Below are 230686 nucleotides of genomic sequence, written 5' to 3' on the forward strand. Positions count from 1 at the left end.
ATTTTAAGCTATATTAATTTATAAACTAAATTATCTTTATTGCTTTGTAATTTAATGACATTACTTTCAGAAATAATATTTTTTTCCATGAGTAAACGTGCTGTTAAATAACAAATAGTAGATTCAGCTCCCTGATTTAAATTTACATTTTCTTTTTCCAATCCATCATAACACCCACCTGTAATGGGATCATACATAATTTGGTTTAAATGATTTTGACCTAGAAACCAATTAAATGCAACTTTCATTAATTTTTTATATAGAGGATCATTGAAAGTTTTATAAAAAAGATCCAGAGTTTGTATGGTATAAGATACATCTATTGGCTGTTCACCATATTTATAAGGTATTGCTCCTTTATGATGCCATCCATTATTTGAAATTACTTTGAATTCACCGTTTATAAACATTTTAGATAATAAAAAGTCAAATGATTGTATGGTAATATTTTTATAAATTAATTTATCAGTTGCTAAATATGCATAAAGCATAGATTCAGATAATATACTATTGGCATAAGTAAGATAGTTTTCGAACCAGTTCCAATTTTTAATTGCATGATCATTATAATTCTTAGAAAGTCTTGTTGCCAGTTTATCAATTATTTCGTTAATGCGTGAACTAGGATCTACAGTATTAAATAAAAACAATCCTTTAATTATAAAACCTATTGATCTGGGTGACGAAACAGTTTCTGTCCAATTTAGAGCTTTTAAGACGCATGTTGTTGCTTTATTTATTGCACTAGGAGGGATTAATGTAGATTTTAGTGAAACGAGCATTCCTAGAGCCCAAATTGCTCTGGCATTTGAATCTTCTAGGTTGACAGTATCATTTTTAGGATCTATTGTATTGAATTCATCTACATAATTTATAAAACTTCCCCCTGGTTGTTGGCATCTTTCAATAAAATTCATATAGGTATTAATATAATAAATATCATTGATGTCTTCTTTTAGTTGGTAGTGCAAACACATAGATATTAGTGCTCTGGCATTATCATCAAGTGTATATCCAGAAGTGATGTCAGGTTCAGAAATTTTGCTAAATTGTATCATCCCTAGAGCTGTTGTCATATTTTTTTGATGGTCCATCTTTATTGGTGGATACATAAATTTGGCTGCTGTTAGTTCATCTGTAATTTTTTGATAAGTAATTATATGTTTTATTGCTACATTTTCCCAAGATGTTTTTCTGGTTTTTTCAAATGCATTCAAAGCCATTGATTCACGCAATTTTGGATCTAATAGTAACTTTATCGTTGCATTTGCAAATTGTTCAGCATTTTTAATATCAACTAAAATACCAGTATCTGGAGATAAAACTTCAATTGTATGAGGAATTTTTGTTGCAACAATAGGACATGAGCAACTCATTGCATACGAAAAAGTACCGCTTACTGCTTGATTTGGGTCTTTAGATGTAAATAGATATACATCTGTTGCTTTTAAATAATTTAAGAGCTCGTTTACTTCTAAATATTGATTTATAAAGAGAACATTCTTTTTTAAGTTCAAATCATTCACAAGTGATTCTAAATGATTTCGATATTCATCTATGTTGTTTATAATATTGTTGGGATGTGTTTTTCCAATAATTAAATATAATACATTGGGAAATTGTTCAACAATTTTTGGAAGTGCTTTTAAGCCTGTTTCAATATTCTTTCCCTCTCCTAATAACCCAAATGTAGAAAGAACTATTCTGTTTCCTAAATTAAATTTTTGTTTAGCTTTAATGGTATTTTCATATTCCACAATGTGTGTTCCATGATGTACACAAACAATATTTTCGTGATTTATCCCATAATCTTCAATAAGGTTTTTTTTGGATTGATTTGTCATTACAAAAGTTGAGCTAGAATAGGAAATTAATAGCTTAACGAAGTTTTTTAATTTTTCGTTAGGTCTTGGAATCACACTGTGAAAAGTAAATGTAATGGGTTTGTTATTCGCATTCAAAAAATCAATTAGGTAATTACCATATTCACCTCCAAAGAGACCAAATTCATGTTGAATATGAATTAATTTCACCGCATTATCTTTATTTATTTGTAATGCTGTTTTTTTATATTCATCCTTATTTTTAGGATGTAGTATATAGGCTGATTTTTGGTCATTAGCTACTTTGTCTGTTAATTCACATATTTCGCATTCAATACTTTTGCCATATACTTTGTTTATAGCATTGATGCTATCTTCTGTATAGGTTGCAATTCCGCATTGTGTAGGTGGAAATGTAGAAAGGAATATTATTTTTGATTTAGGGTCTTTCGTTTTCATTTTTATTATTTTTTAGTTCAAGTAATAAATCATTTATGTTTATTGATGCCACAGCAATTTTATCATCGGCAGCGCCGTAGTATATATATAGTCTATCATTAAAAATTGCTGTACCAGTAGGGAAAACAACATAATTTACATAACCGTGTCTTTCGTAATATTCAGTAGGAGATATTAAAGGTTTTTTTAATCTTGCAATAACTTTCAGCGGATTATTTAGATCTAATAAAGCGGCTGAAGCATGATATACGAGTCCTTTTTCTCTTTTCTCAACAGAATGATAAATAATAAGCCAACCCTCTTTTGTTTCGATAGGAGGACTTCCTGATCCGATATGACTGGTTTCATGCTCATATTTTGGGCTCATTACAATATGTTGGCTTAAATTTGAAATATATTCTCGCCAGAATTCAACTGTTAATTCAGAAGGTTTATTAAAATATAATAGTTGTATAGAAGGGAATAGTCTGTGAAAGACAGCAAATTTTCCGTTAATCTTTTTAGGAAAAAAAACAACATTTTTATCCCATACATATATCTTACTTTCTATACTTTGGTCTAACGGATAATTTAGGTTTAGATTAAATAGTAAGCTATCGAATATGCATGAATTCTTTAAGCCATGTCGGAGTAAATCGGAGTATTCTTTGATTAAAAATTTGGGTGTAATAATCCCTTTTTTTTTAAATTTCTTTAAATCTTTAGAAACGGCATATGCTCCAAATACATTTATGCCATCATAAGCTGCATATGATAAATAGTAAAGATCTTCAATCTTTGTTATACGTGGATCTTCTACCCCATGAATTTCATATATGTATTCAGGTGAAATTATTGGCTCAGAAGCTCTTTCAATTACTTTTAAAGGTCCTTCTAGTTTGCAGTATCCTATTGAAGAAAAATTTCCTATCTGGGCTGCCCTATAAAACATATGAATCGTATTTCCTTCTTGATAAATAGCTGGGTTTAGAACTCCAAGATTTTCAAAATTTAAATCGGTACGTTCTAATATTACACCATGCTTAGTAACTGATTCCATAATAGATTTTGCTTTTTATAAAATTAGAAATGAATATCCATATAGATTAACTCAATCGATTATTTGATTGACTCATCTATGCTTATTCTAATTTTTTTAATTAAAATAGTGTTAGTAAGCTAGTTGTTTGGTTTTAGGTTAACTTTTTAGAAATAATAATTTTAAATTCAAATGAGTCAATAGTTTTAGCATTAGCGTTAAGCATTATGCTTTATAAAGTAGAAATTTGTTACAATTAGAAGATTGTTTAGAATGTTATTTACTAACTAAAAAAAGAATCATATGCTACGTTGGACAGTTATTTTTATAGTTCTCGCAATTATTGCGGGAATTTTTGGTTTTGGTGGCATTGCTGCTGGAGCTGCTAGTATAGCCAAAGTGCTATTCTTTATCTTTATTGTATTATTTGTAATCTCATTAGTTACAGGGAGAAGGAAAATATAAATTAAATGAGATAAAATAGAATACGTTTTTTTAAACACTTTATAAATAATTATAAAGACAACTTAGATTGTGTCTTTTTTGTTTGAATTTATTCAGACATGACAACAAAGGATATCTCTTTAAAATATATTAATTATGAAATTAGAATATGCAAAACACGAAATAGATTATATCGGAGAATATCAAAAAAAGGGATATACATCTAATTATCTTTTTGAAAATGGATGCTTGATTGATACTGAAACAAAATACTCTTATAAACCAGAGGAAATTTTTATAGTTGCACAACATCGATACGAAGGGATGAGTAATCCTGATGATATGTCAATTTTGTATATAATCGAAACTGCCGATTTTGAAAAAGGAACATTTTTACTCGGATATGGACCAACAAGTGATTTAGAAGCTTCAGAATTCTTTAAGGATATTCCTGAGAGTAATTGTTCGGATAAAGAAAGTATAAATAATCCATAATTAATTTTATTTTTTATTGATATTAGAATTAACTAAAATTATTTGAAAAGCCTTGTTGTTATGACAAGGTTTTTTTTGTTTTTAATTGATTTATAGGTAATTGTGAAACTTAATATCGGAATTCTATAACATAATCATTGAATTGATTACTAGATTTGAATGTACTAATAAGCTATTAAGAATTATTTTAAAAATAAATTAAAGATGAAAAGTATATATCTAAAAGCCGGAAAAGCACAAGATGTTTTTAATGAATTAAAAAAGAATCTTACAGGAAGACTAACCTCAAATAATGGGGAGTATAATTTAGCGTTAGAATCAGATTTTGTAAAGGGTAATATCGAAGGAATGACATTTCAAGAAGGAATGACTTATATGCAATTTGAGATTGTTTTTTCTGATGATGTAATACTGAGTATAGAATCGTATAAAACATCGCCTATTTTCTTTGCCTATTGCTCAGAGGGATCTATGATGCATAGCTTTGGAGTAAATGGAGATAAAAAACACCTTAAAAAATATAATTCAGGAGTTCTAAAAAGTACAAGCAGTATTAATAGTATTTTATACTTTGAAAAAAACATTCCAATTAAATTTTCTATTATAGGAATTGGTACTAGTGCAATTAGTAATGTACAGAATGATAATTTAATACATAAACTAAAAAAAACATTCCTAAAGAGGAAAGATGATTATGTTGATATTAGATTTCGAAACTTTAAAATTGATGAGAAAATTAAAGAATTTAATAGCATAACACAAACCGGAATTGTTCGAAATTTATTAAAAAAAGGGATTTTACAAATTATTCTAGCAATGGAAATAGAACAGCATACGGATAGTTTTGTTAAGGTATCTGAAGCAATTACTTGCCTTACATTAAAACAAATTGAGGAAATTAAAAGAATTTCAAATTTCATTATGAATTTTCCTGCGGAGCAATTCACAATTAAGTTTCTGACTCAAAAAACGGGATTATCACCATATAAATTACAAGAAGGATTTAAGCTGGTACACAGTCGAACAGTTAATGACTTTATAACTTTTATGAGGATCGAAAAAGCAGAGAACTTAATTAGAACATCCGATTTAAATATTTCAGAAATAGTTTATGCTATTGGTTTTACAAGTAGAAGTTATTTCTCTAAAATATTTAAGCAAAAATACAATTGTAGTCCCAAGGATTATAAATATAATCAGAATTCGATAGCTAAAACAGCCTAATATATTATTGTTTATTAATAAAAGAAACAGCTTTTCATGGGGCTGTTTTTTTTGCTTTATTCTTTTTCGTATTTGCTGATGAAATAAATCATGACTATATTCAGGGATAATGAGATACTATTAGTTATCATTATCGGATAATCTTTTTTGAGAAAACCATAAACTACCCATAAAAAAACACCTAATGTTAGTGTGCTAAACATGGTTAAAGAAACATTTTTTACTTTTTTTGATTTCCAGACTTTTATAATTTGCGGAATAACGGCTATGGTTACACAGATTCCTGCTGCAAGACCTATGATATTAGTTATTTCCATAATAATTAATTTAGGGGGTTTAAAATTATCTATTGAATTTATAAAATTTTAAATCTGGGTGAGGAGTGCCGTTTAATGATGCAATAATAGAATTCATAGCCATTACACTAAAAGTAATGCCGTTACCGCCAAAGCCTAAAACATAATGTTCTTTTTTTTGAGGATTAGGTTTGCCAAAATAGGGTAGCGCATCCTGGGTTTCACCAAAGGTACCAGCCCAAGAATAATCAAGTTTGAAATTTATATTTAGAAAGCATTTTTTAAATTGTTTTAAAAGGTAGATTTCTTTTCTTGGTAATAGTTCATCTCGTTTTTCCGGATTGTGAAATTCTTCATCTCCACCACCCATTATAATTCGATTATCGGCAGTTGCTCGAAAATATAAATAAGGTTCAGATGTATTCCAATAAATACTATTTTTAAACACTTCAGGAAGTTTTGTAAAACTTTCAGAAGCCAATGCATAAGTACTTTTTAAATCTACTATCTTTTCAGTAAGTGTTAGAGTACTTTCATAACCACTGCAGTGAATACTATTTTTTGCTGTAATTGTAAATTGATCTTCTGTTATGGCAAGTGTTTTTCCGTTTTGGTATTTAAATTCTACAATATTGGTACGGTCATATATTTGCATTCCTTTTTGTGCACAATATTTTAAAAGATCATAAGCCAGTTTATAAGGATCCATTACAGCTCCAGACTCAGATTCAATTGCAGCAAAAGCATTTATGCCCTGTTCTTTTAATTCAATTTCATTCAGCCATTTTACTTTAAAGCCATTTTCTTTACGAGCTTTAAATTCTCTTTCTAAAAACGGAATATCTTTTTTTACTGAACAAAAGTAAACACTCTTTTTAAACTCAAATTGGCAATAACTTTTTATTGAATCTACTATTTTTTTGAGATCAAAGATTGCCTTTTCGCAATTCTTATAACTGGATACAGCACAATCAAAACCTCTTTTTTCTATTAGTTGATGCAAAGAAATATCAATTTCGTATTGCAATAATGCAGTACTTGCAGCTGTACTGCCATTACATATATCACGTTTATCTACAAGAACCACTTTTTTTCCTTCGGTTATCAATTTGTAGGCTATTAATGCTCCGGTAATTCCTCCACCAATAACCAAAATTGGTGTAGAGATGTTAGCACTTAATGAAGGATAACTTGTATCCATCGCGTTTTTGATTGGCCAAAAAGTTTCGGTTGAATGTAGTTTCATGATTTTATCTTTTCGATACTAATTTTAATTATAGTTTTTGAACTAGTAATTTTATTTGAAGGGAAAGTAGAAATGTTTTCTAATATTATTTTTTCACGTTGTCTTTTTCCTTTGGAGCTTCTTCTTTTTTTTCTTTCTCTAGTTTTTCATTCTCCTCTTTTTCTTTTTTATCAGCTTTTTCTTTTTCCTTTTTCTTGAAATATCCTCTAAACAGAAAATTACTTTTTGCTGCCTCCATGTTTTGACTAAATCCCTGCGTACCATTTTCTAAATTGGTAATTGTTTTAGTTAGTGTGTTTGCGAGTTTAGGATCTGTTAATAATTTTGATAATGCGCCATCTCCATTATTCATATTATGGGTAAATTCGGCAAGTTCTTCGGATATTATACCTGCATTATCCACACTTTTTTTAACGCTTTTCATAATGTCATCCATCTCTATGGCATCTATAGAAGCAATTTTGCCGTCATTAGCAATAATTCTATTTGAATTATTTCCTGGAGAAATAGTAAGGACTTTGTCACCCATTAATCCCTCAGAACCAATACTGGCTCTGGCATCAGTTTTTATAAATTGTCTTACTTCATCTTTGATAATCAGCTTTACAACCACTGATGAGTCGTTTATTAATTGTATGTCTTCAACAGTACCTATATTAATTCCTGAGAAACGTACATTATTTCCCACTTGTAAACCACTTACGGTTTTAAAAGTCGATGTTATACGGAATGTTGAACCAAATAAATTTTGTTGTTTTCCAATAAAATAAATGGTTAGCATAAAAAGAATTAAACCTATTGTTACAAACATTCCTAGTTTCCACTTAAATCCAGATTCCTTATTCATAATTTCTTATTGTTAAAAGTTTATATAAAAAATGATCTTACCCATTTATCTTCGCTTTTTTCTAATTCTTCGTATTTTCCTTCGGCATGTATTACGCCATCTTTTAATATCATAACCCGATCTGCAGTTAATTTGGCGCAGGACATATCATGTGTAATAATTATAGAAGTCGTTTTGCGTTTTTTCTTGATATCTAAGATTAGTTCGCTTATTTCCTTAGATGTAATTGTGTCTAGACCAGTAGTGGGTTCATCGTACAAAATAATTTCTGGCTTTAGAATTAATGTACGGGCAAGGCCAATTCGTTTTCGCATACCACCAGATAATTCTGAAGGCATTTTATCTACAGCATCTGCCAAACCCACACTATCAAGAACATCTATGACTTGTGATTCAATTTCCTGAGCTGTTAGTTCTTTTGAATGTCGTATTAATGTGAATTCTAAATTTTCTCTTACCGTCATTGAATCATATAAAGCGCCACTTTGAAAAAGAAACCCAATTTTGACTCTTATTTTGTTTAATTCACTTCTATTTAATCCAATTATTTCTTCTCCTAAAACGGTTATATTTCCTTTATCAGGAATTACCAATCCTACAATGCATTTTATAGTAATTGATTTTCCTTCGCCAGATCTTCCTAAAATCACTAAGTCTTCACCTTTATTTACAGTGAGATTTATCCCTTTTAAAACATCATTATCGCCAAAGGACTTATGCAAGTCTTTAATCTCGATTACGGGACTTCGTTTAGTAGGACTAGCTGTTTTTACTATATTTTCTTGTTCGGTTTTCATACTAAAAAAATAAATCTGTGATTTGTACTGCGAGCATATCTAAAATAAAGATGGTTAGTGAAGCTGTAACTACAGCTGAATTTGCTGCTTTACCAACACTTTCGGTACCATTTGAGGCATTAAAACCTTTGTAACAGCCAATCATTCCGATGAAAAAACCAAAGAAAAAAGTTTTAATGGTTGCAGGAATAATATCTATAAAGTCTAATGATTCAAAAACTTGCGAAATATAGCGGTATGCGTTTACATCGCTATGCATTGTTATTCCGACATAGCCGCCTAATATTCCGACTGCATCTGCAAATACAACTAAAATCGGAACCATCAATGTTGTGGCTAAAATACGTGTTACAACTAAATATTTAAAAGGATTTATGGCGGCAACTTCCATGGCATCTATTTGTTCTGTAACCTTCATCGAACCTAGTTCGGCTCCAATTCCTGATGAAATTTTTCCAGCGCAAATCAATGCTGTAATTACTGGTGCAATTTCTCGAATTAATGATAAGGAGACCATACCAGGCAACCATGACTCTGCTCCAAAAGTGGCCAATGTGGGTCTTGTTTGCAATGTGAGTACTAATCCCATTATAAAGCCAGTGATAGCTACCAATGGCAACGATTTATAGCCCATGAGATAACATTGCCTAAAAAATTCTTTGGATTCGTAGGGAGGAATAAAGACTTCCTTGAAAAACTTTTTAGTAAAAAGTGTTACATCACCTATATCTGTAAATGTATTTTTAAAGTATAAAGTTGGCATAATATATTTTTAGTTGATGAAAATCATTTTATAATACTCTTAAGGATAAAAAATCCTGTGTTTGTAATAAAGTATGCCCTTCTTTTAGATTCCTAATTTTTTGAAGAATGGTTACTTTCAATATTAAATTATTTTAGTTTGCGTTCTTTAATTATTGATTTGGTGTGAATTATGTATAAAAACATATAGTTAAAGGTCAGTTTTTATATATGGCTAGCATTATACAACTTTAAAAAATAGTTATATAATTAACATAATGTGGTTATAATTGTATGTAAAGATGGAATTAGAGCGTGCTAAATGTAAAATCTATTAGCTAGACCAAAAGTAAAACGCGAAAGAATTATGATTTATGAAACTAGATAATTATGTTTTGAAATCATAGTTAGGTAGTATTCAGGTAATCCCGAAAACTATAGGAATGGAAAACATTAACTGCAAAGACTGTAAAGTTTTTTAACTTACTATAATATCATGTTTAAAAAGTAGTCCTTTGACTTCTTTTAAAGTAAAAATCGCCTTTTTTAGTTTTACTCTCGAAGGATCTATGGTATAATTGTAACTGGATTTAAAATCGGCTTTATTTGCAATTGCTCTATCAAATTCGGCGCGGTATAAGTCGCAATTATCAAAAACTACATTTGTGATATCGCTAGCCATAAAATCTACAGCAACCAAACTACAATCGGTAAATGAAGTTCCTTTTATCTTTAAAGTATAAAACTTAGAAAAATCTAAAACACAATTATTAAAATTCACTTCGAATATAAGTTTATCACACATGGCAAAATTTACATCTTTAATTTCGCAGTCATTAAAAGTAGCAGTTCTAAAAGCGACATAGTTTATTTTGGCTTCGCTAAATGTGCAATTATTAAATATACAATCAATAAAAGTAAGCGCTAGGAAAGTACAGGCTGAAAAATTACAATTGCTAAAAGTACAGCATTCAAAATCCTTGAAATTCAGATCATCTATATGGTAAGTGATGTCTTTGTATTGTTTATCAAGGAAATAGTTTGTCATAATTGTTTTTAGAGAAAGAAGTAAATATTTAGGACAAATAAACGAAATTATTTTCTTTTAAATAGTGCTGATTTTAATTTGGATCTTCCTATTATAAATCTAAAATGACTTTCCATTCATTTAGTTTTGTATCAAATGATTTACTGGCATTGGCAGGGCTTGTAGATGGAAGTGTAATTAGTTTATAATCATCACTTATTTGAATGTATTTCTTAAAAAAGGCAGCTGCTTTTTGCCCATTAAAAAGGATAGTTTTAATATGGCGATGTTCTTTTAAGAAAGCTTCAAAATCATTCGTGATTTCATTTTTAATGGCGCTATCCAAACTTCCAATTCTATCACAGTATTTTAAAACATCCCATAAGGCAATATTGTTTTTTAAAAGAATTTCTTTTTTAGCTTCGTAATCATCCGTTCTATCTTCATTAAAAATAGTGAATACTAATTTCCAAAAGTTATTTTGTTTATGCCCATAATATTGTCCTAATTCTAAAGATTTTATTCCCGGCATGGTTCCAAGAATTAAAATAGTGGCATTGGGAGATGCAATAGGTTCAAAGGAATAACTTTCCATTTGTTATTTGCTGTTTTGAGAAATTACAATTAAAACAATTGCTATTAAGGCTAAGAAAAGTCCAAGGTAATTCATCTTGGATTGTTTTTCTTTAAAGATTAAAATACCAATAAGACTACCTATAATGATAACTCCCATGTTCATTCCTGCAAAAACTGTCGATGGATTATCGGCAAACTCCTTATGCGCTTTTAGATAAAAGAGAATATTACCAAAATTAAGAATACCTACCAATCCGCCAAAAAGGATATTATTTGCAGTTAGTTTTACTTTCTTAAAAATGATTTCGTAAATAATAACTACAATCATTATGGTCATTGAGATTGCAAAAATGGCAAACAATGAAGTAGTGTAGGGAAGATCGGTGTAGGTTGCGATTTGCTTAAAAAGAACATCAATTATTCCAAAACCAAATAATACAACAGCAGGATAAATCCATTTGTTGGTTGTTTTATCAGTGGGTTTATTCAAGATAAGTAATAAGGCAGGTATGGCTATTAAAAGCGCTATAACTTTAAGAATATTAAAATCTTCTTTAAATAATAACCAAGCGGCTAGAATAGGAATAAATAACGAAAGACGCTGTGCAGCATCTGTTTTTACAATTCCCATATGTTTTATAGAAAGTGCCAAAAATAGAAATATTGAAGGTAATAAAACCCCAATTACGATATAAAGATTCCAAGGAGCAGCGACTGAAATTGCAGTAATATCTGGGCTGAATGACAGATAACAAAGTGACAAGGCAAAAATATAATTGTAAGCCACGATTTGTGTATTGCTGGTATTGTATTTTCGTGCTATTTTAAATAAAACACCAACACTCACACTGCATAAAATACTTAATATTAGAAATAACATATATTTTCGGGTTTATTTTCGACGAAATAATTCGCTCCCAAATTTACTTCTATTTTAATTAAAAAAGCCTTCAAAATGAGCTATTTTGAAGGCTTTGTATTTAGCTGAAAATCAGATTTATTTAATAAAATCCATTTCAACGTGATCGATTCCAGCATCTACAAAATAATTGTCGGTTACTTTAAAACCATTTTTAATGTAAAATTGTTGAGCAACAACCTGAGCATGCAAGTATATCTTTTCTTCTGATTTTACATCATCCAAAATTTTAAGCAATAGTGCTTCGCCAATACCTTTTCCTCTGTAGTTTTTTAATACAGCGATGCGTTCTATTTTAGTTCCTTTTTCGGTTTTTCTGTATCTGGCCGCCCCGGCAGGTAAGTTATTGTAAGTTGCCAAATAATGTATAGATTCGTTATCATCCATCGATTCGCGTTCTACAGAAACATGTTGCTCCTCTACAAAAACTTGTCTGCGGATATAGAAAGCAAGATCTATCTGATCTTTATCATTAACTAATGCTGTCTTGATTATATTGGTCAAAGTGTGATTTGAATTAGTCTCCATTTTATTGATTTTATACTGTCAAAAAATAATTTATATGCAAATATATGTAGTTGACTACATATATTCAAAATCAAAAAGAAAATTTTAAGTTTTATTACTAATCAAAACCGATAATCTTTTGGAAAACGAATAAAAAACAGATAATAAACGAAGAATTTATTTTTTGAATATTATAATTATCTATTTTTGATTCGAGCACTTTTGAATATGAATTACCAGAATTTGTCTGGAAAAAATAGCATAAATGAAAAAAGAAATTTTAGATAGAATTCAACAACTAGGAGGTAACATAAGTAAAGTAAAAGGATTGTCTTCGCATAGCGATATTTTGTCTATTACTTTTGATACCGTTCTTTATAAAAGACCAATTGATACTCCATGGGAAAAAGCAGAGGATTCGGAACCTATTTATGGAATTTCGGAGTTTATTAACGAAAATCACGAACTTTTTAAAAAAGACCGAAAAGCTTTTTATGATAAAATAATCGAAAAATATTATCGATTAACGATTGAAGGCTATGGGCAGATGTTTTGGGAAGGCCAGCCTTTTACCCCTTTTAAAGTAGGTACAGAAGACTATGAGGAATGGAATGATGATTTTATAGATGAAGATATTGATTTAAGCGAAATAACTAAGGTAACGAATGATCCTGCTCCGGATTTTATTTACCTTTTTTCTAGTTATGGCTTTCCTGATAATTACTATATATGCTTATCAGATCCAAATCCAGAGAATCCTACATTATTTGGTACCGATCACGAAGTCTTTTTTAGTGAAGTTACTAATGAAGGAAATCTAGAAGATTTCTTAAATACTTTTTTGACGAAAGAAGAACTTTTAGAAATAGTTAAAAAACGAATTGAAAGTTAAATGAACTTAATAAGTTAAGGCAATGAGAGAGTGGGAGGTTCTTGAATTGCTCTGTATTCCTTAAATACGTACCCAAAAGAAGTTCCCACTATAATTAACCAAGAATAAAGAACTTCTTTTTTGTTTTTTTAGTCGATATCAAAATTAACTGCTTTTTTATTGAAAGGGAAAGTCCTTTGATTACAAGGGTTTTTTGCTATATTTGCTTTTCCTAAATTACAGAATCATGACATCTAAAAAACTTTTGCCCGTGTGGTATGGTGGCGGTATTGGAAACAACCGTAACACTTCTGTAAGTGTAGGACACCTTAGCTACACGGGTTTTATATTTCCTAAAATTGCAGAGTTATGAGTACAAACACCCTTTCAGAAGAAGCCAAAACAAGGCTTATGAATTTTTTCAGCCATGTAATTGAGCCAAAAGATATGGCTAAGGTAATAAGGCAAGCAAATTATCTTCTTACTATGAGTGCTATTAAAGAAAATCAAGACCTTCAGAACGAAATAATCAACTTTGAAGACAGCTTTTATTGGCTCAATGAATTAGCCGAAGCTTTAAATCCTTATTTGAGTGTAAAATAAGTTTTAATTAGCATATTTTAAGACCCCTCGATTTGTATAAATCGAGGGGTTTTTGTTTTGATTTACAAATCAAGATGGGGCTTATATAATAGGGTAAACAACAATAAACTAAACCCTTTCGTAATCGCCATTCCAATCGGTAATAGATTTTTTAATTGAATTTCCGGATAGATTTTCATCCAGTGTTTTTTCGATTAGTACAAGGAGTTCTTTATCAGGACTAAATCGTAATGCGAATAATTGTTCATCACTTAGCTGGTCTTCAAATTCTTCTAGTCTTTTACCTGTTATGACAAAATACCGATATCGAAGTTCTAATTTTACTATTCGGTTTTGTAATGTTAGTGCATAATGTTGTCGCAGCATGAATGCCAATCCAAATAAAACTATAAAAATGAAACTGATAAATATCCAAATTAATTGTTCTTCGGTTGTAAAAGAAAAATAGATGCTAAAAAAAAGTAAAATTAGTAGTACTGGATAATAAATAAAATGATGTGGCGGATAGTACCGAACATGATTTTTATAAGATTGTGTTTCCATGTGAGTTAGTTTTTTTTAAAGGTAATCAAAACCTTAGTTTCTTAAATGGTATTTATCAATACGTTAAGAGTTAAAAATTTTGTTAAAAAAGACTAATTCGCCATATAATCAATTGTATAAGTGTAGATTAAGTGAGTCAAATTTTAAAATCTAAATACCGATAATTAATTGATTTAAAGAGTTAAATATTTCCATTTATTCTTGGTTACTTCACTATCGGAAAGATGTTTATTAAGTCATTTTATTTGGGTAACTTTTTTAGCTATTCTCTAAATTCCGATTGATTTTTAAAAAATATTGGACTCATTTAATTTTCTTCTACTAGTTTTTTTATTTCTTCCAAAATCGGATTCCAACCTTCTCCACTATTTAAAGCTTCAGAATATCTTCTTTGTCCATCTGCCACTGTTGAGTAATCGCCTTGAGAGACATTAAGAACGGTTTTCCCATTATTATCGGCCAATTCATATGTTACATTCAGATAATTTTCCGGAATATCTGGAATAGTTGAGTTTGGGTCGAAAGTAGAATAAATAAGCTTTTTATTTGGTTCAATGCTCACAATATGTCCTTTTACAAAAACCAAGTCCTGACCTTCATAATTAGCTTGCCAAAGAAGTTCGCTTCCAATTTTCCAGTCGGATAAAGCTTCGCAACCAAACATATAAACTTTTGTTTTCTCTGGATTTGTTAATGCATCCCATACTTTATCAGCAGGAGCATTTATCTCGATAGTATTGTTAACTGTTAGTTGGTTTGCCATGATTATTTGAATTACTTATTATAATATTTCTTTGTAATGTATGCAATAGGAATCCCGATACAAAAAATCAGTATTAGGATTGATAATAGTAACGGAAAATCTAAACTTTTTGCAGGTAGAATTGGAAATACAATTGGAAGAACAACCAGGTTCATTATAATCCAAACAAAAATACCATATACGATTCCTGAAATTATGACATTATTTTTTATAAATGGTATATATGGATAAATTATAAAATAGAATAAAGCAAAGCTGATAGCAATTATAAAATGAAATACAAGTCCGTAGAAAGTCATTTTTGGATCACCCGAATAGGCATCTTGTTTAAAAATACCACTAGCAATAGATTGCAATATTTTAGTTGCAGTAGTGTTTTGTAATATAACTGCATAAATAAGAATAGAGATAATAATATCCAATATACCAGCAATTAAACCTGATAATAATACCGTTCCAACTTTTGATTTCATATAGATAATTGTTTTTTTGTGTTTAACAAATACTAGACAAACTTAGGGGCTTGTTACTGCTTTTAAAATTGACTTTAATTGTTTTATATGTCTTTGCATATGAATGAGTGTGAAATTAATCCATTAGTAAATTCTAAATTTTATAAATGAAGGACTTTTAAAACTGCGACAGGTTAAAGTTAAATCATAAGTTTCGGATATGTGCAATAAATCTTCTTTTGTTTTTGCTGGGCTTAAGTTATCCAACTCTTATTGCATTTGATTTCTTGAACTAGTATTAATTTAACTACTTAAACGTGTTTTTTTTATGTAAGTATTTCACAATGATATCCATATGAATTGAGCAGTTTGATTATTTCTTTATTTGAAATTTTCAAATCATGTACTCGCAGAATTCTATCACAATCTTCTAAGTCAAAGTTGATGCTACTATTTGGAAAATGTTCAAGAAGTTTTTCAATAATTATTTTTGATTGCGCTACTTCTTGAACATTTGTTTTAAAAACTTTTATCATAGTTTTCTTTATTTAAAACTAAATGCTTTTGTAGCTTAATAGTTTGTGGTAATTGATATATGAGATTATCAAAATTACCAGAAAAATTAAAGGGAAAATTGCTTGAAAACCTGTTCCATCAACTGCAAAGTGGCTTATTGAGGCGAATATAAAGTCGAAAGCAAAGCCTGCATATGCCCATTCTTTAATACGATTTGGGACTTTTGGAATTATCAATACTAGTACCCCTAAAATTTTAAAAATGACTAATGCATTTCCGAAATAGCCAGGATAGCCTAAATGTTTGATTCCTTCTTTTGCTAGTTCTGTTTGAGATGTTAGGGCTGGCATAACGCCTTCAAATAGAAAAATAATAATGGTAGTTACCCAGAAAATAATTTTTGTTGATTTCATTTTTTGTTAGTTTTTTGGTTGATCACTACTTATTTAACGAAATTACGAATATTGTTTTTATGTTAAATGCGCATTTACGACTATTTTAGGGGCGTATGAGACAATCATTTTTTTTACACCATTAAGACATTAAGAAAAAATAAGTTTAATGCTACAGATTAAAAGGATTAGAAGGATTTTTATAAAATAGAGTATTTACTCTATTGGTTTTATCGTAATCTTGTTTCTCTGAGAGGAGTCGAAGAGTTGTATGGGCTTCGACTGCGCTCAGCCTGACAAAATGAGAGTATAAATCTGCTTAAATCCGCGTCATCTTCGTGCCATTAAATTCAAAGTTTATCGCTAGCTTTTTAAAATGTAATTTTTTATGATAAACAAGTCTTTAAAGCCAAGTTTGGTATAGATTCCTTTTCCCATTACAGATGCTTGTAATAAAGCATATTCGGCATTTAAATCTATAGAAAGATTGAGAGCATATTTCATGATTTCTTCAGCAAAACCTTTTCTTCTCATTTCTGGAATAACGCCCACGCCATGTATTCCAATATTGTTTTCTGTTTGAAACAGCATAAAAGTACCAATTGGTTGGTTTTGGTATGTAACTAAATGAAATTGTACTTCGTTGTAATTATGCATTAGGATTTCTTTACTGATTGTATATCCAAATGCGTTTGGATATAAATCAGTCCAGATTTTGGCATCTTCGCTGTTCCATATACGTTTGAATTCTAGTGTATTTTGTAGTTCGAATGGTTTGTCTAGTTTTAATGCCATTGCTACTTGTTCGGTCTTTTTTATCAATCCTTTGGTATCTAATATTTCATTAGAATTTGTTTCGTAAATATCCCAATACGGAATTACTAAAGTTGGATTGGATTCAAGAAATTCGATTGCAGTTTGGGCGCTTTTTTGATTCACATCCTCACTAAACCATAATTTATTTGGCCAACCTGAACTTTCTATTTTGCAATATTCGAAAGTATTATTTTTATGATAGGATTGAAAAGGAGTTCCTACTGTTTTCCAAAAATGGGTAAGATTATTAATGTTGTCATCAATTAGATTTGTGTTTTTTTCCATTTTTAATAAAATTATAAGAGGGTAATTCAAAGCTAAGTAAGGTCTTTTATCTAAACCTTTACTTATGTTGATTTAGGTCTTTTGATCTAAAATTTTTCTTATTCGACTTAATTGTGTTGCAGTAATTCCTAAATGTGATGCTATATGGAGTAGGGGTATTCTATGCAAAATATCTGGATGCTTTGCTAATAAATCTAGATATCTTTCGGTAGCATTTTCCATAACGATTGAGATCTCTCTTTGCTCTTTTTCGATTACCCAGTTTTTTTCGAGGTAAGCAATATAATAGTCTTTTAAATCATCATTTTGGTTAATTAGTTCTCTGTATTTCTTGTAGTTAATAGCAATAAGAGTTGAGTCTTCTAGCGCTTCGATTGTAAAATCAGAAGGTGTTTGCTGCAATAATGAAACCGTTGAACCTGCAAAATAGCCTTCTAAGAAAATATTCTTATTATAAATATTTCCTTCCTTATCGGTAATATAAGCTCTTAAAGCACCTTTGCAGATAAAGTAAATTTCTTTGGCAATTTGTCCATGCTGTAAAAGGTTTTCTCCTTTTTTTAAGAGTTGAAATTCGGTAATGCTTTCTATTAACTCCCAAGATACGTCTGTAATAGGAGCGTAGCTTTGAAGCTTTAATTTTAGGTCGTTACCATATTTATCTTTATCAATTATCATTTACCTTGATTATGTTATCAAATGTATTTAATTATGATCAAAGTGTTTTTAAATTCGAGAGAATATTTTGAAAATTTTAGTCACTAGCCCTGATGGGAACGGCATCCTTTTGTGGCGGTGTTCGCCATAAAAGATATAATAGACAGCAGGTCCCGATAGCTATCGGGATAGTTCCTTATCCTGCTTAATTTTGGATAATAAAAAATGCTGTAAAACCTAAGTCTTACAGCATCTTCTCAAAAAATAAATAATTAACGGGTAATAGGTATTATTTCCATCCTCCACCGAGTGCTCTATATAATTCGGTATTAGCGGTTAATTGTTCGCGTTTGATGTTGGCTAGTTCCAACTCACTTTGCAATATATTCGCTTGTGCTGTAATGACTTCCAGATAATCTGCCATTCCGTTTTTGAATATCATATTTGAATTTGTAATTGCTTGTTGCAATGTTTTTACACGCTCTTTAAGAAAGTACTGTTGGCTTTCTAGTTTTTCAATTTTAACCAAAGCATCTGATACTTCACTAACGGCAACGAGTACCGATTGTCTGAAGTTTAATACTGCTTTTTCTCTTTCGGCTTTGGCAATATTATATTGTGTTCTTATTCTTTTGCTGTTTAGCAAAGGCTGTGTTAATCCGCCAAGAGCAGTTCCGAATAGCGATGCAGGAATATTAAACCAATTACTTGTTTCGAAAGAATTTAAACCTCCGCTTGCCGTAATTTTAAGGGAAGGGTATAAGTTTGCTTTTGTGATTCCAACAGTGGCATTTGCTTTGACTAATGCTAATTCGGCATTTTTTACATCGGGTCTTTGTCTTACTAATGATGATGGAATTCCGGCGGTTAAATTCTCTTTTAATTCGATAGAATTAAGTGTTATTGTTCTTTCTTTAGAGCTAGGAAATGAACCTGTTAATACGCTTAATGCATTTTCCTGAATGGCAATGTTTTGCTCCAGTAAAGGGATTAATTGTGCTGCAATTAGTTTTTGTGCTTCCGATTGCTGAATTGCTAATGAGGTTACCTGACCTGCATCGTATTTTAATTTGATGATGAAGGTGGTACTATCATTTAATTTTAAGTTCTTTTTGGCAATTTCTAATTGAGAATCGAGCATTAAAAGGTTGTAATATCCTTTGGAAACATTAGAAACAATTGTCGTTTGCAATGCTTTTTTTACTTCTTCTGATTGAAGATATCCTGCATAAGCTTCTTTTTTCTGACTGCGAATCTTGCCCCAAATATCTGCTTCCCAAGAAAAGTTTATTCCAGCGGAGTAATCTTCAATATGACTTTTATTTAAAGATTGATTCAGATTATGTCCGTTAAAACTGTTTTTAGATGGATTATTGATACTTCCGTTTACAAATGCATTTACTTCGGGAATATTTCCCCATTTCGCTTGCGTTAATTGATATTGTGCAATTTCAATATTTTTGGTTGCAATTTGCAAATCATTATTTTTTGTAATAGCACTGTCTATTAGTTTTACAATATCTTTTTCTGTAAAGAACGTTTTCCATTCCATATCGGCAATACTTGTAGTATCGCTTGAAGCGGATGCACCCCTGAAATTATCAGGAAATGCATCTTTTGGAACTTCAATATCCTTTGAAACTTTACAGGATATTAATGTTGTGATGAGTAACAGTATCACAACCGTTTTTGTTATATAATTTTTCATTTTATATGGTATCATTAATTTTTTCGACATTTATCTTCAGGTGCTTCAAGTGCTTTTGATACTTTCCAGGATATTAATGTAAAGACAACAAAAACTGTTATCAGAACTGATGTTATATAATTTTCCATTTTTATTTTTCTTCGTTATGAATTACGGCCAATGATTTTCCAGAAACCTTTTCTTGTAAATGTTGGAATACGATAAATAGAACTGGGATAATTAATACCCCAAGGATTACTCCTGAAATCATTCCACCTGCAGCGCCAATACTTATAGAGTGGTTCCCTTTTGCAGATGGACCTGTAGCGCTCATCATCGGTATGATTCCCACGACAAATGCTAATGATGTCATGATAATTGGTCGTAGTCTTAGTTTGGCAGCTTCTATCGATGATGCCACTAACGATTTTCCTGCTTTTCTTCGCTGTGAAGCAAATTCAACGATAAGAATTGCATTCTTTGCCAGCAATCCTATAAGCATGACCAGAGCTACTTGTACATAAATGTTATTTTCGATACCAGTTAATCCGATAGCTACAAATACTCCAAATATTCCAACGGGGATTGATAATATTACTGCTAAAGGCAAGATGTAACTTTCGTATTGTGCTGCAAGTAGGAAGTAAATGAATATTAGACAGAGTAGGAAAATAGTTGTTGATTGTCCTCCTGAAGAAATTTCTTCACGTGTTTGTCCTGAAAACTCATAGCTGTATCCTGTTGGCAATTGTTGTGCTGCAACTTCTTCAATTGCTTTAATGGCATCTCCTGAACTAAATCCTGGTTTTGGAATGGCATTAATTGAAATTGAGTTAAACAAGTTATATCTCGAAGCTGTTTCGGATCCATAGATACGAGTCAGTTTTACCAAAGTATTGATTGGAACCATTCCGCCATTTTTGTTTTTTACAAAAATGTTATTAATTGATGATGGTGCAGCTCTATCGTCGATATCTGCTTGTACAACTACTCTATAATATTTACCAAATCGGTTAAAGTCAGATGCTTGTGTACTACCAAAATAAGCTTGCATTGTTTGTAGAATGTCTTTTACATTTACGCCCAATTGGTCTGCTTTTTCGTCATCAATATCCAATTGCAATTGTGGATAATCTGCTTTAAAGGTGGTAAATGCTACTGCAATTTCTGGGCGTTTCATCAACTCTCCAATAAAGGTTTGTGATATTCCGCTAAATTTATCTAGTTTACCTCCTGTTTTATCTTGTAGCACCATATCCAATGCCTCTACGTTACTGAATCCAGGTACGGTAGGGAAACTGAATACAAAGAAACTACCTGTTGAAATAGCACCTAATTTTCCTTGTACGTCGGCCATGATTTGATCAATATTCTTGATTGCTCCACGCTCTTCATTTGGTTTAAGCAAAACAAAAATAACGGCTGATGATGGACTTGTTGAGTTCGTTAACAAGTTAAAACCTGAAATCGCTGTTACAAATCGTGATGCATCTAATCCTCTTAAAGTATTCTCTGCTTCGGTCATTACTTTTTGAGTTCTATCTAGCGATGTCCCTGATGGCGTATTTACTGCAATTGCAATAAAACCTTGATCTTCTGTAGGTATAAATCCTGAAGGTGTCGTATTTACCATTAAGATAGTTGCAGCAGTTATTATTGCTAATCCTCCTAAACTAACCCATTTATTACGTATTAAGAATCTTAAACTTCCGACATAGCGGTTGGTTAATGAGTTGAAGCTTTTATTGAATCCTATAAAGAATTTTTCTTTAAATCCTTTTTTTGTTTCTGGATTAGCTGCATGCGTTGCTGCATGATTATTTTTTAAGAATAAAGCAGCAAGTGCTGGACTTAAAGTTAGTGCATTAACTGCCGAAATTAGAATTGCAATTGCCAAGGTAAAGGCAAACTGACGATAGAAAACTCCTGTAGAACCTTCCATAAAACCTACGGGCAAGAAAACGGCAGCCATTACTAAGGTAATAGAAATAATTGCTCCTGTAATTTCATGCATCGCTTCATTTGTGGCTGCTTTTGGCGATAAATTCTTGTGTTCCATTTTTGCATGCACCGCCTCGACGACGACAATTGCATCATCGACGACAATACCAATTGCAAGGATTAAGGCAAATAATGTTAACAGATTTATCGAAAACCCGAATAGCTGCATGAAGAAAAACGTACCCAAAATAGCAACTGGAACAGCAATTGCAGGAATTAATGTTGATCTAAAATCTTGCAGAAATATAAATACTACGATAAATACTAATATGAAGGCTTCTATCAGAGTGTGTTTTACTTGATCGATAGATTGGTCTAATGAAACTTTTGTGCTATAGAATACATTTTGTTTTATTCCTGCTGGGAAACTTTTAGCTGATTTTTCCATCAGCTTGTTAATTGCTACCTGAATTTCATTTGAGTTAGATCCTGCTAACTGTATGATACCTATTACAACTCCTTTTTTACCATTTAAACGAGTTAAACTATTGTATGAATAAGCTCCAAGTTCAACTCTTGCCACGTCTTTTAAACGAAGTATTGAACCATCAGCATTGGCACGAATAGCTATTTTTTCATATTCTTCAGGTTTTGTTAATTTACCTTTATATTTGATAACGTATTCAAAAACTTCTTGACTTCGTTCTCCAAATTTCCCAGGTGCTGCCTCTAAACTTTTGTCTTGTATGGCTTTCATTACTTCGTTTGGCGTAACCTGATAGGTTGCCATTTGTGTTGGATTTAGCCATACGCGCATTGAGTAATCTCTTACACCTCCAAATATACTCGCTGAACCTACTCCCGGAATACGTTTTATTTCAGGAATAATATTGATTTGAGCATAATTGGCAACGAATGTCTGGTCGTATTTAGCTTCGTCTTCGGTATATAAACCAATACCCATAATGAAGCTGTTTTGTTGCTTGGCAGTGGTTACACCTTGCTGAACTACCTCTGTAGGCAATTGACTTGTTGCTTGAGAAACTCTGTTTTGAACGTTAACTGCTGCTTGATCGGCATCTGTACCCAATTTAAAGAATATGGTAATGGCTAATGTACCATCATTGCTCGCTGTTGAGCTCATATAGCTCATGTTTTCTACACCATTTATAGATTCTTCTAGTGATGGTGCTACCGAACGTAAGACTGTTTCGGCACTTGCACCCGGATATACTGCTGTTACTAAAACCGATGGTGGTGCTATATCAGGAAACTGTTGTAAGGGTAATTTTGTAAGTCCAAGTACACCCAATATCACCAATAAAATGGAGATAACAGTTGCCAGTACAGGTCTTTGTATGAATATTTTGAACATTTTCGTTAAATTATTTTTTGTTAATTATTTGAGCAACTTTAGCAGTCGATTTTTCTGGCTGAATTACTTGTCCTTCCTGTAGTTTGTCGATACCAGTTAATACGATTTGGTCACCAGATTTTACACCATCTTTAATTAGATAATCTGTTCCAGTTTTTCCGATAATTGTGATTGGCATTTTGTTTACCTTGTTTTCTTTAGTCAGCGTATAAACGAAAACTTTGTCTTGCATTTCTATAGTAGCAGATTGCGGAACCAAAATAGCATCATCATGCTGAATCCCTAAGCGGATTTTCCCTGTATTCCCTGAGCGCAATGTTCCATTTGAATTAGGAAAAGTTGCTCTAAGTGTTATTGCTCCAGTGTTTTTATCGAATTGTCCATCGACCATGTCGATTTTTCCTAATTGTGTATAAGCATTACCGTCGGCTAGTATTAAAGAAACCGGAGGCAGGTTTTTGATTTTGTCACCAATTGTATTTCCAGAATATTGAGTTTTGAAATTGATAAAATCTGTTTCTCCTAATGAGAAATAAGCATATACTTCATGAACATCTGATAATTTTGTTAATGGTTCAATATCAGATACAGAAACTAAACTTCCTTGTTTTTTAGGAAGTCTTCCTATGTATCCGCTTACTGGGGCTGTGATTGTGGTATAACTTAAATTAATTTTTGCAGATTCTACCATTGCTTTGGCTTGTTCAATATTTGCAGCAGCAATTCTATGAGTAGCTTTTGCCGTTTTTAATTGATAGTCAGAAACTACTTTGTTCTGTACAAGTGGAGTTAGCTTATCAATTTCTAGTTGCGCATTGATCAATGCAGCTTCGGCTCCGTGAAGGTTTGCCAATGCATTGTTGAGCTGTTCACGGAATGGGCGTTCGTTTATTTTAAATAATGACTGTCCTTTTGAAACGTAAGCTCCTTCGTCTACCAAAACTCGGTCTAGGGTACCACTTACTTGTGGTCGAATTTCTACATCAATCGTTCCTTGTATTGAAGCAGGATATTCTGAATCTGTTGTTGCATTTGTGTTTTTAATAGCAAGTACGGGTAATAATGGGGCTGCAGGAGCAGGTGCTTGAGTCTTATCTGCACATCCTATTACAACTAGTGCTACAAGGATACTGGTTAAGATTACTTTTTTCATTTTAGCGTTGATTTTAATTTGTTGAACATTTGGATTATTTAAATTCGGATTAGGTTTTGTATTATTTTGATTCATATTTACTAGTGTTAAAAAATCTAACAGCGTTAACTATATTGGTGTAAAAATTTATATAAATATTCCTTCCACTTATAAATAAATTATAATTGGTATTAAATTATTTATCACTGTTTAGTGATGTTTCAAAAAACTTCAATTTTTCTTTCAACACGACCTTCGATTCCGCTCAGGATGACAAAAGGATGATAATAAATTGAAATTATAGTATTAAATTACTGCATTAAATTTTTTAACGTCGTTAAGTAGAGTTGTAAAAAAAACTTTTTGATTTTTATTTTGACTTCGTTTAAGATGACAAAATTTGGTTCAAATTTACTACATTAAATTATTTATCAGCGTTAAGTGAGCATTAAATTTTTTTTAACGTATTGATTTTATGATTCCACCAATGGCATCTTTTAAAATTTGGGTATTAATTGTTTCTAATGTTTCACTTTTGTTGATGATGTTGATAGAAATTAAACCATGTATTACTGAAAAGAAAGTAAAATATTTTTGTTTTATTATTTCTTCAGTTGGTTTACTGTCTTTCATTATTTCTGCAATAACGGCAATAAATAGTTTGTAAGGAGCTTCTGAGGCAGAACAACGCTCATTACAGCATGTCATCTGTACTCCAAACATTAACTGATACATATCGGTATCGGTAAATGCGTAGTCCCAATATGCCATCCACATTGCTTCAAGCTGTTCTTCGGGATTATCGGATTTGTTTTTGGCTTTTTCTAGTTCGATAGTTAACTTAACGAAACCTCTACCTGTTAGTTCTTGTAATATTGCATCTTTGTTCGAAAAGTATTCATAAATGATAGGAGCAGTATATTCAATCTTATCTGCAATTTTTCGCATACTAAGACCTTGCCAACCCTCATCTTTTACAATAGTACAGGCAGCATCCAGAATGTTTTTTCTGGTCTCTTGTTTTTGTCTTAAAATTCGATCTTTGCTTGCCATTTTTTGAGAGTATTAAATTGTTTAACACCGTTAGGCAAATGTATGGCAATTTTTAAGATTAAAAAATATTTATTTCATAGTTTTTTCTTATTGCCTAATAAATAAATCACAAGTAAGATGTTATGTAAGGTAAAGTATAAAAATTGTGATGTAATATGCTTGAAGTAATAGGTAAATTGATAAAAGATAAGGTATATAATGTAAATGGGGGTAAAGGGTATGTTAACTTATTGAGTGTGATTAAGTTGTTTGTTTGTTATTATTCTTATTTAATGTTTTTTCTATGTTAATTAGCTTAATTGATTTATAATCATTCAATTGTACTATTATTAAGTTCTTTTATTCTAATAAAAAAACGACTTGGTGAATTTAAAATTGCTAATAATTCTTACATTAGACGATTCTAAATTTAAACTATGGTTGGTTTTCTCCTTTTTGCTTTAATTGTTTGTGTTGTTATTCTGTTTTATAATTTTTCCATATTAAAAAAGGAAAACGAATATTTAGATTCCCTTTATAGTAAAAGTAAAGAGGAATACAATTCTTTGAAAAAAGAGATTGATGACCTCAGAAAGCAAATCACGCAGCCTGGTTTTGTTACCGAAAATTTAGTTTCAAAAATTGCTGAAGTAAAAAATATTTCAGAACCTATTCAAGAAGTTATTTCTCAAGATATTCCTGATATTATAAATGATATTGATGATTTCCCTCAAAAAGAAGAAGATATCATTATTGAAGAACCTATAGAAGAACCAGCTTTTAGTTTTGAATCCCGAACGATTCATATACTTGACAAAGGAGAAAAGGTTGATGAAGAAGAAACTCCAAAATTAGAAGAAAACCTTGAAAAACAGCCTGTTTATAAACCTGAACCTCAGCCTGGGCCTCAAGTTTATGAAGAAGAGGTTTATGTAGAAAGTGCTTTTTCTCTTTTAATGAAAAAGATAGAACATCAATTTGCTGAAAATTGGACCGGAATTTTAGGTACTGCCATAATGGTTTTAGGAATTGGTTATTTAAGCATTTATACTGCTTTGAAAGTTTCGCCAATGTTCAGAATCCTAATTCTTTGGCTTTATGCTGGAATTTTAGTTGGATCCTATTTCTTTTTAAAAACAAAAGAAAAATGGTTTAAAACAGGGCTTTGGCTTCGCAGTGCTGGAGCGAGTTTGTTTTTGTTTGGTTGTTTTGGTGCTTCGCAAATTCCGGCGCTTACTTTTATACATAATATTCCAATTGCTTATTCACTCATCGGAATTGGAATTGCAATCAATTTATATGTTGGTTACATTATAAGGCAGCAAACTTTTTTATCGCTTCACGTAATTTTAAGTATCTTGATTTTATGTGTAATTCCAGAAAAACTCTTAATTACATTTTTGTTGGCAGCGATAACGGCTACGGCAGGAATTATTTTATCTTATAAAGAAAAGTGGGAATATCATTTATTGATTGTCATTTCGTGTTTTATCATATTTGATATTTGGTTTACTCAAGGAACAAATGTTTTGAGTGCATCTCAAAATGTTTTTGCAATACTGGGTATTATTTTGGTTTCAGTAAGCTGTATGTATATGCAGTATCGAAATATTTATGCTAACACTCATTTTGATAAAATTGCTTTTGTAACGCATCTTATTAACTGGGTTTTATTTGCTTTAGGCTTAATTTTGCATTCAACAGGAAGCACGATTAAAATTTTCGTTTTATTTATTGCAGGAGTTCTTTGCCTTTTTGCGACTCTTTTTGCTAGAAAGAAAAAGATCTTTTGGTTGTATCATTTAGATGGGATGGTTTCGTTTTTGCTTTTTGCATTGAGCATCATCATGCTTAATGATTGGAGAGTAGGTTCTGATATTATTGCTTGCGGGTTGTATGCCTTAGTAATTACTTGTTTGTTTATTGTTTATAAAAATAAAGAAGTGTTGCTGTCTAAAATATTTTTAGGTCTCAATCATATTTTCTGTTTGTTTATTTTCGGCTTTTTTGTTATGCATATTAATCCATCAATTGAACAAACCAATATTACAAATTCTTTTGCTAGCTTGATCGTAATGATAGTCATGACATTATTAGTTCCTGTTTTTTGTTCTATTAAAAAAGAGTTCTTAGCAATAGATTCTTTTATTGCTAAAAAAGATTTGAGCTTAAACGGAATCTTCTCAGTACTATTTTCAATATTATTTTTCTTAAGTTGGTATCATACGATTGAAATTTCGTTTTATTACCCTCTTTTATTTATCGCTTTATTGTGGTGCTTTTTACGATTCAAATTCAAAACAAATACTTTTGATTTTGGAAGATTCACTTTTTTAATCATTACCATTGCCACAGGATTAACACTAATTCTAACTGAGCCAAAATCTAATTTAGATGTTGTATTTGCTTTAGGAATTGTTTCTGTAATAACATTCAACTGGTTTATAAAATTATTATATACAGATGATTCTACTATCAAAACGGTCGGGATTATTGGTGTAAATGTTTTATTAGTTTCGTTTTTATATAAATATTTTGCTCTTTATTATATTATCCAAATTTTCGGATTCTTTGTTATAGCGCTATTAAATCACGAATTTTTATGGATTCAATTTAAACGAAAAACACTTTCTGTCAGCAACCAAACTTTGCTCTATGGTTCTTGTCTTGCTTTTTCGATATTTGGAAGCTTTTTGTTTTTATACAATACCCAATTTTTGAATAATACCGAAATTGGATTAATTGCTGTTGGACTTTCTATAATCGAAACGTATATTTTGTTTGCAGACAAAATCAGAAACAAATCAAATGCTATTATCTCGGGGTGGGGAAATTTAAGTGTTCTTAATTCTGAATTTATTCTTTTTAATGCTTTAGTTTTTGGATTTTCTTGTATTGAAATCGATTATATCCCTGTTTATTTAGGTGCTTTGGCATTGCTTACTTTTTGGGTTTTTCAAAAAACTGAAAAAATTAAACGTTATAATATTTACTCCTTTATATTATTAATGAGCGCTATACTTATAAGTGTTTATTTAGCTATCGATGAAGCAAATGCTGCTAATAAAACGATGCTTTATGTGACACAAGCAACATGCATTTTGTTGTCTGTTGTTTATAGTTATTTACAGATTAAATGCTTGAAAGAAAAAGGAAAAATGTTTATTGCTATTTTACCTGTTATTCAAAATCTATGGATTATAATTTTATTATTTATTCAGGTAGAGATGGCTTATTTACCAATGTTATTTATGCTTTTGGCAATTCTTAATTTTGGTTTAATCGTATATAAAAAAATAAATTTGGTTCCAGAATCGGTACTAGTGATAGGGTTATTATCTATTTTAATCTCTGTTTTGTACAGTATTAAAGAGTTAAATCAATTTAACTTGTTGGATTGGGTTTTGCAACTTTCTAGTATTGCTTTATTAATTGTTTTAGTGCTCTTGATGAACAAAAGAGACTTTGTTAAATCATTAAAAATAGATTATCAAATTATCATAAACATTTGGCTTTCGATTATTATGTTCTCTCAATTAGAACACAAATGGCTTCCTGTATTTTGGGCAGTAACAGCTATAATAAACTTATGTCTTTATTATAAAAAAATTGGTACTAAAAAAGAGATTAGTATTGTTTATTATTTATTGGCAAATTTTCATTTAGCGTTTATTAGTTTCAATTATTACGAATCTAAATTTGAATTTGTTTATCTGATTATATTTGCCCTATTAGCATTATACATTTTTATTATTTATAAATATATTGAAGATTTCAAATTCAGAAACAGTATCATTATTTATCCTGCTACTTTTAGTATCGGATTGTTTCTGTTTCTCTCATTTGACAAAGGAATCTTAACGTTCTTCTGGATTTTAGAATCTCTAGGATTATTAATACTCGGAATTATTCTGAAAGAAAAATATTTCCGTTACGTTTCGCTTTCCTTAGTTGGTGTTTGTGTAATCCGATTAATGTTTTTTGATTTATCAAATGCGGATTTCCTAATAAGAGCTTTAGTCTTATTGGGAGTAGGAGTAGTGCTTTTGATAATGAATACTTTGTTCAAAAAATACAAAGAGAGATTTGATTAAAAAAAGATAAATTTTATTTCTGCAAGGTTTTTTTAACCTTGCAGAAATCTATTCAAATCAAAATTAATTATTCTTTAATTTTGCGAAATAATTCTTTCGTTGATACTCTCATAAAAAGGTGTCAGGATTTCGTGTTTCTTACAATTTTCGATGACGTAATCTACTAAGAAAGTTTTTTCAGTTTGGTTGTTGTTTTCAAAATCCAATTGTAAAGATGATTTGGACTCAAATGGAAATTTAGTCAATAGATCTTTTGAAGTTTCGATATCTTCTTTCGTCAGGTTGATATTATTTTTGCTGGCTAGTGATTGAATTTCTATCATCATATTTTCTAGAATATGCATTAGATTTTTATCTTCTAAGAGTTGCCCAAAAGTGACTTTATAAGCTGAGGTTATTGCGGCAACTGGAGCTACGAATAGGTATTTCTTCCAGAGTATTTGATTAATATCAGAAACATAAGTAATGTCTAAACCTCCTGTTGTTAATAGATCTATTAGCCATTTATTCTCTTTTTCTCCTCCAACGAAAATTTTTCCTGGTCCTCCAATATGCTGAACGTGCCCTGGTTTTTTTACATTTGATGCCACATAAATGCAACCTTCCATTATTTGCCCTAGTTCGGGTAATGTCTCACGAATAATTTCTCTTGCATTTACAACATTCTGCAAAGTGATTATAATAGTATCAGGACTTATGCAATCTTTATAAGAGTTTAGTATTTCGTTTACAGAGTATGATTTACTTGTGATTATAAGCACATCCAAGATTCCAATTTCAGTTGGATTATCTGATACTAAATCTGGAAATAGAGTTTCTTTTATGCCTTTGGATTCAAATATTAATCCGTCTTTTTGGATGGCATTTTTAGTTTCACCTCTGCAAATAAATATAATTTTGGTACTACTGTCTTTGTACTTTTTTGCCAATGGTGCGCCTACAAATCCGCCGATACCACCAATTCCAAGAATTCCTATTTTTATTGTATCTGTATTCATCTTTTAGTATTTACCGTATTTAGGTTATTGATACAAAGTAAACTGGTTTGTATTTATATATTGATGTAAAAATATAGGTTATATTTGTATAATTTAAGGATTATGAACAACACTTTTTTTATATATAAAGATTTCGAAATTTATTCGGTTGAAGAATTAACATGGAAGAAAGAGGTGCATAGGCATAACTTTTTTGAGTTGTTATATATTGAATATGGTACTGGAAATCATATTTTGAATTCCATTCATCATAATTATAAACAGCATGATATTTATTTGCTTACGCCAAAAGATTACCATTCTTTTAAAACATTAGAACCTACAAAGTTTCATTGTTTGCGTTTCTTACCTAATTTTTTTTCGAATAAAACGGAAATAGAAGAAATAGAAAAAATATTTTATTACCACAATCAGCTTAATGGAAATTTGATTTTACCTGATGATGATAAGGTATTTTGCGAATTGGTGATTTTAAAAATATTAGATGAAGTAGCTAGACAAAAAGGACAGAATGAAATTATAATCAAAAGTTTGATGATGTCACTGATTCAAATAATAAGAAGAAATGCTAATCTACATGAAAATGATTTAAATATCCAAACTACTGAGGTTTTAAAGATAGATACTATTTTAAGTTACATCCGTTTTAATATTGCGAATCCACATCTGCTTAAGAAAAAAGAAATAGCCAGTTATTTTAATGTTTCTATACATTATATAGGGGAATATTTTAAAACTCATTTAAACATTACTTTAAGAGATTACATTGAACAAACGAAACTGAAGGTTGTGACTGAAAAATTGAGCAAAAGCAATTTGACTTTTTCAGAAATCAGCAATGATTTGGGTTTTATAGACAGCAGTCATTTTAATAAATTCATTATGCGAAGTACTGGAGTTTCCCCATCTGAGTTTAGGAAGAGGATTTAAGGTTCAAAGGTGCAGAGGCACAAAGGTTCAAAGGTTTTTTGTAGAGGTGTATAGCAGTGCGCGTTTAGTATGTGATAAAGGAACACGATACGGATTTTTTAGTTTCATTATTAAAGAAATCCGTTTAATCCGCGTTCCATTTCTAGACAATCTAATTAAAAAAACACCTTTAAACATGAAGTCCAAAGGTGTTCTTAAATTCAATATAGTAAGATGATTATGAATCGGTATTACTTGTATCTTTTTTGCGATACACTAGATAAAATACTTGAGGTAATACTGTTAATGATAAGATCATACAAACAATTAGACCTCCTACAATCATAATTGCCAATGGTTTTTGTACCTCAGATCCCATTCCTGTAGATAATGCTGCAGGTAATAATCCAAGAGACCCCATAAGTGCAATCATTACAATAGGTCGTATTCGGCTGTATATACCATTTGATATTGCATCTTTTAGGTGCATATTGGCTCTCATGTTTTCTTTTATGATTCCGATGAGGACAATACTATCAATTGCACTGACTCCAAAGAGTATAATGAAACCTATTCCTGCTGATATTCCGAACACTGTTCCTGTTATCCATAACGATAAGAAACCACCTATAAAGGCATATGGCATGGCACTCACTGCTACCATAGTATCCTTGAAATTACCAAAATTGAAATACAATAAGCATAAAATAAGAATTAGTACTACTGGAACAATCATAGACAATTGTTTAGATGCTCTTTCTTTACTTTCAAATTCTCCTGCCCATTTCATTACATTTTCTTTAGGTAGTTTTACTTCGGCAGCCACTTTTTTCTGTGCCTCGTTAATTGTACTACCTAGATCTCGACCTTCGATACTAAATCCTACTGCTATATAACGGCTGTTTCCTTCACGATATATAAATGTTGGACCCGTTTTATATTCTACAGTAGCGATTTCTTTTAAAGGCACCTTTTTCCCGTTCATGGTTGGAATTAGAATATCTTCTATCTTTTCTTTTGAGTCACGGTATTCTTTTTCGAAACGTATGCTAATATCAAATATCTTTTCGTCATCATAAAACTGAGTTGCCGCTTGACCTCCAATTGTCATTCGAATAACTGCTTGCGCATCTGCAGTTGTAATAGCATAACGTGCCATTTTTTCATCATGGAGTTGTATTCTTAATTCTGGTAAACCGATATTTTTATATACATTTATATCTTCAATTCCTTTTACATCTTTTATAGATTTGGCAACTTTTGCAGCCATTTCTTCTAATTGAAATAAGTCATTTCCGAAAATCTTTATAACAAGAGGACTTTTTACACCTGCGACATATTCTTCTACATTATCCTGAATAGGTTGGCTAAAACCAAAGCTAATTCCAGGATATACATCCAACTCCTTTTTAATCTCGGCGATTAAGTCCTCTTTACTAATTTTACGTTTCCATTCATCCTGATGCAGTAATTCAATATGCAATTCGATATTAAAAAATCCTGTTGGATCGGTTCCGTCATTTGGTCTTCCTGTTTGCGTAAGTATAAATTTTACTTCTTCAAATTTTCTTATTTTCTCTTTCATCTCTTTTGTAAGACGTACGGCTTCATCAAGATTAATGCTATTAGGTAAAGTTGCTCTTACATAGATCGCTCCTTCATTTAGTTTCGGAATAAATTCGGAACCATAAAAAGCAAATTTGGCACAACATACAGCAAGTAATACCAAGAATCCGTATAATGTTGCTTTACGATTTCGAGTACTCCATTTAAATAATTTAAATAGGTTTTCTCTAAAGAAACGCGAAATCATATTTTCTTTCTCAACTATATTTTTGGTCAACATTACTTTACACATTGCTGGTACGTAGGTAAGAGACAGGATTAATGAGCCTAATAACGCATAGCTTAAAGTAAAGGCTAGGGGAGAGAACATTTTTCCTTCTACCTTATTAAAAGAGAATATAGGCATAAGTGCTACAATCAAAATAATTAGAGCAAAGAAAATATAAGTAGCTACGCTACCGACACTTTTCTTGATAAGTCCCATTTTACTCATTTTGTTAAAACGTTCCATACCCACTTTATGTGCTTTCTTTTCTAGCGATACAAAGACTTGTTCGACTATAACTAGTGTTCCCTCAAGCAGAAGCCCAAAATCCAGTGCTCCCATAGATATCAGATTCGCGGGTAATCCTTGTATTCGTAACATTATGATTGCGAATAAGAATGAAAGCGGAATCACCGATGCTACAATTAATGATGTACGCCAATTGTAAAGGAAAATAAATACAATTAATGATACTAGTAATATTCCTTCAACAAGATTTTTTGTAACTGTTTTTACCGTTGTGTTTACCAATTCGGTACGGTCAATAAACGGAACAATTTTCACGTCATCAGGAAGTACACGTTCATTAAGTTCATTTATACGATCTTTAAGTCGTTTTATAACTTCGCCTGGGTTTTCTCCACGAAGCATAACTACAATACCTTCTACTACATCATCATTGTCATCTAAGCCTACTTGTCCTAATCTTGGTTTAGCAGCTATTTTAACTTCTGCTACATGTTTTACCAATATTGGTGATGCGCCTTTGGTTTCAATCAGTATATTACCTATATCTTCTATTTTATTGATAAGACCAACTCCTCTTACCACATATGCTTGATCGCCACGTTGTATTACATCACCACCAACGTTTACGTTACTTTTGGAGACAGCTTCGTAAACATCGAGTGCTGATAGGTCATAATTTTCTAATTGGGTAGGGTTAATTTTTATTTCGAATATTTTTTCTTCTCCACCAAAACTTACTACATCAGCAACTCCTGAAACGGATACTAATTCTCTTTCAATTACCCAATCCTGAATGGCTTTTATCTCTTTAATTGGTAAATCACTTTTTATAACATACCTGAATATTTCACCTGTTGCTCCAGATGGTGGTTCAATATTTACATCTGCTCCTTCAGGAAGATCTAATCCGTTAAGACGATTAGATGCATATTGCTGTGCGTAAAAATCATCAACATCATCATCAAACAATACTGTTATTACTGATAATCCAAAAAGCGAAATAGATCGTACTTCTGATTTTTTAGGTATCGTATTCATTTGTTTCGAAATAGGAAGCGTAATGAATTTCTCTACTTCTTCGGCACTTCTTCCAGGCCATTGGGTAATTATCCTTGCTCGGGTATTGGTTACGTCAGGAAAAGCTTCTATAGGTGTATTGATATAGCTTACTATTCCGGCTACTAGTAGTACTGCTGTCAAGAAAAAAACTATTAATGAGTTCTTTAATGAGAAAGCTACTAAACCTTGTACAAATTTTTTCATGTCTTGTATTGTGTTTATCCGTTTTTATGGACGATACTTAGTTTTTTAATCTCTCTTGAATTAACAAGTGATTTTTAGTAATAACCTTTTCACCTTCTTTAACTCCTTTATCAAAATAAATCCAGTTGTTATTTTTTTTGATTGGATTTATTTCTCTTGATTCGATTGTGCAATCGTCTTTATAGATTAAGATATAATCTCGATTATTATCAAAAATGGCTGCTTTTGCAGGAACTGCGACAAGTATTTCTCCTCCTAAGCTTTTATCAATAACGATATCTGCTGTCATTCCGGGTTTTAATTTTAAGTTTTTATTTTCCATCACGATTCGGGCTTTTAGAACGTGTTCTTCGGCATCAAAAACTTTAGAAAGCATGGTTATTTTTCCTTTAAATACTTCTCCAGGATAAGCTGGTGTTGTAACATCTACAAGCATATTTTCGGTAACATTTTTTAGATTACTGGTATAAACATTTACCAATACCCAAATTTCTTTTAGATCAGAAATTGTAAAAAGAGATTCGCTGCCATTAGTTATCTGCATTCCAGGGCTAATGTTTTTTGCTACGACATATCCTTCAGTTGGTGCTTTTATCTGAAATACGGCTCTTTCACTGCTCGCACTAAACATAGCAAGATTTGCTTTTACATTTTCTAAAGAAGATTTTAAAATATCTAATTCACTTTGTGCTTGCAAGAGGTCTTTTTGTGAAGCAATTCCATCATCAAACATTGATTTTGTAGCTTGTAATTGACGCTGAGCAACTGACAATTGTGATTGTAATGATTTGCTTTCTGATTGCATACCGTTAAGTTCTGTACTCTTTATTTCTGCAAGTACTTGTCCTTTTTTTACATAATCACCTAATGAAAAGGTAGTTTTGGTTATAATTCCTTCCACAAGGCTATTAAACTGTACTACATGATCATTATTATAGGTGATATTTCCTGTAAGATTTATAGATTCACTAACGGTACGTTTTTGTATAAGCTCGATAGTGATTTTTTCTTTTAGGTTTTTATCAATACAAAATTGCTCTTCTTTTGTATCTTTAATTGCTTCTTTTTTGTCACACCCATAAACGAGCATTAATCCAAGGATAGGAAGTAAAATATGTTTCTTCATTATGTTTGTTGTTATTTTTAGATAATTAGTGCAGTATTCCAGATTTGGATAATTAATTAATTTCCTGACCTGCTATATAACGTAGTTCTTCAAGATTTTTATTAAGGTCTTTTTTAGAATGTAGTAGAATTGATTTGTTTTGTAAATAAGCTTCTACAAAATCTAGGTATTCTAATATGCTGGTATTTCGCTGCATGAAGTTTTTGCGATAACTTTCTAAAAGCTTATCTAAATCTTCTTCATAATTGGAGTCAACACTATCATAAAGTCTTTTTGTAACTATCAAGTCTTCATAGGCTTGTAGCACTTCTGCTTGCACACTTATTGCTTTCTCTTCGGTAAGTAGTTTGCCTTGGTCGATGGCTATTTTTGCAGTTTTTATATTCCCTTGATTTCTATTGAAAAAAGGAAGATCCATAGAGAATCCTACTCCTACAAAATCCTTCATTATATTTGAGGCACGATCATAGCTTACGCCAAGAGTTACATCAGGTGTTCGCATGGCTTTTTCGTACTTATACTTATTTGTATTATACTCATTTTCCAGTTTGAGCACTTTCATGTCGGGTCTATTTTCTATAGCCGAAGCCAATAGACTGCCCAAGTTTATGTTATTGATGTTTTTATTATCTGGGACAAAGCCTTCATCTGTAATTTTAATGTAGCTTGTAGCTGGCATATTCATAAGAACTTTGAGTTCTTTTTGCAATGAATTATTTTCTTTTTTGAGTTCGCTTATTTCTTTTAAGAATTGTAGCTCAGAAGCCTTTAATCTGATATATTCACCTTTACCAATATTACCTTGTGTAACTTGATTACTATATGCTTTGAGTAGTATTTGCATTGAAGAAAGCTGTTTTTGATAAACGGCTTCTTGCGCTTGTACAAATTGTAATTCAGTAAGATTTCCTCTAAATTCAATTTTAAGATTACGTAAAAAAGTTTTAAAATATTCTTTGGCGATATCTACACCAACTTTTTCCATGGCGATCATCTTTTTTCTTTTCCCCGCTGTTTGGATAAGTTGTTCTAGCTCGACATTAACTTGCGTAGTTCTTCCAAAATTACCCATCATAGGAGGTAAGTCTTCAACTGTAGCATTTTTCCAAAGATTTATTTCACCAACGTTAAGCGTCGGATTTGGCCATAATTTTGCTTGAATTACTTGTGCATCGGCAATATCAATATTTAATTTTTCGGAAATAAGTGAAAGATTCTTGTCTAGAAACAAAGCCTCAGCCTGTGTTCGAGAAAGAACAATTGTATCATTTATTGTAGAAATTTGCGCCACAGCTTTGTGTGATACAATAACGAGTAGGGTTAAGATTATACGTTTCAAATTATGTTGTTTTAATATGATGCAAAGCTACTTGCGGCATATTAAATGATAATTTGATATATATTAAAAAAGGATTAGACTAACATTAGAAAACGATTAGAGTGGCGGAAATAGTAGTGTTACTGTTGTTCCTTCCTCTTTTTTAGAAGTAATTGTAAAGTGAATATTATTTTGCTTGAATATGATATTTGCTAAAGAGAGTCCTACGCCGCTACCTTTTATATCATCCACATTTTTACCTCTATAAAAGGTTTGTTTGATAAATTTTAAATCGTTTTCACTGATACCTGTACCGTGGTCTTCGATTATGATTTTTAGCTGGTTTTCTTGTTGTAATAAGCTTATTTTTATGGGATTGCCATTCGAATATTTCACAGCATTCTCGATGATGTTATACAAAGCAATCTTAATCTCGTTACTATTTCCTTTTATCGAAAGTAATTTATCATTAGTGATTTCTATTGCAATTTGTATTTGAGAATCCTTTAGTTTATATACATCTGGTAACTGGTCATTGATATCCCATACGAGTTCATCTACTCTAAAAACTTCATTAAGTTCGGTATTATCTCTGAGCCCAGACAGCATCATAAGGGTGTTGAGCGTATCTTCTATTTGATATACATTTTCTAATACTTTTTCAGACATTTCTTTGTACTCAGCACTTGTTCTTTCTTTTTGTGCAAATACTTCTAAATTTCCAGATATAGCTGTTAAAGGCGTTTTAAATTCATGAGAAACATAATTGATGAAGTTTTTTTGAATTACAAATGTATCCGATAAACGCTTAAATAAATTATTATAAGTTTCTATAAGTTCTTGTATTTCGTCTTTGGTATTTGGAGATATAATATGCCTGTCTAGTGACGAAGCCTCGATTTCGTTTACCTGATCTACAATGTTTTTAATTGGACTGTAAGCAAGGTTTGATAACTTACGGCTAACCATGTATATTAGTATGAGTCCAATGAGTAAAACCAGCACCATGATAATTAACAATCGGTTAGTGATAGTTTTAAATTCAATATCATTTTTCTTAACAAAAACAACAAAATCACCTTGATTGTCACGGTAATAGCTTCCGAAATAAAAGTGGTGATTTGATTTAAAACTTAATTTCCTATTCTTCCGAATATAATCTAGTCTTTCAATAGTTATATTTTTATCATGTTCTTTTTCACCATAAACAATTTCGTTTTGTTTGTTGTAAACGCGGGTTACCATTTCCAGAGAATTTTCTCTGAATTGCTGCCCGATGATTAAGTGTTGGTTTTCTGGAAGTTCATCTTTCTCTAAATAGAATATACCAGTAAGTAAACACGTTTTCTGAAGTTCATTGTACATTATCTTTTCTGAATAGCTGTAAAATGATAAATATGTTATAATCGAAGCAATTATAAATACAATGCTAAACGTAATTGAAGATATTAATGTAAATCGGTTGCGTATTTTCATGACTATTCTTTAATCATATATCCTGTTCCTTTTATGGTGTGGATAAATTTATGGTTTTGTTCTATTTTGTTTCTTAAGTAAGAAATATAAACATCGACTACATTGGTATTATTATCATAATTAATTCCCCAAACGGCATTTAATATTTGGGTTCTTGACATTACTTTATTTCTGTTTTCAAGTAAAAATAACAGCAATTTATACTCTCTTGGTGATAAATCAATAGGTTGATTGTTCTCGGTAACTTTATGTTCTTCGGGGTTAATGGTTAAGCTTCCACAGGTGTATAACGTTTCTACTTTATCATAATTAAATTTAGTTCTTCGCGTAAGCGCATTAACTCTGGAAATTAACTCCTGAAAATGAAAAGGCTTCACAAGATAATCATCGGCTCCAGAATCTAAAGCATTCACTTTATCATCAGTATTACTAAGCGCACTAAGCATTAATATAGGAGTATGGATTTTTTTAAAACGCATTAATTTGGTCAACTGAATACCATCAATGCCTGGAAGCATAATATCCATTAAGATAATATCCCAAGTGTTTTCTTGAAGTAAGTCTCTGGCAATCTCACCAGTTTCTGCTAAATGCACTGTAAAATTGTTTTCTTCTAAACCTTTTACTATAAATTCGCTTATGCGTTTATCGTCCTCGATGAGTAAAACATTCATATTATAGTTGTTTCTTGTATTTATTATAGTTACAAAGATTATCTAAAATGGGATGCAGATTAAACAGATTCTTAAAATTATCGGAAGGAAAAAAATCCGTTTTTATGAGCACCTTTACGTTAGTAAATCAGCGACATCAGCGTTCTATTTTAGATAATATTCTTAAAATGATTATCAAAAATAACACTTAATTGTGGGAATGTACTATTAAAATTGATAGTTATAGCCAAGCTCCAGTTTTTTTAATACTTTGTTATGAAACAGAATTCTCAAATAATTAATATCAATTCGTAAATTAGGGGCAATATAAATACATTCTAATGACAGTACTTACATTTACTCTGATTATGCTTTTTGGTGCTTTTTTAGCTGGTTTTATAGGTTCTTTATCAGGTTTAGGCGGTGGAATAATCATTATACCTTTGTTAACAGTTGTTTTAGGAGTCGATATTCATTATGCAATAGGTGCAGCTTTGGTATCAGTAATTGCAACCTCATCGGGTTCAGCGGCTGCGTATGTAAGAGAGGGAATTACCAATATGCGTTTGGGGATTTTTCTTGAGATTGCAACTACTATTGGTGCTGTGGGTGGCGCGCTACTTTCTACAATTGCACCAACCTCTTTTATTGCTGTTTTATTCGGACTTACATTAATTTTCTCGGCTATTAATTCATTACGAAAAAAGGAAGAACATATTGTTTTAGAGTCAAGTCCTTTAGCTAAAAAGCTGAAATTACAAGGAACTTATCCTACACATGATGGAGAAGTTATTAGTTATGGAACAAAAAACGTCGTGGGGGGATTTAGTATGATGGGGATCGCTGGAATGATGTCGGGATTACTTGGAATTGGTTCTGGAGCTTTTAAAGTTATTGCAATGGATAATATCATGCAGATTCCGTTTAAGGTTTCTACCACGACCAGTAATTTTATGATGGGAGTTACAGCAATGGCAAGTTCTGTAATTTATATCCAAAAGGGATATGTTGAACCAGGAATATGTATGCCAGTAGTAATAGGCGTATTATTTGGGGCTATGGCTGGAGCCAAATTATTAGTTAAAACAAATCCTAAAAAGCTTCGTATCTTTTTTGCCTGTCTTATTTTTGTGCTTGCAATAAATATGATTTATAATGGACTTAATGGAAAAATCTAAGGTTATGACACAGGAAAAATTTGGAGAAAAAGATTTTCAATCCATTATTGGGAATTTATTGCGTTACGGAGTATGGATTTCATTATCTGTTGCTTTTATCGGTGGTATTATCTATTTGATGCATCATGGCAACGATATCGAAGATTATTCGGTATTTAAAGAAAACGACAGAAACATCTTCGAAGTAATCACAGCAATTTACAATGGAGTTATCCAAGGTAAAGGAGAATCTATAATATTCTTTGGAGTAATATTGTTGTTTCTCACACCTGTATTACGTGTATTACTATCGTTATTTTCTTTTTTACTAGAGAAAGATTATCTGTATGTAGTAATTACTCTAATTGTAATCTGTATTATTCTGGTTAGTGTTTCATTAGGATTTTCTCATTGATGACTTGAGAGAAGAAGAATTTAGATTTATTTTGCAATCTGAAGTAATACATGCATGATACTTAATCAATTTTTATCATTACACTTCCTGAAATTAAATCATGTATTGAACGACTTTTTGGATTCATGAAAATCGTAATAAAAGAAAACCAACCAAAAATAAGCTTAAAAAAATATCTAATTATTGATTGAAATATATTCAGACGCTTAGAAGTATCTGATATTTTTCTGACTCTGATATTGTTTTTGTGATTTCCTATCGTTGCACCAAATGTAGTGCAGATTGGCTCGTACATAAGCAATGATACAAATAAAGTAACTTTAACCCAATTAGGAATAGTACTGAAATTAGTAAGTATATCGGTAAAAATATACATACACGCTATAAGTAATATGGTATCTATAAGTGTAGATTTGGTTCTGTCTAGTATGGTAGGGTATTTTACGCTCATGTGTTTATTTAAAAATTGTTACGTTTTTGAAGTTGAATTTTTTTGATAAAGCAATAAAGTATTTACTATTCTTGTTCTATCAAATTTGCTACTGGTTGATGTTGTTTTTTACTCTCTTCAGTTTGAATTAATAATGGCTCAATTTGAGAATAATCTTTGATGACTTTTATAGTAATTAAGGCAAGTGGTATTCCAATAACATTTAAGACTATGCTCAAAATCGTACTGGTATTCAATTGATCAATAGTTATGGCTTTCATAGAATATCTAAATACAATTTGCCCAAGAATATTGCTGATTATCCAAAGTGTCCACCATACAGCCAAAGTTGCTGTTGAAAGACTACTAGTTGTTGTTATCTTATTTCTATCTAGAAAGGATTTTGTTTTTTCATACAATTCTGCCATAATCTGATAAGGTCTATAAAGATTTATAAAAGGTAAAAACCAACTTCCTGCTGCCCATCCTTCTGTATGAGATAAGGGGCGAGTTATTATATGAAGATTAAAATATGCTCTTCGGAACCATTGAATAAAAGTTACTCCAGAAACTACATAAGCAATCAAATAAATTATGCCTATAACTTGTTCTCTGCTATCGTTTGCATTTGCTACATCTGTTGAAATTGTGCCTCCAGCCGCAGCAGTTTGAATCATATCATATTGTAAAAAACTAGAAATTAAACTTACAATCTTAAGAGAAAGTATAATCCATATTAATAATATTGCATTTTTTGCCCTTTGTCCGTTAGGTCTTAATTCGTTCATTATTTTATGTTTTGGTTTAGTCAGTTTTTTGCAGAGCGAAGATATCCTATTATTCTGTAAAGAGTGATACCGTAGAATAATTATCCCATTGGGGTACAAACTTCTATCAAAAAACCATCAATATCTCTTATGTAAGCAACTGTTTGCCCCCAAGGTTTTTGTTTTGCTTCTTGTAGAATAGTCGCACCTGCTTCTTTAGACTTTGCAAGAATTTCAGCTACATTATCGGTTATAAAACCCAATTCGGTAGCAAAAGGTTTATTGGTTACATCACTTTCTATGAAACCATTTTTTAAGTTTGAATTAGCTAGTTCTTTTGATGCGAATGAAATTGTAGTTTCTCCAGTACTAAGTTCACCATAATCATTTTCGGGAGTTACAAATTTTCTCGTAAAGCCAAATGCATTTTCATAAAACGTAATTGATTTACTCACGTCGTTAACATATAATATTGTATAGCCGAATTTCACCATTTTTTAGTTTGTTTTTTATACTGCGTTGTCTAACTCATTAAATTTATTAAACACATAGCAAACATAGATTTTAAGAGTGAAATAGAACTCAAAAAGAAAATTATTCCTTTCACATAGCTAGAGTTATATGCGTTTTAAATAAGTGAAATGCCTTTTTCAGACTACAAAATCTATGTTTCTATATGTTGGAATTAATTATCAGTAACGAATTTAGAATAGTTGTTTCTGAGATTTATTTCTTCATTTATAAATTTAAAAAAAGCTTGGCAAAATAGAAACAAATCGTTTTGTATTGTGCGAAAATACAAATAAAAAACAAGTTTCTATCTCGCCAAACCTAATTAATTTGTTTTATTTAGCAACAGTACTAGTCCATTCCGTTCCGCTAATGTCGGTGAGGATTATAGTATAATTGGTGTTTTTTTGCAGATGATAACTTGTTAAATCAAAATTCAGAATTGCTTTTGCGCCAAGCGGAATTATCAAACTGTGTTTGCCTGGTTTTACTTTTGTGACGTATTTGTTGGCTATATCTTTTTTAGGGAATTTAGCCAAATCTTCTCCTTTTAAATCCAAAATCATTTCGCCTTGCTCATTTTTTAGTTGAATTCCAATTAAAAACGAACCATAAACATCAACACCTTCTGTACGATATATTTGAAATTGTAAGGCATCATTTTTTATAGTGGCATTGCTAATTTCAACTTTAGGTTTTACCGATTTATTATGCAATTTTCCAAATACTCCACCATGAAAATATTGATTGGTATATAAGGTAAGCGCTAATATTAGCAAGGATCCAACAAGAACAATTGGCTTAAGATTAGGAATATGTAGTGGACCAGAACCTAGCCATGAAAACCATTTTGTTTTAGTGAAGGCATAATCCTTATTCATGAAGTAATTGTCTAAGGAATAAGAACCACTTCCGCTTAAAAATAGGGTAAAACCACAAGCTATTCCTAAAACTCCAATTTGCCATTCGTCTAAGCAAGTAGTTCCAATCCAACCCGAACCTAATAAAATACCCATGGCTAAATTAAAGACTCCAAAGCTCATTAATCGGGTGAATAACCCAAGCATGATCAGTAAGCCTACAATAGCTTCGATAATGGTAAAACTAACCATTGACCACCAAAGCGCTTCGGGATTTGTAACTAAATATTCGATTATAGGCTTAATTCCTAATGCATTTGGTAGAAAATGATTGAATTTTTCGCCAATATATCCTGCTTCATCTTGAATTAATTTGTTCTCCAGAATAAGTCTTCGCCAGAAAGCCGAAAAGTATGTCCAGCCAATAACAAGCCTAATAGAAAGCGTAAAAAGACCAGCCAAATTGTATGACTGATTCAAATGAATATTTTTCATAAGTGTATATTTTAATTTTAAAAAACGATAATAAGTAAAATGCGATTGTTTGGGATTATGCTAGATCGGATTTTAATCGTTTGTATAAAATATACAAAGGAGGAGTGTTTACAGTGGCTACATTTACATAAATGTGTTTTTTATGTAATACTGTTGCTAATAAAATTTGATTTTCAGAAACAGAAACGGGTAAAATAGGGATTTGTTTCTTGAGTTTCTCAATGCTGTTTTCTGATTGATTAACGCTGGATTCTTGTACTTCGCAATAAGAAACTCCTGTCGTTGTAGTTTGGTTCTTATTGAGTGTTTGAAAGTATTCGATATCAAAAATAGAAAACAATGAACTCTTTACTGAACACGGAGTAAGTGCAAACACTACAGCAAGTAGTATCACGACAAGTCGCATCTTTTTTGGATAGGTTCGTTTGTTCTTCATGTTTTTCAAAGATAGAGTATTTTTGGTAAGATAGATTGCAAGATTACTTCTTATAATTGAATTTCATGAAAAAGTAAGATTGTAATACAAAACGAATAGTTTGTTTTCATGTAGCTAGTTTAGGATGTAGTAGCTTTATTAAATCACCTTAAAATCATTTTTCGATTAATTAAATGAATTACAATTTTTGAATGTACTTTTGAGTTCTAATTTCTTTCTGAATTCTTTTGGTAATAATAGTTTTGTTCTACAAAAATCTTTAGCCTCGTACAATTTCGTCTCAGGATTAAATAAAATAACTTTTGGAGAATCATCAGAATTATAAAACCATACATTAGCTTGTTCATCAACATATAAACACCAATAATTATAAGGAGTAAAAGTGCTAAAGGGGTTGTTTGAATTTTGTTGAAACAATATTTTATTATGAATATCTGATATTACAAATATTAGATGCTCATCTTTAATTTGTTTTAGAAATATTTTTTTAGTTTCAAGATCGTTTTGAAAAACAGAATATACTCCTGGTTTATTAATGAATCCTGATTTAATTTGTTGTCTTTTCAGTTCGGATTTATTGCATGATACAAAAAGTAGGAATAGTAGAAATAATAGATTTTTTTTCATTTTTTCAATTAAATTTTATCTAAGATAATTATAGTCTCAATATGTTTTCAACCATTTTTATTGCTCTTTCGTTGGTTATTCCGTTTTCCTGATCGATTGTTAGTTGATGATCTTCTTCGATGCATTTAATCTCAGGAATAAATCCAAGTTCTTGCTCAATAGCAATTGTTTTTAAGCTTAGTGTTTCACCATAGTTTGCAACCAGCCAAAATAAGGATTTTGTTTAATATGGTCTTTATCTTTCCATAATTTTATTGTAGTTTTAACATTTTGAATAGCTGTTATAATGTAATTGATGGCTATTTATCTTATGCTCAAAATATTATTAATTTATAATTTTTTTAAAAAATGCTAAAAATCATTCTATTTTCATTGTTGAGTATTACAACTCTTAAAGCTCAAGATACTGTAAAAGATACTGTAGCTGTGAAAAATGATACGGTACAGAATTTGAAATTCAATTATAAGCAGCTTATTATTCCAGGTGCTTTAATTGGGTATGGGCTTATAGGTCTTAATAGTGATCAGTTAATTAGTTTTAACTCACAAATTCACAATGAAGTAAAAGAAGATATTGATAAGAAAATAACCATTGATGACTTTTCGCAATATGCTCCGGCTGCTTCTGTTTATGCTTTGAATGGATTTGGTGTTGAAGGAAAGAATAATTTAAAAGACAGAACTATAATATTGGGTACGTCTTATGTAATTATGACAGCTACAATATTAGCTCTTAAATCTATTACTAAAGTTGAAAGACCAGACGGAAGCTCTAATAATTCATTTCCTTCGGGACATACCGCAACTGCTTTTGCGGGAGCTGAATTCTTGTATCAGGAGTATAAGGATAAATCGATATGGTATGGTGTTGCAGGATATGCTATTGCTACTGGAACAGGAGTATTTAGGATGGTTAATGACAGACACTGGCTTACAGATGTTGCGGCAGGAGCAGGGATCGGAATAATGAGTACAAAAATTGCTTATTGGATTAGCCCGTATGTTACTAAGAAGATTTTTGGAGCGAAAGAAAAAAATGTTTCTTCGGTAATAACTCCTTTTTATAATGGCAAACAAATCGGATTTGGGTTTGCAATGGCATTTTAGAATAACGTAATAACTGTTTTAAACGATATATAATTGCTTTAAAAATATGGTCTTAAATAAATTTACAAGACTTACATGATAGACTATTTTAGAGAAATAAAAGGTATAGATAATTTGTGATTTTACTTTTAGAAGTTTAATTAGATAACTCAATAAAACAATAATGCAAAAATAGCGCGGTTCTATTTTTGCATTTTTTAATCTACTTGTTTTCAGTTCTATTAGGGGGGTAAATTTGTATGCGTGTTTTTGGGAATAACCTGATTTAAATGATTTTTTTGGTTTTAAAACAGATTTAAGATAATTCTAAACAAGAGCGTAATTAATTTTACAAGCATACTTATTGTTATTATAAAAGATGAGAATTATCTATCAAAAATACCTAGTTATATTTGTTTAAAATTGTAAAAATGTAACCTTAGAGAAATTATATATACATCCAATTAATAATTCCATCTTCATGAGAGGTTATTTTATTGAAGAAATTTTTTGGAGAAAAACCTGTCATTGATTTAAAATCTTTGATAAGATGTGATTGGTCAAAGAAATCAAGCTGATAAGTAATGTCTGAAAAATTATTCTTCGTACGATTATTTATTTGTTGATGCATAGCTTGGCGAAATCTAATGATTTTTCGGAGTTCAGAAGGTGTTTTTCCAATATGTATTTCAAAATGCTTGCACAATGTTTTACGGCTTATTTTATATTTATCGGCAAGGTCTTTAATTGTATAATTACCTTCAGTGTGTTGCATATCTGTGAGTATAGAACTTAAAAAAGGGTGGCTGAATCCTATGAATTTACTGATGAGATAATGTTCTAATTTTTTTATTTTCTCTTCTCCCAAAGTAGTATTCATGATTTCTGACATAGATGCAGTAAAATCATTAAACGGATTAAAGTAAGAAAAAGATTTTCCCGTATAAAAGTTTAGGTTCTTTTCTAAAAATGCATTTATTCCTAATGGTTTAAAGCTAATGGTTATTTCATGAATATATCCCGGAATATTAATTTCTATAGGTTTAGTATAACCACATATTAAGGTAGCAAGTAAAGGATTGTTACTGTTTTTTCCGACAGTTAGTTTGTTGTTTTCAAATATGAACTCCGGATATTGATTAATAGAGACTATAGAATTTACATAAGGAAAAGTATAGTAACTTACGTTTTCAGAATTAGGAGATTTTTTTAGAATATAAAAATAATCGATATAGTTTTTTAACAATTTATTTTGGGGGACAAAAAGTTTTAGATCCATAAATACAATTAATTGATTTAGTTGTTTTTAAATCGATTCGGGGTTCAAATATAGTCAAAAAGTAGTCTGATATTTTAAGGTTCTGAAAAAGTCAAAAACAACCATGGATATAAAGTAGGTAGCAGCCATAAAGTTGGATGCTGCTTTACAAATAAGTAAATCTATTTAGTCTGTAATAACCGTAAGTCCACTTTTAATAATTGATATGTTAATTTTATTTGTATTCAATACGTGCGATTCTCCATCTATTTGAGCATCCAGCTGAGTAACATCTGGAACTTCAATATCAAGATTTTGGATCAATGCATGTTCTGCTTTTTTAAATTTTTCAACACTATTACGCAATACATGATAACCTAAAGCCATCTTTTTGATAAATGATAATTTAGGAACAATAATTAAATCCAACCAACCATCATTAAGACTAGCTTTTGGCGTTAAGCTCATATTATAGCCCATTTCATTTGAATTAGAAATGAATAATAAAAATGGTTTTGCATTTATTTTTTTATCATTAAAAGATAATAGCGTATTACGAGTTTTAAATTCTAAACTAGAAGCCAAAGAAGCTTTTACATAAGCAATAAGCGTACGATTTCCTGAGTGTTCGTATTTTTTTATAATCAATGCATCAATTCCAATTCCTGTATTGCTAAAGAAATAATGATCATTTATTTTACCCACATCTATAGTAGAAACAGCTCCTTTTCGGATAATTTCGATTGCTTTTTCGAAATTTCTTGGGATATTTAAATTCGAAGCTAAACCATTTCCAGAGCCAACAGGAATTATTCCTAGTTTTATATTAGTACCAATAAGGCAAGAAGCAACTTCGTTTATCGTACCATCACCACCACACGCTACAATATAGTCAGGAGCATTAGCAACAGCTGCTTCGGTTAACTCGATGGCGTGTTTTTTATGTTTTGTATAATCTATTTCAATTTTAAATTCAGAGCTTGAAAAAGTGCTATTTAAAAAAGTGCTGGTAATTTTGTGTTTCCCATTTCCCGAAATCGGGTTAACTATGAAATGGATGTATATCATTATTCTAAAAATTTGTTTATTAAAGTATAATTAGTTCCTTGATTGCAATTTTTTTGATACCAATTCGATAATCACAACCAGCCTGTTATAATTAGCAATATAGTATATATTTAAAAATAAGGCGCAAAATTACTCTTTTTAAAACTTATAACTGTACCCAAATCAAACAACTTATGTTTCTTAATAATCTCTGCTATTGTAACTAAAATCATTGCCTTGTATTTCTTTCTTATTTACAAGTGTATTTAGGATATCAGTTGCATTAATAAATACTTCGCCTTTCCCTTTTTGAACTTATTTTTTAGCCCTAAATCTATTGAGAAACGAGAGTTAATACTTCACTGCGGAATGACATCAAATGCGAAATCAACTGCTGATAATTGGCTATTAACAGTTTTATTAAATTGAAAATGAGTGTTCTCAAATAGTTTATTTGGATATTTCTTTTACAAAATTCCCTTTATAATCGAATATTAAATCTTTTTTATAGATTTCTACTTCAAAGAAAATTTTACCGTTCACATCTGTAATTTTAGCAACTTCTCTGATTTTTTTACGACGATAATTAACTTTAACGTATGGTAAAATACTATTTGGTAATTGATCTTTTGTTATTTTAATTTCAGTTTGAATAAGATTGCCTGAGCTATCCAGTAACGCTAATTGAGGTTGTTTATCATGAATAAATGATACCTCATAGTTGTCTTTTTCTTTTTCCCATTTAGCATTAGTAACATCTGGAAATTTTATTAAAAATGTTGATTTTACAATTCCAGGAACATCTTTTTGATTTAAATCCTGAGCCATTGCAAAAGTTGAAATTAATATTCCGAATAGTGATATTATTGTTGTTCTCATATTGTTTTTAGTTTTATTAATAAATCTACATTTCAAAATTAGACTAGAATGCTGTAGGAAGTTTGAATTTTTTAGAATTTAACGGTAAATTGGGGTAAATTATTTTCAAAAGCATAGTCTATTTTTCAATGACTTTTTTTTTAAAAATCTTTTAATATATCAAATCGATTACCATCCAGAAGCATTAAGTCTAATAATACACAATCATAAAGATTAATTTTGTCAAGAGCATCTTTGTAATATCCCGAGGTCTCACAATGAATGTCATTGGGCTTGAAATAACTTTTTATGCTGGTAGCTATTTCTAATTTTAAGCAAAGCTTCTAATTGTATAAATAAATATTTATTTTGTTGCACTTTACTATCTTTGACTATCCTAATTATTTATATTGAAAACGGTTTTGAAAAACACTCTTTTATTTCTTTTTCTGGTTATTATATGCTATCCTGCTTATGCAGATAACAGAGCTGATTCGGTATTTGTAAAATTGAATTTAGCATTAAAAAACAAGCAGAAATATGTTAAATTAAAAGACGAAAGGATTGCGAATTTTAAAAAAATAAAATCTACAGATTTATCTGATTATCAAGAGTATAATTACAACAAGAATTTATATAAAGAATACCAAAAATTCAATTCAGATTCGGCTATTTGTTATGTTAAGAAGAATCTGAAGATTGCTAATAAATTGCGTAATAAAGATTTAGAAGAAACGGCTCAATTGCAATTAGCAAATCTTTACTCCTCATCAGGGAGATACCGAGAGTCTGAAGAGATCTTGAAAAGTATAAATAAAAAGCTATTATCTCCGCAATTACTTTCAGATTACTACGAAGGGTATAGCGATTTTTTCTCACATTACTCCACCAATAGCTATAATCCGATGTATGTAGAGAAAGTTGTAAAATATCGAGATTCACTATTAATGGTACTAAATCCTCAATCACTAAAGTATAAAATCAATCTGGCTGAAAAGAATATTTCAGAAGGAAAAATTGATAGTGCAGAGAAATTTTTAATGCAATTGTTGAAAGAAACAAATGATAACAATCCGCAGTATGCTATGATAGCCTATCTTTTAGGAAGTATAAATAAAGAGAAAGAAAATCTAGAATTAAAAAAAATATACTTTGCGATATCAGCAACTGCAGATTTAAAAAACTCAATAAAAGACAATGCTTCAATTCAGGAGTTGGCTTTAGTTTATTATGAATTGGGGGATGTAGGTACCGCCTATAAATTAACAAAATCAGCCATTGAAGATGCGATTTTTTGTAATGTGCAATTCCGCACACTTCAAATGTCAGAAGTGTATTCGATTATCAATACCGCTTATTTAGACAAAGAAGCCAAAAGCAAAAGTCAATTGCAATTGTATCTTATATTGATAAGTGTGCTTTCCGGTTTCTTGGTTTTGGCAGTAATTTATGTTTATAAGCAAATGAAAAGAGTTTCCAGAATAAAGGAAGAACTCTTTAAAACAAGCGAAGAACTGGTCAAATTAAATGCAGACATCAGTAAAACAAATAATCAGCTAAAAGAGAGAAATGCCCAATTGTCAGAATCCAATCATATCAAAGAAGAGTATATAGCTCATTTTTTTAGTCTTTGTTCTACTTATATCAATAAACTCGAAACGTACCGTATTACATTAAATAAAAAAGCGACGGCAAAACAGTTTGATGAATTGTACAAAATTTTAAAATCGACTACTTTGGTTGATAATGAATTGGAAGAGTTATACAAGAATTTTGACATTATTTTTCTAAATCTATATCCTACTTTCGTGAAAGATTTTAATTCATTACTTATTAGTGAAGAACAAATTGTACTCAAACAAGGAGAATTGTTAAATACAGAACTACGAATTTTTGCTTTAATACGACTTGGGATTAATGATAGTGTAAAAATTGCAGCTTTCCTTCGTTACTCTTTAAGCACCATTTACAATTACCGTACACGAGCAAGAAATAAGGCCGCTGTTTCTCGTAACGAATTTGAAGAAATGGTTATCAAAATCGGCTTAATTGCTGTTAAAATGCAATAATTAATTTCAATTTCACTACTTTTTTAGCGTTTTAAGGACATGTAATACTTTTGTTATTAGGTGTTTATGTTTTTATATCGCTACTTTTATATAATTAGGCTTTCTAAGTAAACTATATCGTTTTAGCTTTACAATATAATTACATGGATTTTACTTAAGATTAAGTAAGATTTAAATTTTGTCTTTATATTAAAATAAATTATTAATAAATAAGTAGTTATGTTTAGAAATATTAAAACAGTTGTTGTTTTGCTCTTATTGGGTTCATTCGGAATGAATGCACAAAATAAAGTACCGGTTTATTTAGATGATAAAAAGCCAATTCAAGAACGTGTCGAAGATGCACTTGCACGAATGACAGTAGAAGAAAAAGTGGCAATGGTTCATGCACAATCAAAATTTAGTTCGCCTGGAGTAGCACGTTTAGGAATTCCTGAGTTCTGGATGACCGATGGGCCTCATGGTATTCGTCCAGAAGTTTTATGGGACGAATGGGATCAAGCAGGATGGACAAATGACTCATGTATTGCTTTCCCAGCACTTACAGCTCTTGCAGCAACTTGGAATAAAGAAATGTCTTCATTATACGGTAAATCAATAGGAGAGGAAGCACGTTACCGTAATAAAACAGTTTTATTAGGGCCAGGTGTAAATATTTACAGATCACCACTTAATGGACGTAACTTTGAATATATGGGAGAAGATCCATTTTTGGCTTCAAAAATGGTTGTACCATACATTAAAGGAGTGCAACAAAATGGTGTAGCAGCGTGTGTAAAGCATTTTGCATTGAATAATCAAGAAACAAATCGCCATACTGTAAATGTTAATGTAGATGATCGTGCTTTGTACGAGATTTATTTACCAGCATTTAAAGCAGCTGTTCAAGAAGGAGATGCTTGGACAATAATGGGATCTTATAACAAATATAAAGGACAGGCTAACTGCCATAATGAGTATTTGTTAAATGATATTCTTCGTGGAGAATGGGGTTTTAAAGGTGCTGTTGTTGCCGATTGGGGAGGTGTTAGCGATACACGCCAAGCAATTACAAATGGTCTTGACATGGAGTTTGGAACTTGGACAAATGGTTTATCAGCAGGAACAAGCAATGCATATGATAATTATTATTTGGCAAAACCATATTTAGACTTGATTAAATCAGGACAAGTAGGGACGAAAGAATTAGATCAAAAAGTACGTAACATACTTCGATTAGCATTCCTAACTACAATGGATAAAAACAGACCATATGGTTCGTTCGGAACAGAAGAGCATGGTCTTGCAGGTCGCAAAATTGCCGAAGAAGGAATTGTTTTATTGCAGAACAAAAATAACATATTGCCAATTAATCTTAATAAGACTAAGAAAATTGCTGTTATTGGAGAAAATGCAATCAAGATGATGACAGTAGGTGGAGGTAGTTCATCATTAAAAGCAAAATACGAAATTTCTCCACTTGATGGATTAAAGAAAAGAATAGGCACACAAGCAGAAGTTATTTATGCTCGTGGATATGTAGGAGATGCAGAAAGTAGCTATAACGGAGTAGCTTCTGGACAAAATTTAGCAGAGAAACGTTCAGCAGAACAATTATTAGCAGAAGCTATAGATGTGGCTAAAAAAGCTGATGTTGTATTGTTTATTGGAGGATTAAACAAAAGTAATTATCAAGATGCCGAAGGAGTAGATCGTTTGAGTTTAGAGCTTCCATATAATCAAGATAAAATTGTAACTGAATTGCTTAAAGCAAATAAAAATCTAGTATTTATAAATATCTCAGGAAATGCAGTAGCAATGCCATGGGTAAATGAAGTACCCGGAATTGTGCAAGGATGGTTTTTAGGATCAGAAACTGGTACTGCTTTGGCATCAGTTTTAGTTGGAGATACTAACCCTTCAGGAAAACTTCCGTTTACTTTCCCAGTAAAATTAAAAGATAACGGAGCACATGCTTTGGGAGAATTTCCAGGAAAAGAAGAAGTTACCTATAACGAAAGTATTTTTGTAGGATATCGTTGGGCAGATAAGCAAAAAGTAAAACCATTGTTCAGCTTTGGACACGGATTAAGCTATACTACTTTCCAATACGGAAAAGTTACTGCAGATGCAAAAACTATAACTGCTGCAGATAAAATTACATTTACTGTAAAAGTTAAAAATACAGGAACTAAAGATGGTTCAGAAATAGTTCAGTTATACATCAGTGATTTAAAATCTTCTTTACCACGTCCGATTAAAGAATTGAAAGGATTTGAAAAAGTAAATCTAAAAGTAGGAGAAGAAAAAACAGTTTCAATTACAATTGATAAAGCAGCTTTAAGCTTTTTCGATCCAGTTAAGCATGACTGGGTTGCAGAACCAGGTGACTTTGAAGCGTTAATTGGAGCTTCTTCGACAGATATTAAAACCAAAGTAAAGTTTGTATTAAAATAGTTAAATAAATTTTAAACAGACTTTTATAAAGATGCTTTTGAAGCTTTATAATTAGTGCTTCAATGGTTGGTTAGTTAGTTTGCAAAATCCCGATTATCTTTTGTGGTAATCGGGATTTTTTGCTTAAATTTACTATGTCAGTTTTGTTTTTAAAATAGTAGCAAACTTCATGTGTTTAGATAGATTAAAGTTATAAAGTAGGATTAATTATAAGGTGTAAGTGCTTAATGGTAGAGATAAACATAATATAAAAGAGTCTAATTGATTGTTCTTAAAATAGTTATTAATCGTAAAGTATCACTACTTTACATTTAAATTCAAAAAACATGAAGAACTTTATTCTAATAATTTTTATAATTTGCTTATTCACAGGTTGCAAAAAAGATCAAAAAAAAGTAACTAGTGAAAAAAAGGCAGCTATTGTAGACAATGATAGTACGATTATAAAAACAGCCGAAATGGCTTATTTGTATGGTTTGCCATTAGTATTAATGGATATTACCCGCAGACAATCAACCAATGTAGAAGAGGCGGGGAGTATGGCGGCGCCTATGAACCAGTTTGCTCATAAATCTACGTTTCCTGATGCAACTCTTAAAAATGGCACACAACTTAATGCCGACACCTATTACTCGTCAGCTTGGCTAGATTTAAGCAAAGAGCCTATGGTGCTTTCTGTTCCAGATACTTATGGAAGATATTATCAGCTTTCTATGCAAGATGCTTATACTAATGTATTTTCATCTTTAAATAAAAGAACCACAGGAACGGGAGCAGCAAATTTTTTAATTACAGGCCCAAAATCTACTGAGCCAGTTCCGATAGGAATGCAAGAAATTAAGTCTCCTACCAATATGGTACGTATTATTAACCAAATTCAAATGAATAGTTATGTTGATGGACTAAAAGTGTATAAGCTGCAACGACAATATAAATTAATTCCTTTGAGTGGTTGGGCTACAGATTATATTGCTCCAAAAGGTAAAATTGATTTATCGGTCCCTAAAGATTCGCCAAATGAAATTGTTTCGAAAATACCTATCGGAGAGTTTTTTAATTATGTAAATCAGTTAATGGCTAATAACCCGCCAAGCGATAAAGATGCTGAAACTATAAAAATGTTTGCTAGAATTGGAATTAAACCCGGAAGAAAATTTAGTTTAAGTACTTTTAATAGTTCAGTGCAATCAGTAGTAAGGGCACTTCCTGATAAAATGTTAGGAGCACTTAATAAAGAGATAACGACGCCTCCAAAACTAGAGAACGGATGGACTCCAATAGATTTAAAATTAGGAGCATTTGGAACTGATTATAAGCACAGAGCAATGATTTCATATAAAGGATTAGAAATTAATCTTCCTCAAGACATGATTAGTTCATCTTGTATTGTCGATGAAGGAGGTGACAAACTAAATGGTTCAAATAAATATATGATTCATTTTAATCAAGAAGAAATTCCATTAGCAAATGCTTTCTGGTCATTAACAGCCTATGATTCAAAGGGAGGATTTGTAGCCAATCCTATGAACCGTTTTTCGATAGGTAATCGTGATTCATTAATTAGAAATGCCGATGGTTCGATAGATATTTATTTTCAAAGATCATACCCAGGGAAAATTAGAGAAAACAATTGGTTACCAGTATCATCTGGAGATTTTAATATAGTATTACGAGTATATTCTCCAAAAGAACAAATGTTAAAAGGAAAATGGATCATCCCTTCAATTAAAAAAACAGTTCCAATTGTTCCAGTAACAGAAGCAGTACCAGTGACAGTAGCAACATCAGAATAATTTTAGTATAAATTATTTTAAAAACAAAAGAGACACTAAATTCAAAATAAATGAATGGTAGTGTCTCGGTGTTTTAATATCTTAAAGTATTTTGTAAAGTTTTGTAAAGAAAAATTTAGCTTTGAGTAACAGTAACCTACAAGCTTATTTGATAAATTCTAGATTCTTCCCCCCAAGGATGATGTCCTTGTCCGATATAATTAAAACCATATTTCTCATAAAAACTAACATGATCAGTACATAAGTGCAAGTTATTAAATCCTGCTTTTTTTGAATCATGTTTTGCTTTTTCAATTAATAATGATCCATACGAATTTCCTCCCTCGGTGTTTTTCATCTATAAAAACGGCAAAAACCCAAGTTTATTTACTATTCTCATCTTTAATCCCTTTGAGCAGAGCATAAATTGCCATTGCGTGCCCTTGTCCTAAATCAAAATCTTCTTTAAGCCAGTTTGTAATATCACCAGCTTTTATTTCAGGTTTAAGTTTTCCATTTAATGTAAAACCTTTTTGCTCAGCCAAAGTTCTAAATTCGGCAGGACCGTTGCCTGTTTTTTCTTTAATTGTTTTTAAGTATCCTTGAAATGACATAAAATGATGGTTTATTGGTTAGTATTAAATTTTATTTCAGAAAACAACTATAAAAATAAAGATTTTTATATTCTTAGTTTATTTAAAATAATAATTTCTCGTTTTAAAAATTATTATCTCGTTATGAATGAATTACCTTTTAACTCAGAAAGAGTTTGTAGTTTTACAGTAATTTACTAAAACAATAAACTGATAATGTATACTAAACTACTTGAGCTTGTCGCAGGGATTATTTCCTAACATACATCAAGTAGATTGCTCTGGTTATTACTGAATTTTGTATCAGAAATAATTAAAGAAACACAATTCTTTTGTTTATCTCGAATAGCATTTCATAAAAAACAATTGTGAGATTCTTAACGCACTTTAGTTAGTAAAATTCATTAATTTAACAAAAGTTAAAAATTAAGCTTACTATGGAAAACTCAAGACTCAAATCCTTTATACCTCTTTTTTACCTTGTTTGGTCAGATGACCTTTTAACACAAAAAGAGTTTGTAACCTTACAAGAATTTATTCGTTCACAAAATTGGCTTTCCAAAGAAGAACAAGAAGAGTTGCTTTCGAAAATAGATATTTCGATACCTCCTTCAAGAGAACAACTTACAAAATGGAAGGAAGACATTGAGAAAAGTATTAAGGACAAACAGTCTGTTAAATCTATATTTGACATTGTTGTTGCCCTTTCGGGAGATGATAAGAGTCTAAAGGAATTAGAACCAGTTTTTACAAAACTAGAAAATGATCTTGGTGTTTTTGGGGAAGAAGCTATTGGGGCTTTTAAAAAAAGAGCAACGTCATTTACTTCAAATTATAAAACGGAGAGCAATTTTGACGCCACAAAACTAACGGAGGTTCTTGATGGAGAACAAGCTTCAATCATAAAAAAAGTAAAATTGGTTATAAGCAAACCTGAATTTGCCTATGAAACGACAACAGATATTAATGTATATCGCGAAAAAGTATATGAATGGTGTAAAATCCTTGCTAAAGAAAACCTTGGCAATATGGCATATCCAAAGGAATATGGTGGAGGAGAAAACATAGCTGATTATTTTGCTATTATGGAAACACTAAGTTACCATGATTTAAGTTTAGTAATAAAATTTGGTGTGCAATTCGGACTTTGGGGGATGAGTGTACAATCGTTGGGAACAGAAAAGCATTATAGTAAATATCTGAGAGACATAGGTTCTCTTAAGTTGCCTGGTTGTTTCGCTATGACAGAAACGCATCATGGCTCGAATGTTAAGGGACTTGAAACTACTGCAACTTACAATCACAATAACAAAACATTTACTATTCATACACCAAATGTAAATGCGCAAAAAGAATATATTGGTAATGCAGCAGTACATGGGCAGATGGCAACTGTTTTTGCCAAATTGATAATTAATAATGTTGATTACGGCGTAAACGCATTTATCGTGCCTTTAAGAGATACAAATGGCAATACTGTAAAAGGAGTTGCTATTGGAGATTGCGGGCATAAAATGGGGCTAAACGGAGTAGATAATGGTACAATTAGTTTTGATAATGTAGTTATCTCAAAAGAGAATATGTTAGACAGATTTGCATCGGTCAACGAAAAAGGAGAATTCGAAAGTCCGATACCGAGTGATAACCGACGATTCTTTACTATGCTTGGAACTTTAGTTGGAGGTCGAATAGGAATTCCGCGTTCCGCATTGGCAGCAGCGAAATCAGGACTGGCAATCACAATTAGATACAGCGATCAACGCAGGCAATTTGGACCAGAAGGAGGTTCAGAAGTTCCTATTTTAAACTATCGCATGCATCAACGCAGATTGATTCCTCAACTAGCAAAAACCTATGCAGTGCATTTTGCTTTGCAATATCTTACCAATCGTTTTCTGAACAAGAAAGAATCTGAAATGCAGGAAATTGAAGCGTTTGCAGCTGGAATGAAATCTTACTCAACATGGAGTACGAGAGATATTTTACAAGAATGCCGTGAAGCATGTGGAGGGAAAGGATATTTGTCTGAAAATAGGATAGATGCGTTAAAAAATGATACCGAAATTTATACCACTTTTGAAGGAGATAATACCGTGTTAATGCAATTGGTAGCTAAAAATCGTTTATCTGAATTTAGAAAATCATTTGGCGAAATGGGAGCAATGGGAATTATTAATTATGTTTATGAAAATGCTAAAACAGTGCTTTCTGAGAAAAACCCAATTGCGACACGTAAAACAGATGAGGTTCATTTGCTGGATAATGAATTTCATTTGTTAGCATTTCAGCATCGAGAAAAAACAACATTGGCATCAGCTGCTAAGCGTATAAAAAAACTAATCGATAGCGGATTGGAGCCTTACGATGCATTTAATGTAGTGCAACACCAAATGATTGATGTAGCCCAAGCGTATCTGGAGCGAATCGTTTTAGAGCAGTTTCAAATTGCTGTAGAGTCTGTTAAAGATAAGAATGTTAAAAATATTCTATCAAAATTATGTCATTTGTATGCTCTTGCTCAAATAGAGAAGAATAAAGGCTGGTATCTTGAAGATGGATATATGGAAGCTGTTAAAACAAAGGCTATTCGTAAAATGGTTAATCAGCTTTGTTGGGATATCAGACCAGATGCGGTTTCGTTGGTAAATGCATTTGATATTCCTGAAAGTTGTCTCGCTGCACCAATTTTGAAGTAATTAATGATACGTTTTGTCATTGTGTAAAATTACATAAAGATTAATGTAGATTTTTTAGACACATTTGCCCTTCGCTTGAAGGGTAAATGTGTTTTTATATCTTATTTGGCTCAAAAGTTTATAACCTTTGTTACTTTACCACTTTTAGCCTTAATTAAAGTAATTCAAAAGTCTTGAGCTGTTCCTTTTAGTTTTTTGATGATTGCCATGTAAAGATTCTCAAAAATAGTTTGTCAAACAGGAACGACTATAGCTTGAAGTAATTGCATTAAATCATCGGCATGATTTGTCACTCTTTTTGTCTTTAGTACTTTTTCTTTTTTCTTTTAAATGGATGTTTGTATGTACTAAATATCATTTTTGAAATCACATCTTAGCAACCAGCATGCCCAGTGTTTGTATTGATTGTCGTAATTCATTGCTCCATGGTAATCCAAAACTTAAGCGCATGCAGTTAGAAAATTGGTCTTGAAATGTAAAGATACGACCTGGCGCTATGCTAATATTATGTTCCATTGCCAGATGATAAAAAACGGCTGCATCAATTTTTTTATCCAATTCCAGCCAAAGAAAAAAACCGCCTTGGGGCTGACTCACTTTGGTTCCTGCTGGAAAAGATTCCAGTATGGTATTGATGTAATTAATGCTGTTGTGATGCAAAATCTGGCGTATTTTACGAAGGTGATTTTCATATCTGCCATTTTTAAGAAAATCAGCAACTACTTCATGTGTTATAGTCGTAGATGACACAGTATGATAAAGCTTGGTGCGTAAGATTTCTTTTTTAAACTTTCCAGGCGAAACCCAACCCACCCGATAACCAGGAGCAAGAGATTTAGATACGGAGTTACAACAAAGTACAATGCCACTTTCGTCGTAGGTTTTACAATTAGTTGGTCTGCTTGTTCCAAAATACATATCGCCATAAATATCATCTTCGATAAGTGGTACATTGTAATGTTCCATTAACCGAACCACTTCTTTTTTGTGTTCTACAGGCATCATGCTTCCCGATGGGTTACTAAAGTTGCTTATTAATAAACAAAGAGTGATTTTTTTGGTTGAAAGTGCTTTTTTCAACGCATCAAGTTCTATTCCTGTGGTCATGTTGGTAGGTAATTCCATTATATATAGACCCAAGGATTTTGCCAGTTGCAAAATCCCAAAATATACAGGGCTTTCTGTGATAATTGTATCGCCAGGTTTGGTCAATGTCATTAAACAATGCGATATAGCTCCTATACAACCAGATGTTGTAATTACATCATCTTCGGTTAATGTACCGCCCCAAGTAAAGGACCATCTAGCAATTTCTTTTCTCAGGTTTAGATTTCCTTGTACTTCATCGTAGCAAGTACCACTATTAGGAGACTGTCGCATAGCTTGTATCATTCCTTTGTTCAATTTGGTAATAGGAAGTAATTCATTAGATGGAAAGCCTAAAGAAAGCATAGTCACGTTTTTATCCATCATGCTGCCATAAACAAGATCGATTAGATCTTCCCGTTCAATATTAGCACTGCTTATTATAGGTCTGCTTGGCGAAGGTTCAGGTATCATTCGTGATGAAATGTTACTTACATAATAACCAGATTGTGGTCTGGACTCTATAAGTGAACGGCTTTCCATCTCATAATATGCTTTGCTTACTGTGCTCATACTGTAACCAGTTTCTGCACAGACTTCTCGTATTGAAGGAAGTTTATCACCAACATTAAAAAGACCTGATTTTATTTGTTTTTCAATTCGGTCGGCAAATTGCATATATAAATAGTTGGAATTTTTCATTTTAAAATGATAACTGTTATGCTGCAATTTAATAAAACTGTATCTGTATTGCTATTTTATTTTCTAGAAATTTGCAGTATCACAAAAGGTAAATAAAGACCCCATGAAGAACACAAAATATTACTTGGCAGCCATTACTGCATATACAATCTGGGGCTTTTTCAGTCTAGTATTAAAACCAATACATTCCTATGCATCGCTGGACATTTTGTTTTATCGTGTTTTTAGTTGTAGTATATTATTGTTGCTGATAACTTTTCTTTTTAAAAGAAAAAGATTTAAAGAAGCTATTGCTACTTTTAAAGCATTGTCTCTAGAGAAAAAACGTAAAACTATTTTATTGAATATTGGAGGAAGCATTTTTTTGACTGCCAATTGGTTTACATTTATATATGTGATGAATCATGTGAGTGTTAAAGCAACATCACTTGCTTATTTAGTTTGCCCCATCTTAACGACTTTATTGGCCTATTTTATTTTGCACGAAAAACTAACGAAAACACAATGGATATCAGTTGGGTTGAGCATTACAGGCTGCCTACTTTTATCATATGCGAATATTATGGATATGTTTTTTAGTATAATTATAGGGTTAACCTATGCTTCGTATTTAGTCAGCCAAAGAGTTAATGTTGGTTTTGATAAATTTATTGTACTAACTTTTCACATCACTTTATCGGCGTTATTTTTATTGCCGTTTTTCCCTGCTTACAGCGGACCAGTTCCTACTGAATTTAAGTTTTATTTGTGTATCGAAATAATTGCACTTGGCTTTACTATTTTTCCATTATTATTGAATTTATTTGCTCTTACAGGGCTTAATTCATCTACAGTTGGAATGTTACTGAATATTAATCCAATGATTGCTTTTGGTTTAGCAACTTTTGTATATCATGAACAAAGTGGACCGTTACAGGTTTTATCATATGGCATTATTTTTATCTCAGTACTTATTTTTAATTCGCATCATCTTTTTAAAAATAAACAGAAGGCAATTTCAATGACGAAATGTAGTTGATTTATAAAACGATCAATTTCATTTTAGATAGTAATTTGTCGATACTCCAATTATATAATGGAATTGATGCCAATAGTAAAGAAGCAGCATTTGTAGTAAATATTCAGAATTTTATTGGAATGTAAATCTTAAAGTTAAAGATTTACTTTAGAATAATATCTTTAATGAGTTATATTGAATAGTATTACAATATTTATTAAATAATAAGTCTTCCGTTTTATCTTTAAAAACGGAAGACTTATTTGTATTATTTGATTTACATGCAATTTCCATCAGGAGTACAGGATTGGCCATCGATTATGTCTAATTTTGTAACTGGATTTTCTTTTCTCCATTCATCAAATGATTTCTCTAAGGTTTGCAAAAAAGTATCAGGAGATTGTGCTCCATTTATGGCATATTTACGATTAAACACAAAAAAGGGAACTCCATTTACACCAAGTTCTTGCGCTTCCTGAATATCACTTTTTACTTTGTCAGCATATTGGTTATCAGTCAAAGATTGTTTTACATCTTCGGCAGTTAAGCCGATATCTTTTCCTAATTCTTCTAAAACTTGTGCATCTCCAAAATTTTTTCCTTGAGTGAAATAAGCATAAAATAAACGTTCTTCGGCTTGATCTCCAAGCCCTTTTGTTTTGGCTAATTGTATCATTCGATGTGCATTGAATGAATTAGCAATAACGGCACTATCAAAGTTATATTCTAATCCTGCATTTTTTGCAGTTTGAACAACTCCTTGATGCATTCTTACTGAATCTTCATAACTAATGCCTTTTCTGTTAGCAAGGTATTGATAAACGTTTTCTTTTTGGTCAAATTGTTCTGGAATGTTTGGATCAAGTTGAAAACTCTTCCATACAATTTCGATGTCTTTATTATCAGCAAATTTGGTAAGTGCAGTTTCATAATTTCGTTTTCCAATGTAGCAAAACGGACACATGATGTCACTCCAAACTTCTACTTTCATTTTAGGTGTTCCTATTATTTCCATTGTGTTTTGTTTTTAGTTTTTAAAATTAGAAAGCTGATTACTTAAATGGGTGAAAGTAATCAGCTTTCGTAAGAAACGTGTACAGGTTTCTGTAATTTATTGGATAACTAATTGAGCTAATGCATCTTTAGTAAAACCTTTTAGTTCTTCAGTTTTACCATTTTTAATTTTAGCAACCCAATTTGGATCTGAAAGTAATGGTCTTCCAACTGCTACTAGATCAAAATCACCTCTATCCATACGTCTTGTTAGTTCATCTAGTGATGTTGGTTGTGAACTCTCGCCTGCAAATGCACCAAAGAAATCACTTGAAAGACCAACTGAACCTACTGTAATTGTAGGTTTTCCTGTAATTTTTTTTGCCCATCCCGCAAAGTTTAAATCGCTGCCTTCAAATTCTGGTTCCCAGAAACGACGTTGTGAACAATGTAAAATGTCTACACCAGCATCTACTAGAGGAACAAGCCAAGCTTCCATTTCTAGAGCATTTTTTGCTAACTTATAAGTGTAATCTGCTGGTTTAAACTGTGAAAGTCTGATGATTATTGCAAAATCTTCTCCTACTTGTTTTCTTACTTCTTTAATGACTTCTACAGCAAAACGGGTACGTTCAGCAAGAGTTTTACCTCCGTAAGCATCGGTTCTATGATTAGTTGCATCCCAAAAAAACTGGTCTATAAGATAATCATGGGCTCCGTGAATTTCGATACAATCAAAACCTAATCTTTTGGCATCAGCTGCAGCTTGACCAAAGGCAAGAATTGTATCTTCGATATCTTTTGTTGTCATGGTTGTTCCATTGCTAAAACCTGGTCGGTTTAATCCCGATGGGCCTTCAAATGGTACAGGAGGAACCCATCCTGAGTGGTGATTATCCATGATGCCCATATGCCAAATTTGTGGACCCATTTGTCCGCCAACAGTATGAACTTTATCTATTACTTTTTTCCAGCCTGCCAATGCTTCCTCACCGTGAAAGTGAGGCACGTTAGCATCATTTGAGGATGAAGGTCTGTTTATAACAGTTCCTTCTGATAAAATTAAACCAACTTCGCCTTCGGCTCTTTTTTGGTAATATTTTGCTACTTCGTCTGTAGGGATTCCGTTAGGAGAAAATGAACGCGTCATAGGCGCCATTACAATTCTATTTTTAAGATTTAGCGTCTTTAATTTAAAAGGCGTAAATAAACTATCTGTACTCATATTAATTCTTTTTTATAAATTCGATTCAATTATTTTACTTAATTCAACAAATGCTTTTTCATTGCGTTTGTAATAGGTCCATTGTCCAACTCGGGTTGACTCTATGAATCCTGCGCGTTGTAGAATAGATAAATATTCAGAAACTGTCGATTGTGTAAGTCCTGATTTGGCTTGTATTTCTCCCACACATACACCATGTTTAAAGCCACAAGATTGTTGCTTCGGAAAGTTAATTTCAGGTTCTTTTAGCCATTCCAACATAAGTAGTCGGGACTTGTTTGATAATGCTTTAAATATTTCGATATGTTCCATAGCACAAAGATATCGACTTTTTCCGATATGTCAATATTGTGAAATATATTTAGGAAAAATTTATGATAGGGAAGGGGGAAACTATTTGGAAACTAGAGTTGTAATTAGCTATTTAATGCTTTTTTTTTAGTGTTGCATTTTTTTTAACTGAATGGCGAAGAAAGTTTTTTTTCAAAATTTTCAACTTTTTTAATAGAACCACATACAATCTTGCTTCTTAATGTCAGCAAACTTAAACAATGTTAAACAGTTGATGTGAATTAAACTAAAAACACGAATTAACTCAAACTCATTAATGTGTTTATATTGTTAAAATAATTTCTGAAGTTCTAACTCTGCAATGATTTGTTTTTTCATTGTTGTATGGATATAATCTTTGGATTCTGCATAGGATATTTGGTACTTGCGCTGAATATCTTGTAGGTGTACCGGGAATGTTGCTAGTAATTTATCGTAATATATATCCAATTGTTTTTCATCCGGCATTTCAAATTTCAATCGTATTTGAAATCTTCTTAATAATGCTGTGTCTATGATATTATAATGGTTTGTTGCACATATAAGCAGGCAGTCATCTGGTAAATAGTCAATTAATTGGATGATTGTGTTTACTAGTCTACGCATTTCACCAACATCCTTATCATCACTTTCACGACTTTTTCCTATTTGGTCAAATTCGTCCAAGAATAAAACAGCTCTTTCGCGTATAGCTTTATCGAATAATGCTTTTATATTTCTGGAAGTTTCTCCAATTCGAGCATTAATTAATGTGCTTAGATTTATTATTACAATATTTTTATTTAAAGCCGTAGCTATAGCTTTAGCAGTGGTTGTTTTTCCGCAACCAGAATGCCCATATAATAATATCTTATTATCTACTTTAAGGTTGTATTTTTTTAGTTCGTCAAGATATTGATGTTCTTTTATTGTTTGTGACAAAGCTGCTTTGTTTTCTTCACTAAAAAGTAAGTCACTCAAAGCTATTTTTTCGGTGTCAGTTACGGTAAGTTCGTATAGATTCATCTGATTTTTATTTGATGTAAAATTATGGTTTATTCTGCAATATTTTTATCCCTAATTTCTTTTCCTGAAAATCGGTTTCCAATAACAGATGTGCTTATTCTTAGTATATTCATACTTGGGCTATTGGTAGTTTTAGATCTTGAGACATTCACGTGGATAGTTGTAGTTCTGGTCTTCTTTTATAAAGTTTAATGAATTAAAAATCTTACTGGCTTAGTTGTTAGTAAGTTAGCTGCAAATTAAATAGAGCGTCAGTTTTGCGTTTAACTTTATTTCTTAGCTAAATATAAAACAATAAAAGAACGTTCATTCATTTATTGTTTTATATTTGCTAAAAATTTCCCAATATGAGAGTAAGAGATATAGATAAAGAGAAGTTAGTTGTTACTAATGCGATAGCATTAATAGCACAAGATGGTTTTCAGGGTTTTAGTATGAATAAGTTAGCGAAAGCTTGTAATATCTCTGTAGCGACTCTCTATATTTATTACAAAGACAAAGATGATTTGATAAAAAAAATTGGAGCTGAAATTGCTATAGAATTTTTTACATCTACCATAGAGAATTTTTCGCCAGATATGTCATTTGAGGAAGGTTTATGGATACAATGGCAAAATCGTGCGGCATTTACATTTAAGTATCCTAAGAAAGTAGCCTTTTTTGAAGTTATTAAGCAATCTCCTCATGCAGAGGACATATTGAATTCTACTACCAAGTTTTCTGATTTTAGGATAATTATGAAACAATTTATTACTAATGCATTGCAAAATAAGGAAATAATTGAGATGCAATTTGAAATTTTTTGGAGCATTGCCTATGGACCTTTATATACGTTACTTAACTTTCATAATGAGGGTAAAAGCTTGGGAGGAAAACCTTTTAAGCTTACTCAAGAAATGATAAAAGAAGCATTTCAGGCATCAATAAGAGCATTAAAACCATAAAATGAAATTATGGAAATTGATTTAGATAAAATTTATATTTTTAAAACAAATATTAAGCAATTATGTGCTAATTGTGCCGTGAGTAAGACACTGAGCAGTGATGTTGCTATTTTGCAATGGAGTATTGATACTGATGATGTAGATTGTGTATTACGCATTGTTTCAGAATCCCTTTCTGTCAAAAGAATAATCAACATTATAAATGATCTTGGACATGAATGCTATGAATTAAACTAATAAAATATACAATTATTCAAATGGAAAAAACGAAATTAGAAATCCCCCCATTTTCTTCTTATCAAAAGTACATTATTGTCTTACTGGCACTTTTACAATTTACGGTAATCCTTGATTTTATGGTTATTTCACCACTTGGGGATATATTAATGAAAAAATTGGATATGACTACTGCAAATTTTGGATTGACTGTTTCAGCTTATGCATTTAGTGCAGGTATATCAGGATTACTTGCTGCTGGTTTTGCTGATAAATTTGACCGAAAAAAACTGTTGATTTTCTTTTATACAGGATTCATTATTGGTACTGTTTGTTGTGCTCTGGCAACCAATTATGCTTTATTACTTGCAGCCAGAATTGTAACTGGTCTTTTTGGCGGTGTTATTGGTTCAGTATCATTGGCTATTGTAACCGATTTATTTGTAATTCATCAGCGAGGTCGCGTGATGGGTTTTATACAAATGGCATTTGCTTCAAGTCAGATTTTGGGAATCCCGTTAGGACTTTATTTTGCAAATCATTGGGGTTGGCATTCGTCCTTTTTAATGATTGCTGGGTTAGGAATCCTTATTCTTATTACAATTGTAATTAAGATGAAACCTGTAGTGAAACACCTTGAATTACAATCGGATAAAAGTCCATTTTTGCATTTATGGCATACTTTAAGTAATAAGGATTATCAGGTTGGTTTTGTGGCTATTGCATTCTTATCAATAGGAGGTTTTATGTTGCAGCCTTTCGGTAGTGCTTTTTTAGTAAATAATATTAAAATAAACCAATTAGATTTGCCAATGGTCTTTTTCTACACTGGTCTTTCGGTGCTTTTTATAATGCCTCTTATCGGAAAACTAAGTGATAAGGTTAGTAAGTTTTGGTTGTTTACAGCTGGGTCATTATTGTCGATTGTTATCATATTAATTTATACTAATCTTGGACCTGTTCCACTATGGCAAATTGTTGGACTTACTATGATTATGTTCATGGGAGTTATGAGTCGTATGGTTCCTGCAACAACTCTTAATACGGGTATTCCTGAAATGAAAGATCGTGGTGCTTATATGTCGATTACTTCTTCGATGCAACAAATTGCTGGTGGTATTGCTGCTGTTTGTGCTGGATTAATTGTTCATCAAGAAACTAAAACTTCTCCTCTAGAAAATTATGATATTCTGGGTTATGTAATTTCTGTTGTTTCTCTTTGTTCTATATTTTTTATTTGGAGAGTTAATCAACTTGTTAAATCGAAAGAGAAGGCTGGTGATGTGAAAATTGGGATAGAATAGGTGTTTGAAATGATAGATATATGATCATATGTGCTACCAAATCTGAATACTGATTATTGCGATTGTTTATTATGAAACGCGGATTTAGTAGTTTTTTTATTGAGAGTAAATACTCAATCGGATGTTTTAGGTATTACTAGACACTAATAACAGATACTGAATTTATCTTCAAATAGTATAAAAATTAAAGCCTGTTGTAAATTTTTGCAACAGGCTTTTCTATAGTAATTTAACAACTAGGGCTTTTTTCAAAATATTGCTGCATATTGCTTTCAACCATAATTTTGGCTACAGTAAGCATATTTGTAAATTCTACTAACTGTGTTGTTATTTTTTGTTTTTCGAATAATAATGAGACTGTTTTCATTTTCATGGACTCTATTTTATCTAGCTTTTTTCGAAAATTAGTTTCTTTATTAGCATATAAAACAGTCATTAATGATTGTAATTCTTTCTTTAATTCAACAAAATTACCTGAATATAGATTTATTAAAGGTTCATTAAAACCTATCATGATTTTTTTTGATGAAAAAGATATATCATCAATACTGTTTTCAATATGATTTGAAGCTTGGTGCGCAAAAACTAAAGCCTCTAGCAATGAATTAGAAGCTAGCCTATTTTTCCCATGCAATCCTGTTCTAGAGCATTCGCCTATGGCATACAAGTTCTTTATATTTGTTTCTGAATTTTTATTGACATTTATGCCACCACATTGATAATGAGCTACTGGTACAATAGGAATTAAGTCTGTTTTAGGATCCAATCCGATTGTTTTGCAATAATCTGTAATGAATGGGAAATGGCTGTAGAATTCTTCAAAATCCAAATGACGGCAATCTAAATAAACATGCTGCTTTCCGGAGGTTTCCATTTCTTCGCTGATTGCTTGCGAAACAATATCTCTGGTTGCTAATTCTCCGCGAGTATCGTATTTGAATATAAAACGTTTGTTATCTTTATTAACGATATATGCTCCAAAGCCTCTAACAGCTTCTGAAACTAAAAAGAATGGATTTTTATCCCCTTCGTATAATGCTGTAGGATGAAATTGGATATATTGCATGTCTTTCATTAAGGCTCCTGCTCTTGATGCTATTGCTATTCCATCTCCTGTCGCGATTTCTGGGTTTGTAGTATTTTTAAATAACTGTCCGCATCCTCCAGTGCTCAATACGATAGTTTTAGCTTGTATGTATTTTATTTTATTATTGATTTTGTCACAATAAAAAGCTCCTGTACAAGATGGATTTCCTTTGTTTTTTTTGGTATTTATATCAATGACCAGATGATTTTCTAATAGTGTGATATTAGATAGTTGGTTTATAGTATCTATTAATTTTTTTGCAATTTCTGCTCCGGATATATCTTTGTGATGTAAGATTCGATGTTGCGAATGGCCTCCTTCTAATCCTAAATTCCATGTTCCTGATTTATCTTTATCAAAAGAAACTCCTATGTCTACAAGCTCTTTTAATCGCTCTGGTGCTTGATTGATTACCATTCTAACTATTTCTTCATTACAAAAACCTCCACCTGATTGTATTGTATCTTGAATGTGTTGTTCGAAACTATCCTCAATATGCTCAGTAACAATTGCAATACCTCCTTGTGCCATTTGTGTATTGGAGTTTTGAGCTTTTTCTTTAGTCATTATTGCAATAAATAAATCGGGACGTTTTTTAGCCATTTTTATAGCAAAAAACAAACCGGCTATTCCTGAACCAATTATTAATATATCTGCTTTCTTCATTTTGATTAATTTAGATAGTTAAGATAAATTGAGCATTCTGTATATAGGCTTTATAGCCTCTAGTCTTAATTCTTCATTTATGCTAATTTCTGGGTTTTCGTTTTTTAGACATAGATATAGTTTTTCTAGTGTATTAATTTTCATAAAGGCGCATTCGCTGCAAGCACAAGTATTATCTTCATGTGATGGAGCTGGAATAATTATTTTTTGTGGCGCATCTTTTGCAAGTTGATGTAGAATTCCTGCTTCGGTTGCTACAATAAAAGTTGTTGCTGAATCATTTTTGATAAAATTGAGCATTCCAGATGTTGACCCAATATAATGTGCAGTTTCTAGAATATGTCTTTCTGATTCTGGATGTGCAACAATTTTTGCATTTGGGTTGGTATTGTATATTTTGACTAGTTTATCTAAAGAAAATGCTTCATGAACGATGCAGGAACCATCCCATAGCAATAAATCACGGTTGGTTTCTTTTTTTAGATACATTCCTAGGTTTTTATCTGGAGCAAAAATTATTTCTTGATCTTTAGGTATTGCTTCTATAATTTTTTTTGCATTAGAGGAGGTGCATACCCAATCACTCATAGCTTTTATTTCTGCCGAAGAATTGATGTAGGTTACTACTACATGCTTTGGAAATAATTCTTTTAGTTTTTTAAAATTATGAGGGGAACATCCATCTGCAAGGGAACATCCTACGTTGATATCTGGTAAGAGTACTTTTTTGTTTGGATTAAGAATTTTTGCTGTTTCTGCCATGAAATAAACTCCCGCAAAAACGATTATTGCTGCATCAGTATTAGCTGCCTTTTTTGATAATTCAAGACTGTCACCTACAAAATCGGCTATATCTTGTATGTCTTTTTCTTGATAATAATGGGCGAGGACAATCGCATTTTTTTCTTGCTTTAATCGGTTTATTTCGGAAATTAAGAATGATTTATTCATGTATTTATTTTTATTGATACTCTTAAATCACTTATTCAGAATATCTAAATTATATTATTTACTTATTTTAAAAAAAACTAAATTTTGAATAAAAACCTCCCAAACCGATAGATACCTTAATAATTGCTATGTTTTTGATAGGGTATATCAAATATTTTTCAACTCCAAAATATTGTATTCGATTTAGAAGAAATTTATTCCATAATATTTACTACAATTGTTCTTATAACATCTTAAATTATAATTATTTAAAATATAATTATAGAACTTTAAATTGTAAAGATATTATTGAGGTTTATTCTATTTCATGATTTAAATCATGAAACACTTTTTTTTGATTTAATATTAAATTCTTGTGAGTAAGTGGTAAAAAAAATAGAGAAAGCCTGTAAATACAAATTTTATATTTGCTTTCACAGGCTTTAATAATTTAAAAATAAGTTTTTGATTAATTAAGGCTAGGTCCTTCTGGAATTTTGATAACGCGTTTGTGTCTTTTGGTTAATAATAAATAAATTATTGCAACACCTAAAACTATTAGTAAGGCAATTTCTAATTGTGCCAACATATTATATTGATTATATGTTTTATTAGCATTTTCTAATTGTAATTTGGCTTCATCAACCTGAATTTTAGAAAGTAATTCTAAAGTACCTAATGCCTGATCTGCCGATTTTTCGACCTCTTGCCATTGTTTTCCCTGTGCTTGTTTGTTTATTTTGGCACAGATATCAATAAAAACACCAAAATCTTCTTTCTCTTTGGGTGTTAGAACCGTTTTATGGTATAATAGGTTTATTGCTTTGATATTATGAATGGATGTAATAACTGCATCTGCTTTTTCATTATCATTATTATTTTTGACAGTATTTGCTTTTACTAGGTTTAATTCATTGGCATAATGAAAAATATAGGTAGAAACGATTAAGCGATCTTTATAAATTGCATTGATATTTTCGTTGGTAGTTTCAGCGTTTCGAAGTGTGTTAAAGGTACTTAGTATTATAATTAACATTACAATTGCCAGTATAAATGCGGCCTTTGTTTTCTTACTACTATTTTTTAAACCCATCATATTGTATTGATATATATCGCAATATAATTATTTATTTTAATAAACATATAATGGGTAGCTGTAATTCTCAATACATAGAATATATGTTTTTCCTATGTTTACTAAGTTATCGATTTTAATGAATTAAGATTAATAGGTCAGGTATACATTATACCATTAAATCTTTTTTTAAAAATTCAGCATAAAAATTTGGAATTGGACTTTTTTCTATAGCGCTTATTACTTCGTTTATAGGATACTTTAACTTAATAATTTGTGGAATAATTTTTTCTTCAGTGCTCTGTAGTACTAGGTAAGTCGCTAATGAGGCATCTTCTCTAGATCTACCTACCGAACCAGAATTTACTAATGTTCCAGCAGGAGATGCCGTGGTAGCTTCAATATGCCTAACGTATGGTTTGTGGGTATGTCCCATTATGATGATATCGACTTTTTCCTGAGCTAGCATCGATTGCACATCTGTAAGGTTATGATTCTCATAGATATACTCATCATTGCTTCGCGTACTGCCGTGTACTAATAGTACTTTAGTTTCTTTTCCAGAAGTGGTAAAATTAAGCAAGAACCTTTCGGGAAGGTTTTTTAAGAATGCTTTGTTCTCTGGTTTAATACTTTGTTTGGTATAATTAATTCCGTTAACGCGAGCAACTCTTTCCTCAGGATTGTGTTTTGGTAGTGGGGTTACTTCATGATCGAATGCAATGCGCTCATCATGATTTCCCATTAAGCAAGGAATTTCTAATTCTTTAATTAGTTCAATAACTTCATTGTGCCAAGGAGCAAAATCAACTAAATCGCCTAAGCAATATATTTGTTCAATTTTTCTTTGTTTTATATCTTCGAGAACGACTTCTAGCGCAGGTAAATTACCATGTATATCACTAATTATTGCTATGTTCTTCATGCTTTACGTTTGTTTGAAAAAATTACTATTATTAATGCAATAATACTCCATAAAAGCATTTGCCAGGTAGCCATATCCCATTTTCCTAACTTCCAACTTAAAAGTCCGAAGTAAGTACCAACGGCTGCACCTATAAAATAGGTAGTCATATATATGGTATTCAGTCGGCTATGTGCTTCTTCTTGTAAACTATATATACGAGTAAAATTGGTAATTTGGGTTGCTTGTACACCAATATCCAAAAAGAAAACACTAAGTATTAATACTGGAATAGAATAGGGGAATATTTTTATAAGGATAATACTGCCTATAATCATCGAGACTGTAGTTAATAATGAGCGTCTTACATTGCCTTTGTCTGCTAGTTTACCAAAATACGGTGCAACCAATGCTCCGCCAATAGCGATTAATCCGAACAAACCTATTATGCCCGAATGATAATTTAAAGGCGCGCTGCTAAGATGGAAAGTAAGTGTTGTCCAGAAAGAACAGAATATACCAAATGTAAATGAACCTAAAAGTGCTGTTTGGCGTAAAACGGGATATTTGGGGATGAGTGCCAAAGTAGATTTTATGAGATGAAAATAACTGCCTTTAAATTTTGAAGCAACTTCGGGCAGGTATAACTTTAGCATAAGCGCAACCAAAAGCACCAGTACTCCCGAAATTCCAAAGACATAACGCCATCCTAGTAATTCAGTTATAAAACCACTAATAACGCGTGCTCCTAATATTCCAACCAAGATTCCGCTGAAAACTACGCCCACGTTTTTTCCTCTGTTTTCTTTACCCAAAGTTGCTGCCATTGGCAATATAATCTGAGCAGGAGTAGAGAAGAGTCCAACAAAAAAGCTGAGTATATATAATGCTGTTAATGAAGAGGTCAGTGTTATAAAAAACAAAGTTACTACCAGTAAACCACACAATAAAAGAATAAGATTCTTGCGATTGACTTTATCGCCAAGCGGAAGCAGAAAAAACATTCCCAATCCATATCCTAATTGTGAAAGCATCGAAATTTTCCCGATTTGGGTTTCGGTAACTTTAAGAGATAAAGCAATTGTTTGGAGTATGGGTTGGTTGTAATATATATTGGCAACGATTACACCTGCTGAGACTGCCATTAGCGGAATTATCGCTGGTTTGAAACTGGTTTTATTCATGTTTTTTTGCAAAGCTATTGTACGCTTAAAACTAAAAATTGTACATTTAAACTCTATTTTTGTAAAAAAACAACAATCAGTGGAACGATTTATTCAGCATACTCCTTTATTTATTCGACACTTTACAACCGAGACCTGGCCATTTCCTGTGCATAATCACAACCATTTTGAGTTGGTTTTTATTCATTCTGGTAGTGGTTTGCATCAATTAAATGGTGGAGAGGTTAGGTATAAAGGACCTTGCGTATTCTTATTATGCCCATCTGATTATCATCTTTTTATAATTGATAAAGAAACGGAGTTTAGTGTGTTAAAATTTAATAATCGCTATCTCGACGGAACCTCATTTGATACTGCCAAAAATGAATGGAATAAAGTTCTGGATCAATTGCTTGGTATAAGCAATACTTCGGATGGGAAACTGGTAGATTCTCCCGATGAGTTAGATAAAATAAATCATCTTATGCGACTAATTGTTAGTGAGTGGGATGGAGGAAGCCAGAATGGATCTAATGAAGTGCTTCTTTATTTAATACGAAGTGTGTTTGCAGTAATTAAGAAAAATGCTTTTCAGTTGCTAGGAACAAATATGGTTTTGAATGAAGGTTTATTGGTTGGAATCATGAATTACATTCACAAAGAAATCCGAGTGCCTGCCAATCTTAATCTAACAGTTTTGTCGGCATATTTTAATATGGCACCCAATCATTTAAGTAGTTTGTTTAAGCGACAAACAGGTGGTTCTATAAAGAAGTATATTGATGATTATAAATATAAATTGATAGAAAATCGACTTAAACACAGCACTGCTTTAATGAAAGAAATTAGCAATGAGTTTGGCTTTTCGGATGTAAGTCATTTTAATAAGTTCTTGAAAAAACAGACTGGGCTTAATCCTAAGGATGTTCGAAATCAGTTTCAATAATCAGTCTCAGTATTCAGTTGTGATGTACAGAATTGATTTCTATAGAATAATTATAAAAAAGTGTACTTTATTTATATTTTCAGGTATTCCAAACCTAACATTGCAGTTTGATTGGTATTTTTTTTGCTTTTTCAATTGATTGTATACTATTCCTTTGATAATACCCAGTTTGGCCAAAATCTTAGCAAAATTACTTGCAATACTCCAGCGCCATCTGTTATTAAAGCAATTTTTGCATTTAGATTAAAAATCGATTGGGTATTATTTATGATTGTTTTTTGATAATCTGAATCGTTTCCAGAACTTTCCTAGTTTCATTTTCTATAACATTATAGTCAGCTTCATCCATGCGTTTTTTGCTAATGAGTTTGCTTCCCATTCCAACAGCAATTACTCCTGCAGAAAACCAACTCTTAATACTGGTATACGTCGTATCGACACCACCAGTTGTCATAAAAGTTAGTGAAGGAAAAATATCTTTAATACTACTCAAAAATTCAGGGCCTAGAATATTTCCTGGGAAAAGTTTGATGAATTTAATTCCAGCATTTTCTGCGGTTATAATTTCTGTAGGTGTCATGCAACCCGGACTATATAGTATCCCCTGACTTTGTAAATAATCGGAAACTTCGGGAACAAAGCCTGGGCTAATAAAAAAATCTGCTCCCGCTGTATAATATTCTTTTGCTTGTTCAATATTTTTTATTGTTCCTATTCCTAACAACATTCCGGGCATTTCTAAATCTCTAATAGCAACCATCTTCCTGAAATTTAGTATAGCCTCAGAACCTCTATTGGTATATTCTACAGCTTTTATTCCTGCTCTGTAAAGTGCTTTCAGAATTTCTAAACTAATAGTTTCATCCGTATGGTAATAAAGCGGAAGAATTCCTTGTTTTGCAATAGTATCTATTGCATTTTGAATGTTACTCATAACTTTATATTTTTACTTTAAACACGATTTTTTTTAATATTCCATCGCCAATCATTGCAGCGTGAACATCTTCTGGAAATAAAATTACAAATTGTTTTTCTTGTAATTAAAAAAACATATCAGGAGTATCATAAAAAAAGCGCACATCTTTTTCATTACTATAATCTCCGTTTGGATTGCTGCATTTTCCTCTTGGTTTCCAAACAAAAGTTTCTTGGCCTTTTATAGAAATTTCTATATCGATAGTTTTTTCATGACATTCAAATCCCTTAATGCTTTTTTTCTTTGAAATCCCTTTGCCTACAATAACTATTGATTTTTAATCCTTCTGAAATTTCATGTGTTCTCTTCAATATGATTATTTGCATCGTTGTTGATATAAAGTCAAAAGCCTTTTTGAAACTAGGATGTAAATTATAACATTTTGTGACATTATTTAATGAGTCTATTATCTTTTATTTTTTATAGCTTACTTAAAACGTCTGATTTTTTTTACATATATTTTAAAATAGTTTGCAGGCGAATGTCTAAGCAATATTTACCGAATGATATTTTTTTTGATATATGTAAGATTATGCGTATTTATAAAAGAATTATCACAAAAATATATAAAAACCAACTTAAATTACGCTATATTTATTAAAAAAATAATATTTTTGTATTTGTATAAAATTAGTTTAACTTAAAGACAATTAGTATTATAACAATAAAAAAAATAGCACAATTAGCGAATGTTTCGACTGGGACAGTTGATAGGATAATTCATAACCGTGGACAAGTTTCCTTAGAAAATGTAAATAAAGTAAATGCAATAATTGAGGAGTATGGCTATAAAAAAAATATTCTAACAAGTAATCTTGCATTAAATAAAAAATTTCATTTTGCTGTGTTGTTGCCCAAATATGATAATCTTGAATATTGGAAACGTCAAATCGAAGGCATAGAAAAAGCAGCTATCGAATTTGGTAAATTTGGAGTTGTTTTAGATTATTTTTTCTATAATTTTAATACTACTTCATTTAAAAAGTACCTTAAAAAAGTTATGAACTTTGATTGTGATGGATTATTATTTGCTCCAATTTTCTATAAAGAATCAGTGCATTTTCTTAACGAATATAAAAAGAAAGACATTCCAGTTGTGATGGTAGATACCAATATTATAAGTAATCAGGAGTATACATATATTGGTCAGGATGCTTTTCAGAGTGGGTATCTAGCAGGAAGACTCATTAGTCTTGCAGTAAAAGACGAAAATAATGTGTTAATTTTAAAAATTACTAGCGAAATTGATAGTTCATCAGCTTATTTGGAACGTATCGACGGATTTTATTCTTTTTTTAGAAAGCATGATAAATTTACAAATTTTAATTTTTCTGAAGTTACAATTAAAGATTCTGGAATAAATGAATTAAACACAGCTTTTTTTTTAGGTATTGATAGTGTTTATGTGCCTAATTCGCGAGCTTATATTGTAGCTAGGTTTTTAAAAGAAAATAATATTAAAGGTATTTGTATTATTGGCTATGATCTATCGAAAGAGAATGTTGAATACTTAAATCAAGACACAATTGATTTTTTAATTAATCAAAGACCGGAAGAGCAGGGGTATTTAGGAATTAATTATTTGTATAAAAAAATAATACTTAAAGAACCTATAAAAAATACGCATCATATTCCGCTTGAAATAATTTTAAAAGAGAATTATTCGGAGGTTTAATAAAGGGACTGAGAAACTAAGGTTGAAAGAAACATATCAATAGTTACTATTGTTAATTTTTTGATTTAAGTTACCCAATTCATTAGATGTAAATATTTTGGTTATCCACTTCATTCGGTTCATTCAAAATTTATCTAACATATAAAAAAAACGTTGATATTATGTGTAGAAAAGAAAACTATGTAAAATGTATTTCTTTAATATACCTATATCATTAACACTAAGCAAAACTACACAAGCACAGCTACTTCTATATATTATTCCTTTTCTATAAATAATATTTAATTATTTTTTGGGAGGCTTTTGGTATATTCTTCTTGAACTTTTTGAACACCACCAAAACTATCTTTTAAAGCACTTTTTATTTGTAAATGAGTTTTATTGCTAAAAGCTTTTTTCCAATCATTTAAGTCATAAATATGTATTTCCTTTGCATAAATATTTGTAGTAAAGGTTATTCTGGATATAGAATATTTATATGATTTCAGTTCATGCGATACTTGTCGGTTAGGTACAATAATGAGTATTGTTTCCCATTGTAAGTAATCTTTAGGAATGTCTTTACGTTTATTTAGACCGATAGCATCAAAAAAAAGCTTTATTTTTTCATCATTTAGCTTATTTAGTTTGTTGTCTATTGCAGAGAGTTCCTTCCTTAATAAGGCTTCATTTTCAATAGTACTCATTGTTATAATTTTATAATTCAATTAATAAAAATAGTATTAAAAATTGATAAAGTAAAAGCTAAGGTGGTTAGACTGGTTCTAAATTTTATAAGAAGACATTTTTGTTTTATTAGATCTTATTTCACAAAACATAAATCTACTAAAATCAGTTTTTTTTTTGATTTTTTAGTACTGATAATGGTTTCTTATTGCTTTTTTAATATAAATAGTTCATTTTTTAAGCCAAATTTATTTTTTAATGATTTTGTTTTTATTTTGTATCCTCAATAAATATTAAAGAAACAGCCAGGAATTTCGAGGTTGAACTTGCTATCCAAGAAATAGATAAAAATGATTTTAAACTTACTTTTTACGATAATTATTAATGATATCATCTGTTAAAAAGGATGAAAAAGAAGCTGTGGAGGATAATTTTACTTGTCGAGAATTTAGTTATCAATCATTTCAACTAAGTTTTAAATTATCAAACAATATTGTTGATAAAAAAAAATAAAAGTATATTATGATAAAAGACTTTTACACTTTGTTCTTCCTAACAAAGCAGAAACAAAGGATGGTAAAACTCTATAAATAATTGTAATTAGTTGATTCTAACTTCAGTAACCCCTGTTTAGTTACATTTAGTTTTTAATAAAGGTTGTCTCAATAGGAGTTAACTTTTATTTTTTATGAAATACCATAGGTTTTGATTTTTAAATATATAGAGGCGATAGCGGTGAAATAGTGGTTTAGAAATAAATAGATTGTAGTTTTTGTGATTTTAATTCACTAAATTTAATCATTACTAATATTTTACAGAATTATTATAAAATAAAAAAAACATCAATTTAATTAATACTTTTACTATGAATTACATCCCTTTAATTGGCAGAATCTTATTTAGTACAATTTTTATGTATTCTTCATTTGCAAATTTTTCAGATTATTATATTTATGAGGCAAGCATTAAAGGAATACCGTCTTCTTATATTTTAGTCCCCTTGGTTGGAGTTTTTGAATTATTGGCAGGGTTGAGTATTTTAACTGGATTTATGGCCAAATGGGGAGCGTGGTTAATAATTTTAATTCTTTTGCCAGTAACATTTGTTATGCATGACTTTTGGAATTTCGAAGATCCTTTTCGCTATCAATATGTACTCATGACTTTTATGAGAAATTTATCTATTATTGGAGCAGCATTAATGATTTCATTTTTTGGCGCCGGACCATATAGCTTTGATGAATATAAAGCTAGATTATAGGCTGTAAATCACTTGTATATGCTTAATTATTAAATAAATTTATTGGATTATATTGTTCCGTGTTATGATTGCAAGTTTTAAAACTTAACAACTTAAGTAATCTGAGTTCATTTAAGTTTAGTACTCATATTTCCTTACATTACTTAGATGGTTAGGATATGCTTATGTTTTTTTTGACTTTTTAGATGAAGAAGAATCGTCTTTACGCTCACCAATTTGTTGTCGCCACATTGCATAATATAATCCTTTTTTATCAACAAGTTCATAGTGATTTCCTTGTTCAATAATTTTTCCGCGTTCGAGTACAAAAATTGTATCGGCATGCATTATAGTTGAGAGACGATGAGCAATAAGAATAGTGATTTGTTGTTTATCTGCAGAGATTTCTTTAACAGTTTGTGTGATTTGTGACTCAGTAAGAGAGTCTAAAGCTGAAGTCGCTTCATCAAATATTAGTATTTTGGGTTTACGTAATAAGGCTCTGGCTATTGAAAGACGTTGTTTTTCACCGCCAGATAATTTTTTTCCGCCTTCGCCTAGAATAGTATCAAGGCCTTTTCCTGAGTTTACTATTATAGGAGTTGCAGAGGCTTTTTTTATTGCCGAAAGCATTTCTTCTTCAGTAGCGTCAGGTTTAACAAATAGGAGGTTTTCACGAATACTCCCTGAAAATAGTTGAGTATCTTGTGTTACAAAACCCATTTGTCTACGAACGTGATTATATCGCAAATCTTTAATAGAAATAGCATCATAAAGAATATCACCTTCTACAGGACGATACAAACCTACCAATAGTTTTACAAGAGTAGATTTTCCTGAACCCGAAGGCCCAACAAAAGCAATATTATCTCCAAGTTTAGCTTTAAACGAAATGTTCTGAATGGCATTATAAGTTGCATTTTTATGTTTGAAAACCACATTATTAAAATGTAGTTGACTAATTGTACCAACTTCTATTGGCTCTTCAGGACTATATTCAGGTTCCTTTTGCATTAACTCATTAAAAAGGAATAAGGCTGTCTCGGCTTCACGATACGAGATAATAATACTTCCAAGGTCTTGTAAAGGGCTTATAATTCCAGAAGATATAAACTGCATAGAAATTAGTTCGCCAGGAGATAAAACGTTCTTAAAAATCAACCATAATAAAATAAATAAGATAGATTGTTTAAGAAATATCAAAATACTACCTTGAAGAAAAGTAAGGGTTCGCATTTTCTTGACTTTCTCCATCTCTAAGTCATAAATTTCTTGGGTATGAACCTTCAAGCGCCGAATTTCAGGATAAGTAAGACCAAGACTCTTAACAAGTTCAATATTTCGAAGACTTTCGGTTATAGTACCACTCATTTGACGATTTTGCCGAATAAGCGAACGTTGTAATGTTTTGATAGATCGACTTAGAATACTAGTCAATCCACCCAAAATAACTACTCCAATAAAAAAAACAGGAATAAGAGCCCAATGTTTAGTAACGGCATACCACATTAGGAAAACAATACCTACTACTGAGGTAAATAAAATGTTTATAAATGCCGAAATAAATTTTTCGGTATCAGAGCGTACTTTTTGTAAAACTGATAAAATTTCTCCGCTACTTTGGTCCTCAAATTCCTGAAAAGGCAATCTAAGTGTTTGCCTAAGGCCGTCATTAAAAATTTGCATTCCAAATTTTTGTACAATCATGCGTAATACATAATCCTTGAGCGAAAGAAATAAACGAGCCGCAAGAGCAATTACAACAGCTATTATCAATAGTTTTATAACCCCGCTTTCTTTACTACTATCACTTTGTTTGTTGTTTAATGCATAATCATCTATTATTTTTCCAAAAATGATAGGGTCATAAAGAGAGAGTATTTGCGATATACCAGCAAAGAATAAAACAAGAATGATAAGCCAACCATATGGTTTAAGGTATTTCCAGAATAAAATCATATAAATCTTAATTGAAATGAATGTACGGCTATTAAACCCAAAATGGAACATAAAGATATTAAATTAACCTATTATACATAAATTTGTCTTTAATCAATAGGAATATAGATTTAGAAAAGGATTAATTAATAATTATATTAAGTCATTTTTTTAAAATAGTTGCTGCAACTGAAAAAAAACTATACCAGTTTGTTAATAATTTTGAAGGATAAAAATCGTTTTTAATAATTTTTTTCTTTTTATCATTAATCATTCTTGCAATTATATCAGTCTTTATGGCTATTGGACTTGCTTGTAGTTCGAATAAACAAATGATTATTACGTTTATAATACTATAATTTTGTGGAATTTATTTTTAATTTTTTTAAACTAGTAGGTACTAGTAGGATTGTTTTGTATAAGTATTTATTTTTGGATTTCTATGAGATTGCAAATAATTTATGATATTAGCTTTAGTCTGTATAATAAGTTTTTATAATTGAATTTTATAGGCATTTAAAAATCTGTACTAATTAACCAAATAAACGATACAAATCAGTAACTAATAATGAATGATATTTTAATCCAGAATACAACTCGTTTTTTCAAAGAAAAATTTGGGAATGAACCACAAAAAATTGTTCTTTCACCAGGAAGAATTAATATAATTGGAGAGCATATTGATTATAATGACGGATATGTTTTACCAGCAGCAATAGATAAAATTATTTGTTTTGCTTTAGAGAAAAATAATTCTAAAAAATCAAAAATATATGCGATAGACTTAAATGATGAATTTGAATTTGATTTAACTAAAGAAATTCAATTAAGTGATATTGTGTGGACTAATTATATTCTAGGTGTTGTAAAACAACTTCAAGATAATGGATTCTCTCTAGAAGGATTTAATTGTGTATTCAGTAGTAACATTCCAGTTGGGTCAGGATTATCCTCATCAGCAGCATTAGAGTGTGGAATGATCTATGGAATTAAAGAACTCTTTAATCTTATTATCAAAAAAGTTGATATTGCACTATTAGGTCAAAAAGCAGAACATTGGGTAGGGATTAACTGTGGTATTATGGATCAGTTTTCAAGTGTTTATGGTCTTGAGAATAAAGTTATTAAATTAGATTGTAAAACGTTGGATTTTGAATATCATGAAGCAAATTTTAATGATTATACTTTGGTTTTATTTGATAGTAATGTAAAACATTCATTATTTACATCTGAGTATAATACGCGTAGAGAAGAATGTGAGAAAGGACTGTCAATAATTAAAAATAATTTTCCAACAATCAAAAGCTTTAGAGATTGCACAGAAAACCAATTGTTGAGTATTCGAGATAAGATGGATAAAACTGTTTTTAAAAGAGTACACTATGTTATAAAAGAAATTAGACGTGTTACACAAGCATGTGACGCTCTTGATAATGGTAATATCGAGTATTTAGGACAGCTACTCTTTGATACTCACGATGGTTTATCTAATGAGTATGAAGTGAGTTGTGAAGAACTAGATATGCTTGTTGCAACTGCAAAAGAAGATGATGCTATAGTAGGTTCTAGATTAATGGGAGGAGGATTTGGAGGGTGTACAATCAATTTAATTAAAAAAGGAAAAGAAAATGAGGTGAAAAATAAGTTTTCGTCCCTTTATTTAGATATATTTGGGATTGAATTAAAATTTCACGAAGTAAAAATAGGAAATGGAACATCACTTTTCAACTTAGATAAATAAATGAGAAACTTTAACATTAATGAAGACCCCCACAGAAGGTACAATCCATTACTAAACGAATGGGTTCTTGTTTCACCTCATAGAGAAAAACGCCCTTGGCAAGGACAAAACGAACTAATTACCTTAGAACCTTTGCCAAAATACGATTCAACTTGTTATTTGTGCCCAGAAAATGTAAGAGCAAATGGAACAAAAAATCCGAAATATGAAGGTAGCTTTGTATTTGATAATGATTTTGCTGCCATGAAGCAAGATGAAATTATATACGAAGAGGATATTGTATATACTTTTTTTCTGGCTAAACCAGAAAGAGGAATATCACGAGTTGTATGTTTTTCGCCAAGACATGACCTTACATTACCAGAAATGGAAATTAAGGACATTGAAAGTATTATTAAAACATGGCAAAAAGAATATACTGATTTAGGTGCAATCAAATATATCAATTACGTGCAGATTTTTGAAAACAAAGGAAGTGCCATGGGATGTAGTAATCCGCACCCACATGGACAAATTTGGGCACAATCATCATTGCCAACTCAGGTAGAAAAAACCCAGAATAGTTTAAAAAGTTATTTCGATAAATATAATAATACACTTTTACAAGATTACCTTAAAGCCGAATTAAAAAAAGAAACTCGAATTGTTATTGAAAATGAATATTTTGTAGCATTGGTTCCTTTTTGGGCAATATGGCCTTATGAAACTATGATTATAAGCAAGAGAGCTTTTGCAAGAATAACAGATTTTACAGAAGAAGAAGCTGTTTCATTTGCTACAATTTTAAAACAGTTGACGATAAAATACGATAACCTTTTTAGTACATCTTTCCCTTATTCATCAGGCATTCATCAAGCTCCTACAGATGGGAATGAACACCCTGAATGGCATTTTCATATGCATTTTTATCCACCATTGTTGCGATCAGCTTCAGTTAAGAAATTTATGGTTGGTTACGAAATGTTAGGAGAGTCACAACGAGATTTAACTCCAGAGAAATGTGCTGCTACTTTAAGAGAACAATCAATTGTTCATTATAAAATGGAATCATAATCTTAAAAATAAAAAATGATTTAAGATTCATTTTCATTTGTTTTTCCCATAATACAAATGAATTTTAAATAAGTTCTCAATTAAGAATAAGGAAGCTTCGGTTTCCTTATTTTTTTTACCCTATTTTTACTTAAAAAGTATTAATTATCAGTTTATTTCGAAATAAGATTAAAAGATTTTATATGAGATACGTTGTGAACCATCTAAATAAAATATATGAAAATAGGCCTAATAGGTTTTGGAAAAACAGGAAAATCAGTAGCTTCAGTACTGTTAGAAAATAAGGGTTTTTGTTTAGAATGGGTTTTAAGACAAAGCACAGTGCTAGAGCATCGATCCGTCCCAGAATTCTTTGGAGTTCCATCGAAAGAGCCTGGATTAATATATTCAAGTTCCAAAACAACAATGGAAGAGCTTTTAGATAAGCACCCCGTTGATATTATTATTGATTTCTCGTCAACTATAGGTATTCATACTTATGGCGAAATTGCAGCCGAAAGAGGAGTCAAAATAATATCTGCGATCTCTCATTATACAGATAAAGAGTTAGAACTATTAAAAAAATTGGCTAGTAAAACGACCGTATTTTGGTCACCAAATATTACTCTTGGAGTAAATTATTTATTATTTGCAGCCAAATTTTTGAAGAAAATTGCCCCTTTGGTAGATATTGAAATTAATGAAGAGCATTTTAAATTAAAGCAAGGAACATCTGGAACAGCTATTAAAATTGCTGAAGCCTTAGATGTTGAAAAAGAAAATATAAATTCGGTTAGGGCAGGAGGTATCGTAGGAAAACATGAAGTAATATTTGGATTTCCTTATCAAACAGTGCGACTCATTCATGAGTCGATTTCAAGAGAAGCATTTGGCACAGGTGTTGTTTTTGTCGCCGAAAATATAAAAAACAAAGAAATTGGATTATATAATTTTGAGGATCTTTTGGCCCCATATTTTCAACTTGACAGGTAAAAAGAATTTACCCCAAAAGTATAAAATCATACAGTTATAAAATAAATTAAGGTTTTCAAAGTTTAAGATTTGTGGAAAAACAGTATAAATCCTAGCTTTCAGAACCTTAATTAAATAAAACTACTATTTAATTAAGGATATATAAATTATTTTCCTACACTGTCAATTGGTCTAAAGCGTAATGCACTCCAAGTTTCGTTTATAGAAATTGCACTAACCGTTTTTAATCCAAATTCTTCTCCAGTTACCCGAATTGTGTCCCTGTTTATATCAGTTTTAACCTTTGAAGTACCTTTTGGATAAGCAAACCATAACACGCTATCAGATTCAATATTTTCTATATCAGATATAAGAAAATTTAAAAACTCTTGGTTATTATTAATGAAAACTAACGTGTTTGCACTTTTTGTTTTTTTATCAAAAGTTATTTTAGTGCCGAGTTCTATAAACGCTTCTTTTATTCCTTTAGGTGCATTAAGAACAGTTCCGTTGTTCTTAAATTTTAATTTTTTGATAACGTCTAGCATTATTTAATAAATTACCGGATTTCTTTAATGCTAATATAAGTGTTTTTTTAGGTTCAAAGTGGTAAATTTTCAGTGCTAATAAGTAACTGATACTGAGGTTTTTTTCTGGTGTACTTTATTTTTCGATAGTTCGAAGCGCTTTTTTTATGATATAAGCCGTTGCTTTGGTAGGACTAATTTCTTTCCAATTTTTACAGATTTCAATAACAAATTCAGGATTTGTTTTGCTGGCATCATTTAGCCAGTTCCCAACGCTGTCTTGTACATATTTTGCACAATCAGATTTTAGAGATTCTAAAATGATTAAGCCTAATCTGGGATTTTGTTTTAATTCTTCTAGGTGTTCGCACCAAACTCCTCTAGGTCTGGTTGCTTCGCTTGCAAACCGCCTTATATTCTCATCAGAGTGTTTTGTCCATTCAGATAAAATGGTTAAGCTTTCGTTTAAGTTTTTAGCTATAAATGGTCTTACAGCTAGCCAGCAAATTTCTCTGACGCCAAAATGTTTATCGGCAGCAAAAAACTGAATTTGGTCTAACATTTCATTAATTGATAGCTCCGTATTTTTTCCAATTGTGTATGTTGCCCAACATCTAACTAAGTCTGATTTATGAGTTGAAAGTAATGCGAAAATTTCAGTATCATTTTCTTGTTTAGCTAATTTAAAAAGACTTGTTCCAATAGTTTCATTTATAGTATTGACAGTTTGTTTTTTTAGAGAGTCAATATTTGTAATAATTATATCTAAATAGCAAGAACGATCAGTTTGTAGAAGGAAGTTTTTAAGTAAAAGTTTTTGATCAATAGCCAACCATTCTACTAAATTGGCAGTTTCAATTTCTCCTTTATTTAGTTTTTCTAAAATAGCAACAGGGATATCTTTAGTTGAACGTGCCCCTTTGCGTTTTATTTCTACCATAATAATTTATAATTGTTAAAGAATTAGATATTGTTAAATTCCCTATTTGTTAGACTAAATTAGTTATCTATTAATTTATTAATTTTGCAAAGGTTCAAAACAGTATTTACATGTGCAATACCGCATATTATTAACGCATAGGGATAAAAAAGTCACTATTATGAAAACAAAGGAAAGAAGCTCAGAAAATAAAATTTGTCCATTAGAAGTAGCCGTTAATTCTATTAGTGGGAAATGGAAAGTTCCTATTGTTTGGCAAATAAATGAAGGTAAAAAACGACCTAGTGAATTTTTACGTGGAATTGCAAAAGTTGACAGAAGAGTTTTGAATCAACAGTTAAAAGAAATGGAACATGATGGTATTTTGACCAAAGTGTCTTTTAATGAGCTTCCGCCAAGGGTAGAGTATTCGCTCACAGAATTAGGCAAAAAACTAGTTACCATTTTATGGATGCTAAATGATTGGGGTAAATTAATGATTCCTGCTGAGGAGGATTAATATTTAGGATAGCATTATTCTTTAAATTGAGCTCTATTTGTTACAAAATAGGCTAATTCTTCCTCATTTATAGTTAAGTTGCTTAATCGTTTAAATCCTGCTTTTTGTAATACATTTTGAGAACCACTATTGTCAAGATCTGTTATAGCAACGACTTCGTTTTTATCTGTATTTGAAAAAGAATATTGAGTAAGCGCTTTACATACTTCTGTAGCAATACCTTTTCCCCAATATGGCTTGCTAAGTACATATCCAATTTCTATTTGATTAGTGTTATCTACAAAAACACGAGCGACACACATTCCTATAAAATTATTATTTGCAGCATCGAATATAGCCCATCGGCTTAGGTTTCCTTTTTTATAATTTTCAAGCAATTCGTTAAACATTTCAATATATCTTTCTAAAGAAACTTGAGGTAAATATTGAGTAACCTCAGAATCTTTAAATAAGTTTAAAAATGTTTGTTGCTCATCAACTAAGAATTCACGAATGATTATTCTTTGGCTTTGGTATAGGTTTGGCATGTTATTGATTTGTATTTATCAAAAGTAAAAAAATAAAATACATATATTCGCAATTAAGAAATTAGTTAAAGTAAAAATGGAAATAGAACAAATAATAAGGCTTATATTGCCTTTAATAAGTATTGTTATGGGATTAGCAGTAAGAAATTCTGATAATATAAATTATGCATCTATAAAAAAATATTGGTGGTTTTTTGTTGTGATAGGAATTCTTTTGTTCTCATACCGATTATACAAGTTTTTGAATTAGTTACTACTATTCAACTCATATAAAATATTGATATGAGTAAGGATTATGTCGCAGTACTTAAAAAAATGTTTGTATTTATTCTAAGATTAGTTTAGTAATTAATTAGTAGACAATCAGTGAAGATTATTTTAAAGTATATCTTAATATAAGGATTGATAATAGCGTTATTATAAGCGCCTTATTGTGAATAATAATTAATGTTTACCTCTATGCAAGTTTTAAAATCATTAGTAGTCGGAAGTTTTTTTCTGTTTTGTTTTTCGAATAGTATTGCCCAAGAACTAAAACCTGGATTTGATAAAGCAGAATATAGAGAGTTAATATATATTGCTACTCAATCGACAGAATCTCCTGAAAAGGCAAAATTAATTCCTCAGCCAGAGCACTCAAAATTAGTGTATAGAAGTAAGCCAATAGGATTGGATAATCTTTGGGAATTATGGCTAAAAGATGAAAACACAGCAGTATTATGTACAAGAGGAACTACTGAAAAAGGAGAAAGTTGGCTTGCCAATCTTTATTCAGCAATGACTCCTGCTAAAGGAGAATTAAAAATTTCGAATTCAGATACTTTTCAATACGAATTATCTACAAATAAAGATGCAGCAGTTCATACAGGTTATCTGTTAAGTACAGCCTTTATTTCTAAAGAAATGCTTCCAAAGATTGATTCCTGTTATAATTCGGGAATTAAAAATTTCATAATTATGGGGCATAGTCAAGGTGGAGGTATAAGCTATTTACTTACGGCTCATTTTTATAGTTTACAAAGCAAAGGTAAACTACCTGTCGATATTCGTTTTAAAACATATTGTAGTGCTGCGCCAAAACCAGGTAATTTATATTTTGCATATGATTATGAGCGTAAAACTCAAAATGGCTGGGCATTTAATGTAGTAAGCGCTGCAGATTGGGTACCTCAAACCCCTTTTTCTGTTGAAACGCCAGAAGATTTGCCAATAGTAAGTCCAATTCCATTAGTAGAAGAAACGATTAAAAATCAGCCTTTTTTTAAGAGAATGTTTTTAAATATGGTTTATGGAAAACTAACAAATCCATCACGTAAAACCGTTAAGACGTACCATAAATTATTAGGAAAAGAAATGGCGAAAAGAGTCAATAAATTCTTGCCTGAATTTGTACCACCTCCGTTGTATAACAGTAATAATTATGAGAGAACAGGAAATACTATTGTTCTATATCCCAATCCCAATGATGCAAATTATTATGAAAAATTTCCAAACAATACAAAGGACATAATGATGCATCATTCATTTCCTCCTTATTTATATCTTTTAAATCAATTAGAGTGATTTTTATGTGAGATGTGAATATGAGAAGTAAGAAGTGAAATAGAGGTTAATTACAAAGAATTAAGCAAAGATTTTAAACTTCTTTTAATTAGTTTATTGCGTGTATTAATAGCAAATGTTACTGTAAACTGAGACTGTAAACTGTCCTTCGACTCCGCTCAGGATAGCACAGCGACTGAAACTGAAACCTCAAATTTATTAGTAAAAAAATTAGTTGGAAATAATTTGATAAGCACACCTTCTGTCGCCTCCAATTATATGGCTAACACGGTTAATTATAACTTCTTTTCCTAATACAGATCTAAATGTATTTAATTCTGAAGCGCAAAAACCTTGGCATATTTTAGCAGCTGCACAAATAGGGCAGTGGTTTTCGACCAAAAGATAGCCCTCATCATTTTTCTAGTATTCGGACATACAACCTTCTCTGTTTCTTATTTCGACAAGTTTTTGTAATAAGGTTCTTTTTGAAAATTCTATTATTAATGGGGGAGCAGTTGTTCAGAGTGAAGCCAATTTTTATGAAGCTGAATTAGCTATTCCGGATATCGAACAAAAGATAACCGAAAACGAACATGCTTTATGCGTACTTCTGGCTATATCTCCAACTAAGATTGAACGTAGTTCCCTAGAACAACAAAAACTTGTTTATGATTTAAAAATTGGAGTTCCAATATAACTTCTTGCCAATAGACCAGATGTACAACAAGCCGATCTTCAATAAATGAATCAATAAGGCAAGATTAGCTACAGCATTGTCTTTGCAAAAAGAGGCGCTGTATAATTTTGAACTTTCGATGCTAAAGGCTAGTGAAGAAGTTTCGAATGCAATGTCTAAATATGAGAATGCCGTTTTAAAAGAAGAAAAGAGAAAGAAACAACTAGAAGCTTTATTTAAAGCAGTAGATTTTAATAAAGAATTATTAAATAATTCTACAAAAAATTATACCGATGTACTAACAGCGGAACAAAATTTGCTTAATGCGCAATTAAGAGGAATTGATGGTCAAAGTCAGAAACTGCATGCAGTTGTAAACTTATACCGTGCCCTTGGAGGTGGCTGGAATTAATTTAAAAAAAATTAAAGAAAAGTAATAAAGCCCAATTCTAATTTATAGAGTTGGGTTTTGGTTATAAATCAATTATGAACGTTGTTCTTAAAACAAAGATGCGAGCGAGGCTTCTCATTATATTTCTTGAATCGATAGAGTTAAACGCAATTTTTTTTGTAAAATATAATTCTTATTATATTAATAAAAAAGGATAAAAAGCATTCTTTTGATTCCTATTTATAAAAATTTTACATTTAGATTACATGATTAAATGATTGGTAATCAAAAGAAAACGTTTTCGATGGCATTTACTTGTTAAAGCCTAGTGAAATTTCTTTTTTTGTTTCAATACTTTGTTTACTTTTGACGCCAAATGAGAAAACTGATTGTGTTATTTGTTTATTTAGGATTGCTTCTGCTAGGCGGAGGACAATACCTTAATGCGGGTACACATCAAAATTCTAATTCTCATAGTTTAGAGAAAAAACACCGAGTAAAATTTACGAATCAAGATTCTGGTAACTCATTAATTGAGGATGCTTATTTAGATATCGACGAGGAGCATCTTGGTGGTGACATCAAAGATGGGATTTCGGATAAACTTTTTGCTGGAAATTATAGCTTATTAGATAATTGGTACCTGACAATCTCATGTCAATCACTTTTAAACCATTGTCATAAGAATTTCAAAATCTTCACGCCATTTTGTGGCCAAACTAATCCTATTTATATTACTCAACGAGTATTAAGAATCTGATAAACGAGATACATCGGTTACCTAAAGTGTAATGATGCATATCTTGTGGTTGTATATTAAACTTACATCTTCTCGTATGACTGTTCGTACATAACTATGGCTACTGATGTTTTTTTACATCTAAAGGAATCCTTGCATTCCAAGCATTCAATCGCTTAATTACCATTTTTATACCATGAAGAGAATAGTCGTTTTAACGGGCGTTATTGCCTTGTTGTACCTTACAAGTTGTACAACTAAAAAAGAAGAAAAAGAAGAAGCTGAAAAATTTACAGTGACCAACCCTGCAAAAATTGATACTTCATTTACCAAGGAGTATGTCTCGCAGATAAAATCGGTACGAAACATAGAAATTCGAGCACAAGAAAAAGGGTTCTTGCAAAACATTTATGTTGATGAAGGTCAATTTGTAAAAGCAGGACAGGTGTTGTTTAGAATTCAACCTAAAATGTACGAAGCAGAGTTGCTTAAAGCTCAAGCAGAGCAAAAATCTGCGGAAATAGAATTGCAAAACACAAAAACATTAGTTGAGAAAGACATTGTTTCAAAAAACGAACAAGCAGTCGCTTTGTCTAAACTTCAGGCTGCAAAAGCTGAAGTTGCATTGGCAAAACTTCATTTATCATTCACAGAAATTAGAGCTCCCTTTGATGGAACAATCGACCGTATCCCATTAAAACTAGGAAGTCTTATTGAGGAAGGAGAACTATTGACGAGCCTTTCAGATAACAGTCAGATGTTTGCCTATTTTAATGTGTCAGAACCAGAGTATTTACAATATCAAACTGATGTGAAAGATCGTGCAGAAACTAAAGTTAGTTTGCTTTTAGCCAATGGACAAGTTTTTAAGGAAAAGGGAAATGTAGAATTAATAGAAAGTGAATTTAATAACGAAACAGGAAATATCGCCTTTAGAGCAAGATTCCCTAACTCAGATAAATTGCTTAGAAATGGAGAAACAGGTCAGGTTCAAATGTTAGTGCCTCTTAAAAATGCTATTGTCATTCCGCAAAAAGCAACTTACGAAATTCAAGATAAAAAATATGTTTTCGTTATAGATAAAAATAATAAAGTGAGCTCAAAAGAGATCACTATTACAGGTGAAATTCCAGATTTATATGTGATTAGCAGTGGACTTACTGAAAATGATAAAATTTTATTAGAAGGAGTTCAGAAAGTAAAAGAGAATGACAAAATTAAATATGAATTCCAATCTCCTAAAGCAGTGTTGAATAATTTACGCTTAAAAGCAGAGTAGGTTTAATTGGCTTAATCATTAAAAAAATATAAAATGTTTAATAAATTTATTCAAAGACCTGTACTGTCGATAGTGATATCGCTGATAATTGTCTTTTTAGGAGTGTTGTCGGTACTAAATTTACCGATTACCCAGTTCCCTTCCATTTCTCCTCCGATGGTAAATGTTACAGCAGATTACCCTGGATCTAATGGAGAATTGATGATTAAATCTGTAGTTATTCCTTTAGAAAGAGCTTTAAACGGAGTTCCGGGAATGAAATATATGACCTCTGATGCTGGAAATGATGGAGAAGCGAGTATTCAAGTAGTATTTAACTTGGGTACCGATCCTAACCAAGCAGCAATTAACGTTCAGAACCGTGTAGCTTCGGTTACTAATAAGTTACCGCCATTAGTGGTAAGAGAAGGGGTAAAAATTACTCGTGAAGTTCCTAGTATGTTGATGTATGTGAATCTTTATAGTACGGATAAAAATACCGACATGAAGTTTCTGTACAATTATGCAGATATTAATGTGTTATCAGAACTTAAAAGAGTTAACGGTATTGGATCAGGAGATATTTTAGGAACACGTGAATATGCAATGCGTATTTGGCTTAAACCAGATCGTATGCTGGCTTATAAAATATCGGCTGATGAAGTAATGGAAGCTTTATCAAGTCAAAGTTTAGAGGCTTCACCTGGTAAAACAGGGGAAAGTTCTGGTAAACGTTCACAAGCATTTGAATATGTGTTGAAATATTCGGGACGTTTTACTACCAAAGAACAATATGAAAATATAGTAGTAAGATCTACTAGTGATGGAGAGCTTTTGCGTTTGAAAGATGTTGCTAAAGTGGAATTTGGTAGCTCAATGTATGATATTTATTCCAATTTAAATGGTAAGCCATCAGCAGCTATAGTACTGAAACAATCATTCGGAAGTAATGCAAATCAGGTTATTGCGGATGTAAAAGCTAAATTAGAAACTATTAAGAAAAAATTTCCAAAAGGAATGGACTATGAAATTTCATATGACGTTTCTAAATTCTTGGATGCATCTATCGAAAAAGTAATTCACACGCTGATTGAAGCTTTTATTTTGGTAGGATTGGTTGTGTTTCTTTTCTTAGGAGATTGGCGTTCTACGATTATCCCTGCAATTGCAGTACCAGTTTCTTTGATTGGAACTTTTATTTTCATGACATTCTTCGATATTTCATTGAACTTAATTACATTATTTGCTTTGGTTCTAGCTATCGGAGTCGTCGTCGATGATGCTATTGTGGTTATTGAAGCTGTCCACGCCAAGATGGAAGAAGAGCATCTTTCTCCACTTAAAGCAACTAAAAAAGCAATGCATGAAATTGCTGGTGCAATTATCGCTATTACATTTTTGATGGCTGCTGTATTTATTCCAGTTGCATTTATGTCAGGCCCTGTTGGAGTTTTTTACAGACAGTTTTCGATTACAATGGCAACGGCTATTATACTTTCAGGAATTGTTGCATTAACATTGACACCAGCACTTTGTGCGATGATGTTGAAAAATAATCATGGTAAACCTAAAAAGAAAACACCTGTAAATAAATTCATAGATGGTTTTAACAACAAGTTTAACTTAGCACAAGGCAAATACCAAAATGTATTGGAGAAAATTGTAAACAGAAGAGCTGTTACAATTATTGCACTTTTGGGTTTTTGTGCGGGAACATGGTTAATTAGCAGTACGGTTCCTTCAGGATTTATCCCAAATGAAGATCAAGGTATGTTTTATGCTATCATTCAAACACCTCCAGGTTCATCATTAGAAAGAACCAATAATATTGCTGAGAAATTGCAAAAAATAGCAGAAACAATAGATGGAGTAAAATCAGTTTCTTCATTAGCAGGTTATGAAATTTTGACAGAAGGTACAGGATCTAATGCAGGAACATGTTTGATTAACCTTAAAGACTGGAATGATAGAAAAGAATCTGTTCAAGAGGTTATGACAGAATTGGAAGAGAAATCGAAAGATATTCCGGGTGCTAATATTGAGTTTTTCCAACCACCAGCAGTACCAGGATATGGAGCAGCAGGAGGATTTGAACTTCGCTTGTTAGACAAAACAGGTTCTGGTGATTTCAAAAAAATGGAAGCTGTTAATAAAGAATTTGTAGAAGAATTGAATAAGCAACCTGAGTTATCTAACGTATTTAGCTTCTTTAGTGCTAGTTTTCCTCAGTACATGATGAAAGTTGACAATGATTTGGCACAACAAAAAGGAATTTCTATCGAAAATGCGATGAATACTTTGTCAACTCTTGTGGGAAGTAACTACGAAATTAGCTTTATTAAATACGGAATTAATTATAAAGTAATCGTTCAGGCAGCTCCTGAATATCGTGCACAGCCAGATGATATCTTAAAGCTCTATGTGAAAAATAATCATGACGAAATGGTTCCTTTTTCTGCTTTTATGAAATTAGAAAAAGTATATGGTCTTTCAGAAATCACAAGACATAATATGTATAATTCTACCGAAATTAGTGGTGGTGCAGCTCCGGGATATAGTAGTGGTACCGCTATTAAGGTGATTCAGGAAGTGGCAGCCAAAAAATTACCTAGAGGCTATGATATTGATTGGGCTGGTATTTCTGCCGATGAAGTTGCTCAAGGGAATCAAGCAATTTGGGTTTTCCTTATCTGTTTAGGTTTTGTGTATTTAGTACTAGCAGCACAATACGAAAGTTTCATTTTGCCATTATCAGTAATTCTTTCTTTACCAGCAGGTATTTTTGGTGCATTCCTTTTACTTAAGTTAACCGGATTAGAAAATAATATTTATGCTCAGGTGGCTATGGTAATGCTTATTGGTTTACTGGGTAAAAATGCGGTATTAATCGTAGAATTTGCCATACAAAGGCATGCTGCCGGTAAATCAGTTTTTGAAGCGGCTTTAGAAGGTTCAAAAGCGCGTTTTCGTCCAATCTTAATGACATCATTTGCATTTATAGCAGGACTACTACCGCTAGCATTTGCTTCAGGTCCAGGTAAAATTGGTAACAGAACCATTGGTACAGCAGCAGCAGGAGGAATGCTTATTGGAACTATTTGTGGGGTATTTATTATTCCAGGATTGTATTATATTTTCGCTAGAATCGCTGAAAAACACAAACTGGTTAAGCATGAAGAAGAAAATCCATTAACAGAAGAAATTGATAACAATCATGTATAAAATCAAATTATATAAATATAGTATTGTTTTGGGGCTATGTCTTGTTGTAGTAAGTTGTAAAACTCCGCAAACAGTAGCAGAAACCCCAAAGAATCCAATTCCAGAGTCTTTTGGAAGTAGTAAGGATACGGCAAATATGTCGGATATCAAGTGGAGTAATTATTTTAAAGATAAGAATCTTGTTGCTTTAATTGATACTGCATTAAAAAATAATCAGGAATTAAATATTACTTTACAGGAAATCGCAATTGCGAAAAATGATATTCGTGTTAGAAAAGGTGCGTTATTACCTACAGTAGGTGTACGTGCTGGAGCAGGAGTAGAAAAAGTAGGACGCTATACAAGCCAAGGTGCTGGTGATGCAAGTACAGAGATTAAACCTGGCAAAGAAATGCCTGATCCATTAGGTGATTTTACCGTAGCTGCTTATGCAAATTGGGAAGTAGATATTTGGAAAAAGCTTCGCAATTCAAAAAAGGCAGCAGTAACTAGATATTTAGCTACTGTAGAAGGGAAGAACTTTGTAATCACGAATTTAATTGCAGAGGTTGCTGATTCTTATTATGAATTATTGGCTCTAGATAGTCAGTTGGATATTGTAAAACAGACGATTAAGTTGCAAACAAATGCTTTAGAGATTGTAAAAGTTCAGAAGCAAGCGGCAAGAGCAACAGAATTAGGTGTTCAGAAATTTCAGGCTGAAGTTTTGACGTCAAAAAGTATGGAGTTTGAGATTCTTCAAAAAATAAAAGAAGCGGAGAATAAAATCAACTTTTTATTAGCTCGCTATCCGCAGGAAATCAAAAGAGATAATACAGATTTCTTGACTTTGTTGCCAGCATCTGTTAATTCTGGAATTCCATCACAATTACTAACCAATCGTCCTGATGTTAAACAGGCGGAGTTAGAATTAGTAGCTGCAAAACTAGATGTAAAAGTGGCTCGTGCTGAATTCTATCCTTCGCTGGATATTTCAGCTGCGATAGGTGTACAGGCATTTAAACCAACTTACCTGTTTACAATGCCAGAGTCATTGCTTTATTCATTTGCAGGAGATTTGGCAGCGCCATTAATTAATCGTAATGCGATTAAAGCGGAATTTGCAAGTGCAAATGCAAGACAGCTTCAAGCATTATATAATTACGATCGTACGGTTTTAAATGCTTATTTAGAAGTATCTAATCAGTTATCTAAAATTGATAACCTACAAAAAGGATATGATCTTAAATCGCAACAAGTAGCCGCTTTAAATAGATCAATTGCTATTTCTAATGATTTATTTAAGTCTGCTAGAATTGATTATTTCGAAGTGCTAATGACACAACGTGATGCATTAGAAGCCAAGTTGGAACTAATAGACACAAAGAAAGAACAATTGAATGCTGCAGTTTATGTTTATAAGGACTTAGGCGGTGGTTGGAAATAGAATTCCATTCTGAATTATAAGTGTAAAACCTCTTGAAACTTAACTTTCAAGAGGTTTTTTATTAAGTTTATTATCAAAAAAAAATCATACCTTTTTTTTCCAAAAATTCAATATTCCATTGCAAGCAGATTCTTCTAAATCAAAACTTTCAGGTATTTCTTCCCACGTACTCCAATAGGTAACAAGTCTTGTCCCTTTAGGGGTTTTAGACAATTGTTCTCTTACATAATTTGAGTAAGAATGAAATAACTCTTTTTCAGGAAGTATTATCTTATCAATTGGACAGGTAATATCTATGTTTTCATAAAAGGAGTTATAAAAATAGAAGGCATCATAATCTGAAAAGGAAATCTGATTGATATTCGAATGAATGAATTCAACATTTTTCACATTATGCTTTTCAGCTATTTTTTTAGATACTTTTATAAGTGATTCCCTTTGTTCTACTCCATAGAACATTCCTCTTGTAGAAGCTGCACCTACCAAACAAAATTTTCCAACTCCTGCACCTATATCCAATACTTTTTTATTGGGTCTGTCTACCAGATAATCGGCAGCAGCTTTGGCTATTTCTACAGGAGTCCAATGACGTTCAGAAAGTCTTTTTATACGGGTTGAGTATAGTTCATTAAATGTACTATCTTCAATATCAATATTTAATCGTAGTTGTTTAAAAATCATTTAATTAGCTGTATATTCTCGATTCAATAAAAAAAGTATAGTTTTTGTATTTACTATATTCCTTAAGAATCGGTGATTATAAGATAGATATTACTTGGGGTAAAAGGGATTTCGACCAAGATAGTATTAGTTTATGTAATTTCATAATTTATGTTTGATTTTCTTAACTTTGCTACATGAATGATCATATTGTTTCTCAGGCTTCAGATTTTAATACCAGCGACTTAAAACTAAAAGGTTTTAAAGTATATGAGGTTAATAGTGGTGTTAATGCTATTCCTACTTATAATCGCAGAGATTTTTATAAAATTTGTATTAATACCAGCAAAAGTCTTATTCACTATGCTGATAGAGGTATTGAAACTGATGGCACAATATTGTTTTTTGGAAATCCACATATTCCATATTCTTGGGAAATTATTTCTCCAATTTATAAGGGCTATGCCTGTGTTTTTACCGAAGAGTTTTTAAAGATTAATTACCGTTCTAATAGCCTTAATGAATCACCTTTGTTTAAAATAGGCGGAACCCCTATATTCTCGTTAACTGCTGCTCAAGAGGAATTTATAAATTCAATGTTTATAAAAATGATAGCTGAACAGGATACTGATTACATTTTTAAAGATGATCTAATTCGGAATTATATTAACCTGATTATTCATGAATCATTAAAAATGCAACCTTCAGAAAATTTCTTTAAACATAAGAATGCTTCTTCTCGAATTACTACACTTTTTATGGAGCTCTTAGAAAGACAGTTTCCAATTGAGACCAAAGATCAGCCACTTAAATTAAAAACACCACAAGATTATGCTCAAAATCTTGCGGTGCATGTAAATCATCTTAATCGTTCGGTAAAAGAAATAACAGGTAAATCTACTACAGCTCATATTAGTGAAAGAATTATTAGCGAAGCAAAAGCGCTTTTGCAACATACCGATTGGAGTATTGCTGATGTGGGATTTTCGCTAGGATTTGAATATCCGAGCTATTTTAATAATTATTTTAAAAGACTAACCGGAACTGTACCTAAAGCCTTAAGGGGGTAAATTGTTTCATATTCTTAATTTTTTGTTTGATAATTGTTATCTAAGAACGTTTTTGCTTAAGTAAATTTACACAGAAATAATTAGTATTAATCCATATCAGATTATTAGCTAAATAGTAAGGTTTTTATATTGACCACTTCTTTAATTTAGTTTGTACTGATGTATAAAACAGAGCAATTATTAAAACAGCACAAAATGAATTAAACAATACTATTTTTCCAAAAGGAGATTTAGCTTCTGCAGATTATTTTACAGGGAATGCATGGGTAAAACTGCTTGTTCCAGACGACAGAATCTTAAATACAGTTATAGGAAATGTAGTTTTTGAGCCAGGTTCAAGAAACAATTGGCATACTCATCCTGGAGGCCAGATACTTATTGTTACTCATGGAGTAGGATATTACCAAGAAGAAGGAAAACCTATTCAATTACTTAATATTGGTGATGTTGTTTCTATTTTACCCGATGTTAAACACTGGCATGGTGCATCTCCTGATAGTGAATTCACTCATATAGCAATAAGTACTAATACTCAAAAAGGTATTGTCGATTGGCTAGAAAGAGTTACAGATGAGCAATACAATAGCTTTAAATAATCTTAAAGGATATAGGTGTTGTTGTTATCCAACATTAATTTAAAAACAAATCTAAAAAAAGTAATCTTTATTTTTTTATCTCACGCTTCTATTGATAAAATATTTTTTGTAAATTACTAGTTTTAAGCTTGTTATGCTCTTGTTGCGGATTCATTAAATAATTTAAATCAAATTATAATAAATAACGATTTATGTCGACACATTATACAACCATTATAGAAGAAGGAATAGTTCCTAATAAATATACTACTGGAGAAGTTTCTTTTAAAAAGCGAACCAGTGACATTCAGCCACGTAATACTACCATAAAAGAGGTTGCTTTTGAACCTGGATCGAGAAATAATTGGCATACCAATACGGGTTTGCAATTACTTGTTGCAACAGAAGGGATTGGTTATTTTCAGGAAAGAGGTACTCCAATACGGTTGGTTCATAAAGGTGAAGTGCTTACCATATTACCTGATGTTGAGCATTGGTATGGAGCAACACCTACTAGCCGATTCTCACATATAGCAATTATTACTGAGATTGATAGAGGTATCGGAATCTGGATGGAACAGGTGACAGATGAGGAATACAATAGTTTTACGGCATTGTAAAGAGTGGTAAAGATTTAAAAAGAGTAGGGAAGTAGTATTTTATAAATTTTGATTTTTTTCACGCAGATCTGGCAGATTTCGGAGATTCATTTATTGAGAGTAAATACTATAGTTTGTTTTTAAACCTGAAACAAAGAAAACTTGAAACAAATAAATTAATAAATAGATGGAAACAAAGAACATTAAAGCCTTTGGTACAGTAGCTGCCGATGCGCCATTAAAAACATTAGATATTAAACGAAGAATTGTTACAGCACATGATGTCGAGATTGAAATTTTGTATTGTGGTATCTGTCATTCTGATTTGCATTCGGCTAGGAATGAATGGCATGGTACAACTTACCCAATAGTTCCTGGACATGAAATTGTGGGTAGAGTAACCAAAGTGGGAGATCATGTTAAGAAATTTAAAGTAGGCGATTTAGCCGGTGTAGGTTGTATGGTCGATTCTTGTAGAGAATGTGATCATTGTAAAGAAGATTTAGAGCAATTTTGCGATTCAGGAAGTACACTTACATTTGATTCTCCAGACAAACACCTTGGTGGACAAACTTTTGGTGGATACTCTGAGAGCGTTGTTGTTGATGAGAATTTTGTACTTCACATATCTGATAAATTAGATTTAGCAGGTGTTGCTCCTTTGCTTTGCGCTGGAATTACAACTTATTCTCCTTTAAAACACTGGAAAGTAGGACCGGGTCAAAAAGTTGGTATTGTAGGTATTGGTGGATTGGGACATATGGGAATTAAAATTGCAAAAGCAATGGGGGCTCATGTAGTAGTTTTTACAACTTCATTATCAAAAACAGAAGATGCTAAGCGCTTGGGAGCAGATGAAGTAGTATTGTCAAGCGATCCTGAAGAAATGAAGAAACATGCTAGAAGCCTTCATTTTATTTTAGATTGTGTATCGGCTCAACATGATATTGATGCTTATCTAAATTTACTTAGAGTAGATGGAACGCTTACATTGGTAGGTGCTCCTATGGATCCACTTCCTGTAACATCATTTAGCCTTATACTTGGCCGAAGAAGTTTCTCAGGTTCACTTATTGGTGGTATTGCAGAAACTCAGGAAATGCTTGACTTTTGCGCTAAGCATAACATTATTGCCGATATCGAATTGATTGGTGTAAACGATGTAAACAATGCTTACGAAAGATTATTAAAAGGAGATATAAAATATCGTTTTGTAATAGATATGGCTTCTCTTAAAAATTAGATTTTTAGAAACAAAAAAGGTGTTTATTATTACAATAAACACCTTTTTTATATTATATAATGAAATTATTTGCTGATTAGAATACTCCAGTCGGCTCCACTATAAATTTTATGTTTGTTAGAGAAACTACCTTGGTTTACAGCCAATGAAAAATTCAAAAGGCTATTAAAGTAAACGACATCAGTTCCAATTTCAACTTCACCAAAAGTATGTACTAATTTTAGTTTTCCGTCATATACTTTTTTAGTTCCATTAAAAATCTGAATCTTAACCAAATCTCCCGCTTTTACATCTAAGTTGGCAAATGTTTTTTTGTCGATATTCGTCCAAATATTTCCATATTGAATATCTAAAATCGGAATTCCGCCTTTGATGATTCCTTTTTCGAAAACTGGTTTTTGATACTCAATCTTTACCACTTCATTAGGTAATTTTGGTCCAACCTGATCAAATGTAATTGTTTTAGATGCTAAACGTGCACCTGTATAGGCATACACATCACGACCATGAAAAGTATATGATTCATTTGAGTTCTGACGACGGTTTTTCACTTCGTCGATTTCACGAATTTCTTCAATGCCTAATTGTTCAGCAACTAAAGTTAAAGTTCCATTATCAGGAGTTACAAAATAATGACCTGATTTAGTCAATAAAACAACCGAGTGTCTAGCTGTTCCAACTCCAGGATCACAAACGGAAACAAATACTGTTCCTGTTGGGTAATATTGAGCTGTTTGTGATAAACGATACGCTGCTTCCCAAATGTTAAATGCTGGAATTTCATGTGTAACATCAAATATTTTCAAATCGGTAGAAACACCTATTGCAACACCTTTCATAGCAGATACAGCTCCATCTTTCAAACCAAAATCAGATTGAAAAACTAAAACATTATTTTGAGAAAATCCATTAAAAGTAACAGCACACAAAAAAAGTAATAATCGTAATTTCATTTTTTTATTTTTAAAAATTTCTACAAATATATTTTATTAAAATTAGATTTTATCTTTTTAACTATATAAACTCTACTTAATAAGTGAAGTTTAATTTTTAAAAATTACATTTGCACTTTGTTAATCTTAACAGAATATTTAACAATCCCTTTTCATTTATTTAAATGAATTATTTACAAAGTATTAAAAATAACCAGCAATGAAAAAAAAATTAAAAATCCTAATTACTGCAATTCTCTCTTTATCGAGTACTTTATTTTTTGCACAAAGTCAAGATATAAAAGGAACTATTACTAATGAAAATGGAAATCCTTTAGAATTTGCTACTATTCTTATTAAAGGAACTCATGTAAGCGCTACAAGTGATGCTTTAGGGGATTTCACTATAGTGTCAGCAGCAGTTAACCCGACTTTTGTAGTTTCATTATTTGGTTATCAAACCAAACAGGTTGTTGTAAAAGGGCACATTATCGATGTTCAGCTAATTTTAGAGAATAATAGCCTAGACGAAATTGTTATAGTAGGAAGTAGGAATCCGAAGAAAAGTAAACTTGAAACTACAGTTCCTGTTGATGTTGTTAATTTAGCTAAAATTAGAAATACAACTCCACAAACAACTACAAATGATATTTTAACGTACTTAATTCCTTCTTTTAATTCAAGCCGTCAATCATCATCAGATGGTACAGAGCATATAGATCCTGCTTCCTTAAGAGGTTTGGGACCAGATCAGGTTCTGGTTTTAATTAATGGAAAAAGAAGACATACAACATCATTAGTAAATTATCAAAATACAGTTGGAAACGGATCTGTAGGAACAGATTTGAGTGCTATTCCAGCTTCGGCAATTAAGCGTATTGAAGTTTTACGAGATGGTGCAGCGGCGCAATATGGATCAGACGCTATTGCGGGAGTTATCAATTTAGTTTTAAAAGATAATGCAGGTTTAGATGCCAATGTAACTTACGGGGGAACATCTAGAAATGATGGACAAACAACAAATTTGAACCTGAATTACGGTGCAAAAATTGGAAACAAAGGCGGTTTTATTAATTTAACTGCAGAGTTTAATAACCGTCAAAAAACGAATCGCTCACAAAATAACAACTTGATTATTTTTGATCAATCGGCTTACGATAATTATTTTGCTTATGATTTTGCTGCCGATCCGGCACAGGCGCGTCAGATAGATGATAATTTATTAGCACAAAACGGATTAAAACGTGATGATTTTAATTTCCAGATAGGTGATGCAAAAATAAAAAATATCCAAGGATTTTTTAATGCATCGATCCCATTAAACGATCAAATAGAGTTTTATGCATCAGGTGGAGTAAGCCACAGAAATGGTACAGGTTATGGATTTAGACGTTTGCCAAGTGAAACTGAGAATGTAGTATTCTCTATTTTCCCATTCGGATTCCAGCCTGAATTAAATTCAGTTGTAACCGATCTTTCTTCTTCAGTAGGATTTAAATTTAAATTTGGTGAATGGAAATTAGATGTAAGTAATACTATTGGAGAGAATAAATTTGTTTATGACATTTCTAATACCAATAACGTTTCACTAGGTGCTACTAGTCCAACAGATTTTAAAGCAGGAAATCACTCTTTTTTACAAAATACAGTAAATGCAGATGTGACAAGATTGTATAAAGACATTTTTAATGGTTTGAATGTAGCTTTTGGTGGAGAGTATCGTTTTGAAAAGTATAAAATTGTTGCAGGTGAAGAAGCTTCTTATATTGATGGAGGATCACAATCATTCCCTGGGTTTTCTCCTTTGAATGCTGTAAACGAAAACAGAAACAGCGTAGGCGTTTATGCCGATGTAGAAGCAGATGTTACCGAAAAATTATTAATAGGAGTTGCTGGTCGTTATGAAGATTTTTCAGATTTTGGTAATACTTTAAACGGAAAATTATCAGCCCGATATAAAATTCTAGATAACCTTTTTGTGCGTGGAGCAATAAGTACTGGATTTAGAGCACCATCATTACACCAACAATACTTTAACAACATAGCAACTGATGCTGTTGATGGAAAAATTTTAAATTCAGGTATTTTTAGAAATGATAGCGATGTAGCAAAGCAACTAGGAATCCCGAAATTAAAAGAAGAAACTTCTAGAAATTACAGTTTTGGAGTTGTCTTTTCTCCAATAAAGAAGTTAAATATTACAGCCGATTATTATCATATCAGAATCGATAACAGAATTATCTTAACTGGAAATTTAGGTAATGATGCCTACGGAGAACCAGTTCCGGAACTTCGTGATTTGTTTGCTGTTTATGGAGCTCAAACAGGGCGTTTCTTTACAAATGCAATCAATACAACCACAAATGGACTTGATTTAGTTATTGATTATGATATGAATGTTGGTGAAGGAAAAATGAATCTTTCGTTATTGTATAACTATAATGATAATAAAGTTGACAAGCATTTAAACAATGTTCCAGCTTTATTTGAAGGACAGGAAGATGTTTATTACGGCCCACAAGAAAGAAGTTTGATTGAAACCAATACGCCTAAACACAAAGGAACGTTTGCAATAAATTATAGTTTAAGTAAATGGAATTTTTTATTGAGAAACACTTATTTTGGAGAAGTAATTCGTGATGGATTTCCATTTGGTGGAATTCAAAAACATAACGGAAAAGTGGTTACCGATTTAACCGTAGCTTATAAATTAACTCCAAAAATTCAGATTGCTTTAGGAGCTAATAACCTATTTGATGTTTTCCCAGACAGACAAATTTATGAGAACAGTTACTATGGAGTGTTTAAATATGCACCTGTTCAAATGGGAACAACCGGAGCATACTATTTTGGAAGAATGAGTTTTAGTTTGTAGAAATGAACGGTGAGATGTAAAAAACTATAAACTGAATATTTAATAAAAGGACCGCTTATATTAGGCGGTTTCTTTTTATTATAACAACTCTTCTATTCTAGTATAATACAATCAAAACTTAGGATATTCAAAATTTATTTGATGCTCATAAAAAATTCTAGAATCCTTTTTCTAATACTAGTTTAATTAGTTAAATTTATAGTAGTTAAATACTATTACATCAAGTTATAATTTAGGCTAACAAAACAAGAAATTTTAATCATAAAAAGTAATTATTTTGGATACAACAGAATTTTTAATACGACTGATGGTAGCAACATTTGCGGGATTAATTATTGGTTTTGAAAGACAGTGGCATCATAAAGAAACAGGTTTAAAAACCAATATGCTAGTAGCAACAGGGGCAGCTGCCTTTGTTTTATTATCTATAAAAGTAGCGACAACTACACCAAATATTGATGTAACCCGTATTACTGCTCAAGTAGTTATGGGGGTAGGTTTTCTTGGGGCAGGTGTGATCTTTAGAGAAGGACCTAATGTACACGGTTTAAATTCGGCAGCCACAATATGGTGTAGCGCGGCAATAGGATGTATTGCAGCATCAGGTTATTTTATAGAAGCTTTTATCTGTACGTTTTTGGTAATTATAGTAAATACGGCTATTGAACCTGTAGATAAGTGGTTGCGAAATAGGAAGTAATATGGATGACCAAGGGACGATAACAAAAATGTAGTTTAATTTGAAACTTTGAACTAAATTTTTGGATGCAGATTTGGCAGATTTAGGATATTTTTATTGAGGAGTTAATTTTCTATTTGTTACTAAAATGGTATTTGTTTTGATTGTTTTTGTGTTCAACTAAGTGTATTATTTAGTTTTGATATGATAATTTAATCATAAAGTATTTAAATAAATAATGCGAATAAAGTGAGAACAATTAAATTTAATATGTCGGAATGTGGTATTGATTTGCTTTTTAATGTCTTGACATAGACTGTGTTAATAAACACTATATGGACATGGATATTTATAATACCGGTTTTTTATAAATAGTAGTTTTAAAAAATGCGAAAGGATTATTGATCTTAAATCAACAAAAAATAGATATTACCGATAATATGATTCAATTATCTGCTAAGTATTAAAATTGATCGGATAGAACTCTTGAATAAAAACCTAATAGTATTCATATAATCTGTTCGTTTATTTATTACGTTTTGCATAAATTAAATATTTCGAATTTTAATTCTTCATTATGCCTAATTCAGAGATTATAAACCATTTAAAGATATGTTAGAAAATAAAGAGACAGAGGAATTAATTAGAGCGTTTACTAACAAGACAATTGTAGAACTTGATTTTATTATTAGAAATAGCCATTCACATTCAGATGTAAAAGTTAATGTAGCAAAACATTTAATCGAAAAGAAGAGAGACGAGTTGAGAACGAAAAATATAAAAATTTCAAAAAAAATAAATGAATTGATTTGTCAACAAAGTTGTTTTGATTTTCATGTATTATCTTTTGATGGTTACAAACTAATAATTGGAGGTAGTATGGATTTATCATATTACCATAAATTAGAAATAATATTTGAAGATATTTTCTTTGTTTCTGGATTTTTTAGAGGCTGGCATTCTAACACAGAAAAAACGGTATTTCTAATTCCAGATAATGAAATTGAACTGAATCAAAAATATTAAGTAGAGGAGGACTATCAATTATTTATATTCAAAACAGAGGAGTATAATAATGATATTGTAATTGTTGCAAAAATGGTTTCATATAACACAGATACGGTATATTACTATAACAAAACAGACTTAAAACCAAACGAACGTATTGCTGATTTTTTGAAGACGAAAAAGCCCCAATAATATAGGGTTCTAAAGTCTGATCTTGCTAATTTTGATGTGTATTGTCATGAATATCCTATTTATGACTATGCAGCTACTTCAGATGAGCTAAAATCCTGGAGATATTTTGAAGATTAGATTATTAATGTTGTAAAAACAAAAGGAGAAAATTCACTATAAATTTTTACAAATAAAACTGAGATATCGATTGATATCTCAGTTTTTAGATGGCCTTAGATTGCAGGATCAGCTGGAGTATTTGAGTTGTTGTTTCTTTCAGAATCAGGATAAGGATACCAATTACGGTTTCTTTCAGCTCCAATAGTTCCAGCAGCAGGGCGTTCAAATCTTCTACTGTCTTCCAATTTTAAACCAGACATATACATTTCGATGCAACGGTTTCTGTAAATTTCGGTCAAAACACTAGCTTTGGTTATCGCTCCAGTATACGGAGCAAGATTTGCCCCAATTCCGTAAACATCAGCAGCAGCTGTTTTAGTCAAAACTTTATTCAATTCGATAATGGCCTGTGGTAAATTTTCTTTTCGAGCATATGATTCCGCTAAAATAAGCATCATTTCACCAGGTAAATAAACAGGTATCGATTTGGTATTAGAATCAAAAAAACCAATTGCTGTTGTAGGATTTGAACCAGGTTTGATATAAAAATTCAATCTTCCATCAGAATTTGTAGGCGCTAATGCTGCCGGTAATCCTAGAGTTAAATCTACAGGCTGAAACACATTGTTAGTCGTTATAGAAATATAAGCAATTGGGTTTGGACTAATTTGATCGAATGCAAATACCGATTTAGAAGTAAGGTTAACCAAATTAGCATATTTAATAGCATTATCGTAGTCACCAGCCATTAAATAGGTTCTTGCAAAAAGGGCATAAACTGTATTTTTATAATTTATACCACTTACTAATTCTGTGAAGCCAGTTGCTTTATCAAGTAAAGGCTCTGTTGTTTTTAAGATTTCAATAGTTTCGTTTAACACCTCGAGTCTGGAATTAAAGACTGCATTTTTCCCAGTTGTCAAGGGCACACTTTGGAAATACTGCACGAGAGTTGTAAGTGCCATTGCTTTAAAAATAGAAGCATGAACCAAAACACTTGCTCTTTCATTTTCAGAAGATAAAACAGCTACATGATCAATTACTTTTTGAGATTCTGATTTGATTATAAGACACTGTGACCATAGATTATTTACAACTAAATTTCTAGTAGAAAGTACTTCTCCTCCAACAGATAGTTCACCTTCATCAACATTTCCTGCATTTAACAATCGTAGTTCTTTTGTTGTAAACCCGCTACCTGTAATCGTATTGTAAACAGGACTTGTTCTATCGACTGTCCAAAGTAGTTGCAATCCATTTGCAGCACCAATGACACCTCCTCTGGTTTTAAAAACTAATTCTTGGGATGGTTTGGTTGGGTCTAAATAATCTTCATTACAACTTGTTACTAGTAGCGCAAGTGTTATTATTGGGATGAATATTTTTTTCATGATGTTTTTTTTAAATTAAAATTGAAATTTCACTGCCAACGAATAGGAACTAGGAATTGGCACTGTTCCAAAATTGTATTTCGCTACTGAAGATTGTCCGCCAGAATTTGTTTCTGGATCGAAACTGGTAAAATTATCCCATGAAATTAGGTTTCGACCACTTGCAGTGATAGTTAAGTCATCAAAGAATTCATTTATTTTTCCGAATGAATAATTTAAAGATACTTCTCTTAGTTTTAGATAACTTCCATCAACAACTCTAAATTCTTCTATATTATAAATCGACCAAATATAACCGCGTGGTAATTCTCCGTTAAGTTCTTGGGCAACAATTGTTCCTGATCCAACTCCTTGTCTGGTTCTGTAATCGGCATCAAAAACATCTACTCCTTGAACGCCATCAAATAATATAGATAAGCCAAATTTTTTGTAATTCAAATTAGCTCCAAATGAAATGATGTAATCGGGATTTGGATTTCCAATTTGTTTGTTTAAAATAGCTCCTGTTGGTTGTCCCGAAGCATCTCTTTGTGCAGTTCCAGTATTTACATCACCTTTTTCGGTTTGAGGATATCCATTTGGAGTTAATAATAAACTTCCATCAGAATTTCTTGCAAAATAAGTACCATAAAAAATACCTATTGGTTTATCCATTTCAACAAAAACAGGAGCGCCAGCTAAATTACTGTCTAATTTGAAACGTGTTTGCGGCAATCCAGTTACTTTGTTTCTGTTGCTGCTGTAGTTGACAAATGCATCAAGATGTAAATTTTCTTTTTTGATGATGTCATATTTAAGATTCACCTCAAACCCTCTGTTATTCATTTGTCCAATATTCTTAATAGTATTTGTAGCCCCTTCTGAAGCTGCTAATTGAACTGGCAATAATAAGTCATCAATGTCGGCATTGTAGTAGCTAAATGATAGGCTTAAACGATCTTTTATAAAACCAAAATCACCTCCAATTTCATAAGTAACACTTTGTTCTGGTTTTAAATCTAAATTTCCTTGTTTGAATCCTTCAATAGTAAAAGTACTATTGCCTAAAAGCGTTCCAGTAGAATAATTGGTAAAACGAGCATACGGTTTAATAGCAGTTAAACTTCCCGATTTTCCCCATGAACCTCTAATTCTAACCGAGCTTACTATATCATGAATGCTTTCCATGAATTTTTCGTCAGAGAGGACATAACTAAAACTTGCCTTTGGATAAAACTGTGATCTATTATCACTTGAAAAAATAGTTGAAGCATCCTGTCTTCCAGCTATAGTTACATATAACTTATCTTTATAACCAAAGGTTTCCTGAAGATAATAACCCCATAAATTGTATTTTGACTGGCTAGAACTTGGCGATCCAGGAATTAAGGTATTAAATGCATTTATGGTTTCTATAAATGGTTTTAAATTTCGCCCTTCAACAGCCACAAAATTATCGCGATAGGTTTGGATGTTATACCCTCCATAAGTAGTTGCTTTCCAATTTTGGTTGATATTCCAAACATATTTTAAATTCAAATCATTATTAAATTGTACCACTCTGTTTGTTGCTTCAGAAACATACCCATCATTGTAATAGGCTGGATTAACGATATAAGGATATCTCGGAATATATACGTTTCCTCTTTGGTTGTAATTGTCAATACCAAAAATTAAATCGGCATTGAAATTTTTAAAAGGCACGTAATTTAATTGTATATCCGAAATAATACGATCTGTATTTTGTTTGATTTTAAACGTTTCTATAATCGAGAGCGGGTTAATTCTGTTGGGATCAACTGCCAGCAAGTTGCCATTAGCATCTCTTTGGCTAATGGCATATATATTATTGGTAATATTTATTGAATTAATCGGACTCCAGAAAACGTTTCCATCTGGCTTTTCATTTGAACTAGAGCTAATATAATTTAATCCAACAGTAGCAGATAGTTTTGAGTTGAAATCATGTTTCAATCTTACTTTTGCACCTGTTCTTTTAAAATCGGTGTTTTTTATGATTCCTTCGTTTACCAAATGTCCAAGTGAAGCAAAATATTTTGTTTTTTCATCTCCGCCTTGCATAGAAAAGTAGGTATCAGTTCCAATTCCAGTAGTGAAAATATCATCTTGATAATCATATCGCTGTACGCCAAAAGTTCTTGTTTCAAGGTTTCTTCCTAATACATTTACAGTTGTTGGACTTGCTGGATTTCCTTGAATCGGAAATAAAGCTGGAGAAGTACTTACGAATTGCTTGTCGGACATATTCAGATTTAATTTTTTTCGGATCTGGTTTGAAGTTACACTGGTTGAGAATGTATATCTGGTTTCGCCAGCAACACCTTTTTTGGTTGTTATTAAAACAACTCCATTAGCTGCTCTTGATCCATAGATTGCTGCAGCAGCTCCTCCGTTTAATACTTCAATACTTTGTATATCGTTTGGATTGATATCAGATGATCTATTTTGACCAATCTGCATATTAGAGTTTCCAGTTGTTACATTTAAGTTTGTTACATTGGTAGTTGCATTGTTTAAAACGACTCCATCAATAACATATAACGGATCTGATGAACCTAATATAGACGAAGTTCCTCTAAGTTTAATACTGAAGCCTCCTGCAGGATCTCCAGAGTTTTGAGAAACTTGTGCGCCCGCAATTTTACCTTGTAAAGCCGTCGATAGGCCACCTGGCTGAGCTTTTACTAAGTCTTCACCTTTTAAGCTCGTAACTGCGTTACCAAGCTCTTTACGAGTGGCACGAACTGTAGATCCTAATACAACAACTTCTGAGAGTGCATTGAGTTCTTCTGTCATTTTAAGATTAATGACGTCTGTGGTTGATGAAATTTTAATTTTTTTAGTTGAAAATCCGATAAAACTAAAGAGAAGCGTCTCATTTTCATTTACTAGAATGCTAAATTTTCCATCCAAATCGGTTACGGTACTCTTAGCAGTTCCTTCAACTAGGACAGATACCCCAGGCAGAGAAAGACCGTCAGATTGGCTAGTAATTATACCGGTTATGGTTTTTGATTGGGCAAAAAGGGGTTGCGCAAACAAAATAATTCCAAATAAAATAAGTAATTGTTTTCTCATTTTAAAATATTTGATTAGTTATAAAAAGGAAATGTACGATTTTTTTAAATAAAATTTATTCTTGTAGTATTTTATTTTAAAACCAATAATAATGCGATATTATTCTTTAATTATACTAATATATTAAAGCTATTTCTTATAAAAGTAAGTTTCCTGCTTTTTTGGATATAAACAGAGATAATCACGTATTGTGTTTGATTTATAAGCGAAATCTCAAAAAAAACTCATTTATTATAGTAGTAGGTAATTAAGCAAGAACACCTAATTTGGCATTGATTCTTGCTATGAAATGAAATACTTTTTGGAACATATAGGGGATTAATTAATAGCTAACTAAGGTATCATTTCTTTTACAATTGTTATAAATACATCAGTATAATGATGATCTCCGTCGAGATAAATAATTTTAGTAGCTCCATTTGAAATTTCTTTACTTGGTGAATCATCTTCATCTTTTTCAAAAAAACAAAATAGGATGAATAGGGCTCATTTTATTAATTTCATCAGGAACAGAAAATCCTGACGCATTGTTTATATCTAAAAGCTCAGACACGTGAACTTCAAAAAAAGTTTCTTTAGATGGTGATAGTAAAACTAATCCTGTAAAGTTTTTTTTTATTTTTTCTGGAATTCGATTATATACAAATGGAAGAATCTCTGCTTGAAAGCATATTAAAAAGGAAGATAATAATTAATACTTGTTCAGTTATCGTATAATTTTTATTCTTAAAAATTACAATACTTTACCCCATTTTTTAACGTATCAAAAGCTTTAATTTAAGATATATTAACTTTTTTGTTTAATTAGGTTTGATTAAATTTATAGTATTAAAATTATAAAATTATTCTTATGAAAGCAGTACGATATTATGGACACAAAGATGTTAGGATTATAAATGACTTAGAAAAACCATCGCCAACAGGAGATGAAGTATTATTAAAGATTGGTGGGGCAGGAGTATGCCATTCAGATTTACACATAATTGATGAAGGAACAATTTCTGATACAATATTTACACTTGGGCATGAAAATGCTGGATGGATTGAGGAGATAGGGCAAGATGTAAAAGGTTTTAAAAAAGGAGATGCAGTTTTGGTATATGGCCCTTGGGGATGTGGGCATTGTAAACCATGTCAACATTCAAAGGAAAACTATTGTGATCATCAATCTGAACAAGCTTTTGGTGGAGGATTAGGATTAAATGGTGGTATGGCTGATTATATGCTTGTACCTTCTTCACGTTTATTAGTGCCAATTCATGATTTAGACCCTGTTATAGCAGCTCCTCTCACTGATGCAGCATTAACACCCTATTCAGCGATAAAACGTTCATTGCATAAACTTATGCCTGATGAATATGTTGTGGTTATAGGGGTTGGAGGTTTGGGACATGTTGCCTTACAGATTTTATCAGAAATTAGTGGAGCAACAATCATTGCCTGCGATATAACTCCAGAACGACTAGAATTTGCTAAAGAATTAGGTGCTACTTATGCTGTTAATTCAACAGATACAGATGCTGCGGAGCAAATTCAAAAAATTACTGGAATAAAAAAAGCAAAAGTTGTACTCGATTTTGTTGGAGCTACTTCAACAGTTGAATTAGGTACAAAAGTAATTGGCTTAGATGGTGACTTAACTATTGTAGGTTTAGGGGGAGCAAAATATGAATACAACAAAGGTTTACCTTTTGGCGTAAGCATTACTAATCCTTATTGGGGCTCTAGAACTGAATTGATGGAGGTAATAGGACTGGCTTTACAAAAGAAAATCCATATTGAAATTGAAAAATACAGCTTAGACCAGGCTCTTGAAGTTTATGACAAATTAAGACAGGGAAAAATAAAAGGAAGAGCTGTATTAATTCCTTAATTTAATAAGTATATAAGACTAAATCATGAAGCCCAGTTCTAAATTGGGCTTTTTGTATTTATGGTTGTTTTTTTAAACATAAACAACACGATTTGTAAAAAATAAATTTTATTAGTAAATCAACATTTAAGTTTTGCTTATTCTTGTAATATTTTAGAAGTGTTAATCAGTATACGACTAAAGGAAAGCTAAAAAACTAATTTGGTAATTTTATTGTTGTTTTCTAATAAAATTATTGTTTTATTACTCTCAGATGGAGTTTGTGTTGGATACCAATTGCGATTAGGTTTAACTATTATTAATAATCCTTCATCATTTCCAATGGCCGCAAAAAATTCACTGTTGGCATTTTTGCTAAAGAAATTTAACTGATGTTGGTTTATTAAGTTTTGCCCTAATTCTAGTGGTTTTTCATGTACGATACCAATTTCACTAATGTTAAGTATTGATTTTGTATCAAATGGTTCGAATTGTGAATTATTGAGATCATGTCTCGCTATGAATTCTAATAAATTACCATTGTTGTCATAAAAGTAAACAGCATTAGCATTCCAACTTTCAAATCTAGTGATTACACTTTCGTTCTCAATATGAATTAAATCAACTCTATTTTTACACCATTTTATAGCTTCATCGAGTTTGTTTTCAGGAATGTTAAAGGCAAGATGATAAATAGAATCAAAATTTCTGTTTTCGATAAACTTTAAAATTGAGCTTCCTATCTGAAAGGAAACAGAGGTAGAATCATGGTCTAAAATTTTAAAACCTAGATTTTGGGTATAAAATGCTATGGTTTTTGAGATACTATTGGTTTCAATTTGGATATATTCAAGCTTCATAGTTGTATTTTTTAGATAAAATTGTACGGTTTAGATTCTTACCGTTTACACAAATTTATAAAAATACTATTGTACTATTAAATGGATACAATTGTATACTTCTATAAGAGAATCATAATTTATTATACCATTCATTAAAACGAACTCAGTTAAGAGTCAAGCCAGTTTTTAAAATTATTAATTTCTTTTTTACTCAAAATAATAGGATCTGCATCGGGAACAGAAATGTTTAATAGCAGCTCAATTTTTTGACTAGAATGCTTAACAATCTCCTGAATATGATTTCGGTTTAAAATATATTTTCGGTTTACTTTAAAGAAAAGGGCAGGGTCTAGTTTATTAATAAGCTCTTTAAGATTGCTATTGTAAAAGTAGCTATTACCATTATTCGTGTAAATAAAAAGATGTTTCCCTGTAGCATAAAAATAAGCAATGGTTTGATCATTTATAGAAATAAGCTTATCTCTGTGATTTACTAAAAAATGATGTTGAACATTCGTTTGATTTTCAAGTGCAACAAGTGATTCAACTATTGGATTAGGATTGAATGCTTCTTTTATATTTTTATATTTTGATAAAGCTTCTAATAATTCTTCTTCCTCATAGGGTTTAAGAAGGTAATCGATAGTAAAATGTTTGAAGACTTTTACAGCATAAGAATCATAAGCAGTAATAAAAATCACAGGGCATGAAATAGCAGTCTTTTCAAATATATCAAGACTTTTCCCGTCCCCAAGATGGATATCCATGAAGGCAAGATCAACAGTGTTTTCTTTGAAAAAAGCAACAGCATCTTTCACTGATTTTATCAAAGTTATTTCACTAATGGCAATTATACTTTGCTGTTCAAGAATTGATTTTAGATAACTTGAAGCAAGATGTTCATCTTCAATAATTACTATTTTCATTTATTCTTTTTTCGCAAAGGTAAAAAAAAAGCTCCGTTAAAAAACGGAGCTAGTTAATTTACAATTCTGGATTGTTTAATCGTGCATCTAATGGGAAAGGCAACGTATATCTCGGATCATTTTGAATCAGGGTATAAGTCTTGTTACTCAATGTATGTTCGATTTGTTTTTGAGTAGTTCTTCTTAAATCAAACCAACGGTGTCCTTCTGTAGCAAACTCACGTTGTCTTTCCTGATATACAAAATCAAGAAGTTCTATTTGATTCATAGCACTAATCTTTGTGCTCAATTGAGCGAAACCTGTGGTATTATAGCGGTTTTTTACGAAATTTAATATAGTTGTTCTTGCGGTTGCAAGATCATTTAATTGTACTGAAGCTTCTGCTTTTGTTAAATATAATTCGGCTGTTCTAAAGGTGTTTTTTTGATTTAGCTCTCCACCTTTCAAAAATATAAATTCGCTACCACTTGTTTTAAAATACAATTTAAAACGCAAGTCATTTGTCTTGTCATATACATCTATTAAGGTAGGAGCTGCATATGCGGATCTTCTTAATTTATTTTCAAATGTATTTTCAAGAGCCATTATTGATTCTTTTGTATCGTAATTGTTTGGTAAAATTGGAGTAGTATTTAAATCAACTAATGAGTTATTAATAGTCAATCCCATATTTGCTGCTTGTAAAGCTTTATCCCATTGTTTTTGATACAAGTAAATACGAGACTCCATTGTATATAATGCTGCTTTAGAAAAACGATAGTTTAATCCTGTAGCTTGAGTATCTTTATTTAGTAATTTTTTAGCAGCTTCTTTATCCGAAATAATTTGCTCGTAAATAACAGCTATACTTTCTGGTTTATAGACTTGTTCTAAATCTATCTCTAATGCCAAAGGAACACCTCTCTCAGAATTTGCAGTCGTTACATCATATTGCTTCGCAAATAGGTTAACTAAGTCAAAATATGCAAAAGCTCTTAGCGCATATGCTTCTCCAACTAATTGATCTTTTTCTGCCGAAGCTTCAAGTTTATTACTTGCTTCATTGATAATTACATTAGCATAAAAAATACAATTGTATAGTGCCGCATACGGAAATTTTGTTGCGATAAGATCTGGATTTGCATCATTCCACATATAGTTATCCTTATAAAATACGTAATCATTACTATTTTCTTCAAGAAGTACTTCGTCTGCTCTTAAGGCAGTTAGTGATTTATGCATAGGAAAAACAGCATAACCTCTAGTAAGAACAGCTCTAAACTCAGGAAGTGTTTCAGGGATTACTTTTCCTACTGGTTTCACGTCAAGGTAGTCATCACAGCTTGAAGCTACTATAGCAGCTACAAAAAGGAATAGGTATTTTGATATATTTTTCATCTTAAATTAATTAAAAAGTTATATTACATCCTAATGTTAATGATTTAGGAATAGGCTGAGCGTAGATATTTCCATAAGTTTCGGGATCAAAATATCCTTTGTAATCAGAGCTAATTACAAATAAGTTTCTTCCTTCAATACTGAATCTGAGACTATCAAAAAACATTTTTTCTACTGCTTTTTTAGGCAAAGTATATCCAAAACGTAAACTACTTAATCTCATATAACTCATTTCATGTACCCAAGTGTCTAAGTATTTATTAGTATTTATTGAGTTTCCTCCAGCATACCATTTGTAAGCCATCCAAGAGTCTCCAGCGCCAGAATCATTGCCTACAATTCCTGGTAAGTTTGATCCTGTGTTATTAGGTGACCAAGCATTTAGAATATCAGTAGTAAAGTTTTGTCCACGATCTACCATTGCACCATTGTACGGAGGTGTTTCAACAACTGTTTGTTTAATATTAAAAGTGGTAGCAACTGTAATATCAAAATCATGAATTTTGAAAGTATTAGTAAAACCACCCGTAAACTTAGGATCTAAATCTCCAGCATAAGTAAATAAATCTCTTATTCCTTTAGTATCAAGTTTAGACTGTGTGAATTCTCCAGGTATAACTTCAGCTAAAGCATCGTATAATTGAAAGAAAGTTTGGGTATTAACAGTTTCACCATTTTTATTTACAAACAACGGGTATCCATTTTCATCAACTCCATTTGTTTTTAAAGCAAATACCGATCTTACAGGGTATCCTTCTAGTGATGGAGTAAGTTCATTTTCTCTTATTTGCACACGATCAACATGACTCTTATTGTGTGAGAAATTAATATTAGTAGTCCATTTAAAATTTGGATGATCAATATTTTTCGTAGCCAATGCAATTTCAAATCCTTTATTAGATACTTGTGCCCAATTTAAGGTAGTGAACTCAAATCCGTTTTCTACTGGAAGTGATTGAATACCAATTAAATCACTACTTTTTCTTCCATATACATCAGTAACAATACTAATACGGTTGTTAAATAACCCTAGATCCATACCTAGGTTGGTGTTTTCTGTTTTCTCCCATCTTAACTTATCATTTGGAGGTGTTGTTATCGTAATACCCGGTTCAGTTTGTCCTGGTAAAAGAGTTATATTGCCATATTCTCCTACAACAAATGGCGATGTTCCTTTGTCTATATTTCCTTGCAGTCCATAAGAAGCGCGTAATCTTAAGTTAGACACTATTTCATTGCCTTTTAAGAAATCTTCTTCAGATACTAACCAAGAACCAGAAGCTGCCCAAAGTGGTAAGTATTTGTATTTTGGATCTACACCAAATAAATCAGAACCATCATAACGAATACTACCAAAAAAGGTATATTTTCTGTCGTAAGTATAAGATGCTGTTGCAAAAAATGATGCAAATGCATTTTCATTCTTAGATTTTTTATAGGCTCTATAAGTAGATTGATTTGCAAGATCCTCGTTAGGAAAAATTACTTGGATTGAAGTTAACGTTTTTGGATCGTATCCAAATGCTTTGGTTGCAATACTAGTATTGTAATTTCTTCTCAATTCACTTCCTGCCATAACTTCCAACTCATGTTTTTGATTGATTACAGTTGAATAATTCAACATCGTTTTCCAGTTGTATTGGAAAAAATCGGTATTGTTATTTTGAATTATTCCGCCTTCTGGAAGAAAATAACTAGGTTTTCCATTATTAAATCTACGAGATTTTTCTCTTTCTTTTCTTGTAAAATAAGTGTCTTTACCAGCAAATTTTTCACTAGATGTGTTGTCAAATTGTAAACCAATTTGGGTACTTGCTTTTAGGCCTTTTGTAATTCTGTAATCGATATCAAGAATAGCTTTAATGGCTCTGTTTTTTAATTCGTAAGAGGAGTTCTCTCTTTCTTCAATAAAATTAAAAGGGATGTAACGGTCAGAATAGCCACTAATATCTTTATCGTAGTTATAGCTTCCATCAGCATTATATGGTGTTAAATACGGGTTTACGGCTCTTGAATAATTCGCTGGATTTGTAAATCCATCGGTATCTGTAATGTATGATTTTGTTTTGCTTTCAGAACCAAATAATCCAATACCAATATTTAATTTGTCAGTAACTTCAAAATTATTTTTTAAAGTAACGTTATATCTATCGTAACCAGTTCCTATTGTAGCACCTTCTTCATTATACGCTCCTAAAGAGAAATAATAGTCAGATTTTTCGCCACCACCAGAAAAACTCAAACCATATTGCTTATTTATAGCTGTTTGATATAATAAATTCCCCCAGTTTGTATTATTATTTCTTAATGCATTGATAGAATTCTGTGTGTCTGATGACAATGCCGAAAAGCCTCCCGTTCTATACGCCCCTAATTCATTAGACTGATTTAAGATACGAGAAACTTCTCCGCCACCGTCTCTATATGTTAAGTCAGATCGACTTGCTAATCCTAATTCTAGATCTACTTTTTGAGAAGCATTTAAAAGATTTAATTTTGAAAAATCAGGTTTTTGAGTGACAAAAGTATTAGCAGTAAAGTTTACTTTCATGCTTCCTTTTTTTCCTTTTTTGGTAGTAACAACAATTACTCCATTTGCAGCTCTAGCTCCATAAATTGCAGTAGCAGCGGCGTCTTTTAAGATGGTAATATCTTTAATATCGTCAGGGTTTAAACCTGCAATAGAAAAATTGTTTAATTCATCGATATTGTCTTTGTCAAAGTTCTTAGGAACATCATTGCTCTCTAATGGTAAACCATCTAATACCCATAATGGATCTTGTGAGCCTGAAAGTGATGCAGTACCACGAACTCTAATTTTTGCAATAGCACCTGGAGCTCCCGTTGCTTGAGTAACGGCAACACCTGCAGCTTGACCAATTAACAATTGATCTAAACTCGCAACACCGGCTTGTTGAATGTCAGCCATATTAACTTTGGCTACAGCCGAAGTCAATTTTCTCTTTTCAATTTTTTGGTAACCTGTTACAACAACTTCTTTAAGTTCGCTAAGGTCTGCTTTTAAAGAAATATTATAGCTGTTTTGAGATGTAATGTTGATAGTGTACGATTGGTAACCCATGTAAGTTACACGTATACTAGTAGTACTCTTGTTTATTTTCAATTCAAAATTACCATCAAAATCAGTAACAGTTCCAATACTTGCACTTTCGATAACACCTTTTTGATTTGTACTATTAGATACTGAGCTATTCTCAACATAAACAGTTGCACCTGGTATAGGCAATTTGTCTTGGTAATCAATTACTTTTCCTGTAATCGTTCGAGTTTCTTGAGCATAGCCAACAACTGTCAGGAATAAACTCAAGATGTAAATTAATTTTTTCATTTTTGGTTTAATTAGGGTAAAAGGATTATAATGTGGTATTTAAAGCTCTTTCTATTCGTTGAATCAAATCAAAATAATGGTTTTGTGTTTCTTGATTTCCAATATTTTTCTTAGTTCTTAATAATTGTAATACTTGTTTTAATTCACCTTTTTTATCAGATGTAACTTCTGAAACTCTTTTAAGAGAGGATTGATTGATATTACGTGCCATTCTTGATTCCTCTAGTTGATTACATAAATGAGGAATATTTAGATTATCGTGTATTTCAATAATTTTTTTGCCATCTGTTTTTTCAAAAAGTTTGTTTGTAGAAACGATAAGTACATCGATGTAATTTTTTTGTGTCATACGCTCCATAATTGTTAATGACTTATTTTGAATTGTAGAAGCAAAAATATTTTGACGCATTGTTTTAAATAATTGTGTTACTGTAAACACATTTTCTTTAGTTCCATTACGTTGGTATAATTCATTTTCGGTCATTCGTAGTAAACGATCATCACTAAGCATACTATATAAAGTACTGTATTGTAATTCTCTCGCTAGGGTATAAGGCGTATATTCATAAGGCCCAACTGGAGAATCTTTTAATGCATTCGTTTTATCTAGTATCGGGTTAAAAAACAACCATTCTGGAATAGTAATACTATTTTTTAATAAATAAGCTAAAGCCCTTTTCTGGATTGCGGCAGGAACAGCTACATAACTTGCTTTGTTATCACCATGAACTGTTGTGTTAAGATATATACCTCCAAGGTTGCTTAATACGTGTCTGTTATAAAGTTGCCATTGACCAATAGTACCAATGTAAAGTTTACCAGTCTCATAATACGATTCGTCTTTATCATAAGTCCATTCAAGGATATTATTTACAACACGTTTTAAGTTTTTAAGACCATATTCACTTGCTTTCATGGCGTCATTTCCTAAATCTTCAGATTGAGAACGTGGGTCAATTATTTCACCTTGTTGCTCTCCATAAAAATAAATTGGATCATCTTGATGTTTTGAAATTAAGTTCTTTAAAGCCGTATGCTCTTCTTTTTCGTCACCATACCATCTGTATCCCCATTCGATTGCATATTTGTCATATTCGCCAATTTTTGGAGTAATAGCTTCTACATGATCTTCTGGTTGTGCGATATAATTGTAACGAGCATAATCCATAATTGATGGAGCAGTTCCACCCATTTTTGCTGTAAAATCTTTAGAACGCAATGATTCAACATCATAAGCAAATGAAGAACCCATATTGTGTTTTAAACCAAAAGTATGTCCTACTTCATGAGAAGAAACAAATCTGATAGCTTCACCCATATGTTCGTCGCTAAATTTATTTCCTCTTGCTTTAGGATCAATTACACCAGTTTGAATACGCATCCAACTGTGTAAAGATGTCATAACGTTATGCCACCATATAATATCTGATTCGATTATTTCACCACTTCTAGGGTCGACAACTGCAGGTCCCATAGCATTCGATTTTGGAGAAGCTACATAAGTAATTACAGAGTAACGTACATCATCAATGTCAAAGTCAGTATCTTCTTCAGTAGGCTCTTTTGTAATAACAGCATTTTTAAATCCAGCTTTTTCAAAAGCTACTTGCCAGTCACGAACTCCTTCTATAATATAAGAACGCCATTGTTTAGGTGTAGATGGATCAATATAATAAACGATAGGTTTTTTTGGTTCAACCAATTCTCCTCTACGATATTTTTCGATATCTTCTTTTTTAGGTTCTAATCTCCAACGAGTGATTAATTCTTTTTCGCGCATGGCATGTTGCTCATCGCTAAAATACCAATGCTTTTCAGTAAAATAACCAACACGTCTATCTGAGAAACGTGGTTGCATAGGAACCTTGTCTAATAAAATTATATTGCTTGTAACTCCAAGTGTAACGGATAGGGCAGGGCCACCTTCACTCACAGATGTTGTAAGCTGAGATTTAACTACAATATTTTTAGGAAAAGATTTTGCAAATTCTATATAAGATAGCTCTGATTTTACAGAACCCCCAAAACCAATGTTGCTTAAAACATCATTGAAGCTTTTTTGTTTTCCGTCAAAAACTTTATTCGCCTTTATTACAACCGAAGTTGAATCATTATTTTTTGTCTCTATGTCAAAAACCTCTATAATAGATTCAGAAAAATTATTGTTAACAGATGTTGTTATTGCATCTTCTTTTGGAGAAGAAACACTAGGAATCGATGATTTTACCCATACTTTTTTGGCAACTAAATCTTTATGAAAAGTGATAATTTTATTCTCATAATTCATCCCTTTGTTTAGTCCAGCCTCATTAACTTGCATTGGGACATTCGAAATTTTATTTACCACAAGAAATTCTCTTTGAAAAAGAGAATCATTTATTTCAAGATAAAGATCTGTTTTAACTTGTATTATATTAAATAATCCTTTTTTAAGAGTACCATCTTTTATAAGATCATTATATTTTTTTCCTTTTTTGTTGCTTGTAGAATCCTTAACTTGTTCTGTTTTATCTTTTTTGCTTTTTTTATCTTTTTTCTGCGCAATAATTGTACTACTACTAATCAATAATAGGAGTATTAATGTGTTTTTTAAATTTCTCAATAATGCCTTTTCCCTCATTTGAAGTTAAGTTTAGGTTAATTTTTCGCCTAAAATATTGTATCTGTTACGTTAAAAAAAACAAAAAAGGAGTGAGTGGCTTTTTTTTGGGAGTGAATGCTTTTTTTATTCAATTAAGGGTAAAATACAGACAAAAAATTCATCAGTTTTAAAAGCTTCAAAATCAGCTTTTGAATAGTAGTTATAAATACTCTTTAAGTACTTATGACCAAATTTAGATTCTATTCCTAAGTTTTGCTTTTCGTTTAGGTTATTGGTAATAACTACCTTGTTTTCTTGAATTATAATTGTAATTTTTAACGGATTCTCATCAGATGCTATATTGTGTTTTATAGCATTTTCTATGACAATTTGAAAGGCTAAATAAGGAACTTTCTTAGATAAAACACTATTATCTTCGATTGTAATCGCAAAATCAAATTCCTCTTTAAATCTGGTTTGTTGCAAAAAAATGTATTTTTCAATAAAAAGGAGCTCCTCTTTAAGAGTAACAATGTTTTGCTCAGGAGGATTGATTAAATAGCGATAAATTTTAGAAAGATTTAAAGTAAACTTGCGAGCTACACCAGTGTTACTTTCAATTAACATATAAAGAGAATTCAAAGAATTGAATAAAAAATGAGGATTTATTTGTTCTTTTAATTGATGCAATTGAATCAGTGCTTTTTCTTTATTTACCTTTTCGTTTTCTAATAACAATCTGTTCTTTTCTAATGAAAGAGCTTCCTTTTCCTGAAAGTTTTTGCGTGTAAAAAGCGTAAAGAGATAAAAGAATATAATTAAAATTGCTGTTGTTACTAGGTAAATTAATGATGCATACTTTTTGATGTCATCTACATCTTCATTTGAAATGTTTTCTGGAAAATTGACAGAAACATACCAATTAGTACCTTCTACTTTTAACCGTTTTGTGTACCTAACAATGTCTAATTTTAAATATTCCGAAAGAGCTATTCTTTTGGTAAAATCTTTCTTGGGAGCAAATATAGTATCTGATGGAATAATATCTGTTACCTTAAAGATATTTTGATTTATAAGTATAATTTCGGGATGGTAAAGTATAGTTCCATCTTGATCAAATACAAAAGCATAATTTTCTGCCCATTGATCTACAGTTGAAAAATAGAATCGTAATGATTTCAAATCGATATCATAACCATAGCGTACTACTGTACCGTTTACTGTATGAGACTTAAAATAAATGCGCCAGAAGATACTTTTGCCATCTTTAACAATGAAATTAAGTTTGTTTTTATTGCCATTTTTGGTAATTAAATCATTTATATCAGCTGTTAAATTAGAGGTGTTAGTAGGTGTTTTAAATTCAATTTTGCCATTATTTATCTGGAACCAATTGTTTTTAACAAGGTTTTGAGTTGCATGTATAGTGCTTAAAACTTTTAAATTATTAGATAGATTATGAGGAGTACTAATCTTAATAATTTGCTTAATTTCTTTTTCAATTTCAAGAAATCGAGAAAACTCCTGTGCTAGAACTTCTTGCTTTTTAATAGAGCTACGTAGTTCATTAGTAGAATTAGATTTCTCAGATATTTGCGTAATATAATTGCTTAATATGTAAATAGAAAACAAAGTAAGAACAACAAAAATAATTCCTAAAACAAAAAAATTACGCCTAGTAAGGCTATTTCTTAAAGTAAATTTCAATGGTATCTCTTAAAAATTAAGGAATATTAAAATTCCTTATTGTAATGTGGTATTATTATTATTATAATTATTTTGTGCAAAGATAGTTTTTTTATTTACCATCTCTTTTAAGTTTAATAAAATGTATCTATCAATGTATCAGTCAAACTTATGCTTTTATCTGAAGATGTTCTAATGTTTTTCCAACTAGTGTTTTATTTCCAACAGGGTTGAATCCTAATTTTAAATATAATTTTTTAGCATTTGGATTTCCATCTTCTACAAGCAAACCTAATGTTTTTTGTTTTTTGGTTACATATTCGTCTATCAAAAACTGTAGTAGTTTTGAACCTATACCTTTTCCTTGGCATTTAGGATTGACTCCTAATGTATCAATATAAAACTCTCCTTTTTGTGTTTCGTCTTCGGGATTAAAATTTTTATTAAAATGTGTTCTAACATATTGTGCTATGGGTTCTCTCAAGAGGTGCAATTTTGCCCCATCATATATATTTACTGCTGCAATAATTTCATTATCATCTTCTACAACAAAACAATTTTTATAAGAATATTGATTATTTTCTTTTTCTATAAAGTGTAGTAAAAAATCTCTAGCTTTAGTGTAGTTATGCTCTCCAATAAACTTATACACTATGTCTTCCATTGCCAATAGTAAATATGTTGCAATATCGTTCGAGTCTTTTATTGTTGCTTTTCTTATTATCATTACCAGTTCTTTTCGTTTTGACAAAATTACCTTAAACTACTATATATACCAAAATCAGGCTTGTATATTAAGTTTTATTTGGGATTTTTCATTTAAATTGCCTTGATTCGCAATCATGAAATAAAATTATCGGGCAACAATTATCAATTTAACCTTTGATGTACTTATTGTTATTCTGTTAAATAATTTCTATAAAGTGCTATATTTAAGATAACTTATGGTTTTTAAATAAAAATTTTTACAAAATTTGTAGGGATAGTTTTTTTTATTTTAAATTGCTGTCCTATTCTTGTTTTTATAGAATAAAAAACGGCTACTTGTAGAATAAGTTCTAGAGTATGATTACCTAATGTTCTACATAATGATACGTTTTTGCAATTTATTTTTGTATAAATTTATTTCTAATAAATAATAATTAAAATATGTAAACTGTATGAACCTTTTTATTTTTTTATTTTTTTAAAAGACCTTCCCCAAATCTCTTTTAAATAGTTGTTCTGATTTTAGTTTAGTATTAATTTTTGCACAAAAATAAGGCTCTCAATTCTGCTTGTTTTATTTTTAATTGTAGGTCATAATTTAATATTTTAAAAAAGGAATATCTATTTCAAATTGTAGTACATAGTACTACATCAAATACCTATATTAGAAACAGTTATTATGAGTTGTAATTTTTTAAACTCATTTTTTATCTTAAAATATATATATTTTGATTGAAAAGAATTTGGTAAGCGATAGATTTAGTTTTACAAAACTAAAATTTGAACATAGAAAAGTAATCCATTATACTTTACTTACATTTGTAATTCTTTTGCAAATTATAGCAGTCATAATTTGGTATAATGAAACAACGAATGAGACTAAAATGTCGAAATTTTTTGATTCGATAACCAGTTTAGGCAACTTGAAGCAACTGACCAACGAGATTAATGATTCGTTTATTAATTCTCAAAAACACTACAACCATTATATAAATAATAAAGACGAAGCTTCGCTAAAAAAATATTCGGCCTCATTAATTAAGACAGGTGAATTAGTTGATAAATTGAATAATGCTACCGAAAATAACACAGAGTTAAAAAAAGTTTTAATAGAGAAAAATAAATCAGAGTTGGGTATTTTAACCCTTAAATCGATGATTGACTCTATTATTAATTTGCAAACAGAACCTAATGATAAGGAAATTTTAAATTTATTAGATTTTAAAAAATTTGAATACAAAAATATCCTAGATAACATAAAAACTGATTCTTATATAAAAATTGACAGCGTATCCAAAAAAGGTCTTTTTTCTAGATTAGGTGATGCACTTGCAGGAAAAACAGAAGTGCAAAAAGAACAGTTAAAAATCATTGTGACTATGAAGTATAATGATAAACTTGTATCAGGCAGTATTGAAGATCAAATAAAAAATGTTTTTTTGACTACTAATAAATACTATGAAAAACAGTTTAATAATTTAAAACAGTCATTTTCTAAATTAAGAGATCAGGATTTAAAATTAACGGAACTTAATAATAAATTATTAAATCTTAGCGCTACACTATTACCAAATTATAGTCAACCTATTAATACACTTCAGGCTGATTCTCAAAAAAAATTAGAGAATCAATATAAATCAAATATAACAGTTAGAAATTATACTTTATTGGTACTAATAATAGTAATGTTAATTATATCTGTTATTCTATTTAGTTTTACCAGAATGGCTTTCGAATACGAAAAAAGACTGACTATAGCTCAGAATCAAATTCGTCAAAGTTTGAGTTTTAAAAATAGAATTATGGGAATGATTAGTCATGAGATCCGGTCGCCTTTGAGTATAATTTCTATGTATAGTAAAAAAATAAGTTCTTCTATACAAGATATTGAAATTAAAGATACTTTTAAATCCATCCAATTTACCACTAATTCATTATTGCTATTATCTAATCAAATCTTAGAATATTCTAAAGAGGAAAATCATGAACTTGAATTAAAGAACAAGAATTTTTATTTAAAGAATGAAATAGATCAGATTATCAATTCACTGGACTCATTGGTAGAAAGCAAAGGAAATAAAATAGAAGTAAATTCTAATTTAAATTCAGATGATGAAATTTACTCAGATGCAACAAAAATTCATCAACTGTTTTATAATATAGTCGGGAATGCAAATAAATTTACAGAAAACGGACTCATATCTATTAATCTTGATCTTGAGAAAAACTCAGATTATGAGTATAATTTAAAAATTGAAATTCAGGATAGAGGAATTGGTATTCCCGAAAATGATTTGAAGAACATATTTGAGTTATATTATCAAGGAGCTATTTCTAATAAAATGAATGACTTAGGAGTTGGTTTAGGACTAAACCTATGTAAAGAAATAGTTGAATTATTTGATGGTGAAATTAATATTGAAAGTGAAGAAGGAAAAGGCACAAAAGTTGTATTTAATTTAATATTGAGTCCAGTTTAATGAGTGAAAAAATGAAATCTGTTTATATTGAAACAGCAATAAATAGGTTTGTAATAATTTAATTTATAGACAATGAATGCATCAAATAGCTATAGTTTTTTAATTGCCGACGACCATGTTGTAGTACGTCAGGGAGTTAACTTGATTCTTAAAGAGCTGTTCTCGAATGCAATGGTTCACAAGGCAGCAACTTTTAGCGATACGTTTAAAATTTTAAAAGAAGTTAAAATCGATTTATTGATTTTAGATGTGAATTTTCCAGATGGTAATAGTATAAATATATTAGCTGAAATTAAGGCAATTCAGCCCGATGTAAAAATATTGATATTTTCTGGATTAGAAGAAAGTATCTATGCTATGAGATATCTAAATGCTGGTGCATCAGGTTATTTAACCAAAGAAAGTTCAGAAGATGAAATGAAATTAGCAATAAACTCAATGCTTTCATCTGGAAAATACATTACTCAGAACATAAAAGACAAAATACTAGATTCTTATATTTCTAAAAAACCAACTAATCCATTAGAAGTATTATCAAACAGAGAGATGGAAGTAGCTCATTTGTTTGTTAAAGGCTATGGGAATTTAGAAATACTGGAATTGTTAAAGATAAAGAAAACTACTGTTAGTACTTATAAAAACAGAATTTTTGAAAAACTAGAAGTAGATAATTTGGCCGAACTAATTAAGATTTTTCATTTATATCATGATGAGACTGTGTAGTTTCACTTACTATTATTTTATTGGCATAAATATAAAAAAGCGAGGTTTATTATTTCCTCGCTTTTTTTGTATGAAATAAAGCTATGAGCCTATTTAGATTTTGTAGAACAAATTCTACATTAAGTAGTTTTATGTACTATAAAGTAATGATTTCATTGGTAGTATATTTGTCATGTATAGTAAGAGATAATTATATTTTAATATTCCTTATTATGTTTTTTGATTCTTTTAGAATCAAATGAAAGTGATTTTGTGAAAATTTATCTTGATCTACAGTCAATTTAAATTTAGTGATAACTAGTTTAGAAATACAAGATATGGTATTCGATTTTTATAACAAGAATAGTTCTAAAGCTATGAATAATTTTCGCTCCAAATCTCGAGAAGACAGGAATCCTGTTTTTTCTGGAAAACTTATTAATGCATCAGAGTTAAAAGCTCAAGAGTTAAAACTAAAAGTTTTAGAAGAGCGCTTTCAATTTGCTCTTGAAGCTTCAAATACGGGAGTATGGGATTGGAATATTAAAACAAGTACTGTTTTTTATTCTTCACAGTCCTTTAAAATTCTAGAAATAAATTCTACAGATATTTTTGATAATCCCGAGCGTTGGGATGAAATTGTACATCCAGATGATTTAGAAGAGTATTATGCTGCTATTAATGAGCATTTTGAAGATAAAACACCCTTTTATGAAAACTTTCATAGAGTATTAACTTCTAGTGGAAAATACAAATGGATTCTAGACAGAGGTGAAGTAATAGAACGTGATAGTAATGGTGCGCCAATAAGAGTTATAGGAACACATACTGATATTACAGCTCAAAAAGAAAAAGAGCTTGAATTAGTTAAAACAATGAAACTATACAGTGAAAAAAATAGTCAATTATTGAATTTTTCGCATATAGTAGCTCATAATTTGAATTCGCATGCGGGAAATCTAAAATTACTTCTAGATATGATCGATGCAGAAAACAAAAACACAGAGAATAGTGAAGCTTTTAGTTATCTACGAACTGTATCTGATGATTTAAATAAAACAATTACCGATTTATCTCAAATAGTTAATATTCAGAATAACACAAACATTATTGTTAAACCTTTAAACCTAAATAATTATTTAAAGAAAGTATTAAATGTTGTTAGTGCATATAACTATAGAAACTTTGGTACAATTATAAATAACATTCCGAAAGACGCAACGATAAATTTTAATCCTGCTTATTTGGAAAGTGTTTTGTTGAATTTTTGTACAAATGCTATTAAATACGCTCATCCCGAAAGAAATTTAATAATTGAGTTTAATTTCTTTATCGAAAATGGTAAAAAAGTTTTCACAATAACCGATAATGGTTTAGGTATAGATTTAAAAAAATATGAACATTTGTTATTTGGAATGTATAAAACATTTCATAAGCATGAAGACTCACATGGTATAGGTTTATATATTACAAAAAATCAAATAGAATCAATGAATGGAGCTGTAAGCGTTGAAAGTGCAGTTGGAGTGGGAAGTACGTTTACAGTGACATTCAATGATTAAAAATGATAGAATACTTATTAAATACATAATTAATTTTAAAAAATGGAAAAATTTGTAATTACAAAAAATGCAAATGATGAGTTTCAATTTTGTTTTATTGATAAAAATGGAGATACAATTTTAAGAAGCAGCGGATACACAAGAAAATTTATGTGTGAAAAAGGAGTGCAATCTGTGAAAAGTAATTCCCAAGATAGTTCTAAATTCTTTAAAAAAACTATTTCAAACGATAAGGTTTATTTTAATTTGAAAGCTTTTAACGGAAAAATTATTGGAATGAGCAAGATTTATGAAGATAGGATTTTACGCGATAAAGGAATTGAATTCTTAAAAAATAATGCACCTAGTGCTCTTGTTGAAGATCAAACTAAATCATCGGATAAGTATATAAAATCATCTTCTTTAGTATATTAATATTTAATTGGTTAAATAACTTACTTAAATAAGAAGGTTGAAAAAGCCCTCTAGAATTTTCTAGAGGGCTTTTAATTTAATAGAATTATTTTTTTGATTCTTCTACAGAAACTTTTCTGAATTCTTTCAATAGTTTCTCTAATTCTAGAGTTGATTTACGAGCTCTAGGTCCAGCTGCTTTCACACCTTTATCCATTAGAGATTCATATTCCGTTTTGAATGTTTCAAATTCAGTTGTGATTTTGGCGAATAAGTCGTTCATAATATGCTTGTATTTTTAATTAAAGTACAAAAGTAAAATTTTGTATGTAAGAATTAAATTATTTTCTGTTAAATTCATCATTTTTTTTTTGATGTACTATTCTGACTTAAATTATTATTGAAAAAGTATGCAAAATACCCAAATATTATTTACTGTTTAAGTATAAGAAAAGTTTTTTGAAACTCAACATATGTAAATATTTTAGACCTTTTTATGTTTGACTTTTGTCATATCAATAAAAACAAAAAATGAAAACATTACTTACCACAGTTGGACTGCTTGGATTATCGTTATCAATTTCTGCGCAAAATAGTATTCATAAGAATGTATATAGCACAAAGATGAATAAAGAAATTGAAACCGTAATTATTACTCCCAAACTTATAGATGGAGCAACCTATAAAACTATTTATTTACTTCATGGTTATAGCGGTAATCCAGATAGAACCTATAAGCAGGATATTCCGGATCTTATAACAAAATCTCAAAAATATAACACTATTTATGTATTGCCTAACGGTAATTTTAATAGTTGGTATGTAGATAGTCCTGTAAATAAATCTTCACAGTATCAAACCTTTATCGGAAAAGAATTAGTTGACTACATTGATGCTAATTACCCAACAATTAAGAACCGAAAATTTAGAGGGATCTTAGGATGGAGTATGGGAGGATATGGTGCAACCAATATTGGAATTGCCTATCAAAATACTTTTTCAATAGTAGGCAGCTCTTGTGGTGCATTAGATTTTAATCGATTTGGGGAAAGTTTCCATAATTATCAAGTAAATAAAGTTTTAGGAGAATTTAGAAGCTTACCAAAGCAATATTTTACATTTGATAAAATGGAACAAATGCAATCGTCAAACCAGTTTTATATATTCGATTGTGGTACTGATGATACTCAAATGATTGATATGAACAGAGATTTTCATAAACTATTAATAACCAAAAAAGTAGAACATCTTTATATAGAATCTCTAGGTGGACACGACACAAAGTATTGGAGTAAAGCCTTATCCAACCAATTGATTTTGTTTGAAAACTATTTTAGTGATGAGAAAAAATAAAGAATATATTATTTATTTGATATATAAAATGACACAATTATAAAGCTAAAAAGACACTACTGATTTGCAATTGCAAATACAATATAGTGTCTTTTTTGAGTAAATAATCTATTGCTGTATTGTATAGTTACAGCACAGTCGTTTCAATAGATGCTTCTATAATTGAATTAATAATGGACAAGGTGAGTGGGTCTTGTTCTCCTGAAAAGAAGGTATCTAGTACTTCCTGAAAAATTGGATTGCTGTTTTCTACCAAAGTAAAAAGCGTCATTGAAGAACGTAATTTTCTAGCTTCTAATTCTCCTAGAATTGATTCGGCTGATTTCATTTTGAAAGTTAACATTAACTCAGAAATCTCGATAAGGTGTTTTCCTAAAATAGGATGAGTAACAAATTCCGTAGCTTCCTTTAAATCTGTAATGGCATAAAATTTGGCAGTATCGCTAGTACCTAATCCCGCAATTTGAGGAAAGATAAACCACATCCAGTGTCCCTCTCTTTTTCCTTTTTTAATTTCAGAAAGAGCAGTAAGATACAGCTGGTTTTGTGCTTCTAAAAAACGGATTAAATCATTATTTGAGTGTGCCATTATAATATTATATTGTGTAAAAAAAAGGAAACAAAAGTACTAAAAAAGACAGGTACTTCCTAATGGAAGGTTCAGACCATGTGAGTTTTATGACTAAGTTGAGTAATAATCTTACTTAAATAGTCCTGTAAAATAGTTTCGATTTGTTTATGTAATTTTAAAACTAATTATGCTTAATTTGTAACCCTTTTCAATGCCTCAATTTTAAAGAGTATTGGAACATTTGCATATGCAAATAAAAACTACACATTAAGTTAATCTACATTTTTGTAATCAATTTGATTGGTAGATTCGTTGGAAGTTGCTTTCTGAATTAGCCTTTTCAATTACTCTGCTCTCCGAAGTCTTCTAACGAAGTGCTGATGAACGTCGTCGACTTAGTATACACAATATAAAATCAATGCTGCCATGTCAAGAAATGACGAGTTTTTTTATGAACTAGAAGAATTCAAAGCAATTTTATTAAATTAAATTACTTACGAACAATATTTATCAGCTGATTCTTTAGATTATAATATCACGAATTACTTTGCTTTGAGAACATTTATTCCATTTTACAGAATTCTTTATTGAAGTTTTAGCATAATGCATGCTTTGTGTGATTCCTTTTTTAACTTATCTTCGCTTTTTATACATTTAACACATTTAAAAAATATAATTTGTGAAAAATAACCATGAAGACGTAGAAGATAATCAGCTTAAACGTGGGCTGACTAACCGCCACATTCAGTTAATTGCCTTAGGTGGGTCAATTGGCACAGGGCTTTTCCTGGGTATTGGTCCAGCGGCTGTATTAGCAGGCCCATCAGTTATCTTAGGGTATGCTTTGGCTGGAATTATCGCTTTTTTTATTATGAGACAACTTGGTGAAATGGTTGTTGAAGAGCCTGTATCAGGAAGTTTTAGTCACTTTGCTTATAAATATTGTGGATCTTTTGCGGGTTTTGCATCGGGTTGGAATTATTGGATTTTATATATTTTAGTTAGTATGGCTGAACTTACGGCCATTGGTGTATATGTGCAGTTTTGGTGGCCAGAAATTCCGCTGTGGGCATCCAGTTTATTTTTCTTTTTAATCATCAATGCTTTGAATTTTGCCTCCGTAAAAGTTTATGGAGAAACGGAATTCTGGTTTTCAATCATAAAAGTTGTCGCTATTATTGCTATGATACTCTTTGGTACTTATTTGTTAATAAGTGGTACAGGGGGGGAGCAAGCAACAATTCATAATTTATATAACGATGGAGGTTTTTTTCCAAAAGGTTTCTTTGAAAAAACAGCTAATGGCAGCTTTCAAGGTTTATTAGCAGCAATGGCTCTAATTATGTTCTCCTTTGGCGGTTTAGAACTAATTGGAATTACGGCAGCTGAAGCAGAAAATCCAGAAAAAAACATTCCAAAAGCTACAAATCAGGTTATCTATAGAATCCTTATATTTTATGTTGGTGCATTGGTTATTCTGTTTGCTTTGTCGCCTTGGCAACAAATTACTACTGATAGTAGTCCGTTTGTAATGGTTTTTCAAAATCTAAATGGAATGGAATTTGAGCTGTTTGGTAACAAAATATTTTTTACACGCCTTATTGCTAATGCACTTAATTTAATTGTATTAACTGCAGCTTTATCAGTATATAATAGTAGCGTATATAGCAACTCACGGATGTTATATGGTTTAGCGGATCAAGGTAATGCTCCTAAGTTTTTAATGAAGTTAAACAAGCAATCGGTACCTATTAATGCTATTTTAATTTCTTCATGCTTTGCGGCTATCTGTATTTTAATAAATAAAGTAATTCCCGAAGAGGCTTTTAGTATTTTGATGTCTTTAGTAGTCTCTTCTTTGATTATTAACTGGGTTATGATTTCTTATACGCATCTCAAATTTAGACTTGCAAAAGACAAAGAAAAAACAAAAACTAAGTTTCCTTCGTTATTTTATCCGGTAAGTAATTACATCTGTTTGATATTCTTATTAGGGATTTTATCAATCATGTGGATTACTAATATGAAATTATCCGTAGAATTAATCCCTATTTGGCTGGGTATTCTTTTTGTTTGTTATAAAGTTTTTAAAACAAAAAAATAAGTAGCTTTTACTACCTAATTCATTTATTGGGCATTGATTGTCAACATACAGTTGATAATCAATGCCTTTTTTAATCCGTGACAATCAAATTACTAAAAAAAGTAACTCAAGTAACTTTCCAATTTAAAAGAAAGTTTTAATTTAATTTAAGGTTATTTTTATAGGTGCGTCCTATTGGTAATTCTTTTCCATTTTTTAATAGTACAGTACGTGAATTAAAAGAAGCTATATGCTCTTTTATTATAAGATATGATTTGTGAATTCTTATAAATCCGAGATGACGGTGTAATTCTTCAAATTTTGTCATCCGTTCTAATACCATGTGCTTTTTGTATCGGGATACAATTTTTATATATTCACCAAAACCTTCTACCCAGTATATATCATCGAGTTTAATCTTATTTATAATATAATCTGACTTAAACATGATAAAATCCTCTACGGTATCTTTTGTTTGTTTAAAAAGGTAATATTCTTTTGCTTTAGTTATTGCTTTTTCAAAACGCTCAAAGCTTATAGGTTTTATAAGATAATCTATGACATCCAGTTCGAATGCCTTAGCTGCATGTTGCTCTTCTGCAGTTATAAAAATGCAAAGCGGTTTTTTTTCAGCCTTTTTTAAAAGTTCAATGCCATTTATGTTGGGCATATTTATGTCAAGGATTAGTAAATCAACCTCATTTTTATTTAGGAACAAAATTGCATTTTCAGGATCACTAAATGTGTTTAATAAATTTATTCCTTTAAGATTAGTACAATAGGTTTTAATAAGTTCAAGTGCGGGATACTCATCGTCAACAGCTAAGGTTTGTAATTCTTTCATATTTTAATTTTGAGAGTAGAAAAATACGTTTTATTTGATAATTCTTCAACTAGTCTGTAGTTTTCTGCATATTGAATAGTTAATATTTTTTTTAATGCTTTCATCCCCATTCCTTTATAGGTATGGTTGTTGATTTTTATATTTTGATAAGGTATAGAATTGGTTAGTTTAAGGACAATGTAATCTTCATCCTTGTAAAATTGTACTTTTATATACGACTCTTTTTCATTGCCAATACCAGAATGTTTTAATGCATTTTCAAAAAGTGTAAAGTAAATCGACGGAGGTATTTCTAATTGTTCTTGAATTTCTTCATCATTAAGTTCAAATTCTATTGGAAGTGTATTGTTGTATTTTAATTGATATAAACCAGCAAGTGCTTTCATCATTTCAAATTCCTTTTGTATAGTAATCGTCTTCTTGTCTGTTTCATATATCACATATTGTAGTAATTGGCTTAATTGCAATATGGCTCCTGAAGTGTTTTTTTGCGGATTATAACTCCCAGAATAGATATTATTGAGGGTGTTTAATAAAAAATGAGGATTGATTTTAGATTTCATTAAATTAAGATCCGTTTCATTTTTTTTAAATACTAAATTCTTATACTCATATTCTATTAAAAATTTGTGTTTTGATATTCCTAAAAATGAAGCTACTAAGATGACAATACTCTGAGATGCATAAACGCTTATTAAAAAAAGACTTTCATTTGGATTAACTATATGGTTAACATGAAATTTTGGTTCAACTAGTAAACGTAACAAAGAAGTAGATATGAATAAAATAAGAGCGTACAAAATATATTCCGGATATTTATTGGTCTGGTAATAATTGCCCACAAGATAAGAATAGCATACTATATAAAGCATAATGTTTACAATCATCGTAAATAGTAAACTGTATAATGCGTAAGGCATTGTCGTAAAATAAAGCGTACTATTTACTAAGGCTGTACTATAGATTATAAAAAAGATAAAATGCTGAAATGTAATTAGATTATTCCACTGTTTTGTCATTAATCGATTGATAATCTTTTGTTCAAAGAGAAGTCGGAATGCAACTAGCAGAATAATAATATTTATTAGTAAAACCATATTTTTTTATTATATAAATTACTTACCATTTAAAAAAAAGCCTTTAAAATTGCATATATAATTTTATTCATCAAACCTTATTGTGTAGTTCACTTATTAAATATGTCGTTCACTGAAAATTAGATTTTTTCCATATACCATTCATATACTTTTATCAAGATCAAAATCTAATAATTATCAAAATGAATATAAAGAATATATCAATTCTGTTTTTTCTAATTTTATTTTCTGTCAATAGTAATGCTCAGAAAGATAATCTTAACACATGGTTCCAATATACAATGTCGGCTAAATTAAATCAAAAATACAGTTTTACTGCTTTATCGCAATATCGTTCTTATGATTTGGTAAAAGATTCGCGTCTTTTTTTAGTCTCAACATATCTTGAGAGAAAACTGGAAAATGAAATTTATCCAGCCATGGGATATATGTTTCTTGTTTTAGAACCCTATAATAGTGATATGGAAAAAAAGATACGTTATGAAAATAGACCTTTTCAGCAGGTATCTTTTAAAAATAAGATAGGAAGAACGGTTTTACTACACCGATACAGAATAGAAGAACGGTTTTTAACAAATCCAGACGATTTTATTGTTAGGCTTAGATATCTTGTTTCATTTAAAATTCCTTTAAATAAAGCAAGTGAGAAAAATATTTTATACGGTATACTTAAAAATGAAATTCGTATGAATGTTGTAAAAGAAGAACAGTTCGATAGTAACAGGATCACTGCAGGTCTTGGAATTAATATGGGAGAAAAATCAGCTTTAGAGTTCTCTTTTGTCAACCAATTAGGGTCTTCGGATACTAGTAATTATGTATTGCTAGGTTTTAGAAATTCTTTTGACTGGTCTAAATCAGAAAATTAATAACTTAAAATATATATTACCATGCTTACTATCTTAGGTTTTACAATGATTATCGTATTTATGTACCTTATCATGTCTAAAAGACTGTTTCCGTTAACAGCACTAATACTTATACCAATAATTTTTGCTCTTTTTGGAGGCTTTGCATCAGATTTAGGCCCTATCATTATGGATGGTATAAAAAATATTGCTCCTACGGGCATTATGCTCATTTTTGGAATACTTTTTTTTAGTATAATGATTGATGCTGGATTATTTGATCCATTAGTTAACCTGATACTCAAATTTGCAAAAGGTGATCCTATAAAAATTGCATTTGGTACGGCTGTACTTACTGTTCTTGTATCGTTGGATGGAGATGGGGCAACAACTTATATGATTGTAGTAGCTGCAATGTTGCCATTGTATAAAAAATTAGGGATGAATCCGTTGGTGCTATCCTGTATTATAATGCTTGCTGGTGGAGTAATGAACATTCTCCCTTGGGGCGGACCTACAGCAAGGGCAATGACTACACTTCATATGGATGCAACAGAACTATTCGTGCCTATGATACCTGTAGTTATTGGTGGAGTTGTTTGGGTACTTTTATGTTCAGTATGGCTTGGGATAAAAGAAAAAAAGAGAATTACAAAAACAGATTTTATAAATCCATATTTAGATAACGAAGAAATAATAGAAGTACAGCGACAATTAAAAAGACCAGGGCTTATATGGTTTAATTTAGCCTTAACACTAACGCTTTTAACAACAATGATGTTTGATGTTCTTCCACTTGCAGTTTCATTTATGATTGCTTTTTGTATAGCTCTAATTATTAACTATCCAAAAATAGATGAACAGCAAAAGGTTCTTAAATTGCATGCTGGTAATGCTCTTTCGGTAGCATCAATGATTTTTGCTGCAGGGATATTTACAGGTATACTTTCAGGGACAGGGATGATGGATGCTATGGCGAAATCAATGATATCTGTAGTACCAGATACTTGGGGAAGATTATTTCCTGTTCTAACTGCAGTAACCAGTGCGCCATTAACCTTTTTTTTAAGCAATGATGCATATTATTTTGGGATATTACCCCTTATAACCGAAACTGGTCTTCATCTTGGAGCTACAAAATTAGAAATAGGAACAGCTTCATTAATAGGTCAAGGAGTACATTTGTTAAGTCCATTGGTACCATCTACTTATCTTTTAGTAGGTCTAGCTGGAGTTGAATTTTCGGATCATCTAAAATTCACAATTAAATGGGCATTAGGCTCATCTCTCGCAATGTTAATTACAGCTATTGTCATTGGACTTATTACTTTTTAAATAACCTTTATATCTTTGTTCATTATTTAATATCATATAATGGAAAATCAGCAACCTATAAATACATCTGTGTCAGGAAAATTTGTAAAAAATTTAGCCTCATATGTATTTGTGGCGTTATTATTGGGTGTTCTTGTAGGTCATTATTTTCCTGAAAAAGGAATAAGATTAGATTTTTTAGGAATAAGTTTTCTTTATTTAATTGAACCATTTATTCAACCTATAATTTTTTTAACTATTGTAATAGGCGTAAGTGGAGTAGGTAACTTAAAAAAAGTTCGTAGTATAAGTTTTAAAGCAATAGCTTATTTTATTATAATTACAACACTGGCAATTTTATTGGGTGTAGCAAGTGCACTATTTATTGAACCAGGCAAAATAGCAAAAAGCCATATTGCTACCATTGCTATTCCTTCAAAGATTAGTAATGCTCAATTTAATGATAACTGGTTTAATTTTTTGATACTTAACAGGCCTTTAATAGTACTATTATTAGCCATATTATTAGGGATTGCACTAAGTTTTTCACGACATAGAGAACGATTGATTATTAAGTTCCAAAAAGTATCTTATTTTTTATATAAGATACTTATGTATCTATTTTATCTCATACCAATTGCTGCTTTTGGAGGTATGGCTTATGCGGTTTCCAAGTTTGGTATTGATAGCCTACTGCCATTAGGCAAACTATTAGCAACTACTTATATTACTATGGCCTTTTTCATCTTTGCAGTTTTAGGACTTATATTTAGGTATTATAAAATTAGTCTTTGGAAGTTTCTAATTTATATTAAAGAAGAATTATTGATTGTTTTCGGTACTTCATCATCTCGGACAGCTTTTCCACTTATTGTTGCTAAGCTTGAAAAGGCAGGTTGCAGTAAAGCTGTTGTAGGGTTGTGTATACCACTTGGCTATTCTTTTAATCTAGCAGGTGCATCTATATTTTTACCTATCTGTACATTATTTGTTGCTCAGCTTTTTGATATACCGCTGTTATTAGAGGATATTATAACTATAATATTAGTAATTATGATAACTTCAAAAGTAGCATCAGGAGTGCCAGGTTCTGGTTTTATAGCTTTAACAATTACTTTTACTACATTACATAAATTTCCTGTAGAGGCATTGGCTCTTTTATTTAGTGTAGATAAATTTATGAATGAAGCCAGAACAATCACCAATTTCATAGGTAATGCTGCGGGTGCAGTAATAATCTCAAAACTTGAAAAAGATTTTACCCCTAACCCAGAAGTAGATCTTTCTATCACGAATTAATTTTTTTTACATAATTAAATATAAATAACATAGCGCAGATTTATATTCTATTCCACAAAGAAAAATAACTAGCGGTTATCTAAAAAAGATGACCTCTTTGTTTTATAATTCATAAATAACATGTCTACAGCAAGTGAATTTATTATTGTTTTTAGGCATAAAATGATATAATGGGTAACTAGAGAATACAACTAATTCCTTAAAAAGTGTTCTTTATTTATATCTAAATCCTTCAATAAAATATACCTTTGTGTTATATTTATTATCTACAAAAAAACATAATTGTATGGATTATGATAAATTTATTTTCTGCCTTGAGGCTGTTGCCGATGTAGAAATAAACAAAACTACTGAAGTTATTAAAAACTTAGAGCAACTAGCTTTTGATCAAGGTATTTCGAGTATTCATAAAACTTGTGATACAATTGAGGGATTAGAAGATAGCTTAAATGCATTGCTTTATGATGATCATAATTTTAAAGATTATGAAATAATATATTTGGTTATGCCTGGTGAAGGAAATAATGTTTGTCTTAATGAATATTATTATAGTTTAGAAGAAATAGCCGAAATTTTTGAAGGTAAAATGAAAGGCAAAATTTTACATTTTGCCAATGCAAAAATATTAGATTTAACAGAGGAAGAAGCGCAATACTTTCTTGATATAACAGGTGCACGTGCCATTTCAGGTTACGGAACTGCTCTTAAAAAAATAACAAGTACTAGCACGCTAGATAAAGCATTCTTTAGTTTATGTCAGGGAGAAGATGATATAATTGAGATTGTTGAAGAGTTGTATCAAAAACACTATGATCTTTGTAAACACCTTGATTTTAGATTGTACTATTAAATCCTAATACATAAAAAGAAACATAGATTATATACTCATAACAGGAATATATTTAAAAGAGTGAATAAGCTATGTTTCTGTATGTTAAAACAAAGTACATAAACTAATTATTTAATTTTTTGTATTTGTTCAAATATTCCGTTTAAGGTTTCTTTCATATCTTTAGGTGTGTTTTCGCCACTTTGGTTTGTTATAATGAATACACCTAAATTATATTCTGGAATTATATATATAAAACATTGAGAGCGAGGAACCCCTCCTTGATGCATATATAGCGTTCCTAGTTTTTTATCTTTTGTTACGCGCCAGCAATATCCTGAACTAAAACGATCATTAACTTTTACCAAAGGACTGTGAGATTCGGCTACTACGGCATCATTTTTTAGCTGGTATTTTATGTATTTTACCATATCGGGAACGGTAGATTTTACGTTTCCGCTTGCGCCCCAAGGTAATGTTGTCATTTTGGTAGTGATTTCGTTATAAGCACAATGATAGCCTACTGCAAGATTTTTTTGGTCTTCTGGTGATAAATTTATCATTGTATGATTCATCTGGGCATTTTTGGCAAAATAGTCTTTTAGTATAATTTCAATTTTTTTGTTGTATACTTTCTCTAAAACTGCTGCCAAAAGTTCTATTCCTGCGCTTGAGTAAGAGAAGTTGTATCCTGGAATGGTATCAATTTTTATTTGATGCAGGTCTCTGAAAAAATCTTTTTGTGTGTAATTTTTTAATACATTGTTGAGGTCTGCTGGTGTTTCTTTTTTAGTGAAGTTTTTCAGCATTTCGTTTGCGCTTAAAGGGATCATATTTGGCAAGCCACTTGTATGAGTAACTAGATCTTTTATACAAATTGGGTGGTTATCGAACGTTAGATTTGGATAATCTTCGCTTAAATATTTTTGTACTGGATCATCAAGGTTTATTTTTTTATCCAAAACTGCTTTGGCAATTAATGTACCTGTATGAGTTTTTCCTAATGAGCCAATTTCATAAATTGTTTTATTTGTTGGTGGGTTTGATTTTCCTTTTTCTAATTCACCATAATGACCGATGAATTCTTGTCCTTGATAAACTATACCTATTGACGTAGAATTTATTAAAGGCTTATCTATCATTTTGATTGCAGTACTATCAACTATTGCTTTTAGATTAGTTTTTTGTGCAATACTTATTAGAGGTAATACTAATAAAACGATAAAGAGTAATTTTTTCATGATTTCTATTTTTTTGAGGTTATTGTTATTTGATACAAATGTGCGTTGGATAATCATGAAATACGTACGACAAAAAAAAGTCGAACGCATTTTTTTAATTAAAATGAGTTCGACTTTTTACAAGATAACGTACGAGTAATTACAAAACACTTATAATCATTCAATTACAATCTAAATTAACATTTAGTTGTAACGATTTTGAATTCGTATCAAGAAATTATTTTGAATTAAAACCTAGTTGATATAAGATTTTTAAATCTAAATCTTTTGCTAAAAAAAAACAGAATGTATTGACAATAATTTTATCCCTTACAAATGGTCTTTAAAAATTGATTTTCTTCTATTTTAAAGGTATTTTGAAACGTAATAAATGTGTAAAGAAGTAAATGATATTGTATTAGTCTTTTTATTTGTAGTATTTACTTCTGGAAACTGAATACAGCGATGTCCTTTTATATAAACACGTTGCAATTTCAGTAAGCGTATTGCCATTTTTAAATGCAACTTAATTGTACTTAAACTAAGCTGCATTTTTTAATCAATAAGTTTCATTAATGCGAAACCGATTTTAAACCAATAATTGAACCAACCAATGTAGCAATAAAGAATAGTCTCCAAAAGTTTGTTGGATCTTTAAATACAAAAATGCCAACCAAAACTGTTCCAACGGCACCAATTCCTGTCCATACAGCATAAGCAGTTCCAATAGGTAATGTTTGTGTACTCTTGATAAGAAGTAACATACTTATAATTAGCGATGCCAAGAATCCACCATACCATAAATAAACATCATTTCCTGTTGCTTCTTTCGCTTTCCCTAAGCATGAAGCAAATGCCACTTCAAATAATCCTGCAATAACCAAAAGAATCCAATTCATATTTTTAAATTTTAATAGAGCAAAGATCCACTAGTGGATTCAATTAAAATTTAACAAATGATAAAAAATAAATTTATTTTATTTCGGCTCGTATTCGGCTTAAACTTACTTGCGTAATCCCAAGATAAGAGGCAATATGCCCCAATTGAACTCTCTTAATTAAATCGGGGTTATTGGTTATTAGCTCTTTATATCTTTCAGAAGCTGTTTTAAACTGCCTGGATATTAATCGCTCTTCAGTTTTTATGAGCTCGCTTTCTGCAAATTTTCTTCCCCAATTTGCAATATGTATATCTTCTTCAAATAATCGTTGCAGATTGGCAGTATTTAATTCATACAGATCACAGTCTTCCAAAAGTTCAATATCTTCATATCCTTTTTGGTTTTCGACATAACTTCTCATAGAAAGAATAGTTTCTCCTTCTTTTCCAAACCAAAAAGTAATATCGCTATCATTTTGATTGACATAGGCTCTAACGATTCCCTTTTTTATAAAATAGATATTAGATTCGATTTTGCCTGCTTTTAATAAAATATGCCCTTTGGGGTAACTAATCAAACTAATGTTTTCCTCTAAGGTTTTTCTAGAGCTTTGAGGTAGTTTAGCTATTTTGTCAAAAATGGTGTTGCTCTTCATTTAAAGGTTGATAATAAAAGTAGATTTAGTTACTTAGCACAGGAATAAGATGTTCCCATTTTAATTGTTTTGCAATATCTAATGCAGTTTTACCTTGATTCGTTTTCATATCTTTATTTACTCCAGACTCTAGTAAAACAGCTACTGAAGTTAGATTTCCAGCAATTGTTTCTCGATGTAATAAAGAAACCCCATCTTCATCCTGATAAGCAATTTCATTAGGGTTTTGTTCTAAGAACTCCTGAAGTTTTTCTTTCATGTTTTTACTCATAGGATGCTCTATAAGGTTTTCTGGCTTTTCTTTTTGCTCATTGACAAGTAACACTTCGTTGAAATCACCAAAGTCTAATCCCCAAGCTTTGTCATGATTTTTTCTTTCCTGATTAGTCATTTCAGAGCGCATTGCCTGAATCGTAAATCCTCCATAAGCTCTTGGTTGAGACGATGAGAATAATTTTGCAAGCCCTTTTGGTGAATTACCTTGAATGGCAAATAACCAATCGCTAATTTGGTTTAAAGAAATTACGACTTCATCTCCGTTCTTGACGTTTGTTAACTCATCTGGATCATTTATTAAAATGCCTTTTATTTGATCGCCATCAAAATTGATGTCATTAATCCACATATGTTCAACAATAGGATCTTTGTTTCCCTCTATATCTTGAGAGAATGCAACTTTTACACATGCTACGGTTAATCCAGGAACAATTCGACGGTATTCCCAAGACAATTCTCGCCAAAAATATTTAAATGTTTCTTGTGCATTTTTAAAAGCTTCTATCATTTTTGGACTATCTCCTTTGGCAAAGAATATTTCTTGATTTGACATTTCTTTATTTTTTAAGTTATTAGTAGGGTAAATAAACTCTATTTATTTTTAGCTTATATTAGAATGTAATTTTTGTATTGCAAATATATTATTATTATAACTAATAATAAGTTAGTTTTTGGCTAACGCTGCAATATCCTTAATGAAAAAGCTCTCTAATTTTTTAAGGAGCTTCATTACATATTTTTAATGAGAAAGAATCAGTAGCCTAAAAATAGGAGGGTAGGGTGCTTTGTTTTTAACTGCTTATTATCCATCTTCTATGTAAGGAACTTTTCCGTAACAGTCTCTTCAAGCCTTTCAATGGGTATTTATAAGAAGGTTTTCAATAATAATGGACAAGTAGTTATACTTTTTTCGAATATCTATGAAAGGACAAAAAGTACGTGTTACTACAAATTATACAAATCAATACAATTATTTTGATGATTACGGAGACACGCAAAGCGTGGGCGTATCATTTAAATACAATTTAGGCAACCAAAAATTAAAGAATATGAACAACAAAGAAAAAACAGAAGAACAACAAAAGCTATGATTTAAAAAGTTGTATTACAAAAGCAAAGTTGTCCTTTTGAGACAACTTTGCTTAAAAGCTTTAGTTTTTATTAAGAGTGAGCGTCATATCTGCTCCATCTAACACTAATTGTTCCTTATCTATACTACTTGTAAAAGGGTAGGGAGTGCCTGTTTCATCTTTAATAATTAGACTTTTGCCTCCTTTGTTTAGAGCATAGGTTCCATTTAAGTCAACATCAAGAAATCCAACTACTTTACCATCTTTAGTAAACGTAAGGTTTCCTTTTGATAGAATTACTTTTTTTAATGAATCTGAAAGTGTGTTTTTGGGTTCCACATTGGTTACTTTCCAAGAGTTAATAAGTTTGTTTCTTTCTTTTTGACACGAAATTACTACTAATGACAATAAGGCAAATGCAAAGATAAATAGTTTAGTTTTTTTCATGGTTCTTTTGATTTAAAGTTAAGCATGAAAGTTACAAAAAAATAAGATAAAAATAAATAGTAAAGCTTCAGATTATACGATTAAAGATTCTAGTTATTAATAGATTATATTTATTTGTTTTTACTTAGTATTTGAAAAAAAGTTTTATTAAATCTTACAAAAAATTAACGAATAAAAAGTCGGATCTGAAATAGAATTAAGCTTTTAAATAGTTGAAATTTGTTCTCTATAACTATAATTTTTTAAACATAATATCTGTATTTTGCAAGGTTCTTTTAACTTTTGTAACTGCATGAATAAGTCCTTTTATTAAGCTTTTTTATTTATAGCCCAGATAGAAACGGCATCCTTTTCTTTGTTTTTTAGCAAAGAAAAGATATAGTGGAGAGCTGGAAATTGCTCCAAAAAATTAGAATATTAAATTCTTTTAGATTTATCTAAGAGTAAGCGCTCCTAGAATTTCTTCAGACATGAATGGTCCTCCAGGATATTTTGCAGTATAATCAAGGTTTAACCATACTTGGCCACGCTCATCAATGTGATAATGAAGAGTTTTATTATGGCTTTCTTTTACAAATAAGACATTTTTAACGAGATAGTTTACTTTTTCTAAATCAAGTAAAGATCCGATCAATATTTCTGGGTAAATATGGCCTTTGGTATGAATAAGCCTTGGAGTACCACCAATAGAACGTATTGCAGCTGCCATTAAAATAGAATGATCATCGCAATCACCTGAAAAATACATTAATGATTCACTTGCAGTAGCTATATAATCACCTTCTTTGGGATCATTTACATAATTCCATCGACTATTAATTTCTTTAAAGACTGCAAAACATTGTATTATGGTTCTATAATCTGAATATCCTTTAATATTTTTAAAATGCTTAGTTGTTGCCATTATTGCAAAATTCCTCACTTTAGGATTTTGATATTCAATTGCATTAATGATTTTTGATTTATTGGGAAACGGAAGCAATTTAGCAACAATTATATCCTGTGGATAGGGATTGTCAGACATGGTGTAGATAATGGCATTATAATCTTCAGCAACTTCGCTAAAGCCATAATTTCCTAAAGCTGTTCCATAAAATAAAACTAAGAAATATAAAATGATACAGATTATAATGATCGTTTTTAATTTCATTAAAAGAAAATATAGTCCAACGAGAACAAAAATAAAAAGTAAAACCCTATCAAAATTAAATGGCCAATTTAAATCTATCAAATTTTGATGCATTATGATAAAAGTAGGAAGTGTTATTAAAAAACTCAATAGCATAATAATAACCTCGTTCCAAGGTGATTTTACCTGAAGGCTACTTTTAAGTTTATTTAAGTCAATTTTTCTATTTTTTATCATAATGCTCAAAAAGCAAATTTTAAAGAGATTTTACTGTTTCTACAAAAGTACTTTTTTTATCAATAATACCCAGTTCAAATAACTGATTTTGAATTTTATTAAATGTTTTTTCATTCAATGGTTTTTGTGACCATTGAGTCAATTTTAACCACTCCTGAATATCTTCAACCTTTTGTTCAAATAACTCCGATAAAGTCCTGTCAATGCTAGGTATAGACTTGAAATCTTCGGTAGTAACATTAATAATTTCAAGAATGGAAGCAATTATTTTCGGATCATTTTTTAATATTTCATCGCGTACAGCAATTACAAATGATGGCCATGGAGTAGGGCAATCAGTAATACGTCTGAAAATTCCTTTGTCAACCAATGGTTTTGTCATAAAACGCTCCCACATAAAATAATCAGCCGTTTTATTAGTCAAAGCTTCGACAGCACCATCAATAGTATTTACAATTTCAAATTTTAGATTATCCGTTTTCCAACCCTGATTGTTCGCATTTACATAGGCCATTAATTGAGAACCTGAGCCTAGACGCGAAATAGCCACTTTTTTATTTTCTAAATCACCGATGGTTTTATAATCGGATTTTGCAGCAACATGAATTCCCCAAATTAAAGGTGATTGCACATATACCTGCACAATTTTACTTGGATTTCCAGCAACAATATCTTTTACAATTCCTTCGGTCAATATTACAGCGATATCGGTTTCACCATCTCGAAGCATTTGACACATTTTTCCCGTTCCTTCAGGAACATCGGTCCATTGCAAATCGATTCCTTCAGCTTCAAATTCTCCATTTTCAATGCATAAATGCCATGGTAAATTAAAATGTTCCGGAACACCAGCTATTTTTATAGTTTTCATTTTTAGACTTCTTTGTAATTAGATTTTAGACTTGTTAGATTTGTTAGATTTTAGAAAATTTATTCTGCTTTTAATGGTGAAATAATAATACGGAAACCATCTGGATCAAGAAACATTTTTCCGTTTCCATCCAAATTCCAATATGGATTTTTTGCCGTTATAAATGATATGCCATTATTTAGAATATTAATTACTAATCTATTATATTCTAAAATTGTTTCAGGATATAGCACTATAACATCCTCTTCATCTGAAATATGATTGGCTTTGCCATTTGACTTTGTAAATTCAAAATGCCAGCCTAAATCAGGTTTTCCAATAAAAGCGCCATCATAATTGTTATGATTTTCAAAACCACCTAGTCTTTCTAATCCCAAAATATTGATATAGAAATTTACTAATTTTTCCAAATCATTCGTATGGCGTGATACTCTTAGTGTCATGCTATTTTTTTATTTGATTAATATGGTGTTCTAAATGCTCAACATAATCTTTCATTAAAAAATCCAGATTAATGATTGAACCATCGCTTAATAAGATTTGATAATCTAATGCTTTTTCATCAACAGATTTAAACAATCTAATAATTTGCTTATTTATCGAGTGCCAAAGCTGTATTAACTCTCCCGTATCCATAGTTTGATATTGGTTAATGCTAACCAAATTATTCTGATTGTATGATCTGTGATGATACGGCTTTGGCAGATAATTTATCTCTGTAAAACGAACTAAATTATGTATAGATGAATCTACAAGATGTCCTAAAATTTATTTTTTTGACCATTTTTCAGGAGGTTTATTCTCTAAAGTTTCTTTGTCTAAAAATTTTAAATATTCTGAATTTTCATGAAGCAATTTTTCAAACTTGTAGATTGCAATTTGCATATTAGTTAGTCGTTAATTTGTTTAAAGTGTATTTAATCAATTCATCAACAGCCTTATAAGGATCTTCGCTAAAAGTTCCCGAAGCACGATTAGCAATGATAGCATTTAAAGATAAAGCATTATGTCCTAATAGTGCCGAAAGTCCGTAAATAGCTGCCGTTTCCATTTCTAAGTTTGTAATTCGATTGTCATTAAAAGCAAAATTATCCATTTTAGCATTTAACTCCTCATCTTGAATATTTAAACGCAAAACGCGACCTTGTGGACCATAAAAACCACCTGCAGTTGCTGTAATTCCTTTATGTATTTTATCACTCTCAATAAGTTTTTCTAATTTCTCAGAACATGCAATTACATACGGTTTTCCCTTACGAATATCCCAATCGGTATGATTTATAAAAGCTTCTTCGATAGCAGCATTTGAAACTTCATCAATTAAATAAGAGCGAAGCATATTATCAAGCCCTAGACCAAATGTTGACATTACAAAGCTATCTACAGGAATATCGGCTTGTAGTGAACCTGAAGTTCCGATTCGGATAATATTTAATGAAGTTAAGTTTTCTTTTGGTATACGAGTTTCTAAATCAATATTTACCAAAGCATCTAATTCATTGACAACAATATCTATATTGTCTGGACCAATTCCAGTAGACATTACTGTAATTCTTTTTCCTTTATAGATTCCAGTTTGAGTTTTAAATTCTCTTTTTTGAGTAGAAAACTCGATACTGTCAAAAAACTGCGTTATTTTTTCAACACGATTTTGATCGCCTACAAAAATAATATCATTTGCAATATGTTCTGGACGAAGATTTAAATGATAGACGCTTCCGTCTGGATTTAGTATTAATTCTGATGATTGTATCATTGTTTATATTTTTAAGGTTCTGTAAAGGCGAACCGGAGTACGTCTTTTTATTTGTATTTAGGTTCAAAGGGGGGCGTGGATGCGTCTTCTTTTTGATTTAACCGCAAAAGGCGAAAGGTTCCATACTATATCTTTATAAACGCAAGGTTCAAAAAGAAAAAATTAGGGCTTAAATTTTCAAACTAAAAACTGTTTCATCAAGACTGATCACTGAAACTGAAAACTAGCCGCCCACACGTTTTACTTTAAATCCTTTTGCTTTTAGTATTTCCATTATTTTATCGCGGTAATCACCTTGTATAATAATAGAATCATCTTTAAAAGTTCCGCCAACACTTAATTTGGTTTTAATTTCTTTGGCTAGGATTTTAAAATCTTCATCAGTTCCTTCGTAACCTTCAATAATTGTTGTGGCTTTCCCTTTTCGTTTTTCATATTTACAAATCATAGGTTCTTTTTGGATAAAAAGCGTATGATCTTCTGGAACTACTATTTCATCGGGAGATACTTCGTGATCTGGGAAAAGATTTTTTAGTTGGTCTTGTAAGTCCATTAATATTATGTTTTTTTAAACGCGGATGAAGCGGTTTTTTGTTTACTCGTTTACGTGTTTTGTATTTTTTGAACGCGGATGACGCGGATTTTATTTTTTTGGGTCTCTAGTTTTACGTGTTTTGTGTTTTAGACGCTGATGAGACAGATTCTTTATTTTCGATTGTTTTGATATACTTTTCTAATGAATTCGGGTTTTTTTCCAAAATTTAAAAGAAGCCCAACTTCACAGTGCGTTGCTTTTAAATAATTTATTAATTGAAATTCATTTGCTTCTACTAAATATTCTTGTGCTTTTAATTCTAATATCACTAAATCATTTACAACTATGTCAGCTATATATTCTCCAACCACAATTTCTTTATAATAAACTTTTATTTTCTTTTGTGTTTCTACTTTAAAACCATTTAATTTAAGTTCATAGAATAAAGAATTCTGATATACTCTTTCAAGGAACCCATAGCCCAGTTCATTATAAACATCAAAAAAAACTTTTAAAATTGATTTTGTTAATTCTCTATGTAAAATGCTACTCATAATATATTTTTAAATACTGATATTACGAAATTTTTCTCTATTCTGAAAACTTTAAAAAATCCGCGTCATCCGCGTTCAATATTTTACATCGCGCAACTAATTAAGAGTAAAATTATAAAAGCTATATAAATAATAATCTAATTTCATAAAGCAAAAAGACATTAAGTATAAACTCAATGTCTTTTTATAATTAGGTAAATTTAAAGATTATTTTTTGATTAAACCCAAATCTACCAAACGTTCGTATAAATATTCTCCAGCAGTTATATCTTCGAATTTCTTAGGATTCTCAGCATCAATACAATTTTCTAAACAATCAAGACGCATATCGCTTACTGGATGCATAAAAAACGGAATCGAGTAACGAGATGTTCCCCATAATTCTCTTGGTGGGTTAACTACTTGGTGAATAGTTGATTTTAATTTGTTATTGGTATGACGTGAAAGCATGTCCCCAACATTAATTACCAATTGATCATCTTCGGCAATGGCATCAATCCATTCTCCATCATGATTTTGAACTTGTAATCCTTTTCCTTGTGCTCCCATTAATAAGGTGATAAGATTAATATCGCCATGAGCAGCAGCACGAATTGCATCTTTTGGTTCAGATGTAATTGGCGGGTAGTGAATAGGACGTAAGATAGAATTTCCATCTTTAGCATATTTGTCAAAGTAAAATTCATCTAATCCAAGATGTAATGCTAGGGCTCTTAAAACATAAACACCCGTTTTTTCAAGCATTTGATACGCTTGTTTACCTACCACATTAAATCTTGGCAACTCAGTTACTTCTACATTTTCTGGATATTCTGAAGCATACTTAGAATTTTCACTCACGTACTGACCAAAATGCCAGAATTCTTTTAAGTCGCCCTCTTTTCTTCCTTTGGCATGTTCTGTACCAAAAGAAACATAACCTCTCTGACCTCCAATGCCTGGGATTTCATAATTATGTTTAGATTCTATTGGCAATGCGAAAAATTTTCTAATTTCGCCATAAAGTTCGTCAACTAATTGATCATCTAAAAAATGACCTTTTAGGGCAACGAAGCCAATGTTTTCAAATGCATTTCCGATTTCATTTACAAATTTTTGTTTACGTTCCGGGTTGTCCGAAAGGAAATCACGTAAGTCTACACTAGGAATGTTTTGCATACTTTACATATTTATTGATAACTTGAGATGGCTAGAAACCATATCTTAGAGCAAATGTAAAACTAATTTGTTATTTTTATTTCAACAAATGCGAATAATTAATAATTATATAACCAAATACAAACAAGTTGTTATAATTTTACAACATTCATTGACTAAATAATAAACCGAAAAATGATTTTTGACAGAAAAAAATTGACCAACGAACAGCTTTTAGATTTATACAAGAGATTATTAAAACCAAGATTGATAGAAGAGAAGATGCTCATCCTGATCCGCCAAGGAAAAGTATCTAAATGGTTTTCAGGAATAGGGCAGGAAGCAATATCCGTAGGCGTTACAGCCGTTTTAGACACTGATGAATATATCTTACCAATGCACCGTAATTTAGGTGTTTTTACAGGAAGAGATATCCCATTATACCGTCTTTTTTCGCAATGGCAAGGTAAAGCCAATGGTTTTACGAAAGGACGTGATAGAAGTTTTCACTTTGGAACACAAGAGTATAAAATTATTGGAATGATCTCGCACCTAGGCCCTCAGTTAGGTGTTGCTGACGGAATTGCCCTAGCCAATAAATTAAAAAAGAACAATAAAATAACTGCCGTTTTTACAGGAGAAGGAGCAACAAGTGAAGGAGATTTTCATGAAGCATTAAATATTGCGGCTGTTTGGGAATTGCCAGTAATGTTTGTCATTGAGAATAATGGGTATGGTCTTTCGACACCTACAAACGAGCAATATCGTTGTAAAAACCTAGCAGACAAAGGAGTTGGTTATGGTATAGAAAGCCATATTATCGATGGAAATAATATACTGGAAGTTTATAATCTTTTATCTGAATTAAAACTCTCAATGATAGAGAAACCTCGACCTGTTTTATTAGAGTTTAAAACATTTAGAATGCGTGGACATGAAGAGGCGAGTGGTACAAAATATGTTCCGCAAGATCTAATGGATATGTGGGCAATAAAAGATCCTGTAACTAATTACAAAAACTATTTGACTGAGATAGGAGTATTAACTACAGAATATGATGAGGAATTACATGCTGAAATTAAGAAGGACATCGATGACAGCCTTGTTATTGCTAATGAAGAACCAGAAATAGAAGCATCTTATGAAGAAGAATTAAATGATGTATATAAACCTTATAGCTATAAAGAAATTGCACCAGACTTGGAAACAAAAAACATTCGATTTATAGATGCCATTTCGTCAAGTTTAAATTTATCAATGCAACTCCATACCAATTTGGTTATTATGGGGCAAGACATTGCTGAATATGGTGGAGCATTTAAAATAACTGATGGTTTCGTAGAAATATTTGGTAAAGATCGTGTGCGGAATACACCAATTTGTGAAAGCGCTGTAGTTTCAACAGGAATGGGGCTTTCTATAAATGGCTATAAAGCAATTGTTGAGATGCAATTTGCAGATTTTGTTTCAACAGGATTTAATCCAATTGTAAATTTATTAGCAAAATCACATTATCGATGGTTAGAAAAAGCCGATGTTGTAGTTCGAATGCCTTGTGGTGGTGGTACTCAGGCAGGTCCTTTTCATTCACAAACCAATGAAGCTTGGTTTACAAAAACACCAGGTTTAAAAGTGGTTTACCCAGCTTTCCCTTATGATGCTAAAGGTTTATTAAATGAATCTATTAATGATCCAAATCCTGTTTTATTCTTTGAACATAAGCAATTATATCGTAGCATTTATCAAGATGTACCTACAGATTATTATACAATTCCATTAGGAAGAGCTGTATTGTTAAAAAAAGGAAATGATATTACAATTATTACTTTTGGAGCAGCTGTACATTGGGCTTTAGAAACGCTTGCTAAAAATCCAGAAATTTCAGCAGATTTATTAGATTTAAGAACTTTACAGCCTTTGGATACTGAAGCAATTTATGAATCGGTTAAGAAAACAGGACGTGTAATAATTTATCAGGAAGATTCGCTTTTTGGTGGAATTGCCAGCGATATTTCGGCATTAATAATGGAAAATTGTTTCCGTTATCTCGATGCGCCAGTTAAACGTGTTGCTAGTTTAGATTCTCCAATTCCTTTTACAAAAGCACTAGAAGATCAGTATTTGCCGAAAGGTAGATTTGAGAAAGAACTTTTGGAATTGCTAGCTTATTAAACGTTTGTTCTGAGGTTCAAAAGAAACAATGCGAAGTAATTTATAAACAAATCATTTCGCCTTTTTGCGAGAAAATAATTTTTGGTATGATTAAAATATTTTTTCTAAATCATGCTAAACCTATTTAATAAAAATAAAATAGCACGCCATAAAGATCATTTTTTATCTTTAGCAGTTAAATACATTATATATGAAAAAACTTCTTATTCCTATTGTTATTGTTGCCTTACTTGTTTCCTGCAATAAAAATGCTAAATCAGGTGACGACAAGAATGCTAATAAAAAATTTGAAAAATATAAGGACGGATTTATTACCGACTTATGGAAACTAAATCCTGATTGGGCAGCTAGTCAAGGATATCACAAATATGATAGCATTTTGGTTATTCCAAACGCAGAAAATCAAAAGAAACAATTAGCTTTTGCTAATTCTCAATTAGATTCATTAAAACAATACCCATTAGAAGGGCTTTCTGATAACAACAAAACTGATTTTTATATGATTAAAAATCAGCTAGAAGGTACCCTCTTTGGTATAAATGAACTAAAGTCATCAGAGTGGAACCCATCATCATATAATGTTTGTGGTGCTTTTGCAGAAATATTAAATGGTAAATATGATTCTCTAGATGTGAGATTGCGTAATTTTAGTTTAAAAATGAATGGTATTCCTGCCTATTATGAAGCAGCAAAGTCAAATATTAAAAACCCAACCAAAGAACACACTGCACTTGCAATAGATCAAAATCTAGGAGGAACTTCCGTTTTTAAAGAAGATTTAGCAGCTGCTTTAAGCAAAAGTAAATTGACTGCAGAAGAAAAAAAGGCAATTACCAATAAAGCAAATATTTCAGTAAAAGCCATTACAGATTATGCTAATTGGTTGAAAAAATTAGACAATAAAACACCTCGTTCTTTTAGATTAGGCTCGGAGTTATATGCTAAAAAATTCAACTTTGATATTGAGTCTGGATACACAGCCGATGAAATTTATAAAATAGCAGTTAATCATAAAAATGAATTGCATGACAAAATGTTTGTTCTTGCTAATAAATTATGGACAAAATATAATGGAACAGCTGTAAAACCAACTGATAAACTAGAATTAATTAAGCAAGTAATTGATGAAATATCATTACAACATACTACTCCTGAGAAATTTCAATCAGAAATTGAAAAGCAAATTCCTGAGCTTGTAACATTTGTGAAAGACAAAGATTTACTTTATATAGATCCATCTAAACCACTTGTAGTCAGAAAAGAACCAGCTTACATGGCGGGTGTTGCAGGAGCTTCAATATCTGCTCCAGGACCTTATGATAAAAATGCAAATACGTATTATAATGTTGGAAGTATGACGGGATGGACAGCCGAAAATGCTGAAAGCTACCTAAGAGAATACAACGATTATATCTTGCAAATTCTGAATATTCACGAAGCAATTCCTGGACATTACACACAATTAGTTTACAGCAATCAATCGCCAAGTATTATAAAATCTATTTTAGGAAATGGAGCAATGATCGAAGGTTGGGCTGTTTATACGGAAAGAATGATGCTGGAAAGTGGATACAAAAATTCAGATGAAATGTGGTTAATGTATTACAAATGGAATCTTAGAACGACTTGTAACACAATATTAGATTATAGTGTTCATACCAAAAATATGTCAAAAGAAGCTGCTATAGCTTTATTAACTAAAGAAGCTTTCCAACAGCAAGCTGAAGCAGATGGAAAATGGAAACGTGCAACCTTATCACAAGTACAATTATGCTCTTATTTTACAGGATATACAGAGATTTATGATTTTAGAGAATCATTAAAAAAAGAACAAGGAACGAAATTCAATCTGAAAGAATTTCATGAAAAGTTCTTAAGCTATGGTAGTGCTCCAGTAAAATACATAAAAGAGCTAATGACTAGTAAAGAATAAAAATAAATAAAAAATAGATAATCTTTAAGTTATCCCAAATTACCCTCAAACAGTTATGCGCTATTTGGGGGCTTTTTGTGAAAATAAAATCCAAACTTAAAAATAGATTTGTTTTGTTAAAAATTAAATTAAAATGAAAAAAAACGGCCTATTATTCTTTTTTATACTAGCTAATCTGTCAATTGTTTTAGCTCAAGCTACCAAACAGGAAATGTTTGATACACCAGAAAAAACGGCTGGTGTTTACTACGCTTATCCTGCCAAAGACATTGTAGCTTATACACCCGTACCAAAAGGGTATGAGGCATTTTACATAAGTCATTTTGGGCGCCATGGTTCTCGTTATTTGATAAGTGATAATGACTATAAAGAAGTATTAGATTTGTTTGAAAATGGCAATAAAAATGCTGCACTTACTGACTTAGGTAAAGATGTCCTAAAACGTCTACAGCAACTTTGGGGCGAGGTTGAATTTAGAGGTGGAGATCTTTCACTTATAGGTGTACAAGAACAAAGGGGTATTGCAGAACGAATGTATAATCTCTATCCAAAAGTATTTAATAAAGAGTCACAAATAGAAGCCAGTGCTACAACAATAGTACGTGTTGCTTTAAGTATGGATGCTTTTTGTGAGCGCATGAAAGAGTTTAATCCAAGCTTACAGATTACTAGAAATTCAGGGATAAAATGGCAGCGATATTTAAACTACCATACACCAGAAGCAATTGCTTTTAGATCCGCAAAAGATACATGGAAAGAGGAATTTCAAAAATTTGAAGCAAAACATATAAATCCAGATCGTTTGATAAATTCTTTATTTTCTGATGAAGATTATATTATAAAGAAAGTGAATCCAGAAACGGTAATGAAAAAGTTATTTGCTATAGCAGGAGGCATGCAAAATATAGAAACAAAATTGAGTTTTTATGATTTGTTCGAAAAAGAAGAGCTTTTCGATTTATGGCAATGTACCAATTATCGCTTATATGTAAATTATGCTAATTCAGCTATCAATAGCGGAATCATGTTTGAAAATCAAAAACCAACTTTAAAAAATATTCTAGAGAACGCTAATAAAGTAATAGCTTCAAAAGGAAAAGGAGCAACGCTTCGTTTTGCACATGATGGTAATATAATTCCACTAGCAATGCTGCTACACTTAGAAGGAACCTATAATAGTATTTCTGATACAAATAAATTTTATGAAGTCTGGAGTGATTTTAAAGTAGCACCAATGGCTGGTAATATACAAATTGTGTTTTTTCGCAAACCAAAATCTGATGATATACTTGTAAAATTCCTTTTGCACGAAAAAGAAGTTCTTGTTCCAACTATAACAACTGATATTGCTCCTTATTATAATTGGAAAGATGTAGAAAGCTATTACAAAAGCCTACTAGCAAGTTAAATAATATATATATTACACTATCAATCAAAAAAAATCCGCTAAAGAATATTTACATTCTCTAGCGGGTTTTTATATAGAATACTTTTTACTTAACGCAAGCTAGCTCCAAGTTCATTTTCGAAGCTTTGTTGCAATTTACTCATTATTTTATCAATTTGAGCATCAGTAAGTGTTTTTGTATTATCCTGAATAGTAAAGCTTAATGCATAAGATTTTTTGCCCTCAGGAAGATTTTTGCCTTCATATACATCAAATAAATTCACATCTTTTAACAACGTTTTTTCAGTTTGTTTAGCAAGATTGTAAATACTATCATAAGTAATATTTTTATCAATTAATAATGCTAAATCTCTACGTACTTCGGGGTATTTAGGAATTTCTGTATATTTTATTTTACCGGTAACTATTTTCAAAATTAAATCCCAGTTAAAATCAGCATAAAAAATCTCTTGTTTAATTCCGAAGTGTTTTAAAATAGTTTTTTTAACAACACCCATTTCAACTAAAGTATCATGACCGTATCCAATAGCAGCACCCTCAGAAAAAACATCTGATTGTGTTGGGATATTATTTATTTTATTAATTCCCAATCGAGAAAGAACACCATTTACATACCCTTTTAATAAAAAGAAATCAGTAGATTGCTGCCCATTATTAGTCCAAGTTTCTTTATTTCTGTTTCCAGTAATAAACAAAGTTAAATGTTTGTGTTCTTCATAACCATTAAGAAATTTATGGTACGATTTTCCAAATTCAAATAATTTTAAATCTGAATTTTTTCTGTTGATATTGTATGCAATAGCTTCTAATCCAGAAAACAATAATGATTGTCGCATTACTGATAAATCATTACTTAGCGGATTTAATATTATAACATTATGTTCTTCTTTTAATAAACTAGAAAGATTAGCATAAGCTGCAGTTGTCAATGAATTGGCCATCATTTCATGATAACCTTGTGAATTTAATTGTGCTGCAATACTATTTTGTACTTTATAATCTTCTGTTCTTGGCGAGTTAGAAACTGTCGCATTGAATTTTTTAGAAAAATTAATGTTATTATATCCGTAAACTCTAAGGATTTCTTCGATAACATCTATCTCACGTTGTACATCAACACGATATGCAGGAATTGTTAATCCCAATCCAGCTTCAGATACACTATTAACTTTAATATCAAGAGATACTAATATTTTTTTGATTGTATCTTTTGGAATCTCCTGTCCAATAATTTTTGACACATTACAAAAGTTTAAGAAGACAGAGAAATCGTCTATTTTCTTTTGGTATATTTCAACAATATCAGAAGTAATCTCCCCACCAGCAATTTCTTTTATCAATAAGGCTGCACGTTTTAAAGCATATGCAGTAATAGAAGGATCAATACCTCTCTCAAATCTGAAAGAAGCATCAGTGCTTAATTGATGTCTTTTTGCCGATTTACGAACACTAACTGGATTAAAATATGCACTTTCTAAGAATATAGAAGTAGTACTTTCAGTTATACCAGATCTTTTTCCTCCAAAAACACCTGCAATACATAACGGGCCTTTCTCATCGCAGATCATTAAATCTTCTTGGTGCAATGTTCTTTCAACATCATCAAGAGTAACAAATTTAGTACCTTCAGGAAGGGTTTTTACAATTATTTTTCCGTTAATTTTACTTGCATCAAAGGCATGTAAAGGCTGTCCTAATTCATGAAGAACATAGTTTGTAATATCAACAATATTATTTTTGGGAGTAATTCCAATTGCTTTTAATCTATTTTGTAACCAGTTTGGAGATTCACTTATTGTAATTCCAGAAATAGTAACACCACAATATCTAGGTGCCAAAGAAGGTTCTTCTACATTTACATCAATTTTTAAAGTTCTCATGTCAACTCTAAAATTACTTACAGATGGTGTAATTAATTCTACATTTTGACCTCTTTGTAACAATCCTGCACGTAAATCACGAGCTGTACCAAGATGACTCATGGCATCGGCACGGTTTGGAGTTAATCCTATTTCGAAAACTTCATCATTTTCAATATTAAAAACTTCAGACGCTGGAGTTCCAGGAACTAATGCTTCATCCAAAACCATAATCCCATCATGACTTGTTCCTAAACCTAACTCATCCTCAGCACAAATCATTCCGTAGCTTTCTTGCCCGCGTATTTTTCCTTTTTTTATAATAAAGGGTTCACCATCTTTATCATATAAAACAGTACCAATTGTAGCAACAGGAACTTTTTGCCCTGCAGCAACATTAGCTGCTCCACATACAATTTGTAGAGGATGTTCTAATCCTAAATCTACAGTTGTAATTTTCAATCGATCAGCATCAGGGTGCTGTACACAGGTTAATACATGTCCTACAACAATACCTTCTAATCCGCCTTTTATTGATTGGTATTTCTCAACTACTTCTACTTCAAGTCCTAAGTCAGTAAGTAAAGCAGATGTTTCATCGGATTTCCAGTCTATTTTAATAAATTGTTTTAACCAGTTGTAAGATATTTTCATTTGAGTAATATTATTCTTGAATAAGTTTACAAATATAGGCATTGCACATTGTAGTAGGAAACAATTTATTTGGTTTTTTACAGCTCTTTTTAATTGTATATAAATAAATCTATTTTAAATATTCTCTATTTTTTATCATAATAATTTGCTAATAGAGTATTAAAGTTTAGTTATAAAACAGATTCTGTGTTTTTTGTGCTATTACATGAATGAATTGTGCTATTCTTTATAAAAGAATGAAAGTAAATTTGAAATAAATCCAAAAAAAATATTTTATGAGTACTCTAGTAAAAAGACCTGAATTTAAGGCAAAATACGATAATTACATTGGTGGAAAATTTGTAGCTCCAATAAAAGGAGATTATTTTGATGTGCTTTCTCCAATAGATGGAAAAGTATTTACAAAAGCAGCGCATTCTAGTAAAGAAGATATTGATTTAGCAATAGACACTGCTTATGAAGCGTTCAAAGCATGGGGAAAAACTTCAGTAACAGAACGTAGCATTTTATTAAATAAGATAGCACAAAAAATAGAAGACAACCTAGAATATATTGCTACTGTAGAAACGGTAGATAACGGAAAACCGATACGTGAAACCTTAGCTGCTGATATTCCGCTGGCAATAGATCATTTTAGATATTTTGCTGGAGTAATACGTGCCGAAGAGAGCTCAATTGCCGAATTAGACTCGCAAACAGTTTCAATTGCACTAAGCGAACCATTAGGAGTGGTGGCGCAAATTATTCCTTGGAATTTCCCGATATTAATGGCTGTCTGGAAAATAGCTCCAGCACTAGCAGCAGGAAATACAATTGTTTTAAAACCTGCTGAAAGTACTCCAATTTCCATATTGGTATTAATGGAACTTATAGGCGACATACTTCCTCCGGGAGTTTTGAATATTGTAAACGGATTTGGCGCAGAACTAGGACGTCCATTAGTTACCAATAAAAAAGTTGCTAAAGCAGCATTTACAGGCTCTACAACAACAGGACGATTAGTAATGCAATATGCTACCGAGAATATTATCCCAGTTACATTAGAACTTGGAGGGAAATCACCAAATATATTCTTTCCGTCTATAGCCGACCATGATGATGATTTCTTTGACAAAGCCATAGAAGGAGCTGTTTTATTTGCTTTAAATCAAGGAGAAATCTGTACATGTCCTTCTAGATTATTAGTTCATGAAGATATCTATGATAAATTTATTAAAAGAGTAATAGAGAGAACAGAAGCAATTATTGCAGGAAATCCATTAGATAAAACTACGATGATAGGAGCACAGACTTCAATCGTGCAAAAAGAAAAAATTCTTTCTTATATAAAACTAGGAAAAGAAGAAGGAGCTGAGCTACTTACTGGTGGTGCCGAGAATAATTTCGGAGGTGACCTAGAAGGTGGCTATTACATAAAACCTACATTGTTTAGAGGGAATAATAAAATGAGAATCTTTCAGGAAGAGATTTTTGGGCCAGTACTAGCCGTTACTACTTTTAAAACTACAGAAGAAGCTATTGCCATTGCAAATGATACCATGTATGGTTTAGGAGCTGGTGTTTGGACGCGTGATGCGCATGAAATTTACCAAGTACCAAGAGCCATTCAAGCTGGAAGAGTTTGGATAAATCAATACCATTCTTACCCTGCAGGCGCACCGTTTGGAGGATACAAACAATCAGGGATAGGTCGTGAAAATCATAAAATGATGTTAGGACAATACCGCCAAACTAAAAACATGCTGATTTCTTACGACAAAAAGAAATTAGGTTTCTTTTAAAAGAATTAAATAAACCAAAGACTGGTATACAAATGTACTGGCCTTATAAATCAATACTATTATGTTACCAAAAACAATGAAAGCTGCGGTTGTAAGAGAATTTGGTTCTCTTTTAAAAATTGAAGAAGTAGAAGTAAAACGACCAGGTAAAAATGAAATACTTGTAAAAGTTATCGCAAGTGGAGTTTGTCATACCGATTTACATGCCATAGAAGGCGATTGGCCCGTAAAGCCTAAAATGCCATTAATTCCAGGGCATGAGGCGGTAGGTTATGTAGTGGCGGTAGGCCAGGATGTTAAAAATGTAAAAGAAGGTGATGCAGTAGGGGTGCCATGGCTTTATAGCGCTTGTGGAGGCTGCGATCAATGTATAACAGGTTGGGAGACCTTATGCGATACCCAGCAAAATGGCGGTTATAGCGTAGATGGTGGATTTGCAGAATATGTAATTGCCGATGCTAGATACGTTGGGATCCTGCCTTCAAATGTTAATTTTATGGAAATGGCACCAATACTATGCGCTGGAGTAACGGTATATAAAGGACTAAAAGAAACTGAGGTAAAACCAGGAGAATGGGTTGCAATTTCAGGAATTGGAGGTTTAGGTCACGTTGCGGTACAATATGCCAAAGCAATGGGAATGCATGTTGCAGCAATAGATGTTGCCGATGACAAACTTGATTTAGCCAAAAGACTTGGAGCTGATTTGGTAGTAAACGCAAAAAATCAAAATCCTGGAGAATTCTTAAAAAAGGAAGTTGGTGGAATGCATGGGGCATTAATTACTGCAGTTTCTCCTATCGCTTTCAAGCAAGGTCTTGAAACTTTAAGACGAAAAGGTACAATGGCACTTAACGGACTTCCTCCTGGAAACTTTGATTTATCAATTTTTGATACTGTTTTAAACAGAATTACAATTCGTGGTTCAATTGTAGGTACACGTAAAGACATGAAAGAAGCAATTGAATTTGCTACAGAAGGGAAAGTAAAAGCGACAATCACTCCTGCAAAATTAGAAGACATCAATGATGTTTTTGACAAAATGAAAAAAGGACAAATTGAAGGTAGGGTTGTACTCGAAATTGCTAAACCTTAATTAAATTAAATCATGAAAGCAACAAACTCTTTAACTAATAAGGGTTTGTTGCTTTTTTTTAAATCTAAAATCATGATAAAAAGAATTGAAGCTTCAGAAAAAGCCATTGAATTAATAAAAATATTAAAAGAAAAACATGGCGAATTAATGTTTTATCAAGCTGGGGGATGTTGTGAAGGAACACAACCACAATGTTTTGAGAAAGGTGGATTTTACCAACGAACTGGAGACGTATGCATTGGAACAATTGAAGATACCGAATTTTGGGTTGATAAAGATTTATTCGAATATTGGAAACATGCACATTTTACACTCCATGTAATTGATGCATTTGGAGTTGGCGGATTTTCATTAGAAACACCACTAAAAAAAACATTTCAAATTGAATATAGAATTTTCACCGAAGAAGAAGAGAAGGAATTAGAGGCAATTAAAATTATTGAGTAAAAAGTATTTTTTTTTAAAGTTTAAACATGCAAACTTATTATTTTCAATGAACTACGTCTTTTTTTTTTATGCAATAATTATCGAGTTACTTATAGAAATTCCCCTGCATAAAGATGGTAATTCTTGATAGTTATCAAGAAGGAGGAGAGGATCTTCTACCTAATTTTTTTAAAACAGAATGCATGAATTTACGTTTCTTTAAGAAACCTTCGAACCTTTTCTTAGCACCTTAGTTGATAAATAACAACTGATATTGCTTTGGAGTAATCCCTTCGTGTTTTTTAAACAATCTGATAAAATAATTAGCATCTTCAAATCCAGATAAATAGCAGACTTCATTAATTTGTATGGAAGGATTTTTTAGTAATTTCTTGGCACATTTTATTTTTTCATTGAGTACATATTCTATAGGACTCATTCCTAATTCTTTTTTAAAAAAACGATAGAAAGAGGCTGTACTCATACATGCTTTATCACTCAGACTTTTTAAATTCATATTTTCCTTCAAATTCTGCTTGATAAATTCTGTGACTTCTTTTATTGGATTATTTTCTTGAATTATTATTCCCTCATCAATAGATTTCACAGTTTGTGTTTGTATAATACGAATTAATAATTCTTTAAGAGTTAAATCTGCTAAAACATCTTTAGTTATCGATGTGCTCATACATTCCTTAATGAGCTTATTAATAGTAGCAGCCATATCAACATTATTATAAAAAAAATAATTTTGGTAATGTAATTGCCAAAGTACATTATTTTGTTTGGGATATTTCTCGTTTAAGAAATTTAACGTCTCTGTAATTTTAGATTGTTCAATGGCCAAAGCCAGACATTGTGTAGGGTTCTTTCTTGTAGCTTCTGGAAAATCAATTTTCATTTCTACATTTGCAGGAACAACAACTGTCTGCCCAGGTAAATACTCGAATTCTGGATCTTTAAAAAGATGCATTATCTTTTTTCCTCTCAACATACTTGTAACTACCAAATCATCAAATTTTAATGGAACTAAAGTTGATGATTCGTATGTTTCGAAGATATTTAACTCACAATGATTCAAGTTATAAATCGTCCTATTTTCAACAAGAGTTTTTAAGGATTTCTCTTTTGATAATTGAAGTGGATTTATTAGAAAACGTTGATTCTTCATTGCTTTAAATTTTAAGACTAGAATTTAAAATTAAACAAAATAATCATATGAAAAGAAGATTTAACGTTAAATTAAATCAACTCTTCAATATGCTTTTTAATATTTTCGGCTATTTTTTTAGTAGGTAAATCATTTTCATCTTCACCAAAAGGATCTTCAATTTCTTCGGCAATAAGTTCTAAACTCGCTAGTACATAAAAAACAAAAACAACTACAGGAGCAACATAATAACCTAAACTTATGGAGTAACCAAAAGGCAAAGTCATGATATAAAAGAATATGAATTTTTTTATAAATGCGCTGTAAGAGTAGGGAATAGGTGTGTTTTTTATTCTCTCGCAAGCCCCGCAAACATCGGTAAAAGCTTTGAACTCATCATTTATGATAATGAGTTGATCACCAGATATTTTTTTAGCATCATACAAATCATTTATTTTGTGATACATAATACTCTTTACCTGATTTGGCTTGTGTTTATGATGATCAATTTCTAAATCAACACCCTCAAAAAGTTGTTTTCCAGTTTCAGAATCATTTAAATGCTTGTGCAAAACATCAGCATATACAGGAATGAATTTTCTAAAAAACTTCCTGTCATTTTCATCTTTTAAGATTGCCGAAAGTTTAATTGCCAAATTACGGCTATTATTTACAAGACTTCCCCATTGTTTTCGACCTTCCCACCAGCGATCATAGGCAGTATTTGTTCGAAATACCAATAATAAAGAAATTACAAAGCCTAGCATTCCATGCATAATTGGAATATTCTGTATATAGTCATTTTTACCTATCCTAAAATAATAAACTTCAAGATAACCAACTAAACTAGAATAAACTGCTATGGCAATCATGATAGGAAATAATTTCCTAACGGTATCTGATTTATGAAAATGAAAAATAAAAGTAAACCAGTCTTTAGTATTATATGATATCATTTTATAAAATTTGAAAACAAATTTAGACTAAAAACTAATATTTCCTGCTAATTCTTTTAAAGCAATTTCAGATAATTTAGCTTCAAATTGAGCATTACTATAACGTACTTTTGCATTGACATAATTAAGCTGTGCTGTTCTAAACTCAAGAGTAGTAATAGTTCCTATACGAAATTTATCTAGGGTAATATCTAAGTTTTGTTTAGCAATAGCTTCATTGTTTTCTTCTAAATTTATCAACTCTAAGTTCGTCAAATAAGTTTGATAAGAAGTAGCTAATTGTGTGCTTAAAATTTGATTTTGCTGTTCTAAAGCATATTTAGTATTCTCTATAGCTAGTTTAGATGTTTTTTCATTTCTATGCTGAGCAAAACCATCAAATAAATTCAAAGTAGCACTAAATCCATAATTTAACCCTCGGGCAGTTGACTGACTTGTAAATCCTAAACTAGAATGGCTTTCTGCAAAGTTATATCCAGTATTTAATTTAACAGTAGGGTAGCGATTTGCTTTTACTTGTTTTAATTGTAATTCAGCAATTCTAATATTTATAATTTGCGATTCTAATTGGGGATTCTGCTTTTTAGCTAACTCTAGTAAATTATCTAAAATTAACGCATTATCTACATTTACTTCATTTATCACTTTAAAATCAATTTTAGAATCTCTTGCTAAAATCTGATTCAATAAAATCTTTGCATTTGCATATAATTCTTTTTGTCTTAATAATGTAACCTGATCTGTATTTAAATCAACCTGAGCATTTAAGACTTCTAATTTAGAAGCTTTACCGATCACAAATCTGTTTTGAGCCAATGTCAATCTTTGTTTTGAAATCACAATAGTTGTATCCAAAGCTGCCAATTGCTGTTGTTGCTGAACCAAATCATAGTAAGTTGAATTTACCTGTCCCACTTTCACCAAAATAGTACGTCGTAATTCGGCATCACCTAATTTTTGTAGTTCTTTAAGCTGATCTAATTGGGCAAACATTCGCATACCATCAAATATCGTCCAATCTAATCCAACACCATAGTTTAAGCTATTGTTTTTTGCATTACTCAATGAAGTAGAAGTTCCATCCTGACGAATTTGGGATGTGTTTTGGACGCTATTATTATCTACAATAGTAGCTGTTACTTTTGGCAACATCCCAGCATTTCCTACGGTTGTATTAGTTTCATTAATTTTTGAATTATTTGAAGCTATTTTTATTTCAAAATTATTATCTAATGCTATTTTAACTGCATTTTCTATAGTAAGAACTTCTTGTGCATTGCTTTTTACAACACAAAAAAGTAATAAAATCAAGTATTTAAATAGAGTTTTAGTGTACATCATTTTTTATATTTATTACCAAGAATCTGCAAATCATTTTTTTGTTTAAAAGCAATTCATGGCTACTATTTTTTTTAAACTAAGAGTTTGTAGCTTATTTACTGCTTTCTTTTTCATATTCTTCAATATGATCAAACTCAGGATAATGCTTACGGGCTTTAGACCACATTAAATACATTGCTGGGATAACAAATAAAGTAAGAATTAAAGAAAAAATAGTTCCTCCAACAATAACAACTCCCATTCCCATACGACTTGTAGAAGCTTCTCCTAACGACATTGCAATTGGCAAAGCTCCTAATGCAATTGCCAAACTCGTCATCAAAATTGGTCTTAATCGCGCTTCTGAAGCTTCTAAAATAGCTTCTAATTTAGGTTTGCCTTGCTCTCGCAATTGATTAGCAAATTCCACAATCAAAATACCATTTTTGGTAACCAAACCTATTAACATTACGGTTCCGATTTGGCTAAAGATATTCCATGTTTGATTAAACAGCCATAGCGAAAACAATGCTCCTGCAACAGCCATTGGTACGGTCAAAATAATAATAAATGGATCAATAAAACTTTCGAATTGAGCCGATAATATCAAAAATATTAATAACAAAGCCAATCCAAATGCAAATGAAGTATTTGAACTACTTTCTACAAAATCTCGTGATTCACCACCTAAGTCAGTAGTAAAACTCTCATCTAAGACTTTGGCTTTTATTTCATTCATAGCATCAATACCATCGCTGATACTTTTGCCTGGAGCTAAACCAGCCGAAATAGTAGCAGACATATATCTATTGTTATGATACAATTGTGGTGGATTACTTTGTTCCTCAACCGAAACTACGTTATCCATTTGTATTAATTGCCCTTTTTTATTTTTTACAAACATCGAAGTTAAATCCAATGGTTTCGAACGGTCTTTTTGGTCAAATTGCCCAATTACCTGATATTGTTTTCCGTTTTTAATAAAATAGCCAAAACGCTGACCGCTCAATGAAAGCTGTAATGTTTGTGCAATATCGATAATTGATATACCCAAACTTTCAGCCTTTTCACGATCGATACTTACATTAATCTCAGGCTTATTAAATTTTAAATTTACATCAGTTACAGAAAAAGTATCATTTTTATTGGCTTCCTCCATAAACAAAGGAATTTTTTCTTCTAATTTCTGAAAATTAGGCGCTTGGATAATATATTGAATGGGTAATCCTCCACGACGGTTTACAGCAATAGTAGGTTGCTCAGTTACTGAAGTTTTTGCTTCTGAGTATCTCTTAGTCCATTTCGTTAATTTTTCAGCAATTTCTTTTTGAGAACGAGTTCGTTCGTTTGGCTCATTAAGTGCAATTCGAACTCTACCACTGTTTACAGATGAAGACCCAAATCCTGGTGAAGTAATTACTAAGCTCACTTTTTTCTCGGGTATTGAATCATCTATTAACTTGCCTAGTTCTTGCATAAAACGATCCGTATATTCGTATGAAGACCCTTCTGGAGTTGTTACACTTAAAACAAGCGCACTTCTGTCATCATAAGGAGCTGTTTCTTTTGGTAAAATGCTAAAAAATAAATAAATTAATCCAAAACAAATTGCGATAATAGGAAAGCTCAACCATTTTTTCTTCATAAAACGGGCCAATGCTTCAGCATAGCCACTATTTAATTTTTCAAAATAAGGTTCAGTTTTAATATAGAAATTTGATTTTTTTTGCTCACCACCTTTCATCAAATAAGCGTTTAACATTGGAGTCAACGTTAAAGAAACAAATGCAGAAATTAATACTGCCGCTCCAATAACGACTCCAAACTCTCGAAATAGTCGTCCTACGAATCCTTCCAGAAATATTACTGGTAAAAATACCGCAGCCAATGTTACTGAAATAGATATTACAGCAAAGAAAATTTCATTTGATCCTTTGATAGCAGCTTCAATTGGCGACATTCCTTCTTCAACTTTCTTAAAGATATTCTCCGTTACAACAATTCCGTCATCAACCACAAGTCCTGTTGCAAGAACAATTGCCAATAATGTCAATACGTTAATCGAAAATCCAAAGAGCCACATTATAAAAAATGTTGCTATTAAAGAAACTGGAATATCAATTAATGGTCTAAATGCAATTGCCCAATCTCTAAAAAACAAAAAGATAATCAAGATAACCAGAACAATAGATATCATTAAGGTTTCAGCAACTTCCAGAACCGATTTTTTAACAAATAGAGTACTATCAATTGCAATATCGAGTTTAATGTCTTTAGGAAGATCCTTTTTTAAAGCATCGTATTTTTTATAAAATTCTTTCGAAATATCTAGATAATTTGCACCTGGCATAGGCACAATTGCAAGACCTATCATAGGAAGCCCTGATTGGCTCAATTTTGTTTCTGTATTTTCTGGACCTAATTCCGCATTTCCAACATCGCTTAGGCGAACTATTTTTTCGCCATCGGAACGAATAATAATATTATTAAATTCTTCTGGTTTGGATAAATTACCAACTGTTTTTACTGTTAACTCTGTATTATTTCCAGTTAATTTTCCAGAAGGTAGCTCAACATTCTGTGCATTTAAAGCAGCACGAACTTCTGACACAGTACATCCATATGCAGCTAGCTTTATAGGATCAATCCATAAACGCATAGCATACCGTTTTTGTCCCCAAATTTGAACAGCACTAACTCCTGGAATTGTTTCTAGTCGTTGCGAAATAACATTCTCTGCATAATCACTTAATTCGAGAGCACTTCGTGTATTACTTTGCACGGTCATAGAGATTATAGATTCACCATTGGCATCAGCCTTAGAAACAACTGGAGGGGCATCTATATCCTGAGGTAAGCTTCGAACTGCTTGTGATACTTTATCACGAACATCGTTTGCAGCTTCTTCAAGATTTTTATCTAGATTAAACTCAATAGTAATATTACTACTTCCTTGTACACTCGATGAAGTAATATTTCTAATTCCATCAATGGCATTAATCGCTTTTTCAAGCGGTTCAGTAATTTGAGATTCTATAATATCGGAATTTGCTCCTGTATAGTTGGTACGAACAGAAACTTGTGCAGGATCAATAGATGGAAATTCTCTTACACCTAAAAAACTATATCCTATAAGACCAAATAATACAATTGCTAGATTTAAAACAATTGTTAATACGGGCCTTCTTATACTTGTTGTTGATAAACTCATTTTTTTTAATTATAAATGGGTAATGAATTATGTTTTTTAATTATTTAAGATTTAGCAAAGGCGCCAAGCTTAATAATTTCAAATTCATAACTTATAATTTAATTTTTACTTTAATTGGATTATCATTCTTTAATGACATTACACCACTTGTTATAACGGTATCTCCCTTTTTTAAACCTGAAACAATTAAAATAGATGCGTCAGTTCGTGTAGCTGTTTCTACCATTACTTCTTTGGCTTTTCCAAAATTCGAGATAAAAACTTTTTTACCATTTTGCACTGGTATAATTGCTTCAGTAGGTACTACGATGGCATCTTTTATGATATCTAATGGTAATTTTACATCAGCAAAAGTCCCTGGGAATAATTTACCATCTTTATTTTCTGCAATAGCTCTAATTTGAAGTGTTCTAGTTTCTACAGAAACTTCAGGCTCAATAGCATAAATTTTTGCTGTATATAATGTATTTGATCCAGAAACACTGAACGTTATAATTGAATTATCTCTTACCTGACTTGCATATTTCTCTGGAATTGAGAATGTAATTTTTAGCTTACTTGTATTAACCAATTTAGCAACCAAAACTGTTGGAGTTATATAGGCGCCCGGAGAAATAGAACGCAATCCTATTTTTCCAGAAAACGGAGCCTTCACAGCTGTTTTTGCAATTTGTGCACGTATTAATTGACTTTGTGCTTGTGATGAAGCATAATCCGCCTTTGCAACATCGTATTCTTCTTGGCTAATAGCTTCTTTTTGCAAAAGTAGCTTTGCTCTTCGGGCATTTTCAGCAGCCAGACTTTCTTTTGTAGTTGCTTGTTTTAATTGTGCTTTTAATTCTAAATCATTTACTTTAAAAAGCACCTGACCTTTAGTCACATTACTTCCTTCATTAAAATAAATACCTTCGACTATGCCCGAAACTTCACTTCTAATTTCTACTTGCTCATTAGCTTCAATAGACCCAGATAAGGATAAATTATTATCAAAAGTCTGAGTGTTAACTACAACTCCTGAAACGGTAATTGGATTATTTTTACTGTTTTGACCTTTAGATTCGTCATTCTTATTTTTATTGGATACAATTCGGTAAGCAATAAATCCTCCTATTCCGATTATTAGCAAGGCATAAACAAGGTTCTTTATTTTCATAAGATTTTTGGTAAAACTAGAATTAATAGATTTTGTTTTTAAGTGAATTCACAAATTTAGTTTTTTGTATCCAATACTGAATGTCTTATCTTTATATTTAACAGTTGTATGTACAAATATTAATATTTTAATTAAAGAAAGACAGGAAGAGGCCGAATTACAATAGAGTTAAGACTTAGTTCTTAAGGAAAGGTTTAAAACGATTGTGAAAAAAATCTGTTTTTTAGATTAAAAGTTGCAAAAGGTCTGAGCAACTAAGTTTTAAAAGTAGAAAAACAATGATTTTTTTTATTGTATGTCTTGATATATAGCAATAGAGTATATACTCAACCTGTTGGGGCAATTACTTCGCCTACTTGCTTAGCTCGGGTCTCAAAATTTCATTTAACACATAGAAACATCCATTTTATTTATGAAAAACAAAAAAATAAATTACTTTCACAAAGGCTAGTCTTTGTTACTTAAAAAAAACTAACTAATATAGTTCCAGATATTCTTTTTCTTAGTTAATTCTATAAAAACAGCTTTTAAGATAGCGTTTTCGGGTTTTTGTAATGGTGCATCTTCTTTAAGAATCTTTAAAGCGTAATTTCTAGCCAAAGACAAAATATCACGATCCCGAACAATATCAGCTATTTGAAGATTTAAAACACCACTTTGTTGCGTCCCCATTAAATCACCAGGTCCTCGAAGTTTTAAATCAACCTCGGCAATTTGAAAACCATCATTAGTTTGTACCATCGTTTCCATTCGGGTTTTACTGTCAGAGCTTAATTTATAGGAAGTCATTAGTATACAATAACTCTGTTCAGCTCCACGACCAACGCGACCACGTAATTGATGCAGTTGCGAAAGTCCAAAACGTTCTGCACTTTCTATAATCATTACACTCGCATTTGGTATGTTTACACCAACTTCAATAACCGTTGTAGCCACCATTATATTTGTTTTCCCTTCAGAAAAACGTTTCATTTCCGAATCTTTATCTGCGGGTTTCATTTTTCCGTGAAGAATAGAAATCGAATAATCGGGTAGGGGGAAATCACGAGAAATACTCTCATAACCATCCATTAAATCCTTGAAGTCCATTTTTTCAGATTCTTGAATCAATGGATATACGATATAAATTTGTCTGCCTAAAGCAATCTCATCTCGCAGAAATTTCCATACTTTCAATCTGTTGCTATCATAACGATGAACGGTTTGAATTGGTTTTCGTCCTGGTGGCAACTCATCTATTACTGAAATATCCAAATCACCATACAAACTCATTGCCAACGTTCTAGGAATAGGAGTGGCGGTCATAACCAATACGTGTGGCGGAATTTCGTTCTTTTTCCATAATTTAGAACGTTGCTCAACACCAAAACGATGTTGCTCATCGATTACGGCTAATCCTAGATTTTTAAACTTAACCTTATCTTCCAATAAAGCGTGCGTGCCTATTAAAATATGTAAACTTCCATTTTCTAATTCTTCATAAATCACTCTTCTGGCAGCAATTTTAGTAGAACCCGTTAGTATTTTTATATTGATATTTAATGTTGTTGCTAGTTCTGATAATCCTATAAAATGCTGATTGGCTAAAATTTCTGTTGGTGCCATAAGGCAAGCCTGAAAACCGTTATCAAGCGCCAATAACATACTCATAAAAGCAACGATTGTTTTTCCAGAACCTACATCTCCCTGTAATAATCGATTCATTTGGGCATTACTCCCCATATCAATACGAATTTCCTTAATCACCCTTTTCTGGGCATTCGTAAGCTCAAAAGGCAAGTGGTTTTGATAAAAAACATTAAAATATTCACCAACTTTTGTAAACGGATGTCCTTTTATTTTATGCTTTCTAATCAGATTCTTAGTTATCAGTTGCAACTGAATAAAAAACAATTCCTCAAATTTTAACCGATATTGTGCTTTCGCCAAAGCATCGGTGCTTTTTGGGAAATGTATATTGAATAAAGCAGTTCTTTTAGGAATCAGTTTTAATTCATTGGTCAGATAATCAGGTAGTGTTTCTGTAAACAAGGCTTGTGTTTCTAGAAATAATTGTTGCATGAGTTTATTAATCACACGATTTGAAATGCCTCGGTTGGTCAAGGTTTCAGTCGATGGATAAACGGGTTGCATGGCCGAACGCAGACTTTGTTCATGCTCAGCCATTAATTCAATCTCCGGATGCGCCATACTGAACTGACTGCCATATAAACTACACTTTCCGAAAATCACACAAACTTCGTTGAGCTTTAAACTTTCACGAATCCATTTGTGCCCTTGAAACCAGTTTAAATCTAGTTGTCCTGTGTCATCAACAAAAGTAGCAACTAATCGCTTTTTGTTCTTTGCAAATTCAACCGTTTTTATATTGATGATTTTACCAATAATCTGAACTTCAGAACCTGTATTTTGTAATTCGTTAATCTTATAATAACGAGTCCTGTCTATATATCTATTAGGGAAAAAATTAACCAAATCTATATATTTATGAATCCCCAATTCCTTTCGAAGCAATTCGCCCCGATTAGGGCCAACACCTTTTAAATATTCGATAGGAGTTTGTAGAAGATTATAAGACATTTTTTAATTGCTCGATTATTAGATTACTAGAATTTTAGACTTCTTAGATTTTAATTTTTTCAATCATTGAATCTTTTAACTTCTATATTAATCTTTCAATATTTATAAAAAGCGAAGATAGATTTAAATTAGGAAATTTAAAAATTGACTTACTAAGACTTTGAATATTTATATCTTTGAACAATAAATTAAAACAAATGAAAACTCATCTCGCATTACTTCGTGGCATCAATGTTTCTGGACACAACATGATAAAAATGGAAGCTTTAAAAACTACTTTAGAAAAGATAGGTTTTCAAAATGTACAAACTTACATTCAGTCGGGAAATGTTTTTGTCGATACTGATGAAGACAATGCATCAAAAGTTGGTTTTTTAATCAAACAGGAAATATTTAAAGTTTTCGGACACGAAGTACCAATTGTAGTTATTAGCAAAGAAGATTTAGAAGCTTGTTTTAAAAATAATTCCTTTTTAAAAGAAAAAGAGGCGGACATCAAAAAATTATATGTTGCTTTTATTTCTATAGCATTACGAAGCGAAAGCATCAATGATTTAAAAATTAGTCAATTTAAGCCAGACGAAGCTAGTATTGATGGCAATAGAATATTCATTAAATATGCTGTTGGAGCAGGAAAAACGAGATTTGATCAAAAATATATCGAGAAAAAATTAAATGTAACAGCAACTATCAGAAACTGGAATACGGTAGCACAATTATTAAAAATATACGAAGAAAGGCAAGAGGCATGAAAATAATTTTAAAATCATCTGTTGTAATTTTGCTATTAGTTCTTGTAAGCTGTAAAAAAGAAACAGTGCATCAGGATAATATTTTTTTAAACGATGAGCCAAAAAAAATTATTACATCCGAAGAAAAAAAGCCTGAAATTGTAAGTGATAAAAGCACCCAAGAAGACTTCAACCATTTCTTTAAGTTATTTAATCATAATATTGTATTTCAACTCAGTAGAGTACGTTTTCCGTTGAAAGTAAAAATTAATAATGATGATCTAGAACTAGTTGATTATGTAATTCCTAAACAAGAATATACTACTATAAACTTGGACAAAAAACCAGAAGAAAGAAACTATAAACAACAAATAATTCTAAAAAAAGATAAAGTAACAATCCAACAACGCGGAATCGATAATGGAATTTTTATAGATTATTATTTTGAAAAAATTGATGGAAAGTGGCAACTTGTAACTTGGGTTGATATTTCAACTTAATATCAATTACTAATTGGAATTGCTGTTCTCTTTAAATAAATAGTATCTGTATTATAAACAGCGCCTTTTCTCATTCCACCACCAAAAGGATTATGCAAATCAATAGATTTCTTTTCATAACCTTCTTTATAAACAGCTTCATTAACTAAAAGTGGAGGCGCTTCATATCCCACAAAAGTAAATTGAGAATATCTTATTTCTTTTAAACTAAAGTAACCCATTGTATTGGTTAAACTTTCTCCTACCTTACAATTTTCGATAGGAGTATTGGTACTTTCGTCATAAATATAGCCTGTAATTTGCGGTCTTTGACATCTGCTCACCAAACAACTTTGAAATAAAAACGGAATATTAATTATGGCAACTAGCATTCCATATTTTCTTAAATTTAACATATCACTTTTGTAAAAACTACATTTATAGCTCTAAATTTTTAATCATTTCATCAGCTGTTGGTGTATTCATTCGGCGTAACTCACTAATTACAAGTTGCTTTTGCTCATCACTCATCACGGGAGCAGGTTTTACAAATTGATCTTGAAGAGCTTCTTTATAAAACATAGCATCAGTCCATTCGTTTCTAACACCGTCTATAACAAGATGAATACGATCTTGAACACCTTTATTTACAACCGAATGAGTAAAATTAGCATCTATATACCAACATTCACCTTCATTCATAATCAAGCGAGTACCATCCAGAATAAACTCGACTTCGCTATTTGTAATTATCGGAATATGCAATCGAAAAGAATCATCTTCATATCCTAAACAATTATCAATATGTGGTTTAACTTCTGCGCCAGCAGCTAATTGCAATAAGCGTACAGCTGTTTTTTCGAATAAAAAACCATCCAGAATTTCTTTAAAATAGGTGCACGAATTTAGAATTTCGGTAGCAACTAGTTTCTCATCATTGGTAGGAGAAGCATAAATAGTATCCGATTTACCGTTTTGGGACATTAAAGCAATCGAATTCCATTTTCCTGAGTAACAATCTGTATTATAATGATCAATCCATTTTTCGTTTATAATCTTTTTTAGATCATTTTGTAGTTTTTCTGAATCAAATACAATTGGAAACTTTATAGAGCGTACTAATTTATCCATAATTTATTCTCTTATCCATTTTAACATTTTAGGAAATGCTTCTTTTCCTTCTTTCGCAGCTCGTTCATTTCCTAAAGCAAGTCCAGCCCATTCAAGAAAAGGCAAGCCAATATAAACTTCATCATTAAAATTCGATATTAACCACTCCGAGTCATTCTTATAACCATTAGGATGAAAAACAAACTCTAAGGGCAATTCTAAGTGTTTCGCTGCCGCAAAAGACCAAAGGATTGCTGCAATTTCTTCGCCTTCAGTTGGCCAATCACTAGCAATTTTATCAGTCCCTACTAATTTTCTATTTGCAGTAGGAGTAACCGCTAAGTGTCCTGCTTCATGCAAAATATCTCCTGGATATAACATTTTTTTATAATCAATGTAAATACAACTTGCTCCTAAAGACAATCCTGGCAGAAAAGTTTCATTTAATTCTTTTTCAATAATATTAATTCCAATTTCACCCAAGAAAAATAGAATTTTTTCTACTTCAGAGTTCTTTTCTTTTGCAAGCATAGGAATATGTTTTAAAATTAAATTTATATATTAGTTTATATCAAATCACAATACCAAAATCCATAATCAAAAGCATCATCTTCATTTGAATCGCAGGCTGTGTTACTGGATTCTGTTTTTGGTTTTTCATATTTTCGATGTACAATTTCTCCTATTTCAAATTTAATTGGCTTAGAAAAAATAGGCCCATCGAAGGTAAAGGTATGAAATTCACCATTTTCACCACAAACATCTACATTATTTGGCAAATCATTTATAAAATCCTGATCAATTACACGACCAACAAAGCTCTTATCAAGAAAACGCTCATTTACACAAACTACAATTGTTTTAAATCCCAAAGAAATAAATTCCTGAATTAGATCTTTAGTTGGAATTTTCCATAAAGGAAATACCGCTTCAAAACCGATATCAAGCAATTTATCTTCACGATATTTACGTAAATCTTCAAGAAAAATATCTCCAAAAATAGAATATTTAACGCCTTTATTTTTAAGTTTTGCTAATGTTCTGCTCATTACTTCTTCATACACTTCCATCGTTGGCATTTCTGGAATTTGCATGATTTCTAAAGGTAATCCAATACTTTTTGCTTGTTGTTCCAATAACTCTACACGAACGCCATGCATCGAAATACGCTGAAATTGTTCGTTTACACTAGTAAGCAAACAACTGATTTCAAACTTTTTGTCTTGTTGTATTTTATATAATGCTAAAGCAGAGTCTTTGCCACTGCTCCAATTAAATAAGGCTGTTTTTTTCAATGGAATTGTTTAAATATTTTCAAAAAGTAAACTTACAAATTTACTTCGGTTAGTTCATTAAACCTTTGTAACTTTGAAAACCTTAGTATCAAATTAAATAAGTAATGAAATACATTCTTTTATTCTTTACCTTTTTCAGTTTTGCGCAACAAACTCAATATGTTGATTTTAAAACCGTTTTAGGAGAAATCAATATCAATACAACCAATAAATCGATATCAGGAAATGTGAAATATAATTTTGAGATACTTCAACCCATCGACACTATTAAAATTGATGGACAAAACATGACCTTTACTGATATAAAAGTAAATGGTAAAGAAATAATATACAGAAACACAAATAAGCAATTACAATTAATTTTTCCATTTCAAAAAGGAAAAAACATACTTACTTTTAGTTATACAGTCCAACCTAAACAAGCTTTGTATTTTATAAACGCAGAAAACAAAGAGGATACTCAAATATGGACACAAGGACAAGGAAGATATACCAGTAACTGGTTTCCAAGCTTTGATGATGTCAATGAGAAAGTAGTTTTTAATATGGATATTACCTTCGACAAAAACTATAAAGTTATTTCAAATGGCATCCTGAAAAATAAACTAGAAAACGAAAATTCTTTTGTTTGGCAATACCGCATGCAAAACCCTATGAGTTCCTATTTATTAGTACTTGCCATTGGAAAATATGAAGAAAAATCCTTTACATCAAAATCTCGAATCCCTTTAGAATATTACATCGAAAACAACGACCTTTCTCGCTTCGAACCGACCTATCGTCACTCTAAAGAAATTTTTGATTTTCTAGAAAAAGAAATAGGAATAAAGTATCCTTGGGAAATATACAGGCAAGCTCCAGTACGTGACTTTTTATATGCTGGTATGGAAAATACCACTGCTACTTTATTTTCTACCAGATATGTTGTTGATTCTACAGGATTTGAAGACAGGAAATATACTAATATTAATGCACACGAACTAGCGCACCATTGGTTTGGAAACTTAATTACAGCCGAAAACAGTACACATCATTGGCTTCAAGAAGGTTTTGCAACCTATTATGCTTTACTTGCCGAAAAAGAAATTTATGGCGACGACTATTTTTATTCCAAATTATACGAAACAGCACAGCAACTAAAATTTGCATCAAGAACCGACACAATACCTGTTTTAAATGCTAAAGCAAGTTCGCTTACTTTTTATGAAAAAGGGGCGTGGGCCTTATTCGTTTTACACAATGCGCTAGGCGATAAAACTTTTAAAAAAGTGATTCGAAATTACTTGAAAAAGTATGCATATAAAACAGTAAATACCGATTATTTTTTTGAAGAAATAAAAAAACTGTCTAATTATAATTTAAAAGAATTCTCTAAAGTATGGCTTGAGACAACTGTTTTTAATACGAAGGAAGCTAACGAATTACTAAGTAAAAATAAAGCAATACAAATACGCTTAGAAGTAGATAAACTCAATAAAAAAACAATTAAAGACAAAGAAGAATTTTTATCGAAAGTTTTACAATCAGATGTCTATTTTACAGTTAAAAAGGCAATTGTAAACCAAATAACAAATGAGAAATATGAAGCAAAAAAGCAATTGCTTACACTGGCTTTAAAAACAAATAACTTACAAGTTCGACAAGAAGTAGCTGCCACGCTATATAAAATTCCTGAAGATTTCAGAACTCAATATCAAACGTTGCTTGATGACAAATCCTATCAAACACAAGAGATAGCTTTGTTTTATTTATGGAATAATTTTCCTTCACATCGCAATGAATATTTAGATAAATCAAAAAACTGGATTGGTTTTAACGATTATAATCTAAGAACATTATGGCTTTCATTGGCATTATCAACAGCAAATTATACTTCAGAACCAGAAATATTAGTAAACGAATTAATAGCATATTCATCCCCTAAATATGAGGCTACCACACGTCAAAACGCTTTAGAAAAATTAATTAATTTTAAATTAACAAATGATGTAGTACTAACAAATTTGGTTAATTCAACAACACATCATATGTGGCAATTTTCTAAATTTGGGAGAGAAAACATTCGAGTATTATTAAAAAATAGTGAAATGCGTAGTACATTTGAAAGAATTTTGCCTAATTTGTCATCGAATGAACAGTTTCAGTTAGAACGTTTGTTAAGAGAATAGATTTACAAAAGAAAGAAAATAGAGCAGGAGAATAAATTACAAAATGTAAGTACTTTTTTTCTCTTAAAAAAAACCTACAATACATATTATGAGAGCATTGGTTATTTCAGGAGGAGGAAGCAAAGGAGCTTTTGCTGGAGGAGTTGCACAATATTTATTAGAGATAAAAAAATGTCAATATGATTTATTTCTAGGCACTTCAACTGGAAGCTTACTTATCCCACATTTAGCCCTTGGAAACATTCATAAAATTCATGGTATTTATACCAATGTAAACATGGGGAAAATATTTAATATTAGCCCATTTGTAGTAAAAGAAAAGGACGGAATTGATATTGTTACCATAAATCATTTTAATGTAATCCGTCAGTTTTTTAAAGGAAAACGAACATTTGGAGAAAGCAAAGGATTACAAAAATACATCAAAGATAATTTCTCTATATCTGAATTTAATCAGTTAAAAAAACTAAAAACTGATGTTGTTATAACAGTAACAAATTTATCAAGAAATGAAGCTGAGTACAAATCAATAAAAGATTGTAGCTATGACGAATTTTGCGATTGGATTTGGATTTCTAGTAACTACATTCCGTTTATGAGTTTAGTTTCAAAAAACAACTTTGAATATGGTGATGGAGGATTCTCAAGCTTGGTTCCAATTCGAGAAGCTATACATCGTGGAGCAACCGAAATAGATGTCGTTATCCTTGAAACAGAAGTAAATATAACCCAAAATGCTATTGGTAAAAATCCGTTTTCATTAATGATCGATCTATTCCGAATAGCATTAGATCAAGTTGAGAAACATGATATCGCAATTGGAAAACTAATCGCAAAAAATAAAAATGTAAAACTAAACTTGTTTTATACTCCCACAAAACTAACCAACAATGCATTAATTTTTAATAAAGAAGAAATGAAAAAATGGTGGGAAGAAGGATATGAATATGCACAAAATAAGTCTGAAATTATGAGCGATAATAGGTAATTACCACATATCGCTCACTTCATTTTTAATATAAGATAAAGCAGCACTGCTAGGCGATTGTTTATCAAATAAATCATTTAAGATAATCTCACGTAATTTATCAGCACTATCAACACGGTCACTCATGCTAGCTTTACGAATCATCTGAATTGTAGCATTTTTGGCTGTTGTAACTATAGTCCAACATTCGTCAGACATATATATTTGCTGTGTTAGATTATGTTCAAATTCTTGCTCAATTTGTGCAATAACTAGATTTTCATAGTCATTTTTATCATTAGATGTTGGCGTAACACGTATTAACAACTTAGTTAGACTAATACGTTCTAGATACAATGTAATACGCTCATATGCCTGTAAACGCAATGGTAAAGCTTGTTTTTGAGCCTCTTTTTGCAATAACCATCTTCTCGTACTTTGTTTGTCAGTTAGATACGATTTGAAAAAATAATAAGCCACACCACCAGTTACAACAGAAGGCAGAGTATAAGCAATAATTTCTATAATTTTATTTGAATCCATTTTTTAAATTTGAGAAAACAAAAATATACTTTTTGAATGTAATTCAGCATCATTTTAATTGTAATATTTATTTAAGAAGGTTAATTTTACCAACTTTCAAATTTGAATAAAATACTATATAATAATTGGAAGACTATATTATAATTTTACTTTGTTTAGCAGCTTTTGCAGCAGGATTTATTGATGCTATTGTAGGAGGTGGCGGATTAATCCAAACACCAATGGGATTGATTTTATTACCCAATTTACCTGTATCTACAGTTATCGGAACTCTAAAATTCCCAGCCTTTAGCGGAACAGCTTTTGCTGCTTTTCAATATATGAAAAAAGTAGTCATACAATGGAAGTTACTGCTCATTATGATGCTTTTAGCAGTACCATCAGCATTTCTTGGATCTACTTTATTGACCTATGTGAGCAATGATTTTATGAAACCGCTGTTATTAGTCGTTTTATCTCTATTACTAATTTATACTTACGCAAAGAAAAATTTTGGTCAACAAGTAGCCAAAGACCATTCGGCAAAAAAACAAATAATATATGCTGTTTTAATTAGTGTAATCGTTGGTTTTTACGATGGGTTTATTGGCCCAGGAACAGGGAGTTTTTTTGTAGTAGCCTTTATTGCTTTAATGGGTTTTGATTTTCTACATGCTTCAGCAAATGCAAAAATGGTCAACTTAGCAACAAATTTCGGATCGATTTGCTTGTTTATTATAAAAGGGAAAATCATTTGGACAATTGCAATTCCTATGGCAATAAGCAACGGGCTTGGCGGATGGCTTGGCGCAAAATTAGCCATAAACAAGGGAAATGGTTTTATTAGGGTTTTCTTTTTGATTGTAGTAATCGGTACATTAATCCGTTTTGCTTACGATGTGTTTTATAAATAGAATTTTTGTGAAACTAAGATTTTAAATCCATCTCAAGGCTTCGTAATCAGGACTGAGTTATTTTTAATAGTAACCATAGAGCCTTAAGGACTTAATAGTACAGTAATTTTTTTAAAAATGAAGGAAACCATACTTAATAAAACCCTTTTTGTTCCGCTTAAAAAAAACTTAGCAACTCAGCACCTTAGGAACTTAGGAACTTTCTTTTAAAATCCTTATTTTTGCATTAATTATGGAGAAAAATTTCATGCAAAAATACATTGACCAGCTCAATGAAGCACAGAGACTGCCTGTTTTAAAAAAAGACGGGCCGATGATTATTATTGCTGGGGCAGGTTCAGGGAAAACTCGTGTTTTAACAATTAGAATTGCTTATTTGATGGCGCAGGGCGTTGATCCGTTTAATATTTTGTCGCTTACTTTTACCAATAAAGCGGCTCGTGAAATGAAACATAGAATATCTGATATAGTGGGAGCGTCTGAAGCAAAAAATCTTTGGATGGGAACTTTTCACTCAATTTTTGCGCGTATTCTTCGTGCAGAATCAGATCATTTAGGATATCCATCTAATTTTACGATTTACGATTCTCAGGATTCAGCTAGATTGATTTCTTCAATCATAAAAGAAATGCAACTGGATCGTGATGTTTATAAACCAAAGCAAATTTTAAGCCGTATCTCGAGCTATAAAAATAGTTTAATTACAGTAAAAGCATATTTTAACAATCCTGAATTGATAGAAGCTGATGCTATGGCTAAAAGACCAAGATTAGGCGAAATTTATCAACAATATGTAGACCGCTGTTTTAAAGCGGGTGCAATGGATTTTGATGATTTACTATTAAAAACTAATGAATTATTGACTCGTTATCCAGAAGTTTTAGCCAAATACCAAAATCGTTTTCGCTATATCTTGGTTGATGAGTACCAGGATACAAACCATTCTCAGTACTTGATAGTTAGAGCATTATCAGATAAGTTTCAAAATATATGTGTAGTAGGTGATGATGCGCAGAGTATTTATGCTTTCCGTGGAGCGAATATTAATAATATTTTGAATTTCCAGAAAGATTACGAAGGTGTAATTATGTATCGTTTAGAGCAAAATTACCGTTCAACAAAAAATATTGTTGAAGCAGCAAATACTGTAATGGAGCACAATAAGACCAAACTTGATAAAATAGTTTGGACAGCAAATGATTTTGGTGCAAAAATTAAAGTCCACAGAAGTTTAACAGATGCAGAAGAAGGACGTTTTGTAGCAAGTACTATTTTTGAACAAAAAATGCAGAATCAATTACATAATGGTTCGTTTGCCATTTTGTATCGTACCAATGCACAATCGCGTGCAATGGAAGACGCGCTAAGAAAACGTGATATTCCGTATCGTATTTATGGTGGATTATCATTTTACCAACGTAAGGAAATTAAAGATGTTTTATGTTATTTGCGTTTGGTAATTAATCCTAAAGATGAAGAAGCTTTGGTACGTGTAATTAATTATCCAGCACGTGGAATTGGAGACACAACGATTGAAAAACTCACAATTGCAGCCAATCACTACAAACGTACAATTTGGGAGGTAATGGTAAATATTGATAAAATAGACTTGAAACTAAATTCAGGAACAAAGAGTAAAATCAATCATTTTGTTACCATGATACAAAGCTTTCAGGTTATTGATCAAAATCAGGACGCTTTTTATATTACTGATCATGTTGCTAAAAAAACAGGATTGGTACAAGAACTTAAAAAAGATGCTACACCTGAAGGTATGGCAAAAGTTCAGAATATTGAAGAATTACTAAACGGTATAAAAGATTTCACAGAAGGTCAAAAAGAAATTGATGGAGCAAGAGGGGCATTATCAGAATTTATGGAGGATGTTGCACTTGCCACCGATCTAGACAAAGACACAAGCGATGAAGATCGTGTTGCTTTAATGACGATTCACTTAGCAAAAGGATTAGAATTTCCTCACGTATTTGTTGTAGGAATGGAAGAAGACTTATTTCCAAGCGCAATGAGTATGAGTACCAGAAGTGAACTTGAAGAAGAACGTCGTTTATTTTACGTAGCTTTAACACGTGCAGAGCATCAAGCCTATTTAACATATGCACAATCACGTTACCGTTGGGGAAAATTATCCGATAGCGAACCTTCTCGCTTTATAGAAGAAATTGACGGTCAGTATATAGAATATTTAACGCCAGCAGAAAATGGCTACCGTTATAAACCAATGATTGATATTGATGTTTTTGGTGATGTAGATAAATCTAAATTACGGTTAGCTAAACCAATTGGTACAACACCACCTAAAACAGTTAATAACAATGAACCTAAATCGGATTTAAATATCCGTAAATTAAAACCAGTATCAAGTAATCCGAACAATGCAGCGCCAAATTTATTTGACAACAAATTAACAATTGGAAATATTGTAATGCATGAACGATTCGGAAAAGGAGAAGTTGTAAATCTAGAAGGAGTAGGAGCAGACAAAAAAGCTGAAATAAAATTTGAAGTTGGCGGAATTAAGAAGTTGTTGCTAAGATTTGCTAAATTAGATGTAGTAGGATAAAAAATGTTTTAAGTTTAAGGTTTTATCTTGCCATCGGCTAACTTAAACCCTCAAACAAATTTAACTTTAAACAAAATAAAAAATGGCAGAATTTATAAAAATATATACCGATAAACCTAATGAAGCTGCTATTGCAAAAGTAGTTAAAGTTTTAAAAAATGGAGGTTTAATAATTTATCCAACAGATACCGTTTATGGTTTAGGTTGCGATATAACTAATTCACGCGCATTAGAACGTATCGCAAAAATAAAAGGAGTTAAACTAGAAAAAGCAAACTTTTCATTTATTTGTCATGATTTGAGCAATATTTCTGATTATGTCAGACAAATTGATACATCGACCTTTAAATTATTAAAAAGAGCATTACCAGGCCCCTACACTTTTATTTTACCTGGAAATAATAGTTTACCAAAAGAATTTAAAAAGAAAACAACAGTTGGAATCCGTGTACCAGACAATTCAATAGCACTAGAAATTGTACGTCAGTTAGGAAATCCCATTGTTTCTACATCTATACGTGATGAAGATGACGTTATCGAATATACAACTGATCCAGAGTTAATTTTTGAAAAATGGCAAAATTTAGTAGATATGGTTATTGATGGAGGTTATGGTGATAATGTTGCATCAACTATTATTGATTTATCCGAAAATGAACCAATTGTAATCAGAGAAGGAAAAGGAAGTCTAGATATTTTATAAAAATATTTGAATTCGGCAAGATATTTGAAGTTAATTATCTAAATTCAAGCATTATTTTAAAGAAATCATCATATATAAATACACGATAATGTTATTCTTAATTGATATTTAATTGGTTATTAAAAAGATTAAGGATACATAAAAGCAGGTCAATTGACCTGCTTTTTCTGTTTTTATAAATAACAATTATAAGACATAAAAAAAAACCAGTGAAATTATTTCACTGGTTTTTATACTTCAGAATTCTAAATTTATTTTATTACAATTCCATATATGATATAATCAGATTATTTACCTGATTGTTTTTTCATTTCTTTTTCAATCATATCATAAAATTGATCAATTTTTGGCATAACAACAATACGAGTTCTTCTGTTACGTGCTCTGTTTTCAGCAGTATCATTTTCTACTAATGGCACATAAGAACTTCTACCTGCAGCAATTAATTTAGCAGGGTTAACACCAAGATCATTTGTTAATACACGAACGATAGAAGTAGAACGTTTAACGCTTAAATCCCAGTTGTCTGTTATTATACCGTTGCTTTTGTAAGGAACACTATCAGTATGACCTTCAACCATACACTCAAAGTCTGGTTTGTCATTAACTACTTTAGCCACTTTAGCCAAAACCGTTTTAGCTTTATCAGTTACGTCATAGCTACCGCTTTTAAATAATAATTTATCAGCAATAGAAATAAATACAACTCCTTTTTCAACATTGATTTCGATGTCTGGATCGCTAATACCAACAGCACCTTTTAAACTAGTAACCAAAGCAAGAGTAACACTATCTTTCTTAGTTAAAGCATCTTGAAGTCTAGATATTTTTAAATCTTTTTCTTTTAAACTTTCTAAAGATTTTTCTAAGTTTTCTGCTCCTTTAGATGTAAGCATTGTTAAATCTTTAGAACTACTGATTAAAGTTTGGTTATGCTCTTTCAAAGTAGCAACAGTAGCGGTTAATCCAGCTTTTTCTTCCAAACAAGAATTTAATTTTACAGTACAAGAATTTAATAGATCTTGAGTTTCTTTGTTTTTAGCTTCTAAGTCAGCATATTTCTTTTTAGAAACACACGAAGATAGCACCATTAGTGCAGTTAGGGCGATGAATATTTTTCTCATAAAAAATAAAAATTTAATTAGACGTAAGTCTACAAAGTTAAGGGTTATTAATTTGATTATTGTTAAAGATATCTTTAAATACGCGGATTCTCTTAACATAGTACAAGAAAACGATACTTTTAACTATATAGTATTCTTGTGTTTGAAAATTGTTTCTTTTCTTATAATATTTTAAAAAAAGACTATAAAAAGAAAAATGAGCTTTTATAATTGCCCAGGTATGTTTAAATTTTCCTTGTATTAAAAATTGCATTCCTGCGATACCATCAAGTACCATTCTAGCAAAAAGAATGCCATAGAGCCTATCTTTAGGTAAGTTTTTGGTAAGCATTAATAACGAATTTCTAAAATTCAAATAGGTCTTTCTAGGATTTCCTTGTTGCAAAGTTGCACCACCTACATGATACACAATAGCTTGCGAATTATGTTTAATAGTATAACTAAGATTAATTGCTCTCCAACACAAATCTATTTCTTCCTGATGTGCAAAAAAACCTTCATCAAAACCTTTCAATTCTTTATAAACGGTACTTCTTATAAAGAAACATGCACCCGAAGCCCAAAATAATTTACAGCTATCATTATATTGACCGTTATCATTTTCGATAGTATCAAAAATACGACCTCTACAAAACGGATAACCATATTTATCAATAAATCCACCCGCAGCACCAGCATATTCAAAGTAAGACTTACTTTTGAAATCTAAAATTTTAGGCTGAATAATAGCCGTTGTAGGTTCTTTTTCAAAAGTGTCCAAAATTGGTTGCAACCAATTTTCAGTAACTTCAATATCAGAGTTAATCAAAGCATATATTTTAGAATCAATATGTTGCAATGCTTCATTATAACCCTGAGCATATCCATAATTACCAGTATTCACTACAATTCTTACGGTAGGAAAATTTTCTTTTACATAAGCAATAGAACTATCCGTCGAAGCATTATCAGCGACATATATAGTTGCCTCTGGTGAAAATTGCACGACCGAAGGCAAAAATTGTTCTAATAATTTTGCTCCATTCCAATTTAAAATGACAACAGCTATTTTATCCAAGTGTATTGTGTTTTATTTATTTAAAGAATTATAATTTGGTAATTCTCTTAAAAAATTATATTTTTCATTTTCAAAATCCATTTGACAGAAATAATGCTGTAATCCGTTAGTAACTGTCAAAAATTGCGCATTCATAGTCATATTATAACGAGCAATCTGGTCAAAAGTTGCCTGCGAAATCTTCACTTCCGGAGCTTTACATTCTACTAATATATATATAGTGCCATCTGGATTATACACTACGATATCATATCGTTTTCTTAACCCATTGACTTTTAGTACCTTTTCAACATTTATCAATGATTTAGGGTATTTCTTCTCCATCATTAAAAACTGAACCACGTGTTGACGAACCCATTCCTCAGGAGTGAGAATGATAAATTTTTTCCTGATTTCATCAAAAATAGACACTTTATTTTCGCTATTTTTGAATCGAAATAGATAAGAGGGAAAATTTAGTTTTTGCATGAAGCAAAAATATAAAATAGTTTTAGGTTTCAGGTTTAAAGTTTCAAGATATTGAAATAACAACCTTAAACATTAAACTCGAAATAATAAAGAAATGGATGAAGTTATAAAAATTGTTAATGATATTAAAGTGGGAAACATCAAGCCTATCTACTTCCTTATGGGAGAAGAACCATATTACATTGACAAATTAGCCGAATATATAGAAAAAAACATCCTGTCTGAGGAAGAAAAAGGGTTCAATCAAACGGTTTTATATGGTCGTGATGTATCTATAGAGGATGTTGTTTCGGCTGCAAAACGTTATCCTATGATGGCAGATCGACAGGTCATTATTGTAAAAGAAGCACAGGATTTATCTAGGACAATAGACAAACTTGAAGCCTACGCGGGCAACCCAATGGAAACAACGGTTTTAGTCTTTTGTTACAAATATAAAACACTTGATAAACGTAAAAAAGTAACCAAATTATTGGGACAGAAAGGACTAGTTTATGAAAGCAAAAAACTATACGAAAATCAGGTTGGCGACTGGATCAAGAGAGTTTTATCTGGCAAAGGGTATACAATCGAACCCAAAGCCAATGCAATGTTAGTAGAATTTTTAGGAACTGATTTAAGTAAGATTAATAACGAACTTGAAAAACTACAAATAATTTTACCAAAAGGTACTGCAATCACACCAATACATATTGAGGAAAATATTGGTTTTAGTAAAGATTACAATGTATTTGAACTACGTAAAGCAATCGGAGAACGTAATCAGATTAAAGCTTATAAAATTGCCGAAAACTTTGCACATAACCCCAAAGATTATCCTTTAGTTATGACAACAGGATTAGTTTTTGGCTTTTTCATACAATTATTAAAATATCATGGTTTGAAGGATAAAAACCCAAAAAATGTGGCAACAGCTATAGGAGTAAATCCTTATTTCTTAAAAGAATATGATTTAGCGATAAAAAATTATCCAATGAAGAAGGTAAGTCAGGTTGTTTCTGCATTACGTGATATAGATATAAAAAGTAAAGGAGTGGGAGCCAATGCATTACCACAATCTGATTTATTAAAAGAAATGCTCTTCAAAATATTTAATTAAGACAGTAAAATTACCGATATTTGTAAGCTTATATAATATAAAAAATACCGTGATTATGGGGATGAATAAAAACACAATATTAGGATGGGCAACTTTTATAATGTTTATAATGGGATTTCTCCTTATTGGGCTTGGATTTTTTAGATATAGAGATGTTTCAGGCTGGGGATTTGCTGCTACAGGAGTAGGTTTTTTAGCCATTGCATGGGTTTTTAATGCTTTAAAAGGAAGAGTTTAAATAAAAAAGTAATAAAATTTAAAATAAATTTATAATGTCAGACGATAAGAAAGTAATTTTCTCCATGTCAAAACTGAGTAAAACATACTCAAGTAGCGACAAGCAAGTGCTAAAAAATATCTATCTAAGCTTTTTTTATGGAGCTAAAATTGGTATTTTAGGTTTAAATGGTTCAGGAAAATCTTCACTTTTGAAGATTATTGCTGGTGTTGATAAAAATTACCAAGGTGATGTAGTTTTTGCTCCAGGTTATACAGTAGGATACCTAGAACAAGAACCTCAATTAGATGATGAAAAAACAGTTATTGAAATTGTTCGTGAAGGAGTTGCCGAGACAATGGCAGTTCTTGAAGAGTACAATAAAATAAATGACTTATTTGGTCTTCCAGAAAACTATGAAGATGCCGATAAAATGGACAAGTTGATGGATCGTCAAGCTGCTTTGCAAGATAAAATTGACGCATTAGGAGCTTGGGAAATCGATACCAAACTAGAAATTGCAATGGATGCGTTACGTACTCCAGACGGAGATACACCAATCAAAAACCTTTCAGGAGGAGAGCGTCGTCGTGTTGCATTATGTCGTTTATTGTTACAACAGCCTGATGTATTGTTACTTGATGAGCCTACCAACCACTTAGATGCTGAGTCGGTATTATGGTTAGAACAACACTTAGCACAATATGCTGGAACTGTAATTGCTGTAACGCACGATAGATATTTCCTTGATAATGTTGCTGGTTGGATTTTAGAGCTAGATAGAGGTGAAGGTATTCCTTGGAAAGGAAATTATTCTTCTTGGTTAGATCAAAAATCAAGCAGAATGGCACTTGAAGAAAAAGTAGCTTCAAAACGTCGTAAAAACTTAGAACGTGAGCTTGACTGGGTTCGTCAAGGTGCAAAAGGCCGTCAGACAAAACAAAAAGCACGTTTACAGAATTACGATAAATTATTAAACGAAGATCAAAAACAACTAGATGAAAATCTAGAGATTTATATCCCGAACGGTCCACGTTTAGGAACAAATGTTATTGAAGCTAAAAATGTTGCCAAAGCTTTTGGAGATAAATTATTATATGATAATTTAAATTTCACTTTACCACAAGCTGGAATTGTTGGAATTATAGGACCAAATGGTGCTGGTAAATCAACTATTTTCAGAATGATTATGGGGGAGGAAAAGCCAGATAATGGTGAATTTGCTATAGGTGAAACTGTTAAAATTGCTTATGTCGATCAAGCCCATTCTAATATTGATCCAAACAAATCAATCTGGGAAAACTTCTGTGATGGACAGGAATTAATCATGATGGGCGGACGTCAAGTAAACTCACGTGCTTACTTAAGCCGTTTCAACTTTGGCGGAAGCGATCAAAACAAAAAAGTTTCAACATTGTCTGGTGGTGAGCGTAACCGTTTGCATCTTGCAATGACATTGAAAGAAGAAGGAAACGTACTTTTACTAGATGAGCCTACCAATGATTTGGATGTAAATACACTTCGAGCACTTGAAGAAGGTTTGGAGAATTTTGCCGGTTGTGCAGTAGTTATTTCTCACGACAGATGGTTCTTAGATAGAATATGTACGCACATATTAGCCTTCGAAGGAAACTCAGAAGTATATTATTTCGAAGGAGGTTTCTCTGAATATGAAGAAAATAAAAAGAAACGTTTAGGTGGAGATTTGACTCCAAAACGTCTGAAATACAGAAAATTAATAAGAAGCTAATTTCTTATCAACCACAAAAAAGCCTCAAATTGAATTATTTGAGGCTTTTTTTATATAATAACTTAATGTTTTTTGAAGCTAATTTCCGCTGTATGCTCTGTATATTTTTAAATAAAATAAAAATAAAAAAGAAGCCACTAGTATTTGGGCTAGAAATATAGTATTCAGTTTAAAGTTGCTATTTGTAGTTTCATTAGAAATTTAGAAATGATAAGAATTTGTCAAATCAAAATTTAATCGGCTTACTGTTTTTTTTTAGCGGTAGCAATTTTAATAATTTATTTTCATTCGAAGTAGAAAGATTGTGTACAACCAAATTTAGTATAAAATAAAACCTAGGTGCTAAAATAAAGTCTTACAAAAACTTAGCATTTAATTCAGGAGTAGGAATCATGCAACTTTCCTTTTTTCCATACCACTTATATCTGTTTTTGGCAATATAATTATACAATGGATCTCTCAAAAAAATAGGGATTATTTTAAAAATAGAAAACCAACTCCAAAAAACTCCAAGATTTTCGGCTATTGCAATTGCGGCTCCGGATTTATAATAATAAGCTATTCCTGGTTCGTAAAATATAACACTATCAACTTTAGATGTATCGACTCCAATATGCTTACAAATTTCTTTTCCAATTTCAGATTGTAAAGCTGTAAAACGAAAAACATCTTTTTTGTCATGTTTAATAATAAACTGCACAGCTGAATCGCATAAATTACAAACTCCGTCAAAGAGAATTATTTTTTTGTTCTCAGCCGTCTTTGCGAGGAAGGAAGGAATCTCAATTTGTTTATTCATTTCTAACATACAAAACTTTTTACACAGTCATTATATCCTTAATTTCTTCAAACAAATCTTTCCAAGTTGGATTTATTGAACGAATTAAATCATTTTTAGCTTGTCTTGAACCTGCTTTTATTTGTTTTTCTCTACCAATGGCATCACCAATCCACTGAAATTGTTCATAATAAACTAATATGTCCAAATTATAACGAGCAGAAAATGAGTTTGGATATCTTTTCTCTTTATGCTCTAGAATTCTTTGCGGAAGATTTGAAGTCACCCCAACATACACTACTGTTTGGTGTTTATTTGTGATAATATAAATAAAACCTGGTTTCATATTTTTTTATTTATCATGTCATTGCGAGGAACGAAGCAATCTCCTTCAGTAATTTACAACATCTAGACAAATGTTAGTGAGATTGCTTCGTTCCTCGCAATGACACAGATTGCGATTTTTTCATAATTAAAAAGCAAAAATTTCGTTATTGTTTTTATCTATCAAAACTAACAATCTTATAAATTTAATAAATCAAAAAACAGCTTTCACAGATAACTTTTAATAGGTTTTTTAAAATCTTCCAGCTCATTAATCATCTTTTTGAAGATGTTTATTTAAATCGCTTTATTTAGATTTTAGTCCAAATTTGATATTTATAATGACTGAAAACTGCAGCAAAAACTGAAAATCTATTTTTTACCGGCTTCTACAAATTCCAATTCATCCAAACTTACTTTCGAAGTAAAGACACCATAATTTACTGTAGCTTTATTTTTTTCGATAGAGTCAATACTTCCTACTGATCTTCCATCTATCATTCGAACACGGTCTCCAACTTTTAAAGTTACTTTTGGTTTTTCGACAACAGCTTTTAATTTTTTTTCTTTTTTCTCTTTTCGAATTTCTTCTACCTGAACTGTTACTTCAGCAATAACTTCTTTTTTCTTTTCAACTATTGCTTTTGCTTCTTTTGGAGTTGCTTTTTTACGTTTAGAATTTTCAATTTCAATAATCTTCAAAAATTCTCCTATCAGTTCTTTTTTATTTTTATTATTGAAATACTTTTCTGAAATGTCTTCAATCTTTTGTCCTATATAAATTGTCTTTTGATTACTATCATATAATTCCTGATAGCTTTCTAGTTTTTGTTTTATCTTGACATTTATATTTTCCATCTTATTACTCTCTGCACGAGCTCTTGTTTCTTCTTCTTTTAAATTCAAAGAAGTTTTTTCTAATTTAGAACGCTCTTTTTGTAATGTTGCAATAGTTTTATCAAAACGAACTTTTCCGATTTCGATTTTCTTTTTCGCACGATTTATTAAACCATACGGAATTCCATTTTTTAATGCTACTTCAAATGTAAACGAACTTCCCGCTTGTCCAAGAACTAACTTATACATAGGCTCTAATGATTTTTCATCAAAAAGCATATTTGCGTTTGTTGCACAAGGCAGTTCATTTGCCAAAATCTTAAGGTTAGAATAATGTGTAGTTATAATCCCGAATGCTTCACGATGGTAAAATTCTTCCAAGAAAATTTCAGCTAAAGCTCCACCTAATTCAGGATCTGAACCTGTTCCAAATTCATCAATCAAAAACATTGTTTTACGATTGCATTTCTTAAGGAAATAATTCATGTTTTTTAATCTATAACTATAAGTACTCAGATGATTTTCAATAGATTGATTATCTCCAATATCCGTTAAAATTCTATCAAATAAAAAAGTCTCACTACGTTCATGCACAGGAATTAACATTCCTGATTGCAACATTAATTGTAATAACCCAACCGTTTTAAGAGAGATAGTCTTACCTCCCGCATTTGGACCAGATATAACAATAATTCTATTATCTTGCTTTAATTCAATGGTTTGAGGGTGCGTAACTTCATTCTTTTGTTTGTTATTTAAGTACAAAATCGGATGAAAAGCATCTCTAAAATACAGACGACGTTCTTCAGTAATTGTTGGTAAAATACCATTTATCTTATTAGCATATTTTGCTTTGGCGGCTACAACATCTATATCACTTAAAAAAGCCTGATATTCTATCAATAAAGATAAATAGGGACGAATGGCATTTGACAATTGTTTTAAAATACGAGTAATTTCTTCTTTTTCCTCATATTCTAAATTACTCAATTCTCTTGAATATTGTAAAGTTGTCTCTGGTTCGATATAAGCGATGCTTCCTGTTTTTGAACTCCCTAAAATAGAGCCTTTTACCTTGCGACGATACATCGCTAGAACGGCCAAAACTCTACGGTTTTGTACAAAACTTTCCTTAATATCATCCAGATAGCCTAAGCTATTATATTGTGTTAGGGCTATACCAAAGCTTTGATTTACTTTTCCTCTAACTAAATTCATATCGCGACGAATATTAGATAATTCAGGAGATGCATTGTCTTTTATCTCTCCATACTTATCCACAACTACATCTATTTGCGAAATAATTTCTTTGGTAAACTCAACTTGTGAAGCTCTGATATTTAAATTAGGATAATAGTCGTCGAATTTTTTTAAGAAATTCAATAAAAAATTAACTGTAGATGATAGTGTTGCAATTTTTCTAAAACTTCCAACTTCAAGAAAACTATCTTCGATTGCTAAAAATTTAATTTCATAGCTTATTGCATCAAAGCCATGATTGGGGATTGCATTATTATTTTGGAAAGATGATACATACTCTGATGTTTGCATTAATGCTTGCATCAAAGTTTCTTTATCTCTAAATGGTGTTATTTCTAAAGCTTTTTGCTTGCCTATATCAGTATTACAGATATCCGAAATGGTTTCGAGTACTGTAGGAAATTGTAAATCTTGTAATGTTTTATCAGTAATAGATATCATATTATATCATAAGTTGTAAAGTTTCAAAGTTACAAAGTTTTGAAACTAAATAGTAGTATTAATTGGTACTTTGCAAAAAACTTTACTTAATTTGTAGTAAAATTTAGTAAAATGAAAATCAACCTCAATCCAGATTGGCAAACAGTATTGTTAGAAGAAATAGAAAAACCCTATTTTAATGATTTGATAGTATCGGTAGAAGAAGAATACAAAAACCATACTTGCTATCCTCCAATTGATTTAGTTTTTTCAGCATTTAATCATTGTGCTTTTCAAGATGTAAAAGTCGTTATCATCGGACAAGATCCTTATCATGGAGTAGGCGAGGCAAATGGTTTAAGCTTTTCAGTAAATGATAATATAAAAATCCCTCCTTCACTTCGTAATATTTACAAAGAATTAAATACTGATTTTGATTCAATTTTTATGCCTAGCTCTGGTAATTTAGAATCTTGGGCAAAACAAGGAGTATTACTTTTGAATGCTTCATTAACGGTTCGAAAAGACACGCCTAACAGCCACAAACATTTAAAATGGAATTTGTTTACTGACGCAGTGATCCAGGCAATATCCGATAAAAAAGAAAATGTAGTTTTCTTATTATGGGGTGCATTTGCTCAAAAGAAAGGTCGCAAAATAGATACTTCAAAACATTTTGTTCTGGAATCTGGTCATCCATCACCTATGAGTGCAAATCAAGGAAAATGGTTCGGAAACAAACACTTTACCAAAACAAATGTATTTTTAAAATCAAAGGAAATTTCTGAAATTCAATGGCACTAATCAGCCTGTTTTTTTTCTATAGATTCTAAAACAGCTTTTCCAGGATAATTGATTACTTTAAGTATTACTTCTTGATTCTTCAAAGTCTTACCTTCTATAACGTATAATTTTCCTTTTTTGTATTCTGTATTGCTTTTATCAAAATCTACATCTCCAAATTTTAATGTATTTTTAATATCTAGTGTATCAATCCATTTTTCAGCCAAAACTTTAGATGCCTCATCTGAATAGTGAAATGGTTTATTTCTTAAATCATTTAAAACTCTTGAATTGGGGAAATAATTACAACGTGTATCTTTACCACTAAATACAAGCGCTACAAAGAAAGATCCAATAACTAAACCAATTAAATAATAAGCAAAACGATGTACAAATTTCATGAATTCTATTTTTGGCAAAGGTACACTAAAGTTGCCTTAAAAAACAAGTAAATTAATATCATTATCAGGTAAATCAAACCATTCACCTATAGCTTTGTTAGTCAAAATTCCATGATATATATAGACACCATTTTTTAAGCCTTTATCGCGTCTTATGGCACTTTCTATTCCTCCATCTTCTGCAATTTGCAATAAATAAGGTGTAATAATATTACTTATTGAAAGTGAAGCTGTTTTAGAATACCTTGAAGGAATATTAGGTACACAATAATGTAGGACATTACTTTTTATAAACGTTGGTTTTTCATGAGTTGTCACTTCTGATGTTTCAAAACAACCACCTGTATCAATACTCACATCTACAATTACTGCTCCTTTTTTCATGTGCTCTACCATAGTTTCGGTCACAATAATTGGGCAACGTTCTTTTCCTCGCATAGCACCAATTGCCACATCACAACGCCTTAAAGCTTTCAATAAGGCCTTTGGTTGTATGGTTGATGTGAAAACTCGCTGATTTAAATTGTTTTGTAATCGACGTAGTTTAGTAATTGAATTATCAAAAACTTTGACAGTCGCTCCAAGTCCAATAGCCGTTTTTGCAGCAAATTCACCAACAGTTCCTGCTCCTAAAATTACAACATCAGTAGGAGGGACGCCAGTAATATTACCAAACAACAATCCTTTCCCAATCTCATCAGTGATCATTAATTCCGCTGCGATTAGTATTGATGCTGTTCCCGCAATTTCACTTAATGATTTCACAGCAGGATAGGAGCCGTCTTCATCTTTTATATATTCAAATGCTAATGCAGTAATTTTTTTCTGAGCTAAAGCTTCAAAATATGCCTTTTTCTTAGTTTTTAATTGAATCGCCGAAATCAAAATTGTTTCTGGATTAATTAATTTAATTTCTGCAATCGTTGGTGGTTCAACCTTTAACAACATCGGACAAGCAAAAACTCGCTTAGTATCCTTCGTTACTTCTGCACCTGCATCACTATATTCTTTGTCTGTATAACTCGAACTTTCACCAGCTCCAGATTCAATCATTACTCTATGGCCCTGATAAGTAAGTGAATTTACTGCATCCGGTGTTAAACAAATACGACGTTCCTGGTAGCTTGTTTCCTTAGGAACACCAATAAAAAGTTCTCTCTTGTATTTGCCAATCTCAAGTTTTTCTTCTTGAGGCAACAAATCTTGTTTCGTAAATGGAGTTATCGTTATTGACATTGTATATGCAAAATTAAGTGTACAAATTACGTAAAAAGTTTTTAATAAAACAGTATTTTAAAGGCTAATACACTTTGCCTCAAGAAGAATAAATTTAGTTAATGATTTAAATCAAACTAACTTCAATAAACGCTTTCCATCAGATAATAATTCGATTGTAATAACCGAATGTTCATCAGGAATTAAACTTGGTATTTTTTCTGACCATTCTATAAAACACCAATTTCCTGAATATAAATAATCATCAACTCCCATATCTAAAGCTTCAGTTTCATGATTTAACCTATAAAAATCAAAATGATAAACTAGTTGATTATCATTTGTTTGATATTCATTAACTAAAGAAAAAGTTGGACTGTTTGTTGACCCCTCAATCCCTAGTTTTTTACATAATTGCTTAATTAGCGTTGTTTTACCAACACCCATTTCTCCATTAAAAAGAAGAATTTTATTTGGGTTTTGAGCCAAAATTTTTTCTGTAACTTCCTGAATTTGATCTAACGAAAAAGTAATTTCCATTTTGATTTTTATGATATTTTTTAAACTTAATTCTTTATACTTCTAGAGTGAACAGTAGCTAAACAATTCTTCTCTTACTTAGGATTAAATATCAAGAATGGGATAATCATTTCTTCTAATGAAATTCCACCATGCTGATAGGTATTTTTATAATAACTCACATAATGATTATAATTATTTACGTAAGCTAAAAATAAATCATTTTTTGCAAAAATAAACGAACTACTCATATTTATAGTAGGTAATCCTATTTTTTTTGGTTCTTTTACAACATATACATCTTTATGCTCATAGGTTAAACTACGCCCTGTCTTGTATCGCAGATTTAAACTTGTATTTTTATCTCCTACTACTTTTGACGGATTCTTCACATTGATTGTACCGTGATCTGTAGTAAGAATTAATTTAAACCCTAAATGCTGAGCCTGTTGTATGATTTCTAATAAGGGAGAGTTTTTGAACCAGCTCAATGTCAGCGATCGGTATGCTTTATCATCAGAAGCCAATTCTTTTACAACATCTAGCTCTGTTTTGGCATGTGATAACATATCAACAAAATTATAAACTATAGTAACAAGATCATTGTTTTTTAATGCCTTAAAATTTTCAGCTAGTTTTTTCCCACTTGCCAAATTGGTAATCTTAAAATAATCTTCTTTTATATTTAATCCCAAACGTTTTAGTTGTGCACTTAAAAATTCAGCTTCAAATAAATTTTTTCCTCCTTCTTCTACATCATTTTTCCAATATTCTGGAAATTGTTTTTCCATTTCTGTAGGTAGCAAACCTGAGAATATTGCATTTCTGGCATATTGAGTTGCTGTTGGAAGTATAGAGAAATAGGGAACTTCTTTTTCTAACTTATAATAGTTACCTACTACAGTTTCAAATGATTTCCATTGGTCGTAACGTAAATTATCTATTACTACAAACAAAATAGGCTTGTCTTTCTTTTTTATTTCTGGAACTACCAATTCTTTAAATAAGGTATGGGATTGAATTGGTTTATCTGCTTTTGGTGCAAACCAGTCTTCGTAATTACGCTCTATGAATTTACCAAATTGTGAATTAGCTTCTACTTTTTGAGACTCCAAAATCTGAATCATACCTTGATCATTAATATTTTCAAGTTCTAATTCCCAGAAAACTAGTTTTTTATACAGTTCTATCCAATCTTCATAAGAATTTACCATCGCCATTTCCATAGCAATTTTTCGAAATTCCTTTTGATAGTCTAATGTCGTCTTTTCAGAAATTAATCTTGAATGATCTAGATTTTTCTTTAGACTTAATAAAATCTGATTTGGATTCACAGGTTTTATTAAATAATCAGCTATTTTAGAACCGATAGCTTCTTCCATGATATACTCTTCTTCACTTTTGGTAATCATAATCATCGGAATGGTTGATTTTTTTTCTTTCATTTCCGAAAGTGTCTCTAATCCGCTCATTCCAGGCATGTTTTCATCAAGAAAAACAATATCAAAATTGTCTTCTTCAAAAATTGAAATAGCATCAAGACCATTATTACAAGTCGTTATTGCATAGTTTTTTTTCTCCAAAAACAGTATGTGTGGCTTTAATAAGTCGATTTCATCATCAACCCAAAGTATTTTTATCTTATCCATAATTATATAGCTTGTTCAAAATTGTTAAATCTAAGTGGCAATTTACTTCTTTTTAAAACGGCTATTTATTAATATTATGATAATTTTTAGTATAAAAAAACAAAACCACTGAGTATATAATTACGCAGTGGTTTTTAATATAAAATTAATAAGTAACCTAATTATGAAATCTTACTGCCATCCACCACCAAGGGCTCTGTATAATTGAATAATGGCATTATATTGTGAAAATTTATTATCTATTAAAGTTAATTCTACATTTAACGCATTATCTTTTGCAGTAAGAACTTCTAAATAATTGACTAAACCATATTTCAATAATTCATCTGAATAATCTGTAGCTACTTTTAATGCATCTACTTGTTTCTGACGAATTACAATTTTATTGGTTTCGTTGTTATACTGGGCTAATGCATCTGAAACTTCTTTTCCTGCATTTAACAGTGATTGTTCAAATTGGATATATGCCTTTTCTTGATTTGCTTTAGCTATTTCTAAATTTGTTTTATTCAAACGTTGATTAAAAATTGGCTGTGTTAGTCCTGTTAGAATGTTAGCAAAAAATGAATTTGAACTGAACCATTCTTTAAGGTCTATACTTTGTAATCCTCCAGTTGCAGTAATCTTAAATGTTGGGTAAAAATTACTTCTTGCAACATTTGTTCTTTCAAAATTTGAAATCAAATTATACTCTGCGGCAATTACATCTGGTCTGTTTCTTAACAAAGTTGCAGGTACTCCAAGTGTAATATCTGGCTGCATTTTTTGCGCTTCAAAACTGCTTCTTTCTACTTTAGTAGGTGCTACTCCTAAAAGAATACTCATTTTGTTTTCAAAAAGTATCGTGCTAACTTTTAAATCAGCAATGATAATTTCTGTAGCATATTTCTGAGCCTCAGTTTGTTTAACTCCAACTTCGGTAACATTTCCTGCATCTTTTAAAGCAACAATCGTTTCAATACTTTCGATTCGGTTGATCAAAGTCTTTTCTGATAATTTAATTTGCTCATCTATTGCAATCAATTGATAGTAAGTTGCTGCAATATCTGCAATTAACTGTGTTTTAACAGCTTGATTTGCAGCTGTTGTTTGTAAGTAAGCTGCGTTTGTTGCACGTTTATTACTTCTTATTTTCCCCCAAATATCAGCTTCCCATCCTAAAGTTCCTGCTACTTGATATTGATCGGTACTACGATTTTGAAGTAAAGCTCCAAATTGACTGTTTTTAGACAACTGTTGATGTGTCCAGTCTGTACCAACAGAAAGAGTAGGGAAGTACCCCGCTTTTCCTTGTTTCATTGAAGCTTCGGCTGCTGCAATATTTTGCATTGCAATTCGAATATCTAAGTTGTTTTCTAATCCTTTTCTAATATAACCTTGCAAAATAGGATCCGTAAAAATTTTATCCCAAGAAAGATTTGCCATTGAAGTACTGTCTTTTGCAACTACTTCAGTTCTATATAAATTCTCAGTTTCGATATCCTTAGGTCTTTCGTAATCTTTTGCAACGAAGCAGGATTGCATAACAGTTGCCGTTAAGGCAACTGTTACTATTTTATATACATTATTTTTCATTTTCTTCGTCTAAAAGTGTAACATCTGATTGTTGCTCTGTAAATGGTTTTCCAGAGATTCTTTCTTGTAAGCTTTGGAAAATAATAAACAATATTGGAATTACAAATACTCCAAAAATTGTTCCTATCAACATTCCACCTACAGCTCCCATACCGATTGAACGGTTACCTACAGCTCCAACTCCTGATGCTAATGCCAATGGCGTTAAACCAAAAATAAAAGCAAGAGAGGTCATTAAAATAGGACGTAAACGTGCTTTTGCACCTTCTATCGCAGCTTGTGTTAAGTCCATTCCGTGTCGACGCCTTTGTATGGCAAACTCAACAATCAGAATGGCATTTTTGGCCAGTAGTCCTATAAGCATTATCAGTGCTACCTGGAAATAAATGTTGTTTTCTAATCCAGCAAGCTTCACAAATCCAATTGCACCAGCAATTCCTACAGGTAATGAAAGTAATACTGCTAATGGAACTAAGTAACTTTCGTATTGTGCACTTAATAAGAAATATACAAATATTAAACTCAACAAGAATACTCCTGCTGCCTGACTACCTGCAAGAATCTCTTCACGTGTCATTCCAGAGAATTCGTAAGTATAGCTTTTAGGTAAATGCTGAGCTGCTACTTCTTGAACTGCTTTAATTGCATCTCCAGAACTATAACCTGGTTTTGCTTTACCATTTACGTTTACAGCTTTTAACATGTTAAAACGTGCCACGGCTTCTGGTCCATAAATTCTTTTAAAATCGACAAACTGATTTATGGCAACTTGCTGTCCCGCAGCATTCTTAACATAAATAGTATTAATAGATTCTAAAGTTGCTCTATCAGACGGTTTTGCCTGAATCATTACACGATATTGCTTACCGAATTTATTAAAATCTGTAGTATACAATCCTCCATAATACCCTTGCATAGTATTAAAAATTTCAGAAATCGAAACTCCTGCATTCTTAGCTCTTTCTACATTAATATCCATTTGATATTGTGGAAAGTTAGGGTTGAAGTTTGTAATAGCATATTGAATCTCAGGTCTTTTCATTAATTCCCCTAAGAATTCATTACTTACTTTACTAACAGTTGCCCAATCATCATCACCTTTGTCTTGAATTTTTAATTCAAATCCATCTGCAGATCCGAAACCTTGTACACTCGGAGGTGTAAAGAATAATGCTTTAGCATCTTTAAAATGCGCAGTTCTTCCAAATAGTTCACCAACAACGGCATCTACGGATTGGTTTGCTTCTTTACGATATTTCCAGTCTTTTAATTTAATTACTGTAAAAGCATATGAACCTCCATTTACACTATTTAATAAACTAAAACCAACAACACTCATTCTTGATTCAACAATATCCATTGAGGCTAAAATAGAATCCAATTCATTAACTGCTTTTTGAGTTTTCTCGATTGTTGTTCCTGGAGGAAGTGTTAAATCAGCCATAATAATTCCTCTATCCTCATTAGGAATAAATCCTGAAGGAGTAATTTGGAATAAGAAGATTGTAATCGCAGTGAATACTAATAATCCTGATATTGCGACCCATTTTTTTCTTGCTAAAAACCCTAAAGACTTAACATATTTATTATTCATTCTATCAAAACTAGTATTGAAAGCAATGAAAAATCTATCTTTAAAATTTTTCTTATGGTGTTCTGATGCTTCATGAGGTTTTAAGAATAGAGCACATAATGCCGGACTTAAAGTCAGTGCATTAATAGCCGAAATCAAAATCGCAATTGCTAATGTAATTGCAAACTGTTGATAGAAAACCCCTGACGGACCACTTAAGAATGATACTGGTATAAATACCGCTGACATTACTAATGTGATAGAAATAATAGCCCCTGTAATTTCGCTCATTGCAGAAACAGTAGCTTCTTTTCCTGATTTAGCTCCTTCATCTAATTTGGCGTGCACAGCCTCGACGACGACAATTGCATCATCGACCACAATACCAATAGCCAAAATCATAGCAAACAATGTTAACATATTGATAGAGAATCCAAATACCTGCAGGAAGAAGAACGTACCTATAATTGCTACAGGAACTGCTATTGCAGGAATTAATGTAGAACGGAAATCCTGTAAGAATAAAAACACTACAATAAATACCAATATAAAAGCTTCAATCAATGTTGAGATTACTTTTTCTATCGATGCATCAAGGAACGTTTTTGTATTATACGGAATTACGTAATCTACACCTTTTGGAAAGTCTGGTTTAGCATCATCCAAAATGGTCATAACTTCGGTAATGATATCTTGTGCATTCGATCCAGAAGTTTGGAATATTCCAACAGCAACACCTTGTTTACCCATTGCAATATTCTTATTTCCATAGTTAAAAGCTCCCAACTCTACAGTTGCAACATCTTTTAAATGGACAAAATTGCCATTACCAGTAGCTTTGATAATAATATTTTCGTAATCCTTAATCTCTGAAAGACGTCCTTTATATTTTATTACATATTCATAAATACCATCAGCATTTTCTCCAAATTTTCCTGGAGCGGCTTCTACATTTTGTTCTTGTAATGCTGCCTGAATATCTTTTGGAGCTACATTGTAAGCTGCCATTTTTTCTGGATTAATCCAGATTCTCATAGAGTAATCTTTAGCTCCAAAAACATTTATTTGTCCTACACCTTTAACACGTTGTAATTTTGGTACAAGGTTAATTTTGGCATAATTCTGAATATAAGTTTCATCAAAATCTTTATTGTTCGAATACAAAGCAAAGAACATTAAAGCACTCGTTTGACTTTTCAGTGTTGTAACACCTGTTTGTACAACTGCTTGAGGTAATTTACTAGTAGCACGAGAAACTCTATTTTGAACGTTTACCGCAGCGATATCTGGGTCAACTCCAAGTTCAAAATAAACAGATATTTTCGCAGAACCATCATTAGCTGCAGAAGATGTCATGTATGTCATTCCTTCCACACCATTTATTTCTTCTTCTAGAGGAATTACAACACTATTTAATACTGTTTCAGCATTTGCTCCAGTATATGTTGCAGTTACCTGAACAGTTGGCGGGGCAATTTCTGGGTATTGTTCTACGGGTAACGACATCAATCCTAAAACACCCAGTATGGTGATTAAGATAGATATTACCGTCGAGAGAACTGGTCTTTCTATAAACGTCTTTAACATCTTGTATATTATTTTTTAGCTGAAGTATTTTTTGTTTCTGCTGTCTCAACAGCTGGGTCTTTAACAGGCTGCGGTGTAATTTCCATATCATCTTTTAATTTAGATGCTCCTTCTACAATTACAACGTCTCCATCTTTTAATCCACTAGTAACTATGAAGTCTAAACCTGAGGTTCCATTAGTTTCAACAATTGTAGATTTTACTTTGTTTCCTTTTTCAACAATATAAAGGGTTTGTTTTCCCTGCACTTCGAAAATTGCATTTTGAGGAACCAACATCACATTTTTTTGTTCGATAGGCAAACGTAAAATTCCAGTACTACCACTTCTTAAAATTCCTTGAGGATTATTAAAATCTGCTCTAAATTGCGTATTTCCTGTTGCAGAATCTACTAAACCATTCATTGTAGCAATTTTTCCTTTTTGGTCGTATTCTGTATTATCAACTAAAACCAATGAAACTGGTGGTGCAGATTTTAATTTTTCTGCTGTAGTTGCTCCTTTAAATGTTTTATTAAAGAATAATAACTGTTTTTCATTCATTGAGAAATAAGCACGAACAATTTTTGTGTCAGATACAGTTGTTAAAGGAACTTCGCTAGTAGCACTAACTAAGCTTCCTTCTCTAAAAGGCAATCCTCCAATTACTCCATTTACAGGAGAAACGATTGTTCCGTACCCAATATTTGCAGCAATACTGCCATAAGTACTTTTAGCTTGTGCTAATTTAGCTTTGGCTGTTTCCAATTGAACAACACTAATGATCTTTCTGTCAACTAGTGGTTTTAATCTATCAACTTCTACTTGCGCAGCTTGAACAGAAGCTTTAGCAGCAGACGCGTCTTGATTTAGAGTTTGAGTTTCAAGTTTAAAAAGTAATTGTCCTTTTTTAACAACCTGACCTTCATCAACATAAATTTTTTGGATATACCCATTCACTTTTGGGCGGATTTCAACATTATGCTGTCCTTCGAGATTTGCACTATACTCTTGATATACTACAGCATCTTGTAATGAAATTGTTCTTACTGGGAACGGAGCTGGACCTTGTGGCGGAGCTTGTTCTTCCTTTTTTTTACATGACGCAAAAACCAACATGATAGCTATTAGGGAGAATGTGATATTCTTCATTTGAATTTAAATTTGATTTATGATTTATTATTAACTTTTTCTATTTCTACGAATTCTACAATTGTTTCTCGTAACAATTCTTCAACTTTTTTAACGTGACTTTTATATGCTTTTGCATGTTCTAGGTTAATTCTTTCTTCTGGACTATCCATTGTTTTTTCTCTATAAGTAATCATTTTATCAATTATTTTTTTTTCAATCTCAATTATTTTTAAATAATTTGCAAATCGTTCACTAAAGGGGGATGGTCTGAAATATTTTTTTCTATCACCATGCAAAGTATAATAATCGATCTTTCCCATTTTTAAAAGAAAGTTCAAATTAGTTGATACTGTACTTTTGCTGGCACCAACTTTTTCGACTATTTGTTCAAAAGTCAAACCTGTCTTACATGCTTCAACTATTAATAGTCCCAAAATTCTTGAGCAAAGTGGTGGTAAATGATACACTGATTCGAAATGAATACCGAATAACTCTATAAGATCTTCTTTTTCCTTGTGTATACTAGTTTCCATGTTTTTTTTGACAAAGATAAAATTGGTTCGCAATTTACCGAACTAAACGAACTTAAATTTGTGTTAATTATTTGTTAGCTAAAAAAAAGCGTAATATTGCCTTTTCGTTCTACTAATTTAAATAAATATGATAACATTTCGTTATAAAATTTAATTTGTTTGCTTTTTTGCCTAAAATGTAAAACAGAATAAGTCTTTAATTAGTTATATTTGTTGACCTAAAAAATAACCAAATAGTGAATATTATAAATAAGCTGAAAATTTTCAATGATCCCATTTACGGCTTCATTTCCATTCCGAATGCTTTAATATATGATTTAATAGAGCATTCCTATTTTCAGCGTTTACGCCGAATTTCGCAAATGGGACTATCGTATTTGGTATATCCTGGAGCAAATCATACCCGTTTCCATCATGCCATAGGTTGTATGCATTTAATGCAAAAAGCAATTGAAACATTACGCTTTAAAGATGTTACAATATCTGCAGAAGAAGAAAACGCATTGTATGTAGCTATTTTGCTACACGATATAGGTCACGGACCATTTTCTCATGCTATGGAAAGAAGTATTGTTGAGGATGTAAATCATGAAGCTATTTCGTTATTATTTATGAATCAATTAAATATAGAGTTTGACGGAAAACTAAGTTTAGCTATTCAGATATTCAAAGGAGATTATCATAGGAAATTCATGTTGCAATTAATTTCTAGTCAACTAGATATGGATCGTATGGACTACCTTAAACGCGATAGTTTTTATAGTGGTGTAGCTGAAGGAAATGTTAACTCAGAACGCTTAATTCAAATGATGAACGTTGTAAATGATGTTCTGGTTATTGAAGAAAAAGGAATTTACTCTGTTGAAAAATTTTTACTTTCTCGCAGATTAATGTATTGGCAAGCATATTTACATAAAACAAGTTTAGTTGCAGAGCTTATTTTGACAAAAGTCTTAAAAAGAGCCAAAGAATTAACTTTAAAAGGAATTCACCTACCTTGTAGCGAACCTTTGTTATTTTTTATGCAAAACAAAATTAACTTAGAAACATTTACTCCTGAAACATTGGATTTATTTTCTCAATTGGATGATTTCGATATAATAGGAGCTTTAAAATCTTGGCAGAAACATGATGATTTTATACTTTCTACCTTAAGTAAAATGATAGTAAACAGGGATTTATTAAAAATTAAACTAACCAACGAAAAAGTATCGTTAGAGGAATTGCAAAGTTTAAAAGAACGATTTGCAACTCAAAATAATATCTCAGCAATCGATGCAAGTTATTTTATATATAGGGGGAAAATAAAAAATCAAGCTTACAGTAAAGAAGCCGAACCTATACGAATATTAAAAAAAGATAAGACAATTGAGGACGTTGTTGAAGCCTCAGACCAGCTGAATTTGAAATCGTTATCTAAATTGGTAACTAAGTATTATATATGCTATCCAAAACAACTGATTTAAAATTAACATTTAAAACCTATTTTTTTATATTTTTGTCGCAATGAAATTTACAGCAGAACAAATAGCAGAAATTTTAGGAGGTGAGATTGTTGGGAATCCCAATGCAGAAGTTTCTCGCTTATCTAAAATAGAAGAAGGTACAGAAGGATCTCTTACTTTCTTAGCTAATCCAAAATATATCAATCATATATATTCAACAAAAGCATCAGTAACTATTGTTAATGATACTTTTGTACCCGAAACAGAAATTAGCACAACATTAATTAAAGTTGATGATGCATATGCTTCATTTTCTAAATTACTAGAGTTTTATAATCAAGTAAAATTGAATAAAAACGGAATTGAACCACAATCTTTCTTATCTGAAAGTGTAAAACATGGAGAAAATCTGTATTTAGGAAGCTTTAGTTATGTAGGACAAAATGTAGTTTTAGGTAATGATGTCAAAATTTATCCTAACTCTTTTATCGGAGATAATGTTGTTATTGGTAATAATGTACATATTTTTGCAGGTGCAAAAATTTATTCCGAAACAATAATTGGAAACAATTGTACAATTCATTCGGGAACAATTATTGGTGCTGACGGATTTGGTTTTGTACCAAATGAAGAAGGCATTTATAGTAAAGTCCCGCAAATTGGCAATGTGATTATCGAAGATAATGTTGATATTGGAGCAAATACAACTATAGACAGAGCAACTTTAGGATCAACAATTATCCGAAAAGGAGTGAAGTTAGACAATCAGATACAGATTGCTCATAATGTAGAAATTGGTGAAAACACCGTAATTGCAGCTCAATCAGGTGTTGCTGGTTCTACAAAAATAGGTAAAAATGTTATGATTGGAGGACAAGTAGGTATTGCAGGACATTTAACTATTGGAAACAATGTTAGATTGCAAGCCCAGTCTGGAGTTGCCAGGAACATTAAAGATGACGAAATTTTACAAGGAACTCCTTCACTTGGATATACTGATTTTAATAAATCGTATGTTCATTTTAAGAATTTTCCAAAAATCGTTGCTGAAATAGAAGAATTAAAAAAACAAATATTAAACCAAAAAAATGGAAATAATGGTTAAACAGAAGACCATCAAGAAGGAAATTTCACTAACAGGAGTTGGACTACACACTGGAAAAGAAGTAACAATGACTTTTAAGCCTGCTCCAATAAATAATGGATTTACTTTTGTGAGAGTTGATTTGCAAGGACACCCTATTATTGAGGCTGATGCTAATTATGTAGTAAATACTCAAAGAGGGACAAATTTAGAAAAATTAGGAGTTAAAATTCAAACACCAGAGCACGTTTTAGCGGCGCTGGTTGGTTGTGATTTAGACAATGTTATAATCGAATTAAACGCATCAGAACTTCCTATCATGGATGGTTCATCTAAGTATTTTGTTGAAGCAATTGAAAAAGCTGAAATAGAAGAACAAGAAGCACAGCGTAATGTATATGTTGTTAAAGAAGTAATCTCTTTTACAGATGAAGCAACAGGAAGTGAAATTCTTGTTATGCCAAGTGATGATTACCAAGTTACAACTATGGTTGATTTTGGTACTAAAGTTTTAGGCACACAAAATGCAACATTAAAAAGCATTACCGATTTTAAATCAGAAATTTCAAATTCAAGAACATTTAGTTTTTTACATGAATTAGAATCTCTTTTAGAACACGGATTAATTAAAGGTGGAGACTTAAATAATGCAATTGTATATGTAGATAAAGAAATATCTGACTCTACGATGGAGAATTTAAAGAAAGCTTTCGGGAAAGATAAAATATCTGTTAAGCCAAACGGTATTTTAGACAATCTAACCTTGCATTATCCAAACGAAGCCGCAAGACATAAATTACTTGATGTTATTGGAGATTTAGCCTTAATCGGAGTAAGAATCCAAGGTAAAATTATTGCCAATAAACCAGGACATTTTGTAAATACTCAGTTTGCTAAAAAATTAGCAAAAATTATAAAAATAGAACAAAGAAACCATGTGCCAGTTTATGATTTAAATCTAGAGCCATTAATGGATATTAATAAAATCATGTCGGTTTTACCTCATAGACCTCCGTTTTTGTTAATCGACAGAATTATAGAAATGTCTGATAGTCATGTTGTTGGAATGAAGAATGTTACTATGAACGAAAACTTCTTTGTTGGTCACTTCCCTGAAGCCCCGGTTATGCCAGGTGTTTTAATTGTAGAAGCAATGGCACAAACAGGAGGTATCTTAGTATTAAGTACTGTCCCAGATCCAGAAAATTACTTGACTTATTTTATGAAAATAGACAATGTTAAGTTCAAACACAAAGTATTACCTGGAGATACATTAATATTTAAATGTGAATTAATTTCCCCAATAAGAAGAGGAATTTGTCACATGCAAGCAAATGCTTATGCAAATGGTAAATTAGTTACCGAAGCAGAATTAATGGCACAAATTGCAAAAAAACAATAAATAAAATAGTTAATTATTTAGATTTATTGTTTCAAAAAAAGACAATTTTAATTTAAAATATAAAAAATACAGATGAATCAACCTTTAGCTTATGTTCATCCTGGCGCCAAAATCGCTAAAAACGTTGTAATTGAACCCTTTACAACAATTCACAATAACGTAGTTATTGGTGATGGAACTTGGATTGGTTCAAATGTTACCATAATGGAAGGTGCTAGAATAGGGAAAAATTGTAATATTTTTCCAGGTGCAGTTATTTCTGCAGTACCTCAAGATTTAAAGTTTGGAGGAGAAGATTCTTTAGCAATAATAGGAGATAATTGTACAATTAGAGAGTGTGTTACAATTAATCGTGGTACAGTAGCATCAGGACAAACAATACTTGGTAACAATTGTCTGATTATGGCTTATGCTCATATTGCTCACGATTGTGAGATTGGTAATAATGCTATCATTGTAAACGGTGTTGCATTGGCAGGACACGTTGTTGTTGGAAACCATGCTGTAATTGGTGGTTTGGCTGCAATTCATCAATTTATTCATATTGGAGATCATGCAATGATATCAGGAGGATCTTTGGTAAGAAAAGATGTTCCTCCATATACAAAAGCTGCAAAAGAGCCATTGTCATACGTAGGAATTAATTCAGTAGGTTTAAGAAGAAGAGGTTTTAGCACAGATAAAATCCGAGAAATTCAAGAAATTTATAGAATTTTATACCAAAAAAATTACAATACAACTCAAGCACTTAGCATAATCGAAGGAGAAATGGAAGCAACTCCAGAAAGAGATGAAATCTTAGATTTTATCCGAAATTCATCACGTGGAATTATGAAAGGATATTCAGGAAATTACTAGAAAAGTTCTATCGTAGATTTGTTTTATCGTTTAATCGGAAACAAATAAACGGTTAAACGATTAAATAAAACATTAAATAAAACAAAATTATAATGGCATCAACATCAGACATTAGAAATGGACTTTGTATCAAATACAATAACGACATTTATAAAATAATTGAATTTCTTCACGTAAAACCAGGTAAAGGTCCTGCTTTTGTTAGAACCAAATTGAGAAGCTTAACAACTGGAAAAGTATTAGATAATACATTTTCTGCAGGACATAAAATCGAAGATGTTCGAGTTGAAACACAAACATTCCAATTTTTATATGCTGAAGGTGATGACTTTCATTTTATGAATAATGAAACATTCGAGCAAATTTCTTTAAATAAATCAATTTTGGATTCTCCTGGATTATTAAAAGAAGGAACTAACGTAATGGTTCAAATTAATACGGAAACAGATTTACCTTTATCAGTGGATATGCCTGCTTCTGTAATCCTTGAAGTTACTTATGCTGAACCTGGAATTAAAGGAAACACAGCAACAAATGCAACAAAATCTGCAACTGTTGAAACTGGAGCTACAGTAAACGTACCTTTGTTTATTAATGAAGGTGATAAAGTTAAAATTGATACTGCTTCAGGTTCTTACATGGAGCGTGTAAAAGAGTAGTTTTTCAATAAGATAATTTGTCAATGAGTCAGTTAGAAAATTGATGCACCAGCAGATATTAACTAAAAGCTTTTGTTTTTTCTAATTGACATATTTTCTAATTGACACATTCTCTAATTGATAAATTTTCTAATTATAAAATATGAAATTTCAAAAAGTTTACTCTTTAGAAGAAATTGCAAATTTACTTCATTGCGAATTTGTTGGTGATAAAAACTTTCCAGTTTTAGGCATGAATGAAATTCATGTTGTCGAGCCAGGAGATATCGTTTTTGTTGACCATCCAAAATATTACGACAAAGCATTAAATTCAGCAGCAACCATTGTTTTAATAAATAAAATTGTAGATTGCCCTCAAGGCAAAGCATTATTAATCTCTGATGATCCTTTTAGAGATTTTAATACACTTACAAAACATTTTAAACCTTTTCGATTTGCTAATGTTGCTATATCAGATTCGGCAGTAATAGGAGAAGGATCATTAATACAGCCTAATTGTTTTATTGGAAATCATGTTACAATTGGTAAAAACTGTTTGATACACTCTAATGTATCCATATATGACCACACTGTAATTGGTGATAATGTTATCATCCATGCTGGAACAATATTAGGAGGAGATGCTTTTTATTATAAAAAACACCCCGATGGTTTCGACCAATTAATTTCTGGAGGAAGAGTTGTAATAAAAAATAATGTTGGAATTGGAGCGGCTTGTACAATCGATAAAGGTGTTACAGGCGACACTATTATTGGTGAAGGAACCAAACTTGATAATCAAGTTCACGTAGGGCACGATACGGTTATTGGAAAAAAATGCTTAATTGCTTCGCAAACGGGTATTGCTGGTTGCGTAATTATCGAAGATGAAGTAACAATTTGGGGACAAGTTGGTACAACTAGTGGTATCACGATAGGAGAGAAGGCAGTAATAATGGGACAAACAGGGGTTACAAAATCTGTAGAAGGAGGAAAATCATATTTTGGAACGCCAATTGAAGAATCTAGAGAAAAGCTAAAACAATTGGCCAATATCAAGAAAATTCCTGAAATTCTAAATAAATTAAAATAACTATGACTGCTAAAGAATTTATACAAAAATTTTATAAGTCGGATGCTTTAATTGATAGCGAAACCTTCAAATTATATTTACATCCAGAAGTAATCATTGATTGGCATAGTACAAAAGGGGCTATTCAATTAGATTATAATGGAGTATTAGACTTATCTAACGAATTAAGTAGAGCCTATGTACGTTCTAAAGTTCGAATTAGTCATATAATCGAAGAAGATGATTTAGTTTCAGTACGTTATTCACATTATGTAAAAACTATCGAAAACCCTAGAGAAGAAATGTTATTAGCCCATTTTATGGCTATTTGGCAAATAAAAGACAATAAATTATACCGAGGTTATCAAATGAGTCAATTATTATAAGATATTTTGACAATAAAAGGTTCGAAATAATTTACAAAACCTTACTTTTGCATCACAATTTTAAAAACTACATAAAATATATATCATGAGTGTTTTAGTTAATAAAGATTCCAAAATAATTGTTCAAGGATTTACAGGAAGCGAAGGAACTTTCCATGCTTCTCAAATGATTGAGTACGGTACTAATGTTGTTGGTGGTGTAACTCCAGGTAAAGGAGGAACAACACATTTAGATCGTCCAGTTTTTAATACAGTAAAAGATGCTGTAGAGCAAGCTGGAGCTGATACAACAATTATTTTTGTACCACCTGCATTTGCTGCTGATGCAATTATGGAAGCAGCTGACGCTGGAATTAAAGTTATCATTGCTATTACTGAAGGAATTCCTGTAGCTGATATGATTAAAGCCAACAGTTATGTAAAAGAAAGAAATGCTAGATTAATTGGTCCAAACTGTCCGGGTATTATTACTCCAGGTGAAGCAAAAGTTGGAATTATGCCAGGTTTCGTTTTCAAAAAAGGAACTGTAGGAATCGTTTCTAAATCAGGAACTTTAACTTACGAAGCTGCTGATCAAGTTGTAAAACAAGGATTAGGAATAACTACAGCAATTGGTATTGGTGGAGATCCAATTATTGGAACTACTACAAAAGAAGCTGTTGAGTTATTAATGAACGACCCAGAAACAGAATGTATCGTAATGATTGGTGAAATTGGTGGACAATTAGAGGCTGATGCTGCTAAATGGATTAAAGCTGATGGTAACCGTAAGCCAGTTGTAGGTTTCATCGCAGGAGTAACTGCTCCAGCAGGACGTACAATGGGTCACGCAGGTGCAATCGTTGGTGGTACTGATGATACAGCAGAAGCTAAAAAGCAAATTATGAGAGACAACGGTATTTTCGTAGTTGATTCTCCAGCTGAAATTGGTAAAAAAGTAAAAGAAGTATTAGGATAATCTCCAATATTTAAAATAATAAATTCCAAAAAAAAGTCTCAATATCTGTTGAGACTTTTTTTACATTAATAGAATGTATGGAATATAACAAACACTTAGCAACTAAGTTTCTTAGAATCTTAGAACCTTCGTGAAAATCTAAAGAAATATGTACAAAGAATTAGAAAATTTTACAGTAAAAGGAAATTTTACTTACACACTAAACGATAGTCTAGAAGAAGTATGCAATGCATCTGAATCTGGAAGTGGAGTTTTTGTTGTTTACGCTGTTGATGGTGAAAACAAAGAATTAATCATGGTAGGTTCTACTGGAACTGTTCAAAATGATGGAACTCTAAAAAGTAAAAATGGTGGATTACACGATAAAATCGTAAATGGTCACCAATTTGCAAAAACAGGAAGAAAATATTCTTGGCCAGCACAAATGAAAATTGAAGGAATAGAAAGATTAGAAGTTTCTTGGTATGAGACTTTTAATGCAGATGTAAAAATAATCCCAACTTACATTGAAGGGAAAATTCTACAAGATTTCTTAGATGAAAACGATAGATTACCAAGATGGAATGTAGCTTTCTAGTTATACTCTTTGATAACAATACAAAAAAGCTTCACCTTGGTGAGGCTTTTTTTGTAAGAAATATCAGTGATGATGTTTTAATTTGTATATATTTGTGCAATAAATAAATCCTACAATGATAAAAAACTACATACTACTTTTTGCTTTATGTTTTTTTGCTTCTGTAAATGCGCAGATAATTAATTTTCCTGACGCGAATTTTAAGGCGAAATTACTTCAAGCAAGTACATCAAATCAAATTGCATTAGATAGCAATGGTATCAGTATAAAAATTGATACTAACAATAATAACGAAATTGAGGTTTCTGAGGTAGAAAAAGTAGCTTCGCTTAACGTTACTGCTTCACAGATTAATTCTCTTGAAGGGATTTCGACTTTTTTAAATCTTAAAACCTTACAGTGTGGTTTTAATTCTTTAAAAAGTTTAGACTTAAAAAGTTTGACTAATTTGCAATACTTAAAATGTGAGCATAATTTGCTTACCACTTTAGAAATAAACGGATTGAGTCAATTGAGAGGTTTAGCTTTTGACTGGAATCAGATTACATCATTAAATACAAATGGCTTAACTAAAGTCGAAACGATAACTTGTGAATATAATAGGCTGAAAGAACTAGATTTAAGTCTTCTACAAAATTTATTGACTTTAAATTGCAACTTTAATTCGGATCTTACTACTTTAAAAGTAGCTGGTTTAACAAAATTAAAAAGCCTTGACTGTAAATTACTAAAATTATCATCTTTAGAAGTTAAAAATTTGACTGCGCTAGAACGATTAAATTGTACAGGAAGTTTTACTACAGGAACATTAGATCTTAGCGGTCTGCCAAATCTTTCCTGGCTGGATTGTAGTTCTAATAACTTTACTTCATTAGATTTGAGTAATTTAAGTAAGCTTAAATATTTAGATTGCGGACTCAATAAGCTTACATCATTAGATGCAAGCAATTTAAAAAACCTTACTAAATTGTTATGTTGGCGAAACGAATTAACTAGTTTAAATGTAAAAGGACTTGCCTTACTGGAATCTCTTAACTTTTCTGAAAATAAGCTCACATCGTTTACAGGAACGGGACTAACTAAAATTAAAAGTTTAGATCTTAGAAGAAACAAATTAACAAGCCTAGATGTTTCTTTATCAACAAGTCTGGAATCTTTATTTTGTTCTGAAAATCTATTAACTACTTTAAATATTACCGGTTTAAATAATTTAAAAATGCTTTATTGCAATAATAATAAATTAACTAATCTAGATGTTACCGGTGCATCAAAAGTGAGTACTGTTTATTGTAACAATAATCTTTTAAACAATATTAATGTAGCAAACTCAACTTCTTTAACAGAATTGTATATAGACACTAATCAATTATCTACTATAGATTTAACGGGCTTAACTAATTTAAGTATACTTTCATGTTCTGCCAATAAATTTGCTGATATCAATATACTTGGGTTAAAAAATCTAACTGAATTTTATTGTACGAATAATGCATTAACAAAAATTGATTTAACAGGTCTAACTAAATTATCGACTTTGGCTTGCAGTAGAAATCAATTATCAGACTTAATTGTTTTGGGATTAAGTAATCTAAAATTACTTTATTGCCATCACAATTTATTAACTACTTTAGACTTAACCGGCTTAAATAACCTTGTCTTATTAAATTGTGGTTACAATCAATTTTCTACTTTAAATATTTCCGGACTTACAGGTTTAAAAGAATTATATTGTACTAATAATCAAATCACAGATTTAGATCTTTCAGGTTTGGCAAATCTTGGAGTACTGGAGTGTGGTAGTAATTTGCTAACTAAATTAAATGTTTCAGGATTAAAGAAGTTACAAATGATTTCATTTGAAAATAATAATGTTGAAACAATAGATTTAAGTGGGTTAAAAAATATTATGTCGTTTGATTGTTCAAATAATAAATTATTCAATTTAGATTTTTCGACTGTTATTTATACACCACAGGAAGGTTTTATAGGACCTAATACTTTTATTTATGAATATGTAGATGGAATGATCATTTCTATGGCGATGTGTAATTATACTTTAAATAACAATCAATTTGAATTTATTAATTTAAAAAATAGTAATGGATATTCTATTTCATTTTCAGATAATCCTAACTTAAAATATATTTGTGTCAATGATGATAAAATTGAGGATATTGAACAATTTATTAGTAAATACGGATATACAGATTGTCATGTAAACTCTTATTGTTCTTTTGAACCGGGAGGAACTAACTATGTAATTCAGGGTAATTGTAGAATTAATACTAATCAGAATGGATGTAATGCGTTAGATATCCCTGCCAATAATCTCAAATTTATTATAGATGACACTATTAAAAAAGAAAGTATTATAAATAAAGGGACAGGGAGTTATTTTATTCCTGTTAAAGAAGGAACTTATACAATTACACCAATATTAGAAAACCCTGACTATTTTTCTGTTTCTCCAACTTCTGTAAGTGCAGTATTTCCAACTCAAACTACTCCTATAAATCAGAATTTTTGTTTGTCTCCTAATGGAACTCACAAAGATTTAGAAATAACTATGTTGCCAAGAGAAGCTGCAAGACCAGGTTTTAATGCGAGTTATAAAATAATTTATAAAAACAAAGGAAACATAATTCAATCAGGTACTGTAAATCTTAGCTTTAAGGATGCATTTTTAGATTTAATAAGCTCAAGTTCAAATGTTTCTAATCAGTCCTTAAATAAATTAACTTGGGATTTTATAGATTTAAAACCACTTGAAACCAGAGAAATTGAAATTGTATTTAATGTAAATTCACCTATGGAAATGCCTCCAGTAAATAACAATGATATTCTTAGTTACACTGCTATAATTAATTCAAATCAAATTGATGAAACACCTGATGACAATATATTTACTTTAAATCAAACAGTTGTTGGATCTTACGACCCAAATGATAAAACTTGTTTAGAAGGAGTTATTGTTACACCCGATTTAATTGGAAAGTATGTACATTATATGATTCGTTTTGAAAACACAGGGACTTATCATGCTCAAAATGTAGTGGTTAAAGATAATATCGATTTATCAAAATTTGATATTTCGTCATTAGTACCTACAAGTTCCAGCCATTCCTACATCACCAAAATTTCAAATGGAAATAAAGTCGAATTTATTTTCGAGAATATCAATCTCCCTTATGATGATGCTAATAACGACGGTTATATTGCCTTTAAAATTAAAACTTTACCGACATTAAAAGTGGGGGATAGTTTTCAGAATGAAGCCAATATTTATTTTGATTATAATTTCCCAATACTTACTAATAAAGCTACATCAACTTTTAATACTACACTAGAAACTCAAGATTTTGAATTTTCAAATTACTTAAATGTATATCCTGTTCCTGCAAAAGAAGTTCTGAATGTTTCTGTGAAAAATAATATAGAAATTAACTCAATGGCAATTTATAACCTTTTAGGACAATTGGTTATTGCAGTTCCTAATGCACAAAATGCAAAAACAATAGATGTTTCTCCATTAAAAACGGGAACGTATTTCCTTACCATTAAATCTGATAAGGGAATATCTAATACAAAATTTATTAAGGAATAATCTATATAATAGCTAACTTATAAAAAAGCTTCACCTTGGTGAGGCTTTTTTTGTATTACAAATTTTATAAAACGCCTAAATAATCTATATTTGTATTTAGAAAATAAAATGAATACCATAATATGAAATTACTAGAAGGAAAAGTAGCCATTATAACTGGCGCAAGCCGCGGAATAGGAAAAGGGATTGCTGAAGTTTTCGCAAAACATGGTGCAAACGTAGCTTTTACATACAGTTCATCTGTAGAATCGGCTTTGGCTTTAGAAAAAGAATTGAATGCTCTAGGTATTAAAGCAAAAGGATATCAATCGAATGCAGCTGACTTTACAGAAGCTCAAACTTTTGTTGAAGCTGTTTTGGCTGATTTTGGAACTGTAGATATTTTAATAAATAATGCTGGTATTACAAAAGACAACCTTTTAATGCGTATGTCTGAAGCTGATTTTGATCAAGTTATTGATGTTAACTTGAAATCAGTTTTTAATATGACAAAAGCAATTCAAAAAACATTTTTAAAACAACGCTCTGGATCAATCATCAACATGAGTAGTGTTGTTGGAGTAAAAGGAAACGCAGGTCAAACTAATTATGCAGCTTCAAAAGCTGGTGTTAACGGATTTACAAAATCAGTAGCATTAGAATTAGGTTCTCGTAACATTCGTTGTAATGCAATTGCACCAGGATTTATTGAAACTGAAATGACTGCAAAATTAAGTGAAGATGTAGTAAAAGGTTGGAGAGAAGGAATTCCGTTGAAACGTGGAGGAACTACAGAAGATGTTGCAAACGCTTGTCTTTTCTTAGCATCGGATATGAGTGCTTATGTTACGGGACAAGTTCTTAATGTTTGTGGAGGGATGCTTACTTAAAAAAGTCTCAGTTTAATGTTTTCAGTTTGTACTGATGACTGAAACTGTTACTGAAAACTAAAAATTATGACTACAAACACGATTCTATTATTAGTACTTTCATTAGTAATTGCAGGAGGTTTGTCGTTTTTTCAATATTATTACAAAGCCAAAGGCAAATCAAAACTGAATTTGTTTTTGGCTTTTTTGCGTTTTCTATCCATTTTTGGAATATTGCTTTTATTGATAAATCCAATAATTACAAAGAACTCGTTAGAAATCATTAAAACTCCATTACCAATTGTAGTGGATAATTCAAGTTCCATAAACGCTTTAAACTCTAAAGAAAAAGTTCTTGAATTGTATAAAATACTAACGTCGAATAAAGATTTACAAAATAAGTACGAAATTCAATCGTATCAATTTGATGCCGATTTTAAACAATCAGAAGAATTCGATTTTAAAGGGAGTCAAACTAATCTAGACGAAATTGCGAAGAATTTAAAAAGCATCAATAAGAATGTAGTTTTCCCAACTGTAATTATTACTGATGGAAATCAAACTACAGGAAATGACTATGTATATCGTTTTGACCCAAACAATAAAGTTTATCCAGTAATTATAGGCGATACTACAACTTTTTTAGATTTAAAAATAAATCAGCTCAACGTAAATAAATACGCCTTTTATAAAAATAAATTTCCAGTTGAAGTATTCCTTCAATATTCGGGAACAAAAAATATAAATTCTGATTTATCGATTTCTCAGGGAGGTACCGTTTTAATAAAAGAAAAAATTTCTTTTTCCCCATCTAAAAAAACAGCTACTTTAAATTTATTGTTACCAGCTGATAAAGTAGGGGTACAAATTTTTAAAGCTAGTATTTCATCAAGCGAAAAGGAAAAAAACTCCTATAACAATACAAAGAATTTTGCTGTAGAAGTTATAGACCAAAAAACTACGGTAGCCATTATTTCGGCAATAAACCATCCAGATATTGCAGCTTTAAAACGTTCGATAGAATCTAATGCGCAGCGTAAAGTTGTTTTGGTCAAGCCAAATGAAATTAAATCATTGCAAGATTATAATATTTTAATTTTGTACCAGCCAACAGTTGCTTTCAAACCAATTTTTGATTCAAACAAAGCGGCTGGAATTAATACTTTTATTATAACTGGAAATAATACTGACTTCAATTTCCTGAATCAACAGCAAACTGCTTTCTCATTTAGAATGAGCAATCAGAAAGAAGATTATTTGGCTGAATTTAATTCACAATTTAATCTTTTCGCAGCTGAAGAAATTGGATTTGGAAATTTCCCTCCTTTGCAAAATTCTTTTGGAACAATTACTACAAATGAAAATGTTTCCGTTTTACTTTCGTCAAAAATTAGAAATGTGGCAACTAATGCTCCTTTATTAGCTTTTACCGAAAATCAAGGAAAAAGAGGTGCTTACCTTTTTGGCGAAAACACATGGAAATGGCGCATGCAAAGTCATATCGACAATCAGTCGTTTTCCAAATATGATATTTTTATTGATAAAATAATACAATATCTAGCTTCAAATAACACTAAAAAATCATTGGTAGTAAACCACGAAAGTTTTTATAATTCTGGAGATGCACTAGAAATTAACGTACAATATTTTAATAAAAATTATGAGTTTGATGAGAAAGCAAATCTCTCCATTTCAGTAACCAATACAGAAACCAAACAAACCAAAAATTACGATTTATTAAAAGGAAATAATTCTTACTCCGTAAACTTAGATGGACTTCCTGCCGGGAAATATTCTTTCTCTGTTAAAGAATTAAATTCAAAAACTACTTATTCAAGTCGTTTTGAAGTATTAGATTTTGATATCGAAAAACAATTCGTAAATCCAGATGTTCAAAAATTACAGCAGTTGGCGTTGCAAACTAATGGGAAAGCATTTTTCCAAAATCAATCGGATGCTTTGATAAAAATACTTTTGGAGAATCCTGAATATAAGGCAATTCAAAAAAACGTGAGCACAAAAACTCCTTTAATTGATTGGGTTTGGCTTTTAGTTTTAATTGCTATTGCATTGGCAACCGAATGGTTTGTTAGAAAATACAATGGACTTTTGTGAAGAAATATAATTGAATTCCTTCTAGCTTTTTGTAATCTTGTAGTTATAAATTAAAAGTCTAAATTATGAAAATTAAATTCTTGTTTATTGTAACAATTTTGATTGCAATTTTTTGTTTTTTTTCATTTTCAAAGACAAATAATACTCCCAAAAGCAATCTTTTAGAAAACACAATTCAACAGCGTTTTCAACCACCTCTTGGATTTGTGCGAGAAAAGGAATCTAAAACTTCGTTTGGATATTTTTTGCAAAATCTTCCATTAAAACCTACAGGTTCAAACGTTTTGTATTTTGATGGAACTGTAAAATCAAATCGAAACGTTTATGAAGCAGTTGTAAATTTACCCATTGGAAAACAGGATTTGCATCAATGTGCTGATGCCGTGATGCGTTTGCGAGCGGATTATTTATATAGCCAGAAACAGTACGATAAAATACATTTTAATTTCACAAATGGTTTTCGGGTTGATTTTAGTAAATGGGCGGCAGGTTACAGAATTGCAGTTAAAGGCAATAAAACTAGTTGGGTTAAAACTGCAAAACCATCTGACAGTTATCAGACCTATTGGAAATACTTAGAGACGGTTTTTATGTATGCAGGAACTGCTTCGTTAGAAAAAGAGCTAAAACCAATTAATGTTTTAGACATAAAAATTGGAGATATTTTTATAAAAGGAGGCTTTCCAGGTCACGCTGTTATTGTGGTTGATATAGCTGTGAATCCCAAAAACAACCAAAAAATTATGCTTTTAGCACAAAGCTATATGCCAGCACAGGAAATTCAAATATTGAAAAATCCAAATAACAGTTCATTGAGTCCTTGGTATGCTGCCGATTTTGGAACCACTCTGAAAACACCCGAATGGACTTTTAGTTCTTCACAATTAAAACGTTTTTAAATGAAACAATTCCTTTTTTTAGTCCTTATATTCCAAAATGTTTTTTCTCAAGAAATCCCATTAAATGTTCAAAAATTAATTAAAGCATATCCAAATCAAGTTGTTGGTTATAAAGATAATAAGATTATTTTTAGTGATAAATCAAATTTGATTTATGATGATTTTAAAAATAAAACGAATCAAGAATTATTGGAGAATCCAGATATTGAGGATCAATTTAAGTTCGTTTATAATAAAGCAAATAAGAATTTAATTCCGAAGGAAGACGCAGGAAGAATTCGAAATGAAGCTTTTTTTAAGAAAATTTACGGAAATTCAAAATCAGAAGTAGAGTCAAAAATGACTGAAATTATTTGGTGCCCAAAATTAGTCAATCAAAAAATAAAAGTAACAACCGTGAATGGAATTGATAAAATAGTTAGAAAACTCTCGGCAGAATTAGATAATAATCCAGAATTTAAAAAATATATTAATGTGATTGGAGGCACATTTAATTGGAGAAAAATTTCAGGAACAAACCGATTGAGTATGCATAGTTATGGGATGACTATAGATATTAATGTCAATAATTCTAATTATTGGCAATGGGATTGTAGATGTAAAAATGAAGAAGCTACTCTTTCGTATAAAAATCAAATTCCTCTTAAGCTAGTTTCAATTTTTGAAAAATATGGCTTTATTTGGGGAGGGAATTGGAAACATTATGATACAATGCATTTTGAGTATCGACCTGAACTTTTGTTATAAATTTTTAAATTATTTTATTGTAAAAAAATATTGTGGAGGGAAGTTGATTACGAATTAAAAATTTATGATTATGGATTTTAGGCTAAAAGTATTTTCCGCTGTTGCAAACAGGTTGAGCTTTACCAAGGCTGCAGCTGAATTGTATATTACACAACCAGCTGTTTCTAAACACATTCAGGAATTAGAAGAAAACTATAAGACAAAACTTTTCGAAAGGAATGGTTCTAAAATTAGCTTAACCAAAGCTGGAGAAATTCTTTTAAAACATACCAAAGATATATTTGAAATTTATAGAGAAATCGATTTTGATATGAGTACATTTATCAATCAACGTCAGGGATTATTGCGATTAGGAGCAAGTACAACCATTTCTCAATATATAATCCCACCATTATTAGCACGTTTTCACCAAAAGTTACAAGACATAAAAGTCAATTTACTAAACGGAAATACCGAACAAATTGAAAGTGCTTTAATTACTAAAGAGATAGAAATTGGTATTGTTGAAGGACAATCCAGAAATCAATCAATTAAATATACTGAATTTTTAAAGGATGAATTGGTCTTGGTTTGCAGTAGTAAAAACCCATTAGTCAATAAAAATGAAATTTTATTAGAGGACTTACATAACTTACGTTTTATAACTCGAGAAAGAGGTTCTGGAACACTTGAGGTTATTGAATACGCTTTGAAACAATTTAATATCAAGTTACTAGAATTACAAATTGAAATGCAACTAGGAAGTACTGAAAGCATAAAATCCTATCTTTTAAATTCTGATTGCGTTGCTTTTATGTCAATTCACGCTGTTGATAAAGAGTTAAAAAACAAAGAATTAACAGTTTTAGATGTGGAAAAATTGTCAATAGAGAGATACTTTTATATCATAACATTACATGGTAAATCAGATGCTCTGACCGAATTGTTTATAAAAAATATGGCAAATTACTATAACATGAAGTTATAGGCTATTGCCATTTACAATTGGCAATTGTTGTAATAACTATAGATCTTTGTACTGTAATTATTAAATACTATTACCTTGAAAACAAATCAAAATACAACAAGTCACTTATTTCAGATTAATACAATCTCGAAACAAATTATTTTTGCCGTTTTATTACTACTTTGTCTAACTTCAATTATATCGCCTCCAATAGCTTTATTATTGGGTTTATTGGTAGCCAATTTGTCTGGAAATCCTTTTTTGCATTTCAACCATAAAGCAATTACTATTTTATTACAATTTTCTGTAGTAGGACTAGGATTTGGAATGAATGCTACAAGTGCATTGGCCGCTGGTAAAGAAGGGCTGTTACTTACTATTGCCTCTATTTTTAGTACTATTATACTAGGGTATTTTTTAGGAAAATGGTTTAACATCGATAAGAAAACATCTCACTTAATCTCTTGTGGAACTGCTATTTGTGGAGGAAGTGCCATTGCAGCAATTGCACCAGTAATAAAATCAGACGAGAAACAAACATCTGTAGCATTAGGAGTAATTTTTATATTAAACTCAATTGCCTTATTTTTATTTCCTTATATAGGACATGAATTAGACTTGTCACAAAAAGAATTTGGCTTATGGTGTGCTATAGCAATTCACGATACAAGTTCAGTAGTTGGTGCAGCGAATAAATTTGGAGCAGAAGCTTTACAAATCGCTACTACTGTAAAATTAGCACGTGCTTTATGGATTATTCCTATTGCGCTTCTTACAACTGTTCTTTTTAAAAACAAACAAACTAAAATTAAAATCCCTTATTTTATCGGATTATTTATTTTGGCGATGTTACTAAACACTTATGTACCACAAACTGCAATCATTGCACCAACATTGGTTCTCTTGGCTAAAATCGGGTTAACAGTAACTTTATTCTTAATTGGGGCTGGATTAAATCTAAGTGTTTTAAAAACAGTAGGGGTGAAGCCTTTAGTACAAGGAGTACTGCTTTGGATAGTTATTGCTAGTTTAAGTTTGGCTTCAATTTTATACCTGAATTAAAAGTCTATTTTGCATTAGAGATTTTAACAATTGGCTCACCAACAATGATATACCACTTACCATTAAATGAAAGACGTTTTTCGATTATAAAATTAAATTGTTTTTTAGTCTTTGGCAATTCACTTATTTCTTTAGGCATATCCACTTCATAATCATATTCAGTTCCTTTAGCTTTGCGATAAAATCCAGTTGTTGTAATTGAAAAATCCTTAAAAAACTTTTTCTTGCCATCATTAAGGACTTTATAAACACTAGACCATTGTGTACTTTCTGGGCCATTATTTGTGAGATTATAATAACCCAAGTCCATTATAGGTTGGTATTTTCCACCGAAACCAGCAATAAGATAGAGGTAACCTGAATATGGAGCACCAGCACCTCCGTTTGCTTGAATTAATGTAAATGCAAATTGATCTTCACCTATTTCTACCAACTTAGGTGATGCGGCTCTAGAAAATGCTCCAAAGGCAGCAATTGCAGGCTGAAAGGATCTCATTTGCCAAGTATTATCATTTCTTGCAAACTTGGCAATTCCTATCAAACCACCAGTAAACCTTCCAGTTTGAGCCCCATCTGTATCATAATCTGAATGATTAAAAAGTAGTAGTTTAAATTGATTTCCTTTAGAATCTACATAATCAATATTATCAAGAACCCTTGTGGCAACACCATCTTTATATGGAAATAATTGGTCTCCTTCTATTTCATTAGCATCTTTGTAAGGTTCCGCTTTACAGCTATTACACTTCCAACTTATAAAAATATTGTTATCTGAGAGTTTATATAATTTACCCGGAAACAATTTCTGCATTGTTTTTACCGGATTAAAGGGATCAGCGACTTGTAATACTCTTTTCGAATTTAAGATTGTATCACTAACATTTTTTAGTTGTATAATATCTTCTTGTCCTGAACTAATTAAAGAAAATAAGAATAAAAGAATGCTGAAGTAGGTAGAACGCATATAATAAATTTTAGAGTAAAAATAATACAAAAACTCAAATTACACCTCTAGATACTGAAAATAATTGAAAACAAACCAAGATAAATTAACATAATCTCAATTCAAATTCTCTTAAATCATATTTAATAAATTACATTTGTAGCCCTAATAAATATACAAAATGAAAAATTTTAAAATGAAACCTAAGTTTATTGCAATAATAGCGATTGGAATTGGTTTTTTATCATTATCCTGGGGAATTGTTGGTCATGAACGCATCAATAAAGCCGCAGTTATGGCTCTTCCACGATCATTACAAGTGTTTTTTTATAATCACATAGATTTTATTACACAAGAAGCTTCTGTACCAGATATTCGCAAATATGCCTTGAATTATAAAGATGAAAATCCTAGACATTATTTTGACATGGAAAATTTTGGTTCTGCAGACAGCTTGCCCAAAACCCTAGAAGAAGCAAAGAAAAAATACGATGGTAAATTCCTTAACGCAAATGGAATTTTACCTTGGTATATTGAAGATATGATGATTAAACTAACCAAAGCTTTTAAAGATAAAAATCGTGCAGAAATTTTATTTCTAGCTGCTGATTTAGGTCATTATATTGGTGATGCTCACATGCCATTACATACTTCTGCTAATCATGACGGACAATTGACGGATCAAAAAGGAATCCATTCACTTTGGGAAAGCAGACTTCCTGAATTATTTGCTAAAAATTACAAATTAAATGTTCCACAAGCACAGTATTATGAAGATGTTCATAAAGCAACTTGGGATATGATTAATGATACACATAGTTTAGTTCAGCCATTATTAGACATTGATAAAAAATTAAGAACTGCTACTCCTGAAAATCAGATTTTTAAAATGGATACTGATGGAAAAGTTGTGAAAAGTAAATACAATTCGGCTGTTTTCTCTGATGAATATGCTAAGAAACTCCACAAAGAGTTAAACGGAATGGTTGAAAGTCAGATGAGAAAAGCAATTACAGCAACTGCAAGTTTTTGGTACACTGCTTGGGTAAATGCAGGAAAACCTGATTTAAGCGATTTAGATGCTCCTGCGGTTACACAAAGAAACAACCAAGCTTTAAAAGATGATTTGAAATTATTTCAAAGCGGAAATCTTTTCGGAATGAAAAATCAGAATGACTAAGGCGAAAATTAAAAGGGACTAATGTTCTTAGTTACTAAGGTTCTGAGAAAGACAAAAAGGCTCAAATTCTATTGAATTTGAGCCTTTTTTATTGCTTTCACTTTGCGAACTTACCGGTTAAATTTTTAGAACCTTTGAGCCTTTGTACCTCAGAACCTTTAATTCTTCTCATATTTCTTATTCTTCAATATATCTGAAGCGGTTTGATAATATGAAATTGTTTCGTTTACCAAATCTGTTCTTTCTTTCGTTAATGGGATCTCATCATAAAAAAATTGATATTCAGGTGCAACACCTTCTTTTGGAATTAGCTTTAATTGAAACTGTTTTACCTTTTGCTTTGGTGAAAGTATCGTTAATATATTATCCTTTATCAATCCCATGTCCTGATACGTTGCAATAAAAGCTCTTGGCTTATAATCAGATTTTAAAACATCTTCTCCATAAAACTTACTTTCATAGCTAAAGTTTAATAAACCAAATAAAGTAGGCATAATATCAATTTGCGACATCAGCGCAGTATACTTCTGAGCAGGAACAAAACCAGGACTAAAAATAAACGCAGGGATTCTATATTTATCAAGAGGGAGTTCTGTTTTTCCTGCACTCGATGCACAATGATCGGCCACAATTACAAAAACGGTATTTTTAAACCAAGGTTGTTTACTTGCCATTGCAAAAAATCTTTTCAGTGCATAATCCGTGTATTTCACCCCTCCATCACGAGATTTTACATCTCCAGGAATATCAATTTTACCATTTGGATACGTAAACGGACGGTGATTACTTACTGTCATGATATGATTAAAGAAAGGTTTATTTGCTTTAGCTTCAGCATTCATAATCTTTATTGCTTTATTAGACATGTCTTCATCACAAACACCCCAAACATTTGAAAATGTAATTTCATTAGGAGTAAAACTAGATTTATCTACGATATCATAATTATTACCAGCAAAAAAATCTCTCATATTATCAAAATAAGCATCACCACCATAAAGATATTTTGTAGTATATCCTTTTTTGATGAAAACGGAACCTGTTGAGAATTTATTCTTATTGTCTTCTCTTTTAACTACACTTTCTCCTGCTGTGGGAGGAATACACAACGTTACTGCCTCCAAACCACGAACAGTTCTATTTCCAACAGCATATAAATTGGTAAATTCTAAACTTTTATCAGCCAAACTATCTAGGAAAGGAGTAATATTCTGATCATTACCATATCGCTTCATAAACTCGGCGCTATAACTCTCAATGGTAATTAAAACTACATTTTTACGCTTTTCAGCAGAACCACTTTCAATTTTTCGCAAAGTACTTTCACCAGAAATCGTTGGTAATTGTTGTTTTAATATTTCATATGCCTGAGCATTAGGGATTGTTTTATAAAATTTAAAATAATCTAAACTACTGTTTTTATAAGCTAAATAAAATTTATATAAACCGTTTGATTGTAGCTCGTTAGAAAATATATTTCCAGAATTTTCACTTAGTGCCAAGCGCGGAATGACAAATAAAGAAAAAACAAAAAGTATAATATATAATGTTGAAATTTTTATCTTCTCAAAAATTGTAGGGATATTATCAATATAAATTCTTGTTCTTTTTACAATAAAATAAGTTACCGTTCCAGCAATTACAAATAAGGCTGAGAATAACGGAATAACAGGATAAGATTGCATTATATTTCCAATTACTTCATTGGTATAAACCAAATAATTCACTGCAATAAAGTTATATTTTACTCCGAATTCATTCCAGAAAAAATATTCACTAATTCCATTCTGTAAAATTAGCAATACATATAAAAAGATTACAAATGCAAATAGCCAAAATCTAATTTTATCTCGATAATTGGGAAGGAAAAGTAATAAACCGAATAAAAATGCTTTTATACCTATGAATATAAGAACAATTTTAGGCAAAGCACCTCCATACTCATTAAGAATACTTTTGCCACTTGCTACATAAAGAAATAAAGCTAGAAACACACCAAAAATAATATAACCTGTGGGTTTTAAATATTTAGAATTGGATATAAAAATAAGGTACAACCATAAAAAAATACTGACAACAACAGAGACAAATACATCTGAAATCAATCCAATGCCAAATATTTTTATTGTATCTGTAAAACCAAAGGACGTTTCGGTTATAGGATGAAAAAATAAAACTAGTCTTAATACGAAACTTACTAGCAAGTAAAAAAAAGTGAGATAATAAAACGGGGCGAGTTTTTTATATAATGTCATATTAAAAATTTGTTGCAAATTTAACTGTTTCTCCTTCTTGACTATTAACCTAATCTTTTGCGTAACTTAGCATTACCTTAAGATTGTCTTAAGGTACTACATTTTTATCTATTTTAACAAATGTTAAATATATTAATTTTTATGAGTATTATTCGTGTGAAATATATTTTCAATCAGAAATAACAAGTCATTGCTAACACAATCCAAAAACATTTATCTTTGAAAGTAGTAAACCTACTTATTAATAAATTTTATAGTAGGATATATAAATAAGTTTAAAACACAAATAAAATAAAAATGCATATTTTAATAGTCGAAGATGAAGCTGGCATTGTGCAATTTCTTAAACAAGGTTTAGAAGAGGAAGGGTATAAAATAACTACTGCTGCAGATGGGGTAGCTGGCTTTGAATTAACTCAAAAGCAAAAATATGATCTAATTTTACTGGATTGGATGCTTCCTAAAATAAATGGGTTAGATTTATGCAAAGCCATTAGGATTAAAGACACTACAACGCCAATAATCTTCTTGACTGCAAAAGATACTATCCTTGAAACTATTGAAGGATTAAAAGCAGGTGCAAATGATTATATAAAAAAACCATTTAGTTTTGAAGAGTTGATTGAACGAATAAAAATCCATTTCAGAAACCAAAAAACTCCAGAGATACTTACACTTGGAACTATTAAAATTAATTTAGCACAACATACTGTTTGCAGTAATGGTATTGAAGTGTCGCTTACACAAAGGGAATTTGAATTATTAACTTATTTGGTTAAGAATAAAGGAAACGTATGCACTCGAAATCAAATACTACAAGCAGTATGGCAAATTAATTTTGAATATGATACGAGTGTTATTGATGTTTTTATGAACGCAATTAGAAAAAAATTAAATTTAAAAATCGAAGAAGACTACATAAAAACAATTCGAGGTATTGGTTACATCGCAAACGACTAATTTAGATGCTACAATTTTCATTTAAGGACCGAATCGCGTTTAATTATATTGCGATCACTGCATTATTAATTTTTGTAGTGTTTTTTACTATTTATACAATCGTAAAACAAAATGTTTACAGTCATATCGATAATGATATCATAGTAGAAATTAAAAATCATTTAGATGAGATACATGTTAAAAACGGCATTCTAACTTTGATTGATGTAGAGGAGTGGAATGAACGAGAACACAATACTGTTGACTTAAATCCAGTTTTTGTTCAGTTTTTGGATTTAAATGGAGTAATTATAGAAAAATCGCCTAATTTAAAATCCGAAATCTTATCTTTTCATGGTCAAAAGGAAAATTACGAATTATTTAATACAAAGTTGCTAGACAATATTATTAGACAAATACAAGTACCCATTTATGTAGAAAATAAAAAAATAGGAACCTTAATGATCGCCATGTCCTTAACAGATTCTACAATGGTCCTCGATAACCTGTTCTATATTTTAGTTGTTGCTTTTCCACTTATTTTGATAGTATTATTTTTTATCGCAAGATTTTTTGCTGGCAGAAGTATTAAGCCTATTAATGCTATTATCAAAACATCAAATAGTATTACTAAAGATAATTTAAAAACCAGAATTCCATTACCTGTAAATCGAGATGAATTATATATCTTATCAAAAACAATAAACAGTTTATTAGATAGAATAGAGAACGCTCTTGAAAGAGAAAAACAATTTACATCAGATGCTTCCCATGAATTAAGAACACCTCTAACAATAATTAAAGGCACACTTGAAGTTTTGATACGTAAACCGCGTGATAATAAAGAGTATGAAGAAAAAGTAAACTTCTGTATTTCTGAAATTGACCGACTGAATACATTAGTAGATCAATTGTTATTATTGGCTCGATTTGAAAATAAGGATCCTTATTTAAAGAAAGAAAAAGTATATTTAAATGCTTTAATTTTAGATACAATTTCGCGACATTCAAATACAATACAATCTAAAAAGATTCACATTTCAACAAAACTTCAAAAAAATTATTGTTTAAATACAGATACTTATTTACTTACTATAATCCTTAATAACTTAATTTCTAATGCACTAAAATATTCTAAACAAGATGGTAAGTTAGATATTATTGTAACAGATGTTTTAAATGGAGTCGAATGTCAGATTATCGATTACGGGATAGGAATTCCATCTGAAGATATACAAAAAGTATTCAATCAATTTTTCCGCTCACATGCAGAATTACATCCCGAGATAAAAGGAATTGGCTTAGGATTATCTATTGTAAAAAAAATAAGTACATTATTAGATATTCCAATTATGATTTCAAGTAAATTAAATGAAGGAACAGTTGTAAAACTACTTTTTCAAAAAAACTCACCCAATTAAAACTTAACAAAGCAAGTGTAATTTATCTAAACAAATAGCAATGATTGTAGATTATCATCTAGGAGAATTACTAAATTTAACAATAAAATCATTTTAAGTTAAATTAAAAATTGCTTATTAATTAATTTATCCTTTATATTTGCAAACGAAACAAAGAAAAAACAAATCAAGTTATGTCATTAATTCAATTACATCATCATCATTTTCATTATTGCTCTCAAGCGATGTGTTAATGGTATGCATGTAAATCATCATATTTTAAAACCCGTTTGAGTACTCAAACGGGTTTTTTTGTACCCAATTCTTTGTACTCAAACTATTAATTTAATCCAAAAAACTAAAATGAGTACGTTAAAAATTGCAATTCAAAAATCAGGTCGTTTAAACGAAGAAAGCATTCAAATTTTAAAAGATTGCGGCATTTCGATAGACAACGGTAACGACCAACTAAAAGCCGAAGCCACTAATTTTCCGTTAGAGGTTTTATTTCTAAGAAATTCTGATATCCCACAATATTTAATTGATGGCGTTGTAGATGCGGCCATTGTTGGAGATAACTTATTAGTCGAAAAAGGAAAAGGAATTCAAATCGCACAAAAATTAGGTTTTTCTAAATGCAAAGTTTCAGTTGCAGTACCTAAAGCTTTTGAATATAACTCTATCAATGACCTTAACGGATTGCGTATTGCAACTTCATATCCTAACACAGTTACTGATTACTTTAATTCATTCGGATTATCTGTAGATATACACCAAATTTCCGGTTCTGTAGAAATCGCTCCAAATATAGGTCTTGCCGATGCTATTGTAGATATTGTATCAAGCGGAAGTACCTTGTTTAAAAACAACCTGAAAGAAGTAGAAATAATTCTAAAAAGTGAAGCTGTCCTTGCAGTTTCTCCAAAGATAAATCCTGAGAATCAAAAATTAATAGATACTCTAAAATTCAGAATAGAATCAGTTCTTAGAGCCAGAAAATCAAGATATATCTTGATGAATATTCCGAATGATAAAATCAAAGACGTAGGTAAAATACTTCCTGTTCTACGAAGCCTTACCGTATTACCACTAGCACAAGAAGGGTGGAGTAGTGTACACTCAGTAATAGACAAAGACACTTTTTGGGACGTAATCGATCAGTTAAAAGATGTTGGTGCAGAAGGAATTTTGGTATGTCCAATTGAGAAAATGGTACTTTAACTCGTTGGGTATAATTAATTCAAACACATAGAAACATAGGTTTTGTACGCTCAAAAAAGGATTACACTTATTTTTAAATACACATAGCTAGCTTTGTGAAAAAAAAAAAAAGATATGCTTCAATACTTAAAAGCCTTAAGATTAAAGTATAATACAAATAAAAAACAGATTCTAATTGCTTAGAGCCTAAGGCCTAAAGCATAATGTAAAAAATAATGAACAAAATATACAACCCCGCAGCTGAAACTTGGTCGGAAATATTAAAAAGACCAACCAAAACGATTGATGATATCGAAGTTACAGTTAAAGAAATCT

Annotated in this window: 200 protein-coding genes and 1 pseudogene (1 of these 201 cut by a window edge); 89 read left to right on the forward strand and 112 right to left on the reverse strand. The window is 31.1% G+C overall.

Translation table 11 applies throughout. From position 1 onward, the window contains the following. Positions 1–8: 8 nt before the first annotated feature. Both IUY40_RS08140 and IUY40_RS08145 read right to left on the reverse strand, forming a co-directional pair. The gene (locus tag IUY40_RS08140; protein ID WP_195736371.1) at positions 9–2282 is read right to left on the reverse strand and encodes a glycosyltransferase; all 2274 of its coding nucleotides are present in this window, start codon (positions 2280–2282) and stop codon (positions 9–11) included. Further along, entirely contained in the window at positions 2263–3321 is a 1059-nt protein-coding gene (locus tag IUY40_RS08145) for a pesticidal protein Cry7Aa (protein ID WP_195736372.1), read from the reverse strand. The genes IUY40_RS08140 and IUY40_RS08145 overlap by 20 nt, the downstream gene beginning before the upstream one ends. Before the next feature lie 282 nt (positions 3322–3603). On the opposite strand from IUY40_RS08145, the gene IUY40_RS08150 reads away from it, so the two are divergent. From IUY40_RS08150 to IUY40_RS08160, 3 genes are all read left to right on the forward strand, one after another. Next, on the forward strand, positions 3604–3765 hold the full coding sequence (locus IUY40_RS08150; RefSeq protein ID WP_195736373.1) for a DUF1328 family protein: 162 nt from the start codon (positions 3604–3606) through the stop codon (positions 3763–3765). A gap of 135 nt (positions 3766–3900) precedes the next feature. After that, entirely contained in the window at positions 3901–4239 is a 339-nt protein-coding gene (locus tag IUY40_RS08155; protein WP_195736374.1) for a hypothetical protein, read from the forward strand. A 204-nt stretch (positions 4240–4443) separates the two neighbouring features. Beyond that, on the forward strand, positions 4444–5463 hold the full coding sequence (locus IUY40_RS08160; protein ID WP_195736375.1) for an AraC family transcriptional regulator: 1020 nt from the start codon (positions 4444–4446) through the stop codon (positions 5461–5463). A 56-nt stretch (positions 5464–5519) separates the two neighbouring features. Here IUY40_RS08160 and IUY40_RS08165 read toward each other — a convergent pair whose 3' ends face one another. From IUY40_RS08165 to IUY40_RS08205, 9 genes are all read right to left on the reverse strand, one after another. Next, on the reverse strand, positions 5520–5780 hold the full coding sequence (locus tag IUY40_RS08165) for a SemiSWEET transporter (RefSeq protein WP_195736376.1): 261 nt from the start codon (positions 5778–5780) through the stop codon (positions 5520–5522). A gap of 25 nt (positions 5781–5805) precedes the next feature. After that, complete coding sequence (locus IUY40_RS08170) at positions 5806–7005, reverse strand: FAD-dependent oxidoreductase (protein ID WP_195736377.1); 1200 nt, start codon at positions 7003–7005, stop codon at positions 5806–5808. 85 nt (positions 7006–7090) lie between these two features. After that, positions 7091–7852: an MlaD family protein gene (locus IUY40_RS08175; protein ID WP_195736378.1), complete on the reverse strand. Its 762-nt coding sequence runs from the start codon at positions 7850–7852 to the stop codon at positions 7091–7093. Between the two features lie 20 nt (positions 7853–7872). Beyond that, the gene (locus IUY40_RS08180; protein WP_195736379.1) at positions 7873–8649 is read right to left on the reverse strand and encodes an ATP-binding cassette domain-containing protein; all 777 of its coding nucleotides are present in this window, start codon (positions 8647–8649) and stop codon (positions 7873–7875) included. 1 nt (position 8650) lies between these two features. Then, positions 8651–9412 carry an ABC transporter permease gene (locus IUY40_RS08185; protein ID WP_195736380.1) on the reverse strand — a complete coding sequence of 254 codons (762 nt, stop codon included), beginning with the start codon at positions 9410–9412 and terminating at the stop codon, positions 8651–8653. 456 nt (positions 9413–9868) lie between these two features. After that, on the reverse strand, positions 9869–10438 hold the full coding sequence (locus IUY40_RS08190) for a pentapeptide repeat-containing protein (RefSeq protein ID WP_195736381.1): 570 nt from the start codon (positions 10436–10438) through the stop codon (positions 9869–9871). A gap of 91 nt (positions 10439–10529) precedes the next feature. Then, on the reverse strand, positions 10530–11012 hold the full coding sequence (locus IUY40_RS08195) for a DNA-deoxyinosine glycosylase (RefSeq protein ID WP_195736382.1): 483 nt from the start codon (positions 11010–11012) through the stop codon (positions 10530–10532). A 3-nt stretch (positions 11013–11015) separates the two neighbouring features. Next, positions 11016–11873: an EamA/RhaT family transporter gene (locus tag IUY40_RS08200; protein ID WP_195736383.1), complete on the reverse strand. Its 858-nt coding sequence runs from the start codon at positions 11871–11873 to the stop codon at positions 11016–11018. A 117-nt stretch (positions 11874–11990) separates the two neighbouring features. Continuing rightward, positions 11991–12440 (reverse strand): GNAT family N-acetyltransferase, encoded by a 450-nt coding sequence (locus IUY40_RS08205; protein ID WP_195736384.1) that lies wholly within the window; start codon positions 12438–12440, stop codon positions 11991–11993. Between the two features lie 244 nt (positions 12441–12684). On the opposite strand from IUY40_RS08205, the gene IUY40_RS08210 reads away from it, so the two are divergent. From IUY40_RS08210 to IUY40_RS08215, 3 genes are all read left to right on the forward strand, one after another. Beyond that, positions 12685–13311 (forward strand): hypothetical protein, encoded by a 627-nt coding sequence (locus tag IUY40_RS08210; RefSeq protein WP_195736385.1) that lies wholly within the window; start codon positions 12685–12687, stop codon positions 13309–13311. A 226-nt stretch (positions 13312–13537) separates the two neighbouring features. After that, positions 13538–13663 carry a hypothetical protein gene (locus IUY40_RS19605; protein ID WP_255520465.1) on the forward strand — a complete coding sequence of 42 codons (126 nt, stop codon included), beginning with the start codon at positions 13538–13540 and terminating at the stop codon, positions 13661–13663. Then, the gene (locus tag IUY40_RS08215; RefSeq protein WP_195736386.1) at positions 13660–13893 is read left to right on the forward strand and encodes a hypothetical protein; all 234 of its coding nucleotides are present in this window, start codon (positions 13660–13662) and stop codon (positions 13891–13893) included. The genes IUY40_RS19605 and IUY40_RS08215 overlap by 4 nt, the downstream gene beginning before the upstream one ends. A 108-nt stretch (positions 13894–14001) precedes the next feature. Here the strand turns inward: IUY40_RS08215 and IUY40_RS08220 are convergent, their stop codons facing one another. The 10 genes from IUY40_RS08220 to IUY40_RS08265 all read right to left on the reverse strand — a co-directional run bounded on the left by IUY40_RS08220 (position 14002) and on the right by IUY40_RS08265 (position 25505). Continuing rightward, entirely contained in the window at positions 14002–14436 is a 435-nt protein-coding gene (locus tag IUY40_RS08220) for a DUF6526 family protein (protein ID WP_195736387.1), read from the reverse strand. A 307-nt stretch (positions 14437–14743) separates the two neighbouring features. After that, entirely contained in the window at positions 14744–15199 is a 456-nt protein-coding gene (locus IUY40_RS08225; RefSeq protein ID WP_195736388.1) for an SRPBCC domain-containing protein, read from the reverse strand. Positions 15200–15210: 11 nt separating this feature from the next. Beyond that, positions 15211–15672 carry a DUF1440 domain-containing protein gene (locus IUY40_RS08230; protein WP_195736389.1) on the reverse strand — a complete coding sequence of 154 codons (462 nt, stop codon included), beginning with the start codon at positions 15670–15672 and terminating at the stop codon, positions 15211–15213. Between the two features lie 533 nt (positions 15673–16205). Further along, on the reverse strand, positions 16206–16580 hold the full coding sequence (locus IUY40_RS08235) for a DoxX family protein (RefSeq protein WP_195736390.1): 375 nt from the start codon (positions 16578–16580) through the stop codon (positions 16206–16208). Between the two features lie 342 nt (positions 16581–16922). Continuing rightward, positions 16923–17660 (reverse strand): GNAT family N-acetyltransferase, encoded by a 738-nt coding sequence (locus IUY40_RS08240; RefSeq protein WP_195736391.1) that lies wholly within the window; start codon positions 17658–17660, stop codon positions 16923–16925. Between the two features lie 72 nt (positions 17661–17732). Beyond that, complete coding sequence (locus IUY40_RS08245) at positions 17733–18338, reverse strand: Crp/Fnr family transcriptional regulator (RefSeq protein WP_195736392.1); 606 nt, start codon at positions 18336–18338, stop codon at positions 17733–17735. 268 nt (positions 18339–18606) lie between these two features. Next, a complete protein-coding gene (locus IUY40_RS08250; protein WP_195736393.1) occupies positions 18607–20025 on the reverse strand; it encodes a TolC family protein in 1419 nt (472 codons plus the stop codon). A 130-nt stretch (positions 20026–20155) separates the two neighbouring features. Next, complete coding sequence (locus IUY40_RS08255) at positions 20156–23320, reverse strand: efflux RND transporter permease subunit (RefSeq protein WP_195736394.1); 3165 nt, start codon at positions 23318–23320, stop codon at positions 20156–20158. 10 nt (positions 23321–23330) lie between these two features. After that, positions 23331–24473, reverse strand: a complete 1143-nt coding sequence (locus IUY40_RS08260; RefSeq protein ID WP_229335462.1) for an efflux RND transporter periplasmic adaptor subunit — start codon at positions 24471–24473, stop codon at positions 23331–23333. Between the two features lie 438 nt (positions 24474–24911). Beyond that, positions 24912–25505 carry a TetR/AcrR family transcriptional regulator gene (locus IUY40_RS08265; RefSeq protein WP_195736396.1) on the reverse strand — a complete coding sequence of 198 codons (594 nt, stop codon included), beginning with the start codon at positions 25503–25505 and terminating at the stop codon, positions 24912–24914. Between the two features lie 416 nt (positions 25506–25921). Here IUY40_RS08265 and IUY40_RS08270 point away from each other — a divergent pair, with 416 nt between their 5' ends. Beyond that, positions 25922–29578 carry a DUF2339 domain-containing protein gene (locus IUY40_RS08270; protein ID WP_195736397.1) on the forward strand — a complete coding sequence of 1219 codons (3657 nt, stop codon included), beginning with the start codon at positions 25922–25924 and terminating at the stop codon, positions 29576–29578. A gap of 74 nt (positions 29579–29652) precedes the next feature. Here the strand turns inward: IUY40_RS08270 and IUY40_RS08275 are convergent, their stop codons facing one another. Further along, on the reverse strand, positions 29653–30576 hold the full coding sequence (locus tag IUY40_RS08275) for a 2-dehydropantoate 2-reductase (RefSeq protein WP_195736398.1): 924 nt from the start codon (positions 30574–30576) through the stop codon (positions 29653–29655). Between the two features lie 102 nt (positions 30577–30678). On the opposite strand from IUY40_RS08275, the gene IUY40_RS08280 reads away from it, so the two are divergent. Beyond that, a complete protein-coding gene (locus IUY40_RS08280; RefSeq protein WP_195736399.1) occupies positions 30679–31506 on the forward strand; it encodes a helix-turn-helix transcriptional regulator in 828 nt (275 codons plus the stop codon). Positions 31507–31723: 217 nt separating this feature from the next. Here IUY40_RS08280 and IUY40_RS08285 read toward each other — a convergent pair whose 3' ends face one another. From IUY40_RS08285 to IUY40_RS08305, 5 genes are all read right to left on the reverse strand, one after another. Next, the gene (locus IUY40_RS08285) at positions 31724–34828 is read right to left on the reverse strand and encodes a CusA/CzcA family heavy metal efflux RND transporter (protein ID WP_195736400.1); all 3105 of its coding nucleotides are present in this window, start codon (positions 34826–34828) and stop codon (positions 31724–31726) included. A gap of 37 nt (positions 34829–34865) precedes the next feature. Next, a complete protein-coding gene (locus IUY40_RS08290) occupies positions 34866–35954 on the reverse strand; it encodes an efflux RND transporter periplasmic adaptor subunit (RefSeq protein ID WP_195736401.1) in 1089 nt (362 codons plus the stop codon). A 52-nt stretch (positions 35955–36006) separates the two neighbouring features. Then, the gene (locus IUY40_RS08295; RefSeq protein ID WP_195736402.1) at positions 36007–37293 is read right to left on the reverse strand and encodes a TolC family protein; all 1287 of its coding nucleotides are present in this window, start codon (positions 37291–37293) and stop codon (positions 36007–36009) included. Positions 37294–37389: 96 nt separating this feature from the next. Beyond that, positions 37390–38748 carry a HAMP domain-containing sensor histidine kinase gene (locus IUY40_RS08300; protein WP_195736403.1) on the reverse strand — a complete coding sequence of 453 codons (1359 nt, stop codon included), beginning with the start codon at positions 38746–38748 and terminating at the stop codon, positions 37390–37392. Positions 38749–38750: 2 nt separating this feature from the next. Beyond that, on the reverse strand, positions 38751–39422 hold the full coding sequence (locus IUY40_RS08305) for a response regulator transcription factor (RefSeq protein WP_195736404.1): 672 nt from the start codon (positions 39420–39422) through the stop codon (positions 38751–38753). Positions 39423–39742: 320 nt separating this feature from the next. On the opposite strand from IUY40_RS08305, the gene IUY40_RS08310 reads away from it, so the two are divergent. Together IUY40_RS08310 and IUY40_RS08315 are read left to right on the forward strand one after the other, a co-directional pair. Further along, positions 39743–40579, forward strand: coding sequence for a sulfite exporter TauE/SafE family protein (locus IUY40_RS08310; protein WP_195736405.1), 837 nt, complete (start codon positions 39743–39745; stop codon positions 40577–40579). A gap of 4 nt (positions 40580–40583) precedes the next feature. Next, positions 40584–40973: a DUF1634 domain-containing protein gene (locus tag IUY40_RS08315; protein ID WP_229335464.1), complete on the forward strand. Its 390-nt coding sequence runs from the start codon at positions 40584–40586 to the stop codon at positions 40971–40973. Between the two features lie 61 nt (positions 40974–41034). On the opposite strand, the gene IUY40_RS08320 is transcribed toward IUY40_RS08315, so the two are convergent. The 6 genes from IUY40_RS08320 to IUY40_RS08345 form a co-directional block, all read right to left on the reverse strand. Further along, the gene (locus IUY40_RS08320) at positions 41035–41424 is read right to left on the reverse strand and encodes an RDD family protein (RefSeq protein ID WP_195736407.1); all 390 of its coding nucleotides are present in this window, start codon (positions 41422–41424) and stop codon (positions 41035–41037) included. A gap of 65 nt (positions 41425–41489) precedes the next feature. Next, a complete protein-coding gene (locus IUY40_RS08325) occupies positions 41490–42191 on the reverse strand; it encodes a DUF4328 domain-containing protein (protein ID WP_195736408.1) in 702 nt (233 codons plus the stop codon). 80 nt (positions 42192–42271) lie between these two features. Beyond that, entirely contained in the window at positions 42272–42664 is a 393-nt protein-coding gene (locus tag IUY40_RS08330) for a VOC family protein (protein ID WP_195736409.1), read from the reverse strand. A gap of 351 nt (positions 42665–43015) precedes the next feature. Then, entirely contained in the window at positions 43016–44035 is a 1020-nt protein-coding gene (locus IUY40_RS08335) for a TQO small subunit DoxD (protein ID WP_195736410.1), read from the reverse strand. 55 nt (positions 44036–44090) lie between these two features. Next, positions 44091–44471: a hypothetical protein gene (locus tag IUY40_RS08340; protein WP_195736411.1), complete on the reverse strand. Its 381-nt coding sequence runs from the start codon at positions 44469–44471 to the stop codon at positions 44091–44093. A gap of 165 nt (positions 44472–44636) precedes the next feature. Further along, complete coding sequence (locus tag IUY40_RS08345; RefSeq protein ID WP_195736412.1) at positions 44637–45098, reverse strand: hypothetical protein; 462 nt, start codon at positions 45096–45098, stop codon at positions 44637–44639. Positions 45099–45446: 348 nt separating this feature from the next. On the opposite strand from IUY40_RS08345, the gene IUY40_RS08350 reads away from it, so the two are divergent. After that, positions 45447–46205: a phosphatase PAP2 family protein gene (locus tag IUY40_RS08350; protein ID WP_195736413.1), complete on the forward strand. Its 759-nt coding sequence runs from the start codon at positions 45447–45449 to the stop codon at positions 46203–46205. 427 nt (positions 46206–46632) lie between these two features. Here IUY40_RS08350 and IUY40_RS08355 read toward each other — a convergent pair whose 3' ends face one another. The 3 genes from IUY40_RS08355 to IUY40_RS08365 form a co-directional block, all read right to left on the reverse strand. Further along, on the reverse strand, positions 46633–47430 hold the full coding sequence (locus tag IUY40_RS08355) for an AraC family transcriptional regulator (protein WP_195736414.1): 798 nt from the start codon (positions 47428–47430) through the stop codon (positions 46633–46635). A gap of 198 nt (positions 47431–47628) precedes the next feature. Beyond that, complete coding sequence (locus IUY40_RS08360) at positions 47629–48510, reverse strand: diacylglycerol kinase family protein (protein WP_195736415.1); 882 nt, start codon at positions 48508–48510, stop codon at positions 47629–47631. Positions 48511–48939: 429 nt separating this feature from the next. Then, positions 48940–49368: a PepSY-like domain-containing protein gene (locus tag IUY40_RS08365; protein ID WP_195736416.1), complete on the reverse strand. Its 429-nt coding sequence runs from the start codon at positions 49366–49368 to the stop codon at positions 48940–48942. Between the two features lie 401 nt (positions 49369–49769). Between IUY40_RS08365 and IUY40_RS08370 the strand changes: the two genes are divergently transcribed. The 3 genes from IUY40_RS08370 to IUY40_RS08380 all read left to right on the forward strand — a co-directional run bounded on the left by IUY40_RS08370 (position 49770) and on the right by IUY40_RS08380 (position 55645). Then, positions 49770–51416: a DUF6377 domain-containing protein gene (locus IUY40_RS08370; RefSeq protein WP_195736417.1), complete on the forward strand. Its 1647-nt coding sequence runs from the start codon at positions 49770–49772 to the stop codon at positions 51414–51416. 219 nt (positions 51417–51635) lie between these two features. Beyond that, the gene (locus tag IUY40_RS08375; RefSeq protein WP_195736418.1) at positions 51636–53852 is read left to right on the forward strand and encodes a glycoside hydrolase family 3 C-terminal domain-containing protein; all 2217 of its coding nucleotides are present in this window, start codon (positions 51636–51638) and stop codon (positions 53850–53852) included. A 326-nt stretch (positions 53853–54178) separates the two neighbouring features. Beyond that, complete coding sequence (locus tag IUY40_RS08380) at positions 54179–55645, forward strand: DUF1254 domain-containing protein (RefSeq protein WP_195736419.1); 1467 nt, start codon at positions 54179–54181, stop codon at positions 55643–55645. 136 nt (positions 55646–55781) lie between these two features. Here the strand turns inward: IUY40_RS08380 and IUY40_RS08385 are convergent, their stop codons facing one another. After that, the gene (locus IUY40_RS08385; protein WP_195736420.1) at positions 55782–55982 is read right to left on the reverse strand and encodes a hypothetical protein; all 201 of its coding nucleotides are present in this window, start codon (positions 55980–55982) and stop codon (positions 55782–55784) included. 25 nt (positions 55983–56007) lie between these two features. Next, the gene (locus IUY40_RS08390) at positions 56008–56238 is read right to left on the reverse strand and encodes a DUF4287 domain-containing protein (RefSeq protein ID WP_195736421.1); all 231 of its coding nucleotides are present in this window, start codon (positions 56236–56238) and stop codon (positions 56008–56010) included. A 416-nt stretch (positions 56239–56654) separates the two neighbouring features. Between IUY40_RS08390 and IUY40_RS08395 the strand changes: the two genes are divergently transcribed. Further along, positions 56655–58913, forward strand: coding sequence for an acyl-CoA dehydrogenase (locus tag IUY40_RS08395; RefSeq protein ID WP_195736422.1), 2259 nt, complete (start codon positions 56655–56657; stop codon positions 58911–58913). 366 nt (positions 58914–59279) lie between these two features. On the opposite strand, the gene IUY40_RS08400 is transcribed toward IUY40_RS08395, so the two are convergent. Next, positions 59280–60701: a PLP-dependent aminotransferase family protein gene (locus tag IUY40_RS08400; RefSeq protein WP_195736423.1), complete on the reverse strand. Its 1422-nt coding sequence runs from the start codon at positions 60699–60701 to the stop codon at positions 59280–59282. Positions 60702–60804: 103 nt separating this feature from the next. Between IUY40_RS08400 and IUY40_RS08405 the strand changes: the two genes are divergently transcribed. Continuing rightward, the gene (locus IUY40_RS08405) at positions 60805–61719 is read left to right on the forward strand and encodes an EamA family transporter (RefSeq protein ID WP_195736424.1); all 915 of its coding nucleotides are present in this window, start codon (positions 60805–60807) and stop codon (positions 61717–61719) included. A 256-nt stretch (positions 61720–61975) separates the two neighbouring features. On the opposite strand, the gene IUY40_RS08410 is transcribed toward IUY40_RS08405, so the two are convergent. The 4 genes from IUY40_RS08410 to IUY40_RS08425 all read right to left on the reverse strand — a co-directional run bounded on the left by IUY40_RS08410 (position 61976) and on the right by IUY40_RS08425 (position 65251). Beyond that, the gene (locus tag IUY40_RS08410; protein ID WP_229335466.1) at positions 61976–62713 is read right to left on the reverse strand and encodes a DsbA family oxidoreductase; all 738 of its coding nucleotides are present in this window, start codon (positions 62711–62713) and stop codon (positions 61976–61978) included. 96 nt (positions 62714–62809) lie between these two features. Then, positions 62810–63916: an NADH:flavin oxidoreductase gene (locus IUY40_RS08415; RefSeq protein ID WP_195736425.1), complete on the reverse strand. Its 1107-nt coding sequence runs from the start codon at positions 63914–63916 to the stop codon at positions 62810–62812. Positions 63917–63928: 12 nt separating this feature from the next. Next, on the reverse strand, positions 63929–64228 hold the full coding sequence (locus IUY40_RS08420; RefSeq protein ID WP_195736426.1) for a metalloregulator ArsR/SmtB family transcription factor: 300 nt from the start codon (positions 64226–64228) through the stop codon (positions 63929–63931). Between the two features lie 309 nt (positions 64229–64537). Next, on the reverse strand, positions 64538–65251 hold the full coding sequence (locus tag IUY40_RS08425) for an ATP-binding protein (protein ID WP_195736427.1): 714 nt from the start codon (positions 65249–65251) through the stop codon (positions 64538–64540). Positions 65252–65598: 347 nt separating this feature from the next. On the opposite strand from IUY40_RS08425, the gene IUY40_RS08430 reads away from it, so the two are divergent. Genes IUY40_RS08430 through IUY40_RS08440 form a run of 3 tightly spaced genes read left to right on the forward strand, consistent with a single transcriptional unit; the run spans position 65599 to position 67715 of the window. Continuing rightward, positions 65599–66195, forward strand: coding sequence for a TetR/AcrR family transcriptional regulator (locus IUY40_RS08430; RefSeq protein ID WP_195736428.1), 597 nt, complete (start codon positions 65599–65601; stop codon positions 66193–66195). 9 nt (positions 66196–66204) lie between these two features. Next, positions 66205–66432 carry a hypothetical protein gene (locus IUY40_RS08435; protein WP_195736429.1) on the forward strand — a complete coding sequence of 76 codons (228 nt, stop codon included), beginning with the start codon at positions 66205–66207 and terminating at the stop codon, positions 66430–66432. Positions 66433–66452: 20 nt separating this feature from the next. Further along, a complete protein-coding gene (locus IUY40_RS08440) occupies positions 66453–67715 on the forward strand; it encodes an MFS transporter (protein WP_195736430.1) in 1263 nt (420 codons plus the stop codon). A gap of 229 nt (positions 67716–67944) precedes the next feature. Here IUY40_RS08440 and nadB read toward each other — a convergent pair whose 3' ends face one another. From nadB to IUY40_RS08465, 5 genes are all read right to left on the reverse strand, one after another. Continuing rightward, entirely contained in the window at positions 67945–69468 is a 1524-nt protein-coding gene (nadB, locus tag IUY40_RS08445) for an L-aspartate oxidase (RefSeq protein WP_195736431.1), read from the reverse strand. Positions 69469–69486: 18 nt separating this feature from the next. Then, entirely contained in the window at positions 69487–70419 is a 933-nt protein-coding gene (gene nadA / locus IUY40_RS08450) for a quinolinate synthase NadA (protein ID WP_195736432.1), read from the reverse strand. Positions 70420–70867: 448 nt separating this feature from the next. After that, entirely contained in the window at positions 70868–71494 is a 627-nt protein-coding gene (locus IUY40_RS08455; RefSeq protein WP_195736433.1) for an MCP four helix bundle domain-containing protein, read from the reverse strand. A gap of 148 nt (positions 71495–71642) precedes the next feature. After that, the gene (locus IUY40_RS08460; RefSeq protein ID WP_195736434.1) at positions 71643–72398 is read right to left on the reverse strand and encodes a metallophosphoesterase family protein; all 756 of its coding nucleotides are present in this window, start codon (positions 72396–72398) and stop codon (positions 71643–71645) included. Beyond that, a complete protein-coding gene (locus tag IUY40_RS08465) occupies positions 72395–73561 on the reverse strand; it encodes an MFS transporter (protein ID WP_195736435.1) in 1167 nt (388 codons plus the stop codon). Before IUY40_RS08465 ends, IUY40_RS08460 begins: the two co-directional genes overlap by 4 nt. A 79-nt stretch (positions 73562–73640) precedes the next feature. Between IUY40_RS08465 and IUY40_RS08470 the strand changes: the two genes are divergently transcribed. Continuing rightward, positions 73641–74486, forward strand: a complete 846-nt coding sequence (locus tag IUY40_RS08470; protein ID WP_195736436.1) for an AraC family transcriptional regulator — start codon at positions 73641–73643, stop codon at positions 74484–74486. Positions 74487–74751: 265 nt separating this feature from the next. Here IUY40_RS08470 and IUY40_RS08475 read toward each other — a convergent pair whose 3' ends face one another. After that, positions 74752–75420, reverse strand: a complete 669-nt coding sequence (locus IUY40_RS08475; RefSeq protein WP_195736437.1) for a bifunctional 4-hydroxy-2-oxoglutarate aldolase/2-dehydro-3-deoxy-phosphogluconate aldolase — start codon at positions 75418–75420, stop codon at positions 74752–74754. Between the two features lie 4 nt (positions 75421–75424). Next, positions 75425–75733, reverse strand: a pseudogene (locus tag IUY40_RS08480) (YhcH/YjgK/YiaL family protein). Between the two features lie 402 nt (positions 75734–76135). On the opposite strand from IUY40_RS08480, the gene IUY40_RS08485 reads away from it, so the two are divergent. Beyond that, positions 76136–77137 carry a LacI family DNA-binding transcriptional regulator gene (locus IUY40_RS08485; protein ID WP_195736610.1) on the forward strand — a complete coding sequence of 334 codons (1002 nt, stop codon included), beginning with the start codon at positions 76136–76138 and terminating at the stop codon, positions 77135–77137. Positions 77138–77418: 281 nt separating this feature from the next. On the opposite strand, the gene IUY40_RS08490 is transcribed toward IUY40_RS08485, so the two are convergent. Beyond that, positions 77419–77823: a hypothetical protein gene (locus IUY40_RS08490; RefSeq protein ID WP_195736438.1), complete on the reverse strand. Its 405-nt coding sequence runs from the start codon at positions 77821–77823 to the stop codon at positions 77419–77421. Between the two features lie 845 nt (positions 77824–78668). On the opposite strand from IUY40_RS08490, the gene IUY40_RS08495 reads away from it, so the two are divergent. After that, positions 78669–79064 carry a DoxX family protein gene (locus IUY40_RS08495; protein WP_195736439.1) on the forward strand — a complete coding sequence of 132 codons (396 nt, stop codon included), beginning with the start codon at positions 78669–78671 and terminating at the stop codon, positions 79062–79064. Between the two features lie 162 nt (positions 79065–79226). Here IUY40_RS08495 and IUY40_RS08500 read toward each other — a convergent pair whose 3' ends face one another. Next, complete coding sequence (locus IUY40_RS08500; RefSeq protein ID WP_195736440.1) at positions 79227–81002, reverse strand: ABC transporter ATP-binding protein; 1776 nt, start codon at positions 81000–81002, stop codon at positions 79227–79229. Between the two features lie 547 nt (positions 81003–81549). On the opposite strand from IUY40_RS08500, the gene galK reads away from it, so the two are divergent. From galK to IUY40_RS08515, 3 genes are all read left to right on the forward strand, one after another. Continuing rightward, positions 81550–82722, forward strand: coding sequence for a galactokinase (gene galK / locus IUY40_RS08505; RefSeq protein WP_195736441.1), 1173 nt, complete (start codon positions 81550–81552; stop codon positions 82720–82722). After that, positions 82723–83775, forward strand: a complete 1053-nt coding sequence (locus IUY40_RS08510) for a UDP-glucose--hexose-1-phosphate uridylyltransferase (RefSeq protein ID WP_195736442.1) — start codon at positions 82723–82725, stop codon at positions 83773–83775. A 216-nt stretch (positions 83776–83991) separates the two neighbouring features. Continuing rightward, complete coding sequence (locus IUY40_RS08515; protein ID WP_195736443.1) at positions 83992–84747, forward strand: dihydrodipicolinate reductase C-terminal domain-containing protein; 756 nt, start codon at positions 83992–83994, stop codon at positions 84745–84747. 146 nt (positions 84748–84893) lie between these two features. Here the strand turns inward: IUY40_RS08515 and IUY40_RS08520 are convergent, their stop codons facing one another. Both IUY40_RS08520 and IUY40_RS08525 read right to left on the reverse strand, forming a co-directional pair. Further along, positions 84894–85274: a hypothetical protein gene (locus tag IUY40_RS08520; RefSeq protein ID WP_195736444.1), complete on the reverse strand. Its 381-nt coding sequence runs from the start codon at positions 85272–85274 to the stop codon at positions 84894–84896. 115 nt (positions 85275–85389) lie between these two features. Next, the gene (locus IUY40_RS08525) at positions 85390–86193 is read right to left on the reverse strand and encodes a DNA alkylation repair protein (RefSeq protein ID WP_195736445.1); all 804 of its coding nucleotides are present in this window, start codon (positions 86191–86193) and stop codon (positions 85390–85392) included. A 160-nt stretch (positions 86194–86353) separates the two neighbouring features. Between IUY40_RS08525 and IUY40_RS08530 the strand changes: the two genes are divergently transcribed. Further along, on the forward strand, positions 86354–86692 hold the full coding sequence (locus tag IUY40_RS08530; RefSeq protein ID WP_195736446.1) for a helix-turn-helix domain-containing protein: 339 nt from the start codon (positions 86354–86356) through the stop codon (positions 86690–86692). A 14-nt stretch (positions 86693–86706) separates the two neighbouring features. On the opposite strand, the gene IUY40_RS08535 is transcribed toward IUY40_RS08530, so the two are convergent. Then, positions 86707–87219, reverse strand: a complete 513-nt coding sequence (locus IUY40_RS08535) for a GNAT family N-acetyltransferase (RefSeq protein ID WP_195736447.1) — start codon at positions 87217–87219, stop codon at positions 86707–86709. A 459-nt stretch (positions 87220–87678) separates the two neighbouring features. Between IUY40_RS08535 and IUY40_RS08540 the strand changes: the two genes are divergently transcribed. From IUY40_RS08540 to IUY40_RS08565, 6 genes are all read left to right on the forward strand, one after another. After that, positions 87679–88782, forward strand: coding sequence for a lipase family protein (locus IUY40_RS08540; RefSeq protein ID WP_195736448.1), 1104 nt, complete (start codon positions 87679–87681; stop codon positions 88780–88782). A 728-nt stretch (positions 88783–89510) separates the two neighbouring features. Continuing rightward, positions 89511–89852, forward strand: a complete 342-nt coding sequence (locus tag IUY40_RS08545; RefSeq protein WP_347343916.1) for a TolC family protein — start codon at positions 89511–89513, stop codon at positions 89850–89852. Between the two features lie 355 nt (positions 89853–90207). Then, positions 90208–90591, forward strand: coding sequence for a hypothetical protein (locus IUY40_RS08550; RefSeq protein WP_195736450.1), 384 nt, complete (start codon positions 90208–90210; stop codon positions 90589–90591). Positions 90592–90766: 175 nt separating this feature from the next. Then, a complete protein-coding gene (locus IUY40_RS08555; RefSeq protein ID WP_195736451.1) occupies positions 90767–91849 on the forward strand; it encodes an efflux RND transporter periplasmic adaptor subunit in 1083 nt (360 codons plus the stop codon). 33 nt (positions 91850–91882) lie between these two features. Then, entirely contained in the window at positions 91883–95050 is a 3168-nt protein-coding gene (locus tag IUY40_RS08560; protein ID WP_195736452.1) for an efflux RND transporter permease subunit, read from the forward strand. Next, the gene (locus tag IUY40_RS08565) at positions 95043–96476 is read left to right on the forward strand and encodes a TolC family protein (RefSeq protein WP_195736453.1); all 1434 of its coding nucleotides are present in this window, start codon (positions 95043–95045) and stop codon (positions 96474–96476) included. Before IUY40_RS08560 ends, IUY40_RS08565 begins: the two co-directional genes overlap by 8 nt. An 84-nt stretch (positions 96477–96560) precedes the next feature. Here IUY40_RS08565 and IUY40_RS08570 read toward each other — a convergent pair whose 3' ends face one another. Beyond that, a complete protein-coding gene (locus tag IUY40_RS08570; RefSeq protein ID WP_195736454.1) occupies positions 96561–97157 on the reverse strand; it encodes a methyltransferase domain-containing protein in 597 nt (198 codons plus the stop codon). Positions 97158–97333: 176 nt separating this feature from the next. Here IUY40_RS08570 and IUY40_RS08575 point away from each other — a divergent pair, with 176 nt between their 5' ends. From IUY40_RS08575 to IUY40_RS08590, 4 genes are all read left to right on the forward strand, one after another. Continuing rightward, positions 97334–98206 (forward strand): helix-turn-helix domain-containing protein, encoded by an 873-nt coding sequence (locus IUY40_RS08575; RefSeq protein ID WP_195736455.1) that lies wholly within the window; start codon positions 97334–97336, stop codon positions 98204–98206. Between the two features lie 308 nt (positions 98207–98514). Further along, positions 98515–98802 carry a cupin domain-containing protein gene (locus IUY40_RS08580; RefSeq protein ID WP_317190909.1) on the forward strand — a complete coding sequence of 96 codons (288 nt, stop codon included), beginning with the start codon at positions 98515–98517 and terminating at the stop codon, positions 98800–98802. Between the two features lie 191 nt (positions 98803–98993). Further along, a complete protein-coding gene (locus IUY40_RS08585) occupies positions 98994–99401 on the forward strand; it encodes a cupin domain-containing protein (protein WP_195736456.1) in 408 nt (135 codons plus the stop codon). A 166-nt stretch (positions 99402–99567) separates the two neighbouring features. Further along, positions 99568–100623 carry an NAD(P)-dependent alcohol dehydrogenase gene (locus tag IUY40_RS08590; RefSeq protein WP_195736457.1) on the forward strand — a complete coding sequence of 352 codons (1056 nt, stop codon included), beginning with the start codon at positions 99568–99570 and terminating at the stop codon, positions 100621–100623. A 65-nt stretch (positions 100624–100688) separates the two neighbouring features. On the opposite strand, the gene IUY40_RS08595 is transcribed toward IUY40_RS08590, so the two are convergent. Continuing rightward, positions 100689–101576 carry an S-adenosyl-l-methionine hydroxide adenosyltransferase family protein gene (locus IUY40_RS08595; protein WP_195736458.1) on the reverse strand — a complete coding sequence of 296 codons (888 nt, stop codon included), beginning with the start codon at positions 101574–101576 and terminating at the stop codon, positions 100689–100691. Positions 101577–101775: 199 nt separating this feature from the next. Here IUY40_RS08595 and IUY40_RS08600 point away from each other — a divergent pair, with 199 nt between their 5' ends. From IUY40_RS08600 to IUY40_RS08610, 3 genes are all read left to right on the forward strand, one after another. After that, a complete protein-coding gene (locus IUY40_RS08600) occupies positions 101776–104430 on the forward strand; it encodes a TonB-dependent receptor (protein ID WP_195736459.1) in 2655 nt (884 codons plus the stop codon). A gap of 277 nt (positions 104431–104707) precedes the next feature. Beyond that, entirely contained in the window at positions 104708–105130 is a 423-nt protein-coding gene (locus tag IUY40_RS08605; protein ID WP_195736460.1) for an MgtC/SapB family protein, read from the forward strand. 591 nt (positions 105131–105721) lie between these two features. Continuing rightward, the gene (locus tag IUY40_RS08610) at positions 105722–106135 is read left to right on the forward strand and encodes a hypothetical protein (protein WP_195736461.1); all 414 of its coding nucleotides are present in this window, start codon (positions 105722–105724) and stop codon (positions 106133–106135) included. Positions 106136–106521: 386 nt separating this feature from the next. On the opposite strand, the gene IUY40_RS08615 is transcribed toward IUY40_RS08610, so the two are convergent. Together IUY40_RS08615 and IUY40_RS08620 are read right to left on the reverse strand one after the other, a co-directional pair. After that, a complete protein-coding gene (locus IUY40_RS08615; RefSeq protein ID WP_195736462.1) occupies positions 106522–107799 on the reverse strand; it encodes a RagB/SusD family nutrient uptake outer membrane protein in 1278 nt (425 codons plus the stop codon). Positions 107800–107814: 15 nt separating this feature from the next. Next, entirely contained in the window at positions 107815–110877 is a 3063-nt protein-coding gene (locus IUY40_RS08620; RefSeq protein ID WP_195736463.1) for a SusC/RagA family TonB-linked outer membrane protein, read from the reverse strand. 850 nt (positions 110878–111727) lie between these two features. On the opposite strand from IUY40_RS08620, the gene IUY40_RS08630 reads away from it, so the two are divergent. Then, a complete protein-coding gene (locus tag IUY40_RS08630) occupies positions 111728–112750 on the forward strand; it encodes an NAD(P)-dependent alcohol dehydrogenase (protein WP_195736464.1) in 1023 nt (340 codons plus the stop codon). Between the two features lie 188 nt (positions 112751–112938). Here the strand turns inward: IUY40_RS08630 and IUY40_RS08635 are convergent, their stop codons facing one another. From IUY40_RS08635 to IUY40_RS08665, 7 genes are all read right to left on the reverse strand, one after another. Further along, positions 112939–113589, reverse strand: a complete 651-nt coding sequence (locus tag IUY40_RS08635) for a VOC family protein (protein ID WP_195736465.1) — start codon at positions 113587–113589, stop codon at positions 112939–112941. A gap of 149 nt (positions 113590–113738) precedes the next feature. Next, a complete protein-coding gene (locus IUY40_RS08640) occupies positions 113739–114497 on the reverse strand; it encodes a LytTR family DNA-binding domain-containing protein (protein ID WP_195736466.1) in 759 nt (252 codons plus the stop codon). Between the two features lie 58 nt (positions 114498–114555). Then, a complete protein-coding gene (locus tag IUY40_RS08645; protein ID WP_195736467.1) occupies positions 114556–115875 on the reverse strand; it encodes a RagB/SusD family nutrient uptake outer membrane protein in 1320 nt (439 codons plus the stop codon). Between the two features lie 10 nt (positions 115876–115885). Beyond that, a complete protein-coding gene (locus IUY40_RS08650; protein WP_195736468.1) occupies positions 115886–119224 on the reverse strand; it encodes a SusC/RagA family TonB-linked outer membrane protein in 3339 nt (1112 codons plus the stop codon). Between the two features lie 25 nt (positions 119225–119249). Then, complete coding sequence (locus IUY40_RS08655) at positions 119250–121844, reverse strand: zinc-dependent metalloprotease (RefSeq protein ID WP_195736469.1); 2595 nt, start codon at positions 121842–121844, stop codon at positions 119250–119252. A 105-nt stretch (positions 121845–121949) separates the two neighbouring features. Next, the gene (locus IUY40_RS08660) at positions 121950–123512 is read right to left on the reverse strand and encodes a histidine kinase (protein WP_195736470.1); all 1563 of its coding nucleotides are present in this window, start codon (positions 123510–123512) and stop codon (positions 121950–121952) included. Between the two features lie 148 nt (positions 123513–123660). Next, positions 123661–124218 (reverse strand): GNAT family N-acetyltransferase, encoded by a 558-nt coding sequence (locus IUY40_RS08665; protein ID WP_195736471.1) that lies wholly within the window; start codon positions 124216–124218, stop codon positions 123661–123663. A gap of 709 nt (positions 124219–124927) precedes the next feature. On the opposite strand from IUY40_RS08665, the gene IUY40_RS08670 reads away from it, so the two are divergent. The 4 genes from IUY40_RS08670 (at position 124928) to IUY40_RS08685 (ending at position 129357) form a co-directional block, all read left to right on the forward strand. Further along, the gene (locus IUY40_RS08670; RefSeq protein WP_195736472.1) at positions 124928–126679 is read left to right on the forward strand and encodes a HAMP domain-containing sensor histidine kinase; all 1752 of its coding nucleotides are present in this window, start codon (positions 124928–124930) and stop codon (positions 126677–126679) included. Positions 126680–126751: 72 nt separating this feature from the next. After that, the gene (locus IUY40_RS08675; protein WP_195736473.1) at positions 126752–127402 is read left to right on the forward strand and encodes a response regulator transcription factor; all 651 of its coding nucleotides are present in this window, start codon (positions 126752–126754) and stop codon (positions 127400–127402) included. A gap of 356 nt (positions 127403–127758) precedes the next feature. Further along, a complete protein-coding gene (locus IUY40_RS08680) occupies positions 127759–128943 on the forward strand; it encodes a PAS domain-containing sensor histidine kinase (protein ID WP_229335469.1) in 1185 nt (394 codons plus the stop codon). 42 nt (positions 128944–128985) lie between these two features. After that, the gene (locus tag IUY40_RS08685; RefSeq protein ID WP_195736475.1) at positions 128986–129357 is read left to right on the forward strand and encodes a YegP family protein; all 372 of its coding nucleotides are present in this window, start codon (positions 128986–128988) and stop codon (positions 129355–129357) included. 85 nt (positions 129358–129442) lie between these two features. On the opposite strand, the gene IUY40_RS08690 is transcribed toward IUY40_RS08685, so the two are convergent. Continuing rightward, positions 129443–129619, reverse strand: a complete 177-nt coding sequence (locus IUY40_RS08690; protein WP_129538570.1) for a histone H1 — start codon at positions 129617–129619, stop codon at positions 129443–129445. Positions 129620–129867: 248 nt separating this feature from the next. On the opposite strand from IUY40_RS08690, the gene IUY40_RS08695 reads away from it, so the two are divergent. Next, on the forward strand, positions 129868–130689 hold the full coding sequence (locus IUY40_RS08695; RefSeq protein WP_195736476.1) for an alpha/beta hydrolase-fold protein: 822 nt from the start codon (positions 129868–129870) through the stop codon (positions 130687–130689). A gap of 127 nt (positions 130690–130816) precedes the next feature. On the opposite strand, the gene IUY40_RS08700 is transcribed toward IUY40_RS08695, so the two are convergent. Beyond that, positions 130817–131278 (reverse strand): DUF1810 domain-containing protein, encoded by a 462-nt coding sequence (locus IUY40_RS08700; RefSeq protein WP_195736477.1) that lies wholly within the window; start codon positions 131276–131278, stop codon positions 130817–130819. A 661-nt stretch (positions 131279–131939) separates the two neighbouring features. On the opposite strand from IUY40_RS08700, the gene IUY40_RS08705 reads away from it, so the two are divergent. Continuing rightward, positions 131940–133364 (forward strand): amino acid permease, encoded by a 1425-nt coding sequence (locus IUY40_RS08705; protein WP_195736478.1) that lies wholly within the window; start codon positions 131940–131942, stop codon positions 133362–133364. A 136-nt stretch (positions 133365–133500) separates the two neighbouring features. Here the strand turns inward: IUY40_RS08705 and IUY40_RS08710 are convergent, their stop codons facing one another. Together IUY40_RS08710 and IUY40_RS08715 are read right to left on the reverse strand one after the other, a co-directional pair. After that, the gene (locus IUY40_RS08710; RefSeq protein ID WP_195736479.1) at positions 133501–134187 is read right to left on the reverse strand and encodes a LytTR family DNA-binding domain-containing protein; all 687 of its coding nucleotides are present in this window, start codon (positions 134185–134187) and stop codon (positions 133501–133503) included. Further along, positions 134184–135284: a sensor histidine kinase gene (locus tag IUY40_RS08715; protein WP_195736480.1), complete on the reverse strand. Its 1101-nt coding sequence runs from the start codon at positions 135282–135284 to the stop codon at positions 134184–134186. Before IUY40_RS08715 ends, IUY40_RS08710 begins: the two co-directional genes overlap by 4 nt. A 182-nt stretch (positions 135285–135466) precedes the next feature. On the opposite strand from IUY40_RS08715, the gene IUY40_RS08720 reads away from it, so the two are divergent. From IUY40_RS08720 to IUY40_RS08735, 4 genes are all read left to right on the forward strand, one after another. Beyond that, positions 135467–136153, forward strand: coding sequence for a DUF2490 domain-containing protein (locus IUY40_RS08720; protein WP_195736481.1), 687 nt, complete (start codon positions 135467–135469; stop codon positions 136151–136153). A gap of 21 nt (positions 136154–136174) precedes the next feature. Beyond that, on the forward strand, positions 136175–137467 hold the full coding sequence (locus IUY40_RS08725; protein WP_195736482.1) for a CitMHS family transporter: 1293 nt from the start codon (positions 136175–136177) through the stop codon (positions 137465–137467). A 39-nt stretch (positions 137468–137506) separates the two neighbouring features. Further along, positions 137507–138745: a cation:dicarboxylase symporter family transporter gene (locus IUY40_RS08730; RefSeq protein ID WP_195736483.1), complete on the forward strand. Its 1239-nt coding sequence runs from the start codon at positions 137507–137509 to the stop codon at positions 138743–138745. 286 nt (positions 138746–139031) lie between these two features. Beyond that, the gene (locus IUY40_RS08735) at positions 139032–139595 is read left to right on the forward strand and encodes a DUF6642 family protein (protein WP_195736484.1); all 564 of its coding nucleotides are present in this window, start codon (positions 139032–139034) and stop codon (positions 139593–139595) included. A 107-nt stretch (positions 139596–139702) separates the two neighbouring features. Here the strand turns inward: IUY40_RS08735 and IUY40_RS08740 are convergent, their stop codons facing one another. From IUY40_RS08740 to IUY40_RS08760, 5 genes are all read right to left on the reverse strand, one after another. Further along, entirely contained in the window at positions 139703–140815 is a 1113-nt protein-coding gene (locus IUY40_RS08740) for a serine hydrolase domain-containing protein (RefSeq protein ID WP_195736485.1), read from the reverse strand. Between the two features lie 345 nt (positions 140816–141160). Beyond that, positions 141161–141346, reverse strand: coding sequence for a hypothetical protein (locus IUY40_RS08745; protein ID WP_195736486.1), 186 nt, complete (start codon positions 141344–141346; stop codon positions 141161–141163). A gap of 20 nt (positions 141347–141366) precedes the next feature. Further along, a complete protein-coding gene (locus IUY40_RS08750) occupies positions 141367–141693 on the reverse strand; it encodes a multidrug efflux SMR transporter (RefSeq protein WP_195736487.1) in 327 nt (108 codons plus the stop codon). A 73-nt stretch (positions 141694–141766) separates the two neighbouring features. Further along, positions 141767–142330 (reverse strand): Crp/Fnr family transcriptional regulator, encoded by a 564-nt coding sequence (locus tag IUY40_RS08755; protein WP_195736488.1) that lies wholly within the window; start codon positions 142328–142330, stop codon positions 141767–141769. Between the two features lie 25 nt (positions 142331–142355). Further along, the gene (locus IUY40_RS08760; RefSeq protein ID WP_195736489.1) at positions 142356–143159 is read right to left on the reverse strand and encodes a DUF2314 domain-containing protein; all 804 of its coding nucleotides are present in this window, start codon (positions 143157–143159) and stop codon (positions 142356–142358) included. Positions 143160–143526: 367 nt separating this feature from the next. Between IUY40_RS08760 and IUY40_RS08765 the strand changes: the two genes are divergently transcribed. Further along, positions 143527–143697, forward strand: a complete 171-nt coding sequence (locus IUY40_RS08765; RefSeq protein WP_195736490.1) for a hypothetical protein — start codon at positions 143527–143529, stop codon at positions 143695–143697. Positions 143698–143757: 60 nt separating this feature from the next. On the opposite strand, the gene IUY40_RS08770 is transcribed toward IUY40_RS08765, so the two are convergent. The 9 genes from IUY40_RS08770 to IUY40_RS08810 form a co-directional block, all read right to left on the reverse strand. Further along, positions 143758–144123, reverse strand: a complete 366-nt coding sequence (locus IUY40_RS08770) for a hypothetical protein (RefSeq protein ID WP_195736491.1) — start codon at positions 144121–144123, stop codon at positions 143758–143760. 433 nt (positions 144124–144556) lie between these two features. After that, positions 144557–145489, reverse strand: a complete 933-nt coding sequence (locus IUY40_RS08775) for a transglutaminase (protein ID WP_195736613.1) — start codon at positions 145487–145489, stop codon at positions 144557–144559. 19 nt (positions 145490–145508) lie between these two features. Beyond that, entirely contained in the window at positions 145509–146360 is an 852-nt protein-coding gene (locus IUY40_RS08780; RefSeq protein ID WP_195736492.1) for a substrate-binding domain-containing protein, read from the reverse strand. 59 nt (positions 146361–146419) lie between these two features. Continuing rightward, positions 146420–146803, reverse strand: a complete 384-nt coding sequence (locus IUY40_RS08785) for a VOC family protein (protein ID WP_195736493.1) — start codon at positions 146801–146803, stop codon at positions 146420–146422. A 1-nt stretch (position 146804) separates the two neighbouring features. Next, positions 146805–146996, reverse strand: coding sequence for a hypothetical protein (locus IUY40_RS19455; protein WP_229335471.1), 192 nt, complete (start codon positions 146994–146996; stop codon positions 146805–146807). Between the two features lie 250 nt (positions 146997–147246). Then, positions 147247–148116 carry a nucleoside phosphorylase gene (locus tag IUY40_RS08795; protein WP_195736494.1) on the reverse strand — a complete coding sequence of 290 codons (870 nt, stop codon included), beginning with the start codon at positions 148114–148116 and terminating at the stop codon, positions 147247–147249. Between the two features lie 223 nt (positions 148117–148339). Beyond that, a complete protein-coding gene (locus IUY40_RS08800; RefSeq protein WP_039114137.1) occupies positions 148340–148669 on the reverse strand; it encodes a translation initiation factor in 330 nt (109 codons plus the stop codon). 152 nt (positions 148670–148821) lie between these two features. Further along, positions 148822–149205 carry a GxxExxY protein gene (locus IUY40_RS08805; protein ID WP_195736495.1) on the reverse strand — a complete coding sequence of 128 codons (384 nt, stop codon included), beginning with the start codon at positions 149203–149205 and terminating at the stop codon, positions 148822–148824. A gap of 207 nt (positions 149206–149412) precedes the next feature. Then, complete coding sequence (locus tag IUY40_RS08810) at positions 149413–150363, reverse strand: isopenicillin N synthase family oxygenase (protein WP_195736496.1); 951 nt, start codon at positions 150361–150363, stop codon at positions 149413–149415. A 174-nt stretch (positions 150364–150537) separates the two neighbouring features. Here IUY40_RS08810 and IUY40_RS08815 point away from each other — a divergent pair, with 174 nt between their 5' ends. From IUY40_RS08815 to IUY40_RS08825, 3 genes are all read left to right on the forward strand, one after another. Beyond that, entirely contained in the window at positions 150538–152514 is a 1977-nt protein-coding gene (locus tag IUY40_RS08815; RefSeq protein ID WP_195736497.1) for an alpha-ketoacid dehydrogenase subunit alpha/beta, read from the forward strand. A 190-nt stretch (positions 152515–152704) separates the two neighbouring features. Further along, positions 152705–154447: a DUF885 domain-containing protein gene (locus IUY40_RS08820; protein ID WP_195736498.1), complete on the forward strand. Its 1743-nt coding sequence runs from the start codon at positions 152705–152707 to the stop codon at positions 154445–154447. Positions 154448–154580: 133 nt separating this feature from the next. Then, entirely contained in the window at positions 154581–155855 is a 1275-nt protein-coding gene (locus IUY40_RS08825) for a histidine-type phosphatase (protein ID WP_195736499.1), read from the forward strand. Between the two features lie 89 nt (positions 155856–155944). On the opposite strand, the gene pheT is transcribed toward IUY40_RS08825, so the two are convergent. After that, positions 155945–158368, reverse strand: coding sequence for a phenylalanine--tRNA ligase subunit beta (pheT, locus tag IUY40_RS08830; RefSeq protein ID WP_195736500.1), 2424 nt, complete (start codon positions 158366–158368; stop codon positions 155945–155947). A 275-nt stretch (positions 158369–158643) separates the two neighbouring features. Here pheT and IUY40_RS08835 point away from each other — a divergent pair, with 275 nt between their 5' ends. The 3 genes from IUY40_RS08835 to IUY40_RS08845 all read left to right on the forward strand — a co-directional run bounded on the left by IUY40_RS08835 (position 158644) and on the right by IUY40_RS08845 (position 161692). Then, complete coding sequence (locus IUY40_RS08835; protein ID WP_195736501.1) at positions 158644–160149, forward strand: aldehyde dehydrogenase family protein; 1506 nt, start codon at positions 158644–158646, stop codon at positions 160147–160149. A 61-nt stretch (positions 160150–160210) separates the two neighbouring features. Beyond that, entirely contained in the window at positions 160211–161245 is a 1035-nt protein-coding gene (gene adhP, locus IUY40_RS08840; protein WP_195736502.1) for an alcohol dehydrogenase AdhP, read from the forward strand. 72 nt (positions 161246–161317) lie between these two features. Further along, on the forward strand, positions 161318–161692 hold the full coding sequence (locus tag IUY40_RS08845; protein ID WP_195736503.1) for a DUF779 domain-containing protein: 375 nt from the start codon (positions 161318–161320) through the stop codon (positions 161690–161692). Between the two features lie 229 nt (positions 161693–161921). On the opposite strand, the gene IUY40_RS08850 is transcribed toward IUY40_RS08845, so the two are convergent. From IUY40_RS08850 to recG, 6 genes are all read right to left on the reverse strand, one after another. Next, positions 161922–162842 carry an AraC family transcriptional regulator N-terminal domain-containing protein gene (locus tag IUY40_RS08850; RefSeq protein WP_195736504.1) on the reverse strand — a complete coding sequence of 307 codons (921 nt, stop codon included), beginning with the start codon at positions 162840–162842 and terminating at the stop codon, positions 161922–161924. 71 nt (positions 162843–162913) lie between these two features. Further along, positions 162914–163777, reverse strand: a complete 864-nt coding sequence (locus tag IUY40_RS08855; RefSeq protein WP_195736505.1) for a bestrophin family ion channel — start codon at positions 163775–163777, stop codon at positions 162914–162916. A 27-nt stretch (positions 163778–163804) separates the two neighbouring features. Then, on the reverse strand, positions 163805–165115 hold the full coding sequence (locus IUY40_RS08860) for a TolC family protein (protein ID WP_195736614.1): 1311 nt from the start codon (positions 165113–165115) through the stop codon (positions 163805–163807). Positions 165116–165209: 94 nt separating this feature from the next. Beyond that, on the reverse strand, positions 165210–168308 hold the full coding sequence (locus IUY40_RS08865) for an efflux RND transporter permease subunit (protein ID WP_195736506.1): 3099 nt from the start codon (positions 168306–168308) through the stop codon (positions 165210–165212). Positions 168309–168399: 91 nt separating this feature from the next. Next, positions 168400–169461, reverse strand: coding sequence for an efflux RND transporter periplasmic adaptor subunit (locus tag IUY40_RS08870; RefSeq protein ID WP_195736507.1), 1062 nt, complete (start codon positions 169459–169461; stop codon positions 168400–168402). 471 nt (positions 169462–169932) lie between these two features. After that, positions 169933–172041, reverse strand: a complete 2109-nt coding sequence (recG, locus tag IUY40_RS08875; RefSeq protein ID WP_195736508.1) for an ATP-dependent DNA helicase RecG — start codon at positions 172039–172041, stop codon at positions 169933–169935. Positions 172042–172238: 197 nt separating this feature from the next. Here recG and IUY40_RS08880 point away from each other — a divergent pair, with 197 nt between their 5' ends. Next, entirely contained in the window at positions 172239–172793 is a 555-nt protein-coding gene (locus tag IUY40_RS08880; protein ID WP_195736509.1) for a DUF1697 domain-containing protein, read from the forward strand. Continuing rightward, a complete protein-coding gene (locus IUY40_RS08885; protein ID WP_195736510.1) occupies positions 172790–173272 on the forward strand; it encodes a DUF4348 domain-containing protein in 483 nt (160 codons plus the stop codon). The genes IUY40_RS08880 and IUY40_RS08885 overlap by 4 nt, the downstream gene beginning before the upstream one ends. A 2-nt stretch (positions 173273–173274) precedes the next feature. On the opposite strand, the gene IUY40_RS08890 is transcribed toward IUY40_RS08885, so the two are convergent. Genes IUY40_RS08890 through IUY40_RS08905 form a run of 4 tightly spaced genes read right to left on the reverse strand, consistent with a single transcriptional unit; the run spans position 173275 to position 175656 of the window. Continuing rightward, entirely contained in the window at positions 173275–173667 is a 393-nt protein-coding gene (locus tag IUY40_RS08890; protein ID WP_229335473.1) for a hypothetical protein, read from the reverse strand. Between the two features lie 22 nt (positions 173668–173689). Beyond that, complete coding sequence (locus tag IUY40_RS08895) at positions 173690–174382, reverse strand: aspartyl/asparaginyl beta-hydroxylase domain-containing protein (protein WP_195736511.1); 693 nt, start codon at positions 174380–174382, stop codon at positions 173690–173692. Positions 174383–174385: 3 nt separating this feature from the next. Beyond that, complete coding sequence (locus tag IUY40_RS08900; protein ID WP_195736512.1) at positions 174386–174892, reverse strand: hypothetical protein; 507 nt, start codon at positions 174890–174892, stop codon at positions 174386–174388. A 35-nt stretch (positions 174893–174927) separates the two neighbouring features. Then, a complete protein-coding gene (locus IUY40_RS08905; protein ID WP_195736513.1) occupies positions 174928–175656 on the reverse strand; it encodes a diphthine--ammonia ligase in 729 nt (242 codons plus the stop codon). Between the two features lie 104 nt (positions 175657–175760). On the opposite strand from IUY40_RS08905, the gene IUY40_RS08910 reads away from it, so the two are divergent. Both IUY40_RS08910 and IUY40_RS08915 read left to right on the forward strand, forming a co-directional pair. Next, complete coding sequence (locus tag IUY40_RS08910) at positions 175761–177824, forward strand: M1 family metallopeptidase (protein ID WP_195736514.1); 2064 nt, start codon at positions 175761–175763, stop codon at positions 177822–177824. Positions 177825–177912: 88 nt separating this feature from the next. Next, positions 177913–178812 carry a patatin-like phospholipase family protein gene (locus IUY40_RS08915; RefSeq protein WP_195736515.1) on the forward strand — a complete coding sequence of 300 codons (900 nt, stop codon included), beginning with the start codon at positions 177913–177915 and terminating at the stop codon, positions 178810–178812. On the opposite strand, the gene IUY40_RS08920 is transcribed toward IUY40_RS08915, so the two are convergent. Beyond that, positions 178813–179334 carry a hypothetical protein gene (locus IUY40_RS08920; protein WP_195736516.1) on the reverse strand — a complete coding sequence of 174 codons (522 nt, stop codon included), beginning with the start codon at positions 179332–179334 and terminating at the stop codon, positions 178813–178815. It lies immediately after the preceding gene. Between the two features lie 125 nt (positions 179335–179459). Here IUY40_RS08920 and IUY40_RS08925 point away from each other — a divergent pair, with 125 nt between their 5' ends. From IUY40_RS08925 to IUY40_RS08935, 3 genes are all read left to right on the forward strand, one after another. Further along, a complete protein-coding gene (locus tag IUY40_RS08925) occupies positions 179460–180227 on the forward strand; it encodes a TSUP family transporter (protein ID WP_195736517.1) in 768 nt (255 codons plus the stop codon). A gap of 247 nt (positions 180228–180474) precedes the next feature. Continuing rightward, entirely contained in the window at positions 180475–182808 is a 2334-nt protein-coding gene (locus tag IUY40_RS08930; protein ID WP_195736616.1) for a UvrD-helicase domain-containing protein, read from the forward strand. 82 nt (positions 182809–182890) lie between these two features. Beyond that, positions 182891–183511 (forward strand): L-threonylcarbamoyladenylate synthase, encoded by a 621-nt coding sequence (locus tag IUY40_RS08935; protein ID WP_195736518.1) that lies wholly within the window; start codon positions 182891–182893, stop codon positions 183509–183511. 287 nt (positions 183512–183798) lie between these two features. Here IUY40_RS08935 and IUY40_RS08940 read toward each other — a convergent pair whose 3' ends face one another. From IUY40_RS08940 to IUY40_RS08950, 3 genes are read right to left on the reverse strand one after another with little or no spacing between them, the layout of a single operon-like run. Continuing rightward, positions 183799–184635 (reverse strand): flagellar motor protein MotB, encoded by an 837-nt coding sequence (locus IUY40_RS08940; RefSeq protein WP_195736519.1) that lies wholly within the window; start codon positions 184633–184635, stop codon positions 183799–183801. Between the two features lie 37 nt (positions 184636–184672). After that, positions 184673–185692 carry a glycosyltransferase family 2 protein gene (locus tag IUY40_RS08945; RefSeq protein ID WP_195736520.1) on the reverse strand — a complete coding sequence of 340 codons (1020 nt, stop codon included), beginning with the start codon at positions 185690–185692 and terminating at the stop codon, positions 184673–184675. A 12-nt stretch (positions 185693–185704) separates the two neighbouring features. Further along, positions 185705–186160 carry a type I restriction enzyme HsdR N-terminal domain-containing protein gene (locus IUY40_RS08950; RefSeq protein ID WP_195736521.1) on the reverse strand — a complete coding sequence of 152 codons (456 nt, stop codon included), beginning with the start codon at positions 186158–186160 and terminating at the stop codon, positions 185705–185707. Positions 186161–186254: 94 nt separating this feature from the next. Between IUY40_RS08950 and holA the strand changes: the two genes are divergently transcribed. The 3 genes from holA to ettA are packed head-to-tail and all read left to right on the forward strand — an operon-like array spanning position 186255 to position 189226. Next, positions 186255–187259 carry a DNA polymerase III subunit delta gene (gene holA, locus IUY40_RS08955; RefSeq protein WP_195736522.1) on the forward strand — a complete coding sequence of 335 codons (1005 nt, stop codon included), beginning with the start codon at positions 186255–186257 and terminating at the stop codon, positions 187257–187259. Between the two features lie 55 nt (positions 187260–187314). After that, positions 187315–187497 (forward strand): CAL67264 family membrane protein, encoded by a 183-nt coding sequence (locus IUY40_RS08960; protein ID WP_195736523.1) that lies wholly within the window; start codon positions 187315–187317, stop codon positions 187495–187497. A 34-nt stretch (positions 187498–187531) separates the two neighbouring features. Then, positions 187532–189226, forward strand: coding sequence for an energy-dependent translational throttle protein EttA (gene ettA / locus IUY40_RS08965; RefSeq protein ID WP_195736524.1), 1695 nt, complete (start codon positions 187532–187534; stop codon positions 189224–189226). A 355-nt stretch (positions 189227–189581) separates the two neighbouring features. Here the strand turns inward: ettA and IUY40_RS08970 are convergent, their stop codons facing one another. The 3 genes from IUY40_RS08970 to IUY40_RS08980 all read right to left on the reverse strand — a co-directional run bounded on the left by IUY40_RS08970 (position 189582) and on the right by IUY40_RS08980 (position 192866). Beyond that, on the reverse strand, positions 189582–190025 hold the full coding sequence (locus tag IUY40_RS08970; RefSeq protein WP_195736525.1) for a thiol-disulfide oxidoreductase DCC family protein: 444 nt from the start codon (positions 190023–190025) through the stop codon (positions 189582–189584). 19 nt (positions 190026–190044) lie between these two features. Next, entirely contained in the window at positions 190045–190350 is a 306-nt protein-coding gene (locus IUY40_RS08975; protein ID WP_195736526.1) for a GIY-YIG nuclease family protein, read from the reverse strand. Positions 190351–190700: 350 nt separating this feature from the next. Beyond that, positions 190701–192866 (reverse strand): DNA mismatch repair protein MutS, encoded by a 2166-nt coding sequence (locus IUY40_RS08980; RefSeq protein ID WP_195736527.1) that lies wholly within the window; start codon positions 192864–192866, stop codon positions 190701–190703. Between the two features lie 111 nt (positions 192867–192977). Here IUY40_RS08980 and ung point away from each other — a divergent pair, with 111 nt between their 5' ends. Then, positions 192978–193649, forward strand: coding sequence for a uracil-DNA glycosylase (gene ung, locus IUY40_RS08985; protein ID WP_195736528.1), 672 nt, complete (start codon positions 192978–192980; stop codon positions 193647–193649). Here ung and IUY40_RS08990 read toward each other — a convergent pair. The 8 genes from IUY40_RS08990 to IUY40_RS09025 form a co-directional block, all read right to left on the reverse strand. Beyond that, the gene (locus IUY40_RS08990) at positions 193646–194029 is read right to left on the reverse strand and encodes a DUF4258 domain-containing protein (protein WP_195736529.1); all 384 of its coding nucleotides are present in this window, start codon (positions 194027–194029) and stop codon (positions 193646–193648) included. The genes ung and IUY40_RS08990 overlap by 4 nt on opposite strands. Positions 194030–194065: 36 nt before the next feature. After that, positions 194066–195265 carry an alanine dehydrogenase gene (locus IUY40_RS08995; protein WP_195736530.1) on the reverse strand — a complete coding sequence of 400 codons (1200 nt, stop codon included), beginning with the start codon at positions 195263–195265 and terminating at the stop codon, positions 194066–194068. A gap of 111 nt (positions 195266–195376) precedes the next feature. Continuing rightward, a complete protein-coding gene (gene tsaE / locus IUY40_RS09000; RefSeq protein WP_195736531.1) occupies positions 195377–195784 on the reverse strand; it encodes a tRNA (adenosine(37)-N6)-threonylcarbamoyltransferase complex ATPase subunit type 1 TsaE in 408 nt (135 codons plus the stop codon). Between the two features lie 74 nt (positions 195785–195858). After that, the gene (locus IUY40_RS09005) at positions 195859–197412 is read right to left on the reverse strand and encodes a bifunctional response regulator/alkaline phosphatase family protein (RefSeq protein WP_195736532.1); all 1554 of its coding nucleotides are present in this window, start codon (positions 197410–197412) and stop codon (positions 195859–195861) included. Positions 197413–197583: 171 nt separating this feature from the next. Beyond that, on the reverse strand, positions 197584–198987 hold the full coding sequence (locus tag IUY40_RS09010; protein WP_195736533.1) for a TolC family protein: 1404 nt from the start codon (positions 198985–198987) through the stop codon (positions 197584–197586). Next, positions 198977–202147: an efflux RND transporter permease subunit gene (locus IUY40_RS09015; RefSeq protein WP_195736534.1), complete on the reverse strand. Its 3171-nt coding sequence runs from the start codon at positions 202145–202147 to the stop codon at positions 198977–198979. The genes IUY40_RS09010 and IUY40_RS09015 overlap by 11 nt, the downstream gene beginning before the upstream one ends. 8 nt (positions 202148–202155) lie before the next feature. Continuing rightward, complete coding sequence (locus IUY40_RS09020; protein ID WP_195736535.1) at positions 202156–203277, reverse strand: efflux RND transporter periplasmic adaptor subunit; 1122 nt, start codon at positions 203275–203277, stop codon at positions 202156–202158. A 17-nt stretch (positions 203278–203294) separates the two neighbouring features. Continuing rightward, on the reverse strand, positions 203295–203792 hold the full coding sequence (locus IUY40_RS09025; protein WP_195736536.1) for an ArsR family transcriptional regulator: 498 nt from the start codon (positions 203790–203792) through the stop codon (positions 203295–203297). 236 nt (positions 203793–204028) lie between these two features. On the opposite strand from IUY40_RS09025, the gene IUY40_RS09030 reads away from it, so the two are divergent. The 16 genes from IUY40_RS09030 (at position 204029) to IUY40_RS09105 (ending at position 222433) form a co-directional block, all read left to right on the forward strand. Beyond that, a complete protein-coding gene (locus IUY40_RS09030) occupies positions 204029–205258 on the forward strand; it encodes an HD domain-containing protein (protein ID WP_195736537.1) in 1230 nt (409 codons plus the stop codon). Positions 205259–205298: 40 nt separating this feature from the next. Next, a complete protein-coding gene (gene lpxD / locus IUY40_RS09035; RefSeq protein WP_195736538.1) occupies positions 205299–206342 on the forward strand; it encodes a UDP-3-O-(3-hydroxymyristoyl)glucosamine N-acyltransferase in 1044 nt (347 codons plus the stop codon). Then, the gene (locus IUY40_RS09040; protein WP_195736539.1) at positions 206335–207723 is read left to right on the forward strand and encodes a bifunctional UDP-3-O-[3-hydroxymyristoyl] N-acetylglucosamine deacetylase/3-hydroxyacyl-ACP dehydratase; all 1389 of its coding nucleotides are present in this window, start codon (positions 206335–206337) and stop codon (positions 207721–207723) included. Before lpxD ends, IUY40_RS09040 begins: the two co-directional genes overlap by 8 nt. 72 nt (positions 207724–207795) lie before the next feature. Next, on the forward strand, positions 207796–208581 hold the full coding sequence (gene lpxA, locus IUY40_RS09045; protein WP_035624097.1) for an acyl-ACP--UDP-N-acetylglucosamine O-acyltransferase: 786 nt from the start codon (positions 207796–207798) through the stop codon (positions 208579–208581). Between the two features lie 92 nt (positions 208582–208673). Then, the gene (gene efp, locus IUY40_RS09050) at positions 208674–209240 is read left to right on the forward strand and encodes an elongation factor P (RefSeq protein WP_195736540.1); all 567 of its coding nucleotides are present in this window, start codon (positions 208674–208676) and stop codon (positions 209238–209240) included. Between the two features lie 142 nt (positions 209241–209382). Then, positions 209383–210312: a UDP-3-O-(3-hydroxymyristoyl)glucosamine N-acyltransferase gene (locus IUY40_RS09055; RefSeq protein ID WP_195736541.1), complete on the forward strand. Its 930-nt coding sequence runs from the start codon at positions 209383–209385 to the stop codon at positions 210310–210312. 2 nt (positions 210313–210314) lie between these two features. Further along, on the forward strand, positions 210315–210677 hold the full coding sequence (locus IUY40_RS09060) for a nuclear transport factor 2 family protein (protein ID WP_195736542.1): 363 nt from the start codon (positions 210315–210317) through the stop codon (positions 210675–210677). A gap of 85 nt (positions 210678–210762) precedes the next feature. Further along, positions 210763–211635 carry a succinate--CoA ligase subunit alpha gene (sucD, locus tag IUY40_RS09065; RefSeq protein ID WP_195736543.1) on the forward strand — a complete coding sequence of 291 codons (873 nt, stop codon included), beginning with the start codon at positions 210763–210765 and terminating at the stop codon, positions 211633–211635. Positions 211636–211783: 148 nt separating this feature from the next. Continuing rightward, entirely contained in the window at positions 211784–212212 is a 429-nt protein-coding gene (locus IUY40_RS09070; RefSeq protein WP_195736544.1) for a hypothetical protein, read from the forward strand. A gap of 115 nt (positions 212213–212327) precedes the next feature. Next, positions 212328–215816, forward strand: a complete 3489-nt coding sequence (locus IUY40_RS09075) for a T9SS type A sorting domain-containing protein (protein ID WP_195736545.1) — start codon at positions 212328–212330, stop codon at positions 215814–215816. A gap of 122 nt (positions 215817–215938) precedes the next feature. Continuing rightward, the gene (gene fabG / locus IUY40_RS09080; RefSeq protein WP_195736546.1) at positions 215939–216685 is read left to right on the forward strand and encodes a 3-oxoacyl-[acyl-carrier-protein] reductase; all 747 of its coding nucleotides are present in this window, start codon (positions 215939–215941) and stop codon (positions 216683–216685) included. A gap of 66 nt (positions 216686–216751) precedes the next feature. Continuing rightward, the gene (locus IUY40_RS09085; protein WP_195736547.1) at positions 216752–218779 is read left to right on the forward strand and encodes a hypothetical protein; all 2028 of its coding nucleotides are present in this window, start codon (positions 216752–216754) and stop codon (positions 218777–218779) included. 65 nt (positions 218780–218844) lie between these two features. Further along, positions 218845–219678, forward strand: a complete 834-nt coding sequence (locus IUY40_RS09090) for a DUF4846 domain-containing protein (protein ID WP_195736548.1) — start codon at positions 218845–218847, stop codon at positions 219676–219678. Then, entirely contained in the window at positions 219679–220425 is a 747-nt protein-coding gene (locus tag IUY40_RS09095; RefSeq protein ID WP_195736549.1) for a M15 family metallopeptidase, read from the forward strand. Between the two features lie 70 nt (positions 220426–220495). After that, positions 220496–221392: a LysR family transcriptional regulator gene (locus IUY40_RS09100; protein ID WP_195736550.1), complete on the forward strand. Its 897-nt coding sequence runs from the start codon at positions 220496–220498 to the stop codon at positions 221390–221392. Between the two features lie 75 nt (positions 221393–221467). Further along, positions 221468–222433, forward strand: a complete 966-nt coding sequence (locus tag IUY40_RS09105) for a putative sulfate exporter family transporter (protein ID WP_195736551.1) — start codon at positions 221468–221470, stop codon at positions 222431–222433. Positions 222434–222437: 4 nt separating this feature from the next. Here IUY40_RS09105 and IUY40_RS09110 read toward each other — a convergent pair whose 3' ends face one another. After that, positions 222438–223397 (reverse strand): hypothetical protein, encoded by a 960-nt coding sequence (locus tag IUY40_RS09110; RefSeq protein WP_195736552.1) that lies wholly within the window; start codon positions 223395–223397, stop codon positions 222438–222440. A 160-nt stretch (positions 223398–223557) separates the two neighbouring features. On the opposite strand from IUY40_RS09110, the gene IUY40_RS09115 reads away from it, so the two are divergent. Beyond that, entirely contained in the window at positions 223558–224556 is a 999-nt protein-coding gene (locus tag IUY40_RS09115) for a zinc dependent phospholipase C family protein (RefSeq protein ID WP_195736553.1), read from the forward strand. 158 nt (positions 224557–224714) lie between these two features. Here the strand turns inward: IUY40_RS09115 and IUY40_RS09120 are convergent, their stop codons facing one another. After that, positions 224715–226811, reverse strand: coding sequence for an alkaline phosphatase family protein (locus IUY40_RS09120; RefSeq protein WP_195736554.1), 2097 nt, complete (start codon positions 226809–226811; stop codon positions 224715–224717). Between the two features lie 297 nt (positions 226812–227108). Here IUY40_RS09120 and IUY40_RS09125 point away from each other — a divergent pair, with 297 nt between their 5' ends. The 4 genes from IUY40_RS09125 to hisD all read left to right on the forward strand — a co-directional run. Beyond that, positions 227109–227771: a response regulator transcription factor gene (locus tag IUY40_RS09125; RefSeq protein ID WP_195736555.1), complete on the forward strand. Its 663-nt coding sequence runs from the start codon at positions 227109–227111 to the stop codon at positions 227769–227771. A gap of 5 nt (positions 227772–227776) precedes the next feature. Then, complete coding sequence (locus IUY40_RS09130) at positions 227777–229171, forward strand: HAMP domain-containing sensor histidine kinase (RefSeq protein WP_195736556.1); 1395 nt, start codon at positions 227777–227779, stop codon at positions 229169–229171. 342 nt (positions 229172–229513) lie between these two features. After that, a complete protein-coding gene (gene hisG, locus IUY40_RS09135) occupies positions 229514–230371 on the forward strand; it encodes an ATP phosphoribosyltransferase (protein ID WP_195736557.1) in 858 nt (285 codons plus the stop codon). Between the two features lie 215 nt (positions 230372–230586). Further along, positions 230587–230686: the start of a histidinol dehydrogenase gene (hisD, locus tag IUY40_RS09140; RefSeq protein ID WP_195736558.1), read on the forward strand. It continues 1226 nt past the right edge of the window; only the first 100 of its 1326 coding nucleotides appear in the window; the start codon lies at positions 230587–230589; its stop codon lies beyond the right edge, outside the window.

Source organism: Flavobacterium sp. ALJ2, from assembly GCF_015594725.1.
GTDB lineage: Bacteria > Bacteroidota > Bacteroidia > Flavobacteriales > Flavobacteriaceae > Flavobacterium.

Coding starts and splice junctions, on each gene's coding strand:
- IUY40_RS08690 (WP_129538570.1), bottom strand. CDS start 129,619: ATGAACGACTTATTCGCCAAAATCACAACTGAATTTGAAACATTCAAA.
- IUY40_RS08265 (WP_195736396.1), bottom strand. CDS start 25,505: ATGGCAAGCAAAGATCGAATTTTAAGACAAAAACAAGAGACCAGAAAA.
- IUY40_RS08615 (WP_195736462.1), bottom strand. CDS start 107,799: ATGAAAAAAATATTCATCCCAATAATAACACTTGCGCTACTAGTAACA.
- IUY40_RS08200 (WP_195736383.1), bottom strand. CDS start 11,873: ATGTTATTTCTAATATTAAGTATTTTATGCAGTGTGAGTGTTGGTGTT.
- IUY40_RS08160 (WP_195736375.1), top strand. CDS start 4,444: ATGAAAAGTATATATCTAAAAGCCGGAAAAGCACAAGATGTTTTTAAT.
- IUY40_RS08975 (WP_195736526.1), bottom strand. CDS start 190,350: ATGAAACCAGGTTTTATTTATATTATCACAAATAAACACCAAACAGTA.
- IUY40_RS08820 (WP_195736498.1), top strand. CDS start 152,705: ATGAAAAAACTTCTTATTCCTATTGTTATTGTTGCCTTACTTGTTTCC.
- galK (WP_195736441.1), top strand. CDS start 81,550: ATGAATGATATTTTAATCCAGAATACAACTCGTTTTTTCAAAGAAAAA.
- IUY40_RS08140 (WP_195736371.1), bottom strand. CDS start 2,282: ATGAAAACGAAAGACCCTAAATCAAAAATAATATTCCTTTCTACATTT.
- IUY40_RS08910 (WP_195736514.1), top strand. CDS start 175,761: ATGAAATACATTCTTTTATTCTTTACCTTTTTCAGTTTTGCGCAACAA.
- IUY40_RS08305 (WP_195736404.1), bottom strand. CDS start 39,422: ATGAATGTTTTACTCATCGAGGACGATAAACGCATAAGCGAATTTATA.
- IUY40_RS08500 (WP_195736440.1), bottom strand. CDS start 81,002: ATGATTTTATTCTGGAAATACCTTAAACCATATGGTTGGCTTATCATT.
- IUY40_RS08555 (WP_195736451.1), top strand. CDS start 90,767: ATGAAGAGAATAGTCGTTTTAACGGGCGTTATTGCCTTGTTGTACCTT.
- IUY40_RS08715 (WP_195736480.1), bottom strand. CDS start 135,284: ATGGTTTTACTAATAAATATTATTATTCTGCTAGTTGCATTCCGACTT.
- IUY40_RS08205 (WP_195736384.1), bottom strand. CDS start 12,440: ATGGAGACTAATTCAAATCACACTTTGACCAATATAATCAAGACAGCA.
- IUY40_RS09005 (WP_195736532.1), bottom strand. CDS start 197,412: ATGGATAAGATAAAAATACTTTGGGTTGATGATGAAATCGACTTATTA.
- IUY40_RS08400 (WP_195736423.1), bottom strand. CDS start 60,701: ATGAAAAATTCCAACTATTTATATATGCAATTTGCCGACCGAATTGAA.
- IUY40_RS08335 (WP_195736410.1), bottom strand. CDS start 44,035: ATGAAAAATATTCATTTGAATCAGTCATACAATTTGGCTGGTCTTTTT.
- IUY40_RS08980 (WP_195736527.1), bottom strand. CDS start 192,866: ATGATATCTATTACTGATAAAACATTACAAGATTTACAATTTCCTACA.
- IUY40_RS08150 (WP_195736373.1), top strand. CDS start 3,604: ATGCTACGTTGGACAGTTATTTTTATAGTTCTCGCAATTATTGCGGGA.
- nadA (WP_195736432.1), bottom strand. CDS start 70,419: ATGAATAAATCATTCTTAATTTCCGAAATAAACCGATTAAAGCAAGAA.
- IUY40_RS08635 (WP_195736465.1), bottom strand. CDS start 113,589: ATGAAGCTTGAATATATCCAAATTGAAACCAATAGTATCTCAAAAACC.
- IUY40_RS08465 (WP_195736435.1), bottom strand. CDS start 73,561: ATGAATAAAACCAGTTTCAAACCAGCGATAATTCCGCTAATGGCAGTC.
- IUY40_RS08585 (WP_195736456.1), top strand. CDS start 98,994: ATGTCGACACATTATACAACCATTATAGAAGAAGGAATAGTTCCTAAT.
- IUY40_RS08960 (WP_195736523.1), top strand. CDS start 187,315: ATGGGGATGAATAAAAACACAATATTAGGATGGGCAACTTTTATAATG.
- IUY40_RS08525 (WP_195736445.1), bottom strand. CDS start 86,193: ATGGTAGAAATAAAACGCAAAGGGGCACGTTCAACTAAAGATATCCCT.
- IUY40_RS09075 (WP_195736545.1), top strand. CDS start 212,328: ATGATAAAAAACTACATACTACTTTTTGCTTTATGTTTTTTTGCTTCT.
- IUY40_RS08290 (WP_195736401.1), bottom strand. CDS start 35,954: ATGAAGAAACATATTTTACTTCCTATCCTTGGATTAATGCTCGTTTAT.
- IUY40_RS08375 (WP_195736418.1), top strand. CDS start 51,636: ATGTTTAGAAATATTAAAACAGTTGTTGTTTTGCTCTTATTGGGTTCA.
- lpxA (WP_035624097.1), top strand. CDS start 207,796: ATGAATCAACCTTTAGCTTATGTTCATCCTGGCGCCAAAATCGCTAAA.
- IUY40_RS09125 (WP_195736555.1), top strand. CDS start 227,109: ATGCATATTTTAATAGTCGAAGATGAAGCTGGCATTGTGCAATTTCTT.
- fabG (WP_195736546.1), top strand. CDS start 215,939: ATGAAATTACTAGAAGGAAAAGTAGCCATTATAACTGGCGCAAGCCGC.
- IUY40_RS08865 (WP_195736506.1), bottom strand. CDS start 168,308: ATGAGTTTATCAACAACAAGTATAAGAAGGCCCGTATTAACAATTGTT.
- IUY40_RS08420 (WP_195736426.1), bottom strand. CDS start 64,228: ATGGAACATATCGAAATATTTAAAGCATTATCAAACAAGTCCCGACTA.
- IUY40_RS08325 (WP_195736408.1), bottom strand. CDS start 42,191: ATGAACGAATTAAGACCTAACGGACAAAGGGCAAAAAATGCAATATTA.
- ung (WP_195736528.1), top strand. CDS start 192,978: ATGAAAATCAACCTCAATCCAGATTGGCAAACAGTATTGTTAGAAGAA.
- IUY40_RS08255 (WP_195736394.1), bottom strand. CDS start 23,320: ATGTTCAAAATATTCATACAAAGACCTGTACTGGCAACTGTTATCTCC.
- IUY40_RS08190 (WP_195736381.1), bottom strand. CDS start 10,438: ATGACAAACTATTTCCTTGATAAACAATACAAAGACATCACTTACCAT.
- IUY40_RS08610 (WP_195736461.1), top strand. CDS start 105,722: ATGTTAGAAAATAAAGAGACAGAGGAATTAATTAGAGCGTTTACTAAC.
- IUY40_RS09100 (WP_195736550.1), top strand. CDS start 220,496: ATGGATTTTAGGCTAAAAGTATTTTCCGCTGTTGCAAACAGGTTGAGC.
- IUY40_RS09095 (WP_195736549.1), top strand. CDS start 219,679: ATGAAACAATTCCTTTTTTTAGTCCTTATATTCCAAAATGTTTTTTCT.
- IUY40_RS08570 (WP_195736454.1), bottom strand. CDS start 97,157: ATGATTTTTAAACAACTACGATTAAATATTGATATTGAAGATAGTACA.
- IUY40_RS08870 (WP_195736507.1), bottom strand. CDS start 169,461: ATGAAAATAAAGAACCTTGTTTATGCCTTGCTAATAATCGGAATAGGA.
- IUY40_RS08755 (WP_195736488.1), bottom strand. CDS start 142,330: ATGAAGAGCAACACCATTTTTGACAAAATAGCTAAACTACCTCAAAGC.
- IUY40_RS08775 (WP_195736613.1), bottom strand. CDS start 145,489: ATGATAAAAAATAGAAAAATTGACTTAAATAAACTTAAAAGTAGCCTT.
- IUY40_RS08390 (WP_195736421.1), bottom strand. CDS start 56,238: ATGTCATTTCAAGGATACTTAAAAACAATTAAAGAAAAAACAGGCAAC.
- IUY40_RS08940 (WP_195736519.1), bottom strand. CDS start 184,635: ATGAGAAAAATATTCATCGCCCTAACTGCACTAATGGTGCTATCTTCG.
- IUY40_RS08815 (WP_195736497.1), top strand. CDS start 150,538: ATGATTTTTGACAGAAAAAAATTGACCAACGAACAGCTTTTAGATTTA.
- IUY40_RS08495 (WP_195736439.1), top strand. CDS start 78,669: ATGAATTACATCCCTTTAATTGGCAGAATCTTATTTAGTACAATTTTT.
- IUY40_RS09015 (WP_195736534.1), bottom strand. CDS start 202,147: ATGTTAAAGACGTTTATAGAAAGACCAGTTCTCTCGACGGTAATATCT.
- IUY40_RS19605 (WP_255520465.1), top strand. CDS start 13,538: ATGACATCTAAAAAACTTTTGCCCGTGTGGTATGGTGGCGGTATTGGA.
- IUY40_RS08280 (WP_195736399.1), top strand. CDS start 30,679: ATGAACAACACTTTTTTTATATATAAAGATTTCGAAATTTATTCGGTT.
- IUY40_RS08735 (WP_195736484.1), top strand. CDS start 139,032: ATGGATTATGATAAATTTATTTTCTGCCTTGAGGCTGTTGCCGATGTA.
- IUY40_RS08455 (WP_195736433.1), bottom strand. CDS start 71,494: ATGATGGGTTTAAAAAATAGTAGTAAGAAAACAAAGGCCGCATTTATA.
- IUY40_RS08630 (WP_195736464.1), top strand. CDS start 111,728: ATGAAAGCAGTACGATATTATGGACACAAAGATGTTAGGATTATAAAT.
- IUY40_RS08410 (WP_229335466.1), bottom strand. CDS start 62,713: ATGGAAATAATAGGAACACCTAAAATGAAAGTAGAAGTTTGGAGTGAC.
- sucD (WP_195736543.1), top strand. CDS start 210,763: ATGAGTGTTTTAGTTAATAAAGATTCCAAAATAATTGTTCAAGGATTT.
- IUY40_RS08885 (WP_195736510.1), top strand. CDS start 172,790: ATGAAAATAATTTTAAAATCATCTGTTGTAATTTTGCTATTAGTTCTT.
- IUY40_RS08730 (WP_195736483.1), top strand. CDS start 137,507: ATGGAAAATCAGCAACCTATAAATACATCTGTGTCAGGAAAATTTGTA.
- IUY40_RS08835 (WP_195736501.1), top strand. CDS start 158,644: ATGAGTACTCTAGTAAAAAGACCTGAATTTAAGGCAAAATACGATAAT.
- IUY40_RS08550 (WP_195736450.1), top strand. CDS start 90,208: ATGAGAAAACTGATTGTGTTATTTGTTTATTTAGGATTGCTTCTGCTA.
- IUY40_RS08245 (WP_195736392.1), bottom strand. CDS start 18,338: ATGATAATTGATAAAGATAAATATGGTAACGACCTAAAATTAAAGCTT.
- IUY40_RS08185 (WP_195736380.1), bottom strand. CDS start 9,412: ATGCCAACTTTATACTTTAAAAATACATTTACAGATATAGGTGATGTA.
- IUY40_RS09055 (WP_195736541.1), top strand. CDS start 209,383: ATGAAATTTCAAAAAGTTTACTCTTTAGAAGAAATTGCAAATTTACTT.
- IUY40_RS08760 (WP_195736489.1), bottom strand. CDS start 143,159: ATGTCAAATCAAGAAATATTCTTTGCCAAAGGAGATAGTCCAAAAATG.
- IUY40_RS08175 (WP_195736378.1), bottom strand. CDS start 7,852: ATGAATAAGGAATCTGGATTTAAGTGGAAACTAGGAATGTTTGTAACA.
- IUY40_RS08595 (WP_195736458.1), bottom strand. CDS start 101,576: ATGAAATTACGATTATTACTTTTTTTGTGTGCTGTTACTTTTAATGGA.
- adhP (WP_195736502.1), top strand. CDS start 160,211: ATGTTACCAAAAACAATGAAAGCTGCGGTTGTAAGAGAATTTGGTTCT.
- IUY40_RS08520 (WP_195736444.1), bottom strand. CDS start 85,274: ATGCTAGACGTTATCAAAAAATTAAAATTTAAGAACAACGGAACTGTT.
- IUY40_RS08285 (WP_195736400.1), bottom strand. CDS start 34,828: ATGAAAAAATTTGTACAAGGTTTAGTAGCTTTCTCATTAAAGAACTCA.
- IUY40_RS08560 (WP_195736452.1), top strand. CDS start 91,883: ATGTTTAATAAATTTATTCAAAGACCTGTACTGTCGATAGTGATATCG.
- IUY40_RS08270 (WP_195736397.1), top strand. CDS start 25,922: ATGGTTGGTTTTCTCCTTTTTGCTTTAATTGTTTGTGTTGTTATTCTG.
- IUY40_RS08855 (WP_195736505.1), bottom strand. CDS start 163,777: ATGATATCATATAATACTAAAGACTGGTTTACTTTTATTTTTCATTTT.
- IUY40_RS08970 (WP_195736525.1), bottom strand. CDS start 190,025: ATGAATAAACAAATTGAGATTCCTTCCTTCCTCGCAAAGACGGCTGAG.
- IUY40_RS08415 (WP_195736425.1), bottom strand. CDS start 63,916: ATGAGTACAGATAGTTTATTTACGCCTTTTAAATTAAAGACGCTAAAT.
- IUY40_RS08320 (WP_195736407.1), bottom strand. CDS start 41,424: ATGAGCGTAAAATACCCTACCATACTAGACAGAACCAAATCTACACTT.
- IUY40_RS08300 (WP_195736403.1), bottom strand. CDS start 38,748: ATGAAAATACGCAACCGATTTACATTAATATCTTCAATTACGTTTAGC.
- IUY40_RS08535 (WP_195736447.1), bottom strand. CDS start 87,219: ATGCCAAACCTATACCAAAGCCAAAGAATAATCATTCGTGAATTCTTA.
- IUY40_RS08825 (WP_195736499.1), top strand. CDS start 154,581: ATGAAAAAAAACGGCCTATTATTCTTTTTTATACTAGCTAATCTGTCA.
- IUY40_RS08700 (WP_195736477.1), bottom strand. CDS start 131,278: ATGGCACACTCAAATAATGATTTAATCCGTTTTTTAGAAGCACAAAAC.
- nadB (WP_195736431.1), bottom strand. CDS start 69,468: ATGAAGAAAGCAGATATATTAATAATTGGTTCAGGAATAGCCGGTTTG.
- IUY40_RS08235 (WP_195736390.1), bottom strand. CDS start 16,580: ATGAAATCAACAAAAATTATTTTCTGGGTAACTACCATTATTATTTTT.
- IUY40_RS08590 (WP_195736457.1), top strand. CDS start 99,568: ATGGAAACAAAGAACATTAAAGCCTTTGGTACAGTAGCTGCCGATGCG.
- IUY40_RS08575 (WP_195736455.1), top strand. CDS start 97,334: ATGAATGATCATATTGTTTCTCAGGCTTCAGATTTTAATACCAGCGAC.
- IUY40_RS08345 (WP_195736412.1), bottom strand. CDS start 45,098: ATGAAAAAAAATCTATTATTTCTACTATTCCTACTTTTTGTATCATGC.
- IUY40_RS08530 (WP_195736446.1), top strand. CDS start 86,354: ATGAAAACAAAGGAAAGAAGCTCAGAAAATAAAATTTGTCCATTAGAA.
- recG (WP_195736508.1), bottom strand. CDS start 172,041: ATGTCTTATAATCTTCTACAAACTCCTATCGAATATTTAAAAGGTGTT.
- IUY40_RS08720 (WP_195736481.1), top strand. CDS start 135,467: ATGAATATAAAGAATATATCAATTCTGTTTTTTCTAATTTTATTTTCT.
- IUY40_RS08890 (WP_229335473.1), bottom strand. CDS start 173,667: ATGTTAAATTTAAGAAAATATGGAATGCTAGTTGCCATAATTAATATT.
- IUY40_RS08145 (WP_195736372.1), bottom strand. CDS start 3,321: ATGGAATCAGTTACTAAGCATGGTGTAATATTAGAACGTACCGATTTA.
- IUY40_RS08680 (WP_229335469.1), top strand. CDS start 127,759: ATGAATAATTTTCGCTCCAAATCTCGAGAAGACAGGAATCCTGTTTTT.
- IUY40_RS08850 (WP_195736504.1), bottom strand. CDS start 162,842: ATGAAGAATCAACGTTTTCTAATAAATCCACTTCAATTATCAAAAGAG.
- IUY40_RS08230 (WP_195736389.1), bottom strand. CDS start 15,672: ATGAAATCAAAAGTTGGAACGGTATTATTATCAGGTTTAATTGCTGGT.
- IUY40_RS08930 (WP_195736616.1), top strand. CDS start 180,475: ATGCAAAAATACATTGACCAGCTCAATGAAGCACAGAGACTGCCTGTT.
- IUY40_RS09070 (WP_195736544.1), top strand. CDS start 211,784: ATGTACAAAGAATTAGAAAATTTTACAGTAAAAGGAAATTTTACTTAC.
- IUY40_RS08640 (WP_195736466.1), bottom strand. CDS start 114,497: ATGAAAATAGTAATTATTGAAGATGAACATCTTGCTTCAAGTTATCTA.
- holA (WP_195736522.1), top strand. CDS start 186,255: ATGGATGAAGTTATAAAAATTGTTAATGATATTAAAGTGGGAAACATC.
- IUY40_RS08515 (WP_195736443.1), top strand. CDS start 83,992: ATGAAAATAGGCCTAATAGGTTTTGGAAAAACAGGAAAATCAGTAGCT.
- IUY40_RS09110 (WP_195736552.1), bottom strand. CDS start 223,397: ATGCGTTCTACCTACTTCAGCATTCTTTTATTCTTATTTTCTTTAATT.
- IUY40_RS08685 (WP_195736475.1), top strand. CDS start 128,986: ATGGAAAAATTTGTAATTACAAAAAATGCAAATGATGAGTTTCAATTT.
- IUY40_RS08425 (WP_195736427.1), bottom strand. CDS start 65,251: ATGAATCTATACGAACTTACCGTAACTGACACCGAAAAAATAGCTTTG.
- IUY40_RS08900 (WP_195736512.1), bottom strand. CDS start 174,892: ATGCTTGCAAAAGAAAAGAACTCTGAAGTAGAAAAAATTCTATTTTTC.
- IUY40_RS08315 (WP_229335464.1), top strand. CDS start 40,584: ATGACACAGGAAAAATTTGGAGAAAAAGATTTTCAATCCATTATTGGG.
- IUY40_RS09090 (WP_195736548.1), top strand. CDS start 218,845: ATGAAAATTAAATTCTTGTTTATTGTAACAATTTTGATTGCAATTTTT.
- ettA (WP_195736524.1), top strand. CDS start 187,532: ATGTCAGACGATAAGAAAGTAATTTTCTCCATGTCAAAACTGAGTAAA.
- IUY40_RS09085 (WP_195736547.1), top strand. CDS start 216,752: ATGACTACAAACACGATTCTATTATTAGTACTTTCATTAGTAATTGCA.
- IUY40_RS08995 (WP_195736530.1), bottom strand. CDS start 195,265: ATGTCAATAACGATAACTCCATTTACGAAACAAGATTTGTTGCCTCAA.
- IUY40_RS08750 (WP_195736487.1), bottom strand. CDS start 141,693: ATGAATTGGATTCTTTTGGTTATTGCAGGATTATTTGAAGTGGCATTT.
- IUY40_RS08170 (WP_195736377.1), bottom strand. CDS start 7,005: ATGAAACTACATTCAACCGAAACTTTTTGGCCAATCAAAAACGCGATG.
- IUY40_RS08710 (WP_195736479.1), bottom strand. CDS start 134,187: ATGAAAGAATTACAAACCTTAGCTGTTGACGATGAGTATCCCGCACTT.
- IUY40_RS08460 (WP_195736434.1), bottom strand. CDS start 72,398: ATGAAGAACATAGCAATAATTAGTGATATACATGGTAATTTACCTGCG.
- IUY40_RS08510 (WP_195736442.1), top strand. CDS start 82,723: ATGAGAAACTTTAACATTAATGAAGACCCCCACAGAAGGTACAATCCA.
- IUY40_RS08565 (WP_195736453.1), top strand. CDS start 95,043: ATGTATAAAATCAAATTATATAAATATAGTATTGTTTTGGGGCTATGT.
- IUY40_RS08620 (WP_195736463.1), bottom strand. CDS start 110,877: ATGAGAAAACAATTACTTATTTTATTTGGAATTATTTTGTTTGCGCAA.
- hisG (WP_195736557.1), top strand. CDS start 229,514: ATGAGTACGTTAAAAATTGCAATTCAAAAATCAGGTCGTTTAAACGAA.
- IUY40_RS08240 (WP_195736391.1), bottom strand. CDS start 17,660: ATGGAAAAAAACACAAATCTAATTGATGACAACATTAATAATCTTACC.
- lpxD (WP_195736538.1), top strand. CDS start 205,299: ATGAAATTTACAGCAGAACAAATAGCAGAAATTTTAGGAGGTGAGATT.
- IUY40_RS09020 (WP_195736535.1), bottom strand. CDS start 203,277: ATGAAGAATATCACATTCTCCCTAATAGCTATCATGTTGGTTTTTGCG.
- IUY40_RS08540 (WP_195736448.1), top strand. CDS start 87,679: ATGCAAGTTTTAAAATCATTAGTAGTCGGAAGTTTTTTTCTGTTTTGT.
- IUY40_RS08745 (WP_195736486.1), bottom strand. CDS start 141,346: ATGCAGCTTAGTTTAAGTACAATTAAGTTGCATTTAAAAATGGCAATA.
- IUY40_RS08430 (WP_195736428.1), top strand. CDS start 65,599: ATGAGAGTAAGAGATATAGATAAAGAGAAGTTAGTTGTTACTAATGCG.
- IUY40_RS08360 (WP_195736415.1), bottom strand. CDS start 48,510: ATGATATACATCCATTTCATAGTTAACCCGATTTCGGGAAATGGGAAA.
- IUY40_RS09060 (WP_195736542.1), top strand. CDS start 210,315: ATGACTGCTAAAGAATTTATACAAAAATTTTATAAGTCGGATGCTTTA.
- IUY40_RS08215 (WP_195736386.1), top strand. CDS start 13,660: ATGAGTACAAACACCCTTTCAGAAGAAGCCAAAACAAGGCTTATGAAT.
- IUY40_RS08780 (WP_195736492.1), bottom strand. CDS start 146,360: ATGAAAACTATAAAAATAGCTGGTGTTCCGGAACATTTTAATTTACCA.
- IUY40_RS08220 (WP_195736387.1), bottom strand. CDS start 14,436: ATGGAAACACAATCTTATAAAAATCATGTTCGGTACTATCCGCCACAT.
- IUY40_RS08740 (WP_195736485.1), bottom strand. CDS start 140,815: ATGAAAAAATTACTCTTTATCGTTTTATTAGTATTACCTCTAATAAGT.
- IUY40_RS08805 (WP_195736495.1), bottom strand. CDS start 149,205: ATGAGTAGCATTTTACATAGAGAATTAACAAAATCAATTTTAAAAGTT.
- IUY40_RS08990 (WP_195736529.1), bottom strand. CDS start 194,029: ATGAAATTTGTACATCGTTTTGCTTATTATTTAATTGGTTTAGTTATT.
- IUY40_RS08440 (WP_195736430.1), top strand. CDS start 66,453: ATGGAAAAAACGAAATTAGAAATCCCCCCATTTTCTTCTTATCAAAAG.
- IUY40_RS08950 (WP_195736521.1), bottom strand. CDS start 186,160: ATGCAAAAACTAAATTTTCCCTCTTATCTATTTCGATTCAAAAATAGC.
- IUY40_RS08260 (WP_229335462.1), bottom strand. CDS start 24,473: ATGAAAAAAGTAATCTTAACCAGTATCCTTGTAGCACTAGTTGTAATA.
- IUY40_RS08695 (WP_195736476.1), top strand. CDS start 129,868: ATGAAAACATTACTTACCACAGTTGGACTGCTTGGATTATCGTTATCA.
- IUY40_RS08920 (WP_195736516.1), bottom strand. CDS start 179,334: ATGGATTCAAATAAAATTATAGAAATTATTGCTTATACTCTGCCTTCT.
- IUY40_RS09130 (WP_195736556.1), top strand. CDS start 227,777: ATGCTACAATTTTCATTTAAGGACCGAATCGCGTTTAATTATATTGCG.
- IUY40_RS08915 (WP_195736515.1), top strand. CDS start 177,913: ATGAGAGCATTGGTTATTTCAGGAGGAGGAAGCAAAGGAGCTTTTGCT.
- IUY40_RS08895 (WP_195736511.1), bottom strand. CDS start 174,382: ATGGATAAATTAGTACGCTCTATAAAGTTTCCAATTGTATTTGATTCA.
- IUY40_RS08210 (WP_195736385.1), top strand. CDS start 12,685: ATGAAAAAAGAAATTTTAGATAGAATTCAACAACTAGGAGGTAACATA.
- tsaE (WP_195736531.1), bottom strand. CDS start 195,784: ATGGAAATTACTTTTTCGTTAGATCAAATTCAGGAAGTTACAGAAAAA.
- IUY40_RS08785 (WP_195736493.1), bottom strand. CDS start 146,803: ATGACACTAAGAGTATCACGCCATACGAATGATTTGGAAAAATTAGTA.
- IUY40_RS08155 (WP_195736374.1), top strand. CDS start 3,901: ATGAAATTAGAATATGCAAAACACGAAATAGATTATATCGGAGAATAT.
- IUY40_RS08435 (WP_195736429.1), top strand. CDS start 66,205: ATGGAAATTGATTTAGATAAAATTTATATTTTTAAAACAAATATTAAG.
- IUY40_RS08275 (WP_195736398.1), bottom strand. CDS start 30,576: ATGAATACAGATACAATAAAAATAGGAATTCTTGGAATTGGTGGTATC.
- IUY40_RS08765 (WP_195736490.1), top strand. CDS start 143,527: ATGAAAGGACAAAAAGTACGTGTTACTACAAATTATACAAATCAATAC.
- IUY40_RS08385 (WP_195736420.1), bottom strand. CDS start 55,982: ATGAAAAACACCGAGGGAGGAAATTCGTATGGATCATTATTAATTGAA.
- IUY40_RS08795 (WP_195736494.1), bottom strand. CDS start 148,116: ATGATACAATCATCAGAATTAATACTAAATCCAGACGGAAGCGTCTAT.
- IUY40_RS08165 (WP_195736376.1), bottom strand. CDS start 5,780: ATGGAAATAACTAATATCATAGGTCTTGCAGCAGGAATCTGTGTAACC.
- IUY40_RS09040 (WP_195736539.1), top strand. CDS start 206,335: ATGGTTAAACAGAAGACCATCAAGAAGGAAATTTCACTAACAGGAGTT.
- pheT (WP_195736500.1), bottom strand. CDS start 158,368: ATGAAAATATCTTACAACTGGTTAAAACAATTTATTAAAATAGACTGG.
- IUY40_RS08935 (WP_195736518.1), top strand. CDS start 182,891: ATGGCAGAATTTATAAAAATATATACCGATAAACCTAATGAAGCTGCT.
- IUY40_RS08395 (WP_195736422.1), top strand. CDS start 56,655: ATGGAAAACTCAAGACTCAAATCCTTTATACCTCTTTTTTACCTTGTT.
- IUY40_RS08310 (WP_195736405.1), top strand. CDS start 39,743: ATGACAGTACTTACATTTACTCTGATTATGCTTTTTGGTGCTTTTTTA.
- IUY40_RS08600 (WP_195736459.1), top strand. CDS start 101,776: ATGAAAAAAAAATTAAAAATCCTAATTACTGCAATTCTCTCTTTATCG.
- IUY40_RS08860 (WP_195736614.1), bottom strand. CDS start 165,115: ATGTACACTAAAACTCTATTTAAATACTTGATTTTATTACTTTTTTGT.
- IUY40_RS08475 (WP_195736437.1), bottom strand. CDS start 75,420: ATGAGTAACATTCAAAATGCAATAGATACTATTGCAAAACAAGGAATT.
- IUY40_RS08380 (WP_195736419.1), top strand. CDS start 54,179: ATGAAGAACTTTATTCTAATAATTTTTATAATTTGCTTATTCACAGGT.
- IUY40_RS08725 (WP_195736482.1), top strand. CDS start 136,175: ATGCTTACTATCTTAGGTTTTACAATGATTATCGTATTTATGTACCTT.
- IUY40_RS08490 (WP_195736438.1), bottom strand. CDS start 77,823: ATGAGTACTATTGAAAATGAAGCCTTATTAAGGAAGGAACTCTCTGCA.
- IUY40_RS08645 (WP_195736467.1), bottom strand. CDS start 115,875: ATGAAAAATATATCAAAATACCTATTCCTTTTTGTAGCTGCTATAGTA.
- IUY40_RS08655 (WP_195736469.1), bottom strand. CDS start 121,844: ATGAGGGAAAAGGCATTATTGAGAAATTTAAAAAACACATTAATACTC.
- IUY40_RS08800 (WP_039114137.1), bottom strand. CDS start 148,669: ATGGACTTACAAGACCAACTAAAAAATCTTTTCCCAGATCACGAAGTA.
- IUY40_RS08845 (WP_195736503.1), top strand. CDS start 161,318: ATGATAAAAAGAATTGAAGCTTCAGAAAAAGCCATTGAATTAATAAAA.
- IUY40_RS08810 (WP_195736496.1), bottom strand. CDS start 150,363: ATGCAAAACATTCCTAGTGTAGACTTACGTGATTTCCTTTCGGACAAC.
- IUY40_RS09025 (WP_195736536.1), bottom strand. CDS start 203,792: ATGGAAACTAGTATACACAAGGAAAAAGAAGATCTTATAGAGTTATTC.
- IUY40_RS08405 (WP_195736424.1), top strand. CDS start 60,805: ATGAAGAACACAAAATATTACTTGGCAGCCATTACTGCATATACAATC.
- IUY40_RS08180 (WP_195736379.1), bottom strand. CDS start 8,649: ATGAAAACCGAACAAGAAAATATAGTAAAAACAGCTAGTCCTACTAAA.
- IUY40_RS08665 (WP_195736471.1), bottom strand. CDS start 124,218: ATGATAATAAGAAAAGCAACAATAAAAGACTCGAACGATATTGCAACA.
- IUY40_RS09115 (WP_195736553.1), top strand. CDS start 223,558: ATGAAAAATTTTAAAATGAAACCTAAGTTTATTGCAATAATAGCGATT.
- IUY40_RS08350 (WP_195736413.1), top strand. CDS start 45,447: ATGCTAAAAATCATTCTATTTTCATTGTTGAGTATTACAACTCTTAAA.
- IUY40_RS08770 (WP_195736491.1), bottom strand. CDS start 144,123: ATGAAAAAAACTAAACTATTTATCTTTGCATTTGCCTTATTGTCATTA.
- efp (WP_195736540.1), top strand. CDS start 208,674: ATGGCATCAACATCAGACATTAGAAATGGACTTTGTATCAAATACAAT.
- IUY40_RS09010 (WP_195736533.1), bottom strand. CDS start 198,987: ATGAAAAATAATGTATATAAAATAGTAACAGTTGCCTTAACGGCAACT.
- IUY40_RS08675 (WP_195736473.1), top strand. CDS start 126,752: ATGAATGCATCAAATAGCTATAGTTTTTTAATTGCCGACGACCATGTT.
- IUY40_RS19455 (WP_229335471.1), bottom strand. CDS start 146,996: ATGGATACGGGAGAGTTAATACAGCTTTGGCACTCGATAAATAAGCAA.
- IUY40_RS08880 (WP_195736509.1), top strand. CDS start 172,239: ATGAAAACTCATCTCGCATTACTTCGTGGCATCAATGTTTCTGGACAC.
- IUY40_RS08195 (WP_195736382.1), bottom strand. CDS start 11,012: ATGGAAAGTTATTCCTTTGAACCTATTGCATCTCCCAATGCCACTATT.
- IUY40_RS08650 (WP_195736468.1), bottom strand. CDS start 119,224: ATGAAAAAATTAATTTACATCTTGAGTTTATTCCTGACAGTTGTTGGC.
- IUY40_RS08340 (WP_195736411.1), bottom strand. CDS start 44,471: ATGAAGAACAAACGAACCTATCCAAAAAAGATGCGACTTGTCGTGATA.
- IUY40_RS08330 (WP_195736409.1), bottom strand. CDS start 42,664: ATGGTGAAATTCGGCTATACAATATTATATGTTAACGACGTGAGTAAA.
- IUY40_RS08250 (WP_195736393.1), bottom strand. CDS start 20,025: ATGAAAAATTATATAACAAAAACGGTTGTGATACTGTTACTCATCACA.
- IUY40_RS08365 (WP_195736416.1), bottom strand. CDS start 49,368: ATGAGAACAACAATAATATCACTATTCGGAATATTAATTTCAACTTTT.
- IUY40_RS09120 (WP_195736554.1), bottom strand. CDS start 226,811: ATGACATTATATAAAAAACTCGCCCCGTTTTATTATCTCACTTTTTTT.
- IUY40_RS08225 (WP_195736388.1), bottom strand. CDS start 15,199: ATGGCAAACCAACTAACAGTTAACAATACTATCGAGATAAATGCTCCT.